Annotated in this window: 201 protein-coding genes, 1 tRNA gene and 1 riboswitch (2 of these 203 cut by a window edge); of the genes, 98 read left to right on the top strand and 104 right to left on the bottom strand. The window is 67.0% G+C overall.

Going from position 1 to position 227618, the window contains the following annotated elements; all coding sequences use genetic code 11:
• Positions 1 to 454 carry the start of a tryptophan halogenase family protein gene (locus tag RZN05_RS01555; RefSeq protein WP_317224869.1) on the bottom strand. The gene continues 1088 nt to the left of window position 1, outside the view, so the window shows 454 of its 1542 coding nt (coding positions 1-454); its start codon is at positions 452 to 454; the stop codon falls past the left edge of the window.
• A 93-nt stretch (positions 455 to 547) separates the two neighbouring features.
• Complete coding sequence (locus RZN05_RS01550) at positions 548 to 3730, bottom strand: TonB-dependent receptor (protein ID WP_317224868.1); 3183 nt, start codon at positions 3728 to 3730, stop codon at positions 548 to 550.
• A 565-nt stretch (positions 3731 to 4295) separates the two neighbouring features.
• Here RZN05_RS01550 and RZN05_RS01545 point away from each other — a divergent pair.
• Entirely contained in the window at positions 4296 to 7667 is a 3372-nt protein-coding gene (locus RZN05_RS01545) for a PAS domain-containing protein (RefSeq protein WP_317224867.1), read from the top strand.
• Between the two features lie 31 nt (positions 7668 to 7698).
• Complete coding sequence (locus tag RZN05_RS01540) at positions 7699 to 9030, top strand: MFS transporter (RefSeq protein ID WP_317224866.1); 1332 nt, start codon at positions 7699 to 7701, stop codon at positions 9028 to 9030.
• A 131-nt stretch (positions 9031 to 9161) separates the two neighbouring features.
• Here RZN05_RS01540 and RZN05_RS01535 read toward each other — a convergent pair whose 3' ends face one another.
• Entirely contained in the window at positions 9162 to 11450 is a 2289-nt protein-coding gene (locus tag RZN05_RS01535) for a glycoside hydrolase family 3 N-terminal domain-containing protein (protein WP_317224865.1), read from the bottom strand.
• Positions 11451 to 11640: 190 nt separating this feature from the next.
• On the opposite strand from RZN05_RS01535, the gene RZN05_RS01530 reads away from it, so the two are divergent.
• A complete protein-coding gene (locus RZN05_RS01530; protein WP_317224864.1) occupies positions 11641 to 12645 on the top strand; it encodes a LacI family DNA-binding transcriptional regulator in 1005 nt (334 codons plus the stop codon).
• Positions 12646 to 12661: 16 nt separating this feature from the next.
• Positions 12662 to 14098, top strand: a complete 1437-nt coding sequence (locus RZN05_RS01525; protein ID WP_317224863.1) for a glucoamylase family protein — start codon at positions 12662 to 12664, stop codon at positions 14096 to 14098.
• Here the strand turns inward: RZN05_RS01525 and RZN05_RS01520 are convergent.
• The 3 genes from RZN05_RS01520 to RZN05_RS01510 all read right to left on the bottom strand — a co-directional run bounded on the left by RZN05_RS01520 (position 14095) and on the right by RZN05_RS01510 (position 18848).
• Positions 14095 to 15090: a N(4)-(beta-N-acetylglucosaminyl)-L-asparaginase gene (locus RZN05_RS01520; protein ID WP_317224862.1), complete on the bottom strand. Its 996-nt coding sequence runs from the start codon at positions 15088 to 15090 to the stop codon at positions 14095 to 14097. The two genes, RZN05_RS01525 and RZN05_RS01520, sit on opposite strands and share 4 nt — an antisense overlap.
• Positions 15087 to 15818 (bottom strand): copper homeostasis protein CutC, encoded by a 732-nt coding sequence (locus tag RZN05_RS01515; RefSeq protein ID WP_317224861.1) that lies wholly within the window; start codon positions 15816 to 15818, stop codon positions 15087 to 15089. The genes RZN05_RS01520 and RZN05_RS01515 overlap by 4 nt, the downstream gene beginning before the upstream one ends.
• 81 nt (positions 15819 to 15899) lie before the next feature.
• Positions 15900 to 18848 (bottom strand): TonB-dependent receptor, encoded by a 2949-nt coding sequence (locus tag RZN05_RS01510; RefSeq protein ID WP_317224860.1) that lies wholly within the window; start codon positions 18846 to 18848, stop codon positions 15900 to 15902.
• A gap of 555 nt (positions 18849 to 19403) precedes the next feature.
• Between RZN05_RS01510 and RZN05_RS01505 the strand changes: the two genes are divergently transcribed.
• Entirely contained in the window at positions 19404 to 21209 is a 1806-nt protein-coding gene (locus RZN05_RS01505) for an IlvD/Edd family dehydratase (RefSeq protein WP_317224859.1), read from the top strand.
• Positions 21210 to 21479: 270 nt separating this feature from the next.
• Entirely contained in the window at positions 21480 to 22058 is a 579-nt protein-coding gene (locus RZN05_RS01500) for a DUF3617 domain-containing protein (protein WP_317224858.1), read from the top strand.
• Between the two features lie 42 nt (positions 22059 to 22100).
• Here RZN05_RS01500 and RZN05_RS01495 read toward each other — a convergent pair whose 3' ends face one another.
• The 4 genes from RZN05_RS01495 to araD1 form a co-directional block, all read right to left on the bottom strand.
• On the bottom strand, positions 22101 to 23423 hold the full coding sequence (locus RZN05_RS01495; RefSeq protein WP_317224857.1) for a glycoside hydrolase family 27 protein: 1323 nt from the start codon (positions 23421 to 23423) through the stop codon (positions 22101 to 22103).
• Positions 23420 to 25753, bottom strand: coding sequence for a glycoside hydrolase family 127 protein (locus RZN05_RS01490; RefSeq protein WP_317224856.1), 2334 nt, complete (start codon positions 25751 to 25753; stop codon positions 23420 to 23422). Before RZN05_RS01490 ends, RZN05_RS01495 begins: the two co-directional genes overlap by 4 nt.
• Before the next feature lies 1 nt (position 25754).
• Complete coding sequence (locus tag RZN05_RS01485) at positions 25755 to 27299, bottom strand: alpha-N-arabinofuranosidase (RefSeq protein ID WP_317224855.1); 1545 nt, start codon at positions 27297 to 27299, stop codon at positions 25755 to 25757.
• Positions 27300 to 27375: 76 nt separating this feature from the next.
• Complete coding sequence (gene araD1 / locus RZN05_RS01480; protein WP_317224854.1) at positions 27376 to 28365, bottom strand: AraD1 family protein; 990 nt, start codon at positions 28363 to 28365, stop codon at positions 27376 to 27378.
• Between araD1 and RZN05_RS01475 the strand changes: the two genes are divergently transcribed.
• The 3 genes from RZN05_RS01475 to RZN05_RS01465 all read left to right on the top strand — a co-directional run bounded on the left by RZN05_RS01475 (position 28364) and on the right by RZN05_RS01465 (position 30961).
• Positions 28364 to 28564, top strand: a complete 201-nt coding sequence (locus RZN05_RS01475; RefSeq protein WP_317224853.1) for a hypothetical protein — start codon at positions 28364 to 28366, stop codon at positions 28562 to 28564. The two genes, araD1 and RZN05_RS01475, sit on opposite strands and share 2 nt — an antisense overlap.
• A gap of 80 nt (positions 28565 to 28644) precedes the next feature.
• Positions 28645 to 29616: an arabinan endo-1,5-alpha-L-arabinosidase gene (locus RZN05_RS01470; RefSeq protein WP_317224852.1), complete on the top strand. Its 972-nt coding sequence runs from the start codon at positions 28645 to 28647 to the stop codon at positions 29614 to 29616.
• A gap of 31 nt (positions 29617 to 29647) precedes the next feature.
• The gene (locus tag RZN05_RS01465; protein ID WP_317224851.1) at positions 29648 to 30961 is read left to right on the top strand and encodes a sugar MFS transporter; all 1314 of its coding nucleotides are present in this window, start codon (positions 29648 to 29650) and stop codon (positions 30959 to 30961) included.
• A 189-nt stretch (positions 30962 to 31150) separates the two neighbouring features.
• Here the strand turns inward: RZN05_RS01465 and RZN05_RS01460 are convergent, their stop codons facing one another.
• The gene (locus RZN05_RS01460; protein WP_317224850.1) at positions 31151 to 31939 is read right to left on the bottom strand and encodes a FadR/GntR family transcriptional regulator; all 789 of its coding nucleotides are present in this window, start codon (positions 31937 to 31939) and stop codon (positions 31151 to 31153) included.
• A 324-nt stretch (positions 31940 to 32263) separates the two neighbouring features.
• Here RZN05_RS01460 and RZN05_RS01455 point away from each other — a divergent pair, with 324 nt between their 5' ends.
• Positions 32264 to 32836 carry an invasion associated locus B family protein gene (locus tag RZN05_RS01455; RefSeq protein ID WP_317224849.1) on the top strand — a complete coding sequence of 191 codons (573 nt, stop codon included), beginning with the start codon at positions 32264 to 32266 and terminating at the stop codon, positions 32834 to 32836.
• Between the two features lie 3 nt (positions 32837 to 32839).
• Here the strand turns inward: RZN05_RS01455 and RZN05_RS01450 are convergent, their stop codons facing one another.
• From RZN05_RS01450 to RZN05_RS01425, 6 genes are all read right to left on the bottom strand, one after another.
• Positions 32840 to 35029 carry a TonB-dependent receptor gene (locus tag RZN05_RS01450; protein WP_317224848.1) on the bottom strand — a complete coding sequence of 730 codons (2190 nt, stop codon included), beginning with the start codon at positions 35027 to 35029 and terminating at the stop codon, positions 32840 to 32842.
• Between the two features lie 32 nt (positions 35030 to 35061).
• Positions 35062 to 35253 carry a hypothetical protein gene (locus RZN05_RS01445; RefSeq protein ID WP_317224847.1) on the bottom strand — a complete coding sequence of 64 codons (192 nt, stop codon included), beginning with the start codon at positions 35251 to 35253 and terminating at the stop codon, positions 35062 to 35064.
• Positions 35250 to 36389: a PepSY-associated TM helix domain-containing protein gene (locus tag RZN05_RS01440; RefSeq protein ID WP_317227536.1), complete on the bottom strand. Its 1140-nt coding sequence runs from the start codon at positions 36387 to 36389 to the stop codon at positions 35250 to 35252. The genes RZN05_RS01445 and RZN05_RS01440 overlap by 4 nt, the downstream gene beginning before the upstream one ends.
• A gap of 493 nt (positions 36390 to 36882) precedes the next feature.
• Positions 36883 to 54687, bottom strand: coding sequence for a hypothetical protein (locus RZN05_RS01435; protein ID WP_317224846.1), 17805 nt, complete (start codon positions 54685 to 54687; stop codon positions 36883 to 36885).
• A gap of 364 nt (positions 54688 to 55051) precedes the next feature.
• Entirely contained in the window at positions 55052 to 56023 is a 972-nt protein-coding gene (locus RZN05_RS01430; protein ID WP_317224845.1) for a quinone oxidoreductase family protein, read from the bottom strand.
• A gap of 2 nt (positions 56024 to 56025) precedes the next feature.
• On the bottom strand, positions 56026 to 56316 hold the full coding sequence (locus RZN05_RS01425; protein ID WP_317224844.1) for a helix-turn-helix domain-containing protein: 291 nt from the start codon (positions 56314 to 56316) through the stop codon (positions 56026 to 56028).
• A gap of 58 nt (positions 56317 to 56374) precedes the next feature.
• Here RZN05_RS01425 and RZN05_RS01420 point away from each other — a divergent pair, with 58 nt between their 5' ends.
• Positions 56375 to 56740: a VOC family protein gene (locus RZN05_RS01420; RefSeq protein ID WP_317224843.1), complete on the top strand. Its 366-nt coding sequence runs from the start codon at positions 56375 to 56377 to the stop codon at positions 56738 to 56740.
• A gap of 178 nt (positions 56741 to 56918) precedes the next feature.
• On the opposite strand, the gene RZN05_RS01415 is transcribed toward RZN05_RS01420, so the two are convergent.
• Together RZN05_RS01415 and RZN05_RS01410 are read right to left on the bottom strand one after the other, a co-directional pair.
• The gene (locus RZN05_RS01415; protein WP_317224842.1) at positions 56919 to 58688 is read right to left on the bottom strand and encodes an SLC13 family permease; all 1770 of its coding nucleotides are present in this window, start codon (positions 58686 to 58688) and stop codon (positions 56919 to 56921) included.
• A 283-nt stretch (positions 58689 to 58971) separates the two neighbouring features.
• Positions 58972 to 59184: a hypothetical protein gene (locus tag RZN05_RS01410; protein WP_317224841.1), complete on the bottom strand. Its 213-nt coding sequence runs from the start codon at positions 59182 to 59184 to the stop codon at positions 58972 to 58974.
• A 174-nt stretch (positions 59185 to 59358) separates the two neighbouring features.
• Here RZN05_RS01410 and RZN05_RS01405 point away from each other — a divergent pair, with 174 nt between their 5' ends.
• Positions 59359 to 59514, top strand: a complete 156-nt coding sequence (locus RZN05_RS01405; RefSeq protein ID WP_317224840.1) for a hypothetical protein — start codon at positions 59359 to 59361, stop codon at positions 59512 to 59514.
• Between the two features lie 10 nt (positions 59515 to 59524).
• Here the strand turns inward: RZN05_RS01405 and RZN05_RS01400 are convergent, their stop codons facing one another.
• The 3 genes from RZN05_RS01400 to RZN05_RS01390 all read right to left on the bottom strand — a co-directional run bounded on the left by RZN05_RS01400 (position 59525) and on the right by RZN05_RS01390 (position 61333).
• A complete protein-coding gene (locus RZN05_RS01400; protein WP_317224839.1) occupies positions 59525 to 59800 on the bottom strand; it encodes a hypothetical protein in 276 nt (91 codons plus the stop codon).
• A gap of 65 nt (positions 59801 to 59865) precedes the next feature.
• Positions 59866 to 60642: a DUF6973 domain-containing protein gene (locus tag RZN05_RS01395; RefSeq protein WP_317224838.1), complete on the bottom strand. Its 777-nt coding sequence runs from the start codon at positions 60640 to 60642 to the stop codon at positions 59866 to 59868.
• A gap of 67 nt (positions 60643 to 60709) precedes the next feature.
• Positions 60710 to 61333 (bottom strand): S24 family peptidase, encoded by a 624-nt coding sequence (locus RZN05_RS01390; RefSeq protein WP_317224837.1) that lies wholly within the window; start codon positions 61331 to 61333, stop codon positions 60710 to 60712.
• Positions 61334 to 61425: 92 nt separating this feature from the next.
• On the opposite strand from RZN05_RS01390, the gene RZN05_RS01385 reads away from it, so the two are divergent.
• Both RZN05_RS01385 and RZN05_RS01380 read left to right on the top strand, forming a co-directional pair.
• The gene (locus RZN05_RS01385) at positions 61426 to 61608 is read left to right on the top strand and encodes a hypothetical protein (RefSeq protein WP_317224836.1); all 183 of its coding nucleotides are present in this window, start codon (positions 61426 to 61428) and stop codon (positions 61606 to 61608) included.
• Positions 61605 to 61919, top strand: coding sequence for a hypothetical protein (locus tag RZN05_RS01380; protein WP_317224835.1), 315 nt, complete (start codon positions 61605 to 61607; stop codon positions 61917 to 61919). Before RZN05_RS01385 ends, RZN05_RS01380 begins: the two co-directional genes overlap by 4 nt.
• On the opposite strand, the gene RZN05_RS01375 is transcribed toward RZN05_RS01380, so the two are convergent.
• The 5 genes from RZN05_RS01375 to RZN05_RS01355 are packed head-to-tail and all read right to left on the bottom strand — an operon-like array spanning position 61916 to position 66694.
• Positions 61916 to 62893, bottom strand: coding sequence for a hypothetical protein (locus tag RZN05_RS01375; RefSeq protein WP_317224834.1), 978 nt, complete (start codon positions 62891 to 62893; stop codon positions 61916 to 61918). The genes RZN05_RS01380 and RZN05_RS01375 overlap by 4 nt on opposite strands.
• Complete coding sequence (locus RZN05_RS01370; RefSeq protein ID WP_317224833.1) at positions 62890 to 64131, bottom strand: TIGR04063 family PEP-CTERM/XrtA system glycosyltransferase; 1242 nt, start codon at positions 64129 to 64131, stop codon at positions 62890 to 62892. The genes RZN05_RS01375 and RZN05_RS01370 overlap by 4 nt, the downstream gene beginning before the upstream one ends.
• A 53-nt stretch (positions 64132 to 64184) precedes the next feature.
• Complete coding sequence (locus RZN05_RS01365; RefSeq protein ID WP_317224832.1) at positions 64185 to 65696, bottom strand: serine hydrolase domain-containing protein; 1512 nt, start codon at positions 65694 to 65696, stop codon at positions 64185 to 64187.
• Positions 65697 to 65750: 54 nt separating this feature from the next.
• Positions 65751 to 66395 (bottom strand): hypothetical protein, encoded by a 645-nt coding sequence (locus tag RZN05_RS01360; RefSeq protein ID WP_317224831.1) that lies wholly within the window; start codon positions 66393 to 66395, stop codon positions 65751 to 65753.
• On the bottom strand, positions 66392 to 66694 hold the full coding sequence (locus tag RZN05_RS01355; RefSeq protein WP_394804767.1) for a PadR family transcriptional regulator: 303 nt from the start codon (positions 66692 to 66694) through the stop codon (positions 66392 to 66394). The genes RZN05_RS01360 and RZN05_RS01355 overlap by 4 nt, the downstream gene beginning before the upstream one ends.
• A 119-nt stretch (positions 66695 to 66813) precedes the next feature.
• Between RZN05_RS01355 and RZN05_RS01350 the strand changes: the two genes are divergently transcribed.
• The 4 genes from RZN05_RS01350 to RZN05_RS01335 all read left to right on the top strand — a co-directional run bounded on the left by RZN05_RS01350 (position 66814) and on the right by RZN05_RS01335 (position 69977).
• Positions 66814 to 67338: a hypothetical protein gene (locus tag RZN05_RS01350; protein ID WP_317224830.1), complete on the top strand. Its 525-nt coding sequence runs from the start codon at positions 66814 to 66816 to the stop codon at positions 67336 to 67338.
• A 74-nt stretch (positions 67339 to 67412) separates the two neighbouring features.
• On the top strand, positions 67413 to 67565 hold the full coding sequence (locus RZN05_RS01345; RefSeq protein WP_317224829.1) for a hypothetical protein: 153 nt from the start codon (positions 67413 to 67415) through the stop codon (positions 67563 to 67565).
• Entirely contained in the window at positions 67558 to 68910 is a 1353-nt protein-coding gene (locus tag RZN05_RS01340; RefSeq protein WP_317224828.1) for a putative O-glycosylation ligase, exosortase A system-associated, read from the top strand. Before RZN05_RS01345 ends, RZN05_RS01340 begins: the two co-directional genes overlap by 8 nt.
• Complete coding sequence (locus tag RZN05_RS01335) at positions 68907 to 69977, top strand: acyltransferase family protein (RefSeq protein ID WP_317224827.1); 1071 nt, start codon at positions 68907 to 68909, stop codon at positions 69975 to 69977. Before RZN05_RS01340 ends, RZN05_RS01335 begins: the two co-directional genes overlap by 4 nt.
• Here the strand turns inward: RZN05_RS01335 and RZN05_RS01330 are convergent.
• Positions 69940 to 70491: a type 1 glutamine amidotransferase domain-containing protein gene (locus RZN05_RS01330; RefSeq protein ID WP_317224826.1), complete on the bottom strand. Its 552-nt coding sequence runs from the start codon at positions 70489 to 70491 to the stop codon at positions 69940 to 69942. The two genes, RZN05_RS01335 and RZN05_RS01330, sit on opposite strands and share 38 nt — an antisense overlap.
• A 114-nt stretch (positions 70492 to 70605) precedes the next feature.
• Between RZN05_RS01330 and RZN05_RS01325 the strand changes: the two genes are divergently transcribed.
• The 8 genes from RZN05_RS01325 (at position 70606) to RZN05_RS01290 (ending at position 77347) form a co-directional block, all read left to right on the top strand.
• Positions 70606 to 71619, top strand: coding sequence for a DNA topoisomerase IB (locus RZN05_RS01325; RefSeq protein ID WP_317224825.1), 1014 nt, complete (start codon positions 70606 to 70608; stop codon positions 71617 to 71619).
• 7 nt (positions 71620 to 71626) lie between these two features.
• Entirely contained in the window at positions 71627 to 72835 is a 1209-nt protein-coding gene (locus tag RZN05_RS01320; protein ID WP_317224824.1) for a mechanosensitive ion channel family protein, read from the top strand.
• A gap of 17 nt (positions 72836 to 72852) precedes the next feature.
• On the top strand, positions 72853 to 73227 hold the full coding sequence (locus RZN05_RS01315) for a VOC family protein (RefSeq protein WP_317224823.1): 375 nt from the start codon (positions 72853 to 72855) through the stop codon (positions 73225 to 73227).
• Between the two features lie 165 nt (positions 73228 to 73392).
• Positions 73393 to 73863, top strand: a complete 471-nt coding sequence (locus RZN05_RS01310; RefSeq protein WP_394804766.1) for a MaoC family dehydratase — start codon at positions 73393 to 73395, stop codon at positions 73861 to 73863.
• A gap of 22 nt (positions 73864 to 73885) precedes the next feature.
• A complete protein-coding gene (locus RZN05_RS01305; protein WP_317224822.1) occupies positions 73886 to 75064 on the top strand; it encodes an acetyl-CoA C-acyltransferase in 1179 nt (392 codons plus the stop codon).
• A 395-nt stretch (positions 75065 to 75459) separates the two neighbouring features.
• The gene (locus tag RZN05_RS01300) at positions 75460 to 76410 is read left to right on the top strand and encodes a glucokinase (protein WP_317224821.1); all 951 of its coding nucleotides are present in this window, start codon (positions 75460 to 75462) and stop codon (positions 76408 to 76410) included.
• 46 nt (positions 76411 to 76456) lie between these two features.
• Positions 76457 to 76936 (top strand): pyridoxamine 5'-phosphate oxidase family protein, encoded by a 480-nt coding sequence (locus tag RZN05_RS01295; protein WP_317224820.1) that lies wholly within the window; start codon positions 76457 to 76459, stop codon positions 76934 to 76936.
• A 42-nt stretch (positions 76937 to 76978) separates the two neighbouring features.
• Positions 76979 to 77347: a YkvA family protein gene (locus tag RZN05_RS01290; RefSeq protein WP_317224819.1), complete on the top strand. Its 369-nt coding sequence runs from the start codon at positions 76979 to 76981 to the stop codon at positions 77345 to 77347.
• Between the two features lie 61 nt (positions 77348 to 77408).
• Here the strand turns inward: RZN05_RS01290 and RZN05_RS01285 are convergent, their stop codons facing one another.
• Positions 77409 to 78638 (bottom strand): polyhydroxyalkanoate depolymerase, encoded by a 1230-nt coding sequence (locus RZN05_RS01285; RefSeq protein WP_317224818.1) that lies wholly within the window; start codon positions 78636 to 78638, stop codon positions 77409 to 77411.
• Between the two features lie 290 nt (positions 78639 to 78928).
• On the opposite strand from RZN05_RS01285, the gene RZN05_RS01280 reads away from it, so the two are divergent.
• The gene (locus RZN05_RS01280; protein ID WP_317224817.1) at positions 78929 to 80713 is read left to right on the top strand and encodes an ABC transporter transmembrane domain-containing protein; all 1785 of its coding nucleotides are present in this window, start codon (positions 78929 to 78931) and stop codon (positions 80711 to 80713) included.
• A gap of 221 nt (positions 80714 to 80934) precedes the next feature.
• Here RZN05_RS01280 and RZN05_RS01275 read toward each other — a convergent pair whose 3' ends face one another.
• Complete coding sequence (locus RZN05_RS01275; protein WP_317224816.1) at positions 80935 to 81540, bottom strand: hypothetical protein; 606 nt, start codon at positions 81538 to 81540, stop codon at positions 80935 to 80937.
• A 100-nt stretch (positions 81541 to 81640) separates the two neighbouring features.
• Positions 81641 to 82549, bottom strand: coding sequence for a class I SAM-dependent methyltransferase (locus RZN05_RS01270; protein WP_317224815.1), 909 nt, complete (start codon positions 82547 to 82549; stop codon positions 81641 to 81643).
• A gap of 154 nt (positions 82550 to 82703) precedes the next feature.
• Here RZN05_RS01270 and RZN05_RS01265 point away from each other — a divergent pair, with 154 nt between their 5' ends.
• On the top strand, positions 82704 to 83867 hold the full coding sequence (locus RZN05_RS01265; protein ID WP_317224814.1) for a saccharopine dehydrogenase family protein: 1164 nt from the start codon (positions 82704 to 82706) through the stop codon (positions 83865 to 83867).
• Between the two features lie 7 nt (positions 83868 to 83874).
• On the opposite strand, the gene RZN05_RS01260 is transcribed toward RZN05_RS01265, so the two are convergent.
• Together RZN05_RS01260 and rnr are read right to left on the bottom strand one after the other, a co-directional pair.
• Positions 83875 to 84159, bottom strand: coding sequence for a hypothetical protein (locus RZN05_RS01260; protein WP_317224813.1), 285 nt, complete (start codon positions 84157 to 84159; stop codon positions 83875 to 83877).
• Positions 84160 to 84251: 92 nt separating this feature from the next.
• Positions 84252 to 86540 (bottom strand): ribonuclease R, encoded by a 2289-nt coding sequence (rnr, locus tag RZN05_RS01255; protein WP_317224812.1) that lies wholly within the window; start codon positions 86538 to 86540, stop codon positions 84252 to 84254.
• Between the two features lie 53 nt (positions 86541 to 86593).
• On the opposite strand from rnr, the gene glpD reads away from it, so the two are divergent.
• Positions 86594 to 88051 carry a glycerol-3-phosphate dehydrogenase gene (glpD, locus tag RZN05_RS01250; RefSeq protein ID WP_317224811.1) on the top strand — a complete coding sequence of 486 codons (1458 nt, stop codon included), beginning with the start codon at positions 86594 to 86596 and terminating at the stop codon, positions 88049 to 88051.
• Between the two features lie 95 nt (positions 88052 to 88146).
• Positions 88147 to 88434 (top strand): PilZ domain-containing protein, encoded by a 288-nt coding sequence (locus RZN05_RS01245; RefSeq protein WP_317224810.1) that lies wholly within the window; start codon positions 88147 to 88149, stop codon positions 88432 to 88434.
• Here RZN05_RS01245 and RZN05_RS01240 read toward each other — a convergent pair.
• Genes RZN05_RS01240 through proS form a run of 3 tightly spaced genes read right to left on the bottom strand, consistent with a single transcriptional unit; the run spans position 88424 to position 91594 of the window.
• On the bottom strand, positions 88424 to 89446 hold the full coding sequence (locus RZN05_RS01240) for a pectinesterase family protein (RefSeq protein ID WP_317224809.1): 1023 nt from the start codon (positions 89444 to 89446) through the stop codon (positions 88424 to 88426). The two genes, RZN05_RS01245 and RZN05_RS01240, sit on opposite strands and share 11 nt — an antisense overlap.
• Before the next feature lie 11 nt (positions 89447 to 89457).
• On the bottom strand, positions 89458 to 90063 hold the full coding sequence (locus tag RZN05_RS01235; RefSeq protein ID WP_317224808.1) for a TIGR02466 family protein: 606 nt from the start codon (positions 90061 to 90063) through the stop codon (positions 89458 to 89460).
• Positions 90064 to 90067: 4 nt separating this feature from the next.
• Positions 90068 to 91594: a proline--tRNA ligase gene (gene proS, locus RZN05_RS01230; RefSeq protein WP_317224807.1), complete on the bottom strand. Its 1527-nt coding sequence runs from the start codon at positions 91592 to 91594 to the stop codon at positions 90068 to 90070.
• Positions 91595 to 91806: 212 nt separating this feature from the next.
• Here proS and RZN05_RS01225 point away from each other — a divergent pair, with 212 nt between their 5' ends.
• Positions 91807 to 92721, top strand: coding sequence for a DMT family transporter (locus tag RZN05_RS01225; protein WP_317224806.1), 915 nt, complete (start codon positions 91807 to 91809; stop codon positions 92719 to 92721).
• A 23-nt stretch (positions 92722 to 92744) separates the two neighbouring features.
• Here RZN05_RS01225 and RZN05_RS01220 read toward each other — a convergent pair whose 3' ends face one another.
• The 7 genes from RZN05_RS01220 to RZN05_RS01190 form a co-directional block, all read right to left on the bottom strand.
• Entirely contained in the window at positions 92745 to 93338 is a 594-nt protein-coding gene (locus tag RZN05_RS01220; RefSeq protein ID WP_317224805.1) for a DUF938 domain-containing protein, read from the bottom strand.
• 11 nt (positions 93339 to 93349) lie between these two features.
• Positions 93350 to 93733 (bottom strand): DUF6481 family protein, encoded by a 384-nt coding sequence (locus RZN05_RS01215; protein ID WP_317224804.1) that lies wholly within the window; start codon positions 93731 to 93733, stop codon positions 93350 to 93352.
• A gap of 25 nt (positions 93734 to 93758) precedes the next feature.
• Positions 93759 to 95327: an aminomethyl-transferring glycine dehydrogenase subunit GcvPB gene (gene gcvPB, locus RZN05_RS01210; protein ID WP_317224803.1), complete on the bottom strand. Its 1569-nt coding sequence runs from the start codon at positions 95325 to 95327 to the stop codon at positions 93759 to 93761.
• Positions 95324 to 96682, bottom strand: coding sequence for an aminomethyl-transferring glycine dehydrogenase subunit GcvPA (gene gcvPA / locus RZN05_RS01205; protein ID WP_317224802.1), 1359 nt, complete (start codon positions 96680 to 96682; stop codon positions 95324 to 95326). The genes gcvPB and gcvPA overlap by 4 nt, the downstream gene beginning before the upstream one ends.
• 154 nt (positions 96683 to 96836) lie before the next feature.
• Positions 96837 to 97205: a glycine cleavage system protein GcvH gene (gcvH, locus tag RZN05_RS01200; RefSeq protein WP_317224801.1), complete on the bottom strand. Its 369-nt coding sequence runs from the start codon at positions 97203 to 97205 to the stop codon at positions 96837 to 96839.
• Between the two features lie 3 nt (positions 97206 to 97208).
• On the bottom strand, positions 97209 to 98348 hold the full coding sequence (gcvT, locus tag RZN05_RS01195; protein ID WP_317224800.1) for a glycine cleavage system aminomethyltransferase GcvT: 1140 nt from the start codon (positions 98346 to 98348) through the stop codon (positions 97209 to 97211).
• 158 nt (positions 98349 to 98506) lie between these two features.
• Positions 98507 to 98596, bottom strand: a riboswitch (glycine riboswitch).
• A gap of 63 nt (positions 98597 to 98659) precedes the next feature.
• On the bottom strand, positions 98660 to 99364 hold the full coding sequence (locus RZN05_RS01190; protein ID WP_317224799.1) for a hypothetical protein: 705 nt from the start codon (positions 99362 to 99364) through the stop codon (positions 98660 to 98662).
• Positions 99365 to 99413: 49 nt separating this feature from the next.
• On the opposite strand from RZN05_RS01190, the gene ispH reads away from it, so the two are divergent.
• The 3 genes from ispH to rnhA all read left to right on the top strand — a co-directional run bounded on the left by ispH (position 99414) and on the right by rnhA (position 101879).
• On the top strand, positions 99414 to 100367 hold the full coding sequence (gene ispH / locus RZN05_RS01185) for a 4-hydroxy-3-methylbut-2-enyl diphosphate reductase (RefSeq protein WP_317224798.1): 954 nt from the start codon (positions 99414 to 99416) through the stop codon (positions 100365 to 100367).
• Between the two features lie 118 nt (positions 100368 to 100485).
• Positions 100486 to 101442 carry a homoserine kinase gene (gene thrB, locus RZN05_RS01180; RefSeq protein WP_317224797.1) on the top strand — a complete coding sequence of 319 codons (957 nt, stop codon included), beginning with the start codon at positions 100486 to 100488 and terminating at the stop codon, positions 101440 to 101442.
• Complete coding sequence (gene rnhA, locus RZN05_RS01175) at positions 101439 to 101879, top strand: ribonuclease HI (RefSeq protein WP_317224796.1); 441 nt, start codon at positions 101439 to 101441, stop codon at positions 101877 to 101879. Before thrB ends, rnhA begins: the two co-directional genes overlap by 4 nt.
• Here the strand turns inward: rnhA and RZN05_RS01170 are convergent.
• The 4 genes from RZN05_RS01170 to RZN05_RS01155 all read right to left on the bottom strand — a co-directional run bounded on the left by RZN05_RS01170 (position 101876) and on the right by RZN05_RS01155 (position 104860).
• Complete coding sequence (locus RZN05_RS01170) at positions 101876 to 102199, bottom strand: STAS/SEC14 domain-containing protein (RefSeq protein WP_317224795.1); 324 nt, start codon at positions 102197 to 102199, stop codon at positions 101876 to 101878. The genes rnhA and RZN05_RS01170 overlap by 4 nt on opposite strands.
• A 98-nt stretch (positions 102200 to 102297) precedes the next feature.
• Positions 102298 to 102708: an acyl-CoA thioesterase gene (locus RZN05_RS01165; RefSeq protein WP_317224794.1), complete on the bottom strand. Its 411-nt coding sequence runs from the start codon at positions 102706 to 102708 to the stop codon at positions 102298 to 102300.
• 122 nt (positions 102709 to 102830) lie between these two features.
• A complete protein-coding gene (locus RZN05_RS01160; RefSeq protein WP_317224793.1) occupies positions 102831 to 103916 on the bottom strand; it encodes an NAD(P)/FAD-dependent oxidoreductase in 1086 nt (361 codons plus the stop codon).
• Complete coding sequence (locus RZN05_RS01155; protein ID WP_317224792.1) at positions 103913 to 104860, bottom strand: alpha/beta hydrolase; 948 nt, start codon at positions 104858 to 104860, stop codon at positions 103913 to 103915. The genes RZN05_RS01160 and RZN05_RS01155 overlap by 4 nt, the downstream gene beginning before the upstream one ends.
• Positions 104861 to 104918: 58 nt before the next feature.
• On the opposite strand from RZN05_RS01155, the gene RZN05_RS20700 reads away from it, so the two are divergent.
• From RZN05_RS20700 to RZN05_RS01115, 8 genes are all read left to right on the top strand, one after another.
• Positions 104919 to 105584, top strand: coding sequence for an A24 family peptidase (locus RZN05_RS20700; protein WP_449618996.1), 666 nt, complete (start codon positions 104919 to 104921; stop codon positions 105582 to 105584).
• A gap of 54 nt (positions 105585 to 105638) precedes the next feature.
• Positions 105639 to 106676, top strand: coding sequence for a Flp pilus assembly protein CpaB (gene cpaB / locus RZN05_RS01145; protein WP_317224791.1), 1038 nt, complete (start codon positions 105639 to 105641; stop codon positions 106674 to 106676).
• Between the two features lies 1 nt (position 106677).
• Complete coding sequence (locus RZN05_RS01140; protein WP_317224790.1) at positions 106678 to 108357, top strand: type II and III secretion system protein family protein; 1680 nt, start codon at positions 106678 to 106680, stop codon at positions 108355 to 108357.
• 23 nt (positions 108358 to 108380) lie between these two features.
• On the top strand, positions 108381 to 109007 hold the full coding sequence (locus RZN05_RS01135; RefSeq protein WP_317224789.1) for a CpaD family pilus assembly protein: 627 nt from the start codon (positions 108381 to 108383) through the stop codon (positions 109005 to 109007).
• On the top strand, positions 109007 to 110287 hold the full coding sequence (locus tag RZN05_RS01130; protein WP_317224788.1) for an AAA family ATPase: 1281 nt from the start codon (positions 109007 to 109009) through the stop codon (positions 110285 to 110287). Before RZN05_RS01135 ends, RZN05_RS01130 begins: the two co-directional genes overlap by 1 nt.
• A gap of 51 nt (positions 110288 to 110338) precedes the next feature.
• Positions 110339 to 111316 carry a type II secretion system F family protein gene (locus tag RZN05_RS01125; RefSeq protein ID WP_317224787.1) on the top strand — a complete coding sequence of 326 codons (978 nt, stop codon included), beginning with the start codon at positions 110339 to 110341 and terminating at the stop codon, positions 111314 to 111316.
• Positions 111317 to 111318: 2 nt separating this feature from the next.
• A complete protein-coding gene (locus RZN05_RS01120) occupies positions 111319 to 112311 on the top strand; it encodes a type II secretion system F family protein (protein ID WP_317227533.1) in 993 nt (330 codons plus the stop codon).
• Between the two features lie 75 nt (positions 112312 to 112386).
• On the top strand, positions 112387 to 112665 hold the full coding sequence (locus RZN05_RS01115; protein ID WP_317224786.1) for a hypothetical protein: 279 nt from the start codon (positions 112387 to 112389) through the stop codon (positions 112663 to 112665).
• Between the two features lie 88 nt (positions 112666 to 112753).
• On the opposite strand, the gene ppdK is transcribed toward RZN05_RS01115, so the two are convergent.
• The 4 genes from ppdK to RZN05_RS01095 all read right to left on the bottom strand — a co-directional run bounded on the left by ppdK (position 112754) and on the right by RZN05_RS01095 (position 119179).
• Complete coding sequence (gene ppdK, locus RZN05_RS01110) at positions 112754 to 115417, bottom strand: pyruvate, phosphate dikinase (protein ID WP_317224785.1); 2664 nt, start codon at positions 115415 to 115417, stop codon at positions 112754 to 112756.
• A 174-nt stretch (positions 115418 to 115591) separates the two neighbouring features.
• Positions 115592 to 117805 carry a glycine--tRNA ligase subunit beta gene (gene glyS / locus RZN05_RS01105; protein WP_394804811.1) on the bottom strand — a complete coding sequence of 738 codons (2214 nt, stop codon included), beginning with the start codon at positions 117803 to 117805 and terminating at the stop codon, positions 115592 to 115594.
• Positions 117806 to 117974: 169 nt separating this feature from the next.
• Positions 117975 to 118241: an endonuclease domain-containing protein gene (locus RZN05_RS01100; protein ID WP_317227532.1), complete on the bottom strand. Its 267-nt coding sequence runs from the start codon at positions 118239 to 118241 to the stop codon at positions 117975 to 117977.
• A gap of 71 nt (positions 118242 to 118312) precedes the next feature.
• Positions 118313 to 119179: a glycine--tRNA ligase subunit alpha gene (locus RZN05_RS01095; protein ID WP_317224783.1), complete on the bottom strand. Its 867-nt coding sequence runs from the start codon at positions 119177 to 119179 to the stop codon at positions 118313 to 118315.
• A gap of 65 nt (positions 119180 to 119244) precedes the next feature.
• On the opposite strand from RZN05_RS01095, the gene RZN05_RS01090 reads away from it, so the two are divergent.
• The 3 genes from RZN05_RS01090 (at position 119245) to pth (ending at position 121643) form a co-directional block, all read left to right on the top strand.
• On the top strand, positions 119245 to 120120 hold the full coding sequence (locus tag RZN05_RS01090; protein WP_317224782.1) for a TraB/GumN family protein: 876 nt from the start codon (positions 119245 to 119247) through the stop codon (positions 120118 to 120120).
• Positions 120121 to 120366: 246 nt separating this feature from the next.
• Entirely contained in the window at positions 120367 to 120993 is a 627-nt protein-coding gene (locus RZN05_RS01085) for a 50S ribosomal protein L25/general stress protein Ctc (protein ID WP_317224781.1), read from the top strand.
• A gap of 80 nt (positions 120994 to 121073) precedes the next feature.
• The gene (gene pth / locus RZN05_RS01080) at positions 121074 to 121643 is read left to right on the top strand and encodes an aminoacyl-tRNA hydrolase (RefSeq protein WP_317224780.1); all 570 of its coding nucleotides are present in this window, start codon (positions 121074 to 121076) and stop codon (positions 121641 to 121643) included.
• A 170-nt stretch (positions 121644 to 121813) separates the two neighbouring features.
• Here pth and map (RZN05_RS01075) read toward each other — a convergent pair whose 3' ends face one another.
• The 4 genes from map (RZN05_RS01075) to RZN05_RS01060 all read right to left on the bottom strand — a co-directional run bounded on the left by map (RZN05_RS01075) (position 121814) and on the right by RZN05_RS01060 (position 124862).
• Positions 121814 to 122572 carry a type I methionyl aminopeptidase gene (gene map, locus RZN05_RS01075; protein WP_317224779.1) on the bottom strand — a complete coding sequence of 253 codons (759 nt, stop codon included), beginning with the start codon at positions 122570 to 122572 and terminating at the stop codon, positions 121814 to 121816.
• 1 nt (position 122573) lies between these two features.
• Positions 122574 to 122780 (bottom strand): ParD-like family protein, encoded by a 207-nt coding sequence (locus tag RZN05_RS01070; RefSeq protein ID WP_317224778.1) that lies wholly within the window; start codon positions 122778 to 122780, stop codon positions 122574 to 122576.
• A 120-nt stretch (positions 122781 to 122900) separates the two neighbouring features.
• Entirely contained in the window at positions 122901 to 123899 is a 999-nt protein-coding gene (locus RZN05_RS01065; protein ID WP_317224777.1) for a transferrin-binding protein-like solute binding protein, read from the bottom strand.
• Between the two features lie 75 nt (positions 123900 to 123974).
• A complete protein-coding gene (locus RZN05_RS01060; protein WP_317224776.1) occupies positions 123975 to 124862 on the bottom strand; it encodes an oxygenase MpaB family protein in 888 nt (295 codons plus the stop codon).
• A gap of 105 nt (positions 124863 to 124967) precedes the next feature.
• Here RZN05_RS01060 and ychF point away from each other — a divergent pair, with 105 nt between their 5' ends.
• Both ychF and RZN05_RS01050 read left to right on the top strand, forming a co-directional pair.
• Complete coding sequence (ychF, locus tag RZN05_RS01055; RefSeq protein WP_317224775.1) at positions 124968 to 126068, top strand: redox-regulated ATPase YchF; 1101 nt, start codon at positions 124968 to 124970, stop codon at positions 126066 to 126068.
• 339 nt (positions 126069 to 126407) lie between these two features.
• Complete coding sequence (locus RZN05_RS01050) at positions 126408 to 128456, top strand: ATP-binding protein (protein ID WP_317224774.1); 2049 nt, start codon at positions 126408 to 126410, stop codon at positions 128454 to 128456.
• Positions 128457 to 128514: 58 nt separating this feature from the next.
• Here the strand turns inward: RZN05_RS01050 and RZN05_RS01045 are convergent, their stop codons facing one another.
• From RZN05_RS01045 to RZN05_RS01015, 7 genes are all read right to left on the bottom strand, one after another.
• The gene (locus RZN05_RS01045) at positions 128515 to 129672 is read right to left on the bottom strand and encodes a dipeptidase (RefSeq protein ID WP_317224773.1); all 1158 of its coding nucleotides are present in this window, start codon (positions 129670 to 129672) and stop codon (positions 128515 to 128517) included.
• A gap of 164 nt (positions 129673 to 129836) precedes the next feature.
• On the bottom strand, positions 129837 to 131402 hold the full coding sequence (locus RZN05_RS01040; protein ID WP_317224772.1) for a serine hydrolase: 1566 nt from the start codon (positions 131400 to 131402) through the stop codon (positions 129837 to 129839).
• Entirely contained in the window at positions 131399 to 132517 is a 1119-nt protein-coding gene (locus RZN05_RS01035) for a YkvI family membrane protein (protein ID WP_317224771.1), read from the bottom strand. Before RZN05_RS01035 ends, RZN05_RS01040 begins: the two co-directional genes overlap by 4 nt.
• Positions 132514 to 133554, bottom strand: coding sequence for a DUF1611 domain-containing protein (locus tag RZN05_RS01030; protein WP_317224770.1), 1041 nt, complete (start codon positions 133552 to 133554; stop codon positions 132514 to 132516). The genes RZN05_RS01035 and RZN05_RS01030 overlap by 4 nt, the downstream gene beginning before the upstream one ends.
• 13 nt (positions 133555 to 133567) lie before the next feature.
• Positions 133568 to 135775 (bottom strand): TonB-dependent receptor, encoded by a 2208-nt coding sequence (locus RZN05_RS01025; protein WP_317224769.1) that lies wholly within the window; start codon positions 135773 to 135775, stop codon positions 133568 to 133570.
• 190 nt (positions 135776 to 135965) lie between these two features.
• Positions 135966 to 136982: a dipeptide epimerase gene (locus RZN05_RS01020; RefSeq protein ID WP_317224768.1), complete on the bottom strand. Its 1017-nt coding sequence runs from the start codon at positions 136980 to 136982 to the stop codon at positions 135966 to 135968.
• A 4-nt stretch (positions 136983 to 136986) separates the two neighbouring features.
• Positions 136987 to 138960, bottom strand: coding sequence for a serine hydrolase domain-containing protein (locus RZN05_RS01015; protein WP_317224767.1), 1974 nt, complete (start codon positions 138958 to 138960; stop codon positions 136987 to 136989).
• Between the two features lie 151 nt (positions 138961 to 139111).
• Here RZN05_RS01015 and RZN05_RS01010 point away from each other — a divergent pair, with 151 nt between their 5' ends.
• The gene (locus RZN05_RS01010; protein WP_317224766.1) at positions 139112 to 139741 is read left to right on the top strand and encodes a helix-turn-helix domain-containing protein; all 630 of its coding nucleotides are present in this window, start codon (positions 139112 to 139114) and stop codon (positions 139739 to 139741) included.
• A gap of 28 nt (positions 139742 to 139769) precedes the next feature.
• Here the strand turns inward: RZN05_RS01010 and RZN05_RS01005 are convergent, their stop codons facing one another.
• Complete coding sequence (locus RZN05_RS01005) at positions 139770 to 142130, bottom strand: penicillin acylase family protein (RefSeq protein WP_317224765.1); 2361 nt, start codon at positions 142128 to 142130, stop codon at positions 139770 to 139772.
• A gap of 348 nt (positions 142131 to 142478) precedes the next feature.
• On the opposite strand from RZN05_RS01005, the gene RZN05_RS01000 reads away from it, so the two are divergent.
• Both RZN05_RS01000 and RZN05_RS00995 read left to right on the top strand, forming a co-directional pair.
• Positions 142479 to 145460, top strand: coding sequence for a TonB-dependent receptor plug domain-containing protein (locus RZN05_RS01000; RefSeq protein ID WP_317224764.1), 2982 nt, complete (start codon positions 142479 to 142481; stop codon positions 145458 to 145460).
• 458 nt (positions 145461 to 145918) lie between these two features.
• Entirely contained in the window at positions 145919 to 147568 is a 1650-nt protein-coding gene (locus tag RZN05_RS00995; protein ID WP_317224763.1) for an MFS transporter, read from the top strand.
• A gap of 59 nt (positions 147569 to 147627) precedes the next feature.
• Here the strand turns inward: RZN05_RS00995 and ctrA are convergent, their stop codons facing one another.
• Together ctrA and RZN05_RS00985 are read right to left on the bottom strand one after the other, a co-directional pair.
• A complete protein-coding gene (gene ctrA / locus RZN05_RS00990) occupies positions 147628 to 148335 on the bottom strand; it encodes a response regulator transcription factor CtrA (RefSeq protein ID WP_317224762.1) in 708 nt (235 codons plus the stop codon).
• Positions 148336 to 148507: 172 nt separating this feature from the next.
• A complete protein-coding gene (locus RZN05_RS00985; protein WP_317224761.1) occupies positions 148508 to 149422 on the bottom strand; it encodes a LysR family transcriptional regulator in 915 nt (304 codons plus the stop codon).
• 97 nt (positions 149423 to 149519) lie between these two features.
• On the opposite strand from RZN05_RS00985, the gene RZN05_RS00980 reads away from it, so the two are divergent.
• The 6 genes from RZN05_RS00980 to RZN05_RS00955 all read left to right on the top strand — a co-directional run bounded on the left by RZN05_RS00980 (position 149520) and on the right by RZN05_RS00955 (position 153708).
• Positions 149520 to 150218, top strand: coding sequence for a pirin family protein (locus RZN05_RS00980; RefSeq protein ID WP_317224760.1), 699 nt, complete (start codon positions 149520 to 149522; stop codon positions 150216 to 150218).
• 49 nt (positions 150219 to 150267) lie between these two features.
• A complete protein-coding gene (wrbA, locus tag RZN05_RS00975) occupies positions 150268 to 150870 on the top strand; it encodes an NAD(P)H:quinone oxidoreductase (protein WP_317224759.1) in 603 nt (200 codons plus the stop codon).
• Positions 150871 to 150991: 121 nt separating this feature from the next.
• Positions 150992 to 151642: an RluA family pseudouridine synthase gene (locus RZN05_RS00970; protein WP_317227531.1), complete on the top strand. Its 651-nt coding sequence runs from the start codon at positions 150992 to 150994 to the stop codon at positions 151640 to 151642.
• Entirely contained in the window at positions 151635 to 152036 is a 402-nt protein-coding gene (gene arfB, locus RZN05_RS00965; RefSeq protein WP_317224758.1) for an alternative ribosome rescue aminoacyl-tRNA hydrolase ArfB, read from the top strand. The genes RZN05_RS00970 and arfB overlap by 8 nt, the downstream gene beginning before the upstream one ends.
• 147 nt (positions 152037 to 152183) lie before the next feature.
• A complete protein-coding gene (locus RZN05_RS00960) occupies positions 152184 to 152669 on the top strand; it encodes a GAF domain-containing protein (protein ID WP_317224757.1) in 486 nt (161 codons plus the stop codon).
• 127 nt (positions 152670 to 152796) lie between these two features.
• Positions 152797 to 153708: an RcnB family protein gene (locus tag RZN05_RS00955; protein ID WP_317224756.1), complete on the top strand. Its 912-nt coding sequence runs from the start codon at positions 152797 to 152799 to the stop codon at positions 153706 to 153708.
• A gap of 164 nt (positions 153709 to 153872) precedes the next feature.
• Here RZN05_RS00955 and RZN05_RS00950 read toward each other — a convergent pair whose 3' ends face one another.
• Positions 153873 to 155159, bottom strand: coding sequence for a M20/M25/M40 family metallo-hydrolase (locus RZN05_RS00950; protein WP_317224755.1), 1287 nt, complete (start codon positions 155157 to 155159; stop codon positions 153873 to 153875).
• A gap of 10 nt (positions 155160 to 155169) precedes the next feature.
• The gene (locus RZN05_RS00945) at positions 155170 to 155625 is read right to left on the bottom strand and encodes a universal stress protein (protein WP_317224754.1); all 456 of its coding nucleotides are present in this window, start codon (positions 155623 to 155625) and stop codon (positions 155170 to 155172) included.
• A 132-nt stretch (positions 155626 to 155757) separates the two neighbouring features.
• Here RZN05_RS00945 and RZN05_RS00940 point away from each other — a divergent pair, with 132 nt between their 5' ends.
• The 18 genes from RZN05_RS00940 to RZN05_RS00855 all read left to right on the top strand — a co-directional run bounded on the left by RZN05_RS00940 (position 155758) and on the right by RZN05_RS00855 (position 171385).
• Positions 155758 to 157047 (top strand): pyruvate dehydrogenase complex dihydrolipoamide acetyltransferase, encoded by a 1290-nt coding sequence (locus RZN05_RS00940; protein ID WP_317224753.1) that lies wholly within the window; start codon positions 155758 to 155760, stop codon positions 157045 to 157047.
• Positions 157048 to 157057: 10 nt separating this feature from the next.
• Positions 157058 to 157285, top strand: a complete 228-nt coding sequence (locus RZN05_RS00935) for a hypothetical protein (protein ID WP_317224752.1) — start codon at positions 157058 to 157060, stop codon at positions 157283 to 157285.
• Positions 157278 to 157679 (top strand): acyl-CoA thioesterase, encoded by a 402-nt coding sequence (locus RZN05_RS00930; protein ID WP_317224751.1) that lies wholly within the window; start codon positions 157278 to 157280, stop codon positions 157677 to 157679. The genes RZN05_RS00935 and RZN05_RS00930 overlap by 8 nt, the downstream gene beginning before the upstream one ends.
• 40 nt (positions 157680 to 157719) lie before the next feature.
• Positions 157720 to 159120 carry a dihydrolipoyl dehydrogenase gene (gene lpdA / locus RZN05_RS00925; RefSeq protein ID WP_317224750.1) on the top strand — a complete coding sequence of 467 codons (1401 nt, stop codon included), beginning with the start codon at positions 157720 to 157722 and terminating at the stop codon, positions 159118 to 159120.
• A 658-nt stretch (positions 159121 to 159778) separates the two neighbouring features.
• Positions 159779 to 160456: an RBBP9/YdeN family alpha/beta hydrolase gene (locus RZN05_RS00920; RefSeq protein WP_317224749.1), complete on the top strand. Its 678-nt coding sequence runs from the start codon at positions 159779 to 159781 to the stop codon at positions 160454 to 160456.
• Positions 160457 to 160699: 243 nt separating this feature from the next.
• The gene (locus RZN05_RS00915; protein ID WP_317224748.1) at positions 160700 to 161086 is read left to right on the top strand and encodes a MerC domain-containing protein; all 387 of its coding nucleotides are present in this window, start codon (positions 160700 to 160702) and stop codon (positions 161084 to 161086) included.
• Between the two features lie 41 nt (positions 161087 to 161127).
• Positions 161128 to 161586, top strand: a complete 459-nt coding sequence (locus RZN05_RS00910) for a Fur family transcriptional regulator (protein WP_317224747.1) — start codon at positions 161128 to 161130, stop codon at positions 161584 to 161586.
• A gap of 89 nt (positions 161587 to 161675) precedes the next feature.
• Positions 161676 to 163598: a 1-deoxy-D-xylulose-5-phosphate synthase gene (dxs, locus tag RZN05_RS00905; RefSeq protein ID WP_317224746.1), complete on the top strand. Its 1923-nt coding sequence runs from the start codon at positions 161676 to 161678 to the stop codon at positions 163596 to 163598.
• A gap of 4 nt (positions 163599 to 163602) precedes the next feature.
• Positions 163603 to 164010, top strand: coding sequence for a plasmid mobilization protein (locus RZN05_RS00900; protein ID WP_317224745.1), 408 nt, complete (start codon positions 163603 to 163605; stop codon positions 164008 to 164010).
• Positions 164007 to 164210: a hypothetical protein gene (locus RZN05_RS00895; protein WP_317224744.1), complete on the top strand. Its 204-nt coding sequence runs from the start codon at positions 164007 to 164009 to the stop codon at positions 164208 to 164210. The genes RZN05_RS00900 and RZN05_RS00895 overlap by 4 nt, the downstream gene beginning before the upstream one ends.
• Before the next feature lie 57 nt (positions 164211 to 164267).
• Positions 164268 to 165284: a COX15/CtaA family protein gene (locus RZN05_RS00890; RefSeq protein ID WP_317224743.1), complete on the top strand. Its 1017-nt coding sequence runs from the start codon at positions 164268 to 164270 to the stop codon at positions 165282 to 165284.
• Complete coding sequence (cutA, locus tag RZN05_RS00885; RefSeq protein ID WP_317224742.1) at positions 165281 to 165595, top strand: divalent-cation tolerance protein CutA; 315 nt, start codon at positions 165281 to 165283, stop codon at positions 165593 to 165595. The genes RZN05_RS00890 and cutA overlap by 4 nt, the downstream gene beginning before the upstream one ends.
• Complete coding sequence (locus RZN05_RS00880) at positions 165595 to 166428, top strand: hypothetical protein (protein ID WP_317224741.1); 834 nt, start codon at positions 165595 to 165597, stop codon at positions 166426 to 166428. Before cutA ends, RZN05_RS00880 begins: the two co-directional genes overlap by 1 nt.
• Before the next feature lie 135 nt (positions 166429 to 166563).
• A complete protein-coding gene (gene rplM, locus RZN05_RS00875) occupies positions 166564 to 167043 on the top strand; it encodes a 50S ribosomal protein L13 (RefSeq protein ID WP_317224740.1) in 480 nt (159 codons plus the stop codon).
• Entirely contained in the window at positions 167043 to 167582 is a 540-nt protein-coding gene (gene rpsI, locus RZN05_RS00870; protein ID WP_317224739.1) for a 30S ribosomal protein S9, read from the top strand. The genes rplM and rpsI overlap by 1 nt, the downstream gene beginning before the upstream one ends.
• Before the next feature lie 227 nt (positions 167583 to 167809).
• Positions 167810 to 169495: a DUF1800 family protein gene (locus tag RZN05_RS00865; protein WP_317224738.1), complete on the top strand. Its 1686-nt coding sequence runs from the start codon at positions 167810 to 167812 to the stop codon at positions 169493 to 169495.
• A 12-nt stretch (positions 169496 to 169507) separates the two neighbouring features.
• The gene (locus tag RZN05_RS00860; RefSeq protein ID WP_317224737.1) at positions 169508 to 170887 is read left to right on the top strand and encodes a DUF1501 domain-containing protein; all 1380 of its coding nucleotides are present in this window, start codon (positions 169508 to 169510) and stop codon (positions 170885 to 170887) included.
• Positions 170888 to 170953: 66 nt separating this feature from the next.
• Positions 170954 to 171385 (top strand): bleomycin resistance protein, encoded by a 432-nt coding sequence (locus RZN05_RS00855; protein WP_317224736.1) that lies wholly within the window; start codon positions 170954 to 170956, stop codon positions 171383 to 171385.
• A 56-nt stretch (positions 171386 to 171441) separates the two neighbouring features.
• Here RZN05_RS00855 and RZN05_RS00850 read toward each other — a convergent pair whose 3' ends face one another.
• From RZN05_RS00850 to RZN05_RS00840, 3 genes are read right to left on the bottom strand one after another with little or no spacing between them, the layout of a single operon-like run.
• Entirely contained in the window at positions 171442 to 172188 is a 747-nt protein-coding gene (locus RZN05_RS00850; RefSeq protein WP_317224735.1) for a metallophosphoesterase family protein, read from the bottom strand.
• A complete protein-coding gene (locus RZN05_RS00845; RefSeq protein ID WP_317224734.1) occupies positions 172185 to 173033 on the bottom strand; it encodes a diacylglycerol/lipid kinase family protein in 849 nt (282 codons plus the stop codon). Before RZN05_RS00845 ends, RZN05_RS00850 begins: the two co-directional genes overlap by 4 nt.
• A 38-nt stretch (positions 173034 to 173071) precedes the next feature.
• Positions 173072 to 174559 (bottom strand): DUF5597 domain-containing protein, encoded by a 1488-nt coding sequence (locus tag RZN05_RS00840; RefSeq protein WP_317224733.1) that lies wholly within the window; start codon positions 174557 to 174559, stop codon positions 173072 to 173074.
• Positions 174560 to 174638: 79 nt separating this feature from the next.
• Between RZN05_RS00840 and RZN05_RS00835 the strand changes: the two genes are divergently transcribed.
• The 4 genes from RZN05_RS00835 to RZN05_RS00820 all read left to right on the top strand — a co-directional run bounded on the left by RZN05_RS00835 (position 174639) and on the right by RZN05_RS00820 (position 179294).
• A complete protein-coding gene (locus RZN05_RS00835) occupies positions 174639 to 176150 on the top strand; it encodes an MFS transporter (RefSeq protein ID WP_317224732.1) in 1512 nt (503 codons plus the stop codon).
• A 54-nt stretch (positions 176151 to 176204) separates the two neighbouring features.
• Positions 176205 to 176278: transfer RNA gene (locus tag RZN05_RS00830), tRNA-Gly, on the top strand.
• A gap of 25 nt (positions 176279 to 176303) precedes the next feature.
• On the top strand, positions 176304 to 177689 hold the full coding sequence (locus tag RZN05_RS00825) for a M20/M25/M40 family metallo-hydrolase (RefSeq protein ID WP_317224731.1): 1386 nt from the start codon (positions 176304 to 176306) through the stop codon (positions 177687 to 177689).
• 3 nt (positions 177690 to 177692) lie between these two features.
• Complete coding sequence (locus tag RZN05_RS00820) at positions 177693 to 179294, top strand: phytoene desaturase family protein (protein ID WP_317224730.1); 1602 nt, start codon at positions 177693 to 177695, stop codon at positions 179292 to 179294.
• Positions 179295 to 179333: 39 nt separating this feature from the next.
• Here RZN05_RS00820 and RZN05_RS00815 read toward each other — a convergent pair whose 3' ends face one another.
• Positions 179334 to 180089: a competence/damage-inducible protein A gene (locus RZN05_RS00815; RefSeq protein ID WP_317224729.1), complete on the bottom strand. Its 756-nt coding sequence runs from the start codon at positions 180087 to 180089 to the stop codon at positions 179334 to 179336.
• Positions 180090 to 180142: 53 nt separating this feature from the next.
• On the opposite strand from RZN05_RS00815, the gene map (RZN05_RS00810) reads away from it, so the two are divergent.
• Positions 180143 to 180967: a type I methionyl aminopeptidase gene (gene map / locus RZN05_RS00810; RefSeq protein WP_317224728.1), complete on the top strand. Its 825-nt coding sequence runs from the start codon at positions 180143 to 180145 to the stop codon at positions 180965 to 180967.
• Positions 180968 to 181009: 42 nt separating this feature from the next.
• On the opposite strand, the gene RZN05_RS00805 is transcribed toward map (RZN05_RS00810), so the two are convergent.
• Both RZN05_RS00805 and RZN05_RS00800 read right to left on the bottom strand, forming a co-directional pair.
• Positions 181010 to 181954 carry a hypothetical protein gene (locus tag RZN05_RS00805; protein ID WP_317224727.1) on the bottom strand — a complete coding sequence of 315 codons (945 nt, stop codon included), beginning with the start codon at positions 181952 to 181954 and terminating at the stop codon, positions 181010 to 181012.
• A gap of 136 nt (positions 181955 to 182090) precedes the next feature.
• Positions 182091 to 182312 carry a hypothetical protein gene (locus RZN05_RS00800; RefSeq protein ID WP_317224726.1) on the bottom strand — a complete coding sequence of 74 codons (222 nt, stop codon included), beginning with the start codon at positions 182310 to 182312 and terminating at the stop codon, positions 182091 to 182093.
• A 256-nt stretch (positions 182313 to 182568) separates the two neighbouring features.
• On the opposite strand from RZN05_RS00800, the gene RZN05_RS00795 reads away from it, so the two are divergent.
• From RZN05_RS00795 to RZN05_RS00780, 4 genes are all read left to right on the top strand, one after another.
• Complete coding sequence (locus RZN05_RS00795) at positions 182569 to 182907, top strand: P-II family nitrogen regulator (RefSeq protein ID WP_317224725.1); 339 nt, start codon at positions 182569 to 182571, stop codon at positions 182905 to 182907.
• A gap of 93 nt (positions 182908 to 183000) precedes the next feature.
• Positions 183001 to 184413: a type I glutamate--ammonia ligase gene (glnA, locus tag RZN05_RS00790; protein ID WP_317224724.1), complete on the top strand. Its 1413-nt coding sequence runs from the start codon at positions 183001 to 183003 to the stop codon at positions 184411 to 184413.
• A gap of 57 nt (positions 184414 to 184470) precedes the next feature.
• Complete coding sequence (locus RZN05_RS00785; protein WP_317224723.1) at positions 184471 to 185373, top strand: hypothetical protein; 903 nt, start codon at positions 184471 to 184473, stop codon at positions 185371 to 185373.
• An 85-nt stretch (positions 185374 to 185458) separates the two neighbouring features.
• Positions 185459 to 186883 carry an aldehyde dehydrogenase family protein gene (locus tag RZN05_RS00780; protein WP_317224722.1) on the top strand — a complete coding sequence of 475 codons (1425 nt, stop codon included), beginning with the start codon at positions 185459 to 185461 and terminating at the stop codon, positions 186881 to 186883.
• Between the two features lie 109 nt (positions 186884 to 186992).
• Here the strand turns inward: RZN05_RS00780 and RZN05_RS00775 are convergent, their stop codons facing one another.
• The 5 genes from RZN05_RS00775 to RZN05_RS00755 all read right to left on the bottom strand — a co-directional run bounded on the left by RZN05_RS00775 (position 186993) and on the right by RZN05_RS00755 (position 192811).
• Positions 186993 to 187712, bottom strand: coding sequence for a PP2C family protein-serine/threonine phosphatase (locus RZN05_RS00775; RefSeq protein WP_317224721.1), 720 nt, complete (start codon positions 187710 to 187712; stop codon positions 186993 to 186995).
• Positions 187709 to 188695, bottom strand: a complete 987-nt coding sequence (locus tag RZN05_RS00770) for a type VI secretion system-associated FHA domain protein (RefSeq protein ID WP_317224720.1) — start codon at positions 188693 to 188695, stop codon at positions 187709 to 187711. The genes RZN05_RS00775 and RZN05_RS00770 overlap by 4 nt, the downstream gene beginning before the upstream one ends.
• Before the next feature lie 6 nt (positions 188696 to 188701).
• Positions 188702 to 190351, bottom strand: coding sequence for a serine/threonine-protein kinase (locus RZN05_RS00765; RefSeq protein ID WP_317224719.1), 1650 nt, complete (start codon positions 190349 to 190351; stop codon positions 188702 to 188704).
• Between the two features lie 124 nt (positions 190352 to 190475).
• A complete protein-coding gene (locus RZN05_RS00760) occupies positions 190476 to 191192 on the bottom strand; it encodes a LysM peptidoglycan-binding domain-containing protein (RefSeq protein ID WP_317224718.1) in 717 nt (238 codons plus the stop codon).
• A complete protein-coding gene (locus RZN05_RS00755; protein WP_317224717.1) occupies positions 191189 to 192811 on the bottom strand; it encodes a putative bifunctional diguanylate cyclase/phosphodiesterase in 1623 nt (540 codons plus the stop codon). Before RZN05_RS00755 ends, RZN05_RS00760 begins: the two co-directional genes overlap by 4 nt.
• A 143-nt stretch (positions 192812 to 192954) precedes the next feature.
• Here RZN05_RS00755 and RZN05_RS00750 point away from each other — a divergent pair, with 143 nt between their 5' ends.
• Positions 192955 to 193401, top strand: a complete 447-nt coding sequence (locus tag RZN05_RS00750; RefSeq protein ID WP_317224716.1) for a MaoC family dehydratase — start codon at positions 192955 to 192957, stop codon at positions 193399 to 193401.
• Here RZN05_RS00750 and RZN05_RS00745 read toward each other — a convergent pair.
• The 5 genes from RZN05_RS00745 to petA form a co-directional block, all read right to left on the bottom strand.
• Complete coding sequence (locus RZN05_RS00745; RefSeq protein ID WP_317224715.1) at positions 193398 to 193946, bottom strand: hypothetical protein; 549 nt, start codon at positions 193944 to 193946, stop codon at positions 193398 to 193400. The two genes, RZN05_RS00750 and RZN05_RS00745, sit on opposite strands and share 4 nt — an antisense overlap.
• A gap of 48 nt (positions 193947 to 193994) precedes the next feature.
• Positions 193995 to 194531 carry an adenine phosphoribosyltransferase gene (locus RZN05_RS00740; RefSeq protein WP_317224714.1) on the bottom strand — a complete coding sequence of 179 codons (537 nt, stop codon included), beginning with the start codon at positions 194529 to 194531 and terminating at the stop codon, positions 193995 to 193997.
• Positions 194532 to 194609: 78 nt separating this feature from the next.
• A complete protein-coding gene (locus tag RZN05_RS00735; protein WP_317224713.1) occupies positions 194610 to 195443 on the bottom strand; it encodes a cytochrome c1 in 834 nt (277 codons plus the stop codon).
• Positions 195444 to 195458: 15 nt separating this feature from the next.
• Positions 195459 to 196748 (bottom strand): cytochrome b, encoded by a 1290-nt coding sequence (locus RZN05_RS00730; RefSeq protein ID WP_317224712.1) that lies wholly within the window; start codon positions 196746 to 196748, stop codon positions 195459 to 195461.
• A gap of 12 nt (positions 196749 to 196760) precedes the next feature.
• Positions 196761 to 197345: a ubiquinol-cytochrome c reductase iron-sulfur subunit gene (petA, locus tag RZN05_RS00725; protein ID WP_317224711.1), complete on the bottom strand. Its 585-nt coding sequence runs from the start codon at positions 197343 to 197345 to the stop codon at positions 196761 to 196763.
• A gap of 1038 nt (positions 197346 to 198383) precedes the next feature.
• Here petA and RZN05_RS00720 point away from each other — a divergent pair.
• The 3 genes from RZN05_RS00720 to RZN05_RS00710 all read left to right on the top strand — a co-directional run bounded on the left by RZN05_RS00720 (position 198384) and on the right by RZN05_RS00710 (position 200658).
• Positions 198384 to 198923, top strand: coding sequence for a GNAT family N-acetyltransferase (locus RZN05_RS00720; RefSeq protein ID WP_317224710.1), 540 nt, complete (start codon positions 198384 to 198386; stop codon positions 198921 to 198923).
• A 168-nt stretch (positions 198924 to 199091) separates the two neighbouring features.
• Positions 199092 to 199934: an oxygen-dependent coproporphyrinogen oxidase gene (gene hemF / locus RZN05_RS00715; RefSeq protein WP_317224709.1), complete on the top strand. Its 843-nt coding sequence runs from the start codon at positions 199092 to 199094 to the stop codon at positions 199932 to 199934.
• 127 nt (positions 199935 to 200061) lie between these two features.
• Positions 200062 to 200658 carry a GNAT family N-acetyltransferase gene (locus RZN05_RS00710; RefSeq protein WP_317224708.1) on the top strand — a complete coding sequence of 199 codons (597 nt, stop codon included), beginning with the start codon at positions 200062 to 200064 and terminating at the stop codon, positions 200656 to 200658.
• Here the strand turns inward: RZN05_RS00710 and RZN05_RS00705 are convergent.
• Together RZN05_RS00705 and RZN05_RS00700 are read right to left on the bottom strand one after the other, a co-directional pair.
• A complete protein-coding gene (locus RZN05_RS00705) occupies positions 200625 to 201359 on the bottom strand; it encodes a hypothetical protein (protein WP_317224707.1) in 735 nt (244 codons plus the stop codon). The genes RZN05_RS00710 and RZN05_RS00705 overlap by 34 nt on opposite strands.
• Positions 201356 to 202189 carry a hypothetical protein gene (locus tag RZN05_RS00700; protein ID WP_317224706.1) on the bottom strand — a complete coding sequence of 278 codons (834 nt, stop codon included), beginning with the start codon at positions 202187 to 202189 and terminating at the stop codon, positions 201356 to 201358. Before RZN05_RS00700 ends, RZN05_RS00705 begins: the two co-directional genes overlap by 4 nt.
• Positions 202190 to 202299: 110 nt before the next feature.
• Between RZN05_RS00700 and lipB the strand changes: the two genes are divergently transcribed.
• From lipB to RZN05_RS00685, 3 genes are all read left to right on the top strand, one after another.
• Positions 202300 to 202944 (top strand): lipoyl(octanoyl) transferase LipB, encoded by a 645-nt coding sequence (lipB, locus tag RZN05_RS00695; protein ID WP_317224705.1) that lies wholly within the window; start codon positions 202300 to 202302, stop codon positions 202942 to 202944.
• Positions 202945 to 203053: 109 nt separating this feature from the next.
• On the top strand, positions 203054 to 203308 hold the full coding sequence (locus RZN05_RS00690) for a hypothetical protein (RefSeq protein ID WP_317224704.1): 255 nt from the start codon (positions 203054 to 203056) through the stop codon (positions 203306 to 203308).
• Between the two features lie 156 nt (positions 203309 to 203464).
• Positions 203465 to 204145 (top strand): hypothetical protein, encoded by a 681-nt coding sequence (locus RZN05_RS00685; RefSeq protein ID WP_317224703.1) that lies wholly within the window; start codon positions 203465 to 203467, stop codon positions 204143 to 204145.
• 4 nt (positions 204146 to 204149) lie between these two features.
• Here RZN05_RS00685 and queE read toward each other — a convergent pair whose 3' ends face one another.
• From queE to RZN05_RS00655, 6 genes are all read right to left on the bottom strand, one after another.
• Positions 204150 to 204782 carry a 7-carboxy-7-deazaguanine synthase gene (gene queE, locus RZN05_RS00680; protein ID WP_317224702.1) on the bottom strand — a complete coding sequence of 211 codons (633 nt, stop codon included), beginning with the start codon at positions 204780 to 204782 and terminating at the stop codon, positions 204150 to 204152.
• A complete protein-coding gene (gene queC / locus RZN05_RS00675) occupies positions 204779 to 205462 on the bottom strand; it encodes a 7-cyano-7-deazaguanine synthase QueC (RefSeq protein ID WP_317224700.1) in 684 nt (227 codons plus the stop codon). The genes queE and queC overlap by 4 nt, the downstream gene beginning before the upstream one ends.
• Positions 205463 to 205604: 142 nt before the next feature.
• Positions 205605 to 206009: a hypothetical protein gene (locus RZN05_RS00670; RefSeq protein WP_317224699.1), complete on the bottom strand. Its 405-nt coding sequence runs from the start codon at positions 206007 to 206009 to the stop codon at positions 205605 to 205607.
• Between the two features lie 95 nt (positions 206010 to 206104).
• Positions 206105 to 207031 carry an Hsp33 family molecular chaperone HslO gene (locus RZN05_RS00665; protein ID WP_317224698.1) on the bottom strand — a complete coding sequence of 309 codons (927 nt, stop codon included), beginning with the start codon at positions 207029 to 207031 and terminating at the stop codon, positions 206105 to 206107.
• Between the two features lie 149 nt (positions 207032 to 207180).
• Complete coding sequence (argF, locus tag RZN05_RS00660; RefSeq protein WP_317224697.1) at positions 207181 to 208098, bottom strand: ornithine carbamoyltransferase; 918 nt, start codon at positions 208096 to 208098, stop codon at positions 207181 to 207183.
• A gap of 140 nt (positions 208099 to 208238) precedes the next feature.
• Positions 208239 to 209432 carry an aspartate aminotransferase family protein gene (locus tag RZN05_RS00655; RefSeq protein WP_317224696.1) on the bottom strand — a complete coding sequence of 398 codons (1194 nt, stop codon included), beginning with the start codon at positions 209430 to 209432 and terminating at the stop codon, positions 208239 to 208241.
• 194 nt (positions 209433 to 209626) lie between these two features.
• Here RZN05_RS00655 and RZN05_RS00650 point away from each other — a divergent pair, with 194 nt between their 5' ends.
• A complete protein-coding gene (locus RZN05_RS00650; RefSeq protein WP_317224695.1) occupies positions 209627 to 210349 on the top strand; it encodes a hypothetical protein in 723 nt (240 codons plus the stop codon).
• Here RZN05_RS00650 and RZN05_RS00645 read toward each other — a convergent pair.
• Positions 210346 to 211188 carry an ABC transporter permease gene (locus RZN05_RS00645; protein ID WP_317224694.1) on the bottom strand — a complete coding sequence of 281 codons (843 nt, stop codon included), beginning with the start codon at positions 211186 to 211188 and terminating at the stop codon, positions 210346 to 210348. The two genes, RZN05_RS00650 and RZN05_RS00645, sit on opposite strands and share 4 nt — an antisense overlap.
• Positions 211189 to 211240: 52 nt before the next feature.
• On the opposite strand from RZN05_RS00645, the gene RZN05_RS00640 reads away from it, so the two are divergent.
• The 3 genes from RZN05_RS00640 to RZN05_RS00630 all read left to right on the top strand — a co-directional run bounded on the left by RZN05_RS00640 (position 211241) and on the right by RZN05_RS00630 (position 213222).
• Positions 211241 to 211918: a GcrA family cell cycle regulator gene (locus RZN05_RS00640; RefSeq protein WP_317224693.1), complete on the top strand. Its 678-nt coding sequence runs from the start codon at positions 211241 to 211243 to the stop codon at positions 211916 to 211918.
• 142 nt (positions 211919 to 212060) lie between these two features.
• A complete protein-coding gene (locus tag RZN05_RS00635) occupies positions 212061 to 212192 on the top strand; it encodes a hypothetical protein (protein WP_317224692.1) in 132 nt (43 codons plus the stop codon).
• A gap of 67 nt (positions 212193 to 212259) precedes the next feature.
• A complete protein-coding gene (locus RZN05_RS00630; protein WP_317224691.1) occupies positions 212260 to 213222 on the top strand; it encodes an alpha/beta fold hydrolase in 963 nt (320 codons plus the stop codon).
• Here the strand turns inward: RZN05_RS00630 and RZN05_RS00625 are convergent.
• Together RZN05_RS00625 and RZN05_RS00620 are read right to left on the bottom strand one after the other, a co-directional pair.
• Entirely contained in the window at positions 213219 to 213542 is a 324-nt protein-coding gene (locus tag RZN05_RS00625; protein ID WP_317224690.1) for an antibiotic biosynthesis monooxygenase family protein, read from the bottom strand. The two genes, RZN05_RS00630 and RZN05_RS00625, sit on opposite strands and share 4 nt — an antisense overlap.
• 231 nt (positions 213543 to 213773) lie before the next feature.
• The gene (locus RZN05_RS00620) at positions 213774 to 214922 is read right to left on the bottom strand and encodes a serine hydrolase domain-containing protein (RefSeq protein WP_317224689.1); all 1149 of its coding nucleotides are present in this window, start codon (positions 214920 to 214922) and stop codon (positions 213774 to 213776) included.
• Between the two features lie 120 nt (positions 214923 to 215042).
• Here RZN05_RS00620 and RZN05_RS00615 point away from each other — a divergent pair, with 120 nt between their 5' ends.
• Positions 215043 to 215195, top strand: coding sequence for a hypothetical protein (locus tag RZN05_RS00615; RefSeq protein WP_317224688.1), 153 nt, complete (start codon positions 215043 to 215045; stop codon positions 215193 to 215195).
• A gap of 65 nt (positions 215196 to 215260) precedes the next feature.
• Here RZN05_RS00615 and RZN05_RS00610 read toward each other — a convergent pair whose 3' ends face one another.
• On the bottom strand, positions 215261 to 216094 hold the full coding sequence (locus RZN05_RS00610; RefSeq protein ID WP_317224687.1) for an outer membrane protein: 834 nt from the start codon (positions 216092 to 216094) through the stop codon (positions 215261 to 215263).
• A gap of 172 nt (positions 216095 to 216266) precedes the next feature.
• On the opposite strand from RZN05_RS00610, the gene parE reads away from it, so the two are divergent.
• Together parE and RZN05_RS00600 are read left to right on the top strand one after the other, a co-directional pair.
• Positions 216267 to 218243, top strand: a complete 1977-nt coding sequence (gene parE / locus RZN05_RS00605; protein ID WP_317224686.1) for a DNA topoisomerase IV subunit B — start codon at positions 216267 to 216269, stop codon at positions 218241 to 218243.
• Between the two features lie 74 nt (positions 218244 to 218317).
• Positions 218318 to 219589 carry a serine hydrolase gene (locus RZN05_RS00600; protein WP_317224685.1) on the top strand — a complete coding sequence of 424 codons (1272 nt, stop codon included), beginning with the start codon at positions 218318 to 218320 and terminating at the stop codon, positions 219587 to 219589.
• Here RZN05_RS00600 and RZN05_RS00595 read toward each other — a convergent pair.
• From RZN05_RS00595 to RZN05_RS00575, 5 genes are all read right to left on the bottom strand, one after another.
• Entirely contained in the window at positions 219586 to 219840 is a 255-nt protein-coding gene (locus RZN05_RS00595) for a hypothetical protein (RefSeq protein WP_317224684.1), read from the bottom strand. The genes RZN05_RS00600 and RZN05_RS00595 overlap by 4 nt on opposite strands.
• On the bottom strand, positions 219827 to 220363 hold the full coding sequence (locus RZN05_RS00590; RefSeq protein WP_317224683.1) for a GNAT family N-acetyltransferase: 537 nt from the start codon (positions 220361 to 220363) through the stop codon (positions 219827 to 219829). Before RZN05_RS00590 ends, RZN05_RS00595 begins: the two co-directional genes overlap by 14 nt.
• The gene (locus RZN05_RS00585; RefSeq protein WP_317224682.1) at positions 220360 to 221151 is read right to left on the bottom strand and encodes a LysR family transcriptional regulator; all 792 of its coding nucleotides are present in this window, start codon (positions 221149 to 221151) and stop codon (positions 220360 to 220362) included. The genes RZN05_RS00590 and RZN05_RS00585 overlap by 4 nt, the downstream gene beginning before the upstream one ends.
• 145 nt (positions 221152 to 221296) lie before the next feature.
• A complete protein-coding gene (apaG, locus tag RZN05_RS00580; protein ID WP_317227530.1) occupies positions 221297 to 221695 on the bottom strand; it encodes a Co2+/Mg2+ efflux protein ApaG in 399 nt (132 codons plus the stop codon).
• An 11-nt stretch (positions 221696 to 221706) separates the two neighbouring features.
• Positions 221707 to 222912, bottom strand: a complete 1206-nt coding sequence (locus RZN05_RS00575; RefSeq protein ID WP_317224681.1) for a trans-sulfuration enzyme family protein — start codon at positions 222910 to 222912, stop codon at positions 221707 to 221709.
• 83 nt (positions 222913 to 222995) lie between these two features.
• Between RZN05_RS00575 and RZN05_RS00570 the strand changes: the two genes are divergently transcribed.
• The gene (locus RZN05_RS00570; RefSeq protein ID WP_317224680.1) at positions 222996 to 224294 is read left to right on the top strand and encodes a phospholipid carrier-dependent glycosyltransferase; all 1299 of its coding nucleotides are present in this window, start codon (positions 222996 to 222998) and stop codon (positions 224292 to 224294) included.
• A gap of 15 nt (positions 224295 to 224309) precedes the next feature.
• Here the strand turns inward: RZN05_RS00570 and RZN05_RS00565 are convergent, their stop codons facing one another.
• From RZN05_RS00565 to RZN05_RS00550, 4 genes are all read right to left on the bottom strand, one after another.
• Positions 224310 to 225413, bottom strand: coding sequence for a glycosyltransferase family 2 protein (locus tag RZN05_RS00565; RefSeq protein WP_317224679.1), 1104 nt, complete (start codon positions 225411 to 225413; stop codon positions 224310 to 224312).
• Positions 225410 to 226462 carry a 3-isopropylmalate dehydrogenase gene (leuB, locus tag RZN05_RS00560; protein ID WP_317224678.1) on the bottom strand — a complete coding sequence of 351 codons (1053 nt, stop codon included), beginning with the start codon at positions 226460 to 226462 and terminating at the stop codon, positions 225410 to 225412. The genes RZN05_RS00565 and leuB overlap by 4 nt, the downstream gene beginning before the upstream one ends.
• A 73-nt stretch (positions 226463 to 226535) precedes the next feature.
• Positions 226536 to 227267 carry a DNA repair protein RecO gene (gene recO / locus RZN05_RS00555; RefSeq protein ID WP_317224677.1) on the bottom strand — a complete coding sequence of 244 codons (732 nt, stop codon included), beginning with the start codon at positions 227265 to 227267 and terminating at the stop codon, positions 226536 to 226538.
• A 149-nt stretch (positions 227268 to 227416) separates the two neighbouring features.
• On the bottom strand, positions 227417 to 227618 hold the 3' portion of the coding sequence (locus RZN05_RS00550; protein ID WP_317224676.1) for a GNAT family N-acetyltransferase. 734 nt of this gene lie beyond the right edge of the window; 202 of the gene's 936 nt are visible here — the last part of the coding sequence; the start codon falls outside the window, past its right edge; the stop codon is at positions 227417 to 227419.

Below are 227618 nucleotides of genomic sequence, written 5' to 3'. Positions count from 1 at the left end.
GCAAGGTGGCATGGCCCTCCGCGGCGAGCAGCGCCCCCAGCGAATAGTCGCCGAGCGGCGCGGGATCGCCCCCGGCGCGGGCCTTGAGCCAATAATGGTGGAAATCAAGGCCCTTCAGATCCTGCCCGAAGCGGCCGAAGGGATGGACGAAGCTTTGCCCGTCGCGCAGCCAATCGACGAAGCGGATGCCGAGCTTGGCAGTGGCGTCGCACGCCTGCATCACTTCGGCGTCGGACATGCCGAGCGCGGCGTAGAAGCGGCGGATGGTGGGGATCGTCGCCTCGCCGACGCCGACCGTGCCGATATCCGAGCTCTCGATCAGGGTGATCGCGACTCCGGTGCCGGCAAGGTGCGCCGAGAGCGCCGCCGCGGCCATCCAGCCCGCCGTGCCTCCGCCCACGATGACGACCCGCTCTATGGCGTTCGCGTTCGCTGGCCTTCCCCCAATGCTCATGAAGACATCTGATCTTTTTGGTAGCGGTATCGCAAGCGAAACCGCAAAAAATGGACCGGCGGCGCGAGGCCGCCGGCCCAGGAGGGTTGGCTCTTAGAAGCGGACGCGCACGCCCGCCGAATAACGCGGCTCGAACCGGTTCTGCGACGCGTACTGGCGCGAGTCGTCGTCGAACTGGAAGAAGTAGCGCTCGCGTTCGCCGAACACGTTCGAACCGTTGGCGTAGATCGCGATCTGATCGTTGACGTTGTAGGTGAGGTTCACGTCGACATATTGGCTCGTATCCTGGAACAGCGGGATGGTGCCGTTGATCGGCGTCGTTCCATCCATGCCGATCTGGTAGTTGCCCACCGTCGAGGCCAGCCGCTTGGTACGGTAGTTGTACGCCACGCGCGCCTGGAAATGGTCGTCCTGATACCAGCCGACCAGGTTCACCTGATGCTTCGAATTGTCCTGGAATGGCAGCCGCTCGCCGGTCAGGTCGAGCCGGCGCTGTTCGGAGTCCGAATAGGTGTAGTTGGCGTCGAGACCGAAATTGCGCAGGAACGGCGTGTCGAACACGTCGCTGAACGCGATCTTGGCGCCGACTTCGAGCCCCTGGAGCGAACCGCCCTTGCCCTGGATCGGCTGGTTCACCGGCACGGTGCGGCGGATCACGCCGTCCTGGTCGGGGAATTCGCCGGTGGTCTGTCCTGAGTCGATGAAGCTGTTGATGTCGAGCTTGAACAGGCCGATGTTGAACAACGTCGCGCGGCCCAGATAATATTCGAGGCTCAGGTCGTAATTGTTCGACCGCCACGGATTGAGCTGCGGATTGCCGCCCGAGCTGGCGCCCGTCACCTGCCGCACGCCGAGCGGCGCCGCATTGGGGTTGGCCGGCGTCGGCCCCGGCGAGTCGGCGGTGTTGATGGTCAGGCCGCCGCCGTAGCTGCCCAGATCGAGCGGGATCATCGTCTTTGCGAAGGCCGCGCGGACGCGGAGGTTCGGCGTGATGTCGAACGATGCGATCGCGGTGGGCAGGAAGTCGGTGTACGACCGCCGCGTCACCACGTCGCCGGTATCGAGATTGGTGTCGCCATAGTTGCGCGTCTCGCCGGTCAGGTTCTGCTTCACGGTGAGCTTGGTGTTGATCACCTTGAGCCCGCCGGTCAGCTTGAACCCGCCGGTCGCCCAGGACGTGTTAAGATAGGCGCTCTCCTCGACCAGATCGACATCATAGGTGTTACCGGGAATGATCACTTCCTCGGTATTGCCGAACACCCGGTTCTGGAACGCGACGACGTCGTCGAAATCCTTGGGATCGACCACCCACATGCCCGGCATGCCGTTGACCACGCCGCCCCAATTGGTCTGGAAGCGGACGTTGTTGTACGCATTGAGCTTGGTCGGGCGGTTGACCGTATAGCCCTGGAAGCAGGTCGCCGTGTTCGGCGCACCATCGCCGCAATTGCCCGGCGCGGCGGCGATCGTGCCCGCCGGATTGAACGCCGGGTTCGAGACGAACTCGCCCGCCTGGCACTGGTTCTGGTTCATGACGACGTCGATCGCCTTCCACTGCGCCGAGCAGCCGCCCGCCACGCTGGCCCCGTTGCCCGCATAGAAGTTCGAGAACAGGTGGAAGTTGCGAATCTGGGTCGAGCGATCCGAGCGGCGCACGCCGACATCGACGCGCCCGAGCAGGCCGAACAACCCGCCGTCCTCGAACTCGTAGCTGCCGTCGGCGCGGAAGACGCCGAGATCCGAATGGTTTTCCTGGTTGCCCTCGGACGAGAAGGCCGCGACGGTGTAGCTGTCGAGGTTGGACATATAGTCCTTGAGCGTCGAGTTGGCGCCCAGCCCCCCGCCGACGACCCGATCGAAGCCGCTGATCGCCGGATTGCTCCCGCGCAGGTCGAGATGGAGCTGCGGATCCGAGCCGTAGCCGAGCGGATTGGGATTGATGTAGCGCCCGCCGTTCGAGCCGATGACTCCGTTAGAATATTGCGACGCCGGATATTGCGACGCGATGCTCGCCGGATAGAAGGTGCCGCGGGTGCGGTCCGCGGGGTTGCGGAACAGCGTGAAGGCGCGGTCCGGGCTGTACTGCCAATTGCTGAGATCGCCCTGCACCTGGCCGTTCATGCTGCGCATGTTGGCGTTCGACTTGAGCGCGCGCGCCGAGAAGGTGAACGGCCCGTCTTCGTCATACTCGACCGACAGATTGTAGTTGGTCGACTTGTTCTTCGCGGTGCGATTGACCGAGAAGGAATTGAACCACCACACGTCGAGGTCATATTCGTCGACGTCGAGCCAGGGCTGGCCACCGCTCTGGACGCCCGAGGGCGCCGAATTGGTCGGCGTGGTCCAGCCCAGGCCGTTCCAGCGGTTCGAGATGTTGACGCCGGAAGCGCGATTGTGCTCGGTCAGCTCGGTGTGGAATACCTCGCCGGTGACGGTGAAGCCTTCGCCGAGCTTCAACTGGATCGCGCCGTTGATGCCTAGGCGGTCGCGCTCGACTTCGCGATTGAAGAATTCATAGCCGTGCGGCTCGACATAGTTCGGACCGCTGGCGCCCCAATCGTTCTTGCCGAACACGCTGCCGCCGGTGCCGGCATAGCTGTTGCCCAGGATCGCCTTGCTCTTGGCGGCGCCGATCATGATGCCGATCGTGTCGTTGCGCCAGCTGGCGAGGCCGCTGAACAGATAGTCGTTGTGCTTGGTGTTGGCACCGCGCTGATATTCGCCCTGCGCCGAGACGACGAGGCCGCGGTCGAGGTCGAACGGCCGGCGCGTGCGCAGGTCGATCGTGCCCGAAATGCCCGAGAGCGCGTTGCGCAGGTCCTGCGTCTTGTACACCACCACCGAGCTCATCAGCTGGGCGGGGACGTCGTTGAGGTTCGGCTGCGCGGTGCCGAGATTGCCCGCGCTCAGATATTGCTCGCCGTTGAGCAGCGTGATGACCTGCGGCAGGCCGCGGATGTTGACCGTCGAGCCTTCGCCCGCGTTGCGCTGGATCTGGACGCCGGAGATGCGCTGGAGCGCGTCGACGATCGTCACGTCGGGCAGCTTGCCGATATCCTCGGCCGAGATCGCATCGACGATCGCGGTCTCGTTGCGCTTGATGTCGACCGCCGCCTGCTGCGAGGCGCGGATGCCGGTGACGACGATGTCCTCGCCCTGCTCGACGACCTGATTGTCCTCGGCGGCGCCCGGCGCCGCATCCTGCGCCCAGGCCGGCGCCACCATCGCCGTAGTGGCGAGCAGCCCGACGAGTACCCCTGATAACCCCTTCTTCATTCGGTCTTCCTCCCTAATTCGCCTGATGGAGCGTTCTTTTGCGCCCCCCGGCCTAATTCTGTCGTCGAGGCGCCGGCCGGCGCTCCGGCGGCATTTCACGATTCAGTTGGTGGCTGCCCGCGGACGGGCCTCGCCGCATGCAGGCGCGGACGCGCGAACGGCAAGGGCGACCGCGCAGGGCCGCCTGGCGCTATCGAAGCTGGAAATCATCGCCCCTCGTCTCCCTGCCGCTGCCGATGCAGCCAGTATGCCGAGGGCGGCTTCTGAGGGCTGACAACGCTGTCTAGCCCCAGGCCGAGACGAAGCGCAGCGCGACCATGCGCGCACGCAATCACCTTCCAACACCCTCTTTTCGCGGAGTCTATCGCTCCAATGCGACGGCTTAGAGCATACATTGAGAGCGTTCTCAAGAACGTTCTCACGATCGGATATTCTGGCCAACAGCGTTGTACGCATGCCACAACCCTGGCTGTCGCCGGGCGTCAACTACGCAAAAATCCGCTGGTTTTACGTTGCCTTGGCGATAGTATTCCCGGGTCGGGGAACGGAGTGGGCTCCGGAACGAATGACCAGCGGATACGCGGCAGACTTTCTGGAAGGCGGCGGCGAGATGGGCCGGCGCATCCGCGCGCACGACTGGGCCGGCCACCCGATGGGCCCGCCCGAAGGCTGGCCGCAGGGGCTGCGCACCGTGGTGCGGCTGATGCTCACCACCGGCCACCCGACGCTGATCTTCTGGGGTGCCCCGCTTTATTGCCTCTACAACGACGCCTTCGCCAAGTCGCTGGGGCCGGAGAAGCACCCGGCGATGCTTGGTGCGGAGGCGCGGGTGATTTGGGCCGAAGTGTGGGACATCGCCGGCGCCGACATCGAGGGCGTGTATGCGGGCGCGGGCTCGCTCTACCTCGTCAACCAGCTCGTACCGATCGAGCGCCACGGAAAGCTCGAGCCGGTATATTGGACCTATAGCTACAGCCCGATCGACGACGCCGGCGGCGTCGGCGGCGTGCTGGTGCTCGCCAACGAGACGACGCGCGGGGTGATCGAGCGGCGTCACGACGCCCTCGCCGAGCTGGCCGACCGCTTTCGCGATGTCGAGGATCCCGACGAGATCGCCTATACCGCCGCCGAGATGCTCGGGCAGCGGCTCGGGGTGAGCCGCGCGGGATACGGCACGATCGACACCCAGGCCGAAACGATCCGCATCGAGCGCGACTGGAATGCGCCGGGGGTGAACAGCATCGCGGGGGTGCTGAACTTCCGCGACTACGGCAGCTATATCGACGACCTGAAGGCCGGTCGCACCGCGGTGGTGACCGACGCCGAGCTCGATCCGCGCACCCGCGACACCGCCGACCGCCTCAAGGCGATCAGCGCGCAGGCCTTCATCAATATGCCGGTTACCGAACAGGGCGATTTCGTCGCCTTGTTGTTCCTCAACCATGCCGAGGCGCGGCCCTGGACCGAGGACGAGATCGAGCTGATCCAGGACGTCGCCGAACGGACGCGCAACGCGGTCGCCCGGCGCGAGGCTGAGCAGGCGCTCCGCAAAAACGAGGCGCGACTGCGCTTCCTCGACACGCTGGGGAGAGAAACCGCGCAGGCCAGGGATGCCGACGCCGTGATGGCGGTGACGACGCGGCTGCTCGGCGAGCATCTCGCCGGCTCGGACTGTGCCTATGCCGACATGGAACCCGACGAGGACATGTTCAACATCCGTGGCGACTGGCACCGCGCCGACGTGAAGAGCATCGTCGGGCGCTACAGCCTCGCCAGCTTCGGCACCCTCGCGATGGTCAGCCTAAAGCACGGCCATCCGCTGGTCATCGACGACACCGCCGTGCTCGGCGAAGACGGCGCGCAGGCGTTTGCCGATATCGGCAGCCGCGCGATCATTTGCATGCCGTTCCTCAAGGAAGGCCGGCTCACCGCGCTGATGGCGATCCACGACACCACCCCGCGCCACTGGACGGCCGACGAGCTCGGGCTGCTACGCGAAGTCACCGAGCGGAGCTGGGCGCATATCGAGCGCGTCCGCGCCGAGGCGGCGTTGCGCGAGAGCGAGAGCCGGCTGCGGATTGCCGTCGTCGGCGCGCGGATCGGCACCTGGGACTGGGATCTGAAGACGATGCGCGGGCGCTGGTCGCCGCGGACTTGCGAGATCCTCGGCGTCGCGGAGGGCGAGGACGTCACCGACGAGCAGCGGCTGCGGACGATCCATCCCGACGACCGCGACCGGGCGGTCGAGGCGGTGCGCCAGGCGATCCGATCGGGCACTAGCTTCGCCACCGAATATCGCATCGTTCGTCCCGATGGCGGGGTGCGCTGGATCGCGACGCGCGGGATCGTCGAGCGCGACGCGGCAGGCTGGGCGCTCCGCACCACCGGAATCGTCCGCGACGTGACTCAGCGGCGCGAGGCGCAGGAGGCGCTCAAGGCGCTCAACGAGACGCTCGAGCAGCAGGTTGCAGCGCGCACCGCCGAGCGCGACCGGATGTGGCGGCTGAGTGGGGACTTGTTTCTCGTCATCGGCCAGCGCTGGGAAATCCGCGCGGTCAATCCCGCGGTGACGCCGCTGCTCGGCTACACGCCCGAGGAGGTGGTGGGCGAGCGCTTCGTCCGCTTCTTCCATCCCGACGAATTCGAGCAATTGACGCTGGCGATCCGCGTGGTGGCGCAGGCACCGCTGCGCGACTTCGTCGCCCGGCTGCGCGCCAAGGACGGGACGTGGCGGCGCTTCGCCTGGAGCGCCGCGACCGGCCAGGGCGAAGCCTATGTGATCGGCCGCGACGTGACCGAGGAAGTCGAGCGGCGCGAGGAACTGGAGCGCGCGCAAGAGGCGCTGCGCCAGGCGCAGAAGATGGAGTCGCTGGGGCAACTCACCGGCGGCGTCGCGCACGACTTCAACAACCTGCTCACCCCGATCCTCGGCAGCCTCGACCTGCTGCGGCGGCGGATCGCGGGCGAGCGCGAGCAGCGCTGGGTCGCCGCCGCGCTCGAATCGGCCGAGCGCGCGCGGACGCTGGTGCAGCGGCTGCTCGCCTTCGCGCGCCGCCAGCCGCTGCGCCCCGGCCCGGTCGACCTCGCCGCGCTGGTCACCGGCATGTCCGATCTGATCGCGAGCACCTCGGGGCCGCAGATCAAGCTGGGGCTCGACCTGGCCGAGCCGGTACCCGCAGCGCTGGCCGATGCCAACCAGCTTGAAATGGCGGTGCTCAACCTGGCGGTCAACGCGCGCGACGCGATGCCCGATGGCGGCCAGCTGACGCTTTCGGTCCATCCCGAAACGCTCGAGGAAGGACACCGCTCGGAGCTACTGCCCGGACACTATGTGCGGCTGTGCGTCGCCGATACCGGCGCGGGTATGGACGAGGAGACGATGGCGCGCGCTGTCGAGCCGTTCTTCTCGACCAAGGGAATCGGCAAGGGCACCGGGCTCGGTCTGTCGATGGTCCACGGGCTGGTCTCGCAGCTCGGCGGGGCAATGCTGCTGTCGAGCAAGCCGGGGCTCGGCACGCTGGTCGAGCTCTATCTTCCAGTCGCGGAGGGCGAACCCAATGCCGAACACCAGCCCCGCACCGCGTCGATCGGCGACGCCGCGGGAACCGTGCTGCTGGTCGACGACGAAGCGCCGGTGCGCGCCGCCACGGGCGAACTGCTCCGCGACCTGGGCTATCGCGTGATCGAGGCGGAGGGCGCGCGCGAGGCGCTGGCCTATCTGGCGGGGTACCCCGTCGACTATCTGGTCACCGATCATCTGATGCCGGGGATGCAGGGCTCCGATCTGGTGCGCGAGGTTCGCACGCGGCATCCTGGCGTGAAGACGCTGATCGTCTCGGGCTATGCCGATCTTGACGGCATCTCGCCCGACCTGCCCCGCCTCGCCAAGCCGTTCCGCCAGGATGAGCTCGCGGCGAGCCTGGCGGGGCTGGGGTGACGCTCCCGCTTCCTTCCCCTACCACCCTCGCATGACGCTCGGTCCGCTATCGATCAAGGCCCGCCTGGTCCTGTTTGCCTTCGGGGACTTCGCGTTCAATCTCTACTGGCAGAGCATCATGCTCTTCCTGCTCTTCTATTATACCGACGCATTGGGGCTGCCGATGGCGACCGCTGCGGCGATCTACACGGTCGCGTCGGTGTGGGACGGGATTGCCAGCTTCGTCGCGGGCGAGGTGACCGATCGGCGCCCCCCCAAGCGCGGCTATGGCCGGGTGCTGATGCTGGGCAGCGTTCCGCTCGGACTAGCCTGCGTGCTGACCTATGCGCCGCTCGGCACCGGGCCGGTCGGGCTGGCGCTGGTGGTGATCGGGCATTTGCTGTTCCGCACCGCTTATGCCGCGATCAACGTGCCCTATCTGGCGATGGGCGCGCGGATCAGCACCGACAGCCGCGATCGGGCGTTCGTCGCGGGCGCGCGAATGCTGTTCGGGACGCTCGCATGGGTGGTGGTGGCGCGCGGGACCGTGCCGATCGGGATGTGGATCGGCGGCGATGCCGTCGCGGCGCAGGGCTATCTATGGGCCGCGGTGCTGTTCGCGGTGCTCGGGACGGGGATCCTGGTGCTGGTCGGCGCGACCTATCGCGAGGATGCGGTGCCCGCCGCCCCTGCCCCGCCCTCGGTGCGCGCGAGCCTCGCCAGCCTCGCCGCCAACCGCGCGTTCGTGACGCTCAACCTCGCGATGATGGCGATGATCGTCGCGGTGACCATGCTCAACAAGTCGGTGCTCTATTACTTCAAATATTTCCTCGGCAGCGACGATGCCGGGCAGAGCGCGCTGGCGTGGATGGGCGTGGTGAGCGGCCTGGCGGTGCCCTTGTGGATGCTGCTCCAGCGCTGGCTTGGGACGCGGGCGCTGTGGTTCGTCGCGGCATGCGCGTGCATGGCCGGGCTCACGCTGTTCGCGAAGGTGCACATGGCGACTCCGCTTGCGATGCAGCTGTTCCTGGTGGGGATGCAGGCCTTGATCGTCGGGCTGCATTTCGCCTATTGGGCGATGCTGCCCAACACGATCGAATATGGTGAGCAAGCGACCGGCTTGCGCGTCGAGGGCGCGGTGTTCGGCATGGCGGCGCTGCTCCAGCGCGTCGCGATCGGCGTGGCGACCGCGATCCTCGGATTGGGCTTCGACAGCGCGGGCTATGTCGCCAACCAGGCACAGAGCGAGGCAACCTTGGCGGCGATGCGCTGGACGATCGCACTGGTGCCGCTGGGCGCGCTAATACTGTCGTGCGCGGTGATGTTGCTCAACCCGCTGGGCAAGGGCGCGCATGCGCGGATTTTGAAGGGGCTGGCGCGATGACAAATCCTCCCCCGGAGGGGGAGGTGGCAGCGAAGCTGACGGAGGGGTAGCGCGCCTCAGGCTATGACGCTCGTGGAGAGCTACCCCTCCACCGCTTCGCGGTCCCCCTCTCCCTCCGGGGGAGGATTGATTCAGGCCATCAACTCGAACTGGGCGTGGACGCCCTCGGCTTCGGCCGACGGCGCGATCCAGACGTCGAAGGTGCCCGGCTCGACGGTGGGCTTGTTATCGCGGCCGATGAACATCAGCAGCGCACGGCTGAGCTTGAAGGTCACCGTCTCCGACGCACCCGGCGCAAGCTTCAATTTGCGGAAGGCCTTCAACTCGCGGACCGGGCGGGTGATGCTCGCGGTGCGGTCGCGGATGTAGAGCTGGACGACTTCCTCCGCCGCGCGGGCGCCGCGGTTGGTGATCGTCGCGCTCACCGTCAGTTCGCCGTCCCACGCCAGGCTCGGCGCTGCCTTGAGCCCGGAATATTCGATTCTGCCATAGGTCAGCCCGTGGCCGAACGGATAGAGCGCCTTGTTGGGCATGCCCCGGTAATGCGCCTTGTACGGCTCGAGCTTGTCGTCGGACGGATTGGGCCGGCCAGTGGGCTTGTGCGCGTAATAATAAGGCTGCTGGCCCGGCGAGCGCGGGAAGCTGCACGGCAGGCGGCCCGAGGGGCTGTAGTCGCCGAACAGCACATCGGCAGTGGCGTTGCCGCTCTCGGTGCCGAGGAACCAGGTGACGAGGATCGCCGGCGCATCCGCCACCGCACCCTGCAACGCCAGCGAACGGCCGTTCTTGAGCACGACGACCACCGGCTTGCCGGTCGCGGCGACGGCTTCGGCGAGCACCTGCTGCGCGGGCGGCACGACGATCTCGGCGCGCGACTGCGCCTCGCCCGACATGTTCTCGCTCTCGCCGATCGCGAGCAGCACGACATCTGCAGCCTGCGCGGCGGCGACTGCGGCGTCGATCCCGCCCGGCAGCACTTCGTCAACACCAGAGCCTGCGGTCACCGTGACGCTGGCCTTGTCGGTCACTGCGCCCCGGACACCCTCTGCAAGGTCGATGGCGTAGTCGTTGCTGCCATAGACCACCCACGGCCCGTTGAGGTCGTGCTTGCCCGAGGCGAACGGGCCGATGATTGCGATCTTCTTGCCCGACTTGGGCAGCGGCAGCAGGTCGCCGTCGTTCTTCAACAGCACGATCGACTTGCGTCCCGCCTCGCGCGCCAGCGCCTGCGCCGGCTTGGTGCGCGAGCGCGCTTTCTCGCGCTTGACGTCGATGCGACGGAACGGATCGTCGAACAGCCCGAGCGCCGCCTTGATCGCCAGCACCTTCCGCACCGATTCATCGACGCGCGCCACCGGCACTTCGCCCGCCTCGACCAACTCGGGCAGGTGCTTGCGATAGAAGCCGCTGGTCATGCTCATGTCGACGCCCGCCAGGAAGGCAAGCTTGGCCGCCTCGCGCGAATCCTTGGCGAAGCCGTGGTCGATCATTTCCATGTCGCCGGTGTAATCGGAGACGACGAAGCCTTCGAAACCCCATTCCTGGCGCAGCACGCCGCGCATCAGCCATTCATTGCCGGTGGCCGGAACCCCCGACAATTCGTTGAACGCGGCCATGAAGGTCATCGCGCCTTCGCCGAGCGCGGACTGGAACGGGGGGAAATAGATTTCGCGCAACGTGCGCTCGGAGACATCGACGGTATTATAATCGAGCCCCGCCTCGGCCGCGCCATAGGCGGCGAAGTGCTTGGCGCAGGCCATCATCGAATCGAGCGCCTTTAGATCCTTGCGCTGGAAGCCGCGGACACGCGCAGCCGCCATCAAATTGCCGAGATGGACATCTTCGCCGGCGCCTTCCATCCCGCGGCCCCAGCGCTGGTCACGCGCGATGTCGACCATCGGCGCGAAGGTCCAGTCGATGCCGGACGCGGCGCCTTCGTACGACGCCATCCGCGCGGTGCGCTCGGCAAGATCGGGATCGAAGCTCGCCGCCTCGCCCACCGGCACCGGGAAGATCGTGCGGTGGCCGTGGATAATGTCGGCAGCGAAGATCAGCGGGATCTTGAGCCGTGATTCCTTCATCGCAGCAGTCTGCATCCGCCGCGCCATTTCGGCACCGTTGCCGTTGAACACGCCAGCGATCTGCATTTGGCGCACTTCTTCGAGCTGCTGGTCGAAGCCGGGGCCGTTGCCGGCGGGATTGAGCGCGACCGCAACGCCGCCGGCCCAGGCCGCGGGCATGATCGTCAGCTGTCCCGCCTTTTCGGCGATCGTCATCTGGGCGACAAGGCCGTCGATGAACGCGGGGACCGGCAGCCGGGCGGCCGCCTGGAACAGCGCGCGCGCCGGGCTGGAGACCCAAGCCGCGACCGCGCCTGCACCCATCAGCGCCGCGCGTCGCGAAATCTTGGTGTCGAACATGTTCTATCCCTCCCTGCTCGGCGCGCTCGATCCGAACGCGCCAGAATATCGACGGTGCCGCTGCACAATCTTTTTGCTTGGCGCGGGGTTCCGTAACCGGTTACATAACGTGTGCCGGGCGAGGATTGCAATCGCCCTTGCGGTCTGAAACGTAGGAAAGATGCGTGGGACCGGAAACAGCAGGAGCAAAATGGGAGAGGCCACCATCCGCGATGTCGCCCGCCGCGCCGAAGTATCGGTCGCCTCGGTGTCGCGCGCGCTCAACGGCCTCAACAATGTCCGCGGCGAGACCCGCGAGCGGATCGTCGCCGCCGCCAAGGAGCTGGGCTATGTGCCCCATGCCGGCGCGCGCAGCCTGAGCCTGGCGCGCGCGCATGCGATCGGCGTGGTGCTCCCCGACCTGCATGGCGAGTTCTTCTCCGAATGCGTGCGCGGGATGGATCGCGAGGCGAGCCGGCGCGGATACCTCCTGCTGCTCTCGAACATGCACGACGACAGCGAACAGGCGGCCGAGGCACTTCGTGCGATGCGCGGGCGCGTCGACGGGCTGCTGGTGATGGCGCCGCACATCCCACCGGAGGCGCTCGCGCAAGCGCTGCCCGCCGCGCTCCCGGCGGTGCTGATCAACGCGCCGGGCGAGATCGCGTCGCGCCCCGCGTTGCGGCTCGACAATCGCGCCGGCGCGCTGGCGATGGTCCGCCACCTGCTAGAGCGCGGCTATCGCCATATCGTCCACATCGCCGGCCCCGAGGGCAATGTCGATGCACGCGAGCGGCTGGAGGGCTTTCGCGACGCGCTCGCCGAACTGGCCCCCGACATGCCGGTGCGCGTGATCGCGGGCGACTTCAACGAGGCGGCGGGTGAAGCCGCGGCGCTGGCAATCCTGGCCAGCGGCGAGCCCTGCGACGCGGTGTTCGCCGCCAACGACATGATGGCGATCGGCTGCCTCCACGCGCTGCGGCAGGCCGGCAAGCGCGTGCCCGAGAATATTGCCGTCGCCGGCTTCGATGACGTGCCGCTGGCGCGCTACCTCGCGCTTACTACGATCCAGGTGCGGATCGCCGAGATCGGCGCGCGCGCGGTCTCGCGGCTGATCGACATGCTCGAAGGCAAGGGCCCGGGCGCACCGATCGAGCTTCATGCGCCGGAGCTTGTGGCCCGCGCGACCACTGCCGCCCGAACCGGGGCCGCCTAGGCAATCTGAGGACAAGATGATCGATCGACGTACCCTGCTTAACCGCTCGTCGCTGCTCGCCGCGGTGACGGCCCTGCCCGCCTGCACGCCGGTAGCGCGGCCCGGCGGCGCGCCCGCGGGCAACAGCCTGCCCGCCTTCTACGAGGATATCGAGGAGCGGACCTTCCGCTGGTTCTGGGATACGGTGAACCGCAAGAACGGGCTCGTCCCCGATCGCTGGCCGACGCCGAGCTTCTGCTCGATCGCCTCGATCGGCTTCGCGCTCACGGCCTATGCGGTCGGCGTCGAGCGCGGCTGGTGCACGCGTGCGGAGGCCCGCGACCTGACCCTCACCACGCTGCGCTTCCTGTGGAACGCGCCGCAGGGCCCCCAGACGAGCGGCACCGCGGGCCACAAGGGCTTCTTCTACCATTTCCTCGACATGGAGACCGGGCACCGCTTCCGGCAGGTCGAGCTCTCCAGCGTCGATACCTGCCTGCTTCTGATGGGAGTGCTGTTCACCGGCCGCTACTACGATCGCCACGACGAATCAGAAGCCGAAATACGCAGCCGCGCCCAGGCGATCTATGCCCGCGCCGACTGGAACTTCTTCCGCAGCGACGGGCGTAAGCCGGTGTCGATGGGCTGGCACCCCGAAACTGGGCTGATCCCGGCCAACTGGACCGGCATGAACGAGGGCATGTGCGTCTATGTGCTGGGCCTAGGCGCACCACAACATCCGTTGCCCGCCGACAGTTGGCAAGTCTGGACTTCCAGCTACCCCAAATCCTGGCGCGGTGAAGGCCCCACCCGCCACCTCGCCTTCGCGCCGATGTTCGGCCACCAATACAGCCAGATATGGATCGACTTCCGCGGCATTCAGGACGCGACGATGCGCGAAGCCGGGTTCGACTATTTCGAAAACAGCCGCCGCTCGACTTATGCCAACCGAGCCTATTGCGCGGCCAATCCGCAGCGCTGGGACGGCTGGTCTAAGGATGTCTGGGGGATCACCGCCTGTGACGGTCCCGGCGACCACCGGCTGCCGTTCAAGGGCGAGACGCGCGAATTCTTCGGCTATGCCGCGCGCGGGCCGCTCGGCCAGCCCGACGAGCGCGACGACGGCACGCTGGCGCCGACTGCGGCGCTCGGTTCCCTGCCCTTTGCGCCTGAGATCGTCATCCCCTGCGCACAGGCGCTGCGCCGCGAGCATGGTGATCGGCTGTACGGGAAATACGGCTTCTTCGACTCGTTCAACCCGAGCTTCAAATATACCGACGTGCAGCCAGAAAAGGGTTCGGTCGATCCGGTGAAGGGTTGGGTCGACGACGATTATCTCGGTATCGACCAGGGGCCGATCCTGCTCCAGGCCGCCAATTACCGGAACGACTTCGTCTGGCGCCACATGCATGGCGAACCCGCGATCCGCCGCGGGCTCAAGATGGCGGGGTTCGTGGGCGGCTGGCTGGGCTAGGCCGCGAACAGGCTCTTGGCGGGCAGCACTTCGGCCGCTCCCGAATGGCGAGTGACTGCATAAGTGAAGCCGGGGAGCAGCGCAAAAGCGCCGACGCTGCCGTCCTGCCCGAGTGCGAGGAAGCCGACCTGCATGCCCTTGATCGCGTCGCCGCGCAGACGGGCAATGTGCCGGACGGCTTCCTCGCACGCCGCCTGCGGCGAAAGCCCTGCACGCATCGAAGCAACGACGCGCGCGGTGCCGGCGATGCGAGTAACTTCCTCGCCGACCCCGGTCGATGTCGCGCCGCCCACGCCCCTTTCGACGAACAGCCCGCTGCCCGCCTGGGGCGAATCGCCGACGCGGCCGCGCAGCTTGAACGCCATGCCAGACGTCGTGCAGGCTCCGGCCAGATGCCCGTCGCGGCTGCGCGCAAGGATGCCGATCGTGTCGTGGTTGAGCGCCGATCCGGGCGGGCCGGGAAGGTTCTCGCTATTGGCGACGGGCCGGTAGCGCGCGGTCCTGAGCCATTCGCGCCACGCCTTCTCTGCCTCTGGCGTGAGCAGCTTGGTACGCTGCATGCCCTGCTGGAGCGCGAAACGCGTGGCGCCTTCGCCGACGAGCAGGGTGTGCGGGGTCTTCTCCATCACCAGCCGCGCGACCGAGATGGCGTGCACGACATCCTCCAGCGCGGCGACCGCGCCGACACGGCCGTCCTCATCCATCAGGATCGCGTCGAGCGTGACGTGGCCGTCGCGGTCGGGATAGCCGCCATAGCCGACCGAATGGTTGGTCGGATCGGCCTCGGGCACGCGCGCGCCCGCCTCGACCGCGTCGAGCACGGTGCCGCCCGCGTTCAAGCGGGCGAGCGCCGCAGCATTGGCGGCCTTGCCGAAATCCCAGGTCGAGACGATGGCGACGGGGTCGGCTTCACTGGCCGCCGCGCCGCTCGCCGCGAGGGCGACGGTCGCGCCCAAGCCGAGCGCACCGCGGCGCGAGATCGCTTCGTTCATGCTGTTCCTCCTGCAAGCGCGGCGCGCAGCCCCGCCACAATGCCATGATTGGTCGCGCGGCGCGGTCCGCTGGCGAAGCCGAGCCGCACGGCCGCAGCGTCGGGGTCCGGGCCGGACATGCTGGCCGAGCCATGGACTTCGCGGACCCCGGTCCCGGCGACCAATTGCCCGACATTGCCCGGGGTCACCCCGGAGCCGGCGATGATCGAAATGCGCGTACCGGCCGCGGCAACCATCGCGGCAAGCGTCGCCATGCCCTGGACGGCAGTCGGCGCGCCGCCGGAGCTGAGGATCTTGTCATAGCCAAGCGCTGCGGCCTCACCGACCGCGGCGACCGGATCGGGGGTGAGGTCGATCGCGCGATGGAGGACGAGCGTCGCCTCGCCCGCAGCATCGCGGAAGCGTGCAAGCGCATCGCGGTCGAGCGTGCGATCGGGGCGGAGCGCGCCGATCACCACGCCCGCAGCGCCCTGGCCTAGCGCGAGGCGGATCTCCTCGACCATCAGCGCTTCCTCGCCTTGGCCCAGCACGAACCCGCCGGCGCGCGGACGGATCATCGCATGGACAAGGCAGCCGCTGCGCACCGCGTGGCCGAGCAGCGCGGCGGAGGGCGTCAGCCCGCCGAGTTCGAGCGCCGAGCACAATTCGAGGCGATCGGCACCGCCGGCGATTGCGGCTGCTATTCCCGCGGGATCGTCGACGCAGATCTCAAGAAGAAGCGGCGGCATGGGCCAAGCCTAGGCAAGTCCATGCCGCCGCGAAAGGGGCGGAGCGCACAAAGGGTAAGGCGCCCCGCCGGGGAGGGCTCTTTAGAAGCGGTAGCCCAGACGGAACTGGACGCGCCGCGGCAGGGTCAGCAGATCACGACCGATCAAAGGCGGATCGAGCGGGTTGACTGCATTTCCAGTTGCGGGATCGATCGTGTCGTTGAAGCTGTCGTCGAATCCGGCGAAGTTCTTGTTGTTGAAGGCGTTGAGCAGATCGACCGCAGCCTCGACCTGATGGCCGCCGAACAGCTTGAACTTCTTCGCCAGCGACAGATTGACTTCGCAATAGGCGAACACGCCGCCGATGCAGTTCTTGTCCGGATACGAAGCGGTGAAGCGGTTGAAGCCCGAATCGGCACCGTTGGTCTCGTCGGTCACCCGGAATGCCTCGCCGCTGCCCAAAGTGGTGAGCGTCGAGAATTGCAGGCCGAGCGGCAAATCGACGATCCCCGAGATCACGAGACGATGACGCTCGTCGCCGTTACGCGGACGCCAGCCATAATCGTCCGGGGTGATCTGATCGAGACTGAACAGATCGCCACCATTCTGCTCGCCCTTGGACAGCGTGTAGGCGATGTTGATGCCCCAGCCCGACGCCTCGGTATAGTTCTTGTCGAGCGTGACGAAGAGCGCCTTGTAGCGGGTGTCGAGCCCGTCATAGCCGATCAGCGCATTGGCATAGCCGAAGGGTGCCAGCGGCGCGGTGTTGCAGCAGCCGCCGAGCCCGTTGTTGTTGCGGGTGGCGAACAGGTGCGTGTAGCCATTGCGGCCGCGCTGATACGATCCGGTGACCGAGGCCTGGAAGATCCCGATCCGCTGGCGGACGCCCAAGCTGATCTGGTCGTTGACTGGCGGCTTGGCGTTGTTCTTGACCGCGAACAACTCGGGATTGCCCGCGCCGGCCGCGCTGGCGCGCAGTGCGAGCAGGCCTTCCCTGGTGAGATAGGAAGGGTTCCAAACGATCGTCGGCAGGCCGCCGCGCGGCGCGCCATCGGTCGAGAAGCGGAACACGCCCACCGGGTTGATCGTGCGCGAAAGCTCGTCGACGGTGTTGTTGAAGTTGTTGCGATCGTAATAGCGGCCAGCGCCGCCGAAGATCACCGTCGAGCGATCGCCGTTGAGATCCCATGAGAAGCCGAAGCGCGGCGCGATTGCCCCGGCGAAAGGACTACGGTCGCTGCCGTCGGTAATGTAGTTCTCGGGATTGAAATACGGCGTCGAGGGAAGCGCGCGGAGCGCCGCCGCAGCATTCGCGGGCGTGCGATAGCCATTGTTGAAGCCGTTGGTCTCATAGTCCCAGCGAACGCCGAGATTGAGCTGCAGCCGATCGGTCACGTCCCAATCGTCCTGGACATAGAGACCGATCTGGGTGTTCGAGCCCTGGACCAGTCCGCTACCCAAACCGAGCCGCGCTTCGGCCGGGAAGGAGAAGTTGAGATTGTTCTGGGGCTCGCGTCGGAAGATGTAGCGCGGCTGGATCAGGTTCTGGTTGTCGAAATCGATATCGGTGATCTCGACGCGCGCGCCGACCTTGATCGCATGACCTTCGAAGCCGGTATAGGTCAGATCATTGCGCAGCGTGTGGCTGAGCTGGCTCTCACGACGCGTCGAATCGCGGCCGCCGTACAGGATCACGCCGGAATATTCGAAGCCCGGCAGGCCGGGATTCAGCGACGTCGGGTTGAAGATATAATCAACGAGGTTCGCGCTGAACTCATTGGTGAAATTGTCGGCGTTATGGGTCCACTTGAACAGATAGGTGTCGACCTTGTTGCGCTTGTTCTCGGCATAATCATACGCCGTGTTACCGCCGAAACCCTGGATGTCGGTTTCCTGGCGGCGGCTGAACGACAGGTCGACCGTGTTGCGCTCGTCGGGGGTCAGCGACAGCTTGCCGAAGTAGAAATCGCTGCGGAACGGACTGACGAACGCTCCCTCGAACTCAGAGAGCTGGCGACCGGAGAACCGCTGGAACTCCGCCACCGAATCGGCATCGCCAGTGCTGTCGACGTTGAACGCGCGATCCTGGTCATTGCCCTCGTAGGCGAGGAAGAAGAACAGCTTGTCCTTGATGATCGGACCGCCAAGCGAGACGCCGTACTGCTTGCGCTCGAAGGCCGGCTCAGGACGGTTATTGCGCACGTCGAGATAGGATTTCTGAGTCAGTGACTTGTCCGTGTACTGGCCGAACGCCTCACCGTGGAACTCGTTGGTGCCCGATTTGGTGATCGCGGTGACGATCGCCGAGCCAGCCTGCTCATATTCGGCCTTGTAGTTCTGGGTCAGCACGCGGAATTCCTGCACGGCGAGCTGGCCGAACGGATTGCCGCGACTGTTCTGCTGGCCGGCGATGCCGCCCTCGCGCAGCTTGTTCTTGAGACTGACGCCATCGATGAACACGTTGACCTGGCTGGCGGTCGACGCACCCGACTGGATGCCCTTGTTGGTCTCGCTGTCATTGAAGCGCACCCCAGGGGCGAGCGCAGCGAAGGACAGGAAGTTACGGTCGGTCTGCGGCAGGGTGCGGATCTGGTCCTGAGACACGTTCGTCGCGACTTCGCTGGTGCGCGTCTCGGCAAGACGCGAGCCCACCACGACGATCTCGCCGCCACCCTCATCCACGCCCGCGGCGACTTCCGCGCCGACAGCGAGATCGAGCGACGCCGACTGGCCGATGCCGAGCGTCACGGTCTCGCTGACGGTCTGGTCGCCCGCCGTGGCGATGACTTCGTACGAGCCCGGGCGCAGGCCATTGAGCGTGTAACGGCCGTCGGCGGCGCTGGTCGCGCGATAGGTCTGGTTGGTTCCGGTGTTGCGCGCAGTGATCTGCGCGCCACCGGCGGCTGCGCCGTCGGCGCCGGTGACCTGGCCGCGGATCGAGCCGGTGGTGACCTGCGCGGCTGCCGGCGCCGGCAGCATCGTTGCGCCTCCCGCCAGCATCGTCGCTGCGGCCAGATAGGCCCGGAAGCTGGTGCCCTTTTTGATCGTCATGTGTCTGTCCCTTCTGCGTACTTTTATGCTTTTGTCGGCCCGCCGGGGCCGGTGATCGGCCGTTGCGATTGCCGGGGAACGCACGTCAGCGCCGCTGCGTTGCGTGTCCGCCGCGCTCAATGCGCAAGCCTCTGAAATGTCTGGATCGATACTGCGAGCGGGCGCTGCGCAGCCCTGCAAACCCGTGGGGATCGCAGGAATCGCGTCTGCCGGCCTCTCGCCGAATTAATTCGCTGGGAGCTGCCCGATTGCCGCCCGGGTACATGCTTCGTCCCTCTCCTGGCCGGATTGTAACCGGTTACATATTGTTGCGAGCTAAAAGGCCCGTCCGACAACGATGTCAAGAGGCGCTTTGGATCTCTCTGTCAATCCCATGTCAGCCTGAGAACGTTCCCATCGGCGAACGGTTGGATAGCGTGGCCGATCGGCAACACACTTTCCGCGGTCGGCGCCATCCGCCCTTACAAGCAAGATCCTTCTCGCTTGTGGAATCACGACTTCCTTGCCAATAGTCTGACTAATCAGAACACTCGCGTAGGGCCCAGACGAAGCGACATGACCCAAGATATCACTACCTCGCCCGGCAAGCTTCGTTCGCGCGCCTGGTTCGACGATCCGTCCAACGCCGACATGACCGCGCTGTATCTCGAGCGGTACATGAACTTCGGGATCAGCCTCGACGAGCTCCAGTCGGGCCGGCCGATCATCGGCATCGCGCAGACCGGCAGCGACCTTTCGCCGTGCAATCGCCACCATCTCGTCCTTGCAGAGCGCATCCGTGAGGGCATCCGTGAGGCGGGCGGGATCGCGATCGAATTTCCGGTCCACCCGATCCAGGAGACCGGCAAGCGCCCCACCGCGGGGCTCGACCGCAACCTCGCCTATCTCGGGCTGGTCGAGACGCTCTACGGCTATCCGATCGACGGCGTGGTGCTCACCACCGGCTGCGACAAGACCACCCCGGCCTGCCTAATGGCGGCGGCGACGGTGAACATTCCCGCGATCTCGCTCTCGGTCGGCCCGATGCTCAATGGCTGGCACAAGGGCGAGCGCACCGGATCGGGCACGATCGTGTGGAAGGCGCGTGAGCTGCTCGCGGCGGGCGAGATCGATTACCAGGGCTTCATCAAGCTTGTCGCCAGCTCGGCACCGTCGACAGGCTTCTGCAACACGATGGGCACGGCATCGACGATGAACAGCCTAGCCGAGGCGCTGGGCATGTCGCTGCCCGGATCGGCGGCGATCCCGGCGCCGTATCGCGATCGTCAGGAATCGGCGTATCGCACCGGGCTCCAGATCGTCGAGATGGTCCATGCCGACCGCAAGCCGAGCGACGTGCTGACGCGCGCGGCGTTCCTCAACGCGATCCGCGTCAATTCGGCGATCGGCGGATCGACCAATGCGCCGATCCACTTGAACGCGATCGCCCGGCATATCGGCGTCGAGCTCGACCTCGACGATTGGCAGGCGCATGGCCGCGACGTGCCGCTGCTGGTCAACCTCCAGCCGGCAGGCGAATATCTTGGCGAGGATTATTATCGCGCGGGCGGCGTGCCCGCAGTGGTCGCCGAGTTGATGCGCCAGGGGCTGATCCTCGAGGACGCGCTGACCGTCAACGGGCGCAGCATCGGTGACAATTGCCGCGACGTGGCGATCGAGGACGAGAAAGTGATCCGCCGCTTCGATGCGCCGCTCAAGGACGCTGCGGGCTTCTCGGTGCTGCGCGGCAATCTGTTCGACAGCGCGATCATGAAGCTGAGCGTGATCTCGCCCGAATTCCGCGCGCGCTATCTCTCTGATCCGGCCGATCCCGACGCATTCGAAGGGCCGGTCGTGGTGTTCGACGGACCCGAAGACTATCACCACCGCATTGACGATCCCGCGACGGGGATCGACGAGACCACGCTGCTGATCATGCGCGGGGCGGGGCCGATCGGCTATCCGGGCGCCGCCGAAGTGGTCAACATGCGCCCGCCGGTGCAGCTGATCCAGAAGGGCGTCGGCGCGCTTCCGTGCATCGGCGACGGGCGGCAATCGGGGACGAGCGGCAGTCCCTCGATCCTCAACGCCTCGCCCGAGGCGGCGGCGGGCGGCGGGCTTGCGCTGCTGCAGACCGGGGATCGGGTGCGGATCGATTTGCGCAAGGGGACCGCGAACATGCTGATTTCCGACGAAGAACTGGCCGAGCGGCGCAAGGCGCTGGAAGCCGCGGGCGGCTTCGCCTTCCCGGCGAGCCAGACGCCCTGGCAGGAGATGCAGCGCGCCGTGGTCGGCCAGGCAGAGAGCGGCGCGGTGCTCGAGCCGGCAGTCAAGTACCAGAAGCTGGCGCAGACCTTCGGGGTGCCGCGGCACAATCACTGAGACCCTATTCCCCTCCCTACCGGGGGGGAGGATAAGGGGTGGGTTCGACATCGGCCGGCGCTCGAAGCGCCGGCCGGGCGCTTCGGTGCCTGGCGATGCTGTTCTGAGCGCGCGGACGCGCGTACTGGCCCCCGCCCCTTCGCTGCAATGAAATAATTTGGGAAATGTCATAATTATAGCAATTATTACAGTTAATTACACAATGTAGTTAACGTGCAACTGTTACGGCTCCGCAGCGTTTCTATGCGGACCACAACAGGGAGTATCTGGATGAAGAAGCTGCTTTTGCTCGCGCCGCTGGCGCTTGCCGCGTGCAATTCGGGCTCGAAGGTCGAAGCGACCAATGCCAGCGTCGAGGAAGTTGCCAACCAGGTCGCAGCAAGCGGCGCCGCGCCGCAGCTCTCGCCGGGCCGCTGGGAAGGCAGCGCGACCATTCTCAGCATGGAAATCCCGGGCATGCCCCCCGAGGCTGCCGCGCAGATGAAGAGCGCGATGGGCACCGCCACGCCCTTCGCAAGCTGCCTGACGCCGGAGCAGGCCAAGAAGCCCGCAGCGGACTTCTTCGCGGGCGGCGCCCAGAAGGACTGCACCTACGAGAAGTTCACCATGGCCGACGGCAAGCTCGACGCCAAGATGCAGTGCAAGAGCAGCGGCATGACCATCGACATGACGATGGACGGCAAGTTCGCCAGCGACAATTTCCAGCTCGCGATGACCAGCAAGAGCGCGGGCATCCCCGGCCAGCCGGCGTCGGCGCACACGATGAACATGAAGATGGAAGCGCGCCGCACCGGCGAGTGCAACGGCACCGAGAGCAAGGCGCCGACCCCGCCGGGCAAGGCTTCGTAAAGACGATCCTACCCTCTCCCCTTTCGGGGAGAGGGTTTCGCCTCAGCGCACGCGGTATAGCGCGGAACCGTGCGCCGGCAGCGTGACTGCAATGCGGCCACGGGCATCGGGCAAGTCGCTGCCCGCCCACAGGTGGCGGACCCGCGCCTTGCCCGAAATGCCCAGCGCCGTCAGGTCGGCAGCGACCTCGTCCGCGGTCTCGCCGACGTTGAACAGCGCGAGATAGCGCGCATCGCCATCGCGCGAAGTCCAAGCGACTTGGTTGCCGGTGCGGAAGAGTTGCCGCGCTTCGCTGCCGTGCTGGTTGACCCGAAGCACCTCGTCATTGGTGAGCAGCGCAAGCGTGTCGGCATCGAGCGCGCGCAGGTCGCCGCCCATGATCAGCGGCGAGCGGGCGATCGACCAGAGCGTCATCATCGTGCGCTGCTCGTCGGGGGTGAAGCGCGTGCGGCGCTTGCCCATCGCGAGCAGCCCGAGCGGGAGCATGTCGGCATCGGGCCAGGCACCGGGGCGCAGGTGCGGCGCCCAGTCGGCGAGGCGTTTGAACTGCGACAACAGCAGCTTCCATTCGTCCCAGAAATCGTCGCTGATCCGCCAGAGGTTTGCGTGTTCGGCGACGTGCGTGGCGGCAGTGAGCGCAGTCTCGCCGGGCGAGAGGCTCAACACCATCGGCCGGCCGCTGCGGTCGATCGCGCGGCGGATCGCCTCGATCTCGGGCTGGTTGCGATGATAAGGGCGCGAGATGTCGTCGACCTTGACGAAGTCGATGCCCCAGGACGCGATCAGCTTGAAGACGCTGTCGTAATAGGCCTGCGCGCCGGGCTTGGACATGTCGACGCCGTACATGTCGGAGTTCCAGGTGCAGATGTTGACGCGGTCCGCGATGTCGCCGCAACGATGCCTGGCCCCGAGTATCGGCAGGTTGCGGTCGGCCGCCAGCCGCGGGACGCCGCGCATCAGGTGGATGCCGAACTTGAGGCCGAGGCGGTGGGCATAGTCGGCGAGCGGCTTGAAGCCCCTGCCCTTCGCGGCCGAGGGGAAGCGATTGAGCGCGGGGAGCAGCCGCCCGTTGGCGTCCATCGCCAGCTCGACGCCGACGCGATAGTCGAAGCCGGTGGCGCCGGGCTCGTACCATTGGATGTCGACGGTGAAGATGTCGTAGCCGTGCGGGAGCAGCTTGGAGGCCATCACCGCGGCGTTGGCGCGAGCCTGCTCCTCGTTGATCGTCGCTGCGAAGCTGTCCCAGCTGTTCCAGCCCATCGGTGGACGCGGGGCAAGGTAACGAAAGTTACGCGGAGAGCGGGCCTGGGCGGCGACCGGGGTGGCGGCGAGCAGCGCGAGGGCATGGCGGCGAGTGAGACTCATTTGGCCTCCAGCGTGCGGGCTTCGTAGATAAAGGCGTCGGTGCCCTTGGTCTCGAAGCGGATAGTGACGCGGTCCTTGCCGCGGCTGAGCGCTTCAGGGATCGGATAGTCGACGGTGACGAAGCGCTTCTCGGGCGGCGCCGCGCGGCGTTCGTTGGCGATGCGCGTGCCATCGATCGATATGTCGAAATTCTTGGCCACCTCCTCGCCCCAATAGAGCACGCTGAGCAGCATCGGGCCGGGGCGCACCGCGAGGGTGATTTCGAGATAATTGCCGGTGCCCCAGGGAAGCTGGCGCGCGCTTCGGCCGCCCCAGGAGAACAGGTCGCTGTGGTTCGAGCGATAGTCGTGGTCGCGCTCGGGCTGCATCTCGCCCAGCTGGATCACGTCGACGGTGCGCTTGGCGAGCTTGGCGCGCGTGGCGCTCTCGGCGCGGAAGCTTGCTTCCTCCGCCTTCCATTCGGCGGCGGTGAAGCGCGGGAAATAGACCGCGGTGCGACGATCATACTGACGGAAGAAGGGCACCATCGAGAGCGGCGCAGGCCGCGCATCGGGAAGCCGGAAACGATGCTCGGCGGGATTTTCGGCCTCGAGCGTGGCCATCGTGTCGCCGATCACCAGCGCCGGCACGGGCCCGTCGAACGGCTTGTCGGCGGGGCCGAGATCTGCGGCCAGCACGATCGGCCCATGCAGCCAGGCGACCATCCGCGAGTCATCGGGCGTCGCCTCGGCGCGCACCCGCATCGGCAAATCAAGCTCGATCCGGTCTCCAACCTTCCACTTCCTGTAGACCGTGGCGTAACGGCTGCCGCCCTGGATCGGAGCATTCTCGCCGTTAAGCCGCAGGGCCGGCGTCGCGCACCAACCGGGAACGCGCATGTTGACCGCAACGGGGTCGCGCGGCGCCTGGGTCACGGTGAGCGTGACGGTCTCGCCGAACGGGAAGCGCGTATCGAGCGCGACCTTGAGCCCCCGCTCCTTCCACTCGGCGGTCGAGGGGATGAACAGGTTGACGAACAGCGTCGTCTCGTCGTGCCAGTAGATGCTTTCGCCATGCTTGGAATGGGTTTCGAGCCCCGAGCCGACGCAGCACCAGAAGCTGTCCTCGGGCGTCGAATAGGTGCGCCGCGCGCCAGCGCTCAGCGGCATGAAATAGACGAACTGCCCGGTGCCCGGATCCTGGTGCGCGAGCAGATGGTTGATATGGATTCGCTCGTACGTGTCGAAAAGCGCCGGATCCGGCTCCCAGCCATAGAGATGGCGAGTGAGCTTGAGCATGTTGTAGCTGTTGCACGCCTCACAGGTGCGCTCGGTGATCCGAGTCGATATCTGGTTGGGCGCGCCGAAATGCTCGCGCTCGCTGTTGCCGCCGATGACGTAGCTGTGATGCTGGGTGACGGTGCGGTGGAAGAAGCGCGCGGCATCGGCATGGCGTTGTTCGCCGGTCAGCTCATAGAGCCGGGCCAGGCCGATCAGCTTGGGGATCTGGGTGTTGGCGTGGAGGCCGGGAAGATCGTCCTTGCCCGCCGCCAACGGTGCCAGCACCTTGCGGTGATAGATCCGCTCGGCGAGCCGCCGCCAGCGCGGATTGCCGGTCAGCGCATAGGTCTCTGCATAGCTGTCGTTGAGCCCGCCATGCTCCGCGGCGAGCAGCTTCTGCATCTGCACCTCGTCGAGCCCTTCGAGGATCGTCGCGAGATAACCGGCCATGCCGAGCATCACCGGCATTGCTGCGTCCACGTCCCCGAGCCGCACGGCGTCGATCAGCCCGGCATGGACCTTGTGCCAGGTGTAGAGCGGCACCCAGCCGCCATTGACGTCGAACCCGCCGCTGCGGATCTCGCCCTTGCGCACTTCCTCGAAGACGATCTTGCCGTCGACCGTCCTGCCGTCGCGCTCGACGGTGGTGCCGCCGACATAGCCGTCGCCGTGCGCGGCCTGGATGCGCGCCATTTCGGCGATGGTACCGCGCAGGCGATCACGCACCGCGGCGTCGCCGGTCTGGGCATACATCAGCGACAGCGCGGAGAGATAATGGCCGAGCGTATGCCCGGCGATCCCCCGTGCTTCCCAGCCGCCATAGGTTTCGCCTTTGGTGGGCAGGCGAGCGCTCTTGTAGAAATTGTGAAGCAGCCGCTCGGGGGAGAGCGACAGCAGAGTGCGGCGGTTGGTGTCGACCGCGTCGCGATAGACCGACGGCCCGAGCCGCACCGCCGAGAGCGGCAGCGGCCGGGCCTTGATCGGCTTCTCGTCAACCGCGACCCGGGCGAAGGCCGGGCCGGCGAGCGCCAATGCGCTCGCCGAACCCAGGAACAACCGCCGCGTCAGCACCTCAGTCGACCGCGACGACGACGACCGACTTGGCCGGCAAGTCGAAGGTCAGCTTGCCGCCCTGGCTGCGCGCCGAATAGGGCGCGGGCATGATCGTGTTCGGCCGATCGAACGTGTTGTGCGTGTCGATCGCCGGGCCGGTCAGGATGCGGCCGCGGGCATTGCCGCTGAGGTTGGTCGTCACCCGCGCCGGCTTGTTCGGATCGGTGTTGGTGAGCGACAGATACATCCGGCCGTCGGCGCCGCGCGCGGCGGAGACGTCGACCATCGGCACCTTGAACCCCGCGCGCTCGTACGTCGGGCCCTTCACGTCCGCGGCATACGGCGTGGCGCCCTGGAACGGCACGTACATGTCGAAGACGTGATAGGTCGGGGTGAGCAGCATCCGGCCCTTGTCGGTGAGGATCATCGCCTGGAGGACGTTGATCATCTGGGCGATGTTGGCCATCTTCACGCGATCGGTGTGGCGGTGGAAGATGTTGAGCGTCAGCGCCGCGACTTCGGCGTCGCGCAGGCTGTTCTGCTGGTAGAGGAAACCCGGCGTCGAGCCCGATTCCTGATCGTACCACGTGCCCCATTCGTCGACATAGAGCGCGACCTTCTTCTGCGGATCGTGCTTGTCCATCATCTCGACATGCTTGGTGATCAGTTCGTCCATGAACAGCGCGCGGCCCAACGTGGAGGCCCATTCGTCTTCGTTGAAGCCCGTCGCGGCGCCCTTCTTGTCCCACTTGCCGGTGGGCAGGGTATAATAATGGACGCTGAGCGCGTTCATACGATCGCGCGCCTGGCGCATCATCACATCGGTGAAATTATAGTCGCTGGCATTGGCGCCACTGGCGACCTTGACGATCTTGGGCTGGCCGGCGGGCGCGTTGACGAACTCGGCATAACGGCGGTGGAGATCGGCCGAATATTCGGGACGCATGCTGCCGCCGCAGCCCCAGGTCTCATTACCGACGCCGAAATATTTGACGGCCCATGGCTTTTCGCGGCCGTTCTTCTTGCGCTCCTCGGCGAGCGTGCCCTGCTCCGCGGTCATGTATTCGACCCACTGGCTCATCTCGCGCGGGCCCATCGAGCCCATATTGCCCGCGACATAGGCGTCGGTGCCGAGCATCTCGGAATAGTTCATGAACTCGTGGGTGCCGAAGGCATTGTCCTCGGTCACGCCGCCCCAGTGGCGGTTGATACGGACCGGGCGCTTTGCCTTGGGGCCGATGCCGTCGCGCCAGTCATATTCGTCGGCGAAGCAGCCGCCCGGCCAGCGCACCACGGGCACCTTGATGTGCTTGAGCGCCGCCAGCACGTCGTTGCGATAGCCGTTGGTGTTGGGAATCTTGCTATCGGTGCCGACCCACAGCCCCTCATAGATGCCGCGGCCGAGATGCTCGGCGAACTGGCCGTAGATGCCGGGCTCGATCCTGGGCCCCGCCTTGGCAGTATCGACCGTGACGGTAACCGGCACCGGCGCCTGCGCAAGGGCCGGCGCGGCCATCGTAATCGTGGCCGCGACCGACAACAGGCCCTGCTTCCACTGTTTCATCCAACATCCCCTCTTTGGTGCCGACGCGACGGGCCGGCGGCTGATTTATCTCGTTAACTTCACGTCTGCAGGTGATTCAAAGCGGAATTACGCGGCCCGCATCGTCTTCCGGCAAGGTCTGGAGCGCATTGCGCAGCGGCAGCGTGAACGGCGCGGCGAGGACTTCGAAGACGTCGCCCTCCTGCGTCTTGACCCCGTCGGAGAAAGACAGCGTCGCGGTGCCGAAGAAATGGACATGGAGATCGCCCGGGCGCCGGAAAAGCGCATATTTGAAATGGTGATGCTCGAGATTGGCGATGGCGTGCGACATGTTCGCCTCGCCCGACAAAAACGGCTTCTCCCAGATCGTCTCGCCGTTGCGGACGATCTTGCTGGTGCCGCGGACATCCGCAGGCAACTCGCCGACGAGCAGTTCGGCGCCGAGCGAGGCGTGACGCAGCTTCGAATGGGCAAGCCAGAGATAGTTGCCGCGTTCGATGATGTGGTCCGAGAATTCGTTGCCGAGCGCGAAGCCGAGGCGGCGCGGCTGGCCCTGGTCGTCGATCAGATAGATGCCGGCGATCTCGGGCTCCTCGCTGCCGTCGAGCGCGAAATGCGGCGAGGGCATGGGCTCGCCGGGGCCGACCAGCGACGAGCCATCGCCCTTGTAGAACCATTCCGGCTGGACGCCGGGCTTGCCGTCGGTCGGCTTGCCGCCTTCGAGCCCCATATTGAACATCCGCATCGAATCGGTGAGCGTGCCGCCAGCTGCCGCCTTGTGCATCTTGTCGCGCCCCTCGGCCGAGCCGAGATGGGTGAGCCCAGTACCAGTGACGTAGCAATGCGCGGGATCGGGATGGTCGATCGGCCCGAGCAGCCGGCCTTCGCCCTCGGCCGCCGCGAGATCGACGGGTGCCCCTGCCCGCGCGCGCGCCGCGGCTTCGAGCGAGATGCTTTGGCGGATCGCGGCGAGCGCAAGCTCGTACGTGGTGCTCACCCCGTCCAGCCGCACCGCGCCGTTCTCGAGAAACGCCGCGACGCCCCGCGCGCCTGCACCATCCCGAAACTGCACGAGCCTGAACGCCATGACCGATCCTCTTCCGATTCGAATAATAGTCAGACTTATATGCGCAGCGGGTGCGCAATCAATCCTCGCCGGATGGCAAAGCGCGGGGAGCAGCCTGCCTATCGCGCTGCTTTATCAGCCATTACAAGCACTTGACCGCCAAACAATCCTGCACGACGAAGCGCTTGCGCCGCGCGGCGTATTTCGTATTTTTGTCTGACTAATGGCAATGATGCTGCGGGCGAGAGGGAGGGCTGAAACGTGCTGACGTCCGTGCTTGCTCGTGCGCGCTGCCCTGTAATGCAGGGCTTTGCCCTCGCGCTGTTCGCTGGCGCTCCGGCATCGGCGCAGCCCGCGCCAATCAGCCTTGCCGGCGATATCGCCCCGGCGCACGACCCTGCGATTATCCGACAGGGCGCGCGCTACTATGTGTTCACCACCAGCCAAGAGCGCCAAGGCGAAGGGCTGATACATGTCCGCACATCGAGCGACCTGGCGAACTGGACGCGGGCGCCCTCGGTGTTTGCGCAGATGCCGGGCTGGGTGCAGGACGCAGTGCCGGGCGCAAGGGGCATCTGGGCGCCGGATATCGTCTTCGCGCAGGGCGAATACCGCCTCTATTATTCGATATCGACCTTCGGGAAGAATCGCTCGGCGATCGGTCTGGCGACCAGCCCTTCGCTCGCAAAGCCCGTGTGGACCGATCGGGGCCAGGTGATCGCATCGGGCCAAGGCGACGACTTCAATGCGATCGATCCCGCCGTCTTTGCCGACCCTAAGGGCGGCCAGTGGATGGCGTTCGGCAGCTTCTGGTCGGGGCTCAAGCTCGTCCGGCTCGATCGCAGGACCGGGCTACGTGCCGCTGGGGACGCCACGGTGCATTCGATCGCCCGGCGGCCGAGCCCCGGCGCAGTCGAGGCGCCGTTCGTGATCCGGCGAGCCGGATTCTATTATCTGTTCGCCTCCTACGATTTCTGCTGCCGGCGCGCCGAAAGCACCTACTACACCGTGGTCGGGCGGTCGAAGGATCCCAAGGGGCCGTATCTCGACCGCGAGGGCAAGAAGCTGACCGAGGGCGGCGGCACGCGCGTCCTCCATGCCGATCTCGATCCATCGAAGCGCTTCGTCGGGCCGGGACATGTCGCGATCCTGCGCGAGCCCAAGCAGGATTACATCGTCTACCACGCTTATGATACGCACGCGAAAGGCACGCCGACGCTCCGCATCCAGCCGCTGGGCTGGACGCGCGACGGCTGGCCGCTCGCACGCTGAGAACAAGCCTTCCCAGGAGAAGAACCACCCCATGCCAGCCGTTCCAGTATCACCCCGTGCCGGTGCCCCGTCGGGCTCGAGCGCGCCCTATGGCGCCGCGCTCTCGATGCTCGCGACGCTCTTCTTCATGTGGGGGTTCATCACCGTCATCAACGGCACGCTGCTGCCGCATCTGCGCAGCGTCATGGTGCTCAGCTATGCCCAGACCACGCTGATCGAGAGCGTGTGGTTCATCGCCTATTTCGTCGCCTCGATCCCCTCGGCCAAGATCATCGAGCGGATAGGCTACAAGAAGTCGATGGTCACCGGGCTGATCGTGATGGCGGTCGGCGCGCTGATCATGATCCCGGCGTCGATGCTGCTGTCCTACTATGTCGTGCTGACTGCGATGTTCGTGATCGCATCGGGCATCGCTTTGCTCCAGGTCGCGGCGAACCCCTATGTTGCGGTGATCGGCCCGGCGGAGAGTTCGTCCTCGCGGCTCAACCTGGTCCAGGCGTTCAATTCGATGGGCACCACCTTCGCCCCGCTGTTCGGCGCGTACCTGATCCTCGGCCGCAGCGTCTCGGGCACCACCGAGGGCGGCGCGGCGTCGCTGACGCTGGAGCAGCGGCTTGCCGATGCGCAGACCGTACAGCTGCCCTATCTGATCGTCGCCGTGGTGCTGATCGTCCTCGCAGTGGTGATCGCCCGCTTCAAGCTTCCTGCGATGGGCAATGCCGTCTCGCGCCATTCGCGCGAGGACCGCAAGAACCACTCGCTGTGGAAGCATCGCAATCTCGTGTTCGGCGTGCCGGCGATCGCGATCTACCTGATTGCCGAAATCGGCGTCGGCAACCTCTTCGTCAATTTCGTCTCGAAGCCCGACATCGGCAACCTCACCCACCAGCAGGCCGGGAACTACCTGTTCCTGCTTTGGGGCGGGATGATGGTCGGCCGCTTCATCGGCGCGTTCCTGATGCGCTCGGTCAAGGCCGAGACGGTACTTGCGGTGGCCAGCGCGCTGGCGTTCGTAGTGATGGTCATCACCACCTTCGCGCATGGCCCGATCGCGATGTGGTCGCTAATCTCGGTTGGGCTGTTCCACTCGATCATGTTCCCGACGATCTTCACGCTCGGGATCAAGGGCCTGGGTCCGCTGACCGAAGAAGGTTCGGGGCTGCTGATCATGGCGATCGCGGGCGGCGCCCTGGTGTATTTCCAGGGCAAGTTCGCCGACGCCTATGGGCTGCAGGAATCGTTCATCATCTGCGCGATCTGCGAACTCTACGTGCTGTTCTACGCGCTGTGGGGATCGAAGGTCACCAATGCGCTGGAGGACGAGGTGGTGACCGGGGTGGCGTGAACGTAACTCCCCTCCCTGCCTGCAGGGAGGGGTCGGGGGCGGGTGCGCGCGTCTGCGCGCCCAAAAAGACTCAACCGCCAAGCATCGAAGCGCTGGACAGGGCATCGAGCCCTGCCCAGCGCTAAAACCCACCCCTAAACCCCTCCCTTTCAGGGAGGGGAATTTGATGACGATGCCCCTACTCTCCACTCAACCCGCCACCACTTCCCCGCGCGTGCCCTTGGGCTGGCGGAGTTTGGGGCCCTTGCTGCGGGTGGTATCCAGGAACGCCATGTCGACAAGGTGCGACATCGCGGCGTGTGCGCCCTCGGCGTCGCCCGCCGCGATCGCGTCATAGACCTTCTGGTGGTCGGGGATCGGATCGCGGCGGAGCGGGCTGTTGCGTTGCTTGAAGATCGTCGTCCAGGCGACCGCCGCACTGACGCTGGTGGTCAGCGTGGTGATAAAGGGATTGGCCGAGGCCTCGAGCAACGCAGCGTGGAAGTCCTGGTCGGCGATCCGTCCCTCCTCCACCGCCAGCGTGTGTGTCGTCATGCCTTCGAGCGCGACCTGCATGCGCTTCAACTGCGTATCGGAGCGGCGCTCGGCGGCCAGCGCCGCAGCTTCGGGCTCGAAGATTTTCCGCAGCTCGAACAGGCTATAGAGCAGCTCATCGTCGGGCTCGAATTCGAAGATCCACGACAACACGTCGGGATCGAGCAGGTGCCATTTCTCGCGGTCGCTGACTCGCGTGCCGGTGCGCGGGCGGCTCTCGACCAGCCCCTTGGCCGCGAGGATGCGCAATGCCTCGCGATAGGCGGTGCGCGAGACGTGGAGCCGGTCGCTCGCCGCGACTTCGTTGTTGAGCACTTCGCCGGGCTTGTAGCGCCCCGACACGATCAGGATGCCGAGATCGCGCGCGATCGTGCCGTGGAGCCGCAGCGATTTGCGGCGCTCGCGGACGTTGAGCGGCTTGGCGGTCTTGACCTTTGCAACCATCGCATAGTCCTAGCGCTGCGAGGGGCTCGCGTACAACTGGTGGATCACGCGCGTCGAGTGACGAAAACGTTCCAGGAGAGCGGTTTCAGGACAGCGCCGGGCACGCCATCGGCGAAATCGGTGCGGATGCGGCACCGGGGCGGCTTCATTGGGGGCTTCGGCGGCGTTGATCGCCCTGCGATCTGTGCTGATGCAGCTCGAACCCCTCGTCCGACACGCCTTCGCCCAAGCCGCGAAGGTCGAGGCTGCGGGAAGCGCGGGCCTGTCAACGCCGTTGACCCGCCGCCGCGCTGGTCTAGGCTGCAGGGAAAGCGGGAGGACAGAATGAATCATTTGGTAGCCGTGCTGGGCTTGATCGGCGTGCAGGCGGCGCCGGCCGCGCCCTCGCCTGGCGCGCCCGCGGCGCAACCTGCCGGGCCGGCCTGGCAATTGGTATGCGCGCCCGCGCCTGCCGCAACGCCCGCGACCCCTGCCCCCGCCCCTGCCGCCAGCCAGCCGTGCAGCCTGGTGCAGAACCTGCTGGCGGGCGAGCAGAAGCAGCGGCTGCTGACGGTGATCCTCCAGCGCACGCCACAGGCCGGGCACGCAATGACGGTCGCGCTACCGCACGGCGTGCTGTTCCCCTCGGGCGTGAGCCTGCAGGTCGACGAGGCGGCGGAGAAGCCGCTGGTCGTGCAGACCAGCGACCAGAATGGCGCCTATACCGGCACGTCCATCGACGCGGTGCTGCTGGCGGCACTGCGCGGCGGCAAGACGCTCAAGATCGGCTTCACCGCGGGCAACGGCCAGCGGATCGTGGTGCCGGTGACGCTCAAGGACTTTCCCGCCGGTCTGATCGCGCTCGACAAGAGCCCGTTGCCGGCGGCGCCCGCCCCCGCCGCGCCGAAGCCCAAATAAGGCCTATAGGTCGATCGAGGCCGAGAGCTTGAAGGTCCGCGGGGCGCCCTGGAGCAGATCGGGGCGCGAGCTGTCGAATGCCGAGGCCCAATAGCGCTTGTTGGCCACGTTATCGACGCCCGCGCGCAGCGTGACCGGCTTGTCGCTCACCAGCGCGACATAGCGCGCCCCCAGGTCGAAGCGCGTCCAGCTGGGCAGCGCCAGCGTGTTGGCGTTGTTCGCGGGCTGCTCGCCGGTATGGACGACGCGGCCGGTCAGCGTCAGCGCGGTGACGAACGGCAGATCCCACTCGACATGGCCGTTCACCAGATAATCGGGGACGCCCGCGACCTTGTTGCCCTCGTTGAGCCCGTTAGTCTGGCGGCGCAGCTTGGCGTCGATCACCGAGGCACCGGTGATGACGCGCAGGCCCTGGACCGGTTCGGCTTGGATGCTCAGCTCGATGCCGCGGTTGCGCTGGCGGCCCGACGCCTCGAAGCGCGCGTCGTTGGCCGGCGGACCGGGCACCGGCACCAGGATCGCCGTCTCGCGCTCGGTGGTGAAGAACGACAGGCTCGCAGTGACGTCGCGCAGCGTGAGCTTGCCGCCGACTTCATATTGCGTCGACATATAGGGCGGCAGGATCTCGCCGACATTGACGACGTTGAACCCGCCGCTCACCGCGGGTGCCGTCGCACCCTGGACCAGCGCCTCGCTGCGATTGGCGTAGAGCGACACCGCATCGACCGGCTTGATCACGAGGCCGACCACCGGGGTCACCGCATCCTTGCGATATTCGGCGGTCTGCGCGCCGGTGACGTTCGAATAGGTCTTGGCGGTGATCTGCTGGAGCCGCAGCCCGCCGGTCAGCAGGATTCGGTCGTCCCAGAAACCGAGCGTGTCCGACGCGAAGGCGCTCGCCAGCTGGATGCGCGAGATCGGGAAGGGCTCGGCCATGTTACCGCCGCGCGAGGTGACGGTGCTCGGCTGGGGGATGATCACCGGGTTGTAGATATTGCTGCGCACCGGCGACACCGCATAGAATTCGAACGCGTTGCGGTTGGTCATCCAGTTCATCGAGCCACCGAAGTTGAATTCGTGGCTGATCCCGCCCTGGGCTAGCTTGACGCGGATGCCGGCCTGCGCCGCCTCGTTATTGTCGGTGCGCGGGATGCGCGAACCCGAGATCGAGATCGTGCCGGTCGCGGCATCGAGCAGCGAGAAGGTGCCGTAGAAGCCGTCCTCGGAACCGTCGCGCGCGCCGAACGCGGCATAGACCAACGCATTGTCCGACAGGTCATATTCGGCGCGGAACTGGCCGTAGATGTCGCGTAGCTCGGTGAAGTTGAACGGCTGGCCATAATTGACGGTAGCCCGAGGCACGTCGGGGATTACGGTGATCGCGGCGGGGAGCGTCAGCTTGGGACGAAGCTGGTTCACCCGCACCTTCTGATAGGCGAGGTCGAGCGAGAGGCGCAGCGGGCCGCTATCATAGTCGATCGCGCCGCCGAGCAGATACGCGCTGCGGAACTCGTCGTCGATGCCGACATCGCCGCGCCGCGCCGCGCCATTGATGCGGACGCCCCATTCGCTGTTGGCGCCGAAGCGGCGAGCAACGTCGAAGCTGCCGCCGAAATGGCCGCTCGAGGTGTAGTTGGTTGTGAGCCGGGTCAGCGGCCGGTCACCGGCGCGCTTGGGACTCAGATTGACGCTGCCGCCGATGCCCGATCCCCCGGGCGCCGCGCCGTTGAGGAAGGCGCTGGAGCCGTTGAGCACCTGGACCGATTCATACAGCTCGGGCGCGATGAGCTGGCGCGGGGTGATCCCGTAGAGGCCGTCGAAGCCGACATCGTCGCTGAACAGCGCGAAGCCGCGGATGACGAACTGCTCGGCGGCATTGCCGAAGCCATAGCTGGTGCGCACCGAGGGATCGTTGTCGAGCACCTGGCCGAGCGTCTGCGGCTGCTGGTTGAGGATCAGCGCGGCGTTGTAGCTCTTGACCGCGAAGGGCACGTCCTCAGCGGGCTTGTCGCCGAGAACGCCGACCCGCCCGCCATGCGTCACGCCGGTCTGGTTCAGGCGCTGGGCAGTGACCAGGATATCCTCCGAGCTTCCGTCCGTCTGCGCTTCCTGCGCGTGCGCCGGAAACGCGAGCGCCAGCGCCGAGGCGCCGAGCGTCAGGCGCAATACGGTGCGGAGGCGAGTCTTGATCACGGTATCGGTTCCTTTGATACGCTACAGGAGGTTCAGGCGCGGCGGGCGCGCATCGCCCAGCCGACGGCAAGGACGGGCACGGCAAGCCCGATCCACGAAAGCATATCGCGCCAGCCGTCGCCGGTGAGCGCGACGACCAACGCGACGCTGCTCAGCACCGCGATCGCCAGCGGGATCGCGAAGATCGCGCCCAGCCCCTGCCGCTTCGAAATGCGCTGGGTCATTCGGCCGGGACCACGACGCCGCCGCTCTCGACTTCGCGGACATGCGCGGCGGGCGAGGCGCGGCGCTTGCCGAGCCAGAGGTAGAGGCCGGTTACCAATATCACGGTCGTGAACAGGTCGAGCATCGCCCAGAGGATCTTGAGCGGCAGCCCGCCATAATCGCCGAAGTGCAGCGGCCGCGAGAGCGAGAGCGACTTGTTGTACCACGGCATCGCGCGCGCCGCGGTGAAGGCGCCGGTCTCGGCATCGATCAGCGCGGGAGTCAGCAGGCGCTCGGTGAGCGGCGTATCGCCCTGAAAGAACACGGCGTAGTGGTGGCTCGAACTGAACTTCCCGCCGGGAAAGCCGATGAATTGCGGGTTGTTGCCGGGCAGTGCCTTGCGCGCCTCCGCCATCGCCTTGTCGAGCGAACCGTAGCGCGAGGGAGGCAGCGCACCCTTGCCGGCATATTCGCGCGTCATCGCGACGAGTTCGCGGCTGCGCCACAGCTTGTTGATCGGATCCTCGAGGGTGTTGATCACCCCGGTGACGCCGACCACCGTCATCCAGGCGAGCGCGACGATGCCGAGCAGGTTATGATAGTCGAGCCATTTGAGCCGCGTGCTGCGCGAGACCCGCAGCGTGCCGAAGCCAAGCTTGCGCATGAACGGCGCATAGAGCACCACCCCCGAGACCAAGGCGACGGTGAACAGCACGCCCATCGCGCCAAGGAACAGCATTCCCGGCAGCCCCAGGAACATGTCGGTATGGAGCTGGAGCAGGAAGTGCATCACCCCCTCTCCCTCGGCTTCCTGGCCGAGCGCCTTGCCGGTCGAGCGGTCGAACAGTTGGATGGTCATCTGCGACCCCGGCGCGTCGGGCTTGGGACCGGTGGTGATCGTCATCGAAGGCTGATCGTTGTCGAACGCCATGAACAGCGGCACTTCGCCCGGCCGCGCGGCCAACGCACGGGCCATCATCTCATCGAGCGGCAGCAGTCCCGGCGTGGTGCCCGACGATCCGACCCCTGGCATGCCGAACTGCGTCGTCTCGCCGCTCAGTCGGTCGATTTCGTCGTGGAAGATCAGCGGCAGCCCGGTGATGCACAGCATCAGCAGGAATGCCGTGCAGATCAGGCTGGTCCATTTATGGACCAGATACCAGATTCGGATATTGGAGCTGGACAGGGTTCGGCAGTCGGTTGCGAGCGATTATCATTACCAACTAGGCTGCACCGCTGCGGCTGTCAATCGAACCGCGAGGCGGCCGCTCGCCCAATGACGGGCGGTCACTCCGGAGAGCGTGGCGCATCGACGTGGAGACTTCGCCAGTCCGATATGCGCCTGGGAAAGCACCACCAACCACTCCCGTTCGGGCTGAGCTTGTCGAAGCCCTGCCCTTCTTCCAACTGGCAAAAGAAGAACGGCCCTTCGACAAGCTCAGGGCGAACGGGAAAGCCTCACGGCCTCACGCCCTTTCCCCGGTCAGTATGCGCGTAAGCGAGGCCGGTCCCAGGTTACGCAGGGTATCGCTTGGGCCTCTGGGCTCGTGCCTTTCGCAGGACGATGCGCGTCGATCCCTGACATCAATCCGCCAGCGAGGGCAGGAGCGGTGGGGGTCGCTCCCGCCCTCGCATCGCCGACCCGCCCCTCAGGGCAGAGGATTGCTTGGCGCCACCGCATTGCCCGCGCTGGGCGCGGTAGCGGTGCCCGACAAGCTGACCGTGATATTGCCGGTGTTCGCGCCCGGCGTGTTTCCGTTGGCGTTCCACGTCGCGACAGCGTCGTCATCCAGCCCCGCGCCACCCTCAACGAAGCCCTCGAGGAAGATCCGCGGATCGTGGGTATTGTCGAGCTCGGACACGCGCAGGCGCAACACCACCGGCGAGGCGCCCAATGTGAGGTTGTTGTTGGCGATAAAGGCATAGATCTGGTTGGTTTCGATATTGCTTCCCGACGACGAGCCGCTCTGGAAATTGATGTCGGCGAGCGTGGCCGTGTCGGTCGAATCGATCACGTTGTTGAGCAGTCGCAGATCAAGCCGGGCGGTGCCTTCGCGCGCGATCACATCGACCGCGGCGCTGTTGTTGAAGGCGCCCATGTTGATCGCGTTGCCCGAGACCTCGGCGATCACGCGCGAATTCTCCTGCGCCACCAAGCGGACGCCGCTTCCCGAAGCATTGCTGGTGCCCGACTGGCTGAATGTTGCGATGTTGGAGTTGTTGTTGATCCGCCCCATCACGTTGGCGGTTCCGAACGAGGTGATGTTGACGGCAGCGCCGCCGCTCGCGCGGATCGTCGGGTTGCCGATGATGTTGAAATTGACCGTCGCGCTGTCGTTGCCGTTGATGTCTATGCCGGTGCCGATCCCGGTATCGACGTTGATCACGTTGTTGGTGATGTCGATGTTCACGATCGAATCATCCTCGCCGATCACCTGGATCGCCTGCGTGCGCAGCCGCAAGAAGTCGCTGTCGAGGATGTCGATGTTGGTCGTCGGCGCGCCCGCGGCGTTGCTGAAGCTGCGGAACTGGAATCCGCCCTCGCCATTGGTCGCGCTGCTCTGCGTGTCGCGAAAGATGACGTTGTTGAGCGTGAGGTTGAGGTTCACGTCGGTGTTGAGGATGTCGAGGCTGTTGGTCTCCGAAAAGCGGATCTCGGTGTTGGTCAGCGACGACGTGCCCGAGAGGTTGATGAACTCGATGCCGCTCTCGTTGATGCCGTCGCCGGCATTGTCGATCAGGCCGTTGTTGAACTGGAAGTTGCTGACGTTGATCCCGGTGATGCCATTGTCGGCGATCGTCCCGGTAATGTCGACATTGTTGAACACCGCGGTGGCGACACCGCTCAGGTAGATCGCCCCGTTGGCGGTGGTGAGGTCGGTGTCGGATCCCGCCGCCTGGCCGGTGGTGCTGGCATTGGTCAGATTGAGATTGGCGATGTTGACCAGCGCAGTGTTGAGCAGTTCGATGCCGCGCTGGGAGATGTTCTGGATCGTGCCGCCCGAACCATCGGTGCTGCCGGTGCCGGTGATCGTCAGCCCGCCTGCGCCGCCGGTGGTGTTGAGCAGGATGCCACGCGTGCCGCCGTTCGCCGAGATCGACTGGAAGTTGACTCCGCTGGCAACGATGTTGGTGTTGACCAGGTTGAGCGCGATGCCGGCGCCCGAAGTGATGCTGTTGCCGGTGCCGGTGATCGCCAGCGATCCTGCGCCCGCGGTGGTCGATGTTGCGGTAATGCCGCGCCCGCTGGTCGTGGTGACGGCGAGACCGCCGCCGGTGAAGGAGACGGCTGCACCGACGGGGCCGGTGTTATCGAACTGGATCGCGTTGTTGGCGCCGGTGGTGAGCGTCTTGGTCGCACCCGAGAAGGTGATCGTACCGCCGCTGTTGTTGTTGAGCAGGATGCCGTTGGCGACGCCGCCGGTCGCCGACAGGTTGCCCGAGAAGGTGGCCGTCCCGGCGGCACGGTTGCTCACCTCGACGATGTTGCCGGCATTGGTCTTGGTGATCGCCGCCGCGATGGTGACGTTGGTGCCGCCGCTCGTGAGATTGACGCCATCGCCCGCAGGCCCCGCCGTGGCGCCGATCGTGCCGCCGTTGATCGAGACCGCGCCGGTCGCCCCGGCGGCGCCGGTGACGTTGACGCCGTGCGCGGTAGTGCCGTCGATGTCGACGCTCGCGAAGGTGACTGAGCCGTTGCCCGAGCCGTTGACCTCGATCCCGTCGCCGCCGATCGTGCCCGCGGTGGTGCCGATCGTGGTCGCGCCGAAGCCGATATTGGCGTTCGAGCCGTTGCCGATGAAGATCCCGTCGCCGCCGGTGGTCGCGGCGATAGTGGTAGTGCCGCCACTGAACGCGCCGCCGCCGACGCTGTCGAAATTGTTGAAGTTGACGGCAATGCCGGTGACCGTGCCGGTGCTCTGCAGGCTGCCGAAGGTGATGCCCGCTGCGGCCGTGTTAACGCCGGTCAAGTCGAGGATCTGGCCGGTGGCGGTCTGGATGCTGTTGCCGCTGCCCGAGATCGTCAGCGTGCCGCCGCCGGTGGCGCTGAGGCCGGCGCCCGAGGTGGTGACGATGTCGAAGCCGTTGCCGCCCCCCGCCGACGCGAAGCTGACCGTCGCGCCGCCATTGTTGGCCAGCGTCAGCGCGGTGTTGGTGGTGGTGCTCAGGCTGACCGACTGGCCGGTGAAGCTAAGCGTGCCGCCGCTATTGTTGGCGATGTTGATACCCAGGCTGGTGTCGGTGACATTGCCCGAAAGCGTCGCAGTGCCGCCGGTACGGCCGGTCGCCTCGACCGAGCGCGCCGCGCCGCCGCTCGTCGTCACCGTGCCGCCATAGCCGAAGGTGAGCGTGTCGCCCGCGAGCGAGACGCCGCGGGTGGTCGCGGTGATCGCGCCGCCCGCGATGGTCACCGTGCCGCCGAGCGTGCCGTTGGTGCGATTGACCAGGATGCCGTTGGCACCGCCCGTGTTGCTCGCGCTGGCGAAGTCGAGATTGGCGGTGGTCGTGGTCGCGCCGGTATTGGCGATGCTAAGCAGCGTGCCGCTGGTCGTTGCGATCGAATTGCCGCTGCCCAGGACGTTGACCGTGCCGCCGCCGGCAATGAGCATGCCGGTGCCCGTGGTGCTGGTAATGTCGAGCCCGGTGCCACCGGCGTTGAAGGTGATCGTCGATCCGTCATTGCCCGACAGGCTGACCACCGTGCCGGTGCTGGCAATGTTCATCTGGCCGTTGAAGGCGATCGTCCCGGCATTGCTGTTGATCACCGAGACCACGGTGCTCGCGTTGGCAATGCTGCTGCTGATCGCGCCGTTGAAGGTGGCGGTGCCGGCGTCATGGCCGTCCACTTCGACCGCGACGCCGTTATTGTCGGTAATCGTGCCGTCATAGGTAACGTTGGCGCTGCTCAGCAGCACGAAGGCATTGCCGGCTCCATTATGGGTGAGGCTGGTGCCCGAACCGAAGGCGAAGGTGCCGGTGGCGCCGTTATAGATGTCGATCCCGGCATCGCCGCCGTTCAGCGTGGTGGTGCCGGTAAAGTTATAAGTGCCGTCGGCATTGTTGAACTGGAGCCCGGCGCCGCTGCTGGCGTTGATCAGCCCGGCATAGGCGAAGGTGCCGGTGGTGTGGTTGCCGGTGAAGTTGACTACCAAGCCGCCCGCGGCCTGGACGATCGAACTTGCTGCGTCGAAGTTGAAGCTCGCGGTGCCGCCGCTGACGGTCAGCGCCGAAGTGCCGGCGCCGGCGATATCGACATTGCTCGCGTTGATCGTGCCGGCGGGCGTGGTGAACGACAGGCCGGTGGCGGCGCCACTGATGTTGACGTTGGTCAGCGTCGTCGTGCCGGTGGCGTTGTTGAGCGTGATCGCGGTGCCGGTCGCGCCGATCGCAGTGACGTTGCTGATCGTGCTGCCGGCGGCGTTGAGGAAGATGTCGTTGGTGTTGCCGGTGAGCGAGACGCTATCGATCGTGCTGTTGGTCGAAGGCGTAATCTCTACGCCGTAGCCGCCGACCGCGTTGAAATTGCGGATCGTCATGAAGTTGACGAGCGTGCCGGTGGCGCCGCCATTGTCCACGATACCGCGCAGCGCGCCGCCTGGGGCGCCATCGAGGATGAATCCCGAGATGCGGTTGCCGCTGGCGCCGAGCGTGATCACGTCGCCGCCCGCCGCGGTGGTGAGCGTCGCCGCGCCGTTGCCGGTGGGATCGGCAATATTGATCGTACCGCTCGACAGCAGGATCGTCGAAGGCACGGTGAGGGTAAGCGCGAGCGGGCCCTGGCCGAAGCCGCGCACCTGGGTATTCGCGAGCAGCGCCAGCGTGTCGTTGCCGTTCGATCCCGCGACGCTGATCGCGGCGCCGTTATTGATCAGCAGGATCACGTCGGTGGCGGCGAGCGCAAGTTCGGCCGCGGCGAGCGTCATCGGGTTGGCGCCGTCGCCGCCCGATCCGTTGCCGCCGCCGGTCGCGCCGTTCGAATCGACGAACAGCGTGCGGCCGACCCCGAAGCCGAGGCCGGGGCTAGCGCCGAAGGTGACGTCGCGGAAGTCGTAGGTGCCCGCGGCGGGTGCCGCGGCGGCATCGATCGCGGTGGTCGCCGAGAGCGTCGAGGTGCCGTCGGTGCCGGATTCGCCGTCGCCATAGGTGAAGGCCGCGTTGGTGCCGGAGTCCAGCCAGACGCCGGTGGCAACGCCGGAGATCGTCGAGAAGGCTCCGGCCGCAGACGCATCGCCCAGCCGAACGACCTGTCCGCCCGTCGTGCCGCGCAGGTCGACGCCGATGGTAGTCCCCGCCGCGGCGGCGTTGGTAAGATCGAAGTCGCCGGCGGTGATCCCGGCGGCGAGCGTCGCGGCATTGAGATCGAGCCCGATCGCGGCGGTGTTGTTCAGCCCGATATCGAGATCGGTGATGTTCAGCGCGGCGCCGAGCGTGCCGTCAATGCTGATCGCGGCGCTGGTGATGCCCTGGAGGTTGACTGTGCCGAGGGTGATCGCGCCGCCCCCGCTCGAGGAGACATTGGTCAGCGCGATCCCGCTCGCGCGCGCGCTGGTCGTCACGCTGGCGAAATTGAGACCACCCGCTCCCACGGTGATCCCGTTGAGGCTCAGCGCCGCGGGGCCGTTGATCGTGTTGCCGCTGCCCGTGACGGCCAGGGTGCCGCCACCGCTGGCGTTCAACGCAGTCGCGGTGGTGCCCCCGACGCTCAGCCCGCCACCGGTGAAGGCGATCGTGCTGCCGGTGTTGTTGGTGAGGTTGATGGCTTGAAGGGCAGTCCCGGTGACGCTCTTGCTGGCGCCCGAGAAGGTGATCGCGGCGGCGGAATCGCGGACCTGGATCAAATTCTGGTTGCCGCTAAGCGTCAGGTTCCCGCTTACCGTCACCGATCCGCCGGTGACCGTATCGATCCCGACCCCCAGACCCGTTCCTGACGCGGCAATGTCGCCGCCGAACGACAGCGTCCCCGCCGCGCGATTGGCGATCGCGAGGGCGACATTGCCGCTGGTCTTGGTGATCGCGGCATCGATCGTCACGTTGCCGCTGCCGCCGTTGACGAAGACGCCGTTGCCCGAGGGATCGTTGGTGCCGCCGATCGCGCCCGCGCTGATCGTCACCGATCCGGTCGCGCCGTCGATCAGTACGCCGTTGCCGGCGGTATCGTCGATCGTCACGCTCGAGAAGGTCACCGCGCCGTTGCCCGCGCCGTTGATCTCCACGCCTTCGTCGCCGGTGGCGGCAATGGTGGTCGCACCGAAGCTGATCGTCGAGTTCGATCCGCCGCCGATGAAGATGCCGTCGCTGGTCGCGCCGCTGGTGCCGGCGATCGACACGGTGCCGCCGCTGAACCCGCCACCGTCGAGATTATTGAGGTTGATTGCAGTGGCGCCGGCGACGGTGCCGGTGCTTGCCAGTGACCCGAAGGCGATGCCGCCCGCCGCCGCAGTGACGTTGGCAAGGCTCAGCACCTGGCCGGTGGCGGTCTGGATCGAATTGCCGCTGCCTGCGAAGCTGATCGTGCCGCCGCCCGAGGCGATGAGGCCCGCACCGCTGGTGGTGACCACGTCGATGCCAGTGCCGCCGCCGGCGAAGGCGATCGTCGCGCCGGTGTTATTGGTCAGCGACAGGCCCGCGCCGGTCGTGTTGTTGATCGTCACCGCGCCGTTGAAGTTGGCCGCGAGCGGGCTGGCCTGGGCAGTATTGTCCTGGATCGCGATGCCCGCGGTGGTGGCGCCGGTAACGTTGACGGCGCCGTTGACGGTGAAGCTGCCCTCGACCTGATCGAGCAGCACGCCCCAGGCGCCGCCGCTCGCATCGATGCTGGCCAGCGTCATGTTCACGACCAGCGGATCGAGGTTGACCGCGGTGCCGTTGGTCGTGTCGACGCTGCCGTCGAGCGTGGTGAGCAGGAAGTTGTTCGCCTTCGAGTTCGCCACCAGCAGCCCGGTGCCGCCATTGTTGGCGATGTCGATATCGGTGAAGGTCAGCGCACCCGAGACGTTGGTGAGGCTGACGCCGTCGCCTTGGACGCGCGCGCCGCTGGTGCCGATGGTGAAGGCGCCGGCATTGACTGCCTGGATGCCCGCGGCGGCGAGGTTGCTGTCGAAGGTGACGGTGTTGAAGATCAGCCCCGCGGTCTCGCCGCCGCTGGTGTCGATCGCGAAGTTCGACATGCCGGTGACCGTCAGCGTGCCGCCGGTGCCGTTGAGGTTGAGCAGCGCGCCGGGATTGTTGCCGACATTGCGCAGCGCCAGGTTCTGGAGGTTGACGACGCGCGTCGCCGCGCCCGAGCGGATATCGATCCCCGCGCCGCCGCCCGAGATGGTGCTGTTGCGGATCGTCGCGGTGCCGGCGGTGCCGTTGGCATAGATGCCTGCACCGGTGCCGGTGTTCGAGACGACGACGCCGTCGATCGTGCTGGTGCCGCCAAGCTGCACGGTGCCGAGCGCATTGGCGGAGGTCAGCAGCGGCGCGCCCGAGCCGGCAAACGGGTTGTCGATCGTGCCGGTGGTGATGTTGAACAGCTTGACGTTCGCAGGCGCGCCGCTCGCGACGCTGAAGGTATCGACATTGCGGAAGGCGAGCAGCGTCTGGCCGTCGGCCAGGGTGAACGGGCCGGTGATGGTGTCGAAAGCGCCCGCGCCGGCCTGGCTGTCGAGCAGGACGATGAACGCGGCGCCCGAGGCCTGCGCGGCGGCGAGGCTGCCTGGATTGGTCGCGCTGCCCACGCCGGTGGCGCCGGCCTGGACGAAGAAGGCGTCGGCCTCGAGCTGGCTGGTGTCGCCGGTGAGCGTGACGTCGAGGAAGTCGTAATTGCCGGTGGCGCCGTTGAGCCCGGTGATTGCGATCGGCGTGACGGCGTTGATCGACGAGGCCGCGAGGTCGAGGTCGATGTTCGAGCCATCGCCATAGCGGAAGTTGCTGGTCCGCGAGGCGTTGCTGAGATCGACGCCGATATCGACGCCGGTGATTGCGCTGCTCTCGTTGACGGTGAACGCGCCGCCGCCATTGTTGCCCGAAAGATCGATGCCGACTGTGCCGACCGCCGAGGCGCCGGTGACGTCGAGTGTCTCGAAATAGACGCTGCCGCCGCCCATCGTGCGCGCATCGACGCCGCGGGCGCCGGCCTGGAGCGCGGTGATGTCGATATTGCCGAAATCGAGCAGGACGGTGCTGCCGGCGCCGATCACGATGCCCGCGGTGGTGGCGCCGTCGATCGTGCCGTCGCCGACGGTGAGCGTGCTGGTGAGCCCGCTGGTAGTGATCCCGACCGCACTCGAGGCGATGTCGATCGCGCCGATCGTGGTGGCGCCGCTGTTGGTGTTGAGCGCGATGCCGGCGGCCGCCGCGCCCGAGACGGTGACGTCGCCGAGGTTGACGATCACGCCGCTGTTGTGGAGCGCGACGCCGTTGCCAGTCGAACCAGCGACAGTGATGCTGCCGAAGCTCAGATCGCCGAACCCGACGATGCCGCCGAGATCGACGCCGCTGCCGGGAGCAGTCGACGTCACCGCGCCGAAGCTCAGATTGGCGCCGTCGATCAGCACGTCGTCGATCAGCAGCAGCGCGCCCGAGCCGCTGTGCGTCACGTCGATGCCCGAGCCGGCGAGTGTCAGCCCGCCCGCGCCGGCGCCGCTCAATTCGACCGCGGCGTTGATGCCGCTGGCCAAGAGGCTGAGATTGGTGAGCGTTGCGCTGGCCGAGGCGCCGCCCGCGAGCAGGCGAAGCGCGGTGCCGGTCCCAGAAAGCGTCGAGTTCGAGACCGTCGCCCCTACCGCGCCGCTGCCATAGACCGCGGCGAACCCGCCCGCGCTCTGCACGAACACGCCGTCGATGCTGCTACCCGTCGCCAGCGTCACGGTGTTCGCGGCGCCCGTGGTCGTCAGGACCGGCGCGCGGTCGGTCGCGGTGAGCGCCGACGCGGCATAGGGGTTGGTCACCGATCCGGTGGTCACGCCGGTAAGGATGATGTTGGACGGCGCGCCGCCGGGCAGCGCGATCGTGTTGCTGTCGCGGAAGCTGCGCAGCGCCTGGTTGACGTCGAGCACCAGCGTGTCGTTGCCGTTGGTGCCGAGCGCATCGAGCACGTCCTGGCCGCCATTGGGATCGTTGAGCAGGACGATGAAGTCCGCAGTGGCGGTCTCGGCGCCCGCCAGGCTGCCCGGATCGCCCAGCGTGCCCGCGCCGCTCGCGCCGGCGAGGACGTAATAGACCGTCGCCGAAGTCGCGAGCCCGCTGGTGTCGCCGACCAAATTGACGTCCGCGAAATTATAGGTGCCGGCGCCGCCGTTGAGCCCGGAGATGGCGATCGGCGTGACCGCGCTGATCGTCGAGGCGACGTCGATCGCGCTCTCGCCATCGCCATATTGGAAGAGCCCGGTGCGGTTGGCGTTGGTCAGGTCGACGCCGGTGCCGACGCCGGTGATGCTGCTGCTGTTGGTGACGACGATGTCACCGGTGCCGGTGTTGCCGAACAGATTGATTCCGCGGCTGTTGGTGGTCGACGTGCCGGTGATGTCGAGCGTGTTGAAGGTGACGTCACCCACCGCCCCAACGAGGTTAACCGCGGTCTGGCCCGCTCCGATTCCGCTGATGTCGACGTCGCCGAAGGTCAGGCTGCCGGCAGAATCGTTCGCAACGATGATGCTCGCGCCATTGGAGAGGGCGAACGAGCCGAAGGTGTAGGTGCCGTCGGCGTTGTTGAAGTTGAGGCCCAGGCTGGTGACGTTCAGCGTAGCCGCGCTGATGTCGAGCGTACTCTGGTCGGCATTAGCCGCAAAGGCATAGCCCGCGCTCGAGTTCAGCGTGCCGGCGAAGGTCACGTTCGCGGTCGAGTTGCTCAGACCCAAGCCCAGTACGGTGGCGTCGATGGTCGTGCCGGATCCGAAGCCGAACGTCCCGCTCGAACCATTGACGATATCGAAGCCCGCCGCGGTGCCCGAGAGCGTGGTGGTGCCGGTGAAATCATAGGTGCCGTCGGCGTTATCGAACTGCGCGCCGCTGCCATTGGTCGCGTTTATCGTACCGGTCTGGAAGGTGATCGTGCCGCCCGAATGGCCCGCAACCTGGATCGCGAACTGCCCCGCAGTGGCATAGGTCAGATTACCCGAATAGGCGATGCCGGCAGTCGAGTTCTGGACACTGATGCCGGTGCCGCTCGGGCTGGTGACCGACGTGCCCGTGCCAAAGGCAAAGGTGCCGCCCGATCCGTTGACGATGTCGATGCCGGCGTCGCCGCCATTGAGCGTAGTGGTGCCGGTGAAATTGTAGGTGCCGTCGGCATTGTCGAACTGAAGCCCGGTGCCGTTGGTCGCGTTGATCGTGCCCGTCTGGAAGGCGATCGTCCCGCCCGAATGATTGACGACGGCAATCGCGGCCTGGCCAGCGGTCGCGTAGGTCAGGTTGCCCGAATAGGTGATGCCCGCAGTCGAGTTCGCGATGTTGATCCCGGTGCCGCTCGGGCTGGTGACCGACGTGCCCGTGCCAAAGGCGAAGGTGCCGGCCGAGCCGCCCACGATATCGATGCCCGCGTCGCCGCCGTTGAGCGTGGTGGTGCCCGAGAAGGTGTAGGTGCCGTCGGCATTGTCGAACTGGAGCCCGGTGCCGCCGGTGGCGCTCAGCGTGCCGCTGAAGCTAGCTGTGCCGATATGGCCGCTGGTCACCGACACCAGCGCGCCGGCAGTCACCCCGGTGATGTTGCCGAGATAGTTGAGGCTGCCCGCGCCGCTGTTGCCCAGCTCGATGCCCGCCGCCGTGGTCCCGACGATCGACGAGCCCGCGCCGAAGCTGAAATTGCCGCTGGTCGTGCCGTCGAGGAAGATACCGCGATTGGCGCCGCTGGCGACGGTCAGCGTGCCGATATCGAGCGCCCGGCCGCCGGTGCCGACGCCGGTCACGTTGAGCGCGGTCACGCCCGAAGCGGGCCCTGCATAGGTGACGCTGGCGAGCTGAATGTCGGCCAGAAGATCGGCAAGGTACAGCGCAGAGCCCGTGGTGGTGACCGGGCCGGTGTCGATGCTACCGCCGGTGATCGTCAGCGCGAAGCCGCCGGCGCCGCCCAGGGCGAAAAGGCCGACCTCATCGGTGTTGTAGATGGTGGTCGTGAGATTGAGCGCGCCGGTCGCGTCCTCGAGAACCAGTCCGGCGCCGCCGACGCGGCTTCCGGCGCTGCCGACGGTCACCGTGCCGGTGACAGCCTGGATTCCCGCGGTGGCGAGATCGGCGTCGAAGATCGCCTCGAAGCTGTTGAGCCCGGCGCCGCTGTTGCCGCCGGCGATGGTGATGTCGGCAAGCTGGGTGACGGTCAGCTGGCCGGCACCGGTGCGGAGCAGCGCGAGCACGTCGCCGGTGTCGCTCGACAGCGTGAGGTTGCTGAGCGCGATGCTGGCGCTGGCGCCACCATCGACGATCTGGATCGCGCTGACGCCGCCGTGGATCACGCTGTTGCGGATCGTCGCTCCAACCACGCCGGCGCCGTACACACCGCGCCAGTCGAGATTGCCGATCTCGACGCCGTCGATCACTGCGCCCGAGGCGAGGTTGACGGTGGTAGCGCCGGCCTGGCTGGTGGTGAGCAGCGCCGCGCCCGACCCCGCATAGGGATTGGTCACCGTGCCGCCGGCGATGCCGAACAGGAGGAGATTGGCCGGTGCGCCGCCGCCCAGGCTGAGCGTGTCGCCGTTGAGGAAGCCGAGCAGGCTTTGATTGGCATTGAGATCGAAGCCGCCGCCGGCCGAGGCCCCGTCGATCACGTCCTGACCCGCACCAATCTGCGTATCGAGCAGGATGATGACCTGGGCGCCCGACGCCTCGGCCGCGGCGAGGCTGCCGGGATCGCTGCGCGTGCCCGCGCCGGTGGCACCGGCCTGGACCCAGAACATCGACTTGTTGGTCTGGAGCGTGCTGGTGTCGCCGGTCAGCACGACATCGGCGAAATCATAGGTGCCAACGGCACCATTCAGCCCGGCGATCACCAGCGGGGTGACCGCGCTGATCGACGAGGCTGCCCCGTCGGCGTCGAGGTTCGATCCGTCGCCATAGCGGAAATTGCCGGTGATCGCGGCATTGGTGAGGTCGACGCCCACGTCGAGCCCGGTGATATTGCTGCTCTCGCTGACGATGATGTTCGCCGCGGTGGTCGATCCGGTGAGATCGATTCCGGTGCCGCCGGTGCCGGTGATGTCGAGCGTCTGGAAGGTGACGTTGCCGGTCGCGCCGGTCAGGTCGACCGCGGTCTGGCCCGCGCCGATGCCCGCGAGTTCGACGTCGCCGAAGGTGAAGGCGCCGGCCGAGCCGTTGACGATCGCGATGGTCGCGCCGCCGGTCGTGGCGAACGACCCGAAGCGGTAGATGCCGTCGGCATTGTCGAAGCCGAGCGTCGTGCCGCCGCTGAGGTCGAGCGTCGCAAGGGTGAAGTCGAGCTCGCCGGTGTGATTGACGATGTCGAGCCCATTGCCGGCCCCCGAGGCGGTGAGCGCGCCGAGATAGGTGATCGCCGCGCTCGAATCGGAGACCTGGAGCGCGGGCCCGCCGGCGGCGACGACCGAGCTGCCGGCGCCAAAGGTGAAGGTGCCCGCCGACCCGTTGGCGACGACGATCCCTGCGGCGCCGGCGTCGATCGCGGTCGTGCCGGTGAAGCTGTAGACGCCGTCGGCATTGTCGAAGACGAGGCCAGTGCCGCTGGTCGCATCGATCGTGCCCCCGATATCGATCGTGCCGGTATGCCCGCCGGCCACGTACACCGCCGCATTGGCGCCGGCATAGGTGATGCCGCCGGCATAATTGAGCGCGCTTGCGCCGCTATTGTCGATCCAGATCGCGCCGGCGCCGGTGGTGGTGCCGATCGACGAGGCCGCGCCGAAGCTGAAGCTGCCGCTGGCGCCGCCGGTCATGCGAATCGCGGCGCCGGCACCGTCGGCGACGGTCAGCCGTGCGATGTCGAGCGCGAGCCCGCCGGCCCCGGCGCCCGTGACGTTCTGGCTCCACACCGCCACCCCGGTGCCGGCATAATCGAGCGCGCCAAGCGTCACTGCCGAACCGAGATTCTCCAGGTAGAGGCCGTAATCGCCGCCTGCATTGGCCACGTCGATCGTGCCGCCGGCGATGCCGAGCTGCAGCCCGCCCGCGCCGCCCAGCGCGTAGATGCCGGCGCCGCCGTCGGTCGCAATGTCGAGGGTGAGGTCGGTCGTGCCCTCGGCGCCGTCGAGATAGAGCCCGCGTCCGCCGATCCGCGCCGCCGTCGTGCCGATCTGCAGCGTGCCGGCGAGCGCCTGGATGCCCGCGGTCGTCAGGTCGGCATCGAAGAGCACGTCGCGGCCGGACAGACCGAGCGTCTCGCCATTGCCGCCCAGGATGCGGATATCGTCGAGCGCGGTGATCGCGAGCGTGCCCGCGCCGGTGCCGTCGAGCGACAGCACTGCATTGCCGCCCGATGTGAGCTGCAAGTTGGTCAGCGCCGCGCTGGCCGCGAGCCCGCCATCGGCGAGCCCGATCGCGCCCGATCCGCCGCCGATCACGCTGTTGCGGATCGTGACGTTGGCGGCGCCCGACGCGTAGATGCCGATGCCGACCGGGACGTCGATCAGGATGCCGTCGACGATGGTATTCGAGGCGAGCACCACGCCATCGCCGCCGCCCGAATTGGTGAGGATCGGCGCGCCCGAGCCGGTGAACGGATTGACGATCTGCCCCGGGGTGAGCCCGAAGACGATCAGATTGGCCGGGCCGCCGCCCGGCAGCGTCAGCGTGTCGCCGTTGAGGAAGCCGAGCAGCGACTGGCCGGCAGCGATGTCGAAGCTGCCACCTGCGTCGACGGCGTCGAGCACATCCTGGCCGCCCGCGGGATTGTTGAGCAGCACGATGATCTGCGCGCCCGAAGCCTCGGCGCCAGAGAGGCTGCCCGGATCGGCCATCGTGCCCGCGCCCGTCGCGCCCGCCGCGACGAAATAGGTCGTCGCCGAAGTCACCAGCCGGCTGGTATCGCCGATCAGGTTCACATCGGCGAAATTGTAGCTGCCGACGCCGCCGTTGAGCCCGGCGATCTCGATCGGCACCACGGCGTCGATCGTCGAGGCGGCGCCATCGGCGTCGGTGCTCGATCCGTCGCCGAAGCGGAAGCTGCCGGTAATCGCGGCGTTGGAGAGGTCGACCCCGACGCCGACACCGGTAATGCTGCTGCTCTCGGTAGTGATGAAATTGGTCGCGAAGGTCGCGCCAGTCAGGTCGATGCCGCGCGTGCCGGTGGTCGAGGCGCCGGTGATGTCGAGCGTGTTGAAGGTGATCGTGCCCGAAGCGGCGCGCGCCATCACGCCGGTGGTGCCGGCGGCAAGCCCGGTGATGTTGACGTCGCCGAAACCGATCGTGCCGGTGCTGCCCGCGCCGAGCACGATGCCCGAGGTACCGACGCCGGTAATGTCGGTCGTGCCGGTGAAGGTCACGCCGCCCTCGACGCGGCTGAGCGAGATGCCCGTCGCCGAAGTGCCGTTGATGCTCAGGTCGCCGATCGAAACGGCCGAGCTTGTGCCGACGCCGTCGATGATCACGCCGCTTCCGACGCCGCTGATCGCCGCGTCGCCGATCGTGACGTTGCCCAGGCTATCCTCGATCGCGAGGCCGGCGTTGGCGCCGTTGACCACCAGCGCACCGATCGAGACCGCGCCATTGCGGGTGAGCTGGACGCCGTCGCCGCTTACGCCACTGGCGCCCGCGCTGATCGTGCCGATGGTGATCGCACCGCTATTGTCCACCAGCCGAACCGCATCCTCGGCAGTGCCCGCGACGTTGATCGAGTCGATGCTGATCGCGCTGCTCGCGCCCTCGATCGAGATGCCCTCGCCCGTCGTGGTCCCGGCGACTGCGACGCTGCCGATCGCGACGCTGCCGCCGCTGACGTTCTGGATCGAAACCGCGCCGGTCGCCGACGTGCCGGTGGTAACCGAGCCGAAGCTGATCCCGGTCGATTCGACGTCGGCGATCGACAGCGCCGCGCTGGTGCCGGTGGCTGCGATATCGACATTGGATGCCGAGACGCTGAGCGTCCCCGCCCCGGCGCCGTTCAGCGCGAGCGTCACGCCCGAAGTCGAGGCGAGGTCGAGATTGGTCAGCTGGACCGAGCTTGCCGCGCCGCCGTCGCTGATCGCGATCGCGCCGGCCGCGCCCGAGATGTCCGAATTGAGAATGCGGACGTTGCCGACGCCGCTGCCCTCGACGCCGACATCGCCGGCGGCGTTGCGGATCACGAGCCCGTCGATGCTGCTGTTGGTCGCGAGGTTGACCGTCGCCGAGCCGGCAAGGGTCGTGGTCAGCACCGCGCCGCCCGAGCCGGCATAGGGATTGGTGATCCCGGAGGGCCCCACGCCGGTGAGGATCAGATTGGCGGGCATGCTCGCGCTGCCGACCGCGAAGAAGTCCTGGTTGAGGAAGCTGATCAGCGCCTGGCCCGCGGCAAGGTCGAACGACCCGCCTGCGGTGGTCGCGTCGAACACGTCCTGCGCGCCGACGCCGTCGTTGAGCAGGACGATATATTGCGCGCCCGAGGCTTCGGCGCCGGCAAGGCTGCCGGGGTCGTCGCGCGTGCCGCTTCCGGTCGCGCCGACCTGCGCATAATAGGCCGTGAAGCCCGTGCCGGTGATGTTGGTGATGTCGCCCTGGAGCATCACGTCGGCAAAGTTATAGCTGCCCTGCGTCGTGTTCATCCCCGCGATCACGATCGGGGTATTCGCGGTGATGCGGCTGTTCATCGTGCCGCCGTCGCCGTCGCCGAAGCGGAATTGGCCGGTCATCGCGGCATTGGTCAGGTCGACGCCGATATCGACATTCTGGATCACGCTGCCGGTCAGGACGATGACGTTGCCGCTGTTGGTCGATCCGGTGACGTCGATGCCGGTGCCCACGCCGGTGCCGCTGATGTCGAGCGTGTTGAACAGCACCGTGCCCTGGGTGGCGCGCACGTCGAGCCCGGTAAAGTCGCCGAGCCCGGTGATGTCGACATCGCCGAAGGTCACGCCGCCGGGGACATTGCCGATGACGATGCCGTTCGCGGTCGGATTGGCGATCGTCACCAGCCCGTTGAAGCGGACCGCGCCGGCGAGGTTGTTGAGGCTGACCGCGTCGCCGATCGTATCGGTGAGATTGATCGCGCCGAAATTGACCGACGCGCCGGCCAGCAGGTCCTGGAGCACGATGCCGCCGGTGCCCGTGCCGGTGATCGGCCCGGTGAAGCTGATCGTGCCGCTCGTATTGAAAAGCGCGACGATCGGCGCCGCGCCGGCGGTATCGGTGATCGCCGCGCCGAACACCAAATTGACGCTGCCGCCGCTGCCCGCGACGCCCGCGGTACCGACGCGCACCGCGCTGCCGCCGCTGCTGGTCACCGTGCCGCCATTGACGCGGACAAGCCCGGTCGAATTGAGGATGACGAGCGCCTCGGCGCCGCTGTTCGAGACGGTGAGCGTGCCGATGGTGAGTGCGTTGCCGCCGGTGCCGCCGCCCTGGACGGTATCGAGACGCACGCCGGGGCCGGTCGCGCCGACCGAGCGCATGCCGGCGAAGATCAGGTCGATCGTCAGCGGGTCGAGGTCGGCCGCGGTGCCGCCGACGGTATCGATCGTGCCGTCGAGCGTCGCCAGGGTGAAGTTGTTCGCCTTCGGATTCGCCACGCGGAGTCCGGTCGCGTTGCTGTTGGCGATGTCGAGATCGGCAAAGCTCAGGCTGCCGGTGACGTCGGTGAGGAACACGCCCTGGCCGTTGACCCGCGCCGCGGTGGTACCGACTTCCATCCGCCCGGCATTGACCGTCTGGATGCCCGTAGTGGTGGTGTTCGCGTCGAAGGTCGCCGAGCGGACGCTGACCCCGCCGGTCTCGCCGGTGCCGCCGCGCACGGTGATCCCCGACATGCTGGTGACGGTGACGGTTCCGGCGCCCGATCCGTCGATGTCGAGGACATTGCCGCCGGTCGCCGACAGCGTGAGGTTCGACAGCGAGACCGCGACGTTGGCGCCGCCATCGTTGATGTCGACTGCGCCCGCACCGCCCGAGATCGTCGAATTGGCGAGGCTGATGCTGCTGCCGCCGTTGATGAGGACGCCCGCGCCCGCCCCGCCGCGCACGGTGAGGCCGGTGAGCGCGACCGAGCCCAGGGTGTTGGTCAGCGAGAGCCCGGCGCCGCCGGTATTCTCGATTATGACGCGATCGAGCGCGAAGCCGCCGACGCCGTTGGCGGCGATGCCGACCCCCGCCCCGCGAACGGTGACGTCGCGGACCACCGAGCCCTGGCCGAGCGCGACCGCGGGGGTGCCCGCCGCTGTGCCCACGATCACCCCGTTGGTGCCGCCGACCCCGTAGGCGACGGTGCTACCGTTGATCAGGCGCACGTCGACTGCGCTGGCGCCGCCCACCAGATACTGGTTGGTCGCCAGCGTGACGCCGGTGGTGTTGATATTGCCGCCGCTGCCCAGCGCCACGACGACGCCGTTGGCACCGGCGCGGGTGACGGCGTCGCCGAGCGTCGTCGGCGCCGCGAGCGTGCCGGCCGACCCGGCGGCCCCCGTGCCGCTGGCATAATAGAATGCGCCGAACGGATTGCCGGTACGCGCATCGATAGCGAAACGCGAGCTCGTCAGATCGGTGTAGCGACTGCCCGAGCGCGCGACGTAATCGCGCCGCACGCGGTCGCCCATCTGGCGGTCGAGCCCGGTCGGAACGGCGCCGCGATCACTCGCGCGTCCGCCGAAGGGCACCGACAACCGCACCGTGGCGCGTGCGTCGGTGCCATAGCGTTCGGTATGCTCAAGGGTGCCGCCAAAGGTGAAGCGCGCGCCGCTGCCCTTGTCTTCGACGTCCATCTCAAGCCCGACGCGGTACCCGCGATAATTGTCGTCGGCCCGGGAATCGCTATAGTCGAACCCGGCAGCCGACCCGCGGATGCTGGCATTGCTGCCCACCGGCAAGCGCACGCCCGCTTCGACATTGAAGCCCTCCAGCGGGATCGCTTCGAGCCGGAAACCGCTATAGCGCTCGAAAAGTCGGTTGTTTTCGAGCACCAGCGCACCGGTTCCGGAAGGCGCCGCGGCGGGATCGATATAGCCAATCGTCTCAATCTTGCTGAGCGGAAGCCGATAGTTGATCCGCACGTCGAACACCGACGAGAAACCCTCGAGCCCCAGCGACACTGCCGTCTGATCGCGCTTGCCGATATCCGAGCGATAAAAGTCGGCGCCGGCATTGACGCCGATCGCGAAATCCTCGCCGGCACGGAAGCGGGCGCCGACGGTGGCCGAGCCGTTGCGATCGAAGCGCTGGTCGTAGCCGATGCGGCCGTCGACATAGACGAGCCCCGAATCATTCTGCGCGATCGGCGCGAACAGCGAGGTCGAGACCCCGATATTCTCGCCGACCTGGGCATCGACTTCGGCACGCGGCTTCCAGGTTGGAGCCTCGCTGGTCTGTCCCCAGGCGGGCATTGCCGCAACGAGAACCGCTCCGGTCAGGCACGTCGAAAAAAGGCGTGCCTTGCTGGACTTGCGCATTGAATCCATCCCCCGTTCACAGCCAGGTACGACTGCTTACGTTCCCATCAAAATTTGGACTTGGGCAGGTCCGTCTACGCGGACATTGCCGAAACTCAGTGCGACCCTGCAACAGGGATTAGCACGGAGAAGAATCCGCAACAAGCGAATGCAAATTTATTAACAAGCAATTTTAGGCAATTGGCCCACCCTACGCAGGATGCGTCCAAGGGCGATCGTCCCGCTCCGGATTGATTATTATTGACTTAGGCAACGATGAAAGCGGGATTTGGCCGCAAATCGCCAAGCGCAGGCAGGATCACGGTAGCAGAACCGTCGATCCGATCGTCTTGCCGGCTTCGAGCAGGCGATGCGCTTCGGCGACATCTTCAAGTGCGAATCTCTGGCCGATCTCCGCGCGGACCGCGCCCCTTTCGAGCATCGCGAACAGCCGCGCGGCCCCCGCTTCGCGCTCCTCGGGCGTGACATAATAGTCGAACAGCTTGGGCCGGGTGACGAACAGCGAGCCGTGATCGTTGAGCGCGGCAAGATCGACGCCTTGCACCGGGCCGCTGGCATTGCCGTAGCTGAGGATCAGCCCGCGGCGCTGTGCGGCGGCGAGCGAGACCTGCCAGGTCGCCTTGCCGACGCCGTCGAACACCGCAGCCACCCCGACGCCGCCGGTGATTGCGCGCGCCTGCGCCGCAACGTCCTCGCTGCGCGAGAGCAGGATGTGATCGGCACCGGCATTGCGCGCGACTTCGACCTTGGCCTCGCTGCCAACGGTGCCGATCACTTCGGCGCCGATCGCCTTGAGCCACTGGACCAGGATCTGCCCCACCCCGCCGGCTGCCGCGTGGACGAGCACGGTCCAGCCGGGTTGCACCTTCGCGGCGCGTTCGATCAGGAACTCGGCGGTCAGTCCCTTGAGCGTGATCGCGGCGGCGGTCTCGAAGTCGATACCACCTGGGAGCTTGAACAGGCCGGCGGCGGGCACGTTGCGCTCAGTCGCATAGGCGCCGATCGGCCCGAAGCTCGCGACGCGATCGCCCGCGGCGAAACCGGTGACGCCCTCGCCCAGCGCCTCGATCACGCCCGCCGCCTCGAGCCCGAGCCCGCCGGGGAGCGGCACCGGATAGAGCCCCGAGCGATGATAGGTGTCGATGAAGTTGAGCCCGACCGCCTTGTTGCGCACGCGCACTTCGCCGGGCCCCGGCGGCGGCAGATCCATATCGACCCAGCCGATCACCTCGGGCCCGCCCGTCCGCTCGATCCGCGCCATTCGTGCCATCACTACCTCCGTATCCAGGGTCGTAGCGGGCGGAACCACGCCGCCTCGTTGTCCGCGCGCCGCTCGACGGCGATCAGCCCGCGCCGCTCGAGATGCGCAATAGCGTCCTGGCACGTCCGGCGCGACAACCCCGTGCGCTCCGCGAGTGCCGAATAGCCGAGCGGTTCGCGTGCCACGTCGAGCGCCTCGATCAGCAGATAGACCAGGAACGCCGAGGGCTTGCGGTCATGCCCGACCAGATCGGGCATCAGCACATCGACGACGTAGCGATCGAGTTCGAGGGACGCAGCCATTACCATAGCAATAGCTGCCATGCTCGCCCCGGACAATCGCTCGCGCTAGCCTTGGCGCATGATCAAGTCGCTCAAGTTCGTCACCGTGCCCACTTCGGACCAGGATCGCGCACTCGCCTTCTGGACCGACAAGATGGGCTTCCGCATCGTCACCGACCAGCCGATGGGCCCGGGCAAGCGCTGGATCGAGCTGGGCATCCCTGGCGCCGAGACCGGCGTGGTGCTGTTCACCCCCGAGGGGCAGGAAGACCGGATCGGCAGCTTCTTCAACGGATCGTTCGCCTGCGACGATGTCGAGTACACCTACCAGCAGCTCAGCGCGCGCGGCGTCGAATTCGAAGGCCCGCCGGAGAAGCAGCCCTGGGGCAATTTCGCCAAGTTCCGCGATCCCGACGGCAACACCTTCGTGCTGTCGAGCCGGTGACTTCAATTCCTCCCCGAGCTTTGCTCGGGGAGGGGGACCATGCGCAGCATGGTGGAGGGGCCGCGCCGCAGGCGCGGTTCTCGCTCGCCGATAGCCACACCGCCGTCTTCGCGGCGGCCCCTCCACCACGCCCTGCGGGCGCGGTCCCTCCCGGAGCAAGCTCGAGGAGGAATTATAATCACACCGGCCAAACCCACAGGATCAGCGGCGTTCCCACCACCAGCACGATCAGCGACAGCGGCGCTCCCAGCCGGGCATAGTCGGAAAAGCGGTAGCCGCCCGGCCCCATCACCAGCGTGTTGCACTGGTGGCCGATCGGAGTGAGGAAATCGCACCCCGCCCCTACCGCCGTCGCCATCAGGAACGCCTCGGGCCGATAGCCGAGTTCGGTGGCGAAGGTCGCGGCGATCGGCGCCATCACCAGCACCGTCGCGGCATTGTTGAGGAACGGCGTCACCGCCATCGCGGCGGCGAGGATCAGCGCGACCGCGCCCCACGGCGGCAGCGATGCCGCGACCTGGCTCAGCCAGTCGCCGATCAGCACGGTGGTGCCGGTGCTGCGCAGCGTGTCGCTTACCGGGATCAGCGCCCCGAGCATCACCAGGATCGGCCATTCGATATGGTCATAGGCCTCGCGCACCGGCAGCGCGCCGCTGAGCACGGTCAGCGCCGCCGCGGCGAAGAAGGCCACCGCCACCGGCACCAGCCCGGTCGCGGTGGCGAGCATCGCGACGCCGAGGATCGCCAGCGGCAAAAGGCCCTTCCGGGCGCTGCCCAGCCGTAGCGTGCGCTCGGCGAGCGGCAGGCAGCCCAGTTCACCCAGTCGCTCGAACAGGAGCTCGAGCGGCCCCTGCAGCACCACGACGTCGCCCGCCGCGAGCTCGATATTGGCCAGCCGCCGCGCGAGCCGTTCGCCCTGGCGCGAGACCGCGATCAGATTGACGCCGAATCGCTCGTGGAGCCCCAGCCGCCCGGCAGTGCGGCCGATCAGCGGGCTCTCGGTGCCGATCACCGCCTCGAGCACGCCGACTTCGCGCCCCGAGCCTTCGGGCTGCTCGCGGTGCTGACCCTCGAGTTCGAGGCCATCGGCGGCGATCACCCGCTCGAGCGCATCGGGCGCGCCGGCCAGGATCAGCAGGTCGTCGGGTTTGAGGATCGTGTCGGGAAACGGCGTGCTGCGGATGCCGTCGCGCACGATCATCGTGACCGTGACGTCGTCATCGTGGCGCGCGCGGAACTCGGCGACGGTCTCGTCGATCGCGGGGGAGCCGCCGGGAATCTCGGCCTCGGTGACGTAGTCCTGGATGTCCATCGCCTCGCCCAGCGTCGCCGCGGCGCGGCGGTCTCGCGGGAGCAGCCGATAGCCGAAGCGCAGGAAGACCAGCCCGATCAGCGTGAGCCCGAGTCCTACCGGGGCATAGTCGAACATCCCGAAAGGCTGGCCGGTCATCTCCTCGCGCACGCGGCTGACGATGATGTTCGGCGAGGTGCCGATCAGCGTGATCAGCCCGCCGAGCAGCGAGGCGAACGCCATCGGCATCAGGAACACCGCGGGCCCCGCGTTCGAGCGCTTGGCCATCTGGAACGCGACCGGCATCATCATCGCCAGCGCGCCGATATTCTTGACCAGCGCCGAGGCGAAGCCGACGCTCGCGCAGAGCAGCAGCAATTGCGAGCGGATCCGCCGCACCCGCCGCTGGAGCACCAGCATCGCGCCTTCGATCACCCCCGATCGCTGCACCGCGCCCGAGAGCACGAGCGCCGAACCGACGATGATGACGATGTCGTCGGAGAAGCCGGTGAACGCGTCCTTGGGCTTGACGATCCCCACCGCCAGCGCCGCGAGCAGCGCCATGATCGCGACCAGATCGTAGCGGAACCGTCCCCAGACGAAGAGCAGCATCATGCCGGTGAGGACGGACACCGACAGAATCTGGGGAAGGGTCATGGATGGCCGCGTAGTGGAGGGACTGCCTCAACCCGCCAGATGCGTTTCGGCTCCGTCACGGCACGAGATGGACGTGGAACCAGGGAATTCCTGAGCTGTATCGACATTCGCGCTCCCCTCCCTGCAAGGGAGGGGTCGGGGGTGGGTGCGCGCGTCTGCGCGCCCAAAGACTCATAGAACAGCTCGGCAAAACAGCCCCGGCCGAGGCTTCGAGCCTCGCCCGAGGCTAAACCCACCCCTGCCCCTCCCTTTCAGGGAGGGGAGAAACGGAATGTCGATATGCTTAGTGGACCGTTCCCACGGCGCGCGGGATCGACATCAGCAGCACCAGCCGCTCGATCTGGCGCCAGCGGCAGAAATGGATGTGGTTGCCGAGGTCGCGGCTGCGATCGGCTCGCGCCGCCGCTTCGGAGCCGGCCTGCTCGCCGAATGCGCGGATCAGTTCGGCGGCGTCGGCAACTTCGCGACTGTCGGCAAGATAGGGCAGATGGTCCATGCAAACTCCAACGCGCGGTCCGCCAGGGACTCGCCGTGCTTGCTTTCTCACAGGAATCTAAAGCTTTCGCGGCCCATCAAGGTGAACCCGCGCTAACCATATCGCGCGGGATGGCGCGCGCCCGCGCAACCCGATAGGGTGCCCGGCATGGCATCTTCCCCTTCCCGTACGCCGATGGCCGGCGGTTTCCTGCTTGCCGTCAGCCTGGTCGCGGGCACGATCCTCGGTGCCGGCCAGGGCCAGGCCTCGATCGGCTTCGTCGCAGGGTTCGGCGTCGGGCTGGCGCTGGCGCTGGCGGTGTGGCTGCTCGACCGGCGCAGGACGCGCTGACGCCTCCGGCCTAGCTCCGCTGGACCCGTGCCGCGCGGACCTTGCCCGCGGCATCATATTCGATCCGATAGCTCTCGAAGCTCGGCCCGGTCGCGCTGCGGCCTAGGAAATAGATGTCCGCCGCCGGCCCGGTAGAATCGGGCTCGCCGAGCAGCGACCGCACGGTCTCGCGCGTCGCACCCGCCTTGATCCCGGCATCGTCGAGCTGCGCGACCATCGCGCCGCGGCGGCTCTCGCCGTCGTAATTGCCGTGCTCGGCCGCCCAGCCTGCCTTGTCGAACCCCATCTGCCCCCCCCCACAGCCGGCCAGCGCCAGCGCCAATGTCAATCCCAGAGGCACCGCGCCGCACTTCACGAACCGTTGGCGCTCGCATCGCCCTTGGGCGTGTTCATCACCCCGTCGGCGGGCGTCGGATCGGCCATGCCGTGCTGCCCGCGCGCAACGTCGTCGCTGGCCGCAAGATGCCCGCTGCGATCGACCACCATCAATTCGCCGTTATCGAGCGCCTTCTGGACGAGATCGGCCAGCTCCTCGGGCGAGGCATCGGGATTCTCGACCGCGATGCGGCGTCCGACTTCGTTGTTGTACAGGTCCATCGCCTCCCGCACCGCGCCGTTGCCCGGCAGCCCTTCATGCGCCGTGGTGAACTGCTTCGTCCACTCCTCGCCGAACTCCGCGGTCAGCCGGGCGTTCCAATAGGCATGACGGAAGGCATCGGTGTGGCCGTCATTCTTGGGATAGGCGCGCTCGGCGAGCGCCCGCTCCTCGGGCGGCAGCGCGTCGATCTGGCGCTGCGCCTCGACCGGAATGGTGCCCGGGGGCGGCACGCGCTTCTCGGAAACCGAGAAAGCCTCGTCGGCGATGTTCTTGAAATCGTTCAGCCCGAGCAGGCCACGGTCGCGGGTGAGGTTGTCGAGCAGCTTGCCCTCGGTCTGGGTGATCGTCCGCGTGCCGCCCAGCCCGCCCAGCGGAATCGCCCCGAACAGGCTCGGGCTCCATTCGACCACCTTGTCGTCGGGCACCTGATAGTCGCGCTCGACCTGGGCCGGATCGGGGGCGCCGGAGACCGGCGTGGGGGTGCGGGCATAGGCGGCACTGGCCGAACCGCCGCCATCGATCGCGAGCATGATCCTACTCCATGACTGGTGTGCGCCTTCTCCCAGATACGGCCGCACCGGACCATAAGCGCTTCGACTAGACCAGCGCCCGCCCCAGCCATGCCACCCGGCCGATCACCTCGACTTCGCTTGGCCGGCACAGCCGCACCGGCCAGTCGGGATTGTCGCTGACCACTTCGATCCCGCCCAACGCGATGCGCAGCCGCTTGACCATCAGCGTGCCGTCGAGCCGGATCACGAAGATCCCGCTCTTGCCGCGCACCTCGCGCCGGTCACGGTCGACGAGGATCTCGTCGCCGTCCGAGAGGGTGGGCTCCATCGACTCGCCCTCCACGCGGATCATCGAGGCGGCGTCCGCGCGCACCCCCAGCTCGCGGAGCAGCGCGTGCGAGAGCATGCCGGGGCGCCGCCGCGCCTCGCCCTCGGCCATGCGGCCCGGCCCGGCCGAAGCGCCGATGTCGAGCCGGGCGACCTCGCATAGGGATTCGTCCTCACGACCGCCCAACCGCGCCTCGGGGACACCGAAATAGCGCGCGAGCAGGGCGCGGTCGCGCTCGGCAAGTTCGCGGGGGCTGCCGCGGCGGACATATTGCTGGAGATAGGCGGGATTGCGCCCGATCACGCGCGAGAGCTCGGCGAAGCTGGTGCCATGCTCCCCCATCAGCGCTTCGAGCGCGGCGCGTTGCGCGGCCGGTTCCATCCGCGCCTCCTACACGTAGGATTTTTCCTAGACAAGTAGGAAATCAAGAACAAAACAGGATCATACTCAACGACTCGGAACAGGAGAAGGGCATGTCGGTGCACCGCAAAATCGAGAAATTCCTGCGCCGGACGAAGATGCCGGCCAGCAAGTTCGGCCGGCTGGCGGTCAACGATCCGCGGCTGGTGCACGATCTGCGCAACGGCCGCGAGCTGGGCACGCGCATTGCTTTGCGGCTCGAGGCGTTCCTTGCGGCGCAGGAGGTGGGGCGATGAGCCGCGGACCCGACGCGGCGACGCTGCTCGAGCGTGCGCTGATCGCTGCGGCCGATACGGCGGGCTGCCCGATCGCGGTCGTCGCCTCCGACTGGACGCGCTGGGCGAGCGTGACCTTCAGCGGCGCGCGGCACAGCCTGACACTCACCGCCGAAGCGAGCCCGGCGCTCGACCGCTGGCTGGTCGGGCTCAGCGACGCCGAATTCGACTTGCGCCACACGCTCGTGGCCGACCTGGCGGTGACGCGGATGACGCGCGACGGGGATGCCGTGACGGTCGCGATCGAAGCGCTGACCGTGGAAGAGCGTTAAGCGCGGCGGGCGGCGAGGTTGCGCAGCGTGATCAGCGTATCCTCGAACCCCCGCGGGCGCGAACGGCGCTCGACCCGCGGCGCAGCCCCGGTCGAGGGGGCCGACGCGGGCGGAGTCATAGGCAGCGGCGCGGCGGCGGGGCCGGTGGCGATCTCGGCGCCGGTGGCGATGCCCTTGCGGATCACCCCGCGCTCGAGGCGTTCGAGCAGGGCGTGGACGCTAGCTTCGGTCTCGGGGCGCGTGATCGCCTCGTTGCGCGGCACCGGTTCGGCACGCGGCGGCGTTGGCAATTCGTACACTTCGAACCGCTCGCTGGGCTCGAACACTGCAGGCTTAACGCTGAGCGGCGGCAGCACGACCGGCGCGTCGAGTGGTACTTCGGGCATCGCCGCGGGATCGAACGCCGCGAGCGGCTGGTCGAGATCGCGCGGCAGCGGCTGCTCGATGGGTTCGACGGGTTCGTCCACTTGCGGCGCGAGCGGCACGCCCCGGACGGCTTCGGGAGCAGGATCGCGGGCACCGAGCGGCAGCGGCTTTTCGGCCGGTACGGTCTCTACCAGTGCCGGCGCAACGTTCACGACGTCCGCAAGAGGACCGCGAGCGTCGAAGGGACGCCCCAGATCGCGGGTGGCAAGCAAGGGCGGGCGCGGCGGCGCATCGGGATGCGCATCGGCGCGGCGGAGCACCGGCGCGCGTACGGCATCGCTTTCCGGCGCCCGCTCGTCGTCAGTGATCGCACGCGTGCCCAGCAGGATCGACAGTGCGAACCAGCCGAACGCAGCGACCGAGCCCCCTGCCCCCAGCCCGAACAGCGCACGCGCCGTGAAGCCCAGCGGCGGCTCTGCGGCGGCGACGATCGCTGGCAGCCCACTCGCCATCACCAGGCCTTCGAGCATCGGCGCGGGTACGACGAGCGCGCCCAGCGCCACCGCCCCGCCGAGCACCCCGGCGACAAGGGGGATGGGCAGGTTCATGCGTTCACCGAAGATGCGTGCGACCGCGAATCCTTCATGGGACCGGACTCTGCAAGATTTTGGTAAACAGATTGATAGCGCGCGACATTCACGGCCCAGTTACGCTCGGCCTCGACGAACGCGCGCGCCCGCTCCCGCCGTGCCGCCCACCCGTCGCGCTCGGCGAACAGTCGTGCAAGCGACACCGCAATCGCCGCGGGGTCGTCGGGCGCGAACAGCGTGCCAGTGTCGCCGTCGCGGATCAGCTCGCGGTGTCCACCGACGTCCGACGCGGCGACGAGGCGCTGCTGCGCCATCGCCTCGAGCGGCTTGAGCGGGGTGACCAGGTCGGTCAGACGCATATGCTTGCGAGGATAGACCAGCACGTCGATCACGCTGTAGTAACGCTCGACCAGCTGGTGCGGCACCCGCCCGACGAAATGGATGCGGTTCGCCACGGGCGAGGCTTCGGCCTGCGCGCGCAATGCCCGTTCCATCGGCCCGCCGCCGACCAGAACCAGATGCATCGAGGGCCGCTCCGCGATCAGCGCCGGCATCGCCGCGATCAGCACGTCGAGCCCCTCGTAATCGTAGAAGCTGCCGATGAAGCCGATCGTCTCGGCACCGGTCACCCCGAGCTGCGCCGCGAGCGCGGTGTCATGGGGCAAGGGCTCGCCAAACAAGCCGAGGTCCACGCCGTTGGGCGAGACGAAGATCTTGTCGGCATCGATCCCGCGCGCGACGAGGTCGCGCTTCAGCCCCTCGCAGATCACCGCCACCGCATCGGCTTTCCGGACCGCGCGCGTCTCGAGCGCACGGGTGGCGCGGTATTTGAGGCTCCCTTCGCGCCCGGTGCCGTTGCCGACCGCAGCATCTTCCCAGAAAGCGCGGATTTCGTAGACGAGCGGCAGGCCGAGCCGGTCGGCGACGCGCTGCGCCGCCATCGCGTCGAGCACCGGCGAATGCGCGTGGAGCACGTCCGGCCGCCACTGCCGCGCCACCGCCTCGATCCGCCGCGCGAACGCCGCGACTTCGCGCAGCTCGCCGATCACCGGCGGCCCGGAATTGACCCGCGGAGTACGATAGAAAGGAATGCCGTCGATCGTCTCCTCATCGGCATCGAACTTGCCGTGCCGGCACCCGGTCACCGCCGCGACCTCCCAGCCGCGTGCGATCTGTGCCTTGAGGATTGCGCGGGTACGGAAGGTGTACCCGCTGTGCAGCGGCAGACCGTGATCAAGGACGTGGAGAATCCGCATGGCGGCGGTGTGGCACGGGGGTGGTTAAGGGGGGGTCAACCGCGGCGGCCCCTTCAAGGCTGCGGCGCCGCCGGCCGCTTCGCGCGGACGAAATGGAGCGGCGGACCGCCTTCGATGATGTCGAACCCTTCGAAGTCGGGTGCGAATTGCACGACGAGGCCGCGTTGCTCGCTGCGAAAGCGCGTCGCGGAAAGTGCCATCAGGCGCTCGGGCGCCGGCGCGTCGGTATGGGCGAACAGCCCGTCGTGACGCGCTTCCAGCGTAACCATGAGCCCGGCGCCTTCGAACGCCCCGGCTGCACGGGCGCGCTGGGCGGGCGTCAGGCTCTGCTCCTCGACTGCCGGTGCGGCGATCTCGATCCAACCATAGTCGGTGGCGACCGCGCGAACGATCTCGTCGATCAGCCGCCGCCCCTGACCGCCATTGACGAGCACGACGATGCCTTCGCCCTTGTCGGCATAGGCCATCATATACGACTGGAAGCCTTCGTTGAGCCCGTCATGGCCGAAGCGGCGGGCGCCGTCGGGGTAGACTGCGGGCCCGAGGCCCCAATTGCCTTTGATCGGCGTGAGCATCGTCCGCGCCATCGCCGGCGAGAGGCGATGGCCGGACCGACCGGAGGCGGCCGCCTGGACGTCGATCAGCAGCCGCGCGAGATCGCTCGCGCTGGTCCATAGTCCGGCAGGACCGAGTTCGGGATAGACATGATAATTGCCGGGAATCGGCACGCCCCGAGCATGGGCGAAGGCGATGTCCGCACGCAGCGCAGGCGATGGCGGCTGGGCATAGGCGCTGCGCGTCATCCCGAGCGGGCGCAGCAATTCGCGATCGGCGAGATCCGCGAACGGAATGCCACTCACATTGGACAACGCCAGCTGGGCCACGACATAGCCGCCACCCGAATAGGTCCACTGACCGCCGGCCGGCTGGGTGCTGCGTACCGCAGGGCTGTTCGCCGGCGCCTTGCCTTCGAGGATCTGGACAGGCGTTGGCAGCGGGGCACCCGGCAGATAGCCGGCGAAGCCGTGGACTCCGAGCCCGGCGGTGTGGCTGAGCAACTGGCGAAGCGTCACGCCCTCAGGCGCCAGCTTGGGATCGCGCGGCAACTGCCACGACCGCAGGAACTGGTTGATGTCGCGATCCAGCCCGAGCCGGCCCTGCTCGACCAGCCGCAGGGCAACCATCGCGGTCGCGACCTTGCTGATCGAGGCGGCTTGAAAGGCAGTATTGGGCGTGACGGGCGCGCAAGTCGCGGCGTCGCGCAGCCCCCAGCCGCGCGCCCAGGCGAGCTTGCCGCGGTGGATCACGGCGACGCTGACGCCGGGCACGTCGTAGGCACGCATCCGATCTGCAAGGCGGTAGGGCTTCTCCCCCCGCTGGATCACGGGCGGGCGCAGTCCGGTGTCGACGATGCGGGTATGCGCGTTGCTCGGTCCGCCCGCAGCAGCGTCTGGCATCGCGCAGCGCGGGGCGGCGGGCTGTGCCGTGGCCGCGCCGCCGAGGAGCGCCACGGTGCCGGCCAGCCCCAGGCTTAGGGTCCGAAGGCGCGGATGCAGATCAGGCATGAGTCATCGCTCCTGTTTTCGCAGGGTCAAAGTTTCGCCGCGAAGAGGCGGGGTCTACCTGGCCAGGTCTTCCGCCAGCGGCGGGGCGAGCTGGGCATGCCAGCGCGCCACGACCGCGACGGTCGCCAGTTCGATGGCGAGGATCGTCGCCTGCAGCAGCGCCTGGCTGCCGTCGAGGAAGAGCGCGGCCATGAAGAGGATCAGCGTCGCCGCCGCCGCCAGGGTGAGCGATCCCATACGCATCACGCACGACCAATCGCGTTCGAGCATCGCCCAGGCGATGCGCAGATGCCCTATCCCCACCAGCAGCAGCAGCAGCGAGAGCGACGGCACTGCCGCCTGATACACGCTGCGCAGCAGCAGTTCCTGGGTGCCGCCGTCGATCAAGGCGCCGCGAAGCCCGCCCTGGCCCCCATAGAGATAGGGCAGTCCGAGCAGCGCGCAGCCGATTTGAAGCGCGGCCATCGGCAGCATCAATCCCAAAGCCAGCGCATAATTGGTGAGGACGAAGCGCCCCTCTTCACGCGTGAGCAATTCCCGCCCCGCCGCCGCGAGGCAGCCGAGCGCAAACAGCAGCGGCCGGCCATCCTCTGCCGCCGCGTCGAACTCGACCCGCATCGCGCGTGCCCATTCGCGGCGGCTTTCACCGAGCGCACAGATCGCCAATGCCATCACGGCGCGCGAGACCGACATCCTCATGCGAACGCTCCGGTGGAGGGAAGGGCTCCACGTCCGTGCGTGGTCTCCAGCGCAAGCGCGAAGCCCGCGGCGGTCAGCCGATAGGCGTGCCGCGGCGGGCGGCCGGGTTGCACCGGTTCGTGCCACTCGGCCTCGACGAGCCCCTGCTCGGTCATCCGCATCAGCAGCGGATAGAGCGTGCCCGACAACAGGCCGGTTTCCTTCATCAGATCATAGCCATGCCGCCATTGCTGACGCTGCGCGGACATCGCCTCAAGGAGGAGGCACATCTGCTTGGAGGGGCGTCGATTGCGAACCATGCAGGAAATACAACATATGTAGATTTATCTGTCAACGGCGATTGACTCTTAAATCTACATATGTAGCCAATAGCGGATCGAGGCGGTGGTCTAGCCCCTCGCAGTCAGGAGAAAGACTCATGTCTCTGTCGCATCCTTCGATCCGAACCCTGTCGCTCGTGGCACTCGCGGTCTCTCTGGTCGCCAGTCCCGCAGTCGCCCAGCCGGCCGGTCCGTCGGTCGCGGCAACGGAGCGATCGCCCTTTCTCGGCGAATGGGAGCTGGATTTGGCTCGCATGCCCGATAGCTACGGCCCTCCCCCGAAGCGCGTGACCTTCGTCTTCAAGGACGTGGGCGCGGGCCAATGGCGCACTCAAGTCGACATCACCGCGCCGGACGACAGCGTACGCCACATGGCCATTCAATATCGCCGCGACGGCAAGATGGTCTCCAGCGAAGGCGATCTGTCCGAAGCCGACAGCGCCGCGGTACATACGCCTGCACCCAACGTCCTCGTCCTCAATCTGGCGAGGAACAAGGCGCTGGGATCGGTCCGCGTCTACACTATCTCGGCCGACGGCAAGGAAATGACCGAGTCCGCTGCCGATGTCGGCAGCGCCGGCGAGCCGTTCGTCCGCAACTTCCACTTCCGGCGCCTCCGCTGAGCGGCGCACCCTAGTTTACGCCCCATCAACCCAACCCCGCTACACCGCTCCCCCAAAGGAGCGCGCGGGCGGAGATGATCGACAATTTTGCGCTCGGGCTCTCGCATGGGCTGATGCTGCTCGCGGCGTTCCTGTTGCTGCGCCGGCCCGACCTCGACCGCGAGGCCGGGCCGCGCGACCAGGAGTCCAAGGCCAAGCCCAGCCGATGGGGCAAGCCCGATGCGTGACCTCGCCTTCGTCGCCTTTCTGGCAGCGCTGCTCGCGACGGGCTTTCGCCGGCCGTTCCTGTTCGTGCTCGCTTATGCCTATATCGACATCGTCTCGCCGCAGCGGCTGACCTATCTCCTGCTCAACTCGGTGCCGATCTCGATGATCGCCGTGGGCCTGGCCGTCGCCGGCTGGCTGGCGATCGACGACAAGAAGGACACGCGCGTCGCCCCGCGACAGTTCCTGATCGTGCTGCTGCTCGGTTATTGCTTCTACACCACGCTCCACGCCGATTTCCCGATCGAGGCGAAGGACAAATGGGAATGGGTGTGGAAGGCGCTGGCCTTCGCCGCCTTCCTGCCGCTGACGCTGCGCACCCGGCTGCGGATCGAATCGCTGCTGCTGTTCATGGTGCTCAGCGCCGCCTCGATCATCATCGTCGGCGGGATCAAGACGGTGGGTTCGGGCGGCGGATATGGCGAGCTCAACCTGATGGTGACCAACAATTCAGGGCTCTACGAAGGCTCGACGATCTCGACGGTGGCGATCGCGATCATCCCGCTGATCGTGTGGTTCACCCGCCACGGCACGATCTTCGCGCCGGACTGGAAAGTGAAGACCTTCAGCTATGCCCTCATCTTTGCCTGCCTGCTGATCCCGGTGGGCACCTCGACACGCACCGGGCTGCTGTGCATCGGGCTGCTCGCGCTGCTGATGATCCGCGATGCCAAGCGCAAGATACTCTACCTTACCGCGCTGGGCTGCATGGGGCTGGCCGCGGTCCCCTTCCTCCCCTCGTCGTTCACCGAGCGGATGGAGACGATCAAAACCTATGAGGCCGATGCCTCGGCCTCCACGCGGATCGCGGTGTGGAAGTGGACGCTCGACTATGTGAAGACCCACCCGATGGGCGGCGGGTTCGAGGCGTATCGCCAGAACCAGATCCGCTACGAGAAGGTCGCGACCAAGCAGGAGGACGGCACCACTGCCAAGATCGACCGCAGCCTCGAGGTCGACAAGGCGCGCGCCTATCACAGCGCTTATTTCGAAATGCTCGGCGAGCAGGGCTGGCCGGGGCTGGCGATCTGGCTGGCGATCAACCTGGCCGGGCTGTTCCGCATGGAAATGCTGCGGCGGCGCTACCGGAAAGCCGAGCCCGGGCAGGAATGGATCGGCCCGCTCGCATCTGCCCTGCAGAGCGCGCACGTCATCTATTTGCTCGGCGCGGTGTTCATCGCGATCGCGTTCCAGCCGTTCGTCTACATGCTGATCGGCGCGCAGATCGGGCTCGACACCTATGCCGCGCGCAAGCGCGCCGAGAGCGCGTGGCGGCCGCTGCGCAAGGCGCGGCCCGCGGTCGCATGAAGGCCGAGCTTCGCGCGCTGACCTCGGTCCGCGGGATCGCGGCGTGGCTGGTGGTGCTGTATCACATCCGCCTGTCGATCGCCGGGTTGCCCGCCAGCGCCGAGGCGGTGCTCGCCAAGGGCTATCTCGCGGTCGATTTCTTCTTCCTGCTCTCGGGCTTCGTCATCTGGCTGAGCTGGGCCGAGCGCGTGCGAGGCGGCGCCGTTGCCGAGTTCCTGCGCCGCCGGATCGCGCGAATCTGGCCATTGCACCTTGCGATGCTCGGCTTCGGGCTGCTGCTCGCGCTGCTGCTGCTGGCGACCGGGCGACCGGCGCCGCAATTCCCGCTCGCCGAACTGCCGCTGCATATCGGGCTGCTGCAGAATTGGGGGTTCACGGATGCGCTGGCGTGGAACGACCCGGCCTGGTCGATCTCGTGCGAACTCGGTGCCTATCTGCTCTTTCCGCTGCTGGTGCTGGCGGTCGACTGGCGCCGCGTGCCGACGCCGGCGATCCTCGCGGCGATTACGGCGCTGCTGGCGCTTCTCCATATGGTGTTCGCGCTGCAGGGCGCCGCGACGCTCGGCGACCAGATCCCGCGGCTCGGGCTGATCCGCTGCATCCTCGAATTCGCCTGCGGCACCGCGGTCTGCGCGCTCTGGCTGCGCTGGCAGGCGCGACCGCGCATCCCCGCGCTGGTCGCCATGCTTGCCGGCGCCACCCTGCTCGGCGGCTGGGCCATGGGCCTGCCCGAGACGCTGGCGGTGCCTGCCGCCTTCGCCGCGCTCCTGTGCGCGCTGGCGCTGACCGCCGGACGGCCCGGCAATCCGCTCGAAGGTCGCGTGCTCCATTATCTCGGCGAGGTCAGCTACGCGACCTATCTCGGCCATTTCCTGCTCTGGTACGCGTTCAAGCTGGCGCTCGTCCGCGATGCGGACGCCGTCGGTCCGGCGCTGATCGCACTGTACCTGGCGCTGGTGCTCGCCAGCTCGGCGGCGCTCTATCATTGGATAGAGCGCCCCGCGCAGCGCCGGATCAATGGCCTGTCATTCAGGCGGTCGCAGGTTCCTTCGCCAGGCAGTCGATAATCGCGCGGTTGAACGCGGGGATGTCGCCGGGATTGCGGCTGGTGATGAGGTTGCCGTCGACCACGACTTCCTCGTCGAGCACGCTCGCGCCCGCATTCGCCAGGTCGGTCCGCAACGATGGCCAACTTGTCGCACGCTTGCCGCCAACGACATCGGCCTCGATAAGCAGCCACGGCGCATGGCAGATCGCCGCGATCAACTTGCCGGCTTCGGAAAACTCGCGGACGATCTCCACAGCGCGCCTGTCCATCCGCAGCTTGTCGGGATTGCCGACACCGCCCGGCAGCACCAGCGCGTCATAGTCCGCGGTATCGACCTTATCGACGGTGATGTCGGGGGTGATGCTATCGCCCTTTTCGCCGCCCTTCTCACCGGTAATCGGATCGGACTTGAGCGATGCCAGCGTGACCTGCGCGCCTTCATCGAGCAGCGCCTGGCGGGGTTCGAACAGTTCGGATTGCTCGAAACCGTCGGTGGCGAGCAGAAGCACGCGCGCGTGGGACAATGCGACCATTGGAAATCCTCTCGTCTTTCTGGGGAGTTCCGCCGCCCAACCGCTTCCCCCCGCCGCAGGTTCCGGAACGAAGCGACGGGCCCGCGCATTCATCCGACCAAGCGAGGAGGCCCGATGACGCTCGACGCCATCGTCTATGTCGACGATCACGAACCCGGAATCACGCGCCGCAAAGTGCGCCACGGCTGGGGCTATTGGGATCCCGATGGCGCGCGGATCACCGATCGCGACGAGATCGACCGGCTCAACAAGATCGGCCTGCCCCCGGCCTATAGCAATGCCTGGTTCTGCCCCGATCCCACCGGCCATATCCAGGCGGTGGGATGGGACGACAAGGGCCGGAAGCAATATCGCTACCACACCGGCTTCCGCGAGGCGCAGGAGGCGGCGAAGTACGATCGCTGCGCCGGCTTCGGCCACAAGCTGCCCAGGCTGCGCGAGCAGGTCGAAGCCGATCTCAAGCTGCGCGGGCTGTGCAAGCAAAAGGCTGTCGCCGCAGTCGTCCGCCTCCTCGATCTCGGAACGATTCGCGTCGGCAACGAGGCCTATGCCCAGGAGAATAAGAGCTTCGGCGCGACGACGCTGCGGAAGCGCCACGTCAAGGTGAAGGGCCAGACGCTCAAGCTTCAGTTCCGCGCCAAGTCCGGCAAGCTGCGGGTGATGACGATTACCGACCGGACGCTGTCGAGCTTCGTCAAGCGCTGCCAGGACCTGCCTGGCCAGCACCTTTTCCGCTGGGTCGACGAGGCCGGCGAGAGCCATCCGGTCACCTCGACCGACGTCAATTGCTATATCCGCGAGGCGATGAAGGACGATTTCACCGCGAAGAACTTCCGCACCTGGGGCGCCAGCGTGATCGCATTCGAGGCGCTTGCCTGCGCGGATTCCTATGTCGGGCTCAAGACGATGCTCGAGCCGGTGACCGAAGCGCTGGGCAACACGCCATCGATCGCGCGGAAGTCCTATGTCCATCCGCGGCTGATCGACCTCGCCAAGGACAAGGCCGCGCAGGAAGGCTTCCGCGCCGCCTTGCAACTGCCCCGCAACACCCGCTACCTCAATCGTTTCGAACGCGGTCTGATCGCCTTCCTCGAGGCCGACGCCGCCCCGCAAGCCAAGGCAGCCTGACGCACGCATGAGCATCCAGAATATCGCAAACGTCGCCGCGGCGGCCGCCGCCGAGGCCGCCGAAGCCAAGGCCAAGCGCGAGGCCTTCGAAGCCCAGACCGGCACCTTCGTCCAGGATTCGCTGGCCTGGCTCCAGGTCCACTGGTTCAACATCGCGGTCGCGACGGGAATCGCCGTCGCGATCGTCTTCGCGATGCATTTCGTCCGCGCCTGGGGGCTCAAGCTGTGCCGGCGCGGCGACGGCGTTGCCAACTGGTATTCGATCATCGGCCGCGCGGTCGGCAAGACCGGCAACTTCTTCATCCTGATGACCGCGATACGGCTCGTGGTGGGCTATGCCCAACCGCCCGCGCTTGTCGTAACCACCGCCAATTTCCTGTTCACGATCGCCGCGGTGTTCCAGGGCGCGATCTGGGTGCGCGAAGTGATCTTCGGGCTGATCGAACACCGCACGATGGGCGAGGCGGCGCACGGATCGGGCATGGCCAGCGCGATCGGCATCGTCCGGCTGCTGGTGAGCTTCGCGCTGTTCGCGATCGCGCTGGTGATGGTGCTCGGCAATCTGGGGGTCAACGTCACCGGCCTGGTCGCGGGTCTCGGTGTCGGCGGCATCGCGATCGGTCTCGCCGCGCAGGGCATTTTCGGCGATCTGATCGCGGCGCTGTCGATCATCTTCGATCGCCCGTTCCGCGTCGGCCAGAACATCAAGTACGACCAGACCACCGGCACCGTCGAGGCGATCGGGCTCAAGTCGACGCGCATCCGCTCGTTCGACGGCGAGCTGCGGGTGATCTCGAACCGCCAGCTGCTCGACAAGGAAATCCAGAACATCAGCGACCGGACCAAGATCCGGATCACGATGGTGCTCGGCGTCGCCTATGAGACTGATCCCGACACGCTCGACCGCATCCCCGATATCCTCAAGGAGATCGGCGAGGCCGAGGGCGCGCACGTCGTGCGCAACGGTTTCGCCGCTTTCGGCGCGAGCACGCTCGATTACGAATTCCAGTTCGAATATCCCTTCGACTGGGACATCGCCCATCCGGGCCGCAACCGCATAGCCACCGCCCTGCTGCGCCGTTTTGCCAAGGAAGGCATCGCCTTCGCCTATCCCACCCAGACCAGCTACACCGCCGCGCCCGACGGCACGCTGATCCCGCCCTATCCCGACGTCCAGCCGGTGATGCGCGTCGACAAGGACGACGGCGAGAGATAGCCCATCAGGAGAGGACGATGCTCAAGGACCGCAGTTCGAATGCAATCGTACCGTGCAGCGATGTCGCCACGGCGAAACGCTTCTACACCGAGACCTTGGGCCTGCCGATTGCCGAGGATCATGGCGAGGTGTTCGCGCTGAGCACCGGCGACACCTCGCTCACCGTCTACAAAAGCGAATTCGCCGGCACCAACAAGGCCAATGCCGTGGTGTGGGGCGCGGGCGACGAGGTCGACGCGATCGCCGCCGACCTGCGCGGCAAGGGCGTGACGCTCGACGAGTATCCCGAGGGCTTCGATCGCGTCGAAGACGGCGTGCATGTAAAGGGCGACTTCCGCGCGATCTGGTTCAAGGATCCCGACGGCAACATCCTCCACGTCCACAGCATGTAGGCGATTCGCCCAGCAGCAGGCGCTTTCGAACATCGGGTCCGCTCACTGGACAAGAGCCGAACGCTACGTCGCCGGGCATTTTCAAATTCACGGTTGGGTGAGGCTTGCGATAGCCCCCTCCTTCTCCCTAGATGGGGCGGAGCCGCGGCGAAAGCGGCCGGGAGGATGGCGCGAGTGACAGCGGGTTCGATCAGCGTCGAGCAGATGGCCGAGAGCATCGGCGCGGAACACGTGTCCGACTGGGTCGAAGTCACCCAGGCGATGATCGACCAGTTCGCCGAAGCGACGGGCGACCACCAGTTCATCCATGTCGATCCCGAGCGCGCCGCGCAAACCCCGTTCGGCGGGACGATCGCGCACGGCTTCCTGTCGCTCTCGCTGATGCCGATGCTCGCCGCCAAGTCCGGAGCGCCGTCGATCGAAGGCGCGAAGATGGGCGTCAATTATGGCGGCAACAAAGTGCGTTTCATGCAGCCCGTCCGCTCGGGCAGCCGCGTGCGCGGGCGGTTCCGGCTGCGCAAGTTCGTCGAGCGCAAGCCCGGCGTCTGGGAACGTGTGCAGGAATATACGCTCGAGATCGAAGGCGAAGCCAAGCCCGCGCTGGTCGCCGAGTGGATCGCGCTGATTTACGTCTGATAGCAAACCAGAAGGAAGAACCATGTCCCGCTCCGCAGTCATCGTCTCCACCGCGCGCACGCCGATCGGCCGCGCCTATCGCGGGGCGTTCAACGCGCTCCCCGCCCCCACCCTCGCCAGCCATTCGATCCGCGCCGCGGTAGAGCGCGCCGGGATCGATCCCGCACAGGTCGACGACGTCGTGTTCGGCGCCGCGCTCCAGCAGGGCAGCCAGGCGGGCAACATCGCGCGCAACGCGTTGCTCCGCGCCGGGCTGCCGATCACGGTCGCGGGCATGTCGGTCGACCGCCAGTGCGCGTCGGGGCTGATGGCGATCGCCACCGCGGCCAAGCAGATCATCACCGACAATATGGCCGTGGCGATCGGCGGCGGCGTCGAATCGATCAGCCTCGTCCAGACTCCGGCGATGCGCGTCGAGCCCGACAAGGAACTGCTCGCGCTCCACAACGACATCTACATGCCGATGCTCCAGACCGCCGAGATCGTCGGCCAGCGTTACGGCATCGGCCGCGACCGCTGCGACGAATACGCCCTCCAGTCGCAGCAGCGCACCGCCGCCGCGCAGGCCGCGGGCAAGTTCGACGACGAGATCGTCGCGGTCACCGCGACGATGAACGTCGTCAACAAGGAGACCAAGGAAGTCAGCCAGAAGGAAGTCACGCTGGCGAAGGACGAAGGCAACCGCGCCGATACCACGCTGGAGGGGCTGAAGGGCCTCAACCCGGTGCTGCCCAATGGCACCGTCACCGCGGGCAACGCCAGCCAGCTCTCCGACGGCAGCTCGGCCAGCGTGCTGATGGAGGAGTCGGTCGCCTCGAAGCGCGGGCTGACGCCGCTCGGCCGCTATGTCGGCATGGCGGTGGCGGGCACCAAGCCCGACGAGATGGGCATCGGCCCGATCTACGCGATCCCCAAGCTGCTCGAGCGCTTCAACCTCAAGATGGACGATATCGGCCTTTGGGAGCTCAACGAGGCCTTCGCGGTCCAGGTGCTTTATTGCCAGGACAAGCTCGGCATCCCGAACGAACTGCTCAACGTCAATGGCGGCGCGATCTCGATCGGCCATCCCTACGGCATGAGCGGCGCCCGCATGACCGGCCACGCGCTGATCGAAGGCAAGCGGCGCGGCGCGAAGTACGTCGTCGTGACGATGTGCGTCGGCGGCGGCATGGGCGCGGCGGGTTTGTTCGAAGTGCTGTAATTGAAAGTCTGCGCTGGCCGTGTTATCTACGATGCAGGCGATGACATAGGCGCCTTTCTGTGAGCCCCGGGAGTGTCAGCGCCCGGGGCTCAAACGTTCGGGGCTCGAGTGTCAGCCCGAGCCCCGCCCGTGTGCCTAATCCTTTCGCGATACCTCGATGACCTTCACGACAAGCGTCGCGAACGCAAAGAGGACTGCCAAGAACAGGCACAGATCGGCGAACAACATAGGCTCACCTTTCTGTCAGCAGCGGAATTGCCGCCGATTACTAGTCTGCCGCCGAACTTGGCGACGCGCAACGCGCGCCGATTTTTCGCATTGTCGATTCCGTAACGTCTGTTAGCGATACCAGCGTCAGAGCATCCGCCAAGGGTGCCGCACAGGAGGGGCCGCGAGTGGCAGGAGACGTAGCACTGGTGGCCGATATCGGCCGCCAATCGGTTCGATTTGGCCTGACCGGCGGCGACGCCGGCATGATGCCACGCGACGTGCGCAAGTTCCTGACGGCCGAGCACCCGACCTTCACCAGCGCGCTGGTCGCCTATTTGAACGGCGTCGGGCTCCAGGAGGCGCGGCTGCCGAGCGTGCTCGCCGTTGCCGGCGCAGTGCGCGGCGACCTGATCAACCTCACCGGCAGCCGCTGGTACATCTCGCTCTCCGGCGTCGAGGCCGTGCTGCGCCAGCGCCCGCGCGCGCTCAACGAATGCGCCGCCAATGCGCTCGCGCTCACCCAATTGCCGATCGCCGCGTTCACGCCGCTTCAGGGCCCCGCCCCGCGGCTCGTCGAGCCCGGCGGCAATTATGTCGTGATCGGCACCGGCACCGGACTCGGCGTCGCGGCGCTGGTGACCAGCAACGGCAAGCTCGGCGCGATCCAGACCGAAGCCGGGCACATGTCCTTCGCCGCCTCGACGCCCGACGAGCGCAAGTTCGCCGATTACTGCACGTCCAAGGGCCTGCATTTCGACGTCGAAACCCTGCTCAGCGCCCCCGGCCTGCTGCTCGCCTATGAGGCGTTGTCGGGCGGCAGGAAGCTCGACAAGCCCGAGGACGTCACCCGCGGGATCGGCCGGGATCCGATCTGCACCGCGGTGGTCCGCATGTTCGTCGAGCATCTCGGCAGCTTCGCGGGCGATCTCGCGCTTGCCTATGGCGCATGGGACAGCGTGTTCCTCACCGGCGCGATCGCGCGCGCGCTGCAGCCGCAATTGATGGACCCCGGCTTCCGCCGCCGGCTCGAAGGCAAGGCCGCGTTTCGCCGCCAGCTTACCGAAGTGCCCGCCGCGCTGGTCAACCGCAACGATCTGGAACTGCTCGGCGCGGCGGCGGCATTGGGGAACGCCTGAACGTCCGCGCCGTTACTCTCCCGAACGCAAATCGGGAGACGATACCGTGGCCGACACCGCCGAACTCAAGAAGGACCTTTGGAAGAAGCTGGCCGACAGCCCGTTCGTGATGATCGGGCTGCACGATGGCGGCCACAGCATCCCGCTCACCGCCCAGCTCGACGAGGACCAGGTCGACACGCTGTTCTTCTTCGTCGGCAAGGACAATCGCTTGGCCAAGGGCGGCGCGGCGATGGCGCAGTTCGTGTCCAAGGGGCACGACTATTTCGCCTGCTTCGCGGGCACCGCCGCGATCGACAACGACTTCGCCCAGATCGACAAGCTCTGGAACAGCCATGTCGAGGCGTGGTTTCCCGGCGGCAAGGACGATCCCAACCTCGCCTTGCTCCGCTTCGACATCGACAGCGCCGAGCTGTGGGAAACCGATATGTCGGTAAGCGGCAAGCTCAAGATGCTGTTCGGCGGCACGATCAAGAGCGGCGAGGAAGGGAGTCATGCCGTGGTCGGCACGACGGCGGAGAGCTGATCCGCCATTGACCGCGGGGCCCGGCCGCGCGAACCTTGCGACATGGGGCCCTCGCTCGCACATCGTATCCGCATCGAGGCGCACGCCGTGTGGCTCGCCGCGCGCGATTCCCGGACGCCGCTATATGCCAAGCTGTTCGGCTTGCTGGTCGCGGCCTATGCGCTGTCGCCGATCGACCTGATCCCGGACTTCATTCCGTTCCTCGGGCTGCTCGACGATGCGATCCTGATCCCGATCGGCGTGTGGCTGTTCGAGAAGATGATCGATTCCGCCCAGTTCGCCGAGCACCGCGCCCAGGCCGAGATCGCCGCGCGCCGCCCGGTGAGCTGGGCCGGCGTGCTGATCGTCGTTGCGGTCTGGGGCGGACTGGCGCTGCTCGTCTGGAGCATGCTGGTCACGGCCTACGATTGAGAGCCTACGCCTCGCCCGCAAGGGGAGGAGTGAAAGGATCGAAGCCCAAGCCCGGTTCGGCTCAGCCGTGCGCGGCGATCCAGTCCTCGAGCACCGGCGCGATGCGGTTGCGCCACTTGGATCCATTGAAGATGCCGTAATGGCCGACTTCGGGCGCCATGTGGTACTTCTTGAGCTTGGCCGGCAGCTTGGTGGCGATGGTCAGCGCCGCCTTGGTCTGGCCGAGCCCCGAGATATCGTCGCGCTCGCCCTCGATCGCCAGGATCGCAATGTCGGTGATCGCCGCCGGATCGACCCGGCGCCCGCGATGGAGCATCTCGCCCTTGGGCAGCGCGTGGCTCTGGAACACCACGTCGATCGTCTGGAGATAGAATTCGGCGGTCATGTCGCACACCGAGCGATATTCCTCATAGAACTTCATCGTCGCGTCGGAGGCCTCGCCGTCGCCCTGGACGAGATGTTTGAACATCTCCCAATGACTGACCATGTGGCTGCCGAGGTTCATCGTCATGAAGCCGGCGAGCTGCAGGAAACCGGGATAGACCCGCCGCCCCGCACCCGCGTACGTCGCCGGGATCGTCGCGATGACGTTCTGCGCGAACCAGCTGTGCGGCCGCTCGGTCGCCAGCGTGTTGACCGCGGTCGGCGCCTCGCGCGTGTCGATCGGCCCGCCCATCATGGTGAGCGTCCGAGGTCGATTGGGATGCTTGTCCGCGCTCATCAGCGCCGCGGTGGCGAAGGCCGGCACCGACGGCTGGCACACCGCAAGGACGTGCGGACGCGGATCGCCTTCCGCGCCGATATGCGCGAGGAACTCGACCAGATAATCGATATAATCGTCGAGGTCGAAGCGCCCATCGGCGAGCGGCACCAGCTTGGCGTCGCGCCAATCGGTGATGTAGACGTCGGCGCTCGGCAGCATCCGCTCGACCGTCCCGCGCAGCAGCGTGGCGTAATGGCCCGACATCGGCGCGACGATCAGCAGCTTGGGACCGCCCTCGACGCCCTTACGGACGAAGCGCTTCAATTGCCCGAACGGCTTCCGCAGCACGATCTCCTCGTGCACTTCGACTTGGCGGCCGTCGATGGTGGTGAAATCGAGCCCGAATTCGGGCTTGCCGCGCGGCGCCGAGGCATGCGCGAACACTTCGAGCGCCGAGGCGACCACCGGCCCGCCGCCGAAATAGGCGAAGGGATTGGACGGATTGTTGAGCAGGCCCGCAGAAAAATTGGCCCAAGCGCTGGCGCCGGCAAGAAGCGACCGCTGGATCTCGTAAGCGTCGTAGAGCATGCAATTCCTTCCACCGTCACCCGTTGGAACGGCGGCGACTTATCCTACTAATAGATTGCGCAGTGTTGCGGTGCAACGTTGTCATACCAAATGTTCCAAAAATGGGATGGGTTCCCAAAGTCCCTCGCCAGCTGGGAGAGGGAGGGAGCCGCAAAGCAGCGGAAGAGGGTGACCGGGTCGAGGAGCCCGCACCCTCACCGCGCGCTTCATGCGCGGGCGCCTCCCCGCGCCCAGCGGGCGCGGGAGGAAGAAGGTTCCCCTCCCCGTCCATTCACGCTAGTTCGCGCGGCATGGCCGACCCCGCACCTGCGCCCCCTCCTCAGACCCGGCGCAAGCTCAGCAACCTGCTCGTCGTGTGGAGCTTCACGCGCCGCTATCCGCTCCAGCTTGCCATCGCGACGCTTGCGCTGATCGGCTCGTCGGTCGCGACCTTGTGGGTGCCGCGCACCTTCAAGCAGATCGTCGACAACGGCTTCGCCGCGGGCGCCGACACGAGCAAGATCGGCGTCTATTTCCAGGGCCTGCTGCTCGTCGTGCTCGCGCTCTCGATCGCGACTGCGGTGCGCTTCTTCTTCGTCTCCTGGGTCGGCGAGCGCACCGTCGCCGACATGCGCAAGGCGGTCCACCGCAACCTGCTGCGCCTGCCCCCCAAATGGTTCGAGGAAAACCGCCCGTCGGAAATCGCCTCGCGGCTCACCTCGGACACCGCGATCGTCGAGATGGTCGTCGGCAACACCGTGTCGACTGCGCTCCGGAACCTGCTCACCGGCATCGGCGGCGTGATCTATCTCTTCACCCTCGCGCCCAAGATCGCGGCATATCTGATCGTCGGCATCCCGCTGATCGTGTTGCCGATCGTCTGGCTCGGCGGCCGCGTCCGCAGCCTGTCGCGCTCGAGCCAGGACCGTATTGCCGATATCGGCGCGATCTCCTCCGAGACGCTGGGCGCGATGCGCATCGTCCAGGCCTTCGGACAGGAACGCCGCGAGTCCGAGCGCTTCGAAGGCGCAGTCGAGCGCAGCTTCGCCGCCGCCAAGCGCCGCTTCGGGCTGCGCGCAGTGATGACCGCGATGGTCATCGGGCTGCTGTTCACCGCGATCACGCTGATCATGTGGGACGCAGTGTACGGCGTCGCCGAGGGCCGCGTCTCGGGCGGGGCGATCACCGCATTCGTCATCACCGCGGCACTGGTCACCGGCTCGTTCGGCGCATTGACCGAAGTCTATGGCGAACTGCTCCGCGGCTCGGGCGCCGCCAGCCGCCTCGCCGAGCTGCTGCGCGAGGAATCGGACATCGCCGCGCCGGCCAACCCGGTCGCGCTGCCCCAGCCCCCCCAAGGCGCGGTCGCGTTCGAGGACGTCACCTTCCGCTACCCGTCGCGTCCCCAAGCCACCGCACTCGCGAACTTCTCGCTCGACGTGCGGCCGGGCGAGACCGTCGCGGTGGTCGGCCCCTCCGGCGCCGGCAAGTCCACGCTCTTCCAGTTGCTCCAGCGGTTCTACGATCCCGAGGCGGGGACGGTCCGCGTCGACGGCGTCGACGTCCGCCAGGCCGATCCGGCCGACATTCGCGGCCGCATGGCGATCGTCCCGCAGGATACCGTGATCTTCGGTGCCTCCGCCCGCGACAATCTCCGCTACGGCGCCTGGGATGCCGGCGACGACGCGATCTGGGCCGCGGCCGAGGCGGCCAACGCCGCCGAGTTCCTCCGCGAGCTGCCCCAGGGCCTCGACACCTTCCTCGGCGAAGCCGGCGCGCGGCTCTCGGGCGGGCAGCGCCAGCGCATCGCGATCGCCCGCGCGCTGCTTCGCGACGCACCGATCCTGCTGCTCGACGAAGCCACCTCGGCGCTCGACGCCGAGAGCGAACGCCTCGTCCAAGACGCGCTCGAACGGCTGATGGAAAAGCGCACCACGCTGGTGATCGCCCACCGGCTCGCCACGGTGCGCGCGGCCGATCGGATCATCGTGATGGACGAGGGCCGCATCGTCGAGACCGGCACGCATGCCGAACTGGTCGGCGCGGGCAAGCTCTATGCGCGGCTCGCGGCGCTGCAATTCAACGACGCTGCGTGAAGCGGCAGCCCCGTTGCAATGTAGGATTTGATCTGCTTGCCTAGGATGGACGGCCTGCCGTCCGCCCTTTGACATCGTCGGAAAGCAATGAGGCGCGGGCGTCCGTACAGGTTTCGCGGCGCATCGAGTCAACTACGCCCCGGGGCGTAGCCGGCGATCCATGACGTGGCGAGTCAACCAAACTCCCAAAACCCGCTTTCGAGTCAATTTGGTCAACTTCGTCAGGGGCCGCAGGTCCACGTCCCGCGGAACACCCGGCTGGCGCCGTCGGCGCGCAGATAAGTGAGCGTGGCGGGACGCGGCGGCGATTCCCCGCCCCCGGCCGCAGGGCCGGTCAGCGCGAGCCGCAGCGTCGTGCCCTTGCCGGCAAAGGTGCCGCCCTTGAGCATCCCGTCGAAGCCGCCCGGCGCGCTGACGCGCTCGACATAGCCGCCGACCTTGATCACGCCCCAGGCACGTTCCTTCGACGCGACATCGCCCTTGGCGAGCAGCAGCGTATCGCGGCCCTGGCCGAAGCTGCACGCAAGTTCTCCGGCCAGCGCCGCGCCGGCGATGTCCTTCTCGGTCAGCGGCGAGAGTCGGATCTGCGAGCCGTCACCGCCGACGGTCTCGCCCTCCGCCGCCTCGCTCGGAGACGGCGTAGGCACGGGGGGAGCGACCGGCGCTGCTGCCGGCGCTTCCACCTCGACCGCATTGCCCGCTGCCACGGAAGGCTGAGGTTCGGCGGCAGCGACATTGCCACCGGTCTCCGCGGGCTGCGAGCAGCCGGCAAGCGCGAAAAGGGCTGCGGCGATCGTGGCGGACAGCGGCAGGCGGGAAGCGATCATATAGGTCATGCTCCGCCAACGCCCCCCACCGCGCCCAGGGTTCCGCCCTGCGTCGTCCTAGCGCGACGCACCGTGGCGAAATCAGCGGCGAGCCGAATCGCTACGCCGCGTTCTGGGCGCTCCAGTCCCACTCCGCACGGAACAGTTCTGCGAACTTGGCGATATCCTCTTCGCTCGGCAGCAGATCCTCGAGCGGCTGGGCCGGGTGCGGATAGACGAAGCGGTTGGCCGCCATCGGCAGCACCACGCCTTCGGCAACGCCGGGCATGAAATAATTGCCGAAATAATTGTCGGGCTGGGTCAGCATGTCGTGGTCGCCCAGCACCGCGCCGATCGGCGCGTACTTCAAGTCGGTGCCGAACACCGCATAGAGCGCCATGTCGACGAAGTTCATATGCTTGACCGAGCCGCGCAGATGCGTGTCCTGCGCGATCACCGCGAGCAGGTTCTTCCGGGCGTAGAAGAGCGACGCCATGTCCTTCACGACCTGGTTGAAATCGTGCGCGCCGTCATGATGGACGATCGTGCTGCCCTGCTCCGTGCGCATCACTTCGCGGACATAGGTCGGCAAGTCGCCGTGGAAGAGCCGGATGCGCTTGGCGGCTTCGGGGTTTATCCGGCGCACGCGCTCATACGCGAAGCGGAGGAAAGGCGCGCTGATGTCGACCAGATCGAGATCGAAGTCGAATGCCGCGCTGCAGCCGGCAAGATAGGCTGTCGACCCGCCCATGAACACGCCGACTTCGACCACGCGATCGAACTGGCCGTTGAAGTCGCGCAGCGTGCGGACGAGATCGAAATAATATTGCGCCGAGCACTGATCCTCATAGTCGAGGTCGAATTGCCCGATCTGGCCGACGATGCGATCGAAGATGCGGTTCTGCCCGGCGAACTGCCGCGCGCCGCCAAGCGCGCGATGGCCCGAGCCGATAAAGCTCCTCAGATGCGCAGCGAGCGCCTCGATGTCCCGCGCGCTCTCATAGGGCTCGATGAAGGTTCCGAAGCTCATGTCTCGCTGTCCCGCTCGCCTTGGTTAATCCAGGGCCTCCTGTTCCTTATAGGGCGCTTTGCCGATCTCGACCGGCGGGCTGGCGTCGACGCGCATTTCAGAATATCGGGTATGGCCGAGGCGACGCGCAACGCGCACGAAGATGGAGAGACCAATGGCCGACCGCGAATTCGACATCATCGTCTATGGCGCCACCGGCTTCACCGGACGCCTGGTCGCCGAATATCTCGCCGCCCAGTATCCGCAGATCAAATGGGCGATGGCCGGCCGCTCGCTGACCAAGCTCGAACAGGTCTGCAACGCGATCGGCGCCGCGCCCGATACCGCTTTGGTCACCGCCAACGCCGACGATCCCGCGGCGCTCAAGGCACTCACCGCCCGCGCCCATGTCGTCATCACCACGGTCGGTCCCTACACCCTCTACGGCGAACCGCTGCTCGCTGCATGCGTCGAGACCGGCACCGCCTATGTCGATCTCTGCGGCGAGCCCAATTTCATGCACGCGATGATCGCCAAATATCAGGACGCCGCCAAAGCGAGCGGCGCGCGGATCGTATTCTCGTGCGGGTTCGATTCGATCCCGTTCGATCTCGGGGTTTGGACCGTCCAGCAGGAGGCGATCCGCCGCTTCGGCAAGCCGGCCCCGCGGGTGAAGGGCCGCGTCCGGTCGATGAAGGGGACCTTTTCGGGTGGCACCTTCGCCAGCGGCAAGGCGACCGCGATGGCCGCGGCCAAGGATCCGGCAGTGCTCAAGGCGCTGCTCGATCCCTTCGCACTCACCCCCGGCTTCGAGGGGCCGAGCCAGCCCAAGGGCGTGCTCCCCGAATATGACGAGGCCGTCGGCGGCTGGGTCGCGCCGTTCATGATGGCGGTGATCAACACCAAGAATGTGCACCGCACCAATTTCCTCGCCGGCCATCCCTATGGCGAGGACTTCCGGTACGACGAGATGATGGTCGCGCCGGGCCTGGGCGATATCGGCAAGGCCGCGGCGGAGGCGATCGCCAAGATTAACCCGATGCAGTCGGACAAGGGCCCCGCCCCGGGCGAAGGTCCGAGCAAGGAGGAGCGCGAGACCGGTCATTACGACATCGCCTTCATCGCCGAGATGCCGGGCGGCGAACGCATCACGGCCTCGGTCAAGGGCGACCGCGACCCCGGTTATGGCTCGACGAGCAAGATGATCAGCGAGGCCGCGCTCTGCCTGCTCCGCGACGTGCGGGGCGAAGGCGGGATCTGGACTCCGGGCGCGCTGATGGCCGAGCCGCTCAAGACGCGGCTCCAGGAGCGCGCCGGGCTGACCTTCGCCATCGAATGACGGCGCCTCAGCCGCGATAGGCGAGCAGGATCAGTCCGGCGGCGATGACGGTGAGGATGATCACGATCGGCACCAGCTTGCGGCGCCGCGACTCGATTTCGCCCTGATAGGCCTGGATATCGAGCCAGTAGCGCCCCTCCCCAGCCTCGCGGACGACGCCGCGTGCCAGCATCCGCTCGAACTGGCTGCGCTCGATCCGGCTCTGCGGGACGAAGGCGACTGCGTCGTCGGCGCTGGTCGCATGCTGGACGGTGAAGTGGTCGGCGATCCGCCGCCGCGCGCGCGACACCATCGCAGCGATGATCGACGGAACCGGTGATGCTGCGATTATGGCTGTCCCCTTGCCGGCACAGGCTGGCACGGGAGCGGCCCCGGCTCAATGGCCTATCGCTTGCGCCCCTGGTGGCGGATGTTCGCCGGGCGGCCGCGATGCTTGATCACGCGCTTGGGGCCACGGGGCCCCCGCCGGTCGTCGCGCTCGCCGCCGCTCGATGCCGAACCCTTGCCGTCGGGCAGTTCGAAGCGCAGCGCGCCGGACACCGGATTGGCCTCGGCCAGCCGCAGCTTGAGCCGCTGGCCGAGCGCGAAGAATTCGCCGGTATCCTCGCCGATCAGCCGCTGGCTCGCCTCGTCGTAGCGGAAATATTCGGTGCCGAGATCGCGTACCGGCACCAGCCCGTCGCCGCCGATGCCCTCGATCGTCGCGAAGAAGCCGAAATTCTGCACGCCCGTGATGCGCGCCTCCATCACTTCGCCGACATGCGCGGATAGATAGGCGGCAACATAGCGGTCGATCGTCTCGCGCTCGGCCTCCATCGCGCGACGCTCGAGCGTCGAGATGCTCTCGCCGATCCGCTCCATCGATCCGGCCTCCTCGGAGGTCAGCCCGCCCGGCCCGAGCTTGTACGCATCGACTAGCGAGCGATGCACGATCAGGTCGGCATAGCGGCGGATCGGCGAAGTGAAGTGGGCATAGCTGCCCAGCGACAGCCCGAAATGCCCAGCATTCTGGGGGCCGTAATAGGCCTGCGTCTGCGTCCGCAGCACCTGCTGCATCACTTCGTCGCGGAAGTCGGCCTCGCCCACACGCTCGAGGATATGGTTGAACGTCGCCGGCTTGATCACCTGCCCGAGCGCGAATTCGAGATCCCAGGTCCTGAGATATTCCTTGAGCGCGACGAGCTTCTCGCGCGCCGGCGGCTCGTGGACGCGGTACATCACCGGCGCCTTCTTGGCCTCGAGCGCCTTGGCCGCGGCGACGTTGGCCGCGATCATGTAGTCCTCGATCAGCTTGTGCGCATCCAGCCGCTCGCGCGGTGCCACCGAGAGGATCCTGCCCTTCTCGTCGAGTACGATCCGCCGCTCGGGCAGATCTAGATCAAGCGGCTCGCGCTTCTCGCGCGCCTTGTTGAGCGCGCGCCAGCAATCCCACAGGTGACGCAGCGCGGGCTCGATCGCGTCGCGTTTCTCGCCGCCCGGCGCGAAGCGATCGTCGAGCAGGGCGCGGTCGCTCCCCGGCCCATCGATGATCGTCTGCGCATCGTCATAGGCGATGTTCGCCGCGAGGCTGACCACGGCGCGGGTGAAGCGCCACGACTTGAGTTCGCCATGCTTGCCGACCTGAAGGTGGCACGCCAGCGCCGCGCGGTCCTCGCCTTCCTTGAGCGAGCACACTTCCGCCGAGAGGATCTCGGGCAGCATCGGCACGACGCGGTCGGGGAAATAGACCGAATTGCCCCGCTTGCGCGCCTCGCGGTCGAGCTCGGAGCCCGGCCGCACATAGAAGCTGACATCGGCGATCGCGACGACTGCCTTCCAGCCGCCCTGGTTCTCCGGATCGTCGTCGGGCGCCGCCCACACCGCGTCGTCGTGATCGCGCGCATCGGCCGGGTCGATCGCGACGATCGGCAGGTCGCGCAGATCCTCGCGCTTACCCAGATCCTGCTTCGAAATCCGCTCCGCCTCGGCGAGCAGATCGTCGGAGAAGACATTGGGGATGCCGTGGCGGTGGATCGCGATCAGCGAGAAGCTGCGCGGCGCGAACGGATCGCCCAGCCGCTGGACGACATGCGCGAAGATCCGCGGCGGCTTGCCGGCCTTGTTTGCGAGGACGAGGTCGCCCGGCTCGGCGCCGTTGCGCTCCGAGATCGGGTAGCTGTGGCGCTCCTTCTTGTCGATGCCGCGCAGATAGAGCCGCCCCCCCTCTTCCTGGACGACGCCGAGCATCTGCTCCTCGCCGCCCGCGAGCTTCTTCATCGGGTGGGCGATCCAGCCTTTCCCGGCCTCTTCGGTACGCGCGAGGATCCGGTCGCCGATGCCCAGCGCTGCGCGCTTGCCGCGCTGCTCGCGGACGCGCAACCGTGGCACCGGGATACCCTCGGCCTCCCAGCGCTCGGGCACTGCCCAGACGGTGTCGCCATCGGCATCAGTAACGCGCAGCACGGTTACCTTGGGCAGCCCGCCCATCTTGTGGAAGGCGCGGCCGGGCGCGCTGTCGATCAGCCCCTCGTCGCCCATGTCCTTGAGCAGTGCCTTGAGCGCGATCTTGTCCTGCGCCGAAAGCCCGAACGCCTTGGCAATCTCGCGCTTGCCCGCCGGCGTCGGGGAATTGGAAATGAAATCGAGGATCTGCTCCCTGCTGGGCAGACCTGCTCTCTTTTTTGGTTTTGTCATTGGCACCCAAGATAGGGACTCGCGGCAACTTGTCCAACTGCGTAACTGGCGCCGTGACATACGATCTCCTCATCGTCGGCGGCGGGATCAACGGCTGCGCGATTGCCCGCGAAGCGTCGCTTGCCGGGCTCAAGGTGCTGCTCGTCGAGAAGGACGATCTCGCCCACCACACTTCCTCCGCCTCGACCAAGCTGATCCATGGCGGGCTGCGCTATCTCGAGACCTATGAATTCCGCTTGGTCCGCGAAGCGCTCCACGAGCGTGAGCGCCTGCTCGCCGCCGCGCCGCATCTGATCCGCCCGATGACCTTCGTTCTGCCGCACGCGCATGCCGTCCGGCCCTGGGTGATGGTCCGCGCCGGGCTGTGGCTCTACGATCTGCTCGCTGGCCGCTCCTCGCTTCCGCGCTCGCGAAGCCTCCGCCGCGCCGACAAAGCCTTCACCGATCCGCTCGCCGGCAAGCATCGCGGGTTCGTCTATTCGGACGCCTGGGTCGATGACGCTCGCCTGACGCTGGCCAATGCCCTGGACGCCGCCGCGCACGGTGCCGAAATCGCCACGCGGACCGAACTCAAGTCCGCCGTCCGCTCTGGCGATTGCTGGTGGGCGATGCTGGACGACGGCCGCGCGGTCGAGGCGCGCGGACTGGTCAATGCCGCCGGGCCGTGGGTGCGAACGCTTCTCGACAAGCTCGCTGTCGCGACTCCTTCGCAAGTCCGGCTGGTCAAGGGCAGCCACATCGTCGTCCCCAAGCTGTTCGACGGCGACCACGCCTATATCCTGCAGCAACCTGACCGCCGCATCGTCTTCGCCATTCCCTATGAAGGCGAGTTCACCGAGATCGGCACCACCGACATCCCCGTGGACGCGCCCGAGGATGCGATCTGCTCGCAGGAAGAGACCCGCTATATCTGCGACGCAGTGAACCGTTATTTCAGGCGGAAAGTGTCGCCCGCCGATGTCGTCTGGCACTGGTCCGGCGTCCGCCCGCTTCACGACGACGGCGCCGCCAAGGCGCAGGCGGTAACCCGCGACTATCTGCTCGAACTCGACAAGCACGGCCCGCCCCTGCTCTCGATCTTCGGCGGCAAGATTACGACCGCGCGGGCACTGGCCGAGGAGGCGATCGAGAAGATCGGCCCTGCGCTCGGCATCGAACCCCGCCCCCAGACAAGCGCTCGCATCTTTCCCGGCGGCGCAATCGAAGACTTCGAACTTTACTTGGAACACGTCCTGGCACGCTGGCCGTTCCTCGGCGAGGCGCGCGCGCGTCGGATGGCGCATGCCTATGGCACTTGCCTCGACGAGATGCTCGCCAAGGTCGGGGACGAGGCCGGGATGGGCACGCCGCTCGGCGCCGGGCTCACCGAGGTCGAGGCGCGGTGGATGCGCGATCGCGAATGGGCGCTGACCCCCGAGGACGTGCTGTTCCGCCGCTCCAAGCTCGGGCTGCACCTGTCGAGGGCGGAACGCGACGCATTTGGCCGGTGGTGGAGCGCAACATTCGTTTAACCATTTGCCGATAAGCCCGGCCCGGGTGCGCTCTGCGGGGGCAGAAATAAATGGCAACGAGGCTTACGCAATTCCGGACGGTTGGACCTGCGCTGGTGGAACAGCGCAGCGAGCCGCGGCATCGCATCCTCGTCACGCGCGCCACCGTCCGCAAACAGGGCGACAGCGCTACGGAGGCGATCCTGCGTGACCTCTCGGTCTATGGCTGCCGCCTCGCCTGCACCAGCGAGCACAATGAGGGCGAACGCGTCTGGCTGCGTCTCAAGGAAAGCCTGCCCATCGCAGGCACGGTGATGTGGAACGACGGCGCGCATATCGGCTGCCGCTTCGACGCGCCGATCGAGCGCAGCCTGATGCGCTCGCTCACGCTCATCATCCGCTGAACCCGTCCCAGCCGCCCAACACAGTGGCGCGGGTGAATTTCGCCGCGTCCGCTTGGCCGAGCATGCGACGCGTGGACGAGGCCGGCCCCGCGCCCGGGCCGCGGCTGGCATATTCGAACAGCCGCGCTTCCTGCGGCGTCAGTCGGCGCTGCTCGCCGTCCGGGCCCTTATAGCCCATCCACGTCCAGCCTTCGCGCTTGATATGCGCGTCCAGCCAGCAGCGCAGGAACACCGACTGGCCGGTCAGCGCCATGTTGCCGCCAGCGCGCCACGGCCGCCCGAGCCAGGTCGAGCGCGCCGGCACGCCGGGCTCGCGGCCCAGCCGGCACCGCGAGAAGACGAGCCCGAACGGCTGCTCCAGCGGCGTGCTCGGCGCGGTGAGAAAGCCGAACTCGGCCGCGCCGGGTACGAAGCGCGTGACGATCTCGCAGCGTTCGAACCACGCCGCCGCCCCGCCGAAAATGAAATCGACGCCGCCGACGATCCGGCAATCGGTAAACAGCGACCGCGACTGGACGTAGAGCGTGTCCTGATAGCCTTCGAGCCAACAGCGATCGACCCAGGTCCGATCCGCCTCGCGCCCGATCGTCAGTGCCACCGCCTGCGCGCCGTTGCCGGCAGTGTCGCGCTGGGCGCCGATATAGTCGAAGCTGTTGCGGATGGTCAGGTTGCGCAGCGTCGTGCCCGGCGCCGAGACGGTCAGCGTGCCGGTACGCCCGGTGCCCCAAACATTGCCGTCGGGATGCTTGAGTCCCGCATAGGTGCCGAAGCTCAGCACCGTTTTCGGCCCGCTGCCGACGATCGTCACATTGGGCACGGCGATCGTCAGTTTTTCGACCAGCACACCCTCGCGCACCAATATCCGGAACGGCCGACCGCCCGCGGCCGCAGCCCGTTCCAGCGCCTTGCCGAGCGTGCCGGTGCGCGGATCGACGATCGCATCCCAGCGCGCTTCCGCCCGCGCCGCGGCCGGCAGCAGCAACGCCCCGCCAAGCACCGTCCGTCGATCCATGCCCCCTCCCGCTACCAGCGATAGTTGAAGCTAACGCTGATCCGTTTGCCCTTGCCCGATCCGGCGGGCACTTCATGCCGCAGCCAGCTCTCCCACAGCAGCACCGTCCCCGGCTCGGGCACCACTTCGACGAAGCTCTGCAATGCCTCCGCCGCGTCGGGCCGCCGCGGCGGCGCCGCCATCATCATCGCAAGCCGCGGATCTTCAAGCTTGAGCCCGCGCGAGCCCTCGGGCAGCGCCACATAGACCGTCCCGGACACCACGCTGTGCGGGTGGATATGGGCGGTGTGACCGCCCTTGCCGTCGAGCACATTGACCCACAGGCTGTCGAGCTTGAGCTTCTTGCCCCCCAGTTCGAACCCGCACGCTTCGGCGAACTTGGCGACATGCTTATCGAGCAGCCGCTTGAGATCGGCGAACGCTGGGTCGCGGATCGGCAGGTCGTCGAGCGAGGCGTAGGACGTGTAGCCGCGATAGCCGTGCTCCTTGGCCCAGCCGCGCCCGGCGCGATCGTCCTCGGCAAGCTGGAGGCACGACGCTTCGAGCTCGTCGATCAGCGCGTCGTCGCCGAGCGGTTCTTGGTAGAGCAACGAAGCGAAGAGCGAGCGAACCGCCACCGGCTCAATAGGCCCGTGCGACCAGGATCCGCTCGACCGCCGACGCGCCGGTGAAGATGCACGCGCCTTCTGCCGCCGCGGCATCGCCCGGCACGTTGCGGAAGGTGAGCTTCAGCGCCTTCAGCCGCTCGACCACCTTGTCGAGCTCGGCGCCCGTGGGCTTCGACCAGCTAACTTCCACCCAGCCCGGCTTGCTGCCCTCGAATGCCTTTTCCAGTTCGGCGAACTCGGTCACGTCGCGGCGGATATTGGCGTCCATCCGCTCGCGCGCCTGGGTGTGCAGCGCCTGCTGGATGCTCTCGAGCATCGCCGGCGCCTCCTCGACCAGCTGCCCGCGCGCCACCACCGCGCTGTCGAGCTTGCCGTCCTCGCGATACAGCCGGTCGCGGCGGATCACTGAGACGTTGCCGCCGGCAACATCGCGCCCGCCGACTTCGATCACGATCGGCGCACCCTTCTTGACCCAGCCCCAGCGCTTGGTCGCCGCCTTGGCCGGGCGCAGGTCGAGCAGCGCGCGCACCGGCTCGCCCAGCGCGCTCAGCTTGGCCAGCTCGGCCTGGAGCGTCTTGCAGTAGGCGGTGATCTCCGCGTCCTCGGGCTGGTCGCGCAGCATCGGCACGATCACCACTTGCCACGGCGCGATCCGCGGCGGCACGCGCAGCCCGTCATCGTCGCCATGCACCATGATCACGCCGCCGATCATCCGAGTCGAGACGCCCCAGCTCGTCGTCTGCGCGAGTTCGAGCTCACCCTCGGCATTCTGGAAGCGGATGTTCTGCGCGCTGCTGAACGTCGTGCCCAGGAAGTGCGATGTGCCCGCCTGGAGCGCCTTGCCGTCCTGCATCATCGCCTCGATGCTGTAGGTCGAGACCGCGCCCGGGAAGCGCTCGTTCTCGGGCTTCTCGCCTGCGACCACCGGCAGCGCCAGGCAGTCCTCGGCGAACGAGCGATAGACTTCGAGCATCTTCATCGTCTCTTCGCGCGCCTCCTCGACGGTGGCGTGCGCAGTGTGCCCTTCCTGCCAGAGGAACTCGCTGGTGCGCAGGAACATGCGCGTGCGCATCTCCCAGCGGACGACGTTGGCCCATTGGTTGATCAGCACCGGCAAGTCGCGCCACGACTGGATCCAGCGGCTGAACGCCGCGCCGATCACGGTCTCCGACGTCGGCCGCACGACCAGCGGCTCCTCCAGCTTCGCCTCGGGATCGGGGACGAGCTTGCCGTCCTTCTGCACGAGCCGGTGGTGCGTGACGACCGCCATCTCCTTGGCGAAGCCGTCGACATGCTCGGCTTCCTTCTCGAAGTAGGAGAGCGGGATGAACAGCGGGAAATAGCAATTCTCGTGTCCGGTCGCCTTGATGCGATCGTCGAGCAGCCGCTGGATGCGCTCCCAGATGCCATAGCCCCACGGCCGGATGACCATGCATCCGCGCACCCCGCTCTCCTCGGCCAGATCGGCCTCCGAGATGACGGCTTGATACCAGGCGGCGAAATCCTTTTCGCGGGTGACGTTGAGCGCGTGCTTGATCATGGTCCGTGCCTCTAAGGCCCGTCCGCAACCGCCGCAATGGCAGTGGGACGGCGACACGAGTCAATTGACGAAGTTGACTCGCTTCGCGTGTTGGCGCGGCAGTCAACCGCCCTTCACATTCCTGCACTGTTTCAGAAGAAATCCAACATTCCCAGCCCTTTTGCCGCGCCACGAGGGTTGTGCGCCGCAACAGCGCTGCGTACCCGGTGCACGTGACGCAGGCCCGAACCGAAAGCGCCTTCAAGGGCCTGGCATTGCGCCTGTTCGCGATCGCCTGCCTCTCGACGATGTCGGCGCTGATCAAGCTGGCCGAGGCGCGCGGCGCGACGCTGGTGGAGACGATGTTCCATCGCCAGTTCTGGGCGGTGCCGCTGGTCACGGCCTGGATCGTCGCCGGGCCGGGGCTGGGCTCGATCCGCACCCGGCGCTTCGGCGCGCATGTCAGCCGCACCGCGATCGGGCTTTGCGGCATGGTGTTCACGTTCGGCGCGGTGCTGCTGCTGCCGCTGGCCGAGGCGACCACGCTCCAGTTTACCGTGCCGATCTTCGCGACGATCCTCGGCGCACTGGTGCTAGGCGAGAAGACCGGCTGGCATCGCTGGGGCGCAGTGATCGTCGGGTTCGCCGGAGTGCTCGTCGTCACCCAGCCGGGGAGCGGCACCTTCCCGCTCGCCGGCAGCGTCGTCGGACTGCTCGCGGCGTTGTTCGTCGCGATCGTCGCGATCACGCTGCGCCAGATCGGCAAGACCGAAAGCGCGGGCACCACCGTCTTCTGGTTCTCGGTGCTGTCGCTGCCGCCGCTCGGCATCGCCTATGCCTTCCAGCTTCAGGCGCACGATTGGCTGACCTGGGCGAACCTGATCGCGATCGGGCTGGTCGGCGGCATCGCGCAGCTGGCACTGACCGCGTCGGTCCGTTTCGCGCCGGTCTCGACGGTGATCCCGATGGATTATTCGAGCCTGGTCTGGGGTACGCTCTTCGGCTGGCTGCTCTTCGACGCCTGGCCGACGCCATGGACCTGGATCGGCGCGCCGATCATCATCGCCAGCGGGCTCTACATCGTCTGGCGCGAGCGCGTGCTCCATCTTCGCAACACCGAAGCGGTGAGCGAGGCGGCGACGTCGTAGCGCGGCTACGGCCAACCTCCCGTCTAATTTCTCCGGAACACCAGCGTCAGATTGTTCGCCGGCATCTCGACGATCCGCTGGAGCACCAGCCCCTGCGCCGCCGCAGCGGCCGAGACGTCTTCGACGTGCCGCAGCCCCCAGCGCGGGTCGCGCGCCTTGAGCGACACGTCGAACGCCTCGTTCGATTCCGCGGTCGGCACGCCTTGCCGGCGATAGGGTCCGTAGAGGATCAGCGGCGCGCCCGGCGCAAGCAACCGCCCGGCCCCGGCCATCAGCCCGAGCGTGGCTTCCCACGGGCTGATATGCACCATGTTGACGCAGAGGATCGCGTCGGCCGCGGGGACCGGCCAGTCGTCCACCGCGGCATCGAGCGCCAGCGGCGCCAGGACATTGGCAAGCCCCTCGCACCAGTCGGCGATCGAGGCCAGCGCTTCGGCATCGGGATCGCTCGGCTGCCAGTCGAGCGCCGGAAAGCGCCCGGCGAAATAGGCGCAATGCTCCCCGCTGCCGCTCGCCACTTCGAGCACCAGTCCTTCAGCGGGCAATTCCGCCGTGAGCACGTCCGCGATCGGATCGCGGTTGCGCGCAGTCGCGGGGGCATGGCGGCGTGCGCGCATGCCCGCCTGGACTACTTCTTGCCCTTGCGCGCCGGGTAGCGGCTGTCGTCACCGAGCATGAACGAAGCGGCGAGCTTGGCACGCGCAGCCTCGGCCGCAGCAGCCTTTGCCGCCTTGTCGGCTGCGGCCTTGTTCTCGGCCTCGCGCTGTGCGGCGAGCTTCGCCGCCTCGGCATCGGCCTTGGCCTTGGCAATAGCGGCCTTTTCGGCGTCGATCGCGGCCTGCTTGGCAGCACGCGCGTCGATTTCGGCTTGCTCGCGCGCCAGGCGTGCAGCCTTGCGCTCGGCCAGCTCGGCCTCGCTCATTTTCGGAGCGGCCTTAAGCTTTTCGAGCAGCGCCTTCTTGGCATCGGCCGAGCGACCGGCGCGGTCGCGGAACGTATCGTTATAGGTCATTCTTAAATCAAAACTCCTGCGCGGCTCACTCGGCCGCCTCTGCCCGTATGGGCTCTTTCCAGACCAGGACCGGCTTGCGTGCCGCAAGCGTCTCGTCGAGACGCCGGCGCGGCGCGTGGTGCGGCGCGGTCTTGACCGTCGGGTCGCCGTTCCGCGCCCGCGCCGCCACCGAACGGAAGGCGCCGATGAACTGGTCGAGCGTCGCCTTCGATTCGGTTTCGGTGGGCTCTACCAGCATTGCCCCATGTACGACGAGGGGGAAATACACGGTCATCGGATGGAAGCCCTCGTCGATCAGCCCCTTGGCGATGTCGATCGTCGAAATCCCCTCGGGCAGGCCCTTATCGCTGAAGATCGCCTCGTGCATGCATGGGCCCGATTTGGCGAAGGGCGCGTCGAGCACGTCCTCCATCGACCGCAGGATGTAATTGGCGTTGAGCACCGAATCCTCGGCGACCTGGCGCAGCCCATCGGCGCCGTGCGAGAGGATGTACGTGAGGGCTCGCGTGAACATGCCCATCTGGCCGTGGAACGCGACCATCCGGCCGAAGCTCGACGCGTGATGCTCGCCCGCGGTTTCTTCCTCGACGAGGACGAACTGCTCGCCCTGCTTCTCGACGAAGGGCAACGGCGCATAGGGCGTCAGCGCCTCCGAAAACACCACCGGCCCCGAGCCCGGCCCGCCGCCGCCATGCGGAGTCGAGAAGGTCTTGTGCAGGTTGATGTGCATCGCGTCGATGCCGAGATCGCCCGGGCGGACGCGGCCGACGATCGCGTTGAAATTGGCGCCGTCGCAATAGACATAGCCGCCCGCCGCGTGGACCGCGTCGGAGATTTCGCGCATGTCGGGTTCGAACAGGCCGCAGGTGTTGGGGTTGGTGATCATCACCCCGGCGACGTCCGGACCGAGCCGCTCCTTGAGCGCGCGCAGATTGACGCGGCCCGCTTCGGTGGCGGGAATATCCTCGACGGTAAAGCCGGCGAATGCCGCGGTCGCCGGGTTGGTACCGTGCGCGCTCTCGGGAACCAGCAGCACCTTCCGGCTCTCCTCGCTTTTGGCGTCGAGCGCCGCGCGGATCGCCAGCACGCCGCACAGCTCGCCATGCGCGCCGGCCTTGGGGCTCATCGCCACCGAATGCATGCCGGTCAGCGTCACCAGCCAATGCGCGAGTTGGTGGATCACTTCGAACGCGCCCTGGCACGAATCGACCGGAGTCAGCGGGTGGAGATCGGCGAAACCGGGAAGCCGCGCCATCCGCTCGTTCAGGCGCGGATTGTGCTTCATCGTGCACGAGCCGAGCGGGAACAGGCCCAGGTCGATCGCGTAGTTCTGGCGGCTGAGGCGGGTATAGTGGCGCACTGCCTCCGGCTCCGACAGGCCGGGAAGCCCGATCGTGTTGGTGCGTTCGAGCCCGTCGAGCCGCGACTTGCCCGAAGGCGCCTCGCCGAAATCGACGCCGGTCGTCTGCGTCGAGCCGATCTCGAAGATCAGCGCTTCCTCGAGCATCAGCGCGCGATTGCCGGTGAAGGTGTCGCCGTTGCTCTCGCCGGCCTGCGGCGTGGTCGGGCGCCAGCCGCTCTGGTTGATGCTCATGCCAGCGCCTCCTCGAGTGCGGAGGCAAGCGTTTCGACGTCCTCCTCGGTGGTGGTTTCGGTGACTGCGACGATCAGGCCGTTCGCCAGTTCGGGCGCATCGGGATAGAGCCGGCCGAGCGACACGCCCGCCAATATGCCCTTATCCGCCAGCGCGCGGACGACCGGGCGCGCTTCCTTGCTGAGCCGAATCGTGAACTCGTTGAAGAACCGGTCGGTGACCAGCTCGACCCCGTCGACTTCGGCGAGGCGATCCGCCGCGGCGCTCGCCGAGACGTGATTGATCTCGGCCAGCTGGCGCAGGCCCATCTCGCCGAGCAGGGTCATGTGCGCCGACATCGCCAGCGCGCACAGCACCGAGCTGGTGCAGATGTTCGACGTCGCCTTCTCGCGCCGGATATGCTGCTCGCGCGTGCTGAGCGTCAGCACGAAACCGCGCTTGCCCTCGGCATCGACGGTCTCGCCGCAAAGGCGGCCGGGCATCTGGCGAACCAGCTTCTCCGAGCAGGCGAACAGCCCGACATAAGGTCCGCCGAACTGGAGCCCGACGCCGAGCGACTGCCCCTCGCCGACGACGATGTCCGCGCCCATCTCGCCCGGCGACCGAATCGCCCCCAGCGCCACCGGCTCGGTGACCACGGCGATCAGCAGCGCCTTCTTCGCGTGGCACGCCTCGGCGAGCGCGCTCATGTCCTCGATCCGGCCGAGGATGTCGGGATACTGGACCACGACGCACGAGGTGGCGTCGTCGATCTGGTTGATCAGGTCGAGCGTGTCGGGCTCGGGGCTCAGCGTCGGCAGCGCGGTGACGAGCTGGTCGCCGGTGAACTTCGCCATCGTGTTGGCAACCGAGACGTAATGCGGGTGGAGCCCGCCCGAGAGGATCGCCTTGCCGCGCCTGGTCACGCGCCGCGCCATCACGATCGCTTCCCAGCAGGCGGTCGAGCCGTCGTACATCGACGCGTTCGCCACGTCGCAGCCGAGCAGCCGTGCGACCTGCGTCTGGAACTCGAACATCACCTGCAGCGTGCCCTGTGCGATCTCTGGCTGGTACGGCGTATAGGCCGTCAGGAACTCGCCGCGCTGGATGATGTGATCGACCGACGCCGGCACATGGTGGCGATACGCCCCCGCCCCCAGGAAGAACGGCACGTCGCCTGCAGCGAGGTTCTTCCTGGCGAGCGCCGACATGTGGCGCTCGACCGCGAGCTCGCTGGCATGGTTGGGCAGGCCGTGGACGGGCCCGTCGAGCCGCGCGGCCTCGGGCACATCGACGAACAGGTCGTCGACCGACTTGGCGCCGATGACGCCAAGCATCGCTTCACGATCGGTCTGGGTAAGGGGCAGGTAGCGCATTCAACTCTCTCCACCCCTCCCTGCAAGGGAGGGGCAAGGGGTGGGTCCAGCGGCGGCAGGGCTCGATGCCCCTGTCGTCGCTTCGGGAGTGCGCAGGAGCTCGCTTCGCTCGCACCCACCCCCAACCCCTCCCTTGCAGGGAGGGGAGCAGAAGCTAGAGCTTGCTGACGAAATCCTGGTAGGCGGCTTCGTCCATCAGGCTTTCGAGTTCGCCGGCATCGGCGAGCGTCAGCTTGAAGAACCAGCCTTCGCCTTCGGGGTCCTCGTTGACCAAAGCGGGGTTGTCGGCGAGCTGGGCGTTGCCTTCGATCACCGTGCCGGCGACCGGCGCGTAGACGTCCGACGCGGCCTTGACCGATTCGACCACCGCGGCGTCGTCGCCCTTGCTGACCGCCTTGCCCTCTTCGGGAGTCTCGACGAACACGATGTCGCCGAGCTGGCTCTGGGCATAGTCGGTGATGCCGACCGTCGCGACTTCGCCGTCGACTTGGATCCACTCATGATCTTCGGTGAAATAGCGCACGGGTCAGGCTCCCTTTCTGACGTAACGATGGGGGACGAAGGGCATCTGGACGACCTCCGCATGATGGACTTTGCCACGCTGGGCGAGCGTGATGCGGGTGCCCGGCACGGCAAGTGCGGCAGGCACATAGGCCATCGCGATCGGCTTCTGGACGGTCGGGGCGAACCCGCCGCTGGTGACCTTGCCGACCTCGCTGCCCTCGCCATCGACGACGGCGGCGCCCTCGCGCACCGGCTGGCGGCCCTCGACGATCAGCCCGACGCGCTTGACGATCGGGCCCGCCTCGCGCTCGGCCATGATGCGCGCGTGACCGGGAAAGCCGCCTTCCTCGCGGCGGCGCTTCTTGAGCGCGAAGCCCAATGCCGCGGAGACCGGCGTGGTCTCGGTATCGAGGTCGTGGCCGTAGAGCGGCAGATCGGCCTCGAGCCGCAGCGAATCGCGCGCGCCCAACCCGATCGGCTTGACTTCGGGCTGCGCAGTGAGCGCGTCGGCGAGCGCTTCGGCCGCAGTGGCGGGCACCGAAATCTCGAAGCCGTCCTCGCCGGTATAGCCCGAGCGGCTGATCCACAGGTCATGGCCCTGCCACTGGAACAGCGCGCCCTGCATGAACACCAGCGCCGCGACGCCGGGGATCACGCGCTCGAGCGCGGTCGCCGCTTCGGGGCCCTGCAGCGCGAGCAAGGCGAGGTCATCGAGGTGATTGAGCGTGATCTCGTCGGCGAGATGCTCGCGGAAATGCGCGATATCGTCCCATTTGCAGGCCCCGTTGACGACCATGTAGATGCTGCCGTCGTCGCGCTTGGTCAGCATCAGATCGTCGAGGATGCCGCCATTCTCGGCCATCAGCAGCGAATAGACCGGGTGGCCCGGCTTCGCTGCGGCGATGTCGGCGGGCATGAGCGCTTCCAGAGCGGCCGCGATGCCGTCGCCCGAAAAAAGCAGCTGGCCCATGTGGCTGACGTCGAACAAGCCGGCATGCGCGCGCGTCCACAGATGCTCGGCCATGATGCCTTCATACTGGACGGGCATCTCGTATCCCGCGAACGGGACCATCCGGCCGCCGCGTGCGCGATGCCAGGCATCGAGCGCAAGCTGCTGCAATTCCGGTGCTTCGGCTTCGTTCTCGGGAACATCCAGGCTCATCAAAGGCACTCCGCACAGATTGAACGAGAATCCGGGCGCCCTCACGGCACGCCCTATCCTCGCCCCCTCTGTCACGGAACCTGAGAGCTTTCCCCTTGGCCGGAGCCCAGGGTTACCCCTTCGGTGGCCGCCTTGTCGGCGGCGCTTTCCAGAGTGTCACAGCGCGCGCGGTCCCTGATGCCTGAGAGATTCCGGGGCGGTTGCTCCTTCGGCGGTGGGTTGGTCCCACACTCTCCCGCGCGTGCCTATGGCGATTCCCCGCCACCGACGCCGCGAGCCTTGGCCGCGACGCCGAACCGAGTCAATCGCGATCAGCGCGTAACATTGTACTTCAGCTGGTCCTCGGTGAGCTGGAAGCCGACCAGCGCCTCGAACGTCGCCGAGAGCACCGCCGAGCGGATCGACGGATCGGCAAGCGGGTCCATCGCCGCGGCCTCGTCGCCGGCCTTGCGCTTCTCGGTCAGCCGCTTGCGCACTTCCTCGGGCAGCGTCGCCGCGGCGCGATCGATGCTGCTCGTCGCCTGGCCGCGGGTCTGCGCGCGGAGCTGGCCTTCGTCGAAATGGACGGTGACGCGGCCGATCCGCTTGGCGGTGACCGCGGTGCCGCCCCGCACGACGGTGATGAAATAGGGGAACGAAACGTCGCGCGCCGGGCCCGCCTGGTTGCGCCGCGCCAGCACGTCGAAGGTGACGTTGCTCAGGATCTGCGGGCCGGATTCGTCGCAGGTCGCCTGGACGTTGGTGAGCACGGCGGTGACGTCGATCGCGCTCGCCTCGCGGCTGTTCGCCGGATTGAAGGTGGTGATGTCGCCGGTGCCTGCCGGCACGCCGATATGCGGGCAGGCGGAGCGCACCGCGGTGATGCCGCCCTCGGCAATCTCGCCGGTGCGGGAGCAGCCGCCGGCGGCCAGCAGGATCAAAGCGGGGACGGCGAGCTTGGCGAGCGACACGGGCGGAACACCTTTCAAATCGAACAACGGGCCGCGCACGCGCAGCCCGGAAACGACGGGCACCATAGGAACCGCCTTTCGCCCGCGCAAGCAATCGCGTAGAGCCGCCGACGTGATGGACTCGACTGCAAAACCACCGCTCGAACTGCTCATCGCCGCACCGCGCGGCTTCTGCGCCGGGGTGGATCGCGCGATCCGCATCGTCGAGCTCACGATCGAGAAATACGGCGCGCCGGTCTATGTCCGGCACGAGATCGTCCACAACAAGTTCGTCGTAGACAGCCTGAAGGCCAAGGGCGCGATCTTCGTCGAGGAACTCGACGAAGTGCCCGATGGCGTGCCGGTGGTGTTTTCGGCGCATGGCGTGCCCAAGGCCGTTCCCGCCAAGGCGGCCGAGCGCGGGCTCTCCTATCTCGATGCCACTTGCCCTCTGGTTTCCAAGGTCCACCGCCAGGCCGAGCGGCTCGTCGCTGCCGGGCGCCACATCCTTTTCATCGGCCATAAGGGCCATCCCGAAGTAATCGGGACCTTCGGCCAGGTACCTGAAGGTGCGATGACGCTGATCGAGACACCCGAGGATGCCGAGCAGGTCTCAGTCGCCGATGTCGATAACCTTGCCTTCCTCACCCAGACGACCTTGTCGGTAGACGATACCGCGGCGACTCTCGACGTGCTCAAGCGCCGCTTCCCGGCAATCCTCGCGCCCGGCCCCAACGACATCTGCTACGCCACCACCAATCGCCAAGGCGCCGTCAAGGCGATCGCCTCGTCGGTAGATCTGGTGCTGGTGATTGGTGGGATGAACTCGTCCAACTCCCTTCGGCTGGTGGAAGTCGCAGAGCGGCAGGGTACGACGGCCTATCTGATTCCCCGCGCCGCGGACCTCGATTGGACGTGGCTGGAAGGCGTCGGCTCGCTCGGCATCAGCGCCGGTGCCTCGGCACCCGAACTGCTGGTCCGCGAACTGGTCGACAAGCTCTCCGAACGCTTCGAGGTGCGCGAACGCGACGTCGAGACGGTCGAGGAGAATGTGGTGTTCAAGCTGCCGCGCGGGCTGGAGGCGGCGTAAGCGCGCTTGAGAGCGATAAACAATAACCCGTTCCGGCTGAGCTTGTCGGAGCACGGCTCTGTCCTTTAACCGCCGGGAAGGACGGCCCTTCGACATCGCAGGGCAGACGGGGGTAGGAATGGCAGTCTACACACAGGTTTCGGCCGAGGCGCTTGGCGGCTTCCTCGAACGCTTCGACGTCGGCGAACTCATCTCGGCCAAGGGCATCGCCGAGGGGGTCGAGAACTCCAACTATCTGGTCGACACGACCAAGAGCCGCTTCATCCTGACGCTCTACGAGAAACGCGTTTCCGCCGACGACCTGCCCTTCTTCCTCGCCTTGCTCGATCATCTCGCCGACCGCGGCTTGCCGGTGCCTCCGGCCGTACCCGACCGCGACGGCCGCACGATCCATGAGATCGAAGGACGGCCTGCCTGCCTGATCCAGTTTCTCTCGGGCGTCTCCGTGACGCACCCCCGCCCCCCGCAGGCGCGCGCCGCGGGCGCGGCGATGGGCAAGATGCACGACGCGTTGCGTGATTTCACTCCGGAACGCCGCAACTCGCTCGGCCCCGACGACTGGCGCCCGCTGTTCGAGCGCTGCGGCCGCGACATGGATGCGATCCAGCCGGGGCTGTACGAGCATGTGGACAAGGCTCTGGACAAATTGTTGGCAAATTGGCCGCCAGACCTGCCACGCGCGGCGATCCACGCCGACCTCTTCCCCGACAATGTGCTGATGCTCGGCGACCGCATAACCGGGCTGATCGACTTCTACTTCGCCTGCACCGAAGTTCGCGCGTACGACCTCGCCGTAATGCATGGCGCCTGGGCGTTCGACGCCACCGGCGCACATTATGACGCCATGGTGGGCCAGGCGCTGGTGGAAGGCTATGCCGCGAACTTCGCGCTGCTCCCCGAGGAGCGCAGCGCCCTCCCCATCCTTGCCGAGGGCGCTGCGATCCGCTTCTTCCTCACCCGCGCCTGGGACTGGCTTAACACCCCGGCCGACGCACTTGTCACCAGGAAAGATCCGCTCGCTTATCTGCGCCGGCTGGACTTCTATGCCGAGAGGGGCGACGCGCTCTTCGCATGACCGAACTGCAACATGTCGAAATCGCCACCGACGGCGCGTGCAAGGGAAATCCCGGAAAGGGCGGCTGGGGCGTAGTGCTGCGCATGGGCGGCACCGAAAAGGAAATTTCCGGCGGCGAGCCCCACACCACCAACAACCGCATGGAAATGATGGCGGCGATCCAGGGCTTGAAAGCCCTCACCCGCCCGTGCCGCGTGACGCTCTCCACCGACAGCCGCTATGTGATGGACGGCCTGACCAAGTGGATCCACGGCTGGATGAAGAATGGCTGGCGGACCGCCGACAGGAAGCCGGTCAAGAATGCCGATCTGTGGCAGGAATTGCTCGCCGCCGCCAAGCCGCATCGCGTCGAGTGGGTCTGGGTAAAGGGCCATGCCGGGCACCCGGACAATGAGCGCGCCGACAGACTGGCGAGCGACGCGGCGATCGCGGCCTAGCGGCTCGCCGCGCGTTCGGTCGCGTCGCCGCGCAGCAACCAGTTGAGTGCAGTCTCCGCGCGCGCGAAGATGCGGAGATAGGGCTGGGTCATTTCGCGGCGGACCTGCATCCGCGCAATCGCGCTTTCGGTGACGATCGCGATGCGGCTGGCGACGGGGAAGCCGGCGAAGTGGCGACGAAAGGCGGGAAGCGCATCCTGCGGCTGGATGCCGCTGCGTCGCATGTCCATTCGCAGCAGATAGCCGGGCGCGAAACCCTCCGCATCGAACTGGTCGCGAAGCTTGCGGGCATAGTCGCCAACCGCATCAGGCTCGAACATTGCGAGCCACTCGATATCCAGCAGATTAAGCTCTTTACGAAACGCCACACGGTACATCCGGCCGCGTTTCGCAGCCAAAGGTTAACCTTTGGTCGCCGTCATTCCCCGGTCTTGACGAAGAACGTATCGATCACGCTCTGCGCGAGCCGCGCTGGACGCAGCGTCTCAGCATCGACGCAGCACCAGCTCGACTTGACCTCGGCGAGGACTTCGCTGCCGCGCTTGATCACCGTTTCGTAGAATGCGCGCGCACCGTGCACCTTTTCGAGCAGCACGGTGGCGACAACGTCGTCGTCTAGGAAGGCGGGGCGACGATAGGTGATCTCATGCTTGAGCGCGACCCAGAGGTGCTGCGCCACCGCATCGGGCGGGGCGAGCCCGCGCCAATGGCTGATAACGGCTTCCTGCACCCACTTCAGATAGCTGGCATTGTTGACGTGCCCCATGAAATCGATGTCCTCGTGCACGACATCGATCGGAAATTCATAGGGGTGGGCTGAGCCTTGCATCGACGAGCATGCTATCACCCCGGCCGATTCGCCGCGAGCGAAATCACGGCCTAACCCGCAGAAATCCTTGATTTCCCAAGCAGCCGCGCTTTCCGTAGCGGCAGGCGTCCGACGCCAGGCGGCTAACCGAACCGGGCCGGCGCGTATCCGGACGGATCGATCGCGGCGACCTCCGGATCGGGCGCGCGGCCGAGCAGCAATGCCGCGGCGAGCTTGGCGCCGGCGGGCGCGGTCTGGATGCCGAAGCCGCCCTGCCCGGCGCACCAGAACAGGCCCTTCACGGCGGGATCGAAGCCGTAGACCGGCAGGCGATCGGGCGCGAAGCTGCGCAGGCCCGCCCATTTGTGTTCGAGCGCCTCGACCCGCCAGTCGACTGCCTGCTCGAACCGGTCGATTGCGGTCGCCACGTCGAGTTCCTCGGGCGCGACGTCGCAGGGATCGGTGGCGGTCTCGTCGTGCGGGGTCAGCCATAGCCGGCCCCCCGCCTCGGGCTTGAAGTAGAAGCTGCCGCCGATGTGCACGACATGCGGGCAGCCGGGCGGCGGCGCGGGATCGGTGCGCAGTTGAAGCATCGTCCGCCGATAGGGCTGAATGCCGAGTGGCCGAGCACCCGCACTCTGCGCGACGGAGTCTGCCCAGGCACCCGCGGCGTTGACCAGGAGATCGGCCTCGAACTGCCCGGCGCGCGTATCGAGACGCCAGCGACCGCCTTCATACGCGGCGGCTTTGAGACCTGCCGAGACCATTAGCTCGACACCCGCCCGGCGCGCCTCGGCAAGGGCGGCGGCGTGGAGGGCGCCGACATCGATATATTCGCAGCTCGGCTCCCATATCCCGAGCGCCCATTCCTCACGCAGTCCCGGCAGCCGCGCGCGCGGATCGACTGCGTGAAGCTCGACTCCCGAACCTTCGAACGCGGCGAGAAACGCGTCGATCGCCGCGCGTTCCGACGTGCGCCCGATGTGCAGCGAGCCGAGCGGATCGAGGAAGCCACCCGCCCGGAGCGCCGGTCCCGAGGCGGTGGTCAATGGCTGGACGCCCGGGCCGCCATAGGTCTCCGACCAGAACGCCGCTGATCGCCCGGTGGCGTGGTATCCAGGCCGGTCCTCGGCCTCGAGCAGCAGCACGCGCGCATGCGGCGCGACTTCCGCGGCGAGGCTGGCGCCGGCGATGCCCGCACCGACGATCGCGATGTCGTAGCGCGTCACTTGGCCGTTGCCCGCTCCGCCAGGAACGTGTCGATCTCGTTCAGCGCCCGGTTACGCACGGGATCGGCCTCGCGAAGAATTTCGTGCGCGCTCTCCTTGCCGAAGGAGACGAGGTGGATGTCGGGCAGGCTGGGCGCGAGCGCGAGCGCGGCCTTGCCGTCGATCAGCCCGTCCTTCGCGGCGACCAGCATCAATATCGGCACCCGGATCCCGCCCAGCCGCGGATCGGCGGCGAGCTCGCGGTTCGAACGGAAGCCCTCGATCACCCAGCGCCAGCTCGGCGGGCCGGTGCGGATCTCCGGGCTGTGCTCCTGCCACCACAGCTCGTCGGCATAGCGATCGGCGTCGTGGGTGAGCAGCGAGGCGCGCGTCTCGGTCGTGTACGGCTTCTCGTTGCTCTTCCATGCCGGACGCGAAGGATCGCCCAGCCCGCCCAGCAGTTGCGCGGCCCACTCGGCAAAGGGGCCGAAGATGCCGCGCTTGAACCCGAGCATCGGCGCGACGAGCACCGCGGCGTCGGGCGCCACAACGCCCTCGGCCAGCGCGCGCAGCGCCAGATGCCCGCCCATCGAATGCCCCATCAGCACGCGTGGGCCGGGATTGGCCGGCGCCCAGCCCGCCCAGAAGTCGCGCAGGTCGCGGATATAGTCGGCATAATCCTCGACATGGCCGCAATTGCCCGCCGCGGTCAGCCGGCCCGAGCCCCCCTGCCCGCGCCAGTCGAACGACGTGACGTTCCAGCCGGCGTGGTGCCAGTGCGCGAACGTCTCCAGATACTTTTCGAAGATGTCGCCGCGGCCGCCCTGGAACAGGATCGATCCGCGTGGGGAATCGGCCTGCGCACGCCAGTCGAACACGCGGTGGTCCCAGCCGTCGGGTGCCGCCCAGCGATCGATGCGCGCACCGGCAGGGATGGCGCGGCGGTCTATACGGGAAGTTGCCATGGAGCTTGGTTACGGTTTGATAAGCCATTCCGTCTAGGCCTTGGGCTTCATGGGGGATGTGTTTCTAGCCATTCTGCTGGCCGCGCTCGGCCTGCTCCTGGTCTCGGCCGGGATCGAGGATGCGCGCACACGCAACATCGCCAATTGGAAAAACGCCGCGATCGCCCTGCTCGCACCCTTGTGGTGGTGGGCCAACGGCCTGGGGCTGTGGCCCGATGCCGCACTCCAGTTCGGCATCGCCCTGCTCGTCTTCGCGTTCTTCGTCGGCGCCTATGCCCTGGGGCAGATGGGCGGCGGCGACGTCAAGATGATCGGCGCGTTGGCGCTGTGGCTGCCGGTGCAGCCGCTGATCGGGATGCTCATGCTGATGGCGGTGCTCGGCGGCGCGCTCACCCTAGTGATGGTGGCCGAGCGCTGGACCCAGCTTCGCGGCGGGCTGTCCAAGCTTCCCTGGCGGACGCTGACGCCGGTTTTGATCGGGCTGGCAGCACTCGCGGCGATCGCCTGGTCGAGCTGGCCGCGCTTCCTCGCGCTGGTCGCCGGGCAGCCGATGCTCGCCAGTCTCGCGATCATGGCGCTGCTCGGCCTGGTCGGCGTGCTGCTGATCGTGGCGATGCGCGCCGCGCGCCGCGGCGGCGTGATTCCCGAGACTCCCTATGGCGTCGCCATCGCGATTTCGACGCTGCTCGTTCTTCGCGAACCGATTTTTAACCACTTTACGTGATGCTTAACGCCGGAAAACTAGACCGGCCATGTAATTGAAAAGGCTTGAAGCGAAATGGATGCACGCAAGCTCATTCTGCTCGTAGGCGCGCTCGTCGTCGCCGCGATCACTGCGTTCATGGCACGGAGCCTCGTGCTCGGCTCGCCGGCGCCCACCGCAGGCGCGGTGCCGGCTGCGGTGCAGCCGCAGAACACCACCGAAGTGATGGTCGCGACCAAGGCGCTGCCGGTCGGCACGATCCTCGACGCCACGTCGGTCAAGTTCGTCGCGTGGCCCAAGGAGCTGATCGAGGGCGCCTATTACATCAAGGGCGAATCGGAGCCTGCCAAGCTGCAGGGCACCGTCGTCCGCTTCGCGATTCCCGCCGGCCAGCCGATCACCCAGGGCGCGCTGGTCAAGCCGGGCGACCGGGGCTTCCTCGCCGCGGCGCTCGGGCCGGGCATGCGCGCCGTCACCGTGCCGGTGAACGCCGCGGGCGCCAACGTCTCGGGCTTCGTCTTCCCGGGCGACCGCATCGACCTGGTGCTGACCCAGACCGTCGCCGGCGGCGGCGATGGCCCGCCCCTCAAGGCCGCGGAGACCGTGATGCGCAACCTGCGCGTCCTCGCCACCGACCAGAAGACCGACAAGCAGACCGACGAGAACGGTAACACCGTCGTCAACACCTTCTCAACGATCACCGTCGAGGCCACGCCCAAGATCGCCGAGCAACTCGCGGTCGCGCAGACCGTCGGCACGCTGTCGCTGTCGCTGCGCTCGATCGCCGACAATCAGGGCGAGCTCGAGGAAGCCATCGCGAACGGCGACATCAACGTTCCCGCCGATGGCGATCCCAAGAAGGAAAAGGCCATGCTCGCGCGCGCCGCGGTCGGCCCGACCCAGGGGCGCGGCGGCTTCGCCACCGGTGCCGACGTGTCACGCTTCCAGCGCAGCTCCGTTCCCGGCAAGGCCGCGGACAGCTCGGGTGTGCCGGCGCAAGCAACAGCAACGGGAGGCACCTTTCCGGGTGCGGCTCCTGCCAGGAAAGGGCCGGTGGTCAACGTTGCCCGTGGCAACGCCGTGACCGAAGTCGAGCTCGGGGGTAAGAACTAAGATGCGCAGCAAGACTCTTCTCAAGCGGACCGCCGCAGCCGCGGCGCTGCTGCCGCTGATCGCGGGCAACATTGGCGCCGCGACCGCCCAGTCGCGCTCGAGCAGCGCCGTCGCCCGCGTGGGCCAGATGCCGCCGGGCTCGCAGCGCCCGAGCCGCGAAGTGCTCCTCTCGGTGGGCGAAGGCGAGCTCATCACGCTGCCGAGCAACGTCACGAACGTCTGGACGTCGAACCCGGCGGTTGCCGACGTCTATGTCAACAACCCGCGCCAGATCCACTTGTTCGGCAAGGAATTCGGCGAAGCGACGGTGTTCGCCACCACCGCTTCGGGCCAGGTGGTGTTCTCCACCAATGTCCGCGTCGCGCAGAACATCACGTCGCTCGACCGCATGATCCGCCTCGCCATGCCCGATGCCGACATCCAGGTGACCACGGTCGGCCAGATCGCGGTGCTCAACGGCACGGTGAAGTCGCCCGACGACAGCGCGCAGGCACAGCGCCTGGTTGCCGGGCTTCTTAACCCCGGCGTAAACGTCAACGACCCCGCCGCCACGCTGAAGATGGCGGTGATCAACCGCCTGCGCACGGCCACGCCGCTCCAGGTGCAGCTCCAGGTCAAGTTCGCCGAAGTCAGCCGGAGCTTCACGAAGAATATCAGCAGCAACCTCACTACGCTCGACAGCTCGGGCGGGTTCAAGTTCGGCATCGGTAGCGGCCGTGCGCCGGCCACGACCTTCACCAACGATCCGAACCTTCCGCTCGGCGTCGGCCAGACCGTGACCGGCTACACGATCGATCCGATTACCGGGAACATCGTGCAGCGCCCGGGCACTGCGATCACCCCCGGGCCGCAGCGTACCACGCTCGGTGGGCTGGGCCGGCTGTTCGGCCTCGACGTGCTGGGGGCGATCGACCTGGGCGAGACGATCGGCCAGGTGACGACGCTGGCCAATCCGAACCTGACCACGCTTTCGGGCGAGACCGCCAGCTTCCTTGCCGGCGGCGAGATTCCCATTCCCGTGCCGCAGGCCGGCTCGGGCAGCGGCAACCTGATCACCATCGAGTACAAGCAATATGGCGTGAGCCTGGCGTTCACGCCGACGGTATTGAGCGATGGCCGCATCTCGCTGCGCGTCCGCCCCGAAGTGTCGCAGCTGAGCACCTCGGGTGCGGTGCAGCTCAACGGGTTGAGCATTCCGGCGCTGACCACGCGCCGTACCGAGACCACGGTCGAGCTCGGCTCGGGCGAGAGCATGGTGATCGGCGGGCTGCTGCAGAACAACCATGTAAACGATATCAGCAAGACCCCGGGGCTGGGCGACGTGCCGATCCTCGGCGCGCTGTTCCGCTCGAACGGCTTCCAGCGCAACGAGACCGAGCTGGTGATCGTGATCACCCCGTATCTGGTCAAGCCGGTCAACGCGAACCAGATCGTGCTGCCGACCGACGGCTACCGTGCGCCGAACGATTTCGACCGCATCTTCATGGGCTCGATCGGCGGCAGCAAGAGCGATCTCGACCGTCCGAAGCCGAGCATGGCGCCGGCCGGCGGCCAGCCCGCGGTGGGCGCTTTCTCGCCGGCCCCGACGAACCCGTCGGTCGTCCCCGCTCAGGTCGCGCCGGCCCAGAACAACCGCAAGCCGAAAAAGGGCGCCTCCGCGGCTCCCGGTTTCGGCAACTGATCGTCCGACGAGGAGACCTGCCCGTGCTTTTGCGCTTCACTCCCCTGCTCGTCCCGGCGCTGCTGCTCGCCGGCTGCGGCACCTATAATGGCGGCGTCGAATCGGCGAACCAACCGGTTGTCGAGCGTAACGACTACGTCCTCGACCTGCAGAGCTCGGGCTATGGCCTGGCGGCGGGCGAGAGCCAGCGCCTGGCCGGCTGGATGTCGGCGATGAGCCTGCGCTACGGCGATCGCGTCGCGATCGACGATGGCGCAGCCGGATCGACCGGCCGCGCGGAAGTCGCCGCCGAGGCAGGCCGCTACGGGCTGATGCTCGCCGATCGCGCGCCGGTGACCGCCGGGCAGATCGCGCCGGGCACGATCCGCGTCGTCGTCACGCGGATGAACGCCACGGTGCCGGGCTGCCCCGATCATTCGCGCAAGTCCGAATACACGTACGAGGCGAGCACCAGCTCGAATTATGGCTGCGCTACCAACAGCAACCTGGCCGCAATGATCGCCGATCCGGCCGATCTGGTGCGCGGCGCGCCGGGTTCGCCCACATCCGATCCGGCGACCAACGCAAAGGCGATCGGCGCCTATCGGACCGCTGCGCCCTCGGGCACCGGCGGGACGACGATCAAGTCCGAGAGCACCGGAGGAAATTGATGAACGCGCCCTTCAATCCTTCGCGTACCGGCCATCGCGAGCCGTTCGTCGCCTTCGTCTGCGACGAGACCACTGCCGAGGCGCTGCGCCCGATCGCGGTCGAGCTCGGCTGGTCGCCTGAAAAGGTCAACAAGGGCGGGCTGCGCAATGCGGTCCAGACCCTGTCGGTCTCGGCGAGCCCCAACGTCCTGTTCGTCGATCTGTCCGAGAGCGGCGATCCGCTCAACGACATCAACGCACTCGCCGAAGTCTGCGAGCCCGGCACGATCGTGATCGCATCGGGCCAGGTCAACGACGTGCGCCTGTATCGCGACCTCGTCGCGAGCGGCATCCACGACTATCTGCTCAAGCCGCTCAATCCCGACGCGCTGCGCGACACCTTCGCCCAGGCCCAGGCCGCGCTCAACGCGCCCAAGCTGGCCGAGGCTGGCAGCGACGTGCCGCATTGCGCGGTGGCGGTGATCGGCACGCGCGGCGGCTGCGGCGCATCGACGATCGCGACCTCGCTCGCCTGGCTGCTCAGCGACAAGCATGCGCGCACCACCGCGCTGCTCGACCTCGACGTTCATTTCGGCACCGGTGCGCTCGCGCTCGACCTCGAGCCGGGCCGCGGCCTGACCGACGCGATCGAGAATCCGAGCCGCATCGACGGCCTGTTCATCGAGCGCGCAATGGTCCGTGCCTCGGAACGGCTCGCCGTGCTCTCGGCCGAGGCGCCGATCAATTCGCCGGTCCTCACCGACGGCGCGGCCTTCTACCAGCTCCAGGAGGAGATGCGCGGTGCCTTCGAGTGCACCGTCGTCGATCTGCCGCGCAACATGCTGGTCAACCACCCGCACCTGATCACCGACGTCCAGGTGGCGGTGTTGGTTACCGAGCTGACGCTGGCGGCCGCGCGCGACGCGATCCGCATCCTTTCGTGGTTCAAGTCGAACGCGCCGCAGACCCAGGTGATCGTCGTCGCCAACAAGGTCCAGCCCCAGGCGATGCTCGAGATCAGCCGCAAGGACTTCGAGGGCTCGATCGAGCGCAAGATCGACGTGATGATCCCCTTCGAGCAGAAGTTCGCCGCGCAGGCGGCCAAGCTCGGCAAGCCGCTCGCCGAGGCGGGCAAGGCGGCCAAGTCGCTTGCGCCGCTGGGCGAACTGGCGACGCGGATCATCGCGATCACCGATTCGGGCGAGCATGATGACAAGGCCGCCCGGGCAGCCAAGGGCTCGAAGGGCAGCTCGCTGCTCGACAAGATCAAGGTCAAGATGCCGTCCAAGGCAAAGAAGTAACCACTCCGCACCCATAGTGGGGCGGGTCAACGGGTTCGGAGGCGCGTCAGCGTGGAATTGCTGCCGGTTTTGATGGTTGGTGGAGGCACGTTCCTCGTGCTCGCGCTGATGGTGCTCGCTTTCTCGGGCCCCTCGGCCGAGCGTGCGAGCGCGCGCCGTCTCACGGGCCTGCGCGAGCGTCATTCGAGCGCGAGCGGCACCGTGGCGATGGAAGCGCAGATTCGCCGCGTCACCGCCAAGGGCACGAGCGGCATGGACCTCGCCGCGTCGCGCTTCCTGCCCAATCCCGCCTTGCTCCAGAAGCGGCTCAACATGACCGGCAAGGGCTGGACGCTCAGCCAGTACGGCATGGTCACGCTGGGTCTCATCCTGGTCCCCGGCGCGCTGCTCTATCTCAAGGGTGCGCCGATCTGGCTCGCCTTGTTCCTCGGCCTGTTCGTCGGCGTCGGGCTGCCGCACAAGGTGGTGAGCTTCTTCATCGCGCGGCGCATCGCCAAGTTCACCGCCAAGTTTCCCGACGCGATCGAACTGCTCGTCCGCGGCCTGCGCTCGGGCCTGCCGATCACCGAGACGATCAGTGTCGTCGGTCAGGAAGTCGGCGGCCCGGTGGGCGAGGAATTCCGCGCGGTTTCCGACAAGATGAAGATCGGCCGCACGCTCGACGCCGCGCTCCAGGAGACCGCGGACCGGCTCGGCACGCCCGAATTCCAGTTCTTCACGATCACCATCGCGATCCAGCGCGAGACCGGCGGCAACTTGGCCGAGACGCTCGCCAACCTCGCCGACGTGCTGCGCAAGCGCGCGCAGATGAAGCTCAAGATCAAGGCGATGTCTTCGGAATCGAAGGCGTCGGCGCTGATCGTCGGCTCGCTCCCCTTCATCGTGTTCGGCTTGGTCTGGTTCATCAACAACGGCTACATGATGAACTTCTTCCAGGACGAGCGGCTGATGGTCGCCGGCGGCGGCGGGCTGATCTGGATGGCGCTCGGCGCCTTCATCATGGCCAAGATGGTCAATTTCGAGATCTGATGATGGAACCCTCCACCGGCCCCACTTTGCTCGGCGTCGACGTCCTCTACGTCGCGACCTTCCTGAGCGCGATCGCCGCGGCGGCGGTGGTCTTCGCGATCTACACCGCCACGACGGTGCGCGATCCGATGGCCAAGCGCGTCAAGGCGCTCAACGACCGCCGCGAGCAATTGAAGGCGGGCATCACCGCATCGACCTCGAAGCGCCGCGCCAAGCTGGTCCAGAAGAACGAGACCACCGATCGCATGCGCTCGATGCTCGCCTCGATGAAGGTGCTGCAGGAAAGCCAGATCAAGGTCGCGCAGACCAAGCTGCTCCAAGCCGGCATCCGCTCGAAGGAATGGGCAGTCGCGGTGATCTTCGGCCGGCTGGTGCTGCCGATCGTGATCGGCATGCCGATCCTGTACATGGTCTACGGCACCGACATGTTCGCCGACTGGGGCTCGCTCAAGAAATACGGGCTCGTCGCGATGGCGTTCATCGGCAGCTACAAGGCGCCGGACATCTATCTCAAGAACAAGATCACCAAGCGCAGCCACGCGATCCGCAAGGGCCTTCCCGACGCGCTCGACCTGCTGGTGATCTGCGCCGAGGCGGGCCTGACCGTCGACGCCGCCTTCGCTCGCGTCTCGCGCGAACTCGGCAAGGCCTATCCCGAGCTCGGCGAGGAATTCTCGCTGACCGCGATCGAGCTGGGCTTCCTCACCGATCGCCGCCAGGCGTTCGAGAACCTCGCCAACCGCATCGACCTCGAGGCGGTTCGTGGCGTGGTCACGACGATGATCCAGACCGAGAAATACGGCACCCCGCTTGCGTCGGCACTGCGCGTGCTCTCGGCCGAATTCCGCAACGAGCGGATGATGCGCGCCGAGGAAAAGGCCGCCCGACTGCCCGCGATCATGACCGTGCCGCTGATCCTGTTCATCCTGCCGGTGCTGTTCATCGTGATCCTCGGGCCCGCGGCCTGCTCGATCAAGGACGCGCTGATGAGCTAATCCCGCGTTCGATCGTTACGGTGGCATAAGCGGTGCGGGCATGTCAGTCTGTCCGCCGCCACGGGAGATCGAACGATGCCGGGATTGCCTTTCGACACTGCCACCCAGTTCGTCGCGCTGGCGATCACGCTGGTGGCAGGCTTCTTCTTCGGGCTCGCCGCGCGATCGGGGCGGAGCAAGTGGCGCGAGCGCTACCAGGACGAGGAACTACGCCACCGCACCTATCGCGACGAAACCGGCGCCGAACTGCGCGAGGCCCAGCGGCGGCTGCGCGAGCTGGAAAACGAGAACGCCCGGCTGCGCGCGGCGACGCCTGGCGTGGTTGCGCCGCCGCGGGCGGTGGACCCGTACTGACCATCCCGTGCTCCGGCGACGGCCGGAGTGCTGGCGGTCAGCGACAGCCTAACGGCCTGCGCTCCGGCCTTTGCCGAAGCACGGGCGATTACTTGGCTTTGAGCGCCGCCTGCGCCGCAGCCAGCCGCGCGATCGGCACGCGATAGGGCGAAGCCGAGACGTAATCGAGCCGTGTCGCCTCGCAGAATGCGATCGACGCGGGATCACCGCCATGTTCCCCGCAGATGCCGAGCTTGATCTCGGGGCGCGTCGCCCTGCCCCGCTCGGCGGCGAGGCTGATCAGCTCGCCGACGCCTTCGACGTCGATGCTCACGAACGGATCGCGCGCATAGATGCCCTTCTCGACATAGGTGGTCAGGAAGCGGGCGGCATCGTCGCGGCTGACGCCAAGCGTGGTCTGGGTGAGATCGTTGGTGCCGAAGCTGAAGAACTCGCCGACCTCGGCGATCTCGCCCGCGCGCAACGCCGCGCGCGGCAGCTCGATCATCGTGCCAACCAGATACTCGATCGTGCGACCCTTATCGGCGAACACCGCCTGTGCGGCCTTGTCGACCACGATCTTCATCAGCTCGAGCTCCCGCCGCGTCGCGACCAGCGGGATCATCACCTCGGGGATCGGCGCCGCGCCGGACTTCTCCGCCACGGCCACCGCCGCCTCGAAGATCGCCCGCGCCTGCATCTCGTAGATCTCGGGATAGGTCACGCCCAGGCGGCAGCCGCGATGGCCGAGCATCGGATTGAACTCGTGCAGTTCCGCCGCGCGCCGACGCAGCGTCTCGACGTCGATGCCGGCGGCCCTGGCGACGTCCTCGAACTCGTTCTCCTCGTGCGGCAGAAATTCGTGGAGCGGCGGATCGAGCAGGCGGATCGTCACCGGCAGCCCGGCCATCACTTCGAAGATCTCGACGAAGTCGCTGCGCTGCTCGGGAAGCAGCTTGTCCAGCGCGGCGCGGCGCCCCTTCTCGTCCGAGGCGAGGATCATCTGGCGGACCGCAGTGATCCGCGCGCCATCGAAGAACATGTGCTCGGTGCGGCACAGCCCGACGCCCTCGGCGCCGAACTCGCGTGCGGTGCGGCAGTCGAGCGGCGTCTCGGCGTTGGTGCGGACCTTGAGGCGGCGCTTGGCGTCGGCCCATTGCATCAGCGTGCCGAAATCGCCCGACAGCTCGGGCTGGACGGTCGGCACTGCGCCGAACATCACTTCGCCGGTGGCGCCGTCGATCGTGATCGTGTCGCCCTCGCGAACTTCGCGGCCGCCGACGCGGAACAGCTTCTCCCTGGCGACGATCGCCAGCGTGCCCGCGCCCGAGACGCAGGGCCGCCCCATGCCACGCGCGACCACCGCGGCGTGGCTGGTCATGCCGCCTCGCGCGGTCAGGATGCCCTTGGCGGCGTGCATGCCGTGGATGTCCTCGGGACTGGTCTCGACGCGGACGAGGATCACGGCATCGCCCGCGGCGGCGCGCTTCTCGGCGGTATCGCTGTCGAACACCGCGAAGCCCGAGGCCGCCCCCGGCGAGGCGGGCAGCCCCTTGGTCAGCACGTCGCGCGTCGCGGACGGATCGAGCGTCGGGTGGAGCAACTGGTCGAGCGCCATCGGATCGACGCGGAGGATCGCCTCGTCCTGGGTGATCAGGCCTTCGCTCGCCATGTCGACCGCGATCTTGAGCGCGGCCTTGGCGGTGCGCTTGCCGCTGCGGGTCTGGAGCATCCACAGCTTGCCGCGCTCCACGGTGAACTCGATGTCCTGCATGTCGCGATAATGGCGCTCGAGCTGGTCGAAGACCCGCGCCAGTTCGGCATAGGCCTCGGGCATCGCCTCTTCCATCGACAGCGGCTTGGCGCCTGCCGCCTCGCGCGCCGCCTTGGTCAGATATTGCGGGGTGCGAATGCCGGCGACGACGTCCTCGCCCTGCGCGTTGATCAGGAACTCGCCATAATAGGCATTGTCGCCCTTGGCCGGATCTCGCGTGAAGGCGACGCCGGTGGCCGAGGTCCCGCCCATGTTGCCGAACACCATCGCCTGGACGTTGACCGCGGTGCCCCAGTCGCCGGGGATGTCGTTCAGGCGGCGATAGACCTTGGCGCGCTCGGACTGCCACGACCCGAACACCGCGCCGATGGCGCCCCAGAGCTGGTCGTGGACATCCTGCGGGAAGGGCTTGCCCCACAGCTCCTCGACGATGGCCTTGTACTCGGCGACGAGCTTCTGCCAGTCCGCGGCGGTCAGCTCGGTATCGAGGTTGTAGCCGTTATCCTCCTTGGCGATCTCGAGCGCTTCCTCGAAGCGGCCGTGATCGAGCCCGAGCACGACATCCGAATACATCTGGATGAAGCGGCGATAGCTGTCCCAGGCGAAGCGATCGTCGCCGCTGACCTGGGCGAGCCCGACCACGGTCGCGTCGTTGAGCCCGAGGTTGAGCACGGTATCCATCATGCCGGGCATCGACACGCGCGCCCCGCTGCGGACCGAGACGAGCAGCGGGTCAGCGGCATCGCCAAATTTCTTGCCGGTGACGCCCTCGATATGGGTCACGCCGGTGGCGACTTCGGCCTTGAGGCTTTCTGGGAAGGTCTCGCCCGAATCATAATAGAGTGCGCAGACCGGGGTGCTGATCGTGAAGCCGGGGGGCACCGGCAGGCCGATCGAGGCCATGCCATCGAGATTGGCGCCCTTGCCGCCCAGAAGGTTCTTGTCGCCGTTACCGCCGTCCGAAACCCCGCCGCCGAAGCGGTACACGTACTGCGTCATCCCTGGTCCTTCTGCTGGAGGCACTGCCCCAGGATGGGGAGGCGCCTACCGCGCATGCGAACAGTGCGGAAGCTCTGATTGCGTTGTCAGGAGGCAGACAAGCGGCGGACGGCCAAAGGTTCGTAAAGGTTAGGCAAAATCATGCCGTTTCGGATCTGTAATAAATCGGATAAATCAGCCTTCGATCTTCGAAAAGTCGGCGACTTTGTGCACTGCGTCACGCATCCGCGCGAGCAGGCCGAGCCGGTTGGCCCGCTTGTCGGGATCGGAGTCGTTGACGGTGACCTTGTCGAAGAACGCGTCGATCGGCGCGCGCAGCGTGGCGAGGGCAGCCATTGCCGCCTCGAAATCCTCGCGCTCAATCGCGGCTTCGGCGCGCGGCTCGGCCGCGTCGAGGGCTTCCTTGAGCGCGGACTCGGCGGGCTCGGCTTCGTAGATGTTGCCGCCGACATCGGTGTCGGTGCCGTCGAAGCCCTCCTTCTTGAGGATGTTCGCGGCGCGCTTGTAGCCGGCGAGCAGGTTCTTGCCGTCCTCGGTGGTGACGAACGCCTGGAGCGCGTGGACGCGGGCGAGCAGGCGGACGAGATCGTCCTCGCCGCCCAATGCGAACACCGCGTCGATCAGGTCGTGGCGGACGCCGGCTTCGCGCTGCTGGACCTTGAGGCGGTCGGCGAAGAAGTCGAGTAGATGCGCCGTACGATCCGAGAGATTTCTCTGAAGCGTTGACCAACCTTCGAGCCTAACCCCTTCAGCGGTAAGCGGATCACAAGCAAATTGCCCAGATTCTGTACGGACATAGTTCTCGTATATCCAGCGGATCACCGCCCGCAGATCATAGCGAAGACCCGCCCCCAATTGCTGCGACAGGACGCCAAGTGCTGCGCGCCGAAGAGCAAACGGGTCGCGCGATCCCGTCGGTCGCTCGTCTGCCAAGAAGAACCCGACTAACGTATCCAGCTTGTCCGCCAGGCTCACCGCCACCGTCACCGGCGCGGTAGGAACCTCGTCCCCCTGCCCGACCGGCTTGTAGTGATCGCGGATCGCCTCGGCGACTTCCCGCGGTTCGCCCTGCGCGGCGGCGTAATAGCCGCCGATCAGGCCCTGGAGCTCGGGGAACTCGCCGACCATGCCGGTGACGAGATCGGCCTTGGCGAGACGCGCGGCGCGGTCGGCCATGTCGGCCAATAGCCCTCTCCCCCCCGGGGAGAGGGTTGGGAGAGGGGCCTGAGCCGCGAGCGATGCGCCTAGAGGAGAGTCCCCCTCTCCCCGACCCTCTCCCCGAAGGGGAGAGGGAGAAGAAGTGACGATCCCCTCGTCCACCAGCCAGCGGGCGAGCTTGGCGACGCGATCGACCTTGTCGGCGACCGTCCCCAGCTTCTCGTGGAAGACGATCTTCGCCAGCTTCGGCGTCAGATCCTCGAGCCGGGTCTTGAGATCGGTGTCGTAGAAGAACCGCGCGTCGCTGAGGCGTGCGGCGAGGACCTTCTGGTTGCCCTCGACGATCTTCTCGCCGCCATCGACTGCGTCGATATTGGCCACGCAGACGAAGGCATTGGCGAGTTTGCCCGCGCCGTCGCGGCAGACGAAATACTTCTGGTTCACCCGCGCCGTCAGCTGTATCACTTCGGGCGGCACGCTGAGGAAGTCGGCGTCGAAGCGGCCGAGCAGCGGCACCGGCCATTCGGTGAGCCCGGCATTCTCGAACAGCAGGCCCTCGTCCTCGACCAGGGTGAGCCCGGCCTTCTGCGCCGCCATCTTTGCGCCGAGCGCGATGATCGCGCGGCGCTCGGCGCCGTCGACGATGACGTGGCAGGCGCGCAGCTTTTCGACATAGTCGGCGGCGGAGCCGATCGTGATCACGCCGGGATGGTGGAAGCGGTGGCCGACTGTCTGCGCGCCGCTTTCGACCCCGGCGACCTGGATCGGCACGAGCTTGTCGCCCAGCAGGGCGATGATGCCCTGGAGCGGGCGGACCCAGCGGAGGCTCTCGGTCGAGGCCGAGGCGGCGCCCCAGCGCATCGACTTGGGCCAGGGGAAATTGTGGATGACATGCGTGACGGCGCTGGCGAGCACCGATCCGGCGACCACGCCGGGGCGCTCGATCACCGCGAACAGGACCTGGCCGCCCTTGCCGTCGTCGCGCGCGACGAGCTGGTCGCGGGTGAGCCCGGTCGAGCGGAGGAAGCCCTGGAGCGCGGCGTCGGGCGCATCGGCGCGGGGCCCCTTGCGCTCCTCGGTCATCGCGGTGGTAGTTGCGGCGACGCCGCGGACGATCAGCGCGAGCCGGCGCGGCGTGGCGTAGCTCTCGATGGCTTCATAGGCGAGGTTGAGCGCCTGGAGTCGCGTCTCGAACAGGGCGGCGAGATCGGCACGGGCCTTTTCCTGCATCCGCGCGGGGATTTCCTCGCAGCGCAGTTCTAGGAGGAAGTCTTCGGTCACTGCAATTCCTCCCCGGCACGGGGAGGGAGACCATCCGAAGGATGGTGGAGGGGGCGTGCGGCAAGCGACGCTATCGCGTCTGCCGCGTCTTCGACATTTTTCAGCACATCAGCTACGTTCAAGCGCACAATCTCATATCCGTTTCTTGCATGAATTGATCGCGAGCCTGATCGTCGTCAACGCGATCTGCATGAATTTCGCCGTCGATCTCGACAACAAGCCGAGCCGATGCGCAGTAGAAATCCGCGACGCAGGGGCCAATCGGATGCTGGCGGCGAAACTTCACGCCCACCTTGGCGCCCCGCAGTCTCTGCCAGAGCAGGACTTCGGGCAGAGTCATTTCGCGACGGAGCTTGCGCGCGGTGTCGGTTTCCGGGCGGCGCATTTGCGGCACGCCCCCTCCACCACGCGACTTCGTCGCGCGGTCCCCCTCCCCGTTCCGGGGAGGAGCGGGGCTCACGCCGCCCACCCGTTCTTGGCCATCCAGGCTTCGCACGAGCCCTTGGCCAGATCGCGGACGCGGCCGATATAGGCCTGGCGTTCGGCGACCGAGATCACCCCGCGGGCCTGGAGCGTATTGAAGATATGGCTCGCCTCGATCGCCTGCTCATAGGCGGCGATGGGCACGTCGTTGGCCAGGCAGTTCTCGCATTCGGCCGCGGCCTTGCGAAAGCCCTCGAACAGCGTCTCGGTGTCGGCGACTTCGAAATTATACTTCGACATCTGCTTCTCGTTCTCGAGAAACACGTCGCCATAGGTCACGCCCGCGTCGTTGAACGCCAAGTCGTACACGCTGTCCTTGTTCTGGATGTACATCGCCAGCCGCTCGAGCCCGTAGGTCAGCTCGCCCGCCACCGGCTTGCAGTCGAAGCCACCCATCTGCTGGAAATAGGTGAACTGGGTGACTTCCATGCCGTCGCACCAGACTTCCCAGCCCAGGCCCCAGGCGCCGAGCGTCGGCGATTCCCAATCGTCCTCAACGAAGCGGATGTCGTGGTGCGTGAAGTCGATCCCGATCGCGGCGAGCGAGCCGAGGTACAGCTCCTGCAGATCGGGCGGGCTGGGCTTCAGGATCACCTGATATTGGTAATAATGCTGGAGCCGGTTGGGGTTCTCGCCATAGCGGCCGTCGGTCGGGCGGCGGCAGGGCTGGACGAAGGCGGCGTTCCACGGATCGGGGCCGAGCGCGCGCAGCGTCGTCGCGGGGTGGAAGGTGCCGGCGCCCATGCGCATGTCATAGGGCTGGAGGATCACGCAGCCCCGTTCGCTCCAGTAATCGTGGAGCTTCAGGATCATGCGCTGGAAGCTGAGGGGCTCGGACATGCGCGGTGCTTTGGCGTGGCGCGCGCACGTTGACAAGGTGGCAGGGATCGCCTCCTGTCCGCCCCATGCGAAAGATGATGATCGGACTGGCGCTGCTGGCGCTGTGCGGATGCAAGGCGGCGACACCCGCCAACGATGCGGATCCGGCCTTGTGGGTGCTCAAGGACGACGACACGACGATCTATCTGTTCGGCACCGTCCACCTGCTCAAGCCGGGGCTGCGCTGGTTCGACGATGGCGTGAAGAAGGCGTTCGACGCGAGCGACGAGCTTGTGCTCGAGCTGGTGATGCCGCCCGAGGCCGAGATGCAGGCGCTGGTGACCGAGCTGGGGATGTCGACCAGCGGGCCCAGCCTGCCCGAGCAGCTCGGCCCGGCCGAGGCGGCGAAGTTCCGCGCGGTGTTGCCCGAGCTGGGGATCGCACCCGAGGCGCTCGATCGCGCCGAGCCGTGGCTGGCGGCGACCTTGCTGTCGGCCGCGCCGCTGCGCCGATTGGGCTATGACGAGAAGGACGGCGCCGAGGCGGTGCTGACTGCCGCGGCGCAGAAGGCGGGCAAGAAGCTGGTGGGGCTCGAAACCGCGCGCGAGCAGCTCGGCTATTTCGACCGGCTGCCGTTCGATGCGCAGCGCGCGCTGCTGGTCGATACGCTCGCCGACCTGCCCAAGGCGGGCGAGACGATCGACGCGATGGTCGCGTTGTGGGGCAAGGGCGACGCCGATGGCCTGGCGCGGCTGATGAACGAGGATCTGGCGCGGGCGCCTGAACTGGCCGACGCGCTGCTCGCCCAGCGGAACAAGAAGTGGGCGGATTGGCTCAAGGCGCGGATGGATGCGCCGGGGTCGGTGTTCGTTGCGGTCGGGGCCGGGCATCTGGCGGGGAACGGCGCGGTGCAGGCGGAGCTTGCCAAGCGTGGAGTGAAAGTGGAGCGCGTGAAGTACTGATCAGATCCTCCCCCGGAGGGGGAGGTGGCAGCCGCAGGCTGACGGAGGGGTATTCTCCACGAGCGACGCTGCCCGCGGAGAATACCCCTCCACCGCTTCGCGGTCCCCCTCCCCCTCCGGGGGAGGATTGGTTGCCTTGCCTTTCGCTCCCATCTCCGCTAGAGGCGCGCGCTTGTTGCGGCAGGGTCATCCCTGGAGGCCTGCCCGGCATACGAACTGAAACACTTTAGCGCATTGGAACGACACATGAGCGAGACGCTTACGCTGTCGGCCGAGACGCGCGACCGGGCTGGCAAGGGAGCCTCCCGGGCGCTTCGTCGTGAAGGCCGCGTCCCCGCCGTTATCTACGGCAACAAGGCAGACCCCGTTGGCATCCACGTCAACGAGCGCGAGCTGGTAAAGCTGCTGAACACCGGCCACTTCATGAACTCGGTCGTGATGGTCAATGGCGAGCGCACGCTGCCCAAGGACGTCGCGTTCGACGTCGTCACCGATCGTCCGCTCCATGTCGACTTCCTGCGCATCTCCGAGCATGCCACCGTCACCGTCGCGGTGCCGATCGTGTTCACCGATGAGGAAGAAGCCCCCGGCATCAAGCGCGGCGGCGTGCTCAACATCGTTCGCCACGAGCTCGAGCTCGTCGTCGATGCCGCCGAGATCCCCGACCAGATCGAGATCTCGCTCAAGGGAGTCGAAGTCGGCGATTCGATCCACATCTCCGCGGTGACGCTGCCCAAGGGCGCGACCTCGGCGATCACCGATCGCGATTTCACCATCGCGACCGTGGTGGCCCCGTCGGCGCTCAAGTCGAGCGAAGGCGACACCGAGACCGAAGCTTCGGAAGAGGCTCCGGCCGAGGGCGAAGGCGAGTAATCGCTTCCTCGAACTTCGCAGTTCAAAAAATCGCCTCCGCATCCTAGGTGCGGGGGCGATTTTGTTTTCGGGGTTTGGAAATGCAGCTCTGGGTGGGTCTCGGCAATCCGGGGCCGCAATATGCGATGCACCGGCACAATGTCGGCTTCATGGCGCTCGACGCGATCGCCGAGGTGCACGGCTTCTCGGCGCCCAAGAAGCAGTTCCAGGGCTGGACCCAGGAAGGGCGGATTGGTTCGACCAAGCTGGTCCTGCTCAAGCCCGGCACCTTCATGAACGAGAGCGGCCGCGCGGTGCGCGCGGCGATGGACTTCTACAAGCTCACCCCCGCCGACGTCACCGTGTTCCACGACGAGCTCGACCTGGTGCCGTTCAAGGTCAAGGTGAAGCAGGGCGGCGGCACTGCGGGGCATAACGGCCTGCGCTCGACCGACGCGCATATCGGCCCCGATTTCCGCCGCGTGCGCCTGGGCATCGGCCACCCCGGGCACAAGGATCGGGTCACCGGCTATGTGCTGGGCAATTACGCCAAGGCCGAGATCGAGCCGTTGACCGACATGCTCGGCGCGATTGCCGCCGAGGCGCCGTGGCTGGCCGAGGGCAATGACGCGCGCTTCATGAGCGGCGTCGCCTCGCGGCTGCAGGACTGAAATTACCTCCCCTCCCCGTTCGCAGGGAGGGGCTGGGGGTGGGTGCGCGCGTCTGCGCGCTCAGAAAGACTCATAGCCTGCACAGCATAAGGCGCTGGCCGGGGCGTTGAGCCCCGCCCCGCGCCAACCCACCCCTAACCCCTCCCTTGCAGGGAGGGGAACGTGGTCGCCTAGCTCCCATCCGCGCGCAGGGTCAGCACTTCGACGCCGGTCGCGGTCACTGCGACGGTATGCTCGAATTGGGCGGAGAGCTTGCCGTCCTGGGTGACCACGGTCCAGCCGTCGTCCTGCGTTTCGACTTTCCGCGTGCCCTGGTTGATCATCGGCTCGATCGTGAAGGTCATGCCCTCGCGCAGCCGCATGCCGCTGCCCGGCTTGCCGAAATTGAGGATCTGCGGCTCCTCGTGCATCTCGCGGCCGATGCCGTGGCCGCAATATTCGCGGACCACCGAATAGCCGTTCTTCTTGGCATGCTTCTCGATCGCGAAGCCGATGTCGCCGAGATGCGCGCCCGGGCGGACCTGGCGGATCCCATGCCACATCGCCTCCTGCGCCACCCGGACCAGCCGCTTCGCCGCGGGCGGGGCGTTGCCGACCAGATAGGTCTTGCTCGAATCGGCGATGAAGCCGTTCTTCTCGAGCGTGATGTCGAGGTTGATGATGTCGCCGTCGCGGATGATCGTGTTGTCGTCCGGCACGCCGTGGCAAACGACCTGGTTGATCGAGCAGTTCAGCACGAACTTGAAGCCGTATTGCCCCTTGCTCGCCGGCCGCGCGGCGAGGTCGTTGGTGATGAAGTCCTCGACCAGGTCGTTGACCTGCATCGTCGTCATGCCCGCAAGGTCACGGGCGTCGAGCATCTCGAACACCGAGGCGAGCAGCTTGCCCGAAATGCGCATCAGCGCGAGTTCGTCGGGAGTCTTGACCATGTCAGGCGGCCATCGCCCCGCTCTCGCACGCCTGCGCGGCATCGAGCTGCATCCGGACGATCGCGTTGAACGACAGCGTCGGGTTGGCTTCGGCGAGCATGCCGATCTTCATCCAGAACTCGGCCTGGGCATTGATCGAGCGGCACATGACCGTGCTGGCCCGGCGCGCCTCCTCGTGAAGCGCGTCTTCGATTTTTACGATGCCCATGAGAATCCCGAATACAGCATGAATATACGAACCATATACGATCCGTATATTAGCTTCAACACCCGCGCACGGAAAAGGGGCCCCGGTTTCCCGGAGCCCCTTCCCTGTCTTTTGCGACGCTTACTTCTTGCCGACGATCACGCCGATCAGGTTCTGGCTGTCGCCGCCGTTGGTGCCGGTCCCGGCGAAGGCGATGCCGATTTCCTTGCCCTGCGAGCCGAAGAAGCCGCCGGTGAGCGTACCCGTCAGCGTGCTGCCCGCAGCGAAGCTGCCGGTGAACTGGTTCTGCCCCGAAAGGATGCTGCCCTGCAGGGTATAGCTGCCATAGGCGATGGTTGCGCCGCCGCCCTCGGGCGTGCGGTTGAGCGTGAGTGTCGCGGTGACCTGCCCGGTCGAGAAGTTGACCGAGGTGGTGACGGTGCCACCGATGCGCCACAGCGTGGTGGCGCCGGCATTGGTGCTCACCAGGCGGCCGACGACGCTGGTCGTATACGCCTGGGTGCCCGTCTTGGGCATGTCGGCGAGCGTGGTCTGATAGCCGAACACCGTGTTCGTGATCCGCTTGGCGCCGGTAGTCGAATCGCCGCGCCACCAATTGGCGTAGCTGACATTGGTCAGCTGAAGCGCGAGGTTATTGGTACGAGTCGTGTCCGAGATCGTGTTGTTGAGGAACTCGAGCTGCGAGAACTTGCCCGCGGTCGCGGTGTCGGTGGTGCGGAACACGAACTCGGTGACGCCCGGCGCCGGCGCCACGGTGACGTTGGCGTTGACGAAGCGCGATTCCTCGCTGTTCTCGTTGATGACATAGGTCGCGGTGGCGATCGCATTGCTGGTCGCCAGGCGCACGCGGGTCGACAGGCCGATCTCGGTGCCGACCGCGCCGAGCGTTACCGGGCCCGCCGCCGGATCGCCAGTGTAGCTGGCCGAGGCGTTGATCGTGCCGAACTCGGCGGCCGCCCCAAGCGGGAACGCCGCGTAGGTCGGCGACGCGGTTGGCGTCGGGGTGACCGATCCGGTGGGAGTCGGGGTTGGCGAAGGACTGGGATCGTCGCTGCCGCTGCAGCTCGCCAGCGCCAGCGTCGCCGCGGCGGCGCTCATGATCATGTGACGGCGAATCATTCCCTGCTCCTTGAAATACGCGTGCCTGAAAAGGCTCGGTGCCCCTGTACCTCAGGTGAACGGGGGCGCGTCAAGTTATGACGTAGCCAACGCTCCGGACCCGTAAGACCCGCGATCCGCCACCCGCGCTTCGGCCTGCCGCGCCGGGCTGGACGGCAACTCGAAGCGCACCGCGCCCCGGGCGAGCAGCTTGAGCAGCATCCGCTCGGTGGGGCGCAGCGTTTGTCCCGCCAGCCCGAGCTGGCGGCGCATCTCGGGAGGCAGCAGGTCGATCGCGGCGCGAACGCCGAGCTTCTGCACCGGGCGCAGCGCCCGCGGCAGGATGTCGGCGGTGCGCAGGATCGCGATCAGCTCCTCGATCACCGGCGAAGGTTCGAGCTGCGGCCGCATCCGCATCATCAGCGCGTCCATCGCAGCCTCGCTCGCCGGCGGCGCATCGACGCCGTACAGCGCCGCGCCCGGCCGCGCCTCGGCGTAGAAGCGGTCGCGCTCGGCCTGGGTCAGCGGCTCGGCATAACGATGATAGGCTTGGAGGAACGCCCAGCTCGCCGTCGCCTGGACCCACAGCAGCAGCTCGGGATCGCTGGCGACATAGGCGCGGCCGTCGCCGGTCTCCCCCTGCACCTGGGCGTGCATCCGGTTGACGCGGGCGGCAAGCGCCTCGAACTGGCTGCGCGCGCCATAGACGGTAACCATCGCCGCCGCGCCCGTGCGCCGCATCCGATGGGCCGGATCGCGCTTGAAGCTGCTATGATCCCACACGCCGTGGCGCACGCGCGGCTCGCCCAGCTCGAGCAGCACCGCGGCGATCCCGCCGACATACATCGTCACCGGATTGCGGAACACGCGCCAAGAGACCGAATCGGGCGGCAGCAACGCCGGCTCGCCCGCGGGCTGGCGAAAATCGGTGCCGTCGAGCCCCATCAGGCGCGTGGCCGCGGAATCGAGATGCTTCACTATCATGCAAGCTCAACGCGCCGCCTCACCACGTTGCTCCACGGCGGCTTTGCGCCTATCGAGCGCGCAACCTGGCCCGACGGGCCCTTCAGACACAGGATCGAGCTTCCCATGGGTTTCCGCTGCGGCATCGTCGGGCTTCCGAACGTCGGCAAGTCCACGCTCTTCAACGCGCTGACCGAGACCGCGGCGGCGCAGGCAGCCAACTATCCCTTCTGCACGATCGAGCCCAATGTCGGCAACGTCGCGGTCCCCGATCCGCGGCTAGACAAGCTGCAGGAGATCGCCGGCTCGGCGAAGAAGATCGAGACCCAGCTCGGCTTCGTCGACATCGCCGGGCTGGTGCGCGGCGCGAGCAAGGGCGAAGGCCTGGGCAACCAGTTCCTCGGCAACATCCGCGAAGTGGATGCGATCGTCCACGTCCTGCGCTGCTTCGAGAATGACGACATTCAGCATGTCGACAACAAGGTCGATCCGATCGCCGACGCGGAGACCGTCGAGACCGAGCTGATGCTCGCCGATCTCGAAAGCCTCGAGAAGCGCGTCCCCGCCGCCGCCAAGAAGGCGACGCAGGGCGACAAGGAGGCGAAGGTGATCGCCTCGGTACTCGGCCAGGCGCTCGACCTGCTCCGCGACGGCAAGCCCGCGCGGCTGACCGAGCCCAAGGACGCCGAGGAAGCGCGCGCCTTCGCCCAGGCGCAGCTGCTCACCGGCAAGCCCGTGCTCTATGTGTGCAACGTCAACGAGGAAGACGCCGCCAACGGCAACGAACTCTCCGCCAAGGTGTTCGCCAAGGCCAAGGCCGAGGGCGCCGAGGCCGTGGTCGTCTCCGCGGCGATCGAGGCCGATATCGCGACGATGCCGCACGAGGATCGCGGCGAGTTCCTCGCCGAGCTGGGGCTCGAAGAGACCGGCCTCGCCCGCGTGATCCGCGCCGGCTACAGCCTGCTCAATTTGCTCACCTTCTTCACCGTCGGTCCCAAGGAAGCGCGCGCCTGGACGACGCATGTCGGCGCCAAGGCGCCGCAGGCCGCGGGCGAGATCCACACCGATTTCGAGCGCGGCTTCATCCGCGCCGAGACGATCGCCTTCGACGATTATGTCCAGTTCAAGGGCGAGAGCGGCGCGCGCGACAACGGCAAGCTGCGCTCCGAAGGCAAGGAATATGTCGTCCAGGACGGCGACGTGATGCTGTTCCGCTTCAACGTCTGAGTCGCGCCGCGACGCGCCCAGACGGCGCGTCGCGGGTCTTTCGGCGCAAAGCCGTCGCGCGCCCCTTCAACCTGAATTATTGCCCGCAGCCGCGATGATGTTAACAACGCGGTCTATAATACTATTCCGGCGCGATTTTCAGATTTTCGCTCGCAAACCGAGCAGTCCGGCCGGAACGAAGATGTCCTCCGCACATTGGTTTTCCCCGGACAAGTCCTTAGTTAACAATGCTTGAATTCGGTCCCTAACGGCCTTGTCCCCAATATTTGCCGGGCTGATCATCGTGTGAAGCTTATCGATTTCCTTCAGCCAGCACGTCGCGATCCCTTGCGGCAATCTGTGCAACTGCCTCCGCGCTGGCTGACGCTTCTCCTCCCTGCGGCTGCAATATTGGCGTGCGTCGCGATCTGGATCGTCGCGGTACATGTCGCGCAGCTGCATCGCGCCACGCAGATCGCGGCAGCGACGCGCGAGAACAGCAATCGCGTGATAGCCTATGCGCGCTTCGTCGGCGGGATGCTCGACAGCGCCGACGCCGCGGCGGTGCATCTGGCGCGAGAGCATCGCGACCTCGCCCCTTCCCGCTCCCCCGCACCGCCGCAGCCGCTCACCGATTCCGCCGCGATCGACCCGCTGTTCACCGCGGTCGAAGTCGCCGACGCCGAGGGGCGCGTGCGCTGGTCGAGCGAAGACGGCCTCGAGACGCGCAGCCTGGCGGGCGATCGTGCCTTCGCCCTGCTGCGGAGCCGAAACGCCCGCGAGCCGGTGATCCTCGCGCCGGGCAGCGACGCGCAGGTGACCTTCGCGCGCGCCATCCGCGGCGCCGATGGCGGCTTTCGCGGCGCGGTGGTGCTGCGCATCCCGGTGGAGCGGCTGACCGCTTTCTATCGTGGCGCCGATTTCCGCCCGCTCGACCTGATCTCGGTGATCGGGCTCGACGGCGTCACGCTCGCCCGGCGCGAAGGCGACCGGGTCAGCGCGGGCCAGAACCTCGCCGGCAAGCTGGTGATGCAGCGCCAGGCGGCCGAGCCCTATGGCACCTATATGGGGCCGAGCGCGCTCGACGGGATTGAGCGGATCTTCAGCCAGCGCCGGCTGCCGCGCTACCATTTGTTCGTCAGCGTCGGGATCGGCGCCGACGACGTGCTGGCCCCCTCGCGCGCCCGCGCCCGCACCTTCTACCTCACCGTCGCCGCGCTGACGCTGGCGCTGCTCGGCGGCACGCTCGCTTTCTGGCTGGGGCTGCGCCGCCGCGAGACGATCATCCGCAGCCTCGCCGCCTCGAACCGCCGGCTGTTCGAGGCGCAGTCGATCGCCAAGATGGGCGACTGGGAATACGATCTCACCACCGGCCGGTTCGTCTGCTCCGAAGAGATCTGCCGGATGCACGGCCGCGATCCCGCGAAGAACGTGATGACCGCCGACGAGGTCTTTTCCTATCACGACGCCGAGGGCGCCGAGACGATCCGCCAGACGCTACGGCGCGCGGTCGCCTCGAAACAGCCCCAGCAATGCGAGGTGGTAGCGACGATGGGCGACGGCCGCGTCGCGCACCTGCGGCTGCGGATGTCGCCGGTGGTCGAGCCCGACGGGAGCGTGCGCACCGTGCTGGGCACCCAGCAGGACATCACCACCGAAAAGCGCCACGAGGAGCTTCGCGCCGAAGTCGCGCACATCACCCGCGTCGAGGCAGTCAACGTGATGGCCGCGACGATCGCGCACGAGCTGTCGCAGCCGCTCACCGCGGCGAACAATTACCTCAGCACCGCGATCTACCTTGCCAAGCAGGGCAAGCAGTCGATGGTCGACGAAGAACAGCTGGCAGTGCTGCTCAGCCAGGCGAGCCGGCAGATCGGGCTGAGTGGCAAGATCATCTCGCGCGCCCGCGACCTCGTCGCCGACCGGCGGAGCGGCGAGATCGCGTCGCTGGACGACATCGTCGAAGAGGCGATCGCGCTGAGCAAGGTCGCCGATCCCGCGGTCGCGCGCGCCGCAATCAGTGCGCGGCTCGATCCCGATACCGGCCATGTCGCCGCCGACAAGGTCCAGATCCAGCAGGTGCTGCTCAACCTGATCCGCAACGCCGCGCAGGCAGTCGCCGATATCGAGCGGCCGCAGGTGCTGGTGTCGAGCCACCGCGAGCCGGGCGGGATGGTGATGGTCAGCGTCGCCGACAATGGCGAGGGGCTGCCCGATCGCGTGGGCGACATCTTCGCGCCGTTCAGCACCGCCAAGCGCAATGGCCTGGGCATCGGGCTGTCGATCTGCCGGACGATCGTCGACTCCTATGGCGGCCGCATCTGGAGCGGCACCAGTCCGCTGGGCGGCGCCGCGATCTGCTTCACCCTCCCGCTCGACGAGATCGCCCTGCTCTACGACGTCGCCTGATCGACTCCCCTCCCTGCTTGCAGGGAGGGGAAAAGCCAACGTCAACCCGTTTCGGGCCTCAGCGCGCGGGGTCTTGCGCCGCTTCGACGATGCGGAGGATGTTGCCGCCCCACATCTTGGCCAGGTCCTCGTCCGAATAGCCCGCCGCGCGCAGCCGCTCGGTAACCTTGGGCAGCGCCGAGATGTCCTCGATCCCCGGCAGCCCGCCGCCGCCGTCCCAATCCGCGCCAAAGCAGACATGGTCGACGCCCGCGACTTCGATCACGTGGAGCACCATCGCCATGTAGCGCTCGAAATCGGCCGCCCAGAGCGGCTCGGTCGTGTCGAGCGCACGCCACTTGCGGGCGAGGTCGGCCTGCTCGGCAGGCGAGAGCGTGTCCATATGCTCGTACTTGCCGAACAGTTCGGCGCGCTCGGGGCCCATCTTCATGTTCGACAGGAAGATCGTGCTGACGCAGATCGCCCCGCCCTTCGCGGCGAGCTTGCGGATGCGGCCGTCGTCGAGGTTGCGCGGATGGTCGAACGCCCAGCGCCCGCTCGAATGCGAGAGCAGCAGCGGGGTTTTCGACAATTCGAGCATCTGGTCGAAGGCGGCGTCGGACGCGTGGCTCGGGTCGATCACCATTCCCAGGCGGTTCATCTCTGCGACCCATTTGCGGCCGAGGGGCGAGAGGCCGTTCCACTTGGGCTGGTCGCCCGAACTGTCGGCGAACTGGTTGTTGGCGCCGTGGACCGGACCGGCCAGCCGCACGCCGCGACCGTGGAATTCCTGGAGCAGCGAGAGATCCTCGCCGAGCGGGTAGCTGTTCTCCATGCTCTTGAACGCGATGCGCAGCCCGGCGCGGTCGATCCTGCGCGCGTCGTCGGCGGTCATCGCGAAGTCGATGCGGCTCGGGTATTTGGAGAGGGTGCGGTCGATCAGGTCGGAACGCGCGCGCGCAAAGGCGAGCGCGTCGGCATAGCCTTTCGCCGTCAGCGGCCCCTGATCGGTGTAGATCGCGAAGAACCCGCCATCGAGCGCGCCGGCGTCCATCCGCTCGAGATCGACTTGGACGAGGTCGGTCGCCGGATCGTGGTGCCCGGCAAAGTCCCAGCCGGGCCGCGCGAAGTGGAGCGGCGTATCGAGATGCGTGTCGAGCACGAGGAAGTCGCGATGCGCTTTGCGGGGCGGTTCGGACGTGGTGGCGCAGCCGGCAAGGAGCAGGGCGAGCCCCATTATTCCCCTCCCTGAAAGGGAGGGGTTAGGGGTGGGTTTAGCGTCGGACGAGGCTCGATGCCTCGGCCGGTGCTTCGAGCCGGGTGAAGAGTCTAGTGGGCGCGCAGACGCGCGCACCCACCCCCGGCCCCTCCCTTTCAGGGAGGGGAGCAGATCCAGCGCGCTCACTTCTTCGTCTCCACCGGCCGCAGGTCGAGGTCGTGATAGTCGTAGCTGAAGTCGGCGATCGGGCTCTCGGCCTTCATCGTCACGCGCGAGACCTTGCCCTCGGCATCGAGCGCGAAGGTGACATAGGCCGGCTCGATCGCCTTGTCGTCGAAGCGGGTGACGAAGGTGTCGTACTGCCAATGGACGAGCTTGCCGGCCATGCGCGGGGTGGTCTTGAAGTCGATGCGCAGGCCGTCGGCGGCGCCGGTCACCGCGACATCGCCGTACCAGGGATCGCGATAGGTGCCGGCATAGCGCTCGAGCGAAAGCGACGGGCCGACCTTGGCGGGCGCGGCCTTGACGCTGGCCAGCGCAGCCTTCCCGCCGGCGATGCGCTGCGCCATGAAATCGCCGAAGCGCTTCGGCCAGTCCTGGTCGGGAAGGCCGAGATAGTGATCGACCAGCAGGTGCGCGACGCCGCGGAGCAATGCGACGTCTTCCGAATTGACCACCACCGCGATGCCGACATCCTGATCGGGGAGCAGGATGACATGGGTGATCGATCCGAAGACCCCGCCGCCATGCGAGATGATCCGTGCGCCCTTGTAATCCTCGACTTCCCAGCCGAGGCCATAGCTGCTGAACTTGGGGGTGAGCGACGCGAGCCCGCCGGGATAGGGCGTGATCGGCTGGATCGTCACGCCCTTCCACATCTCGGCCGCCTGCGCCTCGCTGAACAGCCGCCCGCCGCCTGGCAGCGCGCCATGCCCGAGCTGGATCTTGAGCCACTGCGCGAGATCGTTGGCACTGAGCGCGAGCCCGCCCGCGGGCATCGCCGCACGGCCGAGCTCCTCGCGCTCGTCGAGCACAGAATTGGGCCCGTCGCCGCGCACCACGCCGCCGATCCGCGCGTGCGGGAAGGCGCGGTCGCGCGTCGCCCAGCGCGCTTCATAGGTCGCTGTGGCGGTCTTCATGCCGCCGCGGCCGAGCACTTCGCGCGCCATGAACTCTTCCCAGGTCTTGCCCGAGACTTCCTCGATCAGCTGGCCGGCGACCATGTAGAGGATGTTGTCGTAGGCGTAGTTCGACCGGAAGCTCGTCGCCGGCTTGAGGTGGGCGACGCGCTTGACCGTCTCCTTGCGCGACAGGCTGCCCCGGGGCACGAACAGCAGATCCCCGGCCCCCAGTCCAAGCCCGCTGCGATGGACGAGCAGGTCGCGGACCGTAATCTCGCGCGTCACCCAGGGATCGTACATGCGGAACCACGGCATGTGGTCGATCACCTTGTCGTCCCAGGCGATCTTGCCCTGGTCAACGAGGATCGCGAGCGCCGCGGCCGTGAACGCCTTGCCGGTCGATCCGGTCTGGAAGATCGTGTCGGCATCGACCTTCGCCGCCTCGCCGAGCTTCCGGACGCCCCAGCCCTGCGACAGCGTGGTCTTGCCATGCTCGACGATCGCGACGGCGATCCCCGGCGCGCCGGTCGATTTCCGCAGCGCCTCGACCTTGGCGGCGAGCCCCGCGGGCGGATCGGCCAGTGCCGGAGTAGCGAGCAGCAGCAGCGGCAGCGCGAGCAGTCTCATGCGGCGATCTCCTTGTTGGTCCGGCGGCGAAGCAGACGGGTCAGCCCGATCGTGAGCAGCGGGAGCACGAACACGGCGAGGAACAGATAGGCGAGCAGGCGATAGCCGCTGGCGATCAGCGCGATCAGCCCGACGCGCTCGGCGACGAACATGCACACCAGCAGCAACCCGCCCGCGATGAGCGCGCGCGATCGGGCGCCCAGCTCGGCGCCGCGGCGGCGCATCACGCCGGCGACGCGCTCGTTGATCGCATGCACCGCCCCTGCCCCGCTCTCGAGCAAGGCCGCGAAGATCATCAGCTGGAACAGCCAGTGGAACACCGGCGCGTTCAACTGCCGCAGCAGGAAGTCGGAGGGCAACGTCTCCGCCCCGATGCCGGGGTAGAAAGCAATCATGCACACGAAGAACAGGATCGCCGGCGCCATCGCCAGCGGCCCGGCGATCAGCCCGGCGACCACGGCGTCGCGCGTGCCGGTCAGGTGCCGCAGCACCGGCAGGACCACCACCGCGCCGATGATGTTGTAGCTGGCATAGGTCAGCCCGCCCGAAGCCCAGCCGTCCCACGGCGCCGGGGTCGCGAAGCCCGCGGCGATGCGGTCGCCGAAGCTCAGCAGGCTGAGCACCAGGAACAGCGCATAGACGCCGTAGAGCAGGAACGAGACGTATTTGAACACGCCCTCCACCACGGCATTGCCCAGCGACACCGTGCCGAGGATTCCCCCGGCAAGCAGCAGCGCGCCGACGAAGCTCGGCCAGCCGAACATGGCGTTGCCGATCGCCCCCGCGCTCGCCCCGAACACCGCGAGGATCAGCACGACGAACAGGATGTACGCGATCTCGAACGCGATCCATGCCGGCCCGAGCAGGTCGGCGAAGAACGCGCGGTAATCGAGCGCGCCTGCCATCCTCGCATAGGCGAAGGTCGTCGCGGCGATCACGCTCCACAGCGCCATCGCCAGGAACATCCCCGCGAGCCCGCCCCACGGACCCGAGGGCAGGAAATATTCGGCAAGCTCGCGACCGGTGGCATAGCCGCCACCGATGATCACCGCCTTCATCGCGAACCCCGGCAGCAGGAAGCGCTGGAACCAGCTCGATCCCGCCGCCACACTCATGCGAGGCAGCTATCGACCAGAGCGTCGAACGCCGGCCCGCCGCGCACCGGATCGGCGACCGGAAGCCCGAGCCGCGCGCTTTCGCGCTGCATCACGTCTTGGGCTTCTGCATCGTCCAGAGCCGAGGTGTTGAAGCTTACCCCGCCACAGCGGATCCCCGGATTGGTCCGCCGGCCCAGCGCGGTGGTAAGATCGATGATCTCTTCGATAGTCGCGACCTGATAGCCCGCAGTGCCGAGCATGTCGGTGCGTCCCGGCTCGTGGCACACCACGAACACGTCGGGCTGGCTGCCGTGGAGCAGCCCAAGCGATACGGCGGCATAGGCCGGGTGCGCGAGCGAGCCCTGCCCTTCGATCACGTCCCAATGCGCAGGGTCAGCATCGGGCGACACCATCTCCGCCGCGCCCGCCTCGAAATCGGAGACTACCGCGTCCATCGGCATTCCGCCGCCGGCGATCATGATCCCGGTCTGCCCGGTAGCGCGGAAATCGCTGGCAAGGCCGCGCGCCGCAAAAGCTTTCGCAAGCGCCAGGGCGGTGTATTTCTTGCCCAGCGCGCAATCGGTGCCGACAGTGAGCAACCGCTTGCCGCTCCGCTTGCGCCCGGTGGCTACCGGTATGTTGGCCGGCGGCACGCGAATGTCGATCAGCCGTCGCCCGCGTCGCGCCGCCGCCTCGCACAGTTCGGGGATATCGGACAGCCGCGTGTGCATCCCCGCGACGAGGTCGAGCCCCGCCTCGAGCGCCTCGACCAGCGACGCGCGCCAGCTCTGCGGGATCACTCCACCCGAATTGGCGACACCGATCACCAGCGCGCGAGCGCCCGCGGCATAAGCCTCCGCTGGCGTCATCGGGGGTAGCCCGGTGGTAACCTGCGCACCGGCCAGCGCCAGTTCGCCGACGCACTTCTCGGGCGCCCAATCGCGCAGGCCCAGCGCGGTCTTGGCGAAGCCCCGCTCGACGGTGTCGCCGAGGAACAGCAGATAGGGCTGCGGCAGCGTAAGCGTGTCGGCGGTTAGGCCGAAGGGGGCGTTCATGATGCTTTCCCGCTCAGAAGGAGAGATCGAAAGCAAGGCCGATCGTGCGCGGCTGGAGCGGCGTGATCTGCAGGAAGCTGGGTTCGTTGAGCCCGTTGGTCAGCGTCGAGCGCGACAGTTCGCCATCGTCGTCGAGCAGGTTGCGCGCATAGGCCCGCAGCTTCCAATGCTCGCCGATGTTGAGCGATGCGTTGAGATCGACCGCAGTGTAGGCCGTCGCGCGCGCGGTCAGCGGATCGCTCTCGACCAGCGACAACCGGCTGCTCGCATGCCGCACGCCCATGCCGAAATCGGCCGAGAGGTCGCCACCCAGCTCGGCATGGTAATCGAGCCGTGCCGAGCCGCTGAACTTGGGCACACCGGGAAGCTGGTCGCCATCGGCGCCGCTGATCTCGGGCACGTCCTCGCTCAATTTGGCGTCGGTGTACGAGCCGTTCAGTGCCAGCGTCAGCCCTCGCGCGGGGCGGAAGGCGATCGTCCCCTCGACGCCCTGGCTTCGCGCCGCCCCGCCATTTGCCTGGCCGGAGATGCCGCCGAAGCTGCGCGTCACCTGAATGTCCTTCCAATCCATGTAGAAGGCGGCGACATCGATCGTCACGGCACGCCCGGCCAGGTCCGCCTTGAAGCCAACTTCATAATTGGTCAGCGAGTCCGAATCGACGCTCGGCGGCACGTTGGGAACGATCACGTTCGGCCCGCCTGGGCGATAGCCGGTGGCGACGCGGCCATAGAGCATCGCATCGTCGCTCACATGGAATTGCGGGCTGACGCTCCAGGTGAACACGTCCTCCTGCGATTCGCCGGGATCGTTGGCCGAGGGCACGATCGCGCCTTCGCTGATCTGGCGGAAGGTCTGCTCGTTGCGCGCCCAGCGCATGCCGCCGGTGATCTCGAACCGCTCGCCCAGGCGAAGCGTCGCGTTGCCGAACACGGCATATTCCTTGTACGTCGCGGGCAGCGCGATCGTCGCCAGCGGATCGAGCGCCGGAATGGCATTGCCCGCCATGTCGTACGAGCGGACAACCTGCGAGTTCGAGCTCTTCTCGTCGGTGAAGAAACCGCCGACCAGCCATTCGAACGCTCCACCGCTCGCCGAAGCCAGGCGGACTTCCTGAGTCCATTTCTTGAGGCCCAGCTTGATCTCGAACGGCGTCAGCCCCGGCGCGATCGCCCCGCCGGTGAGCAGCGGGAACAGCACGCCGAACGAATAGGTCGCGTCCTGGAGCTGGGTGGCATGCGTGGTGCTGTGCGTGGTGGTCGAGGTCAGCGACACGCCGCCAAAATCATAATCGAGCGTCGCCGCATAATATTGCAGCTCGTTCTTGAAGCTTTCGGGAACGTAGTTGTTGAACGACTTGCCGTCGCCGAGCCGCTTGCCGGTCAAATCCGCAGCGTAGATGCCGTTGCCGTCGGAATCGATGTCCTGATAAATCGCAGTCAGCCGCGCGCTGAACCGGTCGCTCGCCTGCCACAGCAACGCGACGCGCCCGCCGATCTGCTCATAATCATTCTGGTCGTCGAGGCTCGCATTGTTGACGCTGCCCACGAAGCCGGGCGTCTTCCGCCAAGCGAAGCTGCCAGTGACGCCAAGCTTGCCCTGAACGAGCGGCGCATTGAACATCGTCTGTCCGGCCCAGCCGAGATCGCCTGCTCCATTGATCCCGAAGCCCTCGACGCCGCCTTTGACGCTGAAGGTTGAGGTGCTTGGCGTGACCGTGACATATTTCAGCAGTCCGCCGATCGAGCTGGCGCCATAGAGCGTGCCCTGAGGACCGCGCAGCACTTCGACGCGCTCGATGTCATAGGGCAGCAAGTCGAGCGAGAATTGCCCGCCACGATTGTAGATCGCGCTCGATCCCACCGGCGCGTCATCGAGATAGATGCCGACGGTCTGGCTGGCAGTCAGCGGCGCGACGCCGCGCAAGGTGATCGTGGTCTGTCCCGGCGTGCCGGTGGTGGTCACCTGGAGCCCGGGCACATAGCCGGCATAATCGGTGAGCGACGCCGCACCCTGCTCCTGCATCGCCTCGCCGCTGACCACGCTGATCGAGACGGGTACGTCCTGCAGGTTCTGCTCGCGCTTCTGCGCGGTGACGACGATCTCGTCGTCGCTGCGCGCAGCCGGCGCTTCCTGCGCCTGCGCAGCGGAAGCGACAATCAGCGCGCCGGCGGCAGTCGAAAGCGCCAGCATCGCGCGGACGGGCAAAGCGAACCGGTTCATCTTCATCTCCCCATGACTCCCTGAAAACCGTCACCCCTGCAGGCGATCGATTGCCGCCCGACGTGGCGGCCCTGTCGGCGTCCGAATGCTTGCGTCGGATCGCACTTTGCTGCGGCTCGTTATGCCTCACCGCTAATTTCTAATCAGGATGCTATTATCCTGATTAGAGAAGTGTCAACCGATATTGCAACTATGTGGCTGTCGCGAGCGACTGGTGCCCCCAAACCGTGTCGGGGCAATGGATATATCCGTCCGCATACTCGATACCCGGCCTGCGATCGGCAGCGAGGAAGGTCGGCCCGTCGAGGTCGACGACATCGCATAGCTGGCCGAGCAGGTACGCCGGCGCCATCGCCAGGCTGGAACCCACCATGTTGCCGACCATGACGTCGAGGCCGAGCCGTCGCGCGCCCTGCGCGATCGCCACCGCCTCGGTGAGCCCGCCGCTTTTGTCGAGCTTGATGTTGACCGTGTCGAAACGACCGACCAGCACGTCGAGATCGGCCAGCGTCAGCGCGCTCTCGTCGGCGGCGATCGGGATCGGCGAGCTGAACCCGTCGAGATCGTGTTCCCGCCCCCGCGCAAGTGGTTGTTCGAGCAGCGCGACCTTGCATTCGACCAGCACGGCGATGAGCGCGTCGAGCTCGGCGAGTTGGAAGCCCTGATTGGCATCGACGCCGATCCAGCAATCGCCCCGCGCCGCGCGCACGGCGCGGACCCGGGCGATGTCGAGATCTAGATCGCCGGTGAGCTTGAGCTTGAGCGCGCGCGCATCGCGATACGCCAATGCCCCTTCCGCCATCACGCCGGGATCGTCGGCGCCCAGCGTGAATGTAGTGAGCAGCGGCTTGGGCTCGGGCAGCCCGGCAAGCTTCCACACCGGCACGCCCGCGCGCTTGGCGTCGAGCTCCCACAGCGCGCAGTCCGCCGCGTTGCGGGCGCCGCCCGCGGGCAGCTCGCGCTGGAGATCGGCGCGGGTCATGCCCTGCGCCAGCCCCTCGCGGACGGTATCGAGCGCGGCGGTCATCGCCGCCTCGTCGTCGCCCAGATAATAGACTCCGCTCGCCTCGCCGCGCCCGGTGTGGAGGCCGTCGCTCAGCGTGACGACCACCACCGCGGACTCGGTGAAGACGTGTCCGGAGATCTGGAACGGCTTCGCGAAGGGAAGCCGTTCCACGCTCACATCGACCGACAGACGCTGCACCATCGTCTTAGAACTCGGTGCCGAGGCTGATCAGCCTGTAGACCAGGGCGGTCCACAGGATGAAGAAGCTGGCGAGCACGAGCAGCACGCTCCACAGCTTGGCGAACCAGCCGCTCTTGCGCGTCCAGGCGAGCCAGGCGTTCCAGATCGACAGCCCGAACATCCCGACGAATGCGAGCGTGCCGACCACCTGGACCAGCAGGATCAGCCCGTCGGTCGAACCATGGCTCTCGAAATCCTCGAGCCCGGTGACGATCATCACCCAGCCGACCAGCGCAGCGAGCACCAGCCAGGCGAAGCCGCGGACGACGCGATAGGTGCGCCGTGCTTCGCCTTCGAGCAGGAACGGCGCACCATAGCGGCGGCGCGCGACCCAGCCGACCGGCCAGGACAGCGCCGTGAGCAGCACCACGCCGATCCCGAACAGCAAGGCGGGCATCAGCCACGCCGCATCGAGCGCGCCCGGCGTGCGATACCAGATCATGAAGGGAGAGACTTCGCCGAAGCTCCACCGCACGACCTTGCCGTCGACCACCTGCGCGGCGAGCCGCTCATGGCCATAGGCGTCCTGCCAGACGAATGGCTCGACTTCGATCAGCTTCCGGGGGGCGCCGCCGGCGCTGGTCAGCGCGGGGATCACCGGACGGCCCTCGGCGTCGAGGGTGATGCTGGTGTCGCCGATCAGCCCGATGACCTTGGCGAAGCTCGAATCGATCCGGCGGCTGTTGGTCCAGGTGCCGACGAGCAGCTTGGCATGCTCCTTGGCAGTGGCCAGCTCGACCGGCGGCTTCTTGCTGGGATCGGGCAGATAGCGGTCGGAGAATTCCTCGAACAGCCGTCCGCGCAGGACGCGCGCGACGCCGTCCTTCCCGTTGCTGTTCATCGAGATGTAGACCCCGACATTGTCCTCGGGGAAGATCCACAGGTCGCTATGGAAATAGACCGTGTCGCCGCCATGGGCGATCGCGCGGTGGCCGTTGATCTTCTGTTCGTAGAAGCCGAGCGCCATCGTGTTGAGCGCCGGGATCGCGGTCTGCTGCGCGGTGTGCATCTGCGCGGCGGTCGCCGGGCTGAGCAGCGGGCCGCCCTTGTTGAGGTGCGCGATCATGAACTTGGCCATGTCGCCGCCGCTGATCGCCGAGGAGCCCGCCGGCGCCATGCCGATCTCTTCGTATTTCTTGGCCTCGCCCGAGCCGAGCTCATAGCCCTGCGACATGAACGGCTTGAGCCTGGCCGGCAGCGGCTGGCGGAAGGTGGCGTATTGCATGCCGAGCCGGCCGAAGATGTTGCGCTCGACATAGTCGTCGAACGGCGTGCCCGAGACGCGCTCGACGATATAGCCGGCCAGCGCGGTCGCGTAGTTCGAATAGGCCGGGGTGGTGCCCGGCGCGTAGATCCGCTCGGGGATGCGATGCTTGACCACCTCGCCCAGCGGCGCGACCGGCTTGTCGAAGCTCAGCAGCCCCTTGATGATCTCCTCGAAGCCGGCGGTGTGCGTCATGATCTGGCGCAGCGTGATCGGCTTGCCGTCATAGGGCGGTATCTTGAAGTCGAGATACTGGTTGATGTCGGCGTCGAGGTTGAGCTTGCCCGCCTCGACCTGCTGCATCACTGCGGTCCAGGTATAGAGCTTGGACACCGAGCCCGGGCGGAACAAGGTAGTGGCCGGATCGACCTGCTTGCGCTTGGCGACGTCGGCATAGCCGAAGCCGCGCTGGGTGAGCACTTGGCCGTCCTTGACCACCACCACCACGGCACCGGCAACGTCGCCGCGCGCGAGCGCATAGGGCATGAAGCCGTCGAGCCAGGCATCGGCATCGGTCTTGGTGAGCGACGCCGTCCCCGCCGGGCTTGCCGGCACGGCCGCCGCCGCGGTCTGCGGCGTGGGCGTCAGCGGCGCGGGGGCCTGGGTAAAGGCCGGCACACCGATAGCGAGCCCCAGCAATCCTGCCGCGAGCACCGAAAGCGAACGTTTCCACATCGCGCTGTTTTCCCTCTTTCCTGCGCGTCCGCCCCGGCCATCTCGATTGCGCCGGTTTGCGTCTGCGGCTAGGCTATATCCCGAATGAACCAGTTACGCCTGATTGGGACATAATGATCCTGTTCGGAAAAATGTCAAACCGGGGATATCCATGGCGACGCGGCTGAAGCCCGAACACCCGACGCTGGGTGCGCTGCTGCGCCAATTGCGCGCGCGGAACAGCTGGACGCTCAAGGAGATGAGCGTGCGCAGCGGCATCCCGGTGTCGACGTTGTCCAAGGTCGAGCACGACCGGCTCACCCTGACCTATGACAAGCTCCTCCAGCTCAGCCAGCGGCTCAACATCCGCATGTCCGAACTGTTCGCCGAGAACGATTCGCCCGCCGAGGCGCCGGTCACTGCCCGCCGCAGCATCGGCGATCTCGATCGCGCGGTGCGGGTGAACACCGCCAATTACGATTATTATTACCTCTGCACCGAGTTGCGCCGGAAGCGGATGATCCCTGTGCTCACCCGCGTTCGCGCCAAATCGGCCGAGGAGTTCGGCGAACTCGTCCACCATTCGGGCGAGGAGTTCATCTACGTCGTCAGCGGCAGCATCACCGTCCACACCGAATTCTACGATCCGGTGACGCTGGAAGCCGGCGAATCGATCTACATCGATTCGAACATGGGCCACGGCTACGTCACCGGCGAAGGCTGCGACGAGGCGGTGATCCTGGGGGTGTGCTCAAGCGCCGAGGACGGGCTGATGGATTCGCTGATGAACCTGCACGGGTAGCCCTCCCCTCCCTTTCAGGGAGGGGAATTTAGCGCTTCGGCACCAGCCGCGTCCGCCCCGCCGCCCGCGCATCCACCGCCGCCTTGCTGAACAGCATCGGCTGCATCGCCCCGGCGATCCACGGCGCATACTGGTCGCGGTGGTGCGGCGAGCGCGGGTCGTTCGACTGGCCGGGCAAATTGAGCATCAACGAATTGTCCCAAGCGCCGACGTCGATCACCTGGAGGTAGCTCGCTCCACCCCCGGTCCGCCAGCCGGGGCCGCTGCCCAGCCAGCGCGCCATCACCGTGTAGGAATCGCCGCCCGAACCCGCGCCTTCGATCGGCGGGAACGCCCTGGCGATCGCCGGGATGCGCGACAGCGGGTGCTGGATGCGAACCTGATGGAGCTTGTCCCAGCGCCACTGCGCCGGATCGCTCCCCATCAGCTCGCGCGCCGACGCCCAGGCCGCAGCGAGCGCCGCATCGAGCATCGCATCACGCGCCACCACCGGGTCCGCGCCCAGCCGCGCATCGGGTTTCGCCAGCAGACCGAGCAGCACCGACGGCGCGATATCGCGCACCAGATGTGCCGCGCGCGCCGGCACGATCGCCGCGAGCATCCGCTTGCCGAGCTCGCGCCACAGGATCTCGAACAACGCCGCCGCCCCGCTCGCGCCGTCGATCCGCGAATCCCAGCCGCGCAGCATGTCCCCGGCGGGCGAGGGCCGCGCCGGCAATAGCGCTACCAGCTGCCGCGCCGGCTCCGAGAACGTATCGTGGTGCAGCTTCACGCTGTCGTCGAGGCTGTGCCGCTCCTGCTTCGACAGCACGTCGACGATCCGCTCGTAGCGATAGGGATCGCGGAACGAGAAGGCCGGGATACGATCGCGCGGCCAGTCGGCAGGCAAATTGTTCTGGTTGGCCGAGGCGAACCAGCCCTTGGCCGGGTTGTATTCACTGGGCAGCGCGGTGAAGTTGCGCATCCCGGTCCAATCGTACCGCCCGTCGCCGGGCACCGGCAGCAGCCCCTCGCCTTTCCGGCGCACCGGCGCGAAGCCGATCACCTGCCAGCCGGTATTGCCGTCGACATCGGCATAATGGAAATTGGTCGGCGAAGGATGCAGCGGGAAGGCCTTCTTCAAACTCTTCCAGTCCTGCGCCAGGTTGATCGCGATCATCGCGAACGCGCCGTGCCCGCCCGGCTGCATCCCGATCGACGCCACCGCAGTCGCGCGCCGCTTCGCCGGGTCGTGCGACACCAGCGGTCCCTGCACCGAATACCGCAGGGTCGTGACGTACGGCGCGCCGCCCTTGACCGGGATCGCCACCTCGACTTTCCGCAACGCCTTCCACGCCCCCTCGTGCCGATACCGCTCGGGATCCTCGGGATGCAGTTCGAGCACGAACAGATCGAGCTGGTCGATATGGAAGTTGGTCCGCCCGAACGCGAAGCGATCGGTGTGCCCCTGCATGATCCCCGGCAGCCCCGGCGAGCCGCCGCCGATCACGTCGAGCCCCGGCGCGCTGAGATGCGCGACGTGCCGCGGGCCGAAGCTGCCGATGCCGAGATGCGGATCGTTGGCAAGGATCGGGCGGCCCGTGGCGCTGCGCGACGGCGCGATCGTCCAGGCGTTGCTCCCGGCATTGGCGCGCGCCTCCGGCCCCGCCGCGGGATCGGCGACCGGCGTGTCGGCGCTGAACGGCAGCGCGCCCAGTTGCAACATCCCCAGATCGTCCTCGGACACCGCCGAAGCATCGAGCCCCTCGGGCACCGTCATCTTCCAGCTCGGCCGCAGCGGCGCGATGATCGCATCGAGATCGAGCAGCCCCAAAGCGGCGAGTTGCGCGCGGCGCACCTCGTCATCGGCATTGTCGATTCCGGCGCCCCGCGCGATCACCAGGTCGCGCAGCGCCCAGCGCAGCGGCGCCACGCCGAGAATGCCGTATTCGAGCGGCAGCAGCGCGGGGTCCGCGAGCACTTCGTCGATCCGCGCATTGATCCCCGCGACATAGGCGCGCGCGCAGGCGAGCACCTGCGCCGGCACTGCGCGCAGCTCTGCCTCGACATCGCCGCGATAGTGGAACAGCCGCGCCGTCGCATCGTGCTCGGCGAAATCGGCGCCGAACACCTCGGCCAGCCGCCCCATCTCGCGCCGGTGCGACAAGTCGATCTGGAACAGCCGGTCGCGCGCGACGACATAGCCCTGGCCGAAGAACGCATCGGGGATGGAGCCGGCGCGGATGTGCGGCACGCCGTACGCGTCGTCGACGATCTCGATCGGCGCATCGAGCCCGGCCACCCTGCTTTGCCGCGCCGCGCCGCCACCCGATTGCAGCCGCGCCGCCGCGGCGGGGGCGAGCGCCAGCGTCGCCACCGAGCCGAGCAGGAAGGAACGGCGGTCGAACATAGGGCAGGCTTCCTGGCTGTTACGGCTCCGCAGAGGCTAGCGCCCTCCGCCGCGCATTCGCAGGGCAAAGGCCTTGCCCGCCCATAGGCCAGGGTTATGGCATCGCCCATAGTCTGCGGCTATGGCGTGGGTAAGCCATAGAAGCCACTGGCATCTTGACGCTCCGCGAAACCGCAGCGCACCTTCGTTTCCGACATGCTGCATGGGGTCCATACAGAGGCCGCAGTGGCATGTGGTGCAATGTCGCGGAGGACATTCACGGCCGGTCCGCCGGCAACGGAATTTATCCCACAGGGGGGAAACATGAAGTATCCACGCCGGCAATCTCATCTTGTACGCGTATCGAGCATGGCCGCGCTGGCCCTCGCCTCGCTCGCCGCACTGCCCGCCGCCGCCCAGACCGAAGGCACCGGCACCACCGTCCCGCAGGAGCAGGAAGCCGCCTCCGCCGCGCAGAGCAGCGACGAATTGGTCGTCACCGGCTCGCGCATCATCCGCGACGGCTTTCAGGCCCCGACGCCGCTCACCGTGCTGACCCGCGACGACATCAACAATACCTCGCCGACCAACAATATCGCCGACTTCGTCAACCAGCTGCCGCAGCTCGCCGGCTCGACCAAGCCGGCGAATTCGCGCCTCAATCTGTCGAACGGCTCGGCCGGCATCAACGCGTTCAGCCTGCGTAACCTCGGCGAAGGCCGCACGCTGGTCCTGCTCGACGGCCGCCGCTCGGTCGGCTCGACCATCTATGGCTGGGTCGACGTCAACACGATCCCGCAGGGGCTGGTCGACCGCGTCGAAGTGGTCACCGGCGGCGCCTCAGCCGCTTATGGCTCGGACGCGGTCGGCGGCGTGGTCAATTTCGTGCTCAACAAGAAGCTCGAAGGGCTGCGCGTCACCGGCGAGACCGGCGTCAGCACCTATGGCGACGGCTTCAACTATGCCGGCAGCCTCTCGGGCGGCACGTCGTTCGCGGGCGGCCGCGGCCATATCCTGTTCAACGCCGAGATCGCGCACCAGGACGGCATCTTCGATATTGATGCGGTCGATCGCGGCTGGAACCATACCGGCTATGTCCGCGTCGAGGATCCGAACTGGCGCGCAGCCAGCACCGACCGGCCGCGCTATATCACGACGCTGCGCCAGGTCGGCGCCGCGAATTCGACGCCCGGCGGCCTGATCACCGCCTCGGCCGGCACCACCGCGAACACGCTGCGCGGCCTGTATTTCGGCCAGGGCGGCGGCGTAAACATCTTCGACTATGGCGTGCTCCAGTCGCCGACGTTCAGCCGAGCGAGCGGCTCCTCGCATCCAAGCGTCGTTCAGGGCGGATCGTGGCAGGTCAATGACTCTGGCCGCCGCATCGGCCTGATGCCCGAGGACGATCGCTGGGGCGTGTTCGGCCGGCTGAGCTATGAAGTGGCCGACGGCGTCGAAGCCTTCTTCGAAGGGTCGTACAACCACCAAAAGGTCTATTTCAACGCTGGCCCCAACCTGTCGACCGGCATCACCTACAACACCACCGGCTGCACCACCGTGCCGGTGCCAGTGACCTGCAACGCATTCGCATTGCAGGCGCTGGGCGCCACCCGCTTGGCCGGGGTCACCAGCGTCACTGTGGCGACCACCGCTGCCGACCTGCCGACCCGTGTGATCGACAATGAGCGAGAGGTGCAGCGCTACGTTGCGGGCCTGGAGGGCAGCTTCGATGCGTTCGGCAAGCCCGGCCATTGGGACGTCTATGCGCAATATGGCCGTTCCAACGTGCGCGAGCAGCTACGCAACGTCATGAACACCGCGCGCATGAACAACGCCACCGCCGCGGCGTTCGCGCCAGCCGGCAATGCAGCAGGCTATGCAGCCGGTTCAATCCAGTGCTTGATCAACGTCGATGTCAGCACGACCAACAACGACCCAAATTGCGTGCCGCTTAACCGCCTCGGCATCGGCGTCGCCAACCCGGCGGCGATCGATTACGTGCTCGGCGACCCCTATCGCGATCAGGTGCTCGAACAATATGTCGTCGGCACCAATTGGGCGGTGACGCCGTTCGCCACCTGGGCGGGCGACGTCAGCGTTTCATTCGGCGGCGAAGCCCGCAAGGAAAAGATCCGCGGCAGCGTGCCGACCGAGTTCCAGCCCGTCATCAATGCGAACGGCACCACCAGCAATGCCTGGTCGGTCGGCAACTACCTCCCCTTCCGCGGCGAATACAGCGTCAAGGAGGCCTATCTCGAAACCGTCGTTCCGCTGGGCCTCGGCCTCGAATTCAACGGCGCAGTGCGCGCTACCGACTATTCGAACTCCGGCTATGTCACCACTTGGAAGCTGGGTGGCACCTGGGCACCGATCGAGGACATCCGCTTCCGGGTGACGCGTTCGCGCGACATCCGCGCGCCGAACCTGAACGAGCTGTATCAAGCGGGCACCGCCAACAGCGATTCGGTCACCAATCCGATCTTCACGCCCGATGGCGCGAACGGCCCGCGCACGTTCGGCTATTCGGGCCTGACCACCGGCAACCCGAACCTGCTGCCCGAAAAAGCCAATTCGTGGAACATCGGCGGCGTGGTCTCGCCGCGTTTCCTGCCCGGCTTCACGGCGTCGGTCGACTATTTCCGCATCGACCTGGAAGGCGCGATCGACTCGATCAGCGCGCAGGAAACGGTCAACCGCTGCCGTGCCGATGGTGTCCAGGCCTATTGCGACGCTATCACCGAGGATCCGGCCCGCTCGACGCCCGCCGCGCCGTATCTGCTGATCCGCACCCAGCCGTTCAACTATGTCCGCCGCCTGGTCCGCGGCATCGACTTCGACGCGGCCTATCGCATCCCGCTCGGTGGCGACACGCTCACCCTGCGCGGCATCGCGACGCGCTACATCGAGAATCTCGCAGTAACGGGGGTCGCCGGCTCGGCGCCGGTCAATACCGTCGGCGCCAATGGCGGGCAGGGCAGCACGCCGACCTGGATCTTCCGCGGCAGCGTCAACTACGAAACGCCGACCTTCTCGGCGACGGTGGTCGGCCGTGGCGTCAGCTCGGGCAAATATGTCGCCAACGGCATCGAGTGCAGCACCAGCTGCCCGGTCTCGACCACCAACTTCCCGACCTATGACAACAACCGCGTGTCGGGGCTGTTCTATGCCGATCTCAACCTGACCCAGAAGATCGCGATGGGCAGCTCGCAGGCCGAGATGTTCTTCAACGTCACCAACTTGTTCAACCGCTGGCCGCTGCTGGTCCCGGAAACCGGCAACGCGTCGAACACCACCTATTCCGACATGCTCGGCCGCCAGTTCCGCGTCGGCCTGCGCTTCAACCTTCGTTGAGCCTTCCCTCAACCCCCCTTCCCTGCTTCGGCAGGGAAGGCAGGGGGATGGGCGAACCAAGGCCGGGCCCGACGCCCGGCCTTCTTGCTTCAGCCACGCGCCGATACGCACGCACCTCGTGCTCCGGCGAAGGCCGGAGCGCGGGCGGCGAGCGATCAGCGTCGATCCCAGGGCTCCGGCCTTCGCCGGAGCACGCAGCAGGCCTTTCCCTTGCAATGTAGGATTTCGCCTGCTTGCCTATCCGCGGCCCCGCGCCCGCTCTTTGACTCGGTCGAATCTCCAACCGCCACGCGCAACAAAGCATCCCTCCCGCGCAATTTTCGAAATCGATAAATGCGCAAAGTGCGAAGTTAAGCCGCACAGACCCAGCGATCCGCGCCGCGACTCATCCACCCTTGCCCCACCGGCAATCCCCCGCCTATCGGGGATCACCCGCACGGTTGAGGAATTGGAGGCGCATGGACGCACGCGAGAGCAACTCTCCCCTTGGCCTTCCCCTGTTCCGCGCCGTGTGGCTCGCCAGCCTCGCCTCGAACTTTGGCGGGCTGATCCAGTCGGTCGGCGCGTCGTGGATGATGACCAGCCTCAGCGGCTCGCCACAGATGATCGCCTTGGTCCAGGCCTCGACCAGCCTGCCGATCATGCTGCTCTCGCTCTGGGCCGGCGCGGTCGCCGACAATCTCGATCGCCGGAAGGTGATGCTCGGCGCGCAGTTCTTCATGCTCGCGGTCTCGCTTGCGCTCGCGATCGGCGGCTGGGCCGGGCTGCTCACGCCCTGGCTGCTGCTCGCCTTCACCTTCCTGATCGGCTGCGGCACCGCGATCAACGGCCCCGCCTGGCAAGCCTCGGTCGGCGACATGGTGCCGCGCGCGATGCTGCCCAGCGCGGTCGCGTTCAACAGCATGGGGTTCAACGTCGCGCGCAGCCTGGGCCCCGCGATCGGCGGCGCGATCGTCGCCGTCGCGGGCGCGGCGGCGGCGTTCCTGGTCAACGCGTTCAGCTATGTCGGGCTGATCGCCGTGCTTGCGCGCTGGAAGCCCGATCGGCCGCCTGCGCTCCTGCCGCGCGAGCGCATCCTCTTCGCGATGGCGGCGGGCGTCCGCTATGTCCGCCTCTCGCCGTCGATCCGCACCGTGCTGATCCGCGCCGCGTTGTTCGGCTTCGCCGCCAGCGCCGTCCCCGCGCTGATGCCGCTGGTCGCGCGCGACATCGTCCGCGGCGGGCCGCTGACCTATGGCCTGCTGCTCGGCGGGTTCGGGCTCGGCGCCGTGGCGGGCGCGCTCGGCAGCCAGTGGCTCCGCGCCCGACTCTCGACCGAGGGGCTGATCCGCCTCGCCGCGCCGGCGCTCGCGATCGGCGCCGCCGCCATCGCCGCGACGAGCTGGCTGGCGCTGACGCTGGTCGCGCTCGCCTTGTGCGGCGCGGGCTGGGTGGTGGCGCTGTCGACCTTCAACGTCAGCGTCCAGATGGCGTCGCCGCGCTGGGTCGTCGCCCGCGCGCTCTCGCTCTACCAGATGGCGGCATTCGGCGGGTTGGCCTGCGGAAGCTGGGTGTTCGGCATGATCGCCGGCGCGCGCGGCGTCGAGACCGCGTTGCTCGCCGCGGGCGGGATCCAGCTGCTCAGCGTCGCCGCGGGATTCGTCTGGCGGCTCCCTGCGATCAGCCAGCTCAATCTCGACCCGAGCGACCGCTGGCGCGAGCCCGAGACCGCAGTGCCGGTCGAGCCGCGCAGCGGGCCGATCGTGGTGACGATCGAGCATCGCGTCGCCGAGCGCAATGTCACTGCCTTCCTCGCCGCGATGACCGAGCGCCGCCGCATCCGCCGCCGCGACGGCGCGCGCCACTGGGCGCTGATGCGCGACCTGGGCGATCCCGAATTGTGGATCGAGCGCTACCAGGTGCCGACCTGGCTCGACTATGTCCGCCACAACCACCGCCGCACCCAGGCCGACGACGCCAATAGCGAGGCGCTGCGGCTGCTCCGCGTCGAGGGCACCGTCCCGGTGGTCCACCGCCATATCGAGCGCCAGACCGGCTCACTCCCGCGCACCCGTGGCCCCGATCCGCGCGAGCTCCACCAGGTCACCGATCCCACCGGCTCGTCCTGACAAGCAAGAAGCCGCGGCCCTTGCGGACCACGGCTTCTGCTACCCCCGGGTGATTGGTGTCAGGCGACTTCGGAGATCGCGCCTTCGCTGCCGTCGGGCTCGCGCAGCACATAGCCGCGGCCCCAGACGGTCTCGATATAATTCTCGCCGTCGCATGCCATGCTCAGCTTTTTCCGGAGCTTGCAGATGAACACGTCGATGATCTTGAGCTCGGGCTCGTCCATCCCGCCATACAAATGGTTGAGGAACATTTCCTTGGTGAGCGTGGTGCCCTTGCGCAGCGAGAGCAGCTCGAGCATCGCATATTCCTTGCCGGTCAGGTGCACGCGGGCACCGTCGACTTCGACGGTCTTGGCGTCGAGATTGACCGCGAGCTTGCCGGTGCGGATGACCGACTGGCTATGCCCCTTCGAGCGACGGACGACGGCGTGGATGCGTGCGACCAGCTCTTCGCGGTGGAACGGCTTGGTGACGTAGTCGTCGGCGCCGAAGCCGAACGAGCGCACCTTCGAATCCATTTCGTTGATGCCCGACAGGATCAGCACCGGCGTCTGGACGCGGGCGACGCGGACCTTCTTGAGCACGTCGTAGCCGTGCATGTCCGGAAGGTTGAGGTCGAGCAGGATGATGTCGTAATCATACAGCTTGGCGAGGTCCAACCCCTCTTCGCCGAGGTCGGTCGTGTAGACGTTGAACCCCTCGGTCGAGAGCATAAGCTCGATCGCCTTGGCAGTCGAAGGCTCGTCCTCGATCAGCAGCACGCGCATCGTCGGTTCCCCTGTCCAAGCACGCGAGCAGGCCCCTACGGCCGACGCGCTGGACGATTCATTAACCTAAGCACCTCTGAAGGCAAAAGGTTAATTTCCGACTAACCGGGCTTGTTCCACGAGTCGTAGGGAATCTACCTAATCGCGGACTCAAACTCGTTACGGAGTCGAGTCAGAAATGCGCTTCGGTGCACATGCGCTTGAGGTTTTCGCTGAGGAAATCGATCAGCGCCTCGACCCGTGCGGGACGCAACGTGCCCGGGGGCGTGAGCAGGTGCAGCCCGATCGCGCCGATCGTCCATTCGGGCAGCACCGGCTCCAGCCGTCCGGCGGCAAGGTCCTCCGCGACGAGGAAGTCGGGCAATCGCGCCACGCCCAGCCCCGCCCGCAGCGCCGGCAGCATCGCGTCGCCGCTGTCGGTGCGGATCGGCCCGTCGATGCGGACCACCGCCTCTTCGCCCCCGGCGCGGCGGAAGCGCCAGATGTCGGGCGTGGCGGTGTTGGTATAGGCGAAGCAGGCATGGCTCGCGAGATCGGCGGGGTGGCGCGGCCGCCCCACCCGGTCCCAATAGTCCGGCGAAGCGATGATATGCGCGGTCACCGGCCCCAGCCGCCGCGCTCGAAGCGAGCTGTCGGGCAGCTCGGCGATGCGCAGCGCCACGTCGATCCCGTCGCCGACGATATCGACGAACGCGTCGGACAGCCGCAGGTCGACCTTGATCCCCGGATGCAGCGTCAGGAACTCGGCAAGCGCCGGCGCCACTGCCTGGATCCCGAAGGTCAGCGGTGCCGCAACCCGCACGAGCCCGACCGGCGCGCTGGCCGATTCGAACGCCGCCTCCTCCGCTGCCTCGCCCTCCGAGCGAATCCGCTGGGCATGCTCGGCGAGCGCCCGCCCGCTATCGGTGAGCGTCAACCGCCGCGAGGTGCGATGGAACAGCGACGTCCCCAGCCGCGCCTCCAACCGCGTGATCGCCTTCGACACCGTCGCCTTGGAAACCGCCAGCGCCTCAGCCGCCCCACTGAACGAGCGATGCTCGACCACGCTGGCGAAGATCGCCCAGGCCTCGAAATCCGGTAGCTTCATTCCACATGCGTATCATGGAAACGATCGGTTTCCAACGTTTCCATTTACGTCGCAATCGCGCTCCCTATCTTGGCGTCAACACTCAGGGAGATCAGCGATGATCGACAAACGTCCTTTCGAAACCCTCGGCCATGCCAACCATGGCTGGCTCAATGCCCGCCACCATTTTAGCTTCGCCGATTACTATGACCCCGCCCGCACCAGCTGGGGTGCGCTGCGTGTCTGGAACGACGACGAGATCGCCGCGAACAGCGGCTTCCCGGCGCATCCGCACCAGAACATGGAGATCATCACCTATGTCCGCTCGGGTGCGATCACCCACCAGGACTCGATGGGCAACCAGGGCCGCACCGAGGCCGGCGACGTCCAGGTGATGAGCGCGGGCAGCGGCATCCGTCACGCCGAGTACAATCTCGAGCCCGAGACCACGCGGATCTTCCAGATCTGGATCATGCCGCGCGAGACCGGCGGCCAGCCGAGCTGGGGCGCCAAGCCCTTCCCCAAGGGCGATCGCTCGGGAAAGTTCGTCGCGCTCGCCTCGGGGTTCGACGGCGATGACGAGGCGCTGCCGATCCGGGCCAATGCCCGCGTTCTGGGCGCCACGCTCAAGGCCGGCGAAAGCGTCGAGCACAGCGTGGGCGACGGGCGCCACGCCTATCTCGTCCCGGCGATCGGCACGATCGAGGTCGACGGCGAGCAAGTGAATGCCCGCGACGGCGCCGCACTCACCGGCGGCCAGACCGTGACGATCAAGGCGCTCGAAGACGCCGAGATCGTGCTGGTCGACAGCGAATAACCAAGTCTCCCCTCCCGCTTGCGGGAGGGGTTTTACGAAGGAAGCCCCCATGTCCAAGATCCTCGTCCTCTATTACTCGTCCTACGGCCACCTCGCGAAGATGGCCGAAGCCGTCGCCGAGGGTGCACGCAGCGCCGGCGCGCAAGTCGATGTCCGCCGCGTCCCCGAGACCGCACCGGCCGAAGTCGTCGCCGCAGCCGGCTTCGTCGCCGACACGACGCACCCGGTGCTCGAGGAGGTCAACGAGCTCGCCAACTATGACGGCATCATCGTCGGCGCGCCGACGCGCTTCGGCCGGATGTCGAGCCAGATGGCGAGCTTCTGGGATCGCGCCGGCGGCGTCTGGTTCCAGGGCCAGCTCAACGGCAAGGTCGGTGGCGCCTTCACGTCGACCGCGAGCCAGCATGGCGGCCAGGAGACGACCTTGTTCTCCATCATCACCAACCTGCTGCACTTCGGCCTGACCATCGTCGGGCTCGATTACGGCTTCCAGGGCCAGATGGGCGTCGACGAAGTCAAAGGCGGCTCGCCTTATGGCGCGACGACGATAGCCGACGGCGACGGCAGCCGCCTGCCGAGCCAGGCCGAACTCGACGGTGCGCGCTACCAGGGCCGCCGCATCGCCGAAGTCGCCAACAAGCTCGCGGCGTAACCCCCCGCCGCGAGACCGAGACCGCGCGAAGCCCCCCTTCCCGCGCGGTCTCACGGAGCGGCGGCCAGGCGAAAGCCTGGCCGCCGCTTTCGCTTTAAGCGCGCTGCTCTATATGCGGGCCATGCTCCATAACCGCGTACTCTTCATCGATGGCGAAGCGATGATCATCGACAAGCCGGCCGGGCTGCCGGTCGATCGCCCGCGCGACCGCTCGCAAAGCCTCGAAGACATGCTCGACCAGCTCACCTTCGGCTTCCAGCGCCTGCCGCTGCCCGTCCACCGGCTCGACCGCGACACCAGCGGCTGCCTGCTGCTCGCGCGCAATCCCAAGGCGCACAAGCGCTTCGGCCAGGCATTCGAGGCGGGCACCGTCGTCAAGCGCTACCTCGCGATCCTCGATGGCGAGCCCGCCGAGGACAGCGGCACGATCGACCTGCCGCTGATCAAGGTCTCGACCGAGGAGACCGGCTGGCGGATGACCGGCGATGCCAAGGGCAAGCCCGCCCGCACGCGCTGGGAAGTCGTCGAGCGTATCCAGGGCCGGGCGATGCTCGCCTTCTTCCCCGAGACCGGCCGCACCCACCAGATCCGTGTCCACGCAGCCGAGGGCCTCGGGCTGCCGATCGTCGGCGACCCGGTCTATGGCAAGGGCGGCCCCGCAGTGATGCTCCACGCCGCCGAGCTCACCGTGCCGCGTGAGGGCAAGCCCGACGTGCATGCCGAGGCGCCGCTGCCACTGCGCTTCGGCAATATCGGCTTCGGCCGTGGCTGAACTGCCCGAAGAGGCGATCGTCGAGGAGAAGTTCCTCGCCGCCTCCGGGCCAGGCGGGCAGAACGTCAACAAGGTGGCCACCGCGGTGCAATTGCGCATCGACGTGTTCAAGCTCGGCCTCGCGCCCTGGGCCTATCAGCAGCTCAAGACGCTGGCGGGCACCAGGCTGACCAGCGCCGGCGAGCTGGTGATCACCGCACGGAAATTCCGCACCCAGGACGCCAACCGCGCCGATGCGCGCGAGCGCGTGGCCGAGCTGCTGGAAAAGGCCCATGAGCGCCAGGCCCGCCGGGTCAAGACCAAGCCGAGCAAGGCCGCCAAGGCGCGCCGCGTGGACGCCAAGAAGGGGCGCAGCGAAGTGAAGGCTGGGCGCGGGAAAGTGCGGTTCGACTGATCCTCCCCGGCACGGGGAGGGGGACCGCGCCCGCAGGGCGTGGTGGAGGGGGCTCTCCCCCAGCGTATCGGCAAGTGGAGAACCCCCTCCACCATGCTGCGCATGGTCCCCCTCCCCGTGCCGGGGAGGATCGGTTACATACCCCCCATGTACACCTTCACCATCGCCGCCGGCTCCAAGTCCGAACTCTATCGCGACCTCGCCGCCGCGCTCGATTCGCTCACTGCCGACGAGCCCGACGCGATCGCCAACATGGCCAATGTCTCGGCGCTGATCGGCCAATATCTCCCCGACCTCAACTGGTCGGGCTTCTATCGCAACGTGAACGACGAGCTCGTCCTCGGGCCGTTCCAAGGCAAGGCCGCCTGCATCCGCATTCCGTTCGGCAAGGGGGTGTGCGGCGCCGCGGCGGCGACTCGCGAAACCCAGCTGGTCGAGGACGTCCATGCCTTTCCCGGCCATATCGCCTGCGATGCCGCCAGCCGCTCCGAGCTGGTCGTGCCGATCGTCCATCAGGGCGAGTTGCTCGGCGTACTCGACCTCGACAGCCCGTCGCCTGCGCGGTTCGACGCCGGCGACGCTGCCGGCTGCGAGGCACTGATGCGCATCCTGGCCCCCCGAATCACAGGCTGAATCTCAGGATGAGACGCTGCCCCGCATTGGGACAGGTTTGAGCCGCCGCGGCGATTTCGTGCGCGGGCCGTAACGGTTACTTCTTCGTTAAGCGCGAGCGGGGGCTTGCACCAACGGAGACGGAACAGTGCGCAGCACATGGTTGATGGCAGCGGCGGTGATCGCCGGAGTGGCGGGGGCGACGCCCGCCGCCGCGCAGCGCGTCTGGCAGGACGGACGCTGGGTGGTGATGCCCAAGACCTCGGCGCCGATGGTGGCGCGCGCCAATCCGCACCGCTGGACGATGCGCGACGGCCGCTGGGACGCAGGCTACCGCGCGCCGGGCGGCTGGAACGGCTATCACCGCCTCCATCGCGGCGCGACGCTTCCCGGTTACTGGCGCGGCAACGACTTCCGCGTCCACGACTATCTGAGCTTCGGGCTCGCCGCCCCGCCCGCCGGCTATAGCTGGGTCCGCTATTATGACGATGCGGTGCTCATCGACGATCAGGGCAGCGTGTGGGATTCGATCGACGGGATCAGCTGGGGCGGCGCCGCCGCTGCGGCGAGCGCGAGCGCCGGCTTCGTCAACGCCGACGCCCGCGCGGGCGCGGGCTATCCGGCGCCGCGGATCCAGCCGGTCGATCCCGACGATTATTACGACGATCGCGACGACAGGGACGACGGGCGCTACGACGGCCCGCCGCCGCGCTTCGACGATCGCTATGACGATCGCGGCCCCTATCGCGACGATTACGCGCCGCCGCCCCCGCCGATCGCGCCGCCGCCGCCTCCGATCCGCTACGGCCCGCCGCCCGTCGCCTTCGCACCGCCGCCCTGCCCGCAGGCGTGCCCGGTCGGCTATCCGAACGGCATGGCGTGGCAGAACGGCGCCTGGGTCGGCAGCTACGGCGCGGCCTATGGCGGCACGACGACCACCGTGGTGGTGATCCCGTCGACGACGACCACCACGACGACCACGACCGAATATGTCGAGCGGCGCAGCTATGGGCACCGCCCGACCAAGCGCCTGCTCCGCAAGAGCTGCGCCTGCCGCTAAGCTAAATTCTCCCCTCCCTGCAAGGGAGGGGATTAAGGGGTGGGTTTGCGGCGGCCGAGGCTCGATGGCTCGGCCGCCGCTTCGGTTCTTGGCGTGGATTCCTTTGAGCGCGCGCACGCACCCACCCCCTGCCCCTCCCTGCAAGCAGGGAGGGGAGTATCCCGTTAGCGCCGCTCGCGTCCGCCGAACGTCACCAGGCTCTCGCTGCCGTCGGCCGCCAGTGCCGACACGCCGACGAACGTGTCGTCGACGATCACGCCCTTGAGCACCGCGTCGTTCGTCTTGACGTCGAGATGCTTCTGCCAGTCCTGCGCATCCGCGCGGCGCCAGTGGACACGATAGCCCGCCGCCCCAACCACCGCCGGCCATTTCACGGAAGTATCGGTCGCCAGCGCCCCGCCGATCGTCACGCTCGCCGGCGCGGCGGGCGCCTTGGCCAGCCGGCGCAGGGTAGCGACGTTGATCGCCGTCACCTTGGCGAGATACGGAAAATCCATCCGGTCGACCGTGTCGCCAAAGACCTTGCCGCCCTCGCGGCGCAAATCCTGGTGCTGCGCGTCGTAATTCTCGACGCCGACGCTGAATCGCACCGCGGGATAGCCGAGCTTGAGGAACGGCGAATGGTCGCCACCCCGCCCGAACCGGTCGAAGCGCCGCACCACGAACACGTCGAGCCCGCCGCGCATTCCGCCCGCGACACCATCAACTGCCTTGGCGAGCGCGCGTGACGGCCCGTCGTCCTCGCCGCCATCGGCACGCCGCGCGAGTTGCCCCGGCAGCGGCTCGATCTCGCGAATCCCTTCCGAGAACACGCGGACGCGATCGGCGACGCGGCGGCCGTCCTGCCCGATCGTATTCCCGACGATGTCGTTGTTGAGAACCGCGCTCACCGTCCAGCCGCGCTCCCTGGCGGTCTCCGCGAGCAGCGTCCCGCCGAACAGCCCCTGCTCCTCGCCCGAGAGCGCGGCATAGACGATCGTCGCGTCGAACTTCTCCTTCGACAGGATCCGCGCCGCCTCGAGCACCAACGCGACGCCCGACGCGTCGTCATTGGCGCCAGGCGCGTCCGACGTGGCGTCCATCACGTCGGTGACGCGGCTGTCGATATGCCCCATCACGATCACGACGCGCTTGTTGTCGCGCCCGGGCTGGAAGCCGAGCACATTCACCACCTCGACGCCCTTGGGCGCGCGATCGTTGACGAATGTTCGCGCGACATTGGCGACCTGGATGCACTTCGCGCAGCCCTCGCCGATCCGCTGCAACTCCATCGCGAACCAGCGCCGCGCCGCGCCGATCCCCCGTGTGGGATGCTCGGGATCGGACAGCGTGTGCCGCGTGCCGAAGCCGACGAGCGTCTCGACATCGGCCTTGAGCCGCGCGGCGCTCGGCTGCTCCTGAGCGACGGCGGGCGTGGCAAGGAGCAACAGCGGCAAGGCAACGATACGCATCGAAAATTCCTCAGCTCAACCGATCGATCGCCTCGACATCCAGCGACCCCGGGATGATCATCACCGGCACGCTGAAGCTTCCCGCATCCGCACCGGTGAAGTGCGCGACCAGCGGTCCCGGCGGCCCGCTCGCCGCGGCGCCGAGCACCAAGGCGGCGATGTCGCGATTGGCCGAGATCATCTCGCGCACCACCTTGACCCCGTCGCCCTCGCGCACGGTGATCGAGGGCTTCAGCCCCGATTCGGTCAGCAGCGTACCCGCCGCGCGCGTCACCAGCGCCTCGACGCGCTGGCGGCCTTCCTCCTCGATCGTCGCCATCACGCCGCCCCATTGGACGAATTCCTGCGGCGCGGTGAGCGCGAGGATCTCGACGCTGCCGCCGGTCTTCACTGCACGCCGCGCCGCGAAGCGCAGGGCGATCTCGGATTCGGGACTTTCGTCGATCACCACCAGATAGGTGCGCATGGATGCATCCCCCGTTCCACGCGTTGACTGCCCGCTCTATCCGCCCTGCGCAAGCCCAAGGTCTTGACCCAAGCCCTAGCGGCGGCGAAGGGGGGACCAGCCTTACCCCAGGGACCAACGACGGGAACCTCCATGTCGATCGAAATCAAGATGCCTGCACTTTCCCCCACGATGGAGGAGGGTACCCTCGCCAAATGGCTGGTGAAGGAAGGCGACACCGTGAAATCGGGTGACCTCCTCGCCGAGATCGAAACCGACAAGGCGACGATGGAATTCGAAGCCGTCGACGAAGGCGTGATCGGCAAGATCCTCGTCGCCGAGGGCACCGACAATGTGAAGGTCGGCACCGTGATCGCCGTGATCGCAGCCGAGGGCGAGGAGGTCTCGGCCCCCGCGCCGACGCCCGCGCCTGCCCCCGCCGAGAAGGCCGAGGCGGCACCCGCGCCGGCGCCCGCTCCTGCGCCGGCCCCGACGCCTGCCCCCGCACCGGCCAAGGCCGCTGGCGACGGCAGTCGCGTCAAGGCGAGCCCGCTCGCCAAGCGCCTCGCCGCCGAAAAGGGCCTCGACCTGTCCAGCGTCACCGGCTCGGGCCCGAACGGCCGCATCGTCAAGGCCGACCTCGACGGCGCCAAGCCCGGCACCGCGCCTGCCGCGCAGCCCACCGGTTCGGCGCCCGCGGCAGCCCCTGCCGCCGCCCCCGCCGAGCACAAGCCGGTCTGGTACGACGACAGCATCCCGCACGAGGAAGAGAAGCTCAGCAACATCCGCAAGACGATCGCGCGCCGCCTCACCGAATCGAAGCAGACGATCCCGCACATCTACTTGACCGTCGACATCCGCCTCGACGCGCTGCTCAAGCTGCGCAGCGACCTCAACAAGTCGCTCGAGGCGCGCGGCGTGAAGCTCTCGGTCAACGACCTGCTGATCAAGGCGCTCGGCGTCGCGCTGATCCAGACGCCCAAGTGCAACGTCACCTACACCGGCGACAAATTGATCAAGTACAGCCGCGCCGACGTCTCGGTCGCTGTCTCGACTCCCACCGGGCTGATCACCCCGATCATCCGCGACGCCGCCGGCGCCAGCGTCTCGTCGATCTCGACGCAGATGAAGGACCTCGCCGGCCGCGCCAAGGAAGGCAAGCTCAAGCCCGAGGAATATCAGGGCGGCACTGCATCGCTCTCGAACATGGGCATGTTCGGGATCAAGCAGTTCGAGGCGGTGATCAATCCGCCCCAGGGCATGATCATGGCGATCGGCGCGGGCGAGAAGCGCCCGTACATCATCGACGACGCGCTGGGCATCGCCACGGTGATGTCGGCGACCGGCAGCTTCGATCACCGCGCGATCGACGGGGCCGATGGCGCCGAGCTGATGAAGACCTTCAAGGCGCTGGTCGAATCGCCGCTGGGCATGATCGCCTGAGGCCGCCGCGGTGCGCGTCCTGATCGAAGTGGCGCATCTCGTCGCCGGGCTGATCGCCGCCGTGCTGATCGGCGCGGCGGCCGCCTGGTCCTATCCGCGCGCCACCGGCGATATCTGGCTGGTCACCTTCGCCGCAATGGCGCTGGTGGTGCTGATGGGCATCCGCCCGATCCGCCGCGCTTTTGCGATCGACCGCGCCAAGCTCGTGCGCGCAACCCGGAGCAAGACCAATGGCTGACCAAAGCCCTCCGACCAAGCAACCCGCGATCCGCGTCACCACCATGCCCGCCGACGCCAATCCCTATGGCGACATTTTCGGCGGCTGGCTGATGAGCCAGATGGACATGGCCGCCGGGCTCGTCGCCTCGCGCCATTCGCACGGCCGCGCAGTGACGATCGCCGTCGAGGGGATGAAATTCCACGCCCCCGTCGCGGTCGGCGACGAAGTGTCGGTCTATGCCGACCTCGTCCGCGTCGGACGCACCTCGATGACGATCGACGTCCAGGCCTGGCGCCGCGCGCGCCACGCCGAACAGTCGTGCCTCGTCACCCAGGCGCAGTTCGTGTTCGTCGCGATCGACGAGCACCGTCAGCCGCGGCCGGTAGAGGCCTCGGCTGGAACCCCCGCCTGAATTTCCTATCTCGCCAACGAACCAACAAGGCGCACGCAAAATGGCTGAATCCTACGACGTCATCGTTCTCGGCTCGGGCCCCGGCGGCTATGTCGCCGCGATCCGCGCGAGCCAGCTCGGGCTCAAGGTCGCGATCGTCGAGCGCGAGCTGCTGGGCGGCATCTGCCTCAACTGGGGCTGCATCCCCACCAAGGCGCTGCTCCGCTCGGCCGAGATCTTCCATTACATGCAGCACGCCAAGGACTACGGCCTCGCCGCCGACAAGATCAGCGCCGATCTCGACGCAGTGGTCAAGCGCTCGCGCGGCGTCGCCAAGCAGCTCAACCAGGGCGTCACGCACCTGATGAAGAAGAACAAGATCGCCGTGCACATGGGCACCGGCAAGCTGACCGGGAAGGGCAAGCTCAGCGTCACCGCCGAAGACGGCAAGGTCACCGAGCTCACCGCCAAGAACATCATCCTGGCGACCGGCGCGCGCGCCCGCGACCTGCCGGGCCTGCCTGCCGACGGCAACAAGGTGTGGACCTATCGCCACGCAATGACGCCCAGGGAAATGCCGACCAAGCTGCTCGTCATCGGATCGGGCGCGATCGGCATCGAGTTCGCCAGCTTCTACAACGACATGGGCAGCGACGTGACCGTGGTCGAGATGCTCGACCGGATCGTGCCCGTCGAGGACAAGGATGTCTCGGCGCACCTCGAAAAGGCGCTCAAGAAGCAGGGCATGACGATCCACACCAGCGCCAAGATCGACAAGATCGAGGCGACGGCAAACGGCATCAAGGCGACGATCACCGGCAAGGACGGCAAGCCCGCCCCCGGCGAATTCAGCCACGTCATCGTCGCGATCGGCATCGTGCCGAACACCGCCGATATCGGCCTCAAGGAACTCGGCGTCGACGTCGACGACCGCGGCTTCCTCAAGACCGATCCGGCCTGCAAGACCAATGTGGACGGGCTCTACGCAATCGGCGACATCACCGCGCCGCCCTGGCTCGCGCACAAGGCCAGCCACGAAGGCGTGATCGCCGCGGAGGCGATCGCCGGCAAGCACCCGCACGCGATGGACCCGCGCAACATCCCGGGCTGCACCTATTGCCACCCGCAGATCGCATCGGTCGGCCTCACCGAGGCCAAGGCCAAGGAAGCGGGCTACGAGGTCAAGGTCGGCAACTTCCCGTTCATCGGCAATGGCAAGGCGATCGCGCTCGGCGAGGCCGAGGGCTTCGTGAAGACCGTGTTCGACGCCAAGACCGGCGAGCTGCTCGGCGCGCACATGATCGGCGCCGAAGTCACCGAGATGATCCAGGGCTACACGATCGGCAAGACGCTCGAGACCACCGAGGCCGAACTGATGGAGACGGTGTTCCCGCACCCGACGATCAGCGAGACGATGCACGAGGCCGTGCTCGGCGCGTACGAGCGGGCACTGCATATCTGAGTGGATCGGCCAGCGACGCCCCAATCGGCGGATTTAGCCCTTCCCAAACCGTCATCCCGGCCTTGAGCCGGGGTCCCGCTACCCTTTGCGGACAGAAGAAGCGGGATCCCGGCGCAAGGCCGGGATGACGAAAGGAGCAACTCAGCCACTGCCCGCGCCAATCCGCGACCTTGCAATGTAGGATTTCGTCTGCTTGCCTCGAGCGTTCGGTTCGCCGGCCGCTTTTTGATATCGTTCGAGCGACTCGTCCGTGCACGGACTGCCCGGGTCGGGAGAGATGCGCGCGGTCAACCTTCTGTGCTCCGGCGAAGGCCGGAGTGTTGGCAAGGAAATGAACTGCACCTCCAACGCTCCGGCCGTCGCCGGAGCAGGAGGCGTTCCGCAACTGTCATCCCGCCTGGGGGTGCGAACCTGCCGCACGAGTCAACCGCCCCGAAAGCGACGCTCAGTAAAATCAATGACTTACCGAATCAGCCACGCTCGCAAAACCCGCTTTCGAGTCAACTTCGTCAACCGCCCCGGCCTATAACCCGGCCGCAAACCAGCATCCGATCGCCCCGCCGCACCTCACCATCAACCCGGCGCAGCCGCTATTGCCCACTAACTCGATAGGATATAAATCGAGACTCCGGCCACCCTCCGGGTTGGAGTGGAATATATGTCTATCTTTTCGCCTCTCGACGATCAGTCGCCGATCATCCTCACCGTCCCCGGGCTCGGCGGCTCGGGCCCTTCGCACTGGCAGACGCTCTGGGAGCAATCGCGCCCGGACACCCACCGAGTCGAGCTCGGCATGTGGGAAACGCCGCATCGCAACACCTGGGTGACCAAGCTCGACCAGGCGATCCGCAGTGCCCAGGCACCCGTGGTGCTCGCCGCGCATAGCCTGGGCTGCCTTGCCGTCGCCTGGTGGGCCGAGCTCTCGCCCCAGCCCTTCGGCTGGCCAGTCGCCGGCGCGCTGCTGGTCGCCCCCGCCGATGTCGACCGCGAGTCGGTGCGCCCCGAACTCGCGGCCTTCCAGCCGACGCCGACCAAGCCCCTGCCCTTCCCGTCGATCGTGGTGGCAAGCAGCGACGATCCCTGGGTCGATCCCGAAAAGGCGCGTGCGCTCGCCGGGGGCTGGGGCAGCTTCTTCGTCGATGCCGGGCCGCAGGGGCATCTCAACGCCGCCAGCGGCATCGGCTGGTGGGAGGAAGGTCAGGCGCTGCTCGATCGCGTGCTCGACGCCGCGGCCGACCGCACCGGCAAGGTCCGCTCGGCCAACGAAGCGCGGACGCTGCTCGCGGTGAGCGCCACCGAGGCCGCGCAGGCGCATTATTATGGCGAGCGCGCCTGACCCTGTTCGAATCGGCGCAGCAAACGTCCGCACCGGCGCAAGGCGAGTGGAAATCGCCGCGTGCCATACTACATAGTTAAGTAGCGGGCGTGGCCGGGTGGCGTGCCCTAGAGCGTCACCCGGCCTACCCGCACCGGGCAAGGCCCCTCCCCGCAGCGCCGCTGTTCGTCATTCGCGGCGAAAGACAATCTTTTGTCGAATGATATATTGTACCCTCGCCTGTTCGAGCGTATATGCTGGCCCATGCCGGTGAGTCTTCCGATATCCCGCTTCTGGAGTGGGTTGGATGCCAGCTTCGATCGCATCGCGATCGGGCTCAGCGGGCTGTGTCTCGTGCATTGCGTCGCGACGACCGTGCTGCTCACCGTCCTTTCCTCCGCCGGCGCCTTTCTCCACCCGGCGATCCACGAGATCGGCCTCGCTCTGGCGATCGTCTTCGGCATCATCGCGCTGGGCAAGGGCGTGCTCTCGCACGGCTATATGGCCCCGGCCTTGGTCGGCGCGTTCGGCATCGGCATCATGGCCGGCGCGCTGACGCTGCCGCATGGCGGGTTCGAGATCCTCTGGACGCTGATCGGCGTGAGCCTGGTCGCGCTCGGCCACGACCTCAACCGCCGCGCCACCTACTGAGGCAGCTTGCCGCGGGGGCCCCGGCTCCCTAAATCCATATCATGCACGCGCACGATCATCATGAGCATGCGGGAAGCGATCTCACCCGCGCCGCGCAGACCACGCTGGAGAAGTCCGGCGAGCAATGGACCGCGATGCGCGAGCGCGTGTTCGAGGCGCTGGCCGGGTTCGACAAGCCCGCCTCGGCCTATGACATCGCCGAGGCCGTCTCCAAGGCCGAAGGTCGCCGCGTTGCCGCCAACAGCGTCTATCGCATCCTCGACCTGTTCGTCGGCTCGAACCTCGCCCGCCGAGTCGAGAGCGCCAACGCCTATATGGCGAACACGCACCCCGATTGCCTGCACGACTGCATCTTCCTGGTCTGCGACAGTTGCGGCCAGACCACGCATATCGATGACGACACGATCACCAAGACGGTGCGCGCCGCGGCCAAGGATACGGGGTTCTCGCCGGTCCGCCCGGTGATCGAAGTCCGCGGCAAATGCGCCGACTGCGAATAGGCCTTCGCGCTCGCCTGCACGGAAACTCCACGACTTTTCGGCGATTCGAGCGTTCGACTTAGTCGAACCACTCGCGTAAGAGGCTGGTGATGGCCGATCTTCCCAGCACGCCGTTGCTCGACACCGTCGACACGCCCGCCGACCTCCGCAAGCTTGCCCCTGCCGATCTCCGCCAGCTCGCCGACGAGCTGCGCGAGGAGACCATCTCGGCGGTGGGCACCACCGGCGGGCATCTCGGCTCGGGCCTCGGCGTCGTCGAGCTGACGGTCGCGATCCACTATGTGTTCGATACGCCCGGCGACAAGCTGATCTGGGACGTCGGCCACCAATGCTATCCGCACAAGATCCTCACCGGCCGGCGCAATCGCATCCGTACGCTGCGCCAGGGTGGCGGGCTGTCGGGTTTCACCAAGCGCAGCGAGAGCGAGTTCGACCCGTTCGGCGCCGCGCACAGCTCGACCTCGATCAGCGCAGCCCTGGGCTTCGCGATCGCCAACAAGCTCAACGACAAGCCCGGCAAGGCGATCGCCGTGATCGGCGACGGCTCGATGAGCGCAGGCATGGCCTATGAGGCGATGAACAACGCCGAGGCGGCGGGCAACCGGCTGGTCGTCATCCTCAACGACAACGACATGTCGATCGCCCCGCCGGTGGGCGGGCTTTCCGCCTATCTGGCGCGGACCGTGTCGTCGTCCAATTATCTGGGCCTGCGCAGCTTCGCCAAGCGCGCGATCCGCCGCATCTCGAAGCGCGCGCACAACGCCGCGGAAAAGGCGGAGGAATTCGCCCGCGGCATGGTCACCGGCGGCACGCTCTTCGAAGAGCTCGGCTTCTATTATGTCGGCCCGATCGACGGCCACAATCTCGACCATCTGATCCCCGTGCTCGAGAACGCCCGAGACAGCGAGCACGGCCCGATCCTCGTCCATGTCGTCACCAAGAAGGGCAAGGGCTACGCCCCGGCCGAGGCGTCGGCGGACAAATATCACGGCGTCCAGAAGTTCGACGTCATCACCGGCACGCAGGACAAGGCGCCCCCGGGGCCGCCCTCGTACCAGAACGTGTTCGGCGAGACGCTCGCCAAGCTCGCCGAGACCGATCCGCGGATCGTCGCGATCACTGCGGCGATGCCCTCGGGCACCGGCGTCGACAAGTTCGCCAAGGCGCATCCGGCGCGCGCCTTCGACGTCGGCATCGCCGAGCAGCACGCCGTCACCTTCGCCGCCGGCCTCGCCGCGCAGGGCATGCGGCCGTTCTGCGCGATCTACTCGACCTTCCTCCAGCGGGCGTACGACCAGGTCGTCCATGACGTCGCGATCCAGAACCTGCCGGTCCGCTTCGCGATCGACCGCGCCGGGCTGGTCGGCGCCGATGGCGCAACGCATGCCGGCAGCTTCGACGTCACCTATCTGGCGACGCTCCCCAATTTCGTCGTGATGGCCCCCGCCGACGAGGCCGAGCTGGTGCATATGACCTATACCGCGGCGCTCCACGACAGCGGCCCGATCGCCGTCCGCTATCCGCGCGGCAACGGCACCGGCGTCGCGCTGCCCGAGAGTCCCCGGCAGCTCGAAATCGGCAAGGGCCGGATGATCCGCGAGGGCAAGACCGTCGCGATCCTTTCGCTCGGCACGCGCCTAGAGGAGGCATTGAAGGCCGCCGACATGCTCGAGGCCAAGGGCTTGTCGACCAGCGTCGCCGACCTGCGCTTCGCCAAGCCGCTCGACGAGGATCTGATCCGCAAGCTGCTGACCTCGCACGAAGTCGCGGTGACGGTGGAGGAAGGCGCGGTCGGCGGGCTGGGCGCACATGTCCTGACGATGGCCAGCGACCAGGGCCTGATCGACGCCGGCCTCAAGCTGCGCACGATACGCCTGCCGGACGCGTTCCAGGACCAGGACAAGCCCGAAAAGCAGTATGACGAAGCCGGGCTCAACGCCGCGAACATCGTCGATACCGTGCTCAAGGCCCTCCGCTACAACGAAGCCGCGGCGACCGACGCGCGCGCCTGATCCATTGAAGATCTACCATGCACATGATATGTACATGTGCATGGCTACTCAACTTCATGGAGCGCGATCGAGCCGCCTCGTCGTGCTGGTCTCCCCAGCGGAAAAGCAGCGCATCGCCGCCAGCGCCGCCGCGGCGGACATGACGGTCAGCGATTATCTGCGCACCGCCGCCGAACGCTATTCCGAGCCGAGCGAAGCCGAACAGATGCTGATGCGCGAATTGCTCACGCAACTCGAAGCCGCCAACGCCAGCACCGAAAGGGCCTTCGCCGCGCTCGAGGCCCAGCAGGTTCGTGCGGAGACCTTTGACGAAGACGCGTACCGGACAAAGGTGCGCGCCGAATTGCAGGCACGCACCGACATCGATTGGGACGCACTGGGGCATGCGCTGTCGAGCGAGGCGCGCCAATGAGCTTCTGGAGTGACGCGCTCCGCGCGCTCCAGCAGGTGACCTTGCTCCAGTACAAGGTCGAGCAGGCGCTCAAGGTTGCCGAGGAAGCCCGTCGCGATTCGCAGGAGACGCGCGAGCGGCTGATCCAGCTCGAAACGCTGATCGACATCGCAATGAAGCGCCGCCCGGCCCCGCCGCCGCTCCAGCTTCCCGAAGGCTGAGCTCGCCAGCGCCTAGCTTTTGCCCCGGCCAGCGCATAAACCGGCGAAGTGCTAAAAATGACAAATTCCTTTCGCACTCGCCCGCGTGCACTCGCAAACTGGCTGTTCATCGTCGCGGCGCTGATTGTGCTGATGGTAGTGATCGGCGGGATCACCCGGCTCACCGAATCCGGTCTGTCGATCACTCAGTGGAAGCCGATCTCGGGCGTGGTCCCGCCCCTCAACGATGCGCAGTGGCAGGCCGAGTTCGCCAATTACCAGCGCATCCCCGAATATCAGCAGCTCAACCAGGGCATGACGCTCGCCGGGTTCAAGACGATCTTCTTCTGGGAGTATCTGCACCGGCTGCTCGGCCGTCTGATCGGCGTGACCTTCGCGCTGCCGCTGCTCTGGTTCGCGGTGCGCCGCCAGATCCCGAGCGGCTATGGTCCGCGCCTCGTGGCGCTGCTCGCCCTCGGCGGACTGCAGGGCGCGATCGGCTGGTGGATGGTCCAGTCGGGGCTCAGCGTGCGCACCGATGTCAGCCACGTCCGCCTCGCGGTCCACTTGTTGGTCGCGTTGTTCACACTGGCCGGTATCGTCTGGACCGCACTCGATCTGCGCGCGCTCGCCCGCGATCCGCACGCACGCCCGGCCCGGCTGACGGGCCTAGGCATAGCAGTCAGCACGATCCTGTTCGTCCAGCTGCTTTACGGCGCCCTCGTCGCCGGGCTCAACGCGGGCCTGGTCACCGATCAATGGCCGCTGATGAACGGCAGCTTCTATCCCGGCCCCACCGTCGCCGGCCGGCCGTTCCTCGACGCGCTGTTCAACGATCCGGCGATCGTCCATTTCGTCCACCGCTGGTGGGCCTGGGTGACCGTCGCCGCCCTGGTCGTCCTCGCCCGCGCCACGCGCCGTATCGACCGCCGCGCCTCGATCGCGATCCACAGCGCCTTCGGCACGCAGATCCTGCTCGGCATCGCCACGGTGATGTCCAGCATGAACCTCCCGCTCGCCGCGCTCCACCAACTCGTCGGCGCGCTGCTCGTTGCCGCAACCGCCTGGGGCGTCCACGCCATGGGTCGGCGATGAGCGATATCGCGCTGCTCCATTGCACGTTCCCCGATCGCGCCGAGGCCGAGCGTGTCGCGGAGGCGGTGGTGGCGGAGCGTCTCGCCGCCTGCGTCAACATCCTCGCGCCGTGCCGCTCGATCTATCGCTGGCAGGGCGCGATCGAGCGCGCCGACGAAGTTCCGGCACTGTTCAAGACCATGCCCGCGCTCGCCGAGCGGCCGCGCAAGCGGATCGAGGCCCTGCATTCCTACGACCTGCCCGCGGTCGAGACCTGGCCGGTCGCCGCGCGCGCTGCGCTGAGCGGCTGGGTAGAGGCAGAGACGGACTGATGCTCATCGCGGCGGTGCTGCTCCAGGCGGCGGTGGCCGCGCCGGCCTTCGCGCCGCCGCTCGACACCCCGCTGCGCATCGTCGCCGAGCGCATCGAAACCTCGCCCGTCGAGCGCCGCTATCGGCTCGAACGACTGGTCCGCTTCCACCGCGAAGGCGAGGGCTATCGCGCCGAAGCAGTGCTGCTCGCCAATGCAACCAGCGGTCCCGAGGCACTGGGCAACCTGGTCGAGCGTGGCCTGACGGCACTCGCCGGGCGGACCATCGTGCTCCACCTCGATTCCCGTGGGCAAGTTATCGAAGTCGACGACATGGCCGCACTTTGGGAAAGAGTCTGCGCCCATATCGCCGAAGCGGTCTCCTCCCGGCGCAGCCTGTCGCCGGACGAATCCAGCATGCTCGCCACGCGACTCGTCGCGCCGCTCCGCGCACTGCCCCCCGATCGCCGCCGCGCGCTGCTCGCAACGCTGGTCACTGCAGCGATCACCGCCGACCCTGTCGAGGCACCCGGCGCCACCGCGGCAGTCGAACTCCCCGGGACTTCGCCCTTCGGCACCCCGCTAACCCTCGCCGGTACGCGCCGCACCGAAGCCGCCGGCAGCCTGCTCCGCATCACCACCACCGCCACGGCGACCGTCACGCTCCCACCCGAAGGCCCGGCCCCCGCCCGCACCGGCTCGGTATCGCTAAAGCGCATCCGCACCGTCGACCCGCGCACCGGCCTGCTCGCCACCGCTACCGACACCGTCCGCAACCTCGCCGGCACGCGCGAAACCCGCCTCGTCACCCACACCAGGGTCGAGATCGCCAGCCCTTCGGCCTGGCCGCGCTAGCCCATGGTATTATAATACCCGTCAGCAAACACGCCGATTTGCTTGACTTTCGAGTGCCCTTTCGCCAAACGACCGCCAACCGCGCTGGCCGCAAGGCTGGCGCGCTTGCGTTTAAACCTCGAAAGGTCACAGGCCATGAAGGCGCTGATGAAGACCACCAAGTCGGTGAAGCCGGCTGAGGTGGAGAAGAAGTGGCATATCGTCGATGCCGACGGCCTGGTGGTCGGTCGTGCGGCGACGATCATCGCCAACGTGCTGCGCGGCAAGCACAAGACCAGCTTCACCCCGCACGTCGATTGCGGCGACAACGTCGTCGTGATCAACGCCGACAAGATCCGTTTCACCGGCAAGAAGCTGGCGAACAAGGTCTATTACAAGCACACCGGCTATGCCGGCGGCATCAAGGAAATCACCGCTGCCAAGGTGCTCGAGGGTCGCTTCCCGGAGCGCGTGCTCGAGAAGGCCGTTGAGCGCATGATCCCGCGCGGCCCGCTCGGACGTCAGCAGATGCGCAACCTGCGCATCTTCGCCGGCACCGAGCATCCGCACGCCGCGCAGAACCCCGAAGTCCTCGACATCGCGTCGATGAACCGCAAGAACAAGGTGGGCGCATAATGTCCGACAACCGCCAGTCCCTTTCCGATCTTGGCGCTATCGCGGCCGGTGAAGAGCCCACGGGCGTTCCGGCCAGCGCCGACGAGTATCTGAACGCACCGGCCGCAGCGCCCGTGTCGAACACCCCGCTGCGCGAGAAGATCATCGACAGCCTCGGCCGTTCGTACGCCACCGGCCGCCGCAAGGACGCCGTCGCCCGCGTGTGGATCAAGCCGGGCACCGGCAAGATCACGATCAACGGCCGCGACCAGGAAGTCTATTTCGCGCGTCCGACGCTGCGTCTCGTCATCAACCAGCCGTTCGGCGTTGCCGATCGCGAGGGCCAGTATGACGTGGTCTGCACCGTCAAGGGCGGCGGGCTTTCGGGCCAGGCCGGCGCAGTCAAGCACGGCATCAGCCAGGCGCTGACTCGCTACGAGCCGGTGCTTCGCGCCCCGGTCAAGGCAGCAGGCTTCCTAACCCGCGACAGCCGCACGGTCGAGCGCAAGAAGTACGGCAAGGCCAAGGCTCGCCGCAGCTTCCAGTTCTCGAAGCGCTAAGCGGTTCTACCCAGAACAAGCGAAGGGCGGTCCGGCAACGGGCCGCCCTTTTCGTATCTGCGCGCGCCTCCCTATCCGCATGAAGCGCTGATAGGGCTCACCCAACGGCAATCGTAAACGTCTTCCTAAAATTTCCTTAGGTATTCCTACAACTTGTCCGGTTAACCCCGTCCATCTATTCATAAGGATGCAGGTTGCGCGTGGGCGCAGCGGCGGGGGATCATCCAGTGTTCAGACCACGCGTATCGGCTGCGCTCGGCGTAGCGCTCCTCTCTGTGCTCTCGGCTTGCGACGGCGGCGGCAGCACCGGCGGTTCCGCCAGCGGCGGCGGCCTCGTGTCGGTCACCCCGGCCCCCACACCCACCCCCAGCTTCACCGAAGCCGATGCCGTGCGCCTCGCCAAGCAGGCGAGCTTCGGCCCGACGCCCGCTCTGGTCGCCAAGATCAAGGATCTCGGCGTCAATGGCTGGCTCGACGAGCAGTTCGCCGCGACCGGCAGCACCTATGCCGACTTGACCACCGCCGTCCGCCGCGACTTCTGCGCGAGCGGCGACACGGTCTGCTCGCGCCAGCATTGGTCGCGCACACCCGTCGCGATGCGCTTCTACGCCGATGCCGTAATGGCGCCCGACCAGCTTCGCCAGCGCACCGCGTTCGCGCTGGGCCAGATGATCGTCGCCTCGGAAACCGAAGTGAATTCGGCCGCGGGCATCGCCGCGTTCAACCAGATTTTCCTCGACAATGCCTTCGGCAATTTCCGCGACATCCTCGCCAAGGTGACGATGCTGGGGTACATGGGCGACTATCTCGACATGGCCGACAGCAACAAGTCGGCGCCGTCGGAGAACTACGCCCGCGAACTGCTCCAGCTCTTCTCGATGGGGCCCGACCAGCTCAACATGGACGGGACGCCGAAGCTCGACGCCACCGGCGCGCGCCAGCCCAACTACACCCCGGACGACATCAAGGGCGTCGCCAAGGCACTCACCGGCTGGACCTATGCCCGGGTCGGCGGCGCCGCGATCACCGAGGGCAATGCCCGCGACTATTCGGTGCCGATGATCGCCGTGCCGACGCGCTACGACGCCACCGCCAAGTCGTTCCTGGGCACCAGCGTCTCCGCCGGCGCCGCGCAGGACGCCAGCGTCGCCGCGGTGGTCGATGCCGCGTTCAACAACGCCTCGACCGCGCCGTTCGTGTCGAAGTTCCTGATCATTCATCTCGTCACGCCGAACCCTACGCCCGCTTATGTTGAGCGCGTGTCCGCGGTGTTTGCCAACAATGGCAGCGGCGTGCGCGGCGACCTCAAGGCCGTAGTCCGCGCGATCCTGACCGACAGCGAGGCGCGGACCGCGCCGTCGGCGGCGTCGGGCAAGGTCAAGGAGCCGGTGCTGCTGATGGCCGGCCTGGCTCGCGTGATCGGCTTCACCACCGACGGCTATGTCTTCGTCAACCGCGACACCAGCATGGGCCAGCCGGTGATGCGGGCGCCCTCGGTGTTCAACTTCTACCCGCAGGACTATCCGCTGCCCGGCAGCACCACGCTCAAGAGCCCGGCGTCGAAGCTGCTCAACACCTCGAACGTGCTGCGCTGGCACAATTTCGTCTATGAGTGGACGGTCGGGGGCGACGCCACGCGTTCGGAATTCGCGCTCGCTTCGGGGCTGCCCAATTCTTCGCTCACCCAGCCGGTGTGGAGCGAGTGGGAAACGATCGCCACCGATCTCGACGCGACGGTGAACCGCATCAACCTGCTGATGTTCGCCAACACGCTGAGCCAGCCGCAAAAGGACGCGCTCAAGGCGGCCGGTGCTGCGGTCACGCATGCCGATCCGATCGTCCAGGCACGGAAACGTGCACAAATGATGCTCTATGTCGCGGCTTCGAGCCCGCTGTTCCTCGTCGACCGCTAAGGAAGCCGACAGATGACCTTGTCACGCCGCAATTTCGTCCGCCTCGTCGCCGGCACCGGCGCGATGGCCGCGATGGGCCAGCTCGGCCGGACGAGCGCAATGGCCGCGCCCAATGGCAATTACCGCGCGATGGTCGGCGTCTTCCTGTTCGGCGGGAACGACAGCTGGAACATGGTGATCCCCACCGACGCCCGGCATGCCGCCTATCTCGCCGCGCGCGGCTCGGTCGGCATCAAGGCGCCGGCGCTCACCCCGCTGACCAACGCCGCTTATGCGCTCCACCCCTCGATGGCAGCGCTGCGCCCGCTATGGGACGAAGGTAGCCTTGCGCTGGTGCTCAACGCGGGCACCTTGTTCGCGCCGCTGACCAAGTCGACCTATCAGTCGCGCCCCGACCTGCGCCCGACCAATCTGATGAGCCACTCGGACGAGCAGGCGCACTGGCAGGGGCTGCGCGCGCGCGACGTCAGCATCGACGGCTTCATGGGGCGCATGGCCGATCGCATGGCTGCGACCGGCACGCCTTCGATGATCTCGCTCGCCGGATCGAACCTTGCGACGATCGGGCGGACCAGCTCGGCGCTGGTACTGCCCTCGACCGGGACGATCGCCCGCAGCGGCTATGCGACCGGCGGCAGCGCGGCGAACCAGGCGAAGAATGCCGCGATCGACGCGCTCGCCAACGGCGCGGGCTATGGCGCAATGACCGAGGCGACCGCACGCGATATCGTCGGTTCGTACGGCCAGGCGAACACCGCCAACACGATCATCAGCGCAACCAGCGCGATCGACGGCTATTTCGTCAATCCGACCACCGGCGCTGCGCTAACCAGCGATGTCGCGCGCCAGCTGATGCGCGTCGCCCGGATGATCGCCGCGCGCTCGACGCTCGGCCATGACCGCCAGACCTTCCTGGTCAGCCAGGGCGGCTATGACAACCATTCGGGCCAGGTGAACGGCGGCAACAACGACACCGGCACCCACGCCAACCTGCTCGCCGACCTGGCGATGGCGCTCGCCGGGTTCCACCGCGCGATGCAGTCGATCGGGATGGGCGAGAACGTCACGGCGTTCACGATGAGCGATTTCGGGCGCACGTTCAAAGGCAACGCACAGAACGGCACCGACCATGCCTGGGGCGGCAACCATCTCGTCGTCGGCGGCAACGTCGCGCCGGGCGGCATCTTCGGAGCTTATCCAGATCCGGTGATCGGCGGCGCCAACGACGTCAGCAACGAAGGCCGCTTCGTTCCTGCGGTGTCGCAGGAGGAGTATATCGGCGCGATCGCGCGCTGGCACGGCGTAAGCGACGCCGACATGCCCTACGTCTTCCCCAATTGGTCGACCTGGAGCACCGGCGGCCGCGGCCCCTTAGGGTTGTTCCGCGCTTAACGGCGTTCTTCCATACTCCTTCCATTTCACGCAGCTATCGGCGCGCAGTAGAGGGAGTATGCGTCGATGGAACTCGAGTATCGCAGCGTGACGGGATCGGAAGTGCCGCCGGAGGGGAACCACAACCTCTATCGCGTCACCCCGTTCATGCATGTCCCCGACATCGACGCGGCGGTGGCGTTCTTCACGGACATCCTCGGTTTCGACTGCCGCTTCCGCCAGGGCGCCTATGCCTATGTCCGGCGCGAGGGCGCGGCGTTCCGGCTGGTCGAGAATGTCGGCGACGACGGCGCGCCACCCGGAAACCGCCGCTTTTGCTATTATATCGACGTCCAGGATGTTGACGCCGTGGCAGCCGAACTGCTGCCCAAGGCGCCGCAACTCAACGATGGCGATCTCTACGGCCCGGTCGACCAGATCTACGGCCAGCGCGAACTGCTGGTGATGGCCCCCGACGGCAATTTGCTGGTGTTCGGGCAGGATTTGACGCGCGGCTGATTCCCGGCGCCCCCGGGGTCAGATCCGTTCGGGCTGAGGCGCTTCGTGGCACACCGCTAGAGCGCCACGCTCCCCTCGCCCTTGAACCGCGCGATCGTCTCGAAACTGGTGCCCTCCACGCGGATCTCGTTGAACGACGGTGGCTGGCTGCGCACGCGTTCGGAGAGGGTCCCCGCCCCGATCAGCCGCACCGTCCGTCCTTCGACTTCGTGCGCGATGTCGAACGGATCATGGACATGCCCGGTCAACACCGCATGCGCGCCCGCGGTCGCCAGCGCTTCGAGCGCCTTCCGCCCGTGCCGGGTCTTCGACGTCGCCAGCGTCCCCGCCTCGATCAGCGGGTGGTGCGCGGCGATGAAGACCAGGTCGTCCGCCGGCACCGCCTCGACCAGCGCAAGCGATTGCTGGAGCGAGCGCGTGCTGACATAGCCCTTCGACCAGTTGGTGCGGAACTGGAAGCGCGCAGTGGTCTTGAGCGGCACCACGCTCACCCCCTTGAGGTCGAGCGGCTTCTCGATCATCCGCTCGATCGCGACATAGCGCTTGTACGGCGTCACGAAGCGCGCCCACAGGTTGAAATAAGGCAGGTCATGGTTGCCAACCTCGACCGTCACCGGCCGCCCGAGGCTCTCGAGCCATTTCCCCGCTGCCTCGAACTCCTTCGAGCGCGCGCGCATCGTCAGGTCGCCGGTCATGATCACCGCGTCGGGCCGCTCTTCCTTCACCCTCGCACCGAACCAGTCGATCGCCTCGCGATCCTCGCGCCCGAAATGGACGTCGCTGACGTGAAACAGCCGAGTCATGTCGCGGGTACCTCTTCGTCGGTGCGCGTGGCGATGAAGGTCTCGAGGCTCTTGCCGCCGCGGATCTTCTCGTGCGGCTGGAGTGTGACGGGCTCGCCGTCGAACAGCGCCTGTGCCGGCTTGCGGCCGTGGACGCGCAACTCCTCGGTGCGCGTCTCGCTGACGGCGCGCGCGGCGACCCAGTCGCCGGTCAGCCAGTCCCAGCCGAGCTGCGCGATCGATCCCAGATCGCGCGCATCGACGCCCGCGACATGCAGGCCGTCGAGGTCGGGGGTGACAAATACCGCCTGGTAATCGTCGCCTAGCCCCGGTGCGCCCTCGATGCGAATGCCGCGGCCGTCGAAGGTCTTGCGCCAGGCAGCCTTGGCGGCACCGACCAACCGGCCGATCCGCCCTTTGCGCGCCGCCTCGCGCGCGCGTCCCCAGGCGGCAGCCGGGCCGAGGATCAGCCCGACAAAAGCGCGATGCTTGCCGGCGATGACATAGGGCAGCGCGACCCGGCGTTCGGTCTTGTGCGCGGCATGGACGATCTTGTGCGGATCGGTCTCGCTGTGCAGTCCCTTGGCGAGCAGGTTCATCGTGCCGCCCGGCAGGATCAGGAACGCGCCCTGCCATTTCTCAAGCGCGCACAGCGCCGCATTGATCGTCCCGTCGCCCGCGAACAGCACGACCGTATCGACGCCCGCGCTTTCCATTTCCTTCGGTTTGGGGAGCGGCTGATCGGGAAATTCGGTGCGGCCGGCGAGCTTTAGCCCGCTTTCTTCGAATACGGCCTCCAATGCCTCGCATTTGGCGCGGGTCGCGGTGCCGGAATTCGGATTGGTGATGAACCAGAGTGTTTCCATGCCGCCCGCAACGCACGAACCGGCGATTTGGTCGCTTCTCAGCCGTAACGATATAGCCGCACGCGCTGGACGCCTTGCGCGTCCGGCGGCAGACGCACGTGCCGCCCCTGGTGCGTCTGGTCACCGTTCAACACACGGCCCGGCACGAACCTGCCATCGACGAACCGGCCTTCCTCGACTCGGTCAAGCCCCGCCCGCCCCTTGTCGCTTGCGGGTTCGACGGTGACGGTGATCCCGCTGCCCGCGACCAGATAGTCCTCGCCGCCCAGCCACAGGATCATCCCGCCATGCTCGGCGGGCACCTGCTTGTCCTTCGGGGTCCAAGGATCGACGAATCCGACCGTGAATCGATAGCCGCCCAGCGTCGCGACCTGCGGCTTGTCGTCGACCACGCCATCGAAACTCACCGACGGCGAGAAGCCCGCGATCCGCCCGTTCGCCTGCGCGCGAGCGATCTCGGGCGTCATGCTATCGAGCAGCCAGTACAGCGCGCGCAGCTTCGCCGCCTCGGCCTCGGCAATGCTCTCGATCGAGAACGGGCTGAATCCGATCCCGCGATGCCCGGCGATCACCCCATAGGCATTGGCCGCCGCGCGAGGATCGCCGGCATTGTTCGCCTCTGGCACGAACAGCGGATTGCCCGGCTTCGCATAGCCCGCGACGATCCCCGCAAAGCTCGGGAAATAGATATCGGGCGCAAGGAAATCGATCGAGGGCGCCCCCTTGCGCCACACCTCGAACAAATGGGCCAAGGGTCCGCCCGAGGGATATTCGCCGGGTAGCTTGCCGGGCCGCCCTTGCGCGCCGTTGACGTACATCGGCAGATCGTACTGGCGCTTGCCCGCGCGGGCGACGGCCTCGGTGAAGCGCGCATAGGCGTCGGCGGTGAATGCCTCCTCCGATCCCTTGAACTTCGCGAACGCCGCATCGGCCACCGCGCCGCGCTCCCGCGCGGTCGGCAGGAAGCCGATCTCGTTCTCGACCTGGATCATGATGACGGTGTACCGCTCGCCGTCGACCGCCTTCAGATGCCGCATCAGCGCCGCGAACGCCTTGGCGTCGGCATCGCGCGTCGCGGTTCCGAACGCGGATAGGATCTCCTGCGCCCTGCCGTCAGCATCCACCGTCCGCGGGAAGCGCTTCTCGTCACGCTTCACCCAGGCGGGGACATAGGTCGACATCGAATTCTTCCAGCTGCCGAACCATAGGAACACCAGCCGCAGATCGTGCGCGCGGGCATCCTCGATCAGCCAGTCGACGCTCGAGAAATCGAACCTGCCCTCGCTCGGCTCGATCAGCTCCCAGCTTACCGGCGCGAGCACAGTGTTGAGGTGCATTGCCTTGAGCCGTGCCCAATGCGGCTGCAGCCAGGCACGCTCCGACGCGCTTGAATTGCCGAGCTCGCCGCCCAGGATCAGGAACGGCTTGCCATCGACGATCAGTTGCCCGTCCTTGAGGTGCGGGGGCTGCGCCACGGCAGGAAGTGCGACGAACAGCAAGGCGAGCGAGACGAGCAGTCGGAGCATAGGGCTTTCATCCGCCGCCGCGATGGAACCCGTCAAGCGCGCAAATCTTTGTCTCGCAAACGCAGCAAGGAATCGGACGATGTCGCTCCAGCCGCAGCCTAGCGTGAGCGAGGCCGAACGCGATCAGGCGATGCGCCAGGTCGTCACCGAAGGCGCGTTCGCCAGCGCCGCGACCGCGCTGACCAGCGGCGTCATTCTCACTGCACTAGCACTGCATCTGGGCGCGTCGAACCTCGTCATCGGCGTGCTCGCCAGCGCGCCGTTCCTCGGCCAGTTGCTCCAGGCCCCGGCGATCCTGCTCGTCGAACGGCTGCGCAAGCGCAAGCTGATCGCGGTCGCCGGCGGTTTCACTGGCCGCGCGATGCTCGCGCTGATGGCGCTCGCGCCGTTTCTGCCGGGCGATCTTGGAATTGCGGCGCTGGTCATCGCGCAGCTCGTGCTGTGCGGGATGAGCGCGGTCGGCAGCTGCGCGTGGAATGCCTGGATGCGCGACCTTGCCCCCGACGACCGGCTCGGCTGGGTCTTCGCGCGTCGTACCGCTTATGCTGCTGCGATCAGCCTGGTCGCGGGCATCGCAGCGGCGATCGTGCTCGATCGTACTACCGAAGGCTCGAGCTGGCGCAGCATCATCTTCGGCGTCCTCTACGGCTTGGGATTCCTGGCCGGGCTGGTGAGCGCTTGGCTCACCTCACGCGTTCCCGAGCCGGCGATGCCGCCACGTCCGGAGATCCAGCTCGGCCTGGTCGGCCTGCTCCGCGCGCCACTAGCCGACCAGAATTTCCGGCGCCTAACGATCTTCCTCGCGAGTTGGCAATTCGCGATCAACCTGGCGACCCCGTTCTTCACGGTGTTCATCGTCCGCCAGCTCGGCTTCGACATGACCTTCGTGATGGTGCTGAGCGCCGTCAGCCAGCTCTCCAACTTGGTCGCGCTACGCAACTGGGGAGCGCTCGCCGATCGCTTCGCCAACAAGTCGGTGCTGCTCGTCGCCGCTCCGACCTATATCCTGTGCATCGTCGGGATGATCGGTGCCTCCCAGATACCGCATGGGCCGTGGCTGATCGCGTACCTGGTGGTGCTTCACCTGTTCATGGGCTTGGCGATCGCCGGCGCGACGCTCGCCACCACCAGCATCGCGATGAAGCTGTCGCCCAAGGGCCAATCGACCGCCTACGTCGCCTGCGCCGGTCTCGCCACAGCAGTCGCGGCGGGCATTGCGCCGATCCTCGGCGGTGGGTTCGCGGACTTCTTCGCCGCGCGCCAGTTCGAAGTCCTGCTACGCTGGACCAGCCCGGAGGGGGTTGCGATCGTCTCGCCGCTTCGTCTCTCGCAATGGGATTTCTACTTCCTGATCTCGGGCGCGATCGGGCTCTATGCGATCCACCGACTGACGCTGATCACCGAGAGCGGCGAGATCCGCCGCCGCGAAATGGTGGAGCAGATGATCGACCAGACCCGCCGCACTGTCCGCAACCTCTCCACGGTCGCGGGGCTGCGCACCCTCACCTATCTGCCCGCCACCTTCCTGCGCGAGGCCGAGATCCGCGCCCGCTTCCTCCGCCGTCAGCGGCTCAAGCCGAAACCGGGCTGATCGCCACTTCGCGGATTGACCGCCGCCGCGACGCGTGGCAACCGGGCGGCTCGGGCGGGTGTAGCTCAATGGTAGAGCAGAAGCTTCCCAAGCTTACGACGAGGGTTCGATTCCCTTCACCCGCTCCATTCTTCTTATCGGAGCCTCCGCCTCATGCGCCACCTCGCGGCTTTCCTCGCAGGGGCGCTCGTCGCCGGCCCGGCAATGGCGCAGACACAGGCCGAGACACAGGCGCTGGACCTGCTCAAGCGCGGTGTCGCCTTCCGCACTGTCGCGGGCGCGGCCAATCAGACCTTCGACTACGCCACCTATCTCAAGTCGCAGCTCGTCGCCGGCGGGTTCGCCGAGGGCGATGTCCGCGTCGAGAAGCTGGGGGACACCGCCTATCTGGTCGCGCGCTATCGCGGCACCGGCAAGGCGAAGAATGGTGCAAAGCCGATCTACATCTCAGGCCATATGGATGTGGTCGAGGCCAAACCCGCCGATTGGGAGCGCGATCCATTTACCCCGGTGGTCGAGAACGGCTATCTGTTCGGCCGCGGCGCGAGCGACAACAAGTTCGACGTCTCGACCTTCATTGCCTCGATGATCCAGTTGAAGCGCGAAGGCTTCAAGCCCGGCCGCGACATCGTGATGCTCCTCTCGGGCGACGAAGAGACGGCGATGAAGACCACCGCCGCGCTCGCCGCCGAATTCCACGACGCCGAGCTGCTGCTCAACATCGACGGCGGCGGCGGCGACATGGACGAGGGCGGCAAGCCGGTGATGTTCGGCGTGCAGGGCGCCGAGAAGACCTATGCCGATTTCGAGCTGGCGATCACCAACCCCGGCGGCCATTCAAGCGCGCCGCGGAAGCCCAATGCGATCTACCAGCTCGCCGCCGCGCTAGCGAAGATCGAGGCGTACGAATTCCCCGGCCAGGTCAACGAGATCACCAAGGCAAGCTGGGCCGCCACTGCCGCCCGCACCGCCGACGCCAAGCTCGCCGACGCGATGCGCCGCTTCGCTGCCAATCCCGAGGATGCTGAGGCCCGTGCGATCCTGCGCGCCGATCCCGGCTTCGTCGGCCAGACCGGCACGACCTGCGTCGCGACGCTCGCCAATGCCGGCCACGCGACCAACGCGCTGCCCCAGCGCGCCACCGCCAACATCAATTGCCGCATCTTCCCTGGCACGCCGATCGCCGAGGTCCAGGCCAAGCTGACCGAGTTGGTCGCCGATCCGACGATCAAGGTGACCAAGGTCGAGAGCGGATCGGTGCCGAGCGACGCCTCGCCGCTTCGCCCCGAGCTGATGAAGGTCATCACCAAGGCCGTGCGTGCCCGATTCCCCGACGTGCCGGTAGTCCCGGTGATGTCGGCGGGCGCGACCGACAGCATGTGGTTTCGGGGCAAGGGCGTGGCGAGCTACGGCGTCAGTCCGTTGTTCATGAAATCGAGCGACAGTTTCGCCCACGGCCTCAACGAGCGCATCCCGGTGAGCGAGATCGCTCCGGCGATCACCTTCTACAAGCGCGTCGTCACCGCGCTCGCGAAGTAAGCCATGACCCACCGCACCGACGCCCTGATCGTCGGCGGCGGGCATAACGGGCTGGTCTGCGCGTTCTACCTGGCGCGCGCCGGGCTCAAGGTGCACGTCCTCGAGCGCCGGCATATCGTCGGCGGGGCGGCGGTGACCGAGGAATTCCATCCCGGCTTCCGCAATTCGACGGCGAGCTACACGGTCAGCCTGCTCCGTCCCAAGGTCATCGCCGACATGCGGCTGCACCAACGCGGCTGGCGCGTGGCGGAGCGGCCGATTTCCAACTTCCTGCCGCATGATGGCGGCTATGTGAAGCTGGGCGGCGGCAGCGCGCGGACCCGCGCCGAGTTCGCCCGCTTCTCGGCGCGCGACGCCCAGGCGCTGCCCGCCTACGAAGCCGCGCTCGAACGCGTTGCGCAGGTGCTGCGCGACCTGGCGCTCAAAACCCCGCCAAATGCCGGCGGGGGCCTGCGCGCGCTGCTCGCCGCAGCCGCGCAGGGGCGCAGGCTGGCGGGGATGAGCCTGGAGGCACAGCGCGACACGCTCGACCTGTTCGTCAAATCCGCGCGCGACTTCCTCGATGGCTGGTTCGAGAATGACTATGTGAAGGCGGCATTCGGCTTCGACGCGGTAGTGGGCAATTATGCCAGCCCCGATACGCCGGGCAGCGCCTACGTCCTCCTCCACCACGTCTTCGGCGAAGTGAACGGCAAGAAGGGCGCCTGGGGGCATTCGATCGGCGGGATGGGCGCGATCACGCAGGCGATGGCCGAGGCGTGCATCGAGGCGGGCGTCGAGATCAGCCTCGAAGCGCCGGTGTCGCGCGTGCTGGTCGATGGGGGGAAGGTCGCCGGCGTCCGCCTCGAAAGCGGCGAGGAGATCGCGGCCGGGATCGTGGCGGCGAATGTCGGCCCCGCATTGCTCTATCGCAACTTGATCGACCGCGCCGATCTGTCGCCCGAATTCGCGGGGCGTATCGATCAGTACAAGGCCGGCTCGGGCACCTTCCGGATGAACGTCGCTTTATCCGAGCTGCCCGACTTCACCGTGCTGCCGGGGATCGGCGAGCATCACGGCGCCGGCATCATGATCTGCCCGACGCTCGATTACATGGACCGCGCCTATACCAGCGCGCGCGCCAACGGCTTTTCCGACGAACCGATCGTCGAGATGACGATTCCCTCTAGCGTGGACGACAGCCTCGCCCCGCCGGGTCGCCACGTCGCCGCGTTGTTCTGCCAGCAATTCGCGCCGGTGCTCCCGGGCGGCCGCAGCTGGGACGAAGAACGCGAGGCGGCCGCCGACCGGATCATCGACACGGTCACGAAGCATGCCCCTAATTTCAAGGCATCGGTCATCGCGCGACAAATCCATTCGCCGCTCGACCTGGAGCGCAAGTTCGGATTGGTCGGCGGCGACATCATGCACGGCCATATGTCGCTCGACCAACTCTGGGCGGCGCGTCCGATGCTAGGCCATGGCAACTATCGTGGCCCGATCGCGGGGCTCTACATGTGCGGCGCGGGCACCCACCCCGGCGGTGGCGTCACCGGCGCGCCCGGCCACAACGCCGCGCGCGAAATTCTCAGGGATCGCAGCCTGTTCAGCCGGCTAATGCGATAGAGTCGCAGGATTGTCGCGATGGGCTTGCAATAAATTCCGTCAAATCCCGCCCTCGATCGGCTCCCTGCCCGCGGCCCGCAACCCCCCAAGCAGCGCTTCCACGACTCGGTCGACCAGCGCCGCGTCGGTCGCGCGCACTACGAAGTTCGCGCCGGTCTTGCCCTCGCGGAAGAACGGATAGCTGCCGATCGACACGCCGGGATGCGCGCGCTCGGTCTCGCCGAGCATCTCGGCGATCTCGCTCTCGGCGACCCACGCCCCCACCGTGCGCGACAGCACCGGCAGCCCGCCCTCGAGCGTGCCGGTCAGTGCGTCGAGCATCCCCGCGGTGATGTGCGGCACCCCGGCGAGGATGAAGACATTGCCCCAGCGGATCCCGGGCGCGCCGGACATCCGGTTGGCGATCAGGTCCGCCCCCTCGGGCACCCTTGCCATCCGCAGCCGGGCATCGGTCAGCCCGCCGCGCGTCTCGTAATGACGTTCGAGCACCGCGCGCGCCTGCGGATGCACCACCACCGAAACGCCGAGCGCCACGGCGATCGCATCGACGGTGATGTCGTCATGCGTCGGCCCGATCCCGCCGGTGGTGAAGAGGTAATCGTTGCGGACGCGCAGCGCGTTGACTGCCTCGACGATCGCGTCCTGCACATCGGGCACCACGCGCACTTCGGCCAGCCGGATGCCCTGGACGTTGAGCCAGGAGGCGAGCTGCGCGACATTCTTGTCCTGCGTGCGGCCCGAGAGAATCTCGTCGCCGATCACCACCAGTGCCGCGGTCCAGATGCGCTCGCTCATGGCGATGGCCTAGAGCCTCGCAAACCGGCACGCAAACGCCTATATCGCCGCGCATGACCGAATATGTCACCGTCACCGAAGACATGCCGCAGGCGCGCGACGGCGCGATCAAGCTCCACGGACCCGCAGGCTTCGAAGGCATGCGCAAGGCGGGCCAACTCGCCGCCGAGATCCTCGACGCGCTGGTGCCGCATGTCGTCCCCGGCGTACGCACCGACGAGCTCGACGACATCGTCCGCAATATGACGATCGCCGCGGGCGGCGTGCCCGCGACGCTCGGCTATCGCGGCTACACGCACAGCTGCTGCATCTCGATCAACCATGTCGTCTGCCACGGCATTCCGTCCGATCGCACGCTCAAGGACGGCGACATCGTCAATATCGACGTCACCCCGATGCTCGGCGGCTGGCACGGCGATACCAGCCGGATGTATCTGGTCGGCGACGTGCCGATCAAGGCGCGCCGGCTGGTCGACGTGACCTATGAATGCCTGATGCTTGGGCTCGAACAGGCCCGGCCGGGCAACCATCTCGGCGACATCAGCCATGCGATTCAGCGCCACGCCGAAAAGCACCGCTATGGCGTGGTCCGCGATTTCTGCGGGCATGGCCTTGGCCAAGTATTCCACGACGCGCCCGAAGTCGTCCATGTCGGCCGCCCCGGCACCGGCCCGGAGCTGCGTCCTGGCATGTTCTTTACTGTCGAGCCGATGATCAACGTCGGCCGCCCCGACGTGAAGCTGCTCGACGACGGCTGGACCGCGGTGACCCGCGACCGCTCGCTCTCGGCGCAGTTCGAGCATTCGATCGGCATCACCGAGACCGGCTGCGAGATCTTCACGACCAGTCCGAAGGGGCTGGACCGGCCGCCTTACTGATCCTGCTCCCCTCCCTGCACGCAGGAAGGGGAGTTTTAGGGCTCAATGCCCCCCATAGGCCCGGCCCGACTGGGCGAGCCGCTGGCGGTTGGTGTTCCCCGGCACGGCAATGTGCGTCGCCGGATCATATTCCTTGCCCACGCCCGCGCTGCCCTGGGGCACCCAGATGTTGACCACGGTGTTGCTATAGCCCTGCGGCAAATAGCGAATCCAATAGCCATCCGGATGCGCGCTCCAGCGACCGGAGGGCACGTCCTGGCTGCCCGGCCCGATTCCCGCCGCGCCGGCGAGCACCGCTACCGCTTCGAGATCGGCGAAGCTGGTGCCAGGCGAAGCGAGCATGCGCCGCAGGTCCGCCTCGGCCTGTAGCACCTGGCGCACTCCGCTCGGCAGATTGTCGGCGATCGGTCCGCGGGTGAGCATGTCGAGCGCGTTACGGTTGAGCGCAGCGAGCTGGCGCGGGCTGAGCAACGCCGCCGCGACCACCTTGTGCTCGCTCGACAAGTCCTCGAATTTGGCCCGCGCGACGATCGCCCAGAGCAGGGTCTGGATCTTTTGCTGGCTGATCTCGGGATGATTGACCGAGTTGCGCAGGATCGTCGTCACTGCATCTTGGGCCGCCCCCTTGGTCGGGCCGAACAGATAGCCGTCGCCGCCGCCAGGCCCGTGGGTGCCGGCATGGAGGCAATAGCTCTGGTCGTGGAATTCATAATAGCCGGCTTGCAGCACGAATCCGCCATTCGGCGTGCGCTGGAGCGTCGCGAGATTGCGCTTTGGCTCGCGCGGGGTGAAGCCGTCCTTGCTTGCGTCGCCCCATTTGGCGTCGGGCAGGCTGGTGGAAATCGGTGCCTTTTGCAGGCTCGGCATGCTGATGCCCGCCTTCTTGGCGAGACCCCCCAGCCCACCGAATTGCGCCGCCGCCGGCGTGGCACCGAGCATCAGCGTCGCCACTGCAGCGCCGAGCGCGAAGAACTTGCGAATCGTCATTACGGATCCCCCTGAACGCTTGCCTTAACGGAGGTGCGGCAGCGCCCCCGCGCCCCACCCCGATGATTTCCGGTGCTGATGTCTAATACACTCGGCGCCGCGAGGCGAGCGCCGCTGCGCTCGGCCGGTCGCGCGTTCAGGCCGCGTGGTAGCGCGGCACCGTCCACCGCCGCAGCGCTTCCTCTGCCTGCTCGGCATCGAGCTCGCCAATCGCGCTGCAGATCCGATAGCCGTCGCGCGCGTCGTCCGCGATTGCCAGCAGGCCGTGGGCCATGATCACCAGAGGTCCCTTCGCCACGGTCCTGCTGTCGTGACTGCGCCGGATCTCGGCCGGCTCGTCCATCGGCCAAAGCTGCATGCAATACTCCGCGATGCTCGTTTCGGATGCGCAAACGTGAAGATTAGCCTCCGGTTCCATCACATATGTGAATATATTGCGCTTGGGGAGCCTTCGTGCCGCCGAATGAGGCAGGCCGTTGGTCGTTGCCCGTTTGACAGGCACTTGTTTAGCCTTGCGTGGCGTGCGACCGGAGGGGCATCCTCGATTTCGCCTCTGGCACGGATGTTGCCAGACGCGCGCTATGGGGACTGCCTCATTTCCTTTGGGGGAACACGTGAAAAAGATCGAAGCGATCATCAAGCCGTTCAAGCTCGATGAAGTGAAGGAAGCGCTGCACGAAGTCGGCGTCAGCGGCATCACCGTCACCGAAGCCAAGGGCTTTGGCCGTCAGAAGGGCCATACCGAGCTCTATCGCGGCGCCGAATATGTGGTGGACTTCCTCCCCAAGGTGAAGCTCGAAGTGGTGGTGGACGACACCCTCGCCGACCGCGTGGTAGAAGCGATCGCCACCGCGGCGCAGACCGGCCGCATCGGCGACGGCAAGATCTTCGTCATCCCGGTCGAGACCGCCCTACGCATCCGCACGGGCGAGCGGAACGAAAACGCCGTTTGACGCGGCGCAGCACTGTAATATTGCAGCGCGCAAACAGGTAATTTTATTGCCCGATTCGTCGGGCCCACGAAAGAGAGCGAAAGGGCATCTACCATGGCGAACTCGGCCAATGACATCCTGAAGATGGTGAAGGACCAGGAGATCGAATGGATCGATCTTCGCTTCACCGACCCCAAGGGCAAGTGGCAGCACCTCACCATGGTCGCCGGGGTAATCGGCGAGGACGAGCTGACTGACGGCCTGATGTTCGACGGCTCTTCGATCGAGGGCTGGAAGGCGATCAACGAGTCCGACATGATCCTCAAGCCCGATCTCGATGCGGTCTGGGTCGATCCTTTCTCGGCCACGCCAATGCTGATCCTGGTCTGCGACGTCGTCGAGCCTTCGACCGGCGAGCTCTATTCGCGCGACCCGCGCTCGACCGCCAAGCGCTCGGAGGCCTATCTCCAGACGCTGGGCATCGGCGACACCGTCTATGTCGGCCCCGAGGCCGAGTTCTTCATGTTCGACGACGTCCGCTTCGAGAACAGCTATTCGACCAGCTATTACGCGATCGACGACATCGAACTGCCGGGCAATTCGGGCAAGGAATATGAGGCCGGCAATCTCGGCCACCGTCCGCGCGCCAAGGGTGGCTATTTCCCCGTCGCCCCGGTCGACAGCGCCGTCGACATCCGCGGCGAGATGGTGGCAACGATGCTCGAAATGGGCCTGCCCTGCGACAAGCACCACCACGAAGTCGCCGCCGCGCAACACGAGCTCGGCCTGACCTTCGGCACGCTGGTCCAGACCGCCGATCGCATGCAGATCTACAAGTATGTCGTGCACCAGGTCGCGCATGCCTATGGCAAGACCGCGACGTTCATGCCCAAGCCGATCAAGGAAGATAACGGCAGCGGCATGCACACCCACATCTCGATCTGGGATAAGGGCAATCCGCTGTTTGCCGGCAACGGCTATGCGGGCCTGAGCGACATGTGCCTGTATTTCATCGGCGGCGTGATCAAGCATGCCAAGGCGCTCAACGCCTTCACCAACCCGTCGACCAACAGCTACAAGCGGCTAGTCCCGGGCTATGAAGCCCCCGTGCTGCTCGCGTACTCCTCGCGCAACCGCTCGGCTTCGTGCCGCATCCCGTACGGCACCGGCGCCAAGGCCAAGCGCGTCGAATTCCGCTTCCCCGATGCGCTCGCCAATCCGTATCTCTGCTACGCAGCGCTGCTGATGGCCGGCCTCGACGGTATCCAGAACCGCATCCATCCAGGCGACCCGATGGACAAGAACCTGTACGACCTGCCGCCGGCAGAACTCGAGCAGGTCCCGACCGTCTGCGCCTCGCTCCGCGAAGCGCTCGACAGCCTCGAGGCCGATCAGGACTTCCTGCTCAAGGGCGACGTGTTTACCCGCGACCAGATCGCCGCTTATGTCGAGATCAAGCGCGCCGAAGTCGCCCGTTGGGAGATGACGCCGAGCCCAGTCGAATACGACATGTATTATTCGGGCTGATCTCCGCGATCAGCACGGACAGCAAAACGCCCGGGTCGAAAGGCCCGGGCGTTTTGCTTGAGCATCGTGGCCGAAACGCGCCTGTGCGCTTTCTCACAAACACCAAACAGCGGACCGCTTATCTTCCTTGCTTGGGTCGAGCCCAATCCGGTCAGGGGGAAGAAAATGAAATCCGCTCTTCTAGGCATTCCGCTAGCCCTTCTCGGCGGCTGCGCCTCGACCAATCTGAACAATGCGCTCGGCACGCCCAAAAACCCGACCGCTGTGTTCGTCGATGCTCGCGACAACAACAAGGGCGAAGACGACTTCCTGGTAGCAGATTACCTGCTGCTTCGCTCCTCGATCGGCAAGGATGGTAAAACTATTGCCAAAATTCCAGACGGGAGCGCCAAGGCGTATCTGGAAGCAGGGTTCAATCTCGGTGACGCCTATTGCGATCGCTTTCTCAACAAGACGGTCGAGAGCGCAATGCGACGGCGATATGGACGTTCCCTGACGAACGACATCGGCACAGGCTCGAACGCCCTGCTCACCGCTTTCGGCGCCGGCAAGGATGTCATAGCCGCCTTCGCGGCCAGCTTCGGCTTCGCCGATTCTGCATGGCGCAACTATGACGAGGCGTTCTTGATCGCCCCTGAGCTTTCGAATGTGCAGAAGCTCGTTCGCTCCGCCCAAGAGAATTACAAGGTCCGCGCGCTTGGAGCCAAAACGCTCCCCACCACCTACTCGCGAGCCCAGTCGATAATCCGGGATTACGCGCGTTATTGCACGAACCTCGGCATGCGCTCGCTGATCAATCAGTCCGCGACCGAGAAGGGGGTGGACATCGACGAGGATACCAAGGAGCTCCGCGACCAGGCTGTGGATTTCGCTCAGAAACCCGCGAACGGTGCTGCAAAGAAGCCTGCAAAAGTGCCTGCACCTGCACCGGTGTCGCCAGCGGCGCCGACCTCACAATAGTCCTATCGCGCTGACCGCGGCTTGCAACCGACGCACCCGCCCGCCATTTAGTCCACCATACCGGAAGTTCGAATCGGAGAGGCGGATGCGCAGTCACCTGAAGCACTATATCGACGGCGCCTGGGTTGCGAGCGACGGCGGCACCGTCCACCAGGTCATCAACCCCGCCACCGAAGCGCCCGTCTCCGAGATCACGCTGGGTTCCGCCGCGGATGTCGACAAGGCCGTCGCCGCCGCGAGGCGTGCGTTCGAGAGCTTCTCGCGCACCAGCGTCGACGAGCGCATCGCGCTGATCGAGCGCATCCTCGACGCGTACAAGGCCCGCGCCGCCGACATGGCCGAGGCGATCAGCCTGGAGATGGGCGCCCCGCTAAGCCTCGCCAGGACCGCGCAGGTCGGCAGCGGGATCGGCCACTTCAAGGCGGCGATCGAGGCGCTGCGCAGCTTTGCCTTCGAGGAGAGGATCGGCAAAAGCCTGGTCGTCCACGAGGGCATTGGCGTGGTCGCGATGATCACGCCGTGGAACTGGCCGCTCAACCAGATCGTCTCGAAGGTCGCCCCCGCGCTCGCCGCCGGATGCACGATGGTGCTCAAGCCCTCGGAAGAAGCGCCGGCCTGCGCCGCGATCTTCGCCGAAGTGCTAGACGCCGCGGGCGTCCCCGCCGGCGTGTTCAACCTCGTCAACGGCGACGGACCCGGCGTGGGCACCGCGCTCTCGACGCACAAGGGCGTCGACATGGTGAGCTTCACCGGATCGACTCGCGCCGGCGTGCTCGTCGCCAAGAATGCCGCCGACACGGTCAAGCGCGTCCACCAGGAACTGGGCGGCAAGTCGCCGTCGCTGGTGCTGGAGAGCGCCGACCTCGCCAAGGCGGTGCCGGGGACGCTGTTCAGCGTGCTGATGAATTCGGGGCAGAGCTGCATCGCCCCTGCCCGCCTGCTGGTACCCCGGCATCTTCAGGACCAGGCTGCCGCGATCGCCGCCGAGACGATGAAGGCCACCCAGACCGGCGATCCCGCCGAAGAGGGCCGCCATATCGGCCCGGTGGTCAACAGGACCCAATGGGACAAGATCCAGGGCCTGATCGCCAAGGGGCTCGAGGAGGGCGCCAAGCTCGAGACCGGCGGCCCCGGCCGCCCCGACGGCATCGAGACCGGCTATTTCGTCAAGCCGACTCTCTTCTCGAACGTCCGCAACGACATGACGATCGCGCGCGAGGAGATTTTCGGACCGGTGGTGACGATCATTCCCTACGACGACGAGGAAGACGCGATCCGCATCGCCAACGACACCGATTACGGGCTGTCGGCCGTGGTATTCGGCGATGCCGAGAGCGTTCGCCGCGTCGCCCCGCGGCTGCGTGCCGGCATGGTCTATGTCAATGGCGGCCAACCCGATCCGAACCTGCCCTTTGGCGGCTACAAGCAATCGGGCAACGGTCGCGAGCACGGCAAGTTCGGGCTTGCTGAGTTTCTCGAGGTCAAGTCGGTGGTGGGGGTGTTCGCGTAGGGCCGGGGGCTAGCGTTTATCCTTCCGTTCGTTTCGAGCGAAGTCGAGAAACGCCTACGAAGGGCCCGGCCCGGTTTCTCGACTTCGCTCGAAACGAACGGTGGGTGGGTCAGCCGATCCCAACCAGCACAAAGGTGATATTGTCGCTGCCGTCCTTTTCGAGCGCTTCGGTAAGCAACCGCTCGGCCGCCTGCTCATCCGCTCCCGTGCCATTGCCACCCAGCGACCGGCTGAGTCCATCCGAGCAGAGCAGCAGCACGTCGCCCGGCTCGACTGCAAACGATACGCGCTCGACCTCGACTTTACCTTCGACCCCCAGCGCCCGCGTAATGACATGCGCCTGCGGATGCCGCCTGGCCTGTTCGCGATCGATTAGCCCTTCGTCAACCAGCTGCTGGACCAGGCTGTGGTCGCGCGTGGCCTGCTCCCAGCGCCCGTCCCGCGCCCGATATGCACGGCTGTCCCCTGCCCAGAAAATCTGCGCCTCACCCTCGGCGACATGGAGCGCGACGATCGTCGATCCGATCACGCCGCCGGCCGCCTCGCTCCGTGCCAGTATTTGGCCATTGGCACTTTCGAGCGCGGCGAGGATCGCCTCGCCGCGAACCGGCGAGTCAGCATCGGCAACCCCGCGCAGCGCCGCGATCGCCAGCTCGGCGGCGATGTCGCCGCCGCGGTGTCCGCCCATCCCGTCGGCGACTGCCCACAACCCGCGATCGGGCCGGTCGAGCACGCGATCCTCGTTGACCTGGCGCACGCGCCCGACATGGCTGCGGGAGACGGAGCGGAACGCTTCGATGTCTTGGGATCGCGCCAGGCCCAACCTCATTTGCTCTGCTCGGCAGCGGCATAGGCCTGGACGAAGGCGCGGTCGAGCGTCCCCTCCTCGCCCTCCAGCTGGCGCACCAGATCGGCGTGCCGCATCTCGATCTCCTGGCTTTGCAGGGCGTGCTTGCTCTTGAGCAGCGAGCCGTTCTTCGCCACCGCCGCATCGATATCCTTGGGGTCGAAGCTCGAGACCGCCTGGCGCAGCGAGGCCTGGAGCCCGGCAAAGGTCGCGATCAAATGCCGCTTCACGTCCTGGAGCGAACTGCCGATCGCCGCGGGGCCGGACAGGAACCCGCCTACGCCCGACAACAGCAGGTCGATCGCCAGCCGCTGGGTCGGCGCCCATTTGAACGGATTGTTGCCGGTGCCGCCGATCGTCGTGCGGCTGAGATTGTAGCGCCCGCGCGCGCGATCCCGCTCGACCATCAAATCGGCGATCCCGAGCACCATCTGCCGATAGACCGCGCCCGCGCGCTCCATCACCTCGGCCGGCTCCTCGCCCGACAGCAGCGAGGCGTCGAGCCCCGCGCCTCGGCAGAATGCCTCCAACAGCGATTCGCCCCCTGATGCTGCCAGCGGCTGCGCGTCGCTCCAGTCGGTCGGAACCGAAGTCGAGGCGCCGAGCGGCGGGGTCAGCACCATCGTCCGCGTCGTATCGGTAACCTCGTCGTCAAGCGGTGCGCGCGTCGCCGCGATACGGAAGCGCCCCATCCGCAGCGTAAAAGGAATCTCGACCGGCACGTCGACCAGATCGGGCAGCCGGTCGCCCGTCGAATCGTCGAACACGCCATTGGTGCCGATCGGGCGGACGATCAGCCCGTCGGCCGACACTGCGACTTCGCAATGCTCGCGCGACAGTGCCCGGTCGGGATCGGCGATCGGCCAGTCGCACTGGGTATCGCGGCCGATGCGAATCGCCCCGTCGCGCAGCAGCCGCGCGTCGATCGGCTGGACGCTGTCGTCGACGTCGAATAGCTGGAGCATGTACATTTACGCGGCTCGCTTGGGGGCGATCTGGATGCAGGTGGCCTCGAGCGCCGGCGCTTGAGCCTGGGCGCCCTGGAGCTTCGGCTCGGTCTCGGCGGCAAGCCGGTTGAACCCGTCGAACAGCGCGCCGATCTCGTCGCGGCGGCGATGCGAGATACGCAGCGCGAAGCCGCTCGCCCGCGCCTCGTCGAAGCTCGCCTGAAGCCGGCGCAGCGGCCGCACCACCGTCGCGCCGCTCAGATAGCCGATCACGCTCACCACGGTCATGATGATCCCGGCGAGCACGATCAGCAGCATCCGCGCATTGGCCATCGCCGCGTCGAGCGAGGTGCGCGGCAGCAGCATATCGACCTGTCCGAAATCGGCGCCGGCATAGCGGATCGGCCGGATGAAGCGCAGCGCGCCACCCCTTCCATCATTTGCATTAGTCACCGCGTCGCTAAGGCGCTCCTCGCCGCTCGGCCGAGCATAATGCTGGCCGACGCGACGCCCGTCGCTCGCCGCGCGGATCGTGCCGCCGGCATCGACGACGACGATCCCGCGCACCCCGCCGTCCTGGCTGGCGGCGGTGACGAAGGCCTGGAGCGGCGCCCAGTCCTGCTCGGCCGCCGGCAGCCCTGCATTGTCGGCGAGCAGCACCGCGGCGTTCTTGGCGACGAAGGTCGCGATCGTCTCGCCCGACGTCACCGCCATATGTTCGAGCGCGCGCTGCTGGCGCGTCAGGATTGCCGAGATGCTGAGCAGCAGCGCGATCAGCGTGATGCTTACCAGCGCGAAGGGCAGCTTGAACCGCAGCGAGATACCACGCCGCGTCACGCTATCCTCGGCACTCAGCGCCGCAGTCTCGCGCCGCAGCGCCTGGAGCAACTGCCCACCATCGGCGAAACGCTGGTCGGGCTTCTTGGCGAGCGATTTCTCGATGATCTGGCGCAGCCCGGGCGGGCAATCGGCAGCCGATCGCTCGATCGGTGTCACGCGCTCCTTCGCGATCTGCAACGCAAGCGTGGCGAGCCCGGTCGCGTCGAACGCGGTGTTGCCGGTGACCATCTCGTAAAGCACCGCGCCCAGCGAAAACAGGTCGGAACGCGCATCGACCGGCAGCCCGAGCGCCTGTTCGGGGCTCATGTAACGCGGCGTGCCGATCATCTGTCCGGCCTGGGTGCGCGCCAGCTGGCCATCGCAATCGCTGGTCCGCGCCACGCCGAAATCGAGCAGCTTGGCGGTCTTGCCGTCCGAAGACAGCAGGATGTTCGAAGGCTTGACGTCGCGGTGGACGATGCCCTGCGCATGCGCATATGCGAGCGCGTCGCTCAACTGCGCGCCGAGCGCCAGCACGCGCTCGAACGGCATCCGCCCCTGCGCCTGGAGCACGGTATCGAGCGGCCGTCCCTCGACCAGTTCCATTGCGATGTACGGCACGCCATCGGCCTCGCCGACGTCGTAGATCGTCGCGATATTGGGATGATTGAGCGCGCCCGCCGCTCGCGCCTCGCGCAGGAAGCGCGCGCCGAGTTCAGGATCGCGGCGATAATCGGGCTTGAGCGCCTTTATCGCCACCGTGCGGCCGATATCGGGGTCGAGCGCGCGATACACGTCCGCCATCGCGCCTTCGCCGATCCGCGCCTCGATCCTGTACCGTCCCAGCCGTTCCATAGGTCTTCAGATCCCGCTTAGGCCTATCGCTTAGCGCCGGGAACTTAAGGATTTCTTCCTCTGGCCGCTCGAAGGGCTGACAAGCTTCGCAATTCCTTCCCCAGCTTGCTGGGAGATTTTTGGGCTATTGCCGCGCGCGGACCGTCGCTGCGATCCGCTGCGCGCGCTGGAGGTCGCGCTGGATCACCGCATTGCCCGGATCAAGCGCAGCCGCGCGCTGCAGCAGCGACACCGCCTGCTGAACCGCGCCACGATTGAGCGCCGCCAGCCCCGCCGAACGCGCACGCTGCGCCGCCGCCGGGTTGGCAGCCGGCTTGGCCGGCGCGGGTGCAGGTGCAGGTGCGGCGGGCTTGGGCCGCACCGGGGCAGGCGCCGCGCGCGGCCGGTCGGGCGTCGGCGCAGGCTTGGGGCGCGGCGGCGTGCCGGGAATGCGCAACACCGTCCCCGCGGTCAGCGTCGCGGGGTTGGCGATGTCGTTGTAGCGCGCGAGCTGATAGGCCTTGAGCCGGTTGCCGAGCAGCCGGTCGGCCAGCGCCTCGATCGTCTCGCCCGCACGCACCGTATAGGGATAATTGGTCGGGCCGAGCAGTTCCTTGGCGTCCCCCTCGATCGAGGTTCGCAGCAACAGCAGCCTGGGGTTCATCGGCTCGCGCTTGAGCAGCGGCTTGAGCTGCTTCTCCGCGCCCTTGCGGTCGCCCTGCATCAGCAGCGCCTGGACGCCGCCGATATCGGCCTCGCCCACCGGCGCGCTCAGTGCCACCGGCCGGGGCGCCGATCCCTTCGAACAGGCGGCGAGCGCGGCGAGGCTGGCCAGCGCGACGATGCGCAACAACGGTTTCATCGGGCGAGTCTCCGGGAAAGCTTGGTCTGGACGTGCCGCGCATCGAGCGCGAGGCGATCGCGCAGCGCAGCGGGATTGCGGACGAACGCCTGGAAATCGGGCGCGCCGAGCGGCGGCGAGAAATAATAGCCCTGGAACTCCGAACAGCCGTGACGGCGCAGCCAGAGATATTCCTCCTCGCGCTCGACCCCTTCCGCGATCACGCGGATGCCGAGTCCACGGGCGAGTGCGATAACACTCTGGCAGATCGCTTGGCTGTCGCGCCGCGCCTCGACCTCGGTGACGAACTGGCGGTCGATCTTGATCTTGTCGAAGGCGAGCACCCGCAGCGCCGAAAGACTGGAGAAGCCCGTGCCGAAATCGTCGATCGCAATATGGATGCCCAGGCCCCGCAGCCCCTCGAACAATCGTTCGGCGCGATTCACATCGGCGGCGGCAGCGCTCTCGGTCAGCTCGATCTCGAGCATGCCAGCGCGCAGCGAGTGGCGCTCGAGCGTGCGCTTAATCCGGCTGTGCAGGTCGGCGCCGTCGAGCTGATGCGCCGAGACGTTGACCGCGACGGTCAGCGGCCCCTGCCCCAGCCTGTGCCAGCTTCGCGCCTCGCGGCAGGCGGCATTGAGCGCCCAGAGTCCCACTTCCTCGATCAGCCCAGCCTCTTCGAGCACCGGGATGAACAACGTGGGCGAGACCATCCCGCGCTCGGGATGCCGCCAGCGCAGCAGCGCCTCGGCACCGCTCACCCGCCCGCTCGCTGCATCGATCTGCGGTTGATAGCGCAGCTCGAACTCGCCATTGGCGAGCGCACCGCGCAGATCCTGTTCCAGTGCATAGCGGTCGCGCTCGGCTGCGGCCGACGCCGCATCGATCCGCTGAACCTGGATCGGTCCCTCCGGCCCCGCCGCGCAGGCGGCGAGCACCCGCGCCAACGTAGCAGGCGCAGGTTCCTCCGCAGTCCAGGCGGCATGGTGCACGCGCACCTCGGGCACCAATTCGCGCCCGCCCTCGTGCATCACGTCGCCCAACGCATAACCGATCGCGACGAGCTGGCGCTCGGCATCCTCACCCGTCACGCCGGGCCCGAACCACAAGGCGAAGTGCGATCGATCGACATGCGCGACCATCCGCTCGCTTCCCACCATCCGCACGATCCGCGCGGCGAACTGCTTCAACGCGCGATCGGCGAGCGCGGGATCGAAGGCGCACAACCGATCGAAATCGTTGAGCGCGAGCAGTCCCAGCGTCCCTGCACCCTCCGCTTTCATCCGCGCCAGCAGCGGCTCGCGAGTCGGCAGGCCGGTTAGTGCGTGGCGCTGTTCGATCCGATCCTCGGTGCTGCGCAGCCGGTCCTCGATCGCATCGGCAGCATGGCACAGCGTCATCCAATGCGCACCGCTCGGCTCGATCCGTGCCAGCCCCGCGAGGCGCGCCGCAAGGACAGACAAGCGCCGATGCCCGACGATCTGGCTAGCGATCGACGCCACCGCGAGGATGCCGACCCCCAGCGCCGGCGAGCCGAGCGACATGCCGAATACGATCGACAGCGCGCCGGCCAGCACCCAAAGGCCGGCGGGGAACAGGCGGCTCGAACCGCGTCCTTGGAGCAAATAAGCGCGCCGCATGATGCACTTGCTACCGCTCCGACTCATACGAAGCGGTTAAGACGAACCGCCTTCCTACCCAGGTGCAGGTCCGTGCGTTGCACGACTTCCCAGCCCCGCCCTGAAAGCTTGCATACGCTCAGTTTCCAGACGAAACTGAAGCCATGCTATATTTTGACGATATCGAAGTCGGCTTCAAACGCAGCTTCGGCGGCTATCAGGTAACCCGCGAGGAGGTCGTCGAATTCGCCACGAAATACGATCCCCAGCCCTTCCACCTCTCCGACGAGGAGGCGGCGAAGACCCATTTCGGTCGGCTTGCCGCGAGCGGATGGCACACCTGCGCGATGACGATGGCGATGCTCGTCGAGCATATGAAGGCCCATCCCCAGGCGAGCCTGGGCGCTGCCGGGGTCGACGAACTGCGCTGGCTCAAGCCGGTCTATCCGGGCGACGTGCTCCGCTGCGAGAGTGAAGTCGTCGAAGTCCGCCCTTCGCGGAGCCGTCCCGAAATGGGCAGCGTCCGCAATCGGATGACCACGTTCAATCATAAGGACGAGCCGGTGCTCAGCTTCACCGCGATCGCGCTGATGCGGCGGCGCCCGGCCTAGTCGCGGCGGCTGCGACGGCCATCGTCGCGGCTGCGCGTGCCGCCGTCGCCCCGGTTCCAGGTCCGCCCTTCTCCGCGATTCCAGGTGCGACCCTCACCACGATTCCAAGTGCGGCCCTCGCCCCGATTCCACGTGCGGCGATCACTGCCGTTCCAATTGCGGCGCTCGCGATCCCATTGGCCGCGATTGCCGAAGCCGTTCCAATTGTCGCGGATCGTGCCCCGGTCGCCGCGCCAGTTGTTGCGGCGGTTTTCCCAATAGCGGCGCTGGCCATCGTTCCAGCGGTGCGGGCGGCGGTCGCGATCGTAGACGTAATAGCCCGAACCGGGATAATAATAGTCGCCATACCAGCCGAAATACGAGCTGCCAAAGCCGCCGTACCCAGGATAGCCGTAGCCGTCATAATAGCCGCCGCCATAATAAGCGGGGCTGCCATAGCCGAGCGAGACGCCCGAATAGCCATAGCCGTCGTCCATGCAGGCGGCGGTGCTCAGGCCGAGGGCGGCGAGCAGCCCGAGGGCGGAGATGCGGCGAAACAGAGTCATTGGCGATCCTCTCGCGCCTTAGAACGGGGCGCGTGCGACCAAGTTCCTTTAGTGTCCTTCGAACGCCACCAGCGCGTGGACCGCGATCCCGTCACCGCGCAATGCGTCGGCGCCGCCCAGCTCGGGCAGGTCGACGACAAACGCTGCCTGGGTGACCTCGGCCCCTGCCTTGCGCAGCAGCCGCACCGCGGCGCGCGCGGTGCCCCCGGTGGCGATCAGGTCGTCGACCAGCAGTACCCGGGCGCCGGGCGCGCAGGCATCGGCATGGATGGCGATGCGGTCGGTGCCATACTCCAGGACGTAGTCCTCGGCGATCGTCGCGCCGGGGAGCTTGCCGTCCTTGCGGATCAGCAGCAGCCCGCAGCCGAGCTTCACCGCCAGCGCCGCGCCGAACAGGAAGCCGCGGGCTTCGATGCCGGCGACCAGGTCGATCCTGCCCTCGACGGCCTCGGCCATGCGGTCGATCGTCAGCGCGAGGCCTTCGGCGTCGAGCAGCAGGGTGGTGATGTCGCGGAATTGGATTCCCGGCTTGGGGAAATCAGGGATCGTGCGGATGCGCTGCCGGATGTCTTCGTTGTTCGGCATTCGATTCGGCCTCAGAAAAAGAAAATCCCGCCGGGCAGGGCCGCGGCGGGATTCTATTAGTTCAACGATTTCAGCGCCTTAGTGCTTCACACCCCGCCACACGGTGAGGTACGCGCCATAGGCCAGGCCGGTCGCGATCAGCAGGAAGATCACCACCGCGAAGCCCGCGGCGTGCCGCTTCTGCAGCGTCGGCTCGGAGCTCCAGACGAGGAACGCGGCGACGTCCTTGGCCATCTGGTCCTTGGTCGCGCGGGTGCCGTCCGAATAGGTCACCTGATCGTCGCCGGTCAGCGGCGGCGGCATCGCGATGTTGAGGTTCGCGAAATACGGGTTGTAGTGCGACCCCTCGGGGGTCTTGGCGCCCGGGAAGTTCTTGAGCAGCTCGGCGGGCTGCTTGTCCTCATAGCCGGTCAGCAGCGAATAGATGTACGCGCCGCCGTTATGCCGGGCCTTGGCGATCAGGGTCAGGTCCGGCGGGGTGCCGGTGCCGGGATAAAAGACCTTGGGGAAGCGGTCCGACGCGAGATTGTCACGCTCGCCCCAGGTGCCCGCCTTGGGATCCTGGACCGGCTGCTTGATCGGCCAGTCCTTGGCGATCTTCTTCACTTCGGCCTCGTTGTAGCCGATCTGCTGGAGATCGCGGAACGACGCCAGGTTGAGCGAATGGCAGCTCGCGCAGACCTTTTCGAAGACCAGGAAACCGCGCTGGAGCTGGGCGTTGTCGAACTTGCCGAATGGCCCGTCCGACGCGAGCTTGAGCGGCTTGGGATGGTGGTGGAACTCTTCCTCGGCGGTCGGCTGCGGAGGCTCCTTCACCAGGCCGACGATGGTGCCGACCAGCGAGAGGAACAGCACGCCGATAAAGGCGAGGCCGACGAGGAACTTGATCGAGCGCATGAACAGCGGAAGCATTTTCTCGATTCCCCTTTACGCGCTCAGCGCCGTTTCGGTCATCCGCGAGCCACCCTTGTCGCCCAGCACTGCCTCGGTGATCGAGTTGGGCAGCGGCTTGGGACGCTCGAGGCGCGAAATGATCGGCACGATGATCAGGAAGTGCGCGAAATAATACGCCGCGGTGACCTGGCTGGTGATGACCACCGCCGGCGTCGCGGCCGAGCCGCCGCAATAGCCCAGGATCAGCACGTCGAGGACGAGGATCCAGAACGCGATGCGATAGGCCGGACGGAAGTTCGCCGAGCGCACCGGCGACTTGTCGAGCCAGGGCAGGAAGAACAGTAGCAGGATCGAGCCGAACATCGCGAGCACGCCCCACAGCTTCGCCGGGATGATGAAGTCCGCGGTGAAGGCGCGCAGGATCGCGTAGAACGGCCAGAAATACCATTCGGGGACGATGTGCGCCGGCGTCGAGAGCGGGTTGGCCGGGATGTAATTGTCCGGGTGGCCGAGCAGATCGGGGTAGAAGAAGATCAGCGTCGAGAAGACGATCAGGAACACGCCGACCCCGAAGCCGTCCTTCGCGGTGTAGTAGGGATGGAACGGGACGGTGTCCTGCTCGCCCTTCACTTCCACGCCGGTCGGGTTCGACGAACCCGGAATGTGGAGCGCCCAGATGTGGAGGATCACGGCACCCGCGATCACGAAGGGCAGCAGATAGTGGAGCGAGAAGAAGCGATTGAGCGTGGCGTCGTCGGGCGCATAGCCGCCGAGCAGCCAGACGCGGATCCATTCGCCGACGACCGGGATCGCCGAGAAGAAGCCGGTGATCACCTGCGCGCCCCAGAAGCTCATCTGGCCCCAGGGAAGGACGTAGCCCATGAACGCGGTGGCCATCAGCAGCAGGAAGATCACCACGCCGATCAGCCACACCATCTCGCGCGGTGCCTTGTACGATCCGTAATAGAGCCCGCGGAAGATGTGGATGTAGACTACCAGCAGGAACATGCTGGCGCCGTTGGCGTGCGCGAAGCGGAGGAACCAGCCGGCGTTGACGTCGCGCATCATGCCGACATTGACCGATTCGAACGCACCGGCGGCCGAGGAGTGGAAGTGCATCGCGAGCACGATTCCGGTGACGATCTGAACCATCAGCGCCACCCCGGCGAGCACGCCGAAGTTCCAGAAATAGTTGAGGTTGCGCGGGACCGGATAGCCGGCGCCGACTGCGTTATAAACGAAGCGCGGCAGCGGCAGGCGGCTGTCGATCCACTGCGTCAGCGGGTTCTTGGGTTCGTAGTGGCGTGCCCAGGGAAAGCTCATCTGCGTCTATCCTCAACCGACCACGACGACAGTGTCGGACGTGAATTCATATTCCGGAACCGCGAGGTTCGTCGGCGCCGGACCCTGGCGGATGCGGCCGGCAGTGTCATAGGCCGAGCCGTGGCACGGGCAGAAATAGCCGCCGAACGGCCCGCGATTCTCACCCTCGCCGGCACCCAGCGGCACGCAGCCGAGATGGGTGCACACGCCCAGCGTGATCAGCCAGTTCTGCTTGCCCTCCTTGGTGCGGTCGGCAAGCGACTGCGGGTCGCGCAGGCTCGATACGGGAACCGCATCGGCCGCGGCGATCTCCGCCGGGGTGAGGTTGCGCACGAACAAGGGCTGCTTGCGGAAGCTCGCCTTGATCGCCTGGCCGGGCTCGATCGCCGAAACGTCGAGCTCGGTGGTCGACAAAGCGAGCGTGCTCGCATCGGGGTTCATCGAATTGATCAGCGGCAGAAGCGTCACGCCCCCGCCGACGCCCGCAAACGCCACCGCGGCGATCTGCAGATAGTCGCGACGGCGCGGATTCTCGATCACGTCGCCCGGCGGCACCACCGTCTGGGTAGGGGAAACACCGTCTTCAAGCGTTGCCATGCTTCAGCCCTTGCACTTCAGAACAATCCCACGACGACCGCGTGGGGTAACCGGACAGGGGCGCATCCTCGCCCATCGCCGCCCGGTTGCCCCCGAGGCTTGCGCGGCCTGATAGACGGCAGGAAGCGGCTTTGCCAACAAGGATTTTGACCGCGGTGTGACGCTCGCCGGTCTTCCGGTGGCAATCGGCTTGGCGCGAGCGCGGCCGTCAATGCCTTCGCAACCACTGCGCAATCATGGCACGATCGTCTCCTTCTATGCCCGCCCGTTCCCTGGCAGTAACCTCCTCGGGGAAGGTAGCGCGGCATGCAGCGATCACCTGCCGCGCCACCATTGCAGCCTCCTGCCGCGAGAGTTTGCCGCTACGCGCGGCTCGTGCCTGATCCATCTGAGCGCCGAGGCAGGCCGTCCGCTCCTGCAACCAGAGCGCCGGAGTTTCGGCGGCAGCTATGGTGCTCAACATCGAGGCCACGAGAACGGTCAGTCGCATATCGTCAGCCCCGTCAATTGCCTCCCCCCATACCGATAGCCGTCCCGCGCCAACCGCCCAAGGAGTGAAAAAGCGATGGCAGCAAACGCCCCAATAGCAGACGTTGTTGGCGCGACCTCCTATCGGTAGGTTCCGCACATGCCGTCTGTTTTTGTGAGCTTGGTCGTGGCCCCCGTTCTGGCGTTTGTCGGCGGGCTTCTGTTGCGTCCAGGCTGGAGGGGACTAGCCTATGTGGTCTCGCTTGTGGGGCCATTGGGTGTCTACACGGTGGACTTGGCCAGCTATCCGCCCTCACCCCCGGGGTTTTGGGCCTGGTGGCTCATTGGCCTTGCCTATCTCGGTCTGCCGCTGCTGCTCTCGCTCGGCATCTCGACCCTGACCTTCGCCGTCGGTCGGCGAATAGCCAGAGATACGAGAATGACGAACGACCGCTAGCCACCCAATCCCGGATGTTCGCGAGCCCCGAAGCCGGTGCCAAAAGCTGCCGGACCGCAAACGCCCCAATAGCGGACGTTGGCAGGGCCGCCTTGCGTATTTAAGGTGGCGCGATGGACCAAATAGCGACTGCGAACGGCGAACCGGCAGCAATCAATGTGGGGGACACAATGGTACGCCCGGCCAAAGCGACGGACTGGCCCGCCATCTGGCAAATCATGACGGCGGTGGCGGGAGCAGGAGACACCTTCACCTATCCCAGGGATATCGCAGAGAAGGATGCTCGGACGTTGTGGATGACGCGTACCGGGAAGACGATCGTCGCGACGGATACGGCCGACCGTGTACTCGGCACCGCCAAAATGGGCGCGAACCAGATGGGGCCGGGCAGCCATGTCGCGACCGCCAGCTTCATGGTGGCGACTGATGCTCGTGGGAGAGGCGTCGGTCGAAGTCTTGGTAATGCCGTCGTCAGGTGGGCGGAGGCAAGCGGCTTCCGAGCGATCCAGTTCAACGCAGTTGTTTCCACAAACGTAGCGGCGGTCGCCTTGTGGCGCAGCCTAGGCTTCGCGATTGTTGGGACGATACCGGAAGCGTTTTCGCATCCGACGCTAGGTGATGTGTCTCTCCACGTTATGCATCGTCGCCTTTGAAATAGGCGCGCGCAGCCGCCGCGGTTCAATTCTGGATGTCTGCTTCCCACCAATCTCAGACCTTCAGCAGATGTTTGCGGACCGAAGCTCTCCACCTGTCGGCGCGGGCTCGCGTGGGGACACTCTGTCCACTCGACACGCTTCCCCTCGCGGGCCTACTAGCCCGTCATGCAAGCGCTCGATCCCCAGCAACACGCGGCCCGTATTTGGTTCGAATCCCTGCGCGACCAGATCTGCGCCGAATTCGAGGCGATCGAGGCCGAGGCGGGTTCGGACGCGACCTTCGACTATTTGACCTGGGACCGCACCGATCCGAGCGGCGAGCCCGGCGGCGGCGGGGTTCGCGGGGTGATGAAGGGCAAGGTGTTCGAGAAGGTCGGCGTCAACGTCTCGACCGTCGGCGGCGCGTTCGAAGGCGACTTCGCCAAGACGATTCACGGTGCCGACACCGATCCCAGCTTCTTCGCCACCGGCATCAGCCTGGTCGCGCACATGGCCAATCCGCACGCGCCCGCGGTTCACATGAACACGCGCTTCCTCGTCACCACCAAGCGTTGGTTCGGCGGCGGCGCCGATCTCAACCCGCCGATCCCGGTCGAGGAAGATACAGCCGAGTTCCACGCAGTGCTCAAGGCCGCGTGCGAGGCACACGATCCCGGGCACTATCCCCGCTTCAAGCAATGGGCCGACGACTATTTCTACATCCCGCACCGGAAAGTGCATCGCGGCGTCGGCGGGATCTTCTACGATCACCTCGAAGGCGATTGGGACGCGGACTTCGCCTTCACCCAGGATGTCGGCCGCGCCTTCCTTGATGTCTTCCCGCGCATCGTCCGGCGGCGGATGGGCTTGCCCTTCACCGACGCGGACAAGGCCCAGCAGCTCGAATGGCGCGGGCGCTATGCCGAGTTCAACCTGATCTACGATCGGGGGACGTTGTTCGGATTGAAGACCGGCGGCAACGTCGATGCGATCCTGATGAGCCTGCCGCCGATGGCGAGCTGGGGGTGAAAAGCGCCCCTTCCGCTTGCCGGAGGGGTCGGGGGAGGGCATGGCCGCAAGCGATGCCGCTATTGGATAGCCCCTCCCCTACCCCCTCCCGCAAGCGGGTGGGGAATTCCCGGATGGCAGGCAAGCCATGGGCCTGACGCCCGTCCCCGACGACCAGATCGCGACGATCGTCACCTCGCTCGAGATGCGGCGCAAGCCGCCGTTGCGCCCCACCCCGACCTCGCCGCTGCGCCTCGTCCACTGGCCCGCGCCCGACAGCGACAAGTACAAAGCCCTGTTCCGCCGGATCGGCGAGCCCTGGCTATGGTTCTCGCGGCTGGTGCGCCCCGAGGCGGAACTGCGCCGCACGCTCGATGACCCGAAGATCGAGGTCTATGCCGCGATCGATCGCGCGGGGATCGAAGTCGGCTTTATCGAACTCGACTTTCGAACCGAAGGCGTGTGCGGGATCGGCTATTTCGGGCTGGTCCCCGAACTGATCGGCAAGGGGCATGGCGGCTGGCTGATGGCGCAGACGCTCGCGCTGGCATGGCGCAGGGGTGTGACGCGGGTCTGGCTGCACACCTGCACGCTGGATCACCCATCGGCGCTGGGTTTCTACCGCCATCACGGCTTCGTGCCCTACAAGCGCACCGTCGAGAGCTTCGCCGATCCGCGGATCGCCGGGATCCTAGCGCCCGAGGCGGCGCCTCATGTGCCGATGCTGGGCTCGGTCCGCCGATAGGCCGCGACGCGGAGCAGCGCGAAGCCGGTCCAGGCGAGCCCGCCGATCAGCGCAGTGACGACATGCCCGATCACCAGCGCGACCCGCGCCTCGACGAGCGTGGCGAGCCCTCCGATGAGCACGCTCGACACCACGATCAGCAGCATCGCCACGATCACGGTCACCATCGCGGCGGCGAGCAGCACGATCCAGTTGAACCCCGCGCTGCGCCGCCAGCCTTCGCGAAAGGCATGGATCGGTCCTTTTTCGGGCATCGCGGCAAAGGACGGCGCGGCAAGCCAGGTGCGCCCGAAGACGAACAGCCCCGGCAGCACCAGCAGCGACAGCCCGAAGCTGAACAGCACGCTCGCGATCAGATAGATGGCGAGATAGGGCAGGAAGCGGCGCAGCGTGATTCCCAGCACCTCGCCCAGCGTACGTCCGCCGCCCTGGAAAAAGAGGTTGAGCACGGTGAAGCTGCCAAAGGCGATCGCGAGGTTCGCCGCCAGGATCGCGACGATATTGGCTTCGTAGAACGCCGCGATCGCTTCACGCAGCTGCTCGGGCGTCGCGTCGCCGGGAAAGCCGCTGTTGGCGAGCAGGAGCACGATCGCGAGCATCGGCACGAAGAAGAACATCCCCGCGATCGGCACCAGCAATTCGCGCTCGCGGCGCCAAAGCGCGCGGGCGTCGGCGAGCACGCCGACGAGATCGAGCCTCATGCCGCGACTTCGCCGTGGCGGAAGCCCTGCCGAGCGGTCAGCGCGAGATAGAGCTTGGCGGTAAACGCCGGCGGGATGACCATGAACGCCGACTGGACCGCGGCGACGACGATCGAGGTCATCACCGTCGCCAGCGTCACGCCCTCGCCGTCATTGCCCGCGACGAGCGCGAAGATGCTGCCGAACACGGTCTTGGCGGCGAGCCCGGCCACCCAGCTGACGATCGCGAACAGGAGGATGACGCCGACGATGCGCAGCGCCGCGCCGCGGGTGAGCGACCAGGATTCGCCGAGCGCGCTCAGCATGCGGTTCTCACGCACCACCACCGGAGTCGCGACGATCAGCCGTGCGACCAGCCACAGCAGCAGCGCGAGCGCCACGAGCGCATAGACGACGATCGTGCCGGCAACCTGCATGCTCATCTCGACGGACTCGCCGCGCGCCATCGCGTTCATGTCGTAGCCGTTGGCGAGGAGCAGCGCCGGGATCGGCAGCAGCAGCACGCACGCGGCGGCGAACATCACCACCGACACCACCAGCGCGGGGAGGAAGCGCCGCGTCGCGATATTGGCCGCGCTGCGCTCCGAGGCGATGTCGAGCGCCATCGCGGTGATTGCGAGCGATCCCCAGAGCGAGATCAGCGCGAAGACGAACTGGAGCGTGTAGAGCAGTGCCTTGAAACCGGTTCCGGCGCCGGTCATCGCCGCTTCGAAATTGCCTTCGATCGAGGCGGGCACGAAGAAGGCGAGCAGCGCGATCGGCACCACCGCGGCGATATTGTCGCCAAGGAATTCGGCGGTCCGGTCCCAGACCGTTCCCATCTTCACCATGTCACACCTGCTGCTTCGGCCCTGCCGTCCGTGTTAGCCGCGCGGCCCGGCCTTGCCAATCTCTGGGCCAGATGCTTGCGAAAATGCCCGGCGCGGCGCATCGGGCGGGCATGACATCCGATATCGAATGGCGCGTCGAGCCGGGCCGGATCGACTATGCCGAGGCGCTCGCCGAAATGGAGGCGCGTGCCGCCGCGGTGACCCGGCACGAGGCGCGCGAGCTGGTCTGGCTGCTCGAGCATCCGCCGGTCTACACCGCCGGCACCAGCGCGACCGACGCGGGCGAGCTGCTCGATCCGCGCTTCCCGGTCCACAAGACCGGGCGCGGCGGGCGCTATACCTATCACGGCCCAGGCCAGCGCATCGGCTATGTCGTCATGGACCTGCGCGCGCGGAAGCGCGACGTGCGCTGCTATGTCCACGCCCTGGAAGGCTGGGTGATCGCCGCGCTGGCGGAATGCGGGATCGAGGTGTTCCGCGCGCCCGGCCGGATCGGTATCTGGACGCTCGACCAAAGTGGCCAGGAAGCCAAGATCGGCGCGATCGGGGTGCGGATCCGGCAATGGGTCACGCTCCACGGCTTTGCCGTCAACCTCTCGCCCGATCTCGGCCATTTTACGGGAATCGTGCCGTGCGGAATCGCCGAATTCCCCGTCACCAGCGCCGCCGCCTTGGGCAAGGACGTTACGGCAGCGCGGTTTGACGCCGCGCTCGACGCCACATTTCCGCCATTTTTACGCGCTCTCTCTGCCTGAAGGGCAAATCGTGTCTTGAGAGCGTGCCCCAAACCGACTAATGTCCACGTCGGTTTGGGTATTAAACGGCGTATCCGCTGTCCAAATCCATTATCTAGGGAGCTATTACATGCGTGCAGTCCTTTCCAAGATCGTTGCAGGTTCGATGATCGCCGGCGCGGCCCTCGTCGCCTCGGCGTGCACCAGCAACGAGACGTCGACCAACGTGACCAACACCACCGAAATCGTGCCGGTCGAGAACACCACCGTCACCGACACCATGGTCACCAACATCGACGCGGCTGCCCCGGTCGACAACGGTGCGATGATGGAGACCACCAACACCACCACCACGGTCACCGAGAACACCACCAACGCGATGTAATCATCGCGCTTCGGCGTGTTTCGAAGGGCCGCCCGGGCAACCGGGCGGTCCTTTTCGTTAGCGCGGCAGGCCGTGCGGGCGCCGCGGCGAAAAAAGAGCTTGGGCACGGAGTCAAAATTCCTTAACCACCGCGAGACAAGCCAAAAAGAGGGCGTGATGCTGGTTCCGCGTATCGTTTCCATGCTGGCCGTTTCGGCCGGCCTCCTCGCCGCCGCACCGGCATCGGCGCAGTTCTTCATGAAGCCCGCCAACCTTGCCGGCGGCCGCGTCACGGGTGCCGAGCCGGGCATGACCGGCCCTGCGCTGCCCGGGGCCACCGGCGAGGAACTGCGCGCCGCCTTGGTGTGGAACCTGCGTGCCGCGCTCAACGTCGCCGCGCTGCAATGCCAGTTCGAGCCGACGCTGCTGACGCTTGGAAACTACAACGCCGTTCTCGACGATCACGAAGCAGAACTGCGTGAATCCTACGCAACGCTCGAGAAATATTTCATTCGAACCAACAAGACCAAGAAGCTCGGGCAAACCGAACTCGACAAGTTCGGCACCCGCGTCTATTCGGGCTTTTCGACCGTCTCGGGCCAGCTGTCTTTCTGCCAGACTGCCGCCGCAATCGGCCATGATGCTGTATTTGCGCGCCGCGGCACCTTCGGCGATCTCGCGCACGACCGGATGCGCGAGCTGCGCGCGAGCCTAGCCTCCTGGGGCGAGCAGTTCCGCCGCACGATCAATTATCAGGGGCTGACCTACGCCATGCCGCCGTTCGGCAACGACAAATGCTGGCGCAAGAACAGCTACCAAGTGAAGAAGTGCGGCGCGCTGCACGTGGCGGCGCGCTGAGGGGCTAGCGCAGCCCCAACAGCTTGTGCGTCTGGAGCGACAGCCGCCAGCGCGGCCGCGCCATCGCCAGCGCCGTCGCGGCACGGACATTCTCCGCGCCGTTCGCGTCGTCCATCGGCTGGACGAGGAAGTTGGCGAAGTCCCAGCTCTCGAGCATGTCGAGATCGCTGCCCGCCTGCGGCCAGACCAGCTTGAGCTCGTCGCCCGAGCGCTGAACCACGTCGCTGCCAGCCTTGGGGCTGATGCACACCCAGTCGATCCCGGGATGCGCAGGCAAGGTGCCGTTGCTCTCGATCGCGATGCGGAAGCCGCGCGCGTGGAGCGCATCGACGAGGGCGTCGTCGATCTGGAGCATCGGCTCGCCGCCGGTGAGCACCACGAAGCGGCGATCCGGCCCTGCTGCCCAATGGCCGACCACCGCATCGGCCAGCGCATCGGCATCTACGAACTTGCCGCCGCCCAGCCCATCGGTGCCGACGAAATCGGTGTCGCAGAACTTGCACACCGCCGTAGCCCGGTCCTGCTCACGCCCCGACCATAGGTTGCACCCGGCAAACCGCACGAACACCGCGCGCGCCCCGGCATTCACGCCCTCGCCCTGGAGCGTGAGGAACATCTCTTTGACGGCGTAGGTCATCGGTCGGTCGCGTAGCCCGTCGGATCGGGCACGCCGGCTTCTTCGAAACCCTTCGAACGCAGCCGGCAGCTGTCGCACAGGCCGCAATGCACGCCGCCCGGCGCCGGATCGTAGCACGACCAGCTCATCCCCAGGTCGAGCCCCAGCCGCATCCCCTCGCGGACGATATCGGCCTTGGTCATATCCTGGAGCGGCGCGCGGATGCGGAAGGGCTCGCCCTCCACCCCCGCCTTGGTCGCCAGCTCGGCGAGCTTCTCGAACCCGGTGATGAACTCGGGCCGGCAATCGGGATAGCCCGAATAATCGAGCGCGTTGACGCCGATATAGATGTCGCGCGCGCCCGCCGCCTCGGCCCAGCCGAGCGCCAGGCTGAGGAAGATCGTGTTGCGCGCCGGCACATAGGTGACCGGGATGTCGTCGCCCACGCCCTGCTTGGGCACGTCGATCTCGGCGGTCAGCGCCGATCCGCCGAACGCGCGCAGGTCGAGCGGCAGCACGACATGGCGCTCGGCGCCCAGCATCGCCGCGATCCGGCGCGCCGCGGCAAGCTCGACCTGGTGACGCTGGTTGTAATCGATCGAAAGCGCGAGCAGCCGATGCCCGTCCTCGCGCGCTCGCGCGGCGGAGATCATCGAATCCAACCCGCCCGAGATCAGGGCGACTGCAACGCTGTCGGTCATCCCCCGCCGCTAGCCGGTTTCGTGCCGCAACGCAAAATGGGCCGCGGTGAAGCGGCCCAGTTGGAAATTTGCCAGAGAGGAAATGCTCCAGGAAGGAGCAGCAACCGATAAACGAACAGGGTTAACCAATCGTAACCGCCGCTCAGCTGCAGACGCCGATCCGCCGCCCCTCGAACTTCTCCGCAAAGGGCGCGCCATTGGCCACGCCCTGCGTATCGATATTCACCACCCGCGGCGTATCGATCGAGATCGTCGTGCGACCGTGACCGTGGCTGGGGCAGGTGTAGCGGATCGTCGCCGAACTCTTGGCGCTCTCCATCACGAAATGCTCGCACTGGGCGTCGCCATGCATGATCTGGAGCAGCGTGCCGGGATTGCGCAGGCAGAGCTTACGCACCTCGCCCTCGCCGTCCTTGAGCTGCCATTCGCCCCGCTCCAACGTACCGAGCGCACCTACCGCGGGACCGCGCTGCGCAGGCGCGCCCGCTGCACCGAGCAAAAGCAACGCGCCCACGATTCCCGGGCGGACCATACGCCTGAACACCATAAAGACTCCCCGTTCGCGCGCCTGCGCAACCTACTCCGGGGCCCCACCGAAGCCCGCTCTCCGCGGCCACGCCGATATGGAAAGCGGGTTCTCGATTACAACGGCGGTGCAACAAAATCGCCGAGCTGCACGGGGAACTTCTTCGAACAGAAGGCGCAATCGACACTGATCACGCCGTTCTCGTCCGCCATCTCGGCGCGGTCTTCGGGCGCGAACTTGCTCAGCACCTCGGTGATGTAGGTCGTATCGCAGCGGCAGCCGCGCGAGAGCCCGGTGCCGACAAGCACGCGCACTTCCTCTTCCTCGTTGAACAGCCGCCAAACGAGATTCTCGAGCGGGATGCTCGGCTCGGCGAGCTCGTCGGCGCCCATCGTCGCCGACAGCGCCTCGACATGCTGCCATTCGGGATGGTCGAGCCGCACGTGCAGTCGCTCGCGCCCCGCCTCGCCCTCAGGCAGATGCTGGACGAGGATGCCGCCGGCAACCAGCTTGCCGTCCTTGCCGCGATGCGTGCCGATCCGCACCAGCGTCGGGATCTGCTCGGACTGGAGGAAATATTCCTCCGCCGCCGCGCCGATCGACGACGCGACGAGCGGGACGATCCCCTGGTAGCGCTCCCTGGTCGCCGCCTGGTCGAAGGTGATTGCCAGATGCCCCTTCTTGCACAGCGCATCGAGCGTCGGCTTCTTGCCCAGCTGCGACAGCCGTTCGGCGTCGAACTGGACATAGCCGCGTAGCTCGCCGTTCTTGTAGTCGCATACCAGCAGGCTGACGATCGCGCCAGGCGACTGCGCCTGGAGCGTCATCTGCCCCTGCGCATCCTTGAGCGTCGCGCCGAGCAAAGCCGTCAAGGTCAGCGCCTCGGCGAGCAGCCGCTCGATCGGCTCGGGATAGGCGTGGGCCGACAGGATCTCATCGAGCACCGGCCCCAGCCGCGCGACGCGGCCGCGGGCATGGCGGCTCGGAATGGTGAAGCCGATCACACGATCGAGATCGGTGGTGGGGGCGGTGTTGGGAGTCATGACATTTCCCCGTTCGGGCTGAGCGTGTCGAAGCCCCGTCCTGCTCTCCTTCCACCATCGCGAAAGAAGAACGGCGCTTCGACAAGCTCAGCGCGAACGGGGTTTTCTGGGTCGCGGCTCAGATAAGAAGCGGATGTCGTCGCTTCAACTCAGCCCAATTGCCCGAAGCACCAGCGCAGCACCGCCTTCTGCGCATGGAGCCGGTTCTCGGCCTCGGGCCAGATCAGCGACTGTGGGCCATCGATCACCGCGTCGACCACTTCCTCGCCGCGGTGCGCGGGCAGGCAGTGGAGAAACGCCGCGCCCGGATTGGCCTGCGCCATCAGTGCTTCGTCGACCTGGAAGGGCATCATCGCCGCGAGCTTGGTATCGGCATGCGGCTGGCCCATCGAGATCCAGGTGTCGGTGACGATCACGTCGGCGCCTTCGGCCGCTTCGCTGGCGGTGCCGACGACGCGTGCGCGGCCCCTGCCCCGCGCGACATCGGCGTCGCTCGGCTGGAACCCCTGCGGGCACGCCGCGACAACGTCGAAGCCGAGCAGTCCGCCGGCCTCCATGATCGAGGCAAGGACGTTGTTGCCGTCGCCGAGCCACGCGACCTTGAGGCCGGGCAGCGTCCGTCCGCTCTCGAGGATGGTCAGCAGATCGGCCATGATCTGGCACGGATGCGATGCGTCGGTGAGGCCGTTGATCACCGGCACGCTGGCGTGTTTGGCCATCTCGACCACCTTGGCGTGATCGTCGGTGCGGATCATGATAGCATCGACATAACCGGACAATACGCGCGCGGTGTCGGCAATGCTCTCGCCGCGGCCGAGTTGCATCGAGCCCGCGTCCATAACGATCGACGTGCCGCCAAGCTGGCGGATCGCCATGTCGAACGAGACGCGGGTACGCGTCGAATTCTTCTCGAAGATCATCGCGAGGACGTGGCCGGCAAGCGGCGCGTCGGCATCGGCCTTGCCCTTGGGCCAACCGATACGGGCCGATTTGCGGGCGACCGCGTCGTCGAGCATCGCCTGGATGTCCGCGGTGCCGGCGTCGGACAGATCGAGAAAGTGGCGCATCCTAGATCCTCCCCGGCACGGGGAGGGGGACTGTTCGCGCAGCGAATGGTGGAGGGGGCGAGCCCCAAGCCATTCGCTCGCGGAGAGCCCCCTCCACCATGCTGCGCATGGTCCCCCTCCCCGTGCCGGGGAGGATCGAATTAGTCATCGCTCGGCGGCGCGAAGCTGCGCGCGCCTTCGCTGAGCCGCTCGATGCATTCGGCGATGTGATTCTCGTCGATGATCAGCGGGGGCAGCACGCGGAACACGTTCTCGCCCGCAGCAACGGTAAGCAGCCCGTGATTGTCGCGCAGATGGGCGACGAAGTCGCGCGACACCGCGGGCTCCTTCATCTTGATGCCGAGCATCAGCCCCTTGCCGCGGATCTCCTCGAACAAATGATCGTGGTTCGGGATCAGCTGCTCGAATGCCTGGCGGAGGCGGTCGCCCATCTTGGCGACATTCTCGAGGAAGCCCTCGGTCATCACGTCGAGGATCGCCTGCCCCGCCGCCATCGCCAGCGGATTGCCGCCATAGGTCGATCCGTGCGTGCCGATCACCATCCCCTTGGCCGCCTCTTCGGTGGCGAGGCAGGCGCCGAGCGGGAAGCCGCCGCCGATACCCTTGGCCGCGGTCAGGATGTCGGGGGTGATGCCGTAATGCTCGTACGCCCACATCTTGCCGGTGCGGCCATAGCCGCACTGGATCTCGTCGAGGATCAGCAACAGGCCGTGTTCGTCGCACGCTTTCCGCAGCCCCTGGATGAACTCGGGCGTGCCCGCGGTCATCCCGCCCTCGCCCTGCACCGTCTCGACCAGGAAGCCCGCGGTCTCGTCGTCGATCGCGGCGAGCGCGGCCTCGAGATCGTTGAACTTCACATAGTCGAAGCCCGGCAGCAGCGGCTCGAAGCCGTCGCGCATCTTGGGCTGGTCGGTCGCCGAGATTGCGCCGATCGAACGGCCATGGAAGGCGTTCTTGAAGGTGATCAGCTTGTGGCGCTGCGGGTTGCCGTTGACATAGTGGTAGCGGCGCGCGGTCTTGATTGCGCACTCGATCGCCTCGACCCCCGAATTGGTGAAGAACACCGTGTCGGCGAAGCTGTTGTCGACGATCCGCTGTGCCAGCGCCTCGCCCTGGGGGGAGCCATAAAGGTTGCTGACGTGCATCAGCGTGGCTGCCTGCTCGGCGATCGCCTTGGTCAGATGCGGGTGGCCGTGGCCCAGTGCGTTGACGGCGATGCCGGCGGCGAAGTCGAGATACTGCTCGCCGCGCTCGCCATAGAGGTACACGCCCTCGCCTCGCACCGGCCGCACTGCGCACCGCGGATAGACGGGCATGAGCGGGGTAATAGGCATCGGAACGGTACTCCTTCGTCGAAAAGCTGGGTCGAGCTCCAGAAACGCAAAAGGGCGGCCAACCGGACCGCCCGGAGCGGGTGTTTAGGGGCAGCGCCACAGGTGCGTCAATAATCCATTGGTCGCGAGGCATGCCGCTACCGCATGAGGATCGTTTCGGCCCCGTCATCGGTTCTGCGGTGACGGAGAATACGATGGCAGCGATATTGGAAAAGTGGGAGGTCGGCCCGCACGGGCCGCTGGTCGACATCGACGAAGGCCTTATGACGGTCGAGGGCGAGATCGTCATGCCGCTGGGCCGCTTTCCGCGGCGGATGACGGTGATCGCGCTCGAAGGCGGCGGCACGGCGGTCTGGAGCGCGATTGCGCTGCACGAGCCCGAGATGGAGCGGATCGAATCGCTCGGCACGCCGCGCTTCCTGATCGTCCCCAACCAGGCGCACCGGCTCGATTCGCGGATCTGGAAGCGACGCTATCCGGGGATGCAGGTGCTCGCCCCGCCGAGTGGGCGCAACAAGGTGGCCGAAGCGGTGCCGGTCGATGCGACCGTCGATATCATCGGCGATCCCGCGCTCGTCCTCGCCAAGATCGCCGGGGCGAAGCTCGACGAGTTCGCGCTGCAGGTGCATCGCCCGAGCGGCACGACGTTGATCCTCAACGACGTGATCGGGCATGTCCGCCATCCGCACGGGATCGGCGCGTGGCTCCTGGCAAGACTGATGGGGTTCGGCGTCAATGGCCCGCGCGTGCCGCGGATCGTCAGGCGGATGATGATCGACGATCCGCATGCGTTGGCGGCGCAATTGCGCGACTGGGCGGCGCTGCCCGACCTCAAGCGGATTATCGTCAGCCATGGCGAGCCAATCGAGGACGATCCCGCGGCTGCGCTGCGGAAAGTTGCCGACAGCCTCGACTAGTTCTTGAGGTTCCAGCCCTTGCGCAGCAGCCAGTAGCAGGCGAGCCCGAGCACCGCGTCGAGCGCCAGGATGATCGCGCTGCCCATCAGGATCGGCGAGTCGGCGACGCCGAGGAACCCGTAGCGGAAGCCCGAGATGATATAGAAGAACGGGTTCAGGTGGCTGATCGTCTGGAACACCGGCGAGAGCCTGTCGACCGAGTAGAAGGTCCCCGAGAGCAGCGACAGCGGCGCGACGACGAAGTTGGTCACTGCCGCGGCATGATCGAACTTCTCCGCCCAGATCGAGGTCAGCACGCCGAGCAGCGCGAGGAACAGCGATCCGAGGAAGCCGAACCACAGGATCGCCCAGAGATGCGCGGGCACCACGCTGACGCTCGGCCACAACGCCATCGCCAGCCACACCGCGCCGCCGACGCAGAAGGCGCGCGTGACTGCGCCGCCGCACAGCCCGGCGAGCAGCTCGCCGGTCGATAGCGGTGGCATCAGATAGTCGACGATCGTCCCCTGGATCTTGCCGACAAGCAGCGAGAAGCTGGCATTGGCAAAGGCGTTCTGCAGCATGCCCATCACGATCAGGCCCGGCGCGATGAAATCGGCGAAGTGGATGCTGCGCCCGTCGAGCTCGATCGTGCGCCCGCCGCCGCCCAGTGCGACGGTGAAGATCACCAGGAACAACAGCGTCGTGACGGCCGGCGCCCATACGGTTTGGAGCTGCACCTTGAAGAAACGGCGCACCTCCTTGATATAGAGCGTACGCAATCCCCCCCAGTTCACGTTGCGAATCACCGGAACGCCGGGCTCGGGGAGGGTATGACCGGTTTCTGGGTGGCTGCTCATCGCGTGTTCGCGTAAACGCTGCCCGCGCCGCCCGCAAGTTGAAGGAAGTGACGTGAGCTGGACCGAAGAGCGTATCGATACGCTGAAGAAGATGTGGGACAGCGGCCTGACCGCCACCCAGATCGCCGAGGAGCTCGGCGGCGTGTCGCGCAATGCCGTGATCGGCAAGGCGCATCGGCTGGGCCTCCAGTCGCGCCCGTCGCCGGTCAAGCCGAACGAGCCGAAGGCTGCCGCGGCCGCTGAGCCTGCCGCGCCGAAGCCGGCGCCCGCCGCCCCGGCACCCAAGGCACCCGCTCCGGTAGCCGCCGCGCCGCGCGCACCCGCCGCCGAGCCGGCCGAGCCCGTGGCGAGCGCCGCTGCGTCCGGGGACGATGCCAAGCCCGCGGCGCCCGCACCGGTGCTCCGCTCGGTCGGCCCCGGCGGCTTCCTGCGGCAGAACCCCGGCGAGCAGTCCGCGCCGATCACCCCCGCCCCCCCGCGCCGGCTGGTCCCCGCCAAGCCGAGCGAGGCGATCGCCGGCAAGACGTCGCTGCTCGACCTCAACGACCGCATCTGCAAATGGCCGCTCGGCCATCCCGGCGAGCCCGACTTCCACTTCTGCGGCGACAAAGTGAACCCAGGCTTCCCCTACTGCGTCGCGCATTGCGGCCACGCCTATCAGGCGCAGCTTCCCCGCCGCGACCGTCGCCCCCCGCCCCCGCTGCCCTTCGGCGGCCCGCGGGTTCGCTAAGGTGATCGGGTGTCGTTCATGGACTCGCTACGGTTCGAAGCGTAGATTGAGGCCATGAGCGACACTGCGGAACGCTCCTACGAGCTTCTGAAGCGGCTCCACGCTGAGTTCGCCGATTTTCGGCGATCAGGCGTCGATCAAGATGCGCCTCGGCTCGGTTGAGCAGCATCAGGCCACCATGGCTGTCGACATTGCCCGCATCAATGCGGAGTTGGATGCCATTCGCGCCGATGTCGGTCTGATCAAGCGTCGGCTGGATCTCGCCGACGCCTGACTGTTCCTGCCATCGCGCGTTGCCTTTCCCGAAGAGGGATACTTGCGTGCGATATCTATTGGCGGCCTTGGCCCTACTTTGCGCTGCTCCCGCCGCCCAGACGCCCGATTACGGCGCCGACCTCGAGCGCTTCGACTATCCCTACCCCGTCCACTGGTTCGAGACGCGCACGCAAGCACCGGCGCGGATGGCTTATCTCGATGTCCGACCGAGCGGCACGGCGAAGGCGACGGTGGTCCTGCTCCACGGCAAGAATTTCTGCGCGGCGACCTGGGAAGACACGATCCGCGGCCTCGCCGCGCGCGGCTATCGCGTGATCGCGCCCGACCAGATCGGCTTCTGCAAGTCGGCCAAGCCCGACGGCTATCAATACAGCTTCCACGCGCTGGCCGCGAACACGCTGGCGCTGCTCTACCAGGCCGCCGTCGGCAAGGTCGTGCTGGTCGGCCATTCGACCGGCGGCATGCTGGCGACGCGTTTCGCGCTGCTCTATCCGGATCGTGTCTCGAAGCTGGTCCTCGTCAACCCGCTCGGGCTCAACGACACGCTCGCCGAGGGCGTGCCCTACACCCCGCTCGACATGCTCCGCGCCGAGGAGGCCAAGACCAGCGCCGCCTCGATCAAGGTTTATCAGCAGCGCAATTACTATAACGGCCAGTGGCGCCCGGCCTATGACCGCTGGGTGGTGATGCTCGCCGGCCAATATGCGAGCACGCGCGGCGACTCCGTGCGCGAGGCGCAGGCGCGGCTCTCCGACATGATCCAGACCCAGCCGGTCGCAGCCGAACTCGGCCGCGTGCGTATCCCGACCACGCTGATCATCGGCCAGACCGACAAGACCGCCTTTCGCGCCAACACCGCGCCCGAAGCGCTGCGCGCCAAGGTCCGCACCGTGCCGCAAGCCGCCGAGACCGCGGTAAAGGCCTTCCCCCGCGCGCGGCTGGTGCGGCTGGACGCGCTCGGCCATTCGCCTCAGGTCGAGGATAGCGAACGCTTCCTCGCGGCGCTCGACGAAGCGTTGGAGCGCTAGCCTCCGCGCTCCAGCACGAAGGCGACTTCGTAGAGCCCTGGATGCGCCTCGCCATAGCGCTTGTTGCCCTCGATCATGCCCTTGCGCTGCAGGTGTTCAAACACCCGCCGGGCCGCATCGAGATCGGCGCTCTGGGCGTAATTGACCACGCGCGTGCCATCCAGGCTGCGGTGCAGGTTTGCCGAAATCCAGCCCTCGACCTCGCGCGCGGCACGTGCTGATTCGGTGAGATAGGCGATCAGCGGCTGCTGCTCACCCGGCGGCACGGTAAAGACGTTGATCTGGGTGATGACGCCGCTGTTTGCGGTAATGATCGGCATGGGACGCTCCTCGATAGGGGCGCACCACCGGAACTGCCACGCGCCAAAGCCACGCGCGCGCCAAGCCCCGGCGGCACGCGCCGGTTGCTTGTCGCGGGTTCGCGCAAGCGCGACACGGAGCCTCTTGGCGAGGGAACGGACGTACCGATGCCGTTCTGGTCCTTTTCGACGCGCCGAGGCTATCGGCGAAGCGGAGTCATTGCAATCGTCGAAGGGCGCGTCACCGCGCGCTCACCGTTTGCCGAACAGTCGCGGATATTCCCAATGCCACGGCACCCCGGTCTCGCCGATCGCTACCCTAACAAGCTCAGGGAACGCCGCCTCGGCGCGCACGTCGTTCGACAGGATCACGACGCAGCGCCGCCGCTGCGCGACGCACACCAGCGTGTTGGCGGTCGAATCATTGTGCCCGCCCTTGAAGAATCCCGCGCCCTGCGGCCCGGCAAACGCGATCACCCCGAGCCCCGCGGCGACGCCCTTGGGCCGCGCCGCCACCGGCGCCTCGGGCTGGAGCGACGGGAATTGCGACGCGGTGGTGATCGGCAGCTGGCCGCGAATCAATTCGCGGAGCGAGCCCGTGCGCAGCCCGTCGCCGCGGATCAGCCCGGCGGCGAAGCGCGCCATGTCGGCGATCGTCGTGTCCATCGATCCCGCTGCGCGTACCCGGCTGCGCTCGTCATGCGGCTCGACGGCGCCTTCGAGCGTCCAGCCATCGGCCATGTTGCGCGCGAAATCGGCGCGCCACTTCATGCTGGTGGTCTTCATGCCGAAGCGATCGAACACCCGGCGCTGCATCTCGGCGCCGAGATCGAGCCCGAGCCCCTTCTCGATACCGAACTGGAGCAGGATGATCCCCTCGCCCGAATAGGCATAGCGGCTGCCCGGATCGAAATGGATGCGCAGCTTGCCGTCGGGCTCGTCGAACGCGAAATTGGCGAAGCCGGTGCTGTGCGTCAGCACCATCCGCGGCGTGATCGTCCGCCAGCGCGGGTCGGCGGCAAGATCGCCCCAATTGCCATAGGCGTCGAGATTGCCATAGTCGGGCAGCGGCTTGGGCAGCATCGCGGCGATCGGCTTGTCGAGGTCTATGCGGCCTTCATCGACCAGCTGCATCACGGTGTACGCGAACAAGGTCTTGGTCAGCGACGCGCCGTACATCACCGTGTCTGTCTCAAGGGGTGCATCGGCGGGATTGCGCACGCCATAGCTGCGCACCGAGACGGGCTTGCCATCCTCGATCACCGCCAACGCGAGGCCCTTCACGCCCGTGCGCGTCATTGCCGCCTTGACCGCCGCGTCGATCGCGTCTTCCTGCGCCGATGCAGCAGGCGCGGCGCCCGCCACCAGCATTGCCGCGATCATTGTCCACAAAATCCGCATCGTCCCTCCCCGGTTGCGCCGCGATCCTATCGCGGCGGATGCAGGGAACAAGCACAGTTCTCTTTTTGTTCTTTTCTTCAGCAGCCGCCGCTGGTAGAAGGTGGCCAAGGAGATACCGCCATGTACGTACAGCCCGGCGAATGGTCGAACTTCGGCACGCCCCGCGCTTCGGAAGCGCGCAGCATCGGGACGATCCTGAGCGAGATGCGCGAGCTCGCCGTGCTCCGCGCCTGCCCGCCGCGGCGAACGCGATCGGGCGCAGCGCGCGGTTGATCGCGGACATGCAAACGGCCGGCGGATCGCTCCGCCGGCCGCGCATCGGGACGCTGCCCGATCGATCAGAAGCGGTACGCCGCGGTCGCGCGCACCCCATGATGATCGAAGCTGGTGTCGCTGCGGCGGAAATCGGTACCGCCCGCACCCGCCAGCAGGAACGGATTGGTCGCCGGCGCAGTGCCCGCGCCGGCGCGGACGAGATAATCGTCGTCCTTGTAGCGGGTGTAGAGATACTCGACCCCGACCGAGAAGTTGGACCCGACCTTTTGCTCGATGCCGCCGCCCGCGGCCCAGCCCCAGGCGTCGGAATCGCCGTTGTCGGTGAAGCTGTTCGCAGTGTTAGTGGTCGAGAAGCTGTTGTCGATCTTGGCATAGGCGCCGCCGCCGGTGCCGTAGATCAGCGTGCGCCCGCCGACCGCATAGCCCGCACGCAGGCGAAGCCCGGCGTTCCAGTCGATCTCGCGCGTCATCGTGTAGCTGGCGGGCGTCGAGCTGTACGCCGTGACGCTGTCGCGCAGGTTGTTGCGGCCGATCTCGCCGACCGCACCGACCACGAAATTACCCGACTGGATGTCCCAGCCCAATCGCGCGGCATATTGGGTACGCTTGGCGTCCTTACGGCAGCCATTGGGAGTCGATGCGAGCGCCGCGCCGTTGCAGAAGCCGGGCGCGAAGGCATCAGCATTCGCCGGCGGGGCAGTCACCACGGTATCGCCGAAGCTGCCGTTGAGGTCGCGGTCGAATTCGATTCGCTCGCCGCCCTGCTTGCCGGGAATCGAGAGGCCGAGCGATCCGCCGACATAGGGGCCGTTGAACTCGGCATCCTGCGCAAGCGCGGGCATGGCGGCAACGGAAAGGGCCAGCGCCGAGGCGCCGAGCAGGGTACGCAGATACATGGGGAACTCCGGTTACGATACGAGACGGCTTTAACTCGCGGGAGTCGCGTACTTTCCTCGGTTCGTCGCATTGCAACATTTTGTTACCGACGGCGGCCGGGTCGGCATGCCGTCTGATCGCCGCCCCCGCCCGCCCTTGCCCCTACCCTCCCCACAGGCCATAGCTCGTATCATGTCCGAAGACCTGTTTGCTGCGCCGGGCGTTCCCTCCGGCACCTATGACGCCTCGTCGATCGAAGTGCTCGAAGGGCTTGAGCCGGTCCGGCGTCGCCCAGGCATGTATATCGGCGGCACCGACGAGCGTGCGCTCCACCATCTTGCCGCCGAAGTGCTCGACAATGCGATGGACGAGGCCGTCGCCGGCCACGCCACGCGTATCGAGATCGAGCTCGAAGCCGGCAACCGTCTGACGATCGTCGATAATGGCCGCGGCATCCCGGTCGATCCGCATCCCAAATTCCCCGACAAGTCAGCGCTCGAAGTAATCCTCTCGACGCTCCATTCGGGCGGCAAGTTCAGCGGAAAGGCCTATGCGACCTCGGGCGGCCTCCATGGCGTCGGCGTCTCGGTGGTCAACGCGCTCTCGATCGACACCGTGGTCGAGGTCGCACGCGACCGGCAGCTCTTCCGCCAGCGCTTCAGCCAGGGCCAGACGCTCGGCGCGCTCGAGCATCTCGGCGGCACCCCCAATCGCCGCGGCACCAGCATCGCCTTCACCCCCGATCCCGAGATTTTCGGGGAGATGCAGTTCAAGCCCGCGCGGCTCTACAAGCTCGCGCGCTCCAAGGCCTATCTGTTCGCGGGTGTCGAGATCCGCTGGAAGTGCGATCCCTCGCTGGTCTCCGACGATGTCCCTGCCGAGGCAGTGTTCCAGTTCCCCGGGGGCCTCGCCGATCATCTCAAGGAGCAGATCGGCGGGCGCGAATGCGCCACCACCGAGTTCTTCACCGGCCAGCAGGACTTCCACGACGAGCAGGGCCGTGTCGAATGGGCGGTGGCGTGGCCGCTGTGGAGTGACGGCTCGTACAGCTGGTATTGCAATACGATCCCCACCCCCGACGGCGGCACGCACGAGCAGGGCCTGCGCCAGGCGCTGGTCCGCAGCATCCGCGGGTTCGGCGAGCTGATCGGCCAGAAAAAGGCCAAGGACATCACTGCTGACGACGTGATGATCGGCTCCGAGCTGATGCTCTCGGTTTTCATCCGCGAGCCGCAGTTCCAGTCGCAGACCAAGGATCGGCTGACCTCGCCCGAAGCCACAGCGCTCGTCGAAAAGGCGGTGCGCGACCATTTCGACCATTTCCTCTCGGACCATATGGACCGCGGCAAGGCGCTGCTCTCCTATGTCCTCGATCGCATGGACGAACGGCTGCGCCGGAAGCAGGAGCGCGAGGTCAAGCGCAAGACCGCGACCTCGTCGCGGAAACTCCGCCTGCCGGGCAAGCTCACCGATTGCGCCGCCGATAGCCCCGAGGGCACCGAGATGTTCATCGTCGAGGGCGATTCGGCCGGCGGTTCGGCCAAGCAGGCGCGCGACCGCAAGACTCAGGCGATCCTGCCGATCCGCGGCAAGATCCTCAACGTCGCCAGCGCGACCTCGGCCAAGATTCTCGCCAACCAGGAGATTGCCGATCTGATCCAGGCGCTCGGCTGCGGCACGCGGAAGGACTGCGACGCCTCGAACCTGCGCTACGAGCGCGTGATCATCATGACCGACGCCGACGTCGACGGCGCGCATATCGCCACGTTGCTGATGACCTTCTTCTTCCAGGAGATGCCAGACATCGTCCGCCAGGGGCATCTCTATCTCGCCCAGCCGCCGCTCTATCGCCTGACGGTGGGTTCGAAGAGCCTCTACGCCCGCGACGATGCGCATCGGCTCGGGATCGAGAATGGGGCGTTCAAGGGCAAGAAGGTCGAGGTCAGCCGCTTCAAGGGTCTGGGCGAGATGAACCCCAACCAGCTCAAGGAAACCACGATGGATCCCAAGACGCGGGGGCTGCTGCGCGTCACGCTGCCGCAGGAATATGAGGAGCGCGCGGGCGTCAAGGATCTGGTCGATCGGCTGATGGGCACCAATCCCGCGCACCGCTTCGCCTTCATCCAGGAAAATGCCGCGCGGCTCGACGAGGAAGTCATCGACGCTTGAGGGTAAAAATGGGGGGATCCATGCTACGCCGTTCACTCTTCTGCCTTGCGGCCCTGCTCACGCCTGGTGTGGCGGTGGCACAGACCCCCGCTCCGCCTCCCGCGGCAGCCCCCGCCGCCAATCCCGCGCTCGACGCCCGCATCGCCGAGCTTCCGGCACTGCTGCGCGGCGAAGGCAACTACGACCAATATTTCGCGGCGGGCTTTCGTGCGCAGGTCTCGAAGGAACAGTTCGACGCGCTTAGCCGGCAATTCCTTGCCTCCTATGGCGCGCTCAAGTCGGTCTCGCGGACGCGCGCGCGCTCGCCCTGGCTGGCCGAAATTCGCATCGACTATGCCAATGGTTCGGGAGCTGCCACGATCGAGGTCGATCCGGCCACGCCGCATCTGGTGACCGGGCTGCGCATCACCGGATTGACCGGCAACGAAGAGAGCATCGAGACGGTGGCCGAGCGACTCGCCGGGCTGCACGGCGTAACCGGCTTCGCGCTCGCCAAGCTCGGTAGCGGCGCGCCCGAGTTGATCGCGAGCCGCCAGCCCGATCGCCCCTTCGCGATCGGTTCGGCATTCAAGCTGGTCATCCTCGCCGAACTGGTCCGCGCCACCAATAGCGGCGAGCGCACGTGGGACGATCTCGTCACGCTCGACGGCAGCCAGCTTCCCGGCGGCGGCTATTTCCTCAAGCCCAAGGGCACCACGGTCACGCTGCGCGAGCTCGCCACCCAGATGATCTCGGTCAGCGACAACAGCGCGACCGATATCCTGCTCCACACGCTCGGCCGCGAGAAGATAGAGGCGATGCTGCCGCTCGTCGGGGTCAAGGATCCCGCGCGCAACCGCCCGTTCCTGGGCACGCTCGAGGCGTTCAAGCTCAAGGGGATCGCGGCCAACGACCTCGCCGGCCGCTATCTCGCCGCGGACGAGGCCGGGCGCCGCAGCATGCTCGCCGGCGAAGTCGCCGGCCTGCCCGCGCTGCTCATCCGCCCGACCTTGTTCCGCGACGGCAAGCCGGTACGGATCGAAGAGCTCGAATGGTTCCTGTCGCCCGCCGATCTGGTCCGCATCATGGACTGGCTCCGCCGCAACAGCGAGTGCCCGCGCGGCGCCGAGCTGCGCACCGTGCTCTCCAAGAATCCCGGCATCGCTCCGCCGGTCGCGGGCAAGTGGCAATGGGTCGGCTATAAGGGCGGCTCGGAACCTGGCGTGATGAACATGACGCTGCTGCTCCAGGCAAAAGGCGGCGACTGGTACGCCGCCACCGCGAGCTGGAACGATCCCGCCCGCGCGCTCGAGGAGCCGCGCTTCATCGCGCTCGTCTCGCGCCTCGCCGAGCTGGCCGCGCCCTAATTGCGCATCCGCAGCCGGTGATAGGCGGCGCGAGTCGAGAGCGCCGCGATCGTCACCAGCACGCCGATCCCGAGCACGCCGACGCCCAGCCACAAGGGCACGGCTTCCACACCCTTGCGGTGGAGGAGCACCAGCATCGCCCCGACCAGCGCAATGCCGATTCCGCTCCGCCGCAGCCGCAGCGCGACGCCGCGCAGTTCCTGGTGATACGCTGCGCGCTGCACCGGATCGCGCAAGTCAGGCGCTGCCATGCCAGTCCTCGCGCAGCAGCCCGTAGAGCGCTGTATCGCGCACGCCGATATGCGTTTCCCATTCGCCGCGCAGCGTGCCCTCCAATTGGAAGCCCAGCCGCTCGAGCAGCCTGCGCGATGCGGCATTGTCCGGATCGGTATCGGCGAACACGCGACGTTGTCCTTCGGCGAAGATCCGGTCGATCACGCAGCCGACCGCCTCGGCGGCGATTCCGCTGCCCCAATATTCGCGGCACAGCAGATAGCCGATCTCGCTGACATTGCCCTGCCGCTTCTCGCCCGCGGCGGCGAAGCCGATCGCCTTGTCATCGCCCCTCAACGTGATTGCCCAGCAGCGCCACCCCGGCGCCTCCTGCGCCAGATGCGCGCGGGTCTGCTCGACACCATCGTGCGGCCCGCTCGACCACCAGTGCATCAGCTCGGCATCGGCATAGGCTGGATGCAGCGCCTCGGCATCGTCGAGCGTACGCGGTCGCAGGCGCAGCCGCGTGCTTTCGAGCACCGGCGCATCGCGCGGCGTCACTCGCCCAGCGCCTCGACCAGCGTCTTGACCTTCTTCTGGCGCCATTGCGGCAACGGCGCGACTAGCCAATAGCCGAGCCGCGACGCCTTGGGCTCGCCCACCGCCACCACGCGCCCCGCCGCCAGATCGGCACGCGCGATCAGTTCGGGCACCGTCGCGCGCCCCAGCCCCTCGGCCGCGGCGTCGAGCGCCAGCCCGGCATCGGCGACGCGGACCAGCGACCCGGCGTCCTCGGCCAGGCATCCGGCCCAGGCGATCGGCGTGTCGATGCCGCCGCCCGGTCGCTCGACGGTGACCATCCCGTCGCTCTCCAGCGCCTCGCCCTCATGCTCGCCCGGACCCTCGCCCCAGCGGATCGCCAGGTCGAGATTAGCCTCGGTGAAGTCGATCGCCTCGTCGGCCGGCACCAGCATGAAGCGCAGTTCGCCATCGCTGCGCGCGATCTCGGCGAGCTTGGGCATCAGCCATTTCGCGCTGAGGTCGCGCGGCGCGGCGATGGTCAGCGACTTGGACGACTGCCCCGCCTGCATCGCCCGCACCGATTCCTCGAACTGGAGAAATCCGGCCCGCAGCGCGGCGAGCCCCGCCTCGGCCTCGGGCGTCAGTTCGAGCCCCTTGGTCGTGCGTCGAAACAGCACGACGCCCAGCGTATCCTCGAGCGCACGGATTTGCTGGCCGACCGCGGCGGGGGTGACCGCCAGTTCGTCGGCGGCGCGAGTGAACGACAGGTGCCGTGCCGCGGCGTCGAGCACGCGCAGGCCGTTGAGGGGGAGATGGGTCCGCTTCATTGTCCCAGCCCTCGCAACATGCGCTCCCCTTCCGCTTGCGGGAGGGGTCGGGGGAGGGCATGCGAACCGCAAACGAGATCGAGGAGGACAGCCCCTCCCCTAACCCCTCCCGCAAGCGGAAGGGGAACATGGGCACTCAGCATCTTCATCCCGCCACCGCCGGCGCGAGCAGCGCGAATTTCGGGATCGCCACGTCGAACGCCGCGCCGTCCTCGCCGATCATGTGATAGCTGCCCTGCATGTTGCCCGTCGGCGTCGAGAGCGGGCAACCCGAGACATAGTCGAAGCTCGCCCCCGGCTCGATCATCGGCTGCTCGCCGACCACGCCCTCGCCTTCCACCGTGTGCCGCGCGCCGCGTCCATCGGTGATCACCCAGTGCCGCGTGAGCAGCTGCACGGTGAACGGCCCGCTATTCTCGATGCGGATATGATAGGCCCAGAACCAGCGTCCGCGCTGCGGCTCGGACTGTTCGGGGAGATAGGAGACGGAGACGCGCACCACGATGCCGCGGGTTTCGGCCTCGCCCGTGAACAGCGCCTTCATCACCGCATCGCTCACAAGCCGACCTGCCCCAATGCCCGGTCGAGATCGGCGATCAGGTCCTCGGGATCCTCGAGCCCTACATTGAGCCGCAGCATCCCCTCGGTCACCCCCATCTCGATCCGCTTGTCCTCGGCCACGCCCGAATGCGTGGTCGACGAAGGGTGCGTCATCAGCGAGCGCGAGTCGCCGATATTGTTCGAGATGTCGATCAGTTGCAGCGCATCGAGCAGGCCGTGCGCCTGGGTCCGCCCCTCGACTTCGAACGAGAAGATCGGGCCGGCATCGCCCATCTGGCGCATGAACAAATTGTGCTGGGGGTGGCTGGGCAGCGCCGGGAAGTTGATCCGCGGCACCCGGCCTTCGAGGAAGCGCCCGACCTTCAGCGCATTCTCGCTCTGGCGGCGGATGCGCAGGTCGAGCGTCTCGAGCCCCTTGAGCACCACCCAGGCATTGAACGGGCTCAGCGTCGGCCCGGTGTTGCGCGTGAAGGGAAGCAGCGTGTCGTTGATGAAACTCTCGGTGCCGGTCACGGCACCCGCGAGCACGCGCCCCTGCCCGTCCATCATCTTGGTCGCTGAATAGGCGACAACATCGGCGCCGAATTTCAGCGGCCGCTGGAGCGCCGGGGTGGCGAACGCATTGTCGACCACGCTGGTGATGCCGTGCGCCTTGGCGATGCCGCACACGGCTTCGAGATCAACCACGTCCATCGTTGGATTGGCCGGCGTCTCGAAGAAGAACACCTTGGTGTTCGGCCGAATCGCGTCCTGAAACTGCTGCGCGTCGCGCGCGTCGACCACCGTCGTCTCGATGCCGAACTTGGGGAGCAGCGTGTCGGTCAGCCAGCGGCACGATCCGAACGCCGCGCGACCGCCGACCAGATGGTCGCCCGCTTCGAGCTGGCAGAGCAACGCCGCGGTCATCGCCGCCATGCCCGATGCCATCGTCCGGCACGCTTCGGCGCCTTCCAACAGCGCGATCCGCTCTTCGAGCATCTGCACCGTCGGGTTCTGGAGGCGCGAATAGGTCATGCCCTCCTGCTCGCCGGCGAACCGCGCCGCGGCGTCGCCCGCGCAGTCATAGGCATAGCCCGAGGAAAGGAAGAGCGCCTCGCTGGTCTCGCCGAACTCCGATCGCATCGTCCCGCCGCGGATCGCCTGCGTTGCGGGCTTCCAGTTGCGCGTGACGCTGCGGTCCTGACCGGTACGACGTTTCATGATCTCGCTTTGCCGGGGGCAAAGGCCCCGCGTCAACCTCTCCCTCCCTTTCGGGCAAGGGAGCAACACGCTACCACCCCTTCATGCTCGCTCGCCTCAAGGCTCTCCGCACCCGCCCGTATCTCGTCGCGCTGCTGCTGGGGCTGGCGGCGCAAACGCTGTTCAGCGTGCACATCGATCGCCCTAGCCGGATCATGTTCGACGAGGTTCATTACGTCCCCGCTGCCCGCGCGCTGCTCGATCTCGAAGGCCCGCGTAACATCGAGCACCCCTTGCTCGGCAAAGAGCTTATCGGCGCAGGGATCATGATCTTCGGCGACAATCCGATCGGCTGGCGCGCCTTCACGTCGCTGGCCGGCACCGCGACCGTGCTTGCCGCCTTCGCGTTCGTCTGGTTGCTGCTCGGATCGATGCGCCCCGCACTCGTCGCGGCGGCGCTGACCGCGCTCAACCAGACGCTCTACATTCAGGCGCGCACGGCGATGCTCGACGTGTTCCTCGGCGCGTTCCTGCTCTGGGCGCTGGTGGTAATGCTCTGGGCGATGCGCGGCACGCCGGGCCAGGTGAAGCGCCGCTGGACCGGTGCCGCGGTGCTGCTCGGCCTCGCCGTCGGCACCAAATGGGCGGCGATCCCCTATGTCGCACTCGCTGGGCTCGCTTTTATCCTGCTCCGCCTGCGCGATGCCCGGCTGGCGAAGCGCCCGCTGCTTTCGGCGCTGTCGGGCAAGGGCCAGCCGCATTGGCCCGGCCTCGCCACGATCCCCGGGCTGCTGCTGCTCGGCACGGTGAGCATCGCCACCTATTTCCTCACCTTCCTGCCCGCCTTCTTCTACCAGCAGGCGCCGCTCACCCTCGCCGGGCTGATCCCGCTCCAGCGCGAGATGTACGCGCTCCAGACCCAGGTCCTCCAGCCGCACACCTATCAGTCCGATTGGTGGAGCTGGCCGCTGATGCTCCGCCCGATCTGGTATTTCTATGAATGGGACCAGGGCGCGCAGCGCGGCGTGCTGCTGATCGGCAACCCGGTGATCATGTGGGGCGGGCTGCTCGCCGTGCTCGCCTGTCTCTGGGCGTGGCTGCGCAGCCGCGCGATCCGGCCCCTGGCAGTGGCGCTGCTCTGGATCGCTAGCCTGGCCATCTATATCGTGATCCCCAAGTCGCTCGGCTTCTATTATTATTACCACCTGTCGGGGCTGTTCCTCTGCCTCGTCGTGCCGGTGGCGTTCCACCATTTCGACCGCGGGCGGGACAAGGGCCGCGAGGAATGGTTCGCCTTCGCCGCGCTCGTCGCCTTCGTCTATTTCTACCCGATCATCGCCGCCTCCCCGCTCCGGGACAGCCAGGGTTTCGCCTATTGGATGTGGTTCAACAGCTGGCGATGAATCTTGGGGGAAGAGTTAGTACCGTCCCCACGTGAACCGCGACGACAGCGCGAAATTCCACACCGCCGACACCGCCACGCCCGCCAGCGCCGATACCCGCCAGTCGCCATGCTGTGCATCGTGGAGGAACGCCGACACGCCGACATTCGCAACTGCACCCACCGCGCAGACCAGGCAGAAGCTCACCCAGCCGCCGAACAGCGCCCGCGCGCCCTTCAGCCGCTGACCGCGATAGGTGAGCGCGTTGTTGAGGAAGAAGTTGAACGTCATCGCCACGAAGGTCGCGATGATCGTGCCGGTGACGAAGGGGAGCCCCATCAGCCGGAACAGCAGCCCAAGCGCCGCGAAATGCACCGCCGCCCCCAGCGCGCCGATGCCGGAGAACATCGCGAAGCGCACCGGCACGATCCTGCCGAACATGCGGTCGTAGATCGCGATCAGATATTCCATCGCCACGACGTGATCGAGCTTGCTCTCGCCCTCGGTGCGAACGCGAAACACATAGGGAAGCTCGCGAAATCGCAAGGGCCGCGGCGACGCGGTCATGATGTCGAGCAGGATCTTGAAGCCGATCGCCGACAGCGTCGGCACCAGAGCGCGGACGATATCGGTGCGGATCATGAAGAAGCCGCTCATCGGGTCGCTGAGATCGGCCTTGAGCACCCGGCGCGACAGCCGCGTCGCGAAGGCCGACTTGGCGACGCGGTCGCGGTCCCATTCGCCGGTGCCGCCGCCTTCGACGAAACGCGAGCCGACCACCAGGTCGAGCGCCGCGTCCCCCTCCAGCGCATCGAGCATCGCCGGCAGGATGGTCTCGTCATGCTGCAGGTCGCCGTCGATCACCGCGACGAAGGGCGCGGCGGTGGCGCACATCCCCTCGATGCACGCCGAGGACAGCCCGCGCCGGCCGATCCGCTGGATCACCCGCACGCGCCGATCGATCCGCGCCAGTTCGCGCGCCGCTTGCGCGGTGCCATCGGGACTGTCGTCGTCGACGAAGATCGCTTCCCAGTTTCGGCCCTTTAGCGCCTGATCGAGCTTCGCGACGAGGACGGGCACATTCGCCCGCTCGTTGAACGTCGGGATGACGATCGCAAGCTCGAGCAGGTCGGCGCTCACGCCAGCTCGCGCAGCACGGCGTCGCCCATCTCGGTGGTGCTCAGGCTACCGCCCAGATCGGCGGTACGTGCGCCCTTCGCCAGCGCCGCGCCCACGGCCTTCTCGACCTTCTGGGCCGAAGCCTCGTCGTTCAGGCTGTGGCGCAGCAGCATCGCCGCCGAGAGGATCGCCGCGCACGGATTGGCCTTGCCCTGCCCGGCGATGTCGGGCGCGCTGCCATGGATCGGCTCGTACATGCCATTGTCGCCGCTCCACGCACGCAGCGAGGCGGAGGGCAGCATCCCGATCGATCCCGCGCACATGCTCGCCTGGTCCGAAAGGATGTCGCCGAACAGATTGCCCGTGACGATCACGTCGAACGCATTGGGGCGCCGGACGAGCTGCATCGCGGCATTGTCGACATACATGTGGGTAAGCTCGATCTCGGGATAGTCGGTGCTCATCTCGTTGACCACGTCGCGCCACAGTTGCGAGGTCTCGAGCACGTTGGCCTTGTCGACCGAGCAAAGCTTGCGCTTGCGCCGCTTGGCCATCTCGAAGCCGACCTTGGCGATGCGTTCGACCTCGGCTTCGTTGTAGCTCATCACGTCATAGCCCTGGCGCAGCCCCTCGACATTGGTCCGCCGGCCCTTCTCGCCGAAATAGACGTCGCCGACGAGTTCGCGGACGATGACGATGTCGAGCCCGTCGACTGCCTCGGGCTTGAGCGAGGTGGCGGATTCGAGCCCGGGGAACAGCGTCGCGGGGCGGAGATTGGCGAACAGCCCCAGCTCGCGGCGGATGCCGAGCAGCGCCGCCTCGGGGCGCAATTGGCGTTCGAGCGCCTCGAAGCGCGGATCGCCGATCGCGCCGAACAGCACCGCATTGGCGCGCTTGGCGAGCGCCAGCGTGTCGGGCGGCAGCGGCCGGCCCGAAGCGAGATACCCCGCGCCACCGACCGGTGCTTCCTCGAAATCGAGCCCGAGATCGAGCGCTTCGAGCACGCGGCGCGCCTGGGTGGTAACTTCGGGCCCGATCCCGTCGCCGGGCAGAACAGCAATCAGCGGCATTCGATTTCCCTATCTTTCCCGTCGCTGCGCGCCGGGAGGAGCGTTCCATGACGCTTTGCCGAGCCATGTCTCGTTACGCAACCGCCCGCATCAGCCGATCTACCAGCCTGCCACGTGCGGCGATGATTTCGGCACCCTTGCCGATCAGCAGGTCGCGCTGGAGGAAGTGCAGGGTCAGGCGGAGCCCGTCGAGGATATCGTCCCAATCCGCCGCACCGCCTTCGGTCAGGAAGGTTGGCAACCGCAACAGCCGGTCCTCATAGCCCACCGCGCCGCCCCGACTCACGGCGATCCCGCTCTTGGGGCTGACAAAGGCGAGGTCGTCGTTGCGACCGGTCGCCGCGCAATGCTCCAGGTCGAGCCCGAAGCCGAGCTCGGCGAGCAGCAGCAGCTCATAGCGCACCAGCGCCACGGCCCAGCCGCGCGCCGCGGGCGCCGCCTCGATCGCCGCGAGCACGCCATCGAGCGCCGAATAGAGCCGCGGATAGGGCTGGCCGTCGGGCAGCACCGCCGCGCTCACCGCCGTCGCCCATTGCAGCCCGGCGGCCGGTAGCGGCTCCCCGAACAGCGGCGCGCGGCTGTGGATCAGCTCGAGCGTAAGCCCGGCCAATTGCTCCTCGGTCCGCGACCGCCATTCGCCGAGCACCAGGTTCGACGGCTGGAGCACCGGCCGCAATGCCCGCGACCGCCCGCCGCGGACATAGCCGGGCTGCAATCCGTCGCCTTCGGTGAGCGCACGCACGATCGCACCATGCTCGCCATGCGCGCGGACGCTGAGGAGAATGGCTTCGGCGCGCAGGTGCATGAGAGGGGGTCTACTAGATCCTCCCCGGAACGGGGAGGGGGACCAGCCGCAGGCTGGAGGAGGGGGCTCTCCACAAAGGATTTCGCTGGTGGAGAGCCCCCTCCACCACTCGCTTCGCGAGCGGTCCCCCTCCCCGTTCCGGGGAGGAATCAGCCGCCCCGCCGCAGCCGTTTCGCCAAGCCACCCAGCCCGACGCGCTGCACCACCCGCTTTGCCAGAGCCACGGCGCCGTCGAACCCAGCCAGCGCCGCAATCACCCCCCGGTTCGCCAGCGTCGGCCGCAGCATCAGCAAGTCCACGCACGCCACTCCGCCGGTCGCAAACTGGCGCTTGTGCTGCCCCTCGCCCTCG

The sequence above is a fragment of the Sphingomonas sp. HF-S4 genome (genome assembly GCF_032911445.1).
GTDB lineage: Bacteria > Pseudomonadota > Alphaproteobacteria > Sphingomonadales > Sphingomonadaceae > Sphingomonas > Sphingomonas agrestis.
Note: the sequence above shows the minus strand (reverse complement) of the source record. Positions and strands in the feature narration are given on the sequence as shown.

Excerpts from the sequence above, each read along its gene's own strand:
- RZN05_RS01550 (WP_317224868.1), bottom strand. The coding sequence starts at position 3,730 with ATGAAGAAGGGGTTATCAGGGGTACTCGTCGGGCTGCTCGCCACTACG.
- RZN05_RS01545 (WP_317224867.1), top strand. The coding sequence starts at position 4,296 with ATGACCAGCGGATACGCGGCAGACTTTCTGGAAGGCGGCGGCGAGATG.
- RZN05_RS01540 (WP_317224866.1), top strand. The coding sequence starts at position 7,699 with ATGACGCTCGGTCCGCTATCGATCAAGGCCCGCCTGGTCCTGTTTGCC.
- RZN05_RS01535 (WP_317224865.1), bottom strand. The coding sequence starts at position 11,450 with ATGTTCGACACCAAGATTTCGCGACGCGCGGCGCTGATGGGTGCAGGC.
- RZN05_RS01530 (WP_317224864.1), top strand. The coding sequence starts at position 11,641 with ATGGGAGAGGCCACCATCCGCGATGTCGCCCGCCGCGCCGAAGTATCG.
- RZN05_RS01525 (WP_317224863.1), top strand. The coding sequence starts at position 12,662 with ATGATCGATCGACGTACCCTGCTTAACCGCTCGTCGCTGCTCGCCGCG.
- RZN05_RS01520 (WP_317224862.1), bottom strand. The coding sequence starts at position 15,090 with ATGAACGAAGCGATCTCGCGCCGCGGTGCGCTCGGCTTGGGCGCGACC.
- RZN05_RS01515 (WP_317224861.1), bottom strand. The coding sequence starts at position 15,818 with ATGCCGCCGCTTCTTCTTGAGATCTGCGTCGACGATCCCGCGGGAATA.
- RZN05_RS01510 (WP_317224860.1), bottom strand. The coding sequence starts at position 18,848 with ATGACGATCAAAAAGGGCACCAGCTTCCGGGCCTATCTGGCCGCAGCG.
- RZN05_RS01505 (WP_317224859.1), top strand. The coding sequence starts at position 19,404 with ATGACCCAAGATATCACTACCTCGCCCGGCAAGCTTCGTTCGCGCGCC.
- RZN05_RS01500 (WP_317224858.1), top strand. The coding sequence starts at position 21,480 with ATGAAGAAGCTGCTTTTGCTCGCGCCGCTGGCGCTTGCCGCGTGCAAT.
- RZN05_RS01495 (WP_317224857.1), bottom strand. The coding sequence starts at position 23,423 with ATGAGTCTCACTCGCCGCCATGCCCTCGCGCTGCTCGCCGCCACCCCG.
- RZN05_RS01485 (WP_317224855.1), bottom strand. The coding sequence starts at position 27,299 with ATGAAACAGTGGAAGCAGGGCCTGTTGTCGGTCGCGGCCACGATTACG.
- RZN05_RS01475 (WP_317224853.1), top strand. The coding sequence starts at position 28,364 with ATGACCGATCCTCTTCCGATTCGAATAATAGTCAGACTTATATGCGCA.
- araD1 (WP_317224854.1), bottom strand. The coding sequence starts at position 28,365 with ATGGCGTTCAGGCTCGTGCAGTTTCGGGATGGTGCAGGCGCGCGGGGC.
- RZN05_RS01470 (WP_317224852.1), top strand. The coding sequence starts at position 28,645 with ATGCAGGGCTTTGCCCTCGCGCTGTTCGCTGGCGCTCCGGCATCGGCG.
- RZN05_RS01465 (WP_317224851.1), top strand. The coding sequence starts at position 29,648 with ATGCCAGCCGTTCCAGTATCACCCCGTGCCGGTGCCCCGTCGGGCTCG.
- RZN05_RS01460 (WP_317224850.1), bottom strand. The coding sequence starts at position 31,939 with ATGGTTGCAAAGGTCAAGACCGCCAAGCCGCTCAACGTCCGCGAGCGC.
- RZN05_RS01455 (WP_317224849.1), top strand. The coding sequence starts at position 32,264 with ATGAATCATTTGGTAGCCGTGCTGGGCTTGATCGGCGTGCAGGCGGCG.
- RZN05_RS01445 (WP_317224847.1), bottom strand. The coding sequence starts at position 35,253 with ATGACCCAGCGCATTTCGAAGCGGCAGGGGCTGGGCGCGATCTTCGCG.
- RZN05_RS01435 (WP_317224846.1), bottom strand. The coding sequence starts at position 54,687 with ATGCCCGCCTGGGGACAGACCAGCGAGGCTCCAACCTGGAAGCCGCGT.
- RZN05_RS01430 (WP_317224845.1), bottom strand. The coding sequence starts at position 56,023 with ATGGCACGAATGGCGCGGATCGAGCGGACGGGCGGGCCCGAGGTGATC.
- RZN05_RS01425 (WP_317224844.1), bottom strand. The coding sequence starts at position 56,316 with ATGGCTGCGTCCCTCGAACTCGATCGCTACGTCGTCGATGTGCTGATG.
- RZN05_RS01420 (WP_317224843.1), top strand. The coding sequence starts at position 56,375 with ATGATCAAGTCGCTCAAGTTCGTCACCGTGCCCACTTCGGACCAGGAT.
- RZN05_RS01415 (WP_317224842.1), bottom strand. The coding sequence starts at position 58,688 with ATGACCCTTCCCCAGATTCTGTCGGTGTCCGTCCTCACCGGCATGATG.
- RZN05_RS01410 (WP_317224841.1), bottom strand. The coding sequence starts at position 59,184 with ATGGACCATCTGCCCTATCTTGCCGACAGTCGCGAAGTTGCCGACGCC.
- RZN05_RS01405 (WP_317224840.1), top strand. The coding sequence starts at position 59,359 with ATGGCCGGCGGTTTCCTGCTTGCCGTCAGCCTGGTCGCGGGCACGATC.
- RZN05_RS01400 (WP_317224839.1), bottom strand. The coding sequence starts at position 59,800 with ATGGGGTTCGACAAGGCAGGCTGGGCGGCCGAGCACGGCAATTACGAC.
- RZN05_RS01395 (WP_317224838.1), bottom strand. The coding sequence starts at position 60,642 with ATGCTCGCGATCGATGGCGGCGGTTCGGCCAGTGCCGCCTATGCCCGC.
- RZN05_RS01390 (WP_317224837.1), bottom strand. The coding sequence starts at position 61,333 with ATGGAACCGGCCGCGCAACGCGCCGCGCTCGAAGCGCTGATGGGGGAG.
- RZN05_RS01385 (WP_317224836.1), top strand. The coding sequence starts at position 61,426 with ATGTCGGTGCACCGCAAAATCGAGAAATTCCTGCGCCGGACGAAGATG.
- RZN05_RS01380 (WP_317224835.1), top strand. The coding sequence starts at position 61,605 with ATGAGCCGCGGACCCGACGCGGCGACGCTGCTCGAGCGTGCGCTGATC.
- RZN05_RS01375 (WP_317224834.1), bottom strand. The coding sequence starts at position 62,893 with ATGAACCTGCCCATCCCCCTTGTCGCCGGGGTGCTCGGCGGGGCGGTG.
- RZN05_RS01370 (WP_317224833.1), bottom strand. The coding sequence starts at position 64,131 with ATGCGGATTCTCCACGTCCTTGATCACGGTCTGCCGCTGCACAGCGGG.
- RZN05_RS01365 (WP_317224832.1), bottom strand. The coding sequence starts at position 65,696 with ATGCCTGATCTGCATCCGCGCCTTCGGACCCTAAGCCTGGGGCTGGCC.
- RZN05_RS01360 (WP_317224831.1), bottom strand. The coding sequence starts at position 66,395 with ATGAGGATGTCGGTCTCGCGCGCCGTGATGGCATTGGCGATCTGTGCG.
- RZN05_RS01355 (WP_394804767.1), bottom strand. The coding sequence starts at position 66,694 with ATGGTTCGCAATCGACGCCCCTCCAAGCAGATGTGCCTCCTCCTTGAG.
- RZN05_RS01350 (WP_317224830.1), top strand. The coding sequence starts at position 66,814 with ATGTCTCTGTCGCATCCTTCGATCCGAACCCTGTCGCTCGTGGCACTC.
- RZN05_RS01345 (WP_317224829.1), top strand. The coding sequence starts at position 67,413 with ATGATCGACAATTTTGCGCTCGGGCTCTCGCATGGGCTGATGCTGCTC.
- RZN05_RS01340 (WP_317224828.1), top strand. The coding sequence starts at position 67,558 with ATGCGTGACCTCGCCTTCGTCGCCTTTCTGGCAGCGCTGCTCGCGACG.
- RZN05_RS01335 (WP_317224827.1), top strand. The coding sequence starts at position 68,907 with ATGAAGGCCGAGCTTCGCGCGCTGACCTCGGTCCGCGGGATCGCGGCG.
- RZN05_RS01330 (WP_317224826.1), bottom strand. The coding sequence starts at position 70,491 with ATGGTCGCATTGTCCCACGCGCGCGTGCTTCTGCTCGCCACCGACGGT.
- RZN05_RS01325 (WP_317224825.1), top strand. The coding sequence starts at position 70,606 with ATGACGCTCGACGCCATCGTCTATGTCGACGATCACGAACCCGGAATC.
- RZN05_RS01320 (WP_317224824.1), top strand. The coding sequence starts at position 71,627 with ATGAGCATCCAGAATATCGCAAACGTCGCCGCGGCGGCCGCCGCCGAG.
- RZN05_RS01315 (WP_317224823.1), top strand. The coding sequence starts at position 72,853 with ATGCTCAAGGACCGCAGTTCGAATGCAATCGTACCGTGCAGCGATGTC.
- RZN05_RS01310 (WP_394804766.1), top strand. The coding sequence starts at position 73,393 with ATGGCGCGAGTGACAGCGGGTTCGATCAGCGTCGAGCAGATGGCCGAG.
- RZN05_RS01305 (WP_317224822.1), top strand. The coding sequence starts at position 73,886 with ATGTCCCGCTCCGCAGTCATCGTCTCCACCGCGCGCACGCCGATCGGC.
- RZN05_RS01290 (WP_317224819.1), top strand. The coding sequence starts at position 76,979 with ATGGGGCCCTCGCTCGCACATCGTATCCGCATCGAGGCGCACGCCGTG.
- RZN05_RS01285 (WP_317224818.1), bottom strand. The coding sequence starts at position 78,638 with ATGCTCTACGACGCTTACGAGATCCAGCGGTCGCTTCTTGCCGGCGCC.
- RZN05_RS01280 (WP_317224817.1), top strand. The coding sequence starts at position 78,929 with ATGGCCGACCCCGCACCTGCGCCCCCTCCTCAGACCCGGCGCAAGCTC.
- RZN05_RS01275 (WP_317224816.1), bottom strand. The coding sequence starts at position 81,540 with ATGATCGCTTCCCGCCTGCCGCTGTCCGCCACGATCGCCGCAGCCCTT.
- RZN05_RS01270 (WP_317224815.1), bottom strand. The coding sequence starts at position 82,549 with ATGAGCTTCGGAACCTTCATCGAGCCCTATGAGAGCGCGCGGGACATC.
- RZN05_RS01265 (WP_317224814.1), top strand. The coding sequence starts at position 82,704 with ATGGCCGACCGCGAATTCGACATCATCGTCTATGGCGCCACCGGCTTC.
- RZN05_RS01260 (WP_317224813.1), bottom strand. The coding sequence starts at position 84,159 with ATGGTGTCGCGCGCGCGGCGGCGGATCGCCGACCACTTCACCGTCCAG.
- rnr (WP_317224812.1), bottom strand. The coding sequence starts at position 86,540 with ATGACAAAACCAAAAAAGAGAGCAGGTCTGCCCAGCAGGGAGCAGATC.
- RZN05_RS01240 (WP_317224809.1), bottom strand. The coding sequence starts at position 89,446 with ATGGATCGACGGACGGTGCTTGGCGGGGCGTTGCTGCTGCCGGCCGCG.
- proS (WP_317224807.1), bottom strand. The coding sequence starts at position 91,594 with ATGATCAAGCACGCGCTCAACGTCACCCGCGAAAAGGATTTCGCCGCC.
- RZN05_RS01220 (WP_317224805.1), bottom strand. The coding sequence starts at position 93,338 with ATGCGCGCACGCCGCCATGCCCCCGCGACTGCGCGCAACCGCGATCCG.
- RZN05_RS01215 (WP_317224804.1), bottom strand. The coding sequence starts at position 93,733 with ATGACCTATAACGATACGTTCCGCGACCGCGCCGGTCGCTCGGCCGAT.
- gcvPB (WP_317224803.1), bottom strand. The coding sequence starts at position 95,327 with ATGAGCATCAACCAGAGCGGCTGGCGCCCGACCACGCCGCAGGCCGGC.
- gcvPA (WP_317224802.1), bottom strand. The coding sequence starts at position 96,682 with ATGCGCTACCTGCCCCTTACCCAGACCGATCGTGAAGCGATGCTTGGC.
- gcvT (WP_317224800.1), bottom strand. The coding sequence starts at position 98,348 with ATGAGCCTGGATGTTCCCGAGAACGAAGCCGAAGCACCGGAATTGCAG.
- RZN05_RS01190 (WP_317224799.1), bottom strand. The coding sequence starts at position 99,364 with ATGGTGCCCGTCGTTTCCGGGCTGCGCGTGCGCGGCCCGTTGTTCGAT.
- ispH (WP_317224798.1), top strand. The coding sequence starts at position 99,414 with ATGGACTCGACTGCAAAACCACCGCTCGAACTGCTCATCGCCGCACCG.
- thrB (WP_317224797.1), top strand. The coding sequence starts at position 100,486 with ATGGCAGTCTACACACAGGTTTCGGCCGAGGCGCTTGGCGGCTTCCTC.
- rnhA (WP_317224796.1), top strand. The coding sequence starts at position 101,439 with ATGACCGAACTGCAACATGTCGAAATCGCCACCGACGGCGCGTGCAAG.
- RZN05_RS01170 (WP_317224795.1), bottom strand. The coding sequence starts at position 102,199 with ATGTTCGAGCCTGATGCGGTTGGCGACTATGCCCGCAAGCTTCGCGAC.
- RZN05_RS01165 (WP_317224794.1), bottom strand. The coding sequence starts at position 102,708 with ATGCAAGGCTCAGCCCACCCCTATGAATTTCCGATCGATGTCGTGCAC.
- RZN05_RS01155 (WP_317224792.1), bottom strand. The coding sequence starts at position 104,860 with ATGGCAACTTCCCGTATAGACCGCCGCGCCATCCCTGCCGGTGCGCGC.
- cpaB (WP_317224791.1), top strand. The coding sequence starts at position 105,639 with ATGGATGCACGCAAGCTCATTCTGCTCGTAGGCGCGCTCGTCGTCGCC.
- RZN05_RS01140 (WP_317224790.1), top strand. The coding sequence starts at position 106,678 with ATGCGCAGCAAGACTCTTCTCAAGCGGACCGCCGCAGCCGCGGCGCTG.
- RZN05_RS01130 (WP_317224788.1), top strand. The coding sequence starts at position 109,007 with ATGAACGCGCCCTTCAATCCTTCGCGTACCGGCCATCGCGAGCCGTTC.
- RZN05_RS01120 (WP_317227533.1), top strand. The coding sequence starts at position 111,319 with ATGGAACCCTCCACCGGCCCCACTTTGCTCGGCGTCGACGTCCTCTAC.
- RZN05_RS01115 (WP_317224786.1), top strand. The coding sequence starts at position 112,387 with ATGCCGGGATTGCCTTTCGACACTGCCACCCAGTTCGTCGCGCTGGCG.
- ppdK (WP_317224785.1), bottom strand. The coding sequence starts at position 115,417 with ATGACGCAGTACGTGTACCGCTTCGGCGGCGGGGTTTCGGACGGCGGT.
- glyS (WP_394804811.1), bottom strand. The coding sequence starts at position 117,805 with ATGCAGGAAAAGGCCCGTGCCGATCTCGCCGCCCTGTTCGAGACGCGA.
- RZN05_RS01100 (WP_317227532.1), bottom strand. The coding sequence starts at position 118,241 with ATGCGCCGCCCGGAAACCGACACCGCGCGCAAGCTCCGTCGCGAAATG.
- RZN05_RS01095 (WP_317224783.1), bottom strand. The coding sequence starts at position 119,179 with ATGTCCGAGCCCCTCAGCTTCCAGCGCATGATCCTGAAGCTCCACGAT.
- RZN05_RS01090 (WP_317224782.1), top strand. The coding sequence starts at position 119,245 with ATGCGAAAGATGATGATCGGACTGGCGCTGCTGGCGCTGTGCGGATGC.
- RZN05_RS01085 (WP_317224781.1), top strand. The coding sequence starts at position 120,367 with ATGAGCGAGACGCTTACGCTGTCGGCCGAGACGCGCGACCGGGCTGGC.
- pth (WP_317224780.1), top strand. The coding sequence starts at position 121,074 with ATGCAGCTCTGGGTGGGTCTCGGCAATCCGGGGCCGCAATATGCGATG.
- map (WP_317224779.1), bottom strand. The coding sequence starts at position 122,572 with ATGGTCAAGACTCCCGACGAACTCGCGCTGATGCGCATTTCGGGCAAG.
- RZN05_RS01070 (WP_317224778.1), bottom strand. The coding sequence starts at position 122,780 with ATGGGCATCGTAAAAATCGAAGACGCGCTTCACGAGGAGGCGCGCCGG.
- RZN05_RS01065 (WP_317224777.1), bottom strand. The coding sequence starts at position 123,899 with ATGATTCGCCGTCACATGATCATGAGCGCCGCCGCGGCGACGCTGGCG.
- RZN05_RS01060 (WP_317224776.1), bottom strand. The coding sequence starts at position 124,862 with ATGATAGTGAAGCATCTCGATTCCGCGGCCACGCGCCTGATGGGGCTC.
- ychF (WP_317224775.1), top strand. The coding sequence starts at position 124,968 with ATGGGTTTCCGCTGCGGCATCGTCGGGCTTCCGAACGTCGGCAAGTCC.
- RZN05_RS01045 (WP_317224773.1), bottom strand. The coding sequence starts at position 129,672 with ATGGGGCTCGCCCTGCTCCTTGCCGGCTGCGCCACCACGTCCGAACCG.
- RZN05_RS01040 (WP_317224772.1), bottom strand. The coding sequence starts at position 131,402 with ATGAGACTGCTCGCGCTGCCGCTGCTGCTGCTCGCTACTCCGGCACTG.
- RZN05_RS01035 (WP_317224771.1), bottom strand. The coding sequence starts at position 132,517 with ATGAGTGTGGCGGCGGGATCGAGCTGGTTCCAGCGCTTCCTGCTGCCG.
- RZN05_RS01030 (WP_317224770.1), bottom strand. The coding sequence starts at position 133,554 with ATGAACGCCCCCTTCGGCCTAACCGCCGACACGCTTACGCTGCCGCAG.
- RZN05_RS01025 (WP_317224769.1), bottom strand. The coding sequence starts at position 135,775 with ATGAACCGGTTCGCTTTGCCCGTCCGCGCGATGCTGGCGCTTTCGACT.
- RZN05_RS01020 (WP_317224768.1), bottom strand. The coding sequence starts at position 136,982 with ATGGTGCAGCGTCTGTCGGTCGATGTGAGCGTGGAACGGCTTCCCTTC.
- RZN05_RS01015 (WP_317224767.1), bottom strand. The coding sequence starts at position 138,960 with ATGTGGAAACGTTCGCTTTCGGTGCTCGCGGCAGGATTGCTGGGGCTC.
- RZN05_RS01010 (WP_317224766.1), top strand. The coding sequence starts at position 139,112 with ATGGCGACGCGGCTGAAGCCCGAACACCCGACGCTGGGTGCGCTGCTG.
- RZN05_RS01005 (WP_317224765.1), bottom strand. The coding sequence starts at position 142,130 with ATGTTCGACCGCCGTTCCTTCCTGCTCGGCTCGGTGGCGACGCTGGCG.
- RZN05_RS01000 (WP_317224764.1), top strand. The coding sequence starts at position 142,479 with ATGGCCGCGCTGGCCCTCGCCTCGCTCGCCGCACTGCCCGCCGCCGCC.
- RZN05_RS00995 (WP_317224763.1), top strand. The coding sequence starts at position 145,919 with ATGGACGCACGCGAGAGCAACTCTCCCCTTGGCCTTCCCCTGTTCCGC.
- ctrA (WP_317224762.1), bottom strand. The coding sequence starts at position 148,335 with ATGCGCGTGCTGCTGATCGAGGACGAGCCTTCGACTGCCAAGGCGATC.
- RZN05_RS00985 (WP_317224761.1), bottom strand. The coding sequence starts at position 149,422 with ATGAAGCTACCGGATTTCGAGGCCTGGGCGATCTTCGCCAGCGTGGTC.
- RZN05_RS00980 (WP_317224760.1), top strand. The coding sequence starts at position 149,520 with ATGATCGACAAACGTCCTTTCGAAACCCTCGGCCATGCCAACCATGGC.
- wrbA (WP_317224759.1), top strand. The coding sequence starts at position 150,268 with ATGTCCAAGATCCTCGTCCTCTATTACTCGTCCTACGGCCACCTCGCG.
- RZN05_RS00970 (WP_317227531.1), top strand. The coding sequence starts at position 150,992 with ATGCTCCATAACCGCGTACTCTTCATCGATGGCGAAGCGATGATCATC.
- RZN05_RS00960 (WP_317224757.1), top strand. The coding sequence starts at position 152,184 with ATGTACACCTTCACCATCGCCGCCGGCTCCAAGTCCGAACTCTATCGC.
- RZN05_RS00950 (WP_317224755.1), bottom strand. The coding sequence starts at position 155,159 with ATGCGTATCGTTGCCTTGCCGCTGTTGCTCCTTGCCACGCCCGCCGTC.
- RZN05_RS00945 (WP_317224754.1), bottom strand. The coding sequence starts at position 155,625 with ATGCGCACCTATCTGGTGGTGATCGACGAAAGTCCCGAATCCGAGATC.
- RZN05_RS00940 (WP_317224753.1), top strand. The coding sequence starts at position 155,758 with ATGTCGATCGAAATCAAGATGCCTGCACTTTCCCCCACGATGGAGGAG.
- RZN05_RS00930 (WP_317224751.1), top strand. The coding sequence starts at position 157,278 with ATGGCTGACCAAAGCCCTCCGACCAAGCAACCCGCGATCCGCGTCACC.
- lpdA (WP_317224750.1), top strand. The coding sequence starts at position 157,720 with ATGGCTGAATCCTACGACGTCATCGTTCTCGGCTCGGGCCCCGGCGGC.
- RZN05_RS00920 (WP_317224749.1), top strand. The coding sequence starts at position 159,779 with ATGTCTATCTTTTCGCCTCTCGACGATCAGTCGCCGATCATCCTCACC.
- RZN05_RS00915 (WP_317224748.1), top strand. The coding sequence starts at position 160,700 with ATGCCGGTGAGTCTTCCGATATCCCGCTTCTGGAGTGGGTTGGATGCC.
- RZN05_RS00910 (WP_317224747.1), top strand. The coding sequence starts at position 161,128 with ATGCACGCGCACGATCATCATGAGCATGCGGGAAGCGATCTCACCCGC.
- dxs (WP_317224746.1), top strand. The coding sequence starts at position 161,676 with ATGGCCGATCTTCCCAGCACGCCGTTGCTCGACACCGTCGACACGCCC.
- RZN05_RS00895 (WP_317224744.1), top strand. The coding sequence starts at position 164,007 with ATGAGCTTCTGGAGTGACGCGCTCCGCGCGCTCCAGCAGGTGACCTTG.
- RZN05_RS00890 (WP_317224743.1), top strand. The coding sequence starts at position 164,268 with ATGACAAATTCCTTTCGCACTCGCCCGCGTGCACTCGCAAACTGGCTG.
- cutA (WP_317224742.1), top strand. The coding sequence starts at position 165,281 with ATGAGCGATATCGCGCTGCTCCATTGCACGTTCCCCGATCGCGCCGAG.
- RZN05_RS00880 (WP_317224741.1), top strand. The coding sequence starts at position 165,595 with ATGCTCATCGCGGCGGTGCTGCTCCAGGCGGCGGTGGCCGCGCCGGCC.
- rplM (WP_317224740.1), top strand. The coding sequence starts at position 166,564 with ATGAAGGCGCTGATGAAGACCACCAAGTCGGTGAAGCCGGCTGAGGTG.
- rpsI (WP_317224739.1), top strand. The coding sequence starts at position 167,043 with ATGTCCGACAACCGCCAGTCCCTTTCCGATCTTGGCGCTATCGCGGCC.
- RZN05_RS00860 (WP_317224737.1), top strand. The coding sequence starts at position 169,508 with ATGACCTTGTCACGCCGCAATTTCGTCCGCCTCGTCGCCGGCACCGGC.
- RZN05_RS00855 (WP_317224736.1), top strand. The coding sequence starts at position 170,954 with ATGGAACTCGAGTATCGCAGCGTGACGGGATCGGAAGTGCCGCCGGAG.
- RZN05_RS00850 (WP_317224735.1), bottom strand. The coding sequence starts at position 172,188 with ATGACTCGGCTGTTTCACGTCAGCGACGTCCATTTCGGGCGCGAGGAT.
- RZN05_RS00845 (WP_317224734.1), bottom strand. The coding sequence starts at position 173,033 with ATGGAAACACTCTGGTTCATCACCAATCCGAATTCCGGCACCGCGACC.
- RZN05_RS00840 (WP_317224733.1), bottom strand. The coding sequence starts at position 174,559 with ATGCTCCGACTGCTCGTCTCGCTCGCCTTGCTGTTCGTCGCACTTCCT.
- RZN05_RS00835 (WP_317224732.1), top strand. The coding sequence starts at position 174,639 with ATGTCGCTCCAGCCGCAGCCTAGCGTGAGCGAGGCCGAACGCGATCAG.
- RZN05_RS00825 (WP_317224731.1), top strand. The coding sequence starts at position 176,304 with ATGCGCCACCTCGCGGCTTTCCTCGCAGGGGCGCTCGTCGCCGGCCCG.
- RZN05_RS00820 (WP_317224730.1), top strand. The coding sequence starts at position 177,693 with ATGACCCACCGCACCGACGCCCTGATCGTCGGCGGCGGGCATAACGGG.
- RZN05_RS00815 (WP_317224729.1), bottom strand. The coding sequence starts at position 180,089 with ATGAGCGAGCGCATCTGGACCGCGGCACTGGTGGTGATCGGCGACGAG.
- map (WP_317224728.1), top strand. The coding sequence starts at position 180,143 with ATGACCGAATATGTCACCGTCACCGAAGACATGCCGCAGGCGCGCGAC.
- RZN05_RS00805 (WP_317224727.1), bottom strand. The coding sequence starts at position 181,954 with ATGACGATTCGCAAGTTCTTCGCGCTCGGCGCTGCAGTGGCGACGCTG.
- RZN05_RS00800 (WP_317224726.1), bottom strand. The coding sequence starts at position 182,312 with ATGCAGCTTTGGCCGATGGACGAGCCGGCCGAGATCCGGCGCAGTCAC.
- glnA (WP_317224724.1), top strand. The coding sequence starts at position 183,001 with ATGGCGAACTCGGCCAATGACATCCTGAAGATGGTGAAGGACCAGGAG.
- RZN05_RS00780 (WP_317224722.1), top strand. The coding sequence starts at position 185,459 with ATGCGCAGTCACCTGAAGCACTATATCGACGGCGCCTGGGTTGCGAGC.
- RZN05_RS00775 (WP_317224721.1), bottom strand. The coding sequence starts at position 187,712 with ATGAGGTTGGGCCTGGCGCGATCCCAAGACATCGAAGCGTTCCGCTCC.
- RZN05_RS00770 (WP_317224720.1), bottom strand. The coding sequence starts at position 188,695 with ATGCTCCAGCTATTCGACGTCGACGACAGCGTCCAGCCGATCGACGCG.
- RZN05_RS00765 (WP_317224719.1), bottom strand. The coding sequence starts at position 190,351 with ATGGAACGGCTGGGACGGTACAGGATCGAGGCGCGGATCGGCGAAGGC.
- RZN05_RS00760 (WP_317224718.1), bottom strand. The coding sequence starts at position 191,192 with ATGAAACCGTTGTTGCGCATCGTCGCGCTGGCCAGCCTCGCCGCGCTC.
- RZN05_RS00755 (WP_317224717.1), bottom strand. The coding sequence starts at position 192,811 with ATGCGGCGCGCTTATTTGCTCCAAGGACGCGGTTCGAGCCGCCTGTTC.
- RZN05_RS00750 (WP_317224716.1), top strand. The coding sequence starts at position 192,955 with ATGCTATATTTTGACGATATCGAAGTCGGCTTCAAACGCAGCTTCGGC.
- RZN05_RS00745 (WP_317224715.1), bottom strand. The coding sequence starts at position 193,946 with ATGACTCTGTTTCGCCGCATCTCCGCCCTCGGGCTGCTCGCCGCCCTC.
- RZN05_RS00740 (WP_317224714.1), bottom strand. The coding sequence starts at position 194,531 with ATGCCGAACAACGAAGACATCCGGCAGCGCATCCGCACGATCCCTGAT.
- RZN05_RS00735 (WP_317224713.1), bottom strand. The coding sequence starts at position 195,443 with ATGCTTCCGCTGTTCATGCGCTCGATCAAGTTCCTCGTCGGCCTCGCC.
- RZN05_RS00730 (WP_317224712.1), bottom strand. The coding sequence starts at position 196,748 with ATGAGCTTTCCCTGGGCACGCCACTACGAACCCAAGAACCCGCTGACG.
- petA (WP_317224711.1), bottom strand. The coding sequence starts at position 197,345 with ATGGCAACGCTTGAAGACGGTGTTTCCCCTACCCAGACGGTGGTGCCG.
- RZN05_RS00720 (WP_317224710.1), top strand. The coding sequence starts at position 198,384 with ATGGACCAAATAGCGACTGCGAACGGCGAACCGGCAGCAATCAATGTG.
- hemF (WP_317224709.1), top strand. The coding sequence starts at position 199,092 with ATGCAAGCGCTCGATCCCCAGCAACACGCGGCCCGTATTTGGTTCGAA.
- RZN05_RS00710 (WP_317224708.1), top strand. The coding sequence starts at position 200,062 with ATGGGCCTGACGCCCGTCCCCGACGACCAGATCGCGACGATCGTCACC.
- RZN05_RS00705 (WP_317224707.1), bottom strand. The coding sequence starts at position 201,359 with ATGAGGCTCGATCTCGTCGGCGTGCTCGCCGACGCCCGCGCGCTTTGG.
- RZN05_RS00700 (WP_317224706.1), bottom strand. The coding sequence starts at position 202,189 with ATGGTGAAGATGGGAACGGTCTGGGACCGGACCGCCGAATTCCTTGGC.
- lipB (WP_317224705.1), top strand. The coding sequence starts at position 202,300 with ATGACATCCGATATCGAATGGCGCGTCGAGCCGGGCCGGATCGACTAT.
- RZN05_RS00690 (WP_317224704.1), top strand. The coding sequence starts at position 203,054 with ATGCGTGCAGTCCTTTCCAAGATCGTTGCAGGTTCGATGATCGCCGGC.
- RZN05_RS00685 (WP_317224703.1), top strand. The coding sequence starts at position 203,465 with ATGCTGGTTCCGCGTATCGTTTCCATGCTGGCCGTTTCGGCCGGCCTC.
- queE (WP_317224702.1), bottom strand. The coding sequence starts at position 204,782 with ATGACCTACGCCGTCAAAGAGATGTTCCTCACGCTCCAGGGCGAGGGC.
- queC (WP_317224700.1), bottom strand. The coding sequence starts at position 205,462 with ATGACCGACAGCGTTGCAGTCGCCCTGATCTCGGGCGGGTTGGATTCG.
- RZN05_RS00670 (WP_317224699.1), bottom strand. The coding sequence starts at position 206,009 with ATGGTGTTCAGGCGTATGGTCCGCCCGGGAATCGTGGGCGCGTTGCTT.
- RZN05_RS00665 (WP_317224698.1), bottom strand. The coding sequence starts at position 207,031 with ATGACTCCCAACACCGCCCCCACCACCGATCTCGATCGTGTGATCGGC.
- argF (WP_317224697.1), bottom strand. The coding sequence starts at position 208,098 with ATGCGCCACTTTCTCGATCTGTCCGACGCCGGCACCGCGGACATCCAG.
- RZN05_RS00655 (WP_317224696.1), bottom strand. The coding sequence starts at position 209,432 with ATGCCTATTACCCCGCTCATGCCCGTCTATCCGCGGTGCGCAGTGCGG.
- RZN05_RS00650 (WP_317224695.1), top strand. The coding sequence starts at position 209,627 with ATGGCAGCGATATTGGAAAAGTGGGAGGTCGGCCCGCACGGGCCGCTG.
- RZN05_RS00645 (WP_317224694.1), bottom strand. The coding sequence starts at position 211,188 with ATGAGCAGCCACCCAGAAACCGGTCATACCCTCCCCGAGCCCGGCGTT.
- RZN05_RS00635 (WP_317224692.1), top strand. The coding sequence starts at position 212,061 with ATGCGCCTCGGCTCGGTTGAGCAGCATCAGGCCACCATGGCTGTCGAC.
- RZN05_RS00625 (WP_317224690.1), bottom strand. The coding sequence starts at position 213,542 with ATGCCGATCATTACCGCAAACAGCGGCGTCATCACCCAGATCAACGTC.
- RZN05_RS00620 (WP_317224689.1), bottom strand. The coding sequence starts at position 214,922 with ATGCGGATTTTGTGGACAATGATCGCGGCAATGCTGGTGGCGGGCGCC.
- RZN05_RS00615 (WP_317224688.1), top strand. The coding sequence starts at position 215,043 with ATGTACGTACAGCCCGGCGAATGGTCGAACTTCGGCACGCCCCGCGCT.
- RZN05_RS00610 (WP_317224687.1), bottom strand. The coding sequence starts at position 216,094 with ATGTATCTGCGTACCCTGCTCGGCGCCTCGGCGCTGGCCCTTTCCGTT.
- parE (WP_317224686.1), top strand. The coding sequence starts at position 216,267 with ATGTCCGAAGACCTGTTTGCTGCGCCGGGCGTTCCCTCCGGCACCTAT.
- RZN05_RS00595 (WP_317224684.1), bottom strand. The coding sequence starts at position 219,840 with ATGGCAGCGCCTGACTTGCGCGATCCGGTGCAGCGCGCAGCGTATCAC.
- RZN05_RS00585 (WP_317224682.1), bottom strand. The coding sequence starts at position 221,151 with ATGAAGCGGACCCATCTCCCCCTCAACGGCCTGCGCGTGCTCGACGCC.
- apaG (WP_317227530.1), bottom strand. The coding sequence starts at position 221,695 with ATGAAGGCGCTGTTCACGGGCGAGGCCGAAACCCGCGGCATCGTGGTG.
- RZN05_RS00575 (WP_317224681.1), bottom strand. The coding sequence starts at position 222,912 with ATGAAACGTCGTACCGGTCAGGACCGCAGCGTCACGCGCAACTGGAAG.
- RZN05_RS00570 (WP_317224680.1), top strand. The coding sequence starts at position 222,996 with ATGCTCGCTCGCCTCAAGGCTCTCCGCACCCGCCCGTATCTCGTCGCG.
- leuB (WP_317224678.1), bottom strand. The coding sequence starts at position 226,462 with ATGCCGCTGATTGCTGTTCTGCCCGGCGACGGGATCGGGCCCGAAGTT.
- recO (WP_317224677.1), bottom strand. The coding sequence starts at position 227,267 with ATGCACCTGCGCGCCGAAGCCATTCTCCTCAGCGTCCGCGCGCATGGC.